Origin of the sequence: Rhizobium sp. AN6A (assembly GCF_900215635.1) — a bacterium.
GTDB classification, from domain to species: domain Bacteria; phylum Pseudomonadota; class Alphaproteobacteria; order Rhizobiales; family Rhizobiaceae; genus Agrobacterium; species Agrobacterium tumefaciens.
Genome location: NZ_OCNC01000004.1, coordinates 2,475,669 through 2,703,303 on the forward strand (window position 1 = coordinate 2,475,669; position 227,635 = coordinate 2,703,303).

The following is a 227,635-nucleotide window of genomic DNA, read 5'->3' on the forward strand; positions in this document are numbered from 1 at the left end:
CCATGACATTGGCGTGGGTGCAGGTGAGGCCGGAAAGATACCACAGAACCGGACAAGGCTCGCTGATCGCCTTCGGCGGCACATAGACTGCAAAGGTCATCTCGCATTTGAGGGTTTCGGATAGGTGCGAAAATACGCCCTGCATGCCGCCAAAGGCCGTATTTTGCGAGATGATATTCATGAAGCCATTCCTTTATGAAGAGGTTTTCCGGTTCAGCCCGCAAGCGCGACCGCAGCATTGACCGCCGCTGCCACCAGAACCGTGTTGAAGAAGAAGGAGACGATGGAGTGCAACAGCGTGACCTTGCGCATCGGTGTCGTGGTTACAGCAACATCCGAGGTCTGCGCTGTCATGCCGATGACAACAGCGAAATAGAGGAAGTCGTAACCGCAGGGTTCCTTCGTCGCCGGGAAATCCATGCCGCCGCGATGCTGGCGCTTGCCATCAACGGTTTCCGGACGCCAGTAAAGATGCGCGTAGTGCAAGGCGGTCATGGTGTGGATCGTCAGCCACCCGAAAATGACGGAGCCGAAGGCGAGCAGCAGCGTCCAGACGGTTTCGCCGGAATGGTTGAGTGCCTGGAAAAGTGAAACGACGGCGACGGTGGCAGCGATCAGCGTAATGGCGATGATGGCCATCGCCGGCAGGTCATCACTATCGGCATGCGCTTTCAGGTGCTGGGCCGTTAATTTCGGAAGCCGAAAGGCCACCAGCCCGAGATAGGTCAGGAAAAACAGAATGGCTGCAATTTCGATGGCAAGCGTCCGTGCGAATGCCAGCGCCAAGCCGAGGCCGAGGGCGCCAACAAGAAGAGCGACGAAGAAAGGCTTATGGCGGCTATAGGTGTTGCTCTGCGGATTGGCCGGGGTCATGGGCTGCGACTTCCTGGTTACGCGGTCATTTTTTGACACGGCGGCAGAAACGGTCAAGCGTCTCCAGAAAAGCAGACCGGTCGCGCGGCGAAAAAGCCGCGTTATATCCCTTGCTCTCACCGGTTTCGCGCAGGTGTGCGCCAAGGTCGCGCATCGCAGTTGCCATGCCGATGTTGGTTTGGTCGAAAACGCGGCCGGTCGGTCCCGTCACCAGCGCGCCCCTGGCAACGCAACGCCCGGCGAGCGGCACATCGGCGGTGATGACGATATCGTTTTCGCCCGCACGCTCCGCAATCCAGTCATCCGCCGCATCGAAAACGGCCGATACGATCACGTTTTTCACCATCGGATCGCGCGACGGGCGCAAACCGGAATTGGCAACGAAAGTCACCTCCAGCCCATGCCGTTCCGCCACCTTGAGAATCTCGGGTTTCACGGGGCAGGCGTCGGCATCGACATAGATTTGCGGGGTCTGCGACATGGGCACTCTTCGAGGATCATTTATGCATCGCTTTTAAGGGCAAACGCTGCGATTACCAAGCCCGCCATCTGTTAAAATATAGCGACAGGCAGGGTAAGGAATATGCTTGCGACCATCACACAAGTTCAGTATGTTCACTTTATGTTCTTGATGTGAGGTATTCCCGATGCTGGAAGAATTCATCGTGCAGGCCAAATCCGCCACTTATGTGGGCGGCGGCAACAAATCCTCAACGCCCACCCGCATCGGCTCACACGACCTCGGTTTTCATAGCGGCGACTGGAACTATATCGATAGCTATTTCGGCGGAACCGACTTCATCGGTGAGGAGGTCGTCTGGCATCAGGGAATTCCACTTTGGGCCATGAATTATTACGGCCGCATCATCCGCCCTGAGCTAATCGACGGCACGGTGGCGGGCAGGGTGATCCAGCGATCGCTTTCCACGCTATACAGGGAAGGGCGCTTCCTCGGCGGCTTCACCCACGAGGTCGAAGACATGGTCTATGTCGATACCAATGAGGGCGAATTCCGGTCTTTTACCGGCGTGGAGCGCATATATCGGGACAGCGTCGAGTTGTACCGGCTCGACTACCACGGCGGCGTGATAAAGCCGTAGCTACGCCGCAGGGAAGATCGAATAGGGACGATGGAGACCCATCGCCCCTTTTATCGATTTAAAATCAGTCGGGCTGCTTCGTCTTTCGCAGGTATGGAAGAACAGTGTCATAGGAGCCGAAACGGGCAATCGCATCCTCGTTGGAGACGGCGGCGGTGATGATGACGTCTTCGCCCTGTTTCCAGTTTGCCGGTGTCGCCACCTGATGTTTGGAAGTCAGCTGGATGGAATCGATTGCGCGAAGAATTTCGTCGAAGTTGCGGCCGGTGGTCATCGGGTAGGTGAGGACCAGCTTGATCTTCTTGTCGGGACCGACAACGAAGACGGAGCGCACGGTGGCGTTGTCGGCCGGCGTGCGGCCTTCGGAACTGTCGCCAGCGCCCGCCGGCAGCATGTCATAGAGCTTCGCCACTTTCAGGTCCTTGTCGCCGATCAGCGGATAATCGACGTTAAAGCCGGTCGCAGTCCGGATGTCGTTTTTCCATTTCTCATGGCTTTCGACCGGATCGACCGAAATGCCGATGATCTTGACGCCGCGCTTTTCGAATTCCGGCTGCAGGCCGCCCATCGCGCCGAGTTCCGTGGTGCAGACCGGCGTGAAATTCTTCGGATGCGAAAACAGGACCGCCCAGCCGTCGCCGATCCATTCGTGAAAGCTCACCGGACCGTGTGTGGTCTCGGCGGTGAAATCGGGTGCGATGTCGTTTATACGCAGGCTCATGTGATGGTTTCTCCCTAATGATTTAAATTGAAATCCTGAAGGTTTTGGCAATCCGCGTCCGGCGCAGGAGCTTAGAGTTTTTGCGTGAAATGGCCAGCCCTTTCCACGGCAAACGGCACGCCAATGACCTGTTATGGAAACGTACAAGGATTGTTTTCGTTCTGGCAAACGCCTATTCTGACGCGCTGCCTTTTCCGGCTGGCGCAAAAAGCTGATGCTCGACCACAATGAGCCAATAGTCTCCAAACAGACGCGATGGGGAACAGCAATGACGATCACGATTACCGCTTTTGAACGCTCGCCCGATGGCGGCAAGGGTCTGGCCCGCGACATGCGCGTCCGCTGGGCGCTGGAGGAAGCGGGGCTGTCCTACGATGTTCGCCTTCTCTCCTTCAAGGCGATGCGGGAACCTGAGCATCTGGCACTTCAGCCGTTCGGACAAATCCCGACCTATGAGGAGGGCGATCTTGTACTGTTTGAATCCGGCGCGATCATTTTCCACATCGCGGAGCGCAATGCTGGCCTGTTGCCGCGGGATGAGAATGCGCGGGCGCGGGCGATAACCTGGATGTTCGCCGCACTCAACACGGTGGAGCCGCCAATCGTTGACCGCTCGATTGCCCGATTTCTGGAGGGCGACAAGAGCTGGTACGAGGAGCGCCTTGCGATGATCGATAAAAATGTCCGCAAGCGGCTCGGCGAACTCTCCCGCTGCCTCGGTGACGACGACTGGCTCGACGGTGCGTTCAGCGCTGGAGATCTGTTGATGATATCGGTGCTGCAAAGGATAAAAAGCTCAGGCATCCTCGACGAATATCCAAACCTTTCAGCCTATGTGGCTCGCGGTGAGGCGCGTCCGGCCTATCAACGCGCCTTTGCCGACCAGCTTGCCGTCTTCAAGGCCGCTTCGACTGGTTGAACGTCGGTGAATAGCGGGGGCCTTAAGGTAAGAACCCCCACTACACTGTCTATACAGGACTGCCCGCAATCAAAAGCTACCGTAGCCATTTCAGTGATTGTTGTGCCTCTATCGCTGCCCGTTCTACTTCTTGATTGAAATGGAAATCTGCGATAGTACTAAAATTGATGTACGTACCTCAAATTTAAAAACCGTACAAATGCGGGCAAACAAGAACAATCGATAGGTCGGCAATATCCGAGCGTTTTCGTCTGGTGAAGCTGATTGGAACAACGGGGCAACGTCACAAGGGTGAGGGATGATGACGGCGTTTGAACTTGATCCGGAATTTGCAGTAACAGATGAGCCATCGCTTCGAGGGTTGTTCGAGGCGACCCACGCGCTAGCGATATTGAAGTGTCAGGACACCATTGGCGAGCATGCGCGGGAATTTATCAGACGCTCCCCGTTCCTGTGCATAGGAACGCAGAATCTGACGGGAAGTGCTGACGTAAGCCCTCGTGGCGACCCTGCGGGGTTCGTCAAGATTCTTGATGAACGCACACTCGCGATACCGGATCGGCCGGGTAACAATCGTCTGGATACGTTGACCAATATCATTGCCAATCCAAGCGTCGGGCTGTTGTTTGTCATACCGGGATTTGACGACACGTTGCGTGTGAACGGGCAGGCAAAGCTCGCAACCGACCCGGAGCTTCTGAAAAGCATGAGCATCAATGATCGCGCGCCCAAACTCGCGATTGTCGTCAGGGTGAGCGAGGTTTTCATGCATTGCGCCAAGGCGTTTCTGCGGTCGCATTTGTGGAGCCCGGATCATTTTCAGGATCGCTCCGAGATGCCGTCGCTCATCAAAATCATCCTTGACGAAACGACGGGCGCGCCCAGCAACAGGGATGAGATGCGGAAAATGGACGACGATCTGGAAAAGGACTACCAGAGAACACTTTATTAGCCGCCTCGATTGCAAAGCAGCGGTGGTGGCAGGCGCATCAGTTCCGACAGATCATCAAAATCTTTGCCGCATCAGCCAAAGCATGGGCATTTCGTCAGCAATGTCTTTCATGGGTTCAAAGCCCACTCGCGGAAGATTTTCTTGGCGGCAATTGCATTTTCTGGAGCACTGCTTCACCCTGGCTCGAAAAGTAAGGGCTAGGTGCTTTCTCTAAATCCTTTGCTCGCTATTGTGCCCAAGCGAGGTACAGAGTGTCGAGGCGGCGCTGATGAAGGTGAGGCGCTCAAGACCATAGAAAGCTAAATCTGGCAGCTACATATGATAATCGCATAAGATAGATTATGGAACTTTTGTTGATTGAAATGTCTTGCGTTTTCAGTCCAAATGACCTTCTAGGCAACTTCAGAACTCGTTTTGAACATTATCTGGCTGTTGCGTTATCGCGCTACGTCGAAGCGTAACGCATCCTTTCGCTCTAAACAAAACACCACTCAATTTCCGCCCAACATTATTGCCTGAAGCGATACTGATGGAGCATGTTCTCATGGATTGGCGTCGCGTCTCTGGCTGGGCCTCGGTTACCTGATCGCCCGTTCGGAAGGTAACGTCGACGCGGTCGGCGTTTTCGCCGGTATCATCATTCTCGCCATTTTTGTTCTCGTCATCGATCTCATTCTCGATGTCGCCGAGAGGAAGCTGATCACCTGGAGGCCGAACGCGGGCGAAGAACGGACTGCTTGAGGTTTCGACCCAGTCTCATATCAAGCGGGGCGGCCAGTTGGTCGCCCCGTTTTCGTTCTACTGACGTCATCAGGCCGATCTCTCGGCTATCAAACGCCGGCAGACCTGCTCACGGGCAATATGCAGAAAGATGGTGGATCCCCTACCCTGTAAAACGGGAATGATTCACTTTGTCGTTGGAACCAAATTTCCATTCAAACATTTTAGGGGACCGTTACCTTCAGGACCTTGCATGAAAGATAATGATCTCTTCCGGCAGGATGCTCAAGACGCTGGAGAGCGTCTAGTATCTGGCCACGCTTCTGAAGATCCGTTTGCGGCAGCCTTCAAGGCCACCCGCATGCCCATGATCATCACAAATCCACTCCAGAAAGACAATCCAATCATCTTCTGCAATGCTGCTTTCAGCAGATTGACGGGCTATTCCGCCGAAGAGCTGGTTGGTCAAAATTGTCGTCTGCTCCAAGGTCCAGACACGGATCCTGGTTCAGTTACGAAGCTGCGTGAGGCAATCGCAGCCGAGCAGGATTTGGCAATCGACATCCTTAATTACCGCAAGGACGGATCAGAGTTTTGGAATGCTCTCTTCGTAAGTCCGGTTCGCGATGCTTCGGGAACTGTCATCTATTTTTTCGCCTCGCAACTCGACTTCACCGATATCAAGAGCAAGGAAGCCGAACTCGCTCGCGCCCGCCACATCGCGGAGGGAGAGGTGGCGCAGCGAACGGCGGATTTGACCGAGGCATTGCGGGCAAAAACAACCCTCGTCCACGAAGTTGATCATCGCGTAAAAAACAACCTCCTGACTATCGCCTCAATCGTGAAGCTTCAGGCGCGGATGACTGATAACGATGTTGTGGAGCGGACATTGATGTCTGTGCTGAACAGGGTCGAAGCACTCAGCACCGTGCAGCGCAAGCTTCTGAACGATGAGGATGTAGGGCATTTCGATGTCGCGGATTTTGCCAATACATTGATGCTCGACAAGATCGGCGCCCTGAAGCGAACCGACATCATTCTCACCACCGATCTTCACGAGGTTGTGGTTCCGGCGACCAAGGCCTCCCCCCTTGCATTGATCATCAACGAACTCATCGGTGACGCCATTCGCAGAGGGTTGAAGGACCGAGGCGGGCAATTGCACCTGGAGGTCAAGCGCCTCAACGGCCACTTCCTTGTCAGGGTTGCCGATACCGTCACGCCGGGCGAAATGGACAAGGAAGAAGCAGCCTTTAGCAAAAAGATGCTGGAAGCATGCGTAAAACAACTGCGCGCTACGATCGTTCGGACCGTTGAAGGTCGCCTCTCGGATGTTCGTGTCACGCTTTCTGTAAAAGACTGAAAGGATCTCCTGTGAAAATCTTGATCGTAGAGGACGAAGCCCTGCTCGCGATGGAACTCGAAAGCGAAGTGGAAGATGCCGGACACGAGATTGTGGGGATCGCTGCCGACAGCAAGGAAGCTATCGAGCTTGCCAACAAGGCACTGCCGCAATTCGCATTTGTAGACATTCAATTGCTGGATGGCCCAACGGGAATCGAAGTCGGCCGATACCTTTCCTCGAGTTCCATCCCCTATGTTTTTGTTTCGGGTAACCTGAAGAGAATACCCGAGGATTTTGCGGGTGCACTTGGAGCGATCGAGAAGCCGTACACCATGAACGGTTTGCAAAATGCCTTGCAGTTCATTGAGGGGATCGTCATTGGCGCGGAGCGCTCCGTCACCCCTCCTCCCAGCCTCGTTGTTTCGCCCAAACTGCTTGCCGCCTTGTCGGCTTGATCAACGCCGCGCCTGTGCGGATAAGGATTGACCTTGAATTCACCGTCGGAACGCATTGACGCAGTTCGAAACTCTGGGCTGCTTGATGTCCATAGCCCACCTGAATTCCAGGATATTATCGAGGTCGTCAAAACCGGCCTGAAATGCCCAGTGGCGTTGATCTCGATTCTGGACGAGCACCGGCAGGTTTTCATCGCCCATGTCGGGTTGCCACCCAGATGGGCCGAAGCAGCGGAAACGCCACTCACCCATTCATTCTGTCAGCATGTGGTTCGCGATAGACAGCCTTTGATCATCGGAGATGCGACGCTTCATGATCTCGTTAGAAATAATCTGGCCATAACCGATCTGGGCGTGATCTCCTACATGGGAGTGCCTGTAACCCTCCCTGACGGCATGGTGATCGGCGCGCTCGCAGCAATCGATGGAGAACCACGCACATGGACGGAAAGCGAGCTACAGTTACTGAACCAGATCGGAAGGGTCGCCTCGAACCAGATTGCGACCTTCCTTTCCGAGCGACGCTGGGGTGCGCTTTTCCAGCAATTGGAGGAAGGCATCGTCATAGGCTCGGTGATCCGTGACGTCGACGGAACGATTGTCGATTGGCGGTACGAGACGGTCAATCCCGCATGGAGCACTCTTCTCGGATTGCCAGGCGATAATGTGCCTGGTCGAACCATGCGCGAACTCTTTCCAGAATTCGAAAATGAGTGGGTTTCCGATGTGGTGGAGGCCGTCGAGACCCAACAAAGCAAGCGTTTCACCCGCAAGATCGGATCGATGGATCGGTGGTTCGACGGCTATGTTCAAGCCACTGGTGAAGACACGTTCGTCATCATGTTCGTTGAAGTCACTGATCGTATGCAAGCCCAGGAGGCTTTGCGCGACAGCGAAACGAAGCTTCGCCTGATCGTCGAAGGCGCCAAAGACTATATTATCATGACGATCGATGAAGACCAGCGCATTACAAGCTGGTTCGGTGGAGCGCAGGAGACATTTGGCTGGTCGGAAGCCGAGATGCTCGGACGGCCGTTTGAGTCGATTTTTACTGAGGAAGACCGGGCAGCCGGCGTTCCTGCGACTGAAGTGAGCAGAGCCACGTCCGAAGGGGTTGCACCCGACCGCCGATGGCACCTCGCTGCCGATGGCTCCAGCATCTTTCTGGACGGCACGATCCGGCCGATGTCCAACCATTCGCCGCCCAAGGTCCCAGGTTATATCAAGGTCGCACGCAATGCCACCGCTCAAAAACTGTCGGAGGACAGGCAGCTTGCATTCCTGGAACTCGGCGAAAAGATCCGCGAGCTGGATACTGTTGCGGAAGTGGCATTTGCCGCCGCGGAGATTTTGGCACGGAGTCTGAGGGGCGCGACGCGGGCGGGCTACGGCATCGTTGACCCTATCGCCGAGACGGTGCAGATGCTTCCCGACTGGTGTGCGGAGGGAATGTTCACCGTCGCGGGGCTCCATCATTTCAGGAATTACGGATCCTACATCCAGGATTTGAAGCGCGGTGAGACGGTCATCATACCCGATGTGGCGACGGATCCGAGAACCTCCGCTTCAGCCGAGCTTCTACACTCAATAGGCATCTCCGTCCTCGTGAATGTGCCAATCATCGAAAGGGGCGCATTCGCGGGGGTCATGTTCGTGCACTACGACAAGCCGCATGAATTCTCGTCTGAGGAGCGTGATTTTGTGCGCACGATAGCGGACCGCACGCGTGAGGCGATCTCCAGGATTCGCGCCGAGCAGGAACAGCAGGTTCTCAATCACGAAATCAGCCACCGGCTCAAAAATACGATGGCCATGGTTCAGGCGATTGCGACACAGACGCTTCGCCCTGTCACCGACAGAGCCCCTGTCGAAGCCTTCACGAGCAGATTGCGCGCGCTTGCCAATGCGCATGAGGTTCTTCTGAACCAGGACTGGTCGTCGGCGCGCATGGTGGCAGTGATCGATTCAGTGCTTCGCCAACTTTCTCTTCCCGAGCGATACCGCATATCGGGCGCCGACATGGAAATCGGGCCTAGGACTGCGCTATCGCTGGCTCTCCTGATGCACGAGCTTGGCACAAACGCCTTGAAATACGGAGCCTGGTCTTCTGATGCCGGAACCGTCGTTATTTCATGGACGATAGAAGATGCCGGCGGCGAGAATGCGCTTGTTCTGGAATGGAAGGAGCAGGACGGTCCGCCGGTGACCGCTCCATCGGGTAAAGGTTTTGGATCGAAGCTCATCCGGCTTGGTCTGACGGGTACAGGCGGTGTCGAGATAAATTTTGATCCTGACGGCCTGCGGGTTACGATGCAGGGACTGGTTTCCCATTTGAGACAGTCATGATGAGCGTGACCTCGAATGCCGCCGATGTGGCAACCATACTCGTCATCGAGGATGAGCCGCTGCTACGCCTTGCCGCCGTGGATCTGCTGCGATAGCCGAGAATTTTTGCGGCTACCGGCATTCACCGCTCCACTTGGAATTTGGAGATGGTGACAGAGTCAGATAAGGCTTCGCAGTTGATCTGCCGACTGATTGCCGCTGGTCCCTGAGGTTGGAATTGACGGATAAATTACCTGCTGAACTTGATGGTTTGCATCGCAATACCTTTGAATATTTCTGGTCAGGGAGCCACCCGGAGAGTGGCCTACCGCGGGATCGTATGCGATCCGATGGTCATTCGATCCATGAGATCGCGTCCGTCTCGGGGATCGGGTTTGGTTTTCTTTCGCTCATTGTTGGTGTCGGCCGTTCTTGGATAACCGAACAGGAAGCCATCGCCCGGGCGAGCCGGATGTTGAAATCGCTGGCGACGGTGAAGCGTTTTCATGGCGCCTTCCCTCACTTCATCGATGCGTCCAGCGGAAGAACGATACCTTTCGCGAAATTCGACGACGGCGGAGATCTCGTTGAAACCGCTCTTCTGGTTCAGGCGCTGATCTGCGTCAGAGAGTTTTTTGGCGCGCAGACATCCTCCGAAATCGATTTACGCCGGTCCATAAATCAAATCGTCGAGACGGTGGAATGGGGCTGGTTTACCAGGGGAAAACCCGGGCCGCTGTTCTGGCATTGGAGCCGTCGGTATGCATGGGCGAAAAACTTGCCGATTGTGGGCTGGAACGAGGCCCTCGTCTGTTATGTGCTCGCGGCAGGTTCAACGACGCATGCAATCAGCGCCGAGTCTTATCATTCCGGATGGGCAAGCGATGGCGAAATCCGGAACGGATCGATGTATCTCGGTGTTCGGCTGCCGCTTGGCCAGCCGTATGGAGGACCGCTTTTCCTGTCGCACTATTCCTTCTGCACACTCGATCCGCGCGGTCTCGGCGATGTTTATTGTCACGACTATCTGGAGCAGGTTCACGCGCATTGCATGATCAATTACCGCTACTGCCGCACGCGCTACCCAAGTGAGGCCGGGTGGGGTCTGTCTGCGTGTGATGGGCCAAAGGGCTATGTCGTAAATTCTCCGACCGAAGATGACGGCATCATTGCGACAACGGCAGCCCTCTCGAGCATGCCCTTCTTTTCTCATCGTTCACGCGAGGCGGCTTTGCATTTTCTGCAATGGAACGATGGCGCACTCATCGGCCGCTTTGGCCTCATGGATTCATTCCAGCCCTCAACCGGCTGGGTGTCCGGAACCCATCTTGCCATCAATCAAGGTCCTGTTGTTGCGATGATGGAAAACTATCGCAGCGGCCTGATCTGGGATTTATTCATGAACGCACCCGAGGTGAAAAACGGCTTGGCCCAACTGGGCTTCCATCAGGACAGGTCTTTCGAAAAGTCGAGCCTGCAGGAAGGACGGACCGACCCCTGAGAACCGGTGTTTGAGCACCGCAAATGCATTCTCGAAGACAACGCCGGAAGGCCTTGGTAATTCGTTGGCAAGGCCTTCGGCGCGCAGGATATGCTAGGGTAAATTCGTGGTCATCGTCTCAAAACTACGGGAGTTTTGATGTTCGATAAACGGCGTGCTGTCATTCGGCTGGTTTCGAAGACGCGCTTTCGATATAGGCGATAAGATTATCCAGTTCCTCGGGTTTGCTGATGCCCGCCAAGGCCATCTTGTTTCCGGGGAATTTCTTCTTGGGAGCGCTGAGAAAGTCTCGCAGTTCTTGCGGTGTCCACACCAGCCCTTCCCCGCCTGCTTTTTTCATCGCATTCGAGTAATTATAGTCCGGATCGCCGCCCGCAGTACGGCCGATGATCCCGTTAAGCTGCGGGCCGACCTTGTTTTTCGCACCCGCGCCGATGGCGTGACAGGCGGAACAGCGCTTGAAGGCCGCCTCCCCCTTGGCAACATCGCCCTCTGAAAAAGCGGGAATGGCGCTTGCTGCCAGCATTGCCGCCGTGATGATCATTCTCTTGCGCATCGTGTCATCCTTGTTCTGCCGTATGAACGCGCCCGCCTGCAAATGCAGGCGGGCGGCTGGTTCTCAATTCAGGTCGTGCCCCAGGCGGGCGTACCCTTCTTGTAGGGAACGCAGGTCTCAAAGCCGCCGGGGATCTCGTCGTAAACGAGAACCTCGGTGGCGCCGATCTTGGAGGTGAAGAAACCGAGCAGCGTCAGCTGCTTGACGAGTGTGAAGGGATGCGGTGCGGTCGGCGTCTGTTCCGCCCGGGCCTGTTTGTCCAGCGCAGAAATCAGCGTCTGCCGCTCCTGCGACGTCAGCTCCAGAAACGCCTTCTTGTATTCCGTCCGGCTGCGGTTTTCGATGTCAGCCATCGCGGAGAGGAAGAGTTTCCGCTGCTCGCCGGTATAACAATCAGCCGCATAGACTGCCATGAATGCACCAACGGCAGCGTCCTTCGCACCCGGGGTGGATGTGCGAGGGATGATCGTTTCAGCCACCTCGTCCAGAAGCCGGATTTCCTCCGGGCTGAACACGTGGGCATCACCGGCGGGCTTGGCGGCGTTTTCCGCCGCAGTGACCACGTCAGCGCCGATCAACGGAAGACCGGAGGCAATGGCTATCAGTTTCAGCAGTTCACGTCTGTTCATCACAGGTTCCCCTTCTTGCGTTCGGAAACGGCAAATTCGGCGGCACGCGCCGTCAGCGCCATGTAGGTGAGCGACGGGTTGACGCAGGAGGCCGAAGTCATGCAGGCACCGTCAGTGACAAAGACGTTCGGCGCATCCCAGACCTGGTTGTTGCCATTAAGCACGGAAGTTTTGGGGTCGCGTCCCATGCGGGCCGTACCCATTTCATGGATGCCCATGCCTGGCGCATAGCTGCCCCTCGACGGTTTGACGTTCTTGATGCCAACCGCTTCGAACATCTCGACCGCGTCATTGACCATGTCTTCGCGCATATCGAGTTCGTTCTGCTTCATCTCGACATTCATCGACAGGACCGGCAGGCCCCATTTGTCCTTCTTGTCGTGGTCCAGCTTCACGCGGTTCTCGTGATAAGGCAGCATTTCACCGAAGGCAGTCATGCCGATAGTCCAGGCGCCCGGTTGGGTCAGCGCTTCCTTGTAGTCGGCTCCGATGTTGAGTTCGGCGATTTCCCGCTCCCAGCGCGAACGGCTGGCGGATCCCTGATAGCCGAAACCGCGCAGATAGTTCCGCTTGTCGTCGCCGGTGTTGCGGAAACGGGGAATATAGAATCCCGCAGGGCGGCGGCCCTTGAAATAGAACTCTTCGAAACCTTCCACCTGGCCGGTGGCGCCCATGCGGAAATGGTGGTCCATCACATTGTGGCCGAGTTCGCCCGAGCTGCTGCCGAGCCCTCCCTCCCACACGTCGGTGGCCGAGTTCATCAGAACCCAGGTCGAGTTGAGCGTCGAAGCGTTGAGGAAGATCACATCGGCGGTGTATTCATAGGTCAGGTTCGTTTCGGCATCGATGATCTCTACACCGCGAGCTTTCTTCTTGTCCTTGTCGTAAAGGATTTCCTTGACGATGGAGAAAGGCCGGAGCGTAAGATTTCCGGTGGCGACTGCCGCCGGCAGGGTCGATGACTGCGTGCTGAAATAGCCGCCGAAAGGACAGCCCAACCGGCACTTGTTGCGGAACTGGCAGCGCGTGCGCTCCTGATCGGGAAGTTCCTGGGTGATGTTGGCACAGCGCGAATTGATGAGGTGGCGCGTGCCTTTAAAGGCAGTTTTCAACCGGCGGGCCACATCCTCTTCAACGCAATTCAGCGGAATAGGCGGCAGGAATTCACCATCAGGGAGAATGTCCAGCCCCTCGCGGCTGCCGGAAATGCCGGCGAAACGCTCGACATAATCATACCAGGGAGCAATGTCCTGATAGCGGATCGGCCAGTCAACGGCGATCCCTTCTTTGGCGTTGGCCTCGAAATCGGTCTGCGACCAGCGGTAGGTCTGGCGTCCCCACAGCAGCGAACGGCCGCCGACGTGATAACCACGGAACCAGTCGAAACGCTTTTCTTCGACATAGGGCGTTTCCTGCTCGTCGGCCCACATACCAAGCGTGGCCTCTTCCAGCAGATAGTCGCGGCTGAGAACCGGATATTTCGCCTTCATCTCCTGCGTGGCGCGGTTGCGATGGGGATAGTCCCAGGCTTCCTTGTCGGCATTCTGATAGTCGGTAATGTGCTCGATGTTTCTGCCGCGCTCCAGCAGCAGGACCTTCAGGCCTTTTTCCGTGAGTTCCTTTGCGGCCCAGCCTCCACTTATGCCTGAACCGACAACAATCGCATCATAATGATTGTCCGCCATGATAACTCCTCCGATTGGTACTTGGGTAAAAAGTCGACGAGACAATGCCCTCCCCGTCGCAACGCGGCGGAAACTTCATCATGCGTCTGTCGAACCTTATGCGCCCCGGCGAAACCGGCCGCCGGGGTGCGGTTCTGGTTTTACTGGCAGTGTTTACTGAATGGTCGGCAGGCGCTCGCTCAGGAACGCGTTGCCCTTGGTCACAACCGCTTCGGCATCGAGCGGAAGGTCGTGTTCAAGGATGAACCATTGTGCGCCGGCATGTTTGGCCGCCGGCAGGATCGTCTTCCAGTCGAGAACGCCGGTGCCAATCGTTGCAAAGCCGCGCTCGTTTTCGGCCGTGCCGGCCGGTGCATTGTCCTTGGCGTGGATTGCAAAAACCCGGCCGTTCAGAGTGCCGAGGAACTCAGCCGGATCATTGCCGCTGCGCGCCACCCAGGCGACATCGAGTTCGCTCTGCAGTTTCGGGCCTGCGGCATCGAGCAGCAGTTCAAGCGCCGTCTTGCCGTCAAACTTGACCATTTCAAAATCATGGTTGTGATAGGCCATGGAGAGGCCAGCCGCGGAAAGCTTGTCGGCATATCCGCCAAGTTCCTTGCCAAAGGCTGTCCAGCCTGCGGCGTCCTTAGGGCGGTCTTCGGGCTTGAGGAACGGCACGGTCACGACCGGATTGCCGACAGCCTTCTGCTCGGTGATGACCTCGTCGAGATTGCCGCGAAGCTTGTCGATCGGCACATGCGAGGAAATGACCTTGATCTTGTGCTTTTCCAGAAGCGCGTTCAGCTCGCTGGCGCTGACTTTCTGCATATCCACCGTTTCCACGGCGGAAACGCCCGCGCGGTTGAGGATGGCAAGCTGCTCCTCAAGCGTTCCGGCGTTGCGCAGTGTGTACATCTGCGCGGCAATCGGCAGCGTCTTGCTGTCATCGGCAAAAACCGGATTTGCGATACCGGCCGCCAGTCCGACGACGAATGCCATCTTTGCGAATTTTGACTTGAACGTTTTCAAACGCGTAACTCCCTTTCCGTTTGATCAATATGACGACACGCCTGCCCGTGCTCTTCCAAACAATTAGTCGGGTAATGCTGGGCACAACCTCCGATGCCCTGCGTCGTCAGTCCCCGATATCCAGTGATCTAGATGTCGATCTCTACCCAGGACGAGGTCAGGCTGGACCGCACGGCCGCATCGATGAATGCGAGACCCGCAAGGCCGTCCTCTATGCCGGGATAAACCACATCCCCGGCGGCTGCTTTTTCCTCCCTTTTTGCGATGATTGCGTCTGCGGCCTCACGGTAGATCGTCGCAAAACCCTCGAGATATCCCTCCGGATGCCCTGATGGCACGCGGCTGACGCGGTTGGCGGCAGAACCTGCGCCCGCGCCATTGCGCGTAATCAGCCGCTTGGACTCGCCGTAAGGTGTGAACCACAGCTCGTCCGGCACGCGGTGGTGCCATTCAAGGCCGCCCTTATCGCCATAGACCCTGAGCGACAGGGCGTTTTCATTGCCGACAGCGATCTGGCTTGCCCAGAGCATGCCCTTCGCGCCGCTTTCGTAACGCAGCAGGATATTGGCGCTGTCATCCAGCTGCCTGCCCGGAACGAAGGACGTGAGATCGGCGTAGAGGCTCGCGGGAATTTCACCGGTCACGAAGGCGGCGGCGTTGAAGGCATGGGTGCCGATGTCGCCGATTGCCCCGCCCGCGCCAGAGCGGCTCGGATCGGTGCGCCACTCCGCTCCCTTTGCGCCGGTCTTTTCGACCGCTTCGGTCAGCCAGTCCTGCGCATATTCGGCCTGGACATGGCGCAGCTTGCCGATGGCGCCGTTGGCCACCATCTCCCGCATCTGCCGCAACATGGCATAGCCGGTGTAATTATGCGTGAGGATGAACAGCCTGTCGGATGCCCTGACGATCGTCGCCAGCTCCTTCGCCTCCTCCAGCGTCGCTGTGACGGGCTTGTCGCAGATAACGTGGATGCCAGATTCGAGAAAGACCTTGGACGGGGCGAAATGCAGGTGGTTGGGGGTGACGATGGCAACCGCCTCGATACCGTCTTCACGACCGGCCTCGGCCGACGCCATCTCCTCAAACGAAGCGTAGGACCGCTCGGGCGCAATGCCGAGCAGGGTTGCCGAAGCACTGGCGCGTGCCGGGTCGGAGGAAAGCGCACCGGCGACCAATTCGTAACGGTCGTCGAGCCGCGCGGCGATACGATGCACCGCGCCGATAAAGGCACCCTGACCACCACCCACCATGCCGAGACGAATGCGGCGGCTATTAAATCTTGCTGTTGCGGAGGACATGTCTATCCCTTTCAAAGCCCGAGAAGGCGACGGTTAGCGGCATCATCGACGCCGCTTTTGGCGAAATCGTCGAAAGCCCGCTCGGTCACGCGGATGATGTGATTTTCAATGAAGCCGGCACCTTCACGCGCCCCGTCTTCCGGGTGTTTCAATGCGCATTCCCACTCCAGCACCGCCCATCCTTCGAAGTCGTATTGGGTGAGTTTGGAAAACACCGCGCCGAAATCGACATGCCCGTCGCCGAGCGAACGGAAACGCCCCGGCCGGTCGACCCAGCCTTGATAACCGCCATAGACGCCGGAACGACCGGTGGGATTGAACTCGGCATCTTTGACGTGAAAGGCCCGGATGCGCTCGTGGTAGATATCGATGAAATCAAGATAATCCATCGCCTGAAGCACGAAATGCGAGGGATCATAAAGGATGTTGGCGCGCGAATGATTGCCGGTCGCCTCCAGAAAACGCTCGAAGGTAATGCCGTCATGCAGGTCTTCGCCAGGATGCAGCTCGTAGCAGAGATCGACGCCATTCTCCTCGAATGTATCGAGAATGGGCGTCCAGCGCTTTCCGAGTTCAGCAAAGGCCATTTCGACAAGACCTGCGGGGCGCTGCGGCCAGGGATAAACGAAAGGCCACGCCAGCGCGCCGGAAAAACTCGCATGGCTCTTGAGGCCCAGATGCTGCGACGCTTTCGCCGCGCACTTCAGCTGGTTGACCGCCCATTCCTGACGCGCCTGCGGTTTGCCGCGCAGTTCGGCGGGCGCAAAACCGTCGAACATCTCGTCATAGGCGGGATGAACGGCGACGAGCTGCCCTTGAATATGAGTCGAAAGCTCGGTGATCTCGATGCCTGTCTCGGCCAGACGGCCCTTGATATCGTCGCAATAGGTTTTGGAAGCCGCAGCCTTTTCAAGATCGAAGAGTTTCGGATCGGTCGGCACCTGAATGCCCTTGTAACCGAGGGAAGCCGCCCATTGGCCGAGATTGTCGAGCGTGTCGAAGGGTGCCTTGTCCCCGACAAATTGCGCGAGGAAAATCGCGGGGCCTTTGATCGTCTTCATGTCCGTACACTCCTTGCATTCACAGTTCGGCATTCACAATTCTGGCGTCGCCGCTACCGGTGCGGCGAACGGCGGGGCGCGACCGAGCCGCGTACCACCAGTTCCGTATCCAGCACGATGGTTTCGGCCGTGCGTTTGCCATTTAGCCGGTCGACCATCAGCGCCATGGCTTTGCGGCCCATTTCCTGCCGGGGCTGGCGCACTGTCGTCAGCGGTGGTTCGAAGGCATTGGCGAAAATGATATCGTCGAAGCCAATGACCGAGACATCGGCCGGCACCGACAGCCCGCGCCCGCGCAGCTCGCTGATTGCGCCAATCGCCATCTGGTCGCTCGATGCGAAGATGGCGGTGAAGGAAATCCCATTTTCGAGAAGTCCGGCAATCGCCTGTCTACCGGCTTCGATGCTGTAATCGCCTGTCACGACGAGTTCATCCGCGTAACCGATACCCGCTTCTTCAAGCGCGTCGCGGTAGCCCTCGAAACGCTCCTGTGCCAGACTCTCCGGAAAAGGTCCGGCGAGATGCGCGATCTTCGTGTGCCCTGCTTCGATCAGATGATGCACGGCGTTTTTGGACGCGGCGCGGTTGTCCACCTTGACGGTGGGCAGCGCGATGCCTGGCACGGTTTCCGAAGCGATGACGATCGGCGGCAGCGCGTCACCCTGATCGAGAAGCTCTGAAGGAAACTGGCCGGTCATCAGGATGAGGCCGTCGGCATGTTTCTGCCTGACCATGTCTATATGTGTCGCCACGCGGTTTTCGTCGTTACGGGCGTCGCCCATGAGCACTTTGAAGCCCGCCTCCCCCGCCGCTTCCTCCACGCCCTTGTAGATCTCGAGATAAAAGGGGTTGCCGATATCGCGAACGAGAAGAATGACAGTGTTGTTGGATTGACGCCTGAAGCTTGCGGCCTGGGCGTTGGGAACAAAGTTCGCCTGCCTGACGGCATCGAAAACCTTCTTCCTTGTTTCCGGGCGGACTTTGTCGGGTTGTTGCAGCGCCCGTGACACGGTCGCGATCGAAACGCCCGCGAGAGCTGCAACTTCCCTGATATTCGAACCTTGGTCTTTGCTCATCTGTCACACACGCAACTGCTTTTGGCGGCCATAAAGCAGCATCAGCGCAAGTAGCGTGACACCGAATATGATCTGCCGGGCCCATACATCGAGGTTGAGCGTTATCAGTACGCTTTGCAGAATGGTGAGCGCAACTGCCCCGGCCATGGTTCCGATATATCCGCCCGCACCACCCGCAAGCGAAGTGCCGCCGATGACAACAGCGATGATCGATGGAAGGACATATTGGTCGCCGACAGAAATGAAGGAGGTACCGGTGTAGCCGATCACGCAGACCCCGGTCAGACCGGCAAACAGGCCGGACAGGCCGTAAAGCAGCGTGCGGATCAAAGACACGGGCAATCCGACCAGCGTCGCCGCCCGCTCGTTGGAGCCGATGGCGTAAATGGAGAAGCCGAAGGCCGTGCGGCGCAGCACGAACAGCATGATCGCGGCAATGCCAAGCCAGACGAAGAGGACGCCGGGAATGCCGAAAACAAGCGGCCGGTTGATGAAACCTGCCAGGAGGGGCGCCGCCGCACCTGATGGAACGCCCTGCGAATAGACCACCAGCCCGCCCTGGATGACCGCCGTCATGCCGAGTGTCATGACCAGCGGCGGAATGCGCACGAAGGTGATGCCGAGGCCATTGATGAGGCCGATTAGGAAGGGAATGCCACCTGCGACAAGAATGGCAAGCGGTATGCCCGCATTCTGGCCGTTCATCATGTTGCCGGCAAGGACAGCGCCGAGCGAGATCATCGCGCCGACGGACAGATCGATGCCTTCGCGTCCGCCGAGAATCACAAGATTTTGGCCCGCCGCGACGATACCGAGAATAGCGGCGATCGTCAGCAGCCGCACGATCTGCGACCCCTGTGCGAAGCCGGGCGACAACAGTTCGCCGACAAGCAGCAGGAAGACTGACGCGCCAATCGCAATGGTCAGGGGATCGGTGATGATGGATTTGATTTTCAAACCGGGATTTGTCATCTCAACGCCTCGTCACCAGAACGCCGCCGGCAAGTGCCGTCAGCACGATCAACCCCTGTACCAATGTCTGGTACTCGAAGGGCAAGCCCGCAAAGAAAATCACATTGCCGATCATGCCCAGCACCAGCGCGCCGGCGATCGATCCTGTCGAGCTGCCGAACCCGCCGGAAAGTGCGGTGCCGCCAAGAACGACCGCCGAAATGGAGGAGAGCGCCAGGCTTGCACCGAGCAAGGGGTCGCCGGAGGCGGTCTCGCCCGTCAGGCACAGCGCTGCGAGCGCCGAAAACAGACCGGAAATCATGTAGGCGCCAATGCGAATGCCGGAGAGGCGCAAGCCCGTCTGGAAAGCGCCCGTGCGATTGCCGCCCACGGCCAACAAATGCACGTGAAACGGAATGCGCGACACAACGAGCGTAAAGGCAATGCCAGCCAGCAGCACCCATAGCACGAAAGGCAAGCCGATGAAGCTGCCGGAATAGGTCTGCCAATAGGCTTCCGGCACGGGAAGACCGGCCTGCGGCAGAACCCAGATCGCCAGACCGGCAAAGATGATGCCCGTCGCGAAGGTGGTGACGATGGGCTGGAAACGCAGGCCGGATATGAACAGGCCGTTGACCAGCCCACAGATCAGTCCGACCGCAACTCCCGCTCCCATGCCCGCAATGACGGCACCCGCCGTTCCGCCAAGTGCAGCGATGACGCTGACGGTAACGACATTGGCGAGCGCTACGATGCTTCCGACCGACAGATCTATATCCCCCGCCAGAATGACATAGGTCTGACCGATGGCGACCAGGATCAGGGGAAGAAACGTCGTCAGGTTCGACTGCAATACGGCCGGCTGCACGAAGGAAGGCTGCAGAAATGTGTTGACGCCGATGAGAACGGCCAGAACCACGAGAGTTATGATCCAGGGTTGCTTGCGCATAAAACCGAGGGAATTCATGCGGCGTCTCCATAGGCGGCGCGTGTCATGTTGACGGATGTCATGTCGGCTCCGGTCAGCTCCGCAGAAATGCGTCCGCCGTTGAACACGAGAATGCGGTCGGCATATTCGAGGATTTCCGCATCTTCCGAGGAATAGAGAAGAATAGTCGCGCCCGCGTCAGCCTGCTGGCGCATCAGCGCGAAGAGATCGGCCTTGGCGCCAAGATCGATGCCCTTGGTCGGATCGTCGAGCAGCAGCAGTTTCGGCGCGGTGGCAAGCCAGCGGGAAATGAAGATTTTCTGCTGGTTGCCGCCTGAGAGCGTGCCGATAGGCATATCCATGCCGGCAAACTTCGTCTTCATGTCGTCCGCGACCTTCTGCACACGCGGCTTCAGTGTCGCGGGCCGGACCAGTCTCATCTTTTCGCGCACCATCAGAGCTGCAACAAGATTTTCGAAGATCGACCGGCCCTGAAGCGAGGCATCACGCCCTCGGTCGCCCGATACATAGGCAAAACCGTTATGAACCGCCTGCGAAGGCTTGCCGATAACAACCTCACGGCCCTCGAACTGGATTTGCCCGGCGGCAAAGGGGCTTGCGCCGAACAGACCCTTCAGCAAAGCCGACTGGCCCTGCCCCTGCAATCCCGCCAAACCGACGATTTCACCCGGATAGGCTTGCAGACTGACACCGCGAACACCCTCGCCCGCAACGTCCGTCACCTTCAGGCTGGGTGCTGCACCTGCGCGTCCCTGCTGGCGGGCAGGCGCGGCGCGGACGTCGCCGACCATGTCGTGCACCACGGCCTCGCGGGTGGTAGCGGCGGTGTCGAGTTCCGAAATGGTCGCACCGTTACGCATGACGGTGATGCGGTCGCAGACAGCAAAAACCTCATCGAGCCGGTGGGAAATCATGATGGTGGAGACACCGTCCGCCTTCTTGGCTCTGAGTATCTCAAAAAAACGCTCGGACTGGCGGCCATCGAGAGCCGCCGTCGCCTCATCCATGATCATGAGGCTGGCATTCTGGGCGAAAACTTTCAGGATTTCGACGAGCTGGCGCTGATCGGGCGGCAGATTGCCGACGATCGCATCCGGCTCCAGCCCTGTCCCGGCAACCCCGTCAAACAGCGCGATCAGCCTGCGCGCCTCGGCTTTCAGGCCCTTGCTCTCGACAAAAACGCCGCGCTTCGGTTCTCGACCGAGAAAAATGTTGTCAGCGACGGAAAGCTGCGGAATGAGGCTTAGCTCCTGATAAAACAGCGCAATACCGGCATTTTCGGCGTCACGCGGGCTTTTGAAGCGCACGTCTTCGCCGTTGAACCGGATGGTGCCGCTGGTCGGAGCCACAGCGCCCGCAACGATCTTGCAAAGCGTGCTCTTACCGCAACCATTGGCGCCCAGCAGCGCGTGAATTTCACCGCGACCAACGGTCAGCCTGCCGTCGGAAAGCGCACGCACGGCGCCAAAATTCTTCTGTATGCCGGCCGCTTCCAGAGCGTTCGCCATCGCATGTCCCCGAATTGTACTTGTCATTGTGCTTCGTCACTGGCGGACGCGCGCAATACGCGGTCCACATTCGAATTTCAGGTTTCGGGCCGGCGTTTGCCGCCAGCCCGAGACTGATCTTACTTGAAGAACTCGCCAGCCTGTTCCGGCGTCACGGTTGCCGTGACGGACCAATAGCCCGGCTTGCCTTCGGCGGACTTGATGTTGTCCGCGAGGTTGTCGTTGCTGACGAAGGGGATCGGAATATAGATGGCGTTGCCATAGGTACCGCCGAAAACGCCGTCCTTGAATTCCTTGCCCTGCAGCTTCAGAACGGCAACGTTGAGCGCGCTGGCCATGACACCCGGAGGATTGACGGAGGCGCCGGAGTTGAACTTTTCCTTTTCCCAGCGCGTCATGAAGTCCTTGCGGATTTCACCGGTCGCGGCGATGTCCTTGGTCTTGCCGGCGGCTTCGATTGCGCGCCATGCGCCATCGGCCATGCCGTCCTGCACCCACACACCGCTGATATCGGGATAGGTGGCGAGAAGGTTCTGCATCGCCTGCTGGCCCTGCGCCTGATCCCAGCTCGCATTGGCTTCGTTCAGCACCTTGATATCAGGATATTTCTTGAACACTTCGCGATAACCGGCGACGCGGGCTTCGTTGGCGGGGTTGCCGGCGATACCGTTGATCGCGACGACGCTTCCCTTGCCCTTCAGCGAATCCGCAAGCCACTGTGCGGACTGTGCCGCCCAGGCCTTCTGGTCGATGCCGACATAGATCGCGTCCTTAGAAGACACTTCCGCGTCGGTTGCGATAACGAGGATGTTGCGCGCCTTCGCCTGAGCGAAGATCGGATCAAAGGCAGTCGGGCTGCCGGGATTGATGAGGATCGCATCAACGCCCTGGTTCATGAAATTGCGGATATGGCCGATCTGCCCCTGCACATCGACATTGCCGCTCTGAACGACGACTTCGACCTTCACGCCCTTTTCGCCCCACGCCTTTGCGGCAGCCTGAGCTTCCTCGATCATCTGCGTGCGCCATTCGCTGCCGACGAAAGAATTGGAAAGACCGATCTTGAAGCTCTGTTCCTGAGCGTGCACGGACGTGCCCGCCGCCAGCACCATAGCGGCAGCAGCCATCAAATGTTTAAACATGAAAATTTGCTCCTCCAAGCACGGTTTTTAACCAATGAAACCGTTTACATCCGTGAATGTAACCGGTTTCATAAATGAGTCAACCGAGCTGGGATTTTTTATGCACCCGTTGCCACAATGGATTGGCAACCCTTGGCGGAGAGATTGGATGGCAATTTAAGGAGGAACAGCGGCACCATATTGGCGTGGATTGCAGGGCTGACAGCGCCCCAATTTTGTCCGTGGGCGGACAGCTTGAAGCTCCGCTACCTCAACAAGAACAAGCTGCTGGCGTGCGTCTATAGACCGGGTGGCGTCAGACTAATTGCCCCCATCCACCATCTTGGTACGGGCCAAAGCGTCCGCGAGATCGTTCCCGGCTATACCGGAATGTCCCTTGCACCACGCTATCTCGACGTTTGGATTGCGAAGTAGCAAACGATCCACATTCTGCCACAGAACGCCATCTGGTATCTGTCGCTTGCGTTTTCGCGAATCTGGATTGATGCGCTTCCACCCGTTGGTACGCCAGATGTCGCGCCAGCGATGGCAACCTTCCATCACGTGAGCGGAGTCTGTCCAGAGCTTGGCTGGCCGGCCTGGAGCCTGTGCATCGAGCCATAAAAGTGCATTCATGACCGCCATGACTTCAAACGAATTGTTCGTAAGTCCGATTTCCATTCCTCGCGCAACATGGATCTGCCGCTCGGTTTCAAACACGATGAATGCCCAGCTTCCCGATACTGCAACGGGGTCGTATGAACCATCCGCGTAGATGACGAGTGGAGCAGTCATGGAGCTCGTTTCCTTGCGTCAAAGGCGCTTGGAAAGACTGACAGCGCTTTCGGGTGTTTTCTGTAGATAGCTTGTACAATCATCTTATTCGAGTCAGATTCACGTCCAGGGATGAAACATGATCTTCAAACGCATCATCGCAGGAATAGTCGATCTCATCTTGCTCATCAGTGTGGCGTTTGCACCGACATTCGTCGCCGCAGAGTGGCTACCGGAATATATGGACGCTCCAGCGGGGCAACCGCCGACACCTCTGATGGGCGTAACGCTTTTATGGCTGGCATCCGTGTTGTTTTGCTATTTCCCGGCCTTCGAAAGCAGCACTTTCATGGCAACCCCCGGAAAGCTGCTAATGCGATTAAAAGTCGTCCGGCGCACCGGCGAAAGACTGACCTATACGCAAGCGCTCTATCGCATGGTCTTCGGCCCGCTCGCAATATGGTTTCTGCCCTGGTACCGCGACCATTTCTCGGGTGGTGCGATTGTAAAGGGCAGCTGAGTTCGTGGTTGTGTGATTTAACTCTCGGCCCCCTCACCTTCCCGTTTCCCATTACCGTTTCAAGGACGGCGGCAGGTCAGGATGAAACGACGGTAGACGAAAGTTCGCAGCCTGTTGCGCAGGTTGGTATTTTCCCGCTGCGCTCTCGCAATCGGGGCATGTGAGTGCAGTTCGATGCCGGTAAAGCCGGCGGCGATCAGGAGCGGCGTCAGCATCTGCGGGCGCAACCCCTGCCCAAACGGAAGTGCCTTCATGATTGCGGCATGATGGCTGCTTTGAGCGCCATCGTAATTCTTGTCGGCCCCCACCGAAAGATCGATGAGCCGGATCAACAGGCTCGCGAGACGTCCTGCCGGTTTTGGCGTTGCCCAGTCACCATCGAAAAACAGGAGCCGACCGCCCGGACGAAGCAGCCTGAACCACTCGCGGAAGGTCTCCTCAGGCTGCGTCAATGTCCAGACCAGATGCCTGCAAATGATCGCATCATAGGACGCATCCGGCTCCATGGTGTTTTCGGCATCTGCCATCACGAAACGCAGCCTTGGTTTTCCCGCATGCTTGGCGCGCGCCACGGATAACATCGCTTCTGAAAAGTCGAGTGCTGTGACCTCGTGGCCGAGATCATGAATAAGCCGCGTCACCTCGCCGGTGCCACAGGCTAGTTCAAGGATACGTTTCGGCTCAGGTCCCACCAGGTCGCGGATCGGCTTCTGCCATGCATTGGCCTCGGCGCCGGCTGCTATCTTGTGTCCAAAGGCCAGATCGAAAGTCTCCGATCTTTTCGACCAATAATCGCGGATTTCCTCCTTGAGATCGAAGTTGCCGCCATCCATGGTCTATTCCTTTGAGTACTCAAATCGTATCCGCTGCGGCGAATGACAGCTTGATTCACAATGTGATGCCAAGTTAGCCCATGCGACATCACTGGAAAATCAGAAGTCTGTCGCCCCAAGATTTAGATCATAAGAAACCTATCTATTTCAACATATAAGTGCAGTTTCCTGATGTGATTTATAATTCACCGGACGCCTCCCGGCGCCTTTGCTCAAGCTCTTCGCTATACCGCCTGAGCGTATGGCTTTCCGTCAGCAGGCCAACGGGTCGGTTTTCGATCTTGTCGTTGACGACAACCAGAGCTTCGCTTTCCGTAGCATCGAAGGCTGCCGCCGCCTGTCGTGCGTTCATCGCCGGCAGCAGCACGTCGTTCTTGTAATTCAGGTAGGTCTCGAGGCTGATCTTGGAGGGATCGCGATCCATAGGATCGGCGTAGATTTCCGGCACGAGGACCATGCCGGCATAACGCCCGTCATCATGGGTCATGATAACCCGCTGCGTCGAGCCGAGCGGAAACTTCTCCTTGAAGGCCGGAAGTCCCATGCTGACATTGGCCTTGCGAATATCGGCGCGCATCATCTTGCCCACCGTCAGGTCGCGGATCCAGCCAATATCGTGGGCGCTGCGAATGCTTTCGCCCCGCAGGTGAAAACGCCAGGTGGCGAAGGAGTAACCGAAGGTGGTGCGTACCACGAGCGATGTCGTGATGACGGCCGCCAGCACCAAAGCCGTGATCTGGAAGTCTCCGGTCAGTTCCAGCGCCAGAAACGTCATCGTCAGAGGACCGCCGATAATGGCGGCGGCAAAAGCACTCATGCCGACCACGGCGTAGACCACGGGTGCTGTCGAGCCATAGCCGATATAGGGTGCGCAGAGTGCGAAAATCTTGCCGACCAGCGACCCCATGAACAGCGAGGCAAAAAACAGACCGCCGCGGAAATTCGAGCCGATGGAAATCGCGCTCGCCGCAGCCTTCAGCAGGAAAAGCCCGGCCAGCCCGTATATCGTCAGATCGGCATCGATGTTGAGATGGAGCGCACCGTGGCCGCTCGACAGGACCTGCGGTGAAATCAGCGCAAGTGCGCCCACCGCTACGCCACCGATTGTTGGACGCAGCCAACCGGGAATGGCACTTTTGCGCGCCGTTTCCTCGATAAGGGAGACCGTCTGCATCAGCACGATGCCGATAAACGCACACACCACGCCGAGGAAGATGGCTGGTACATAATCCGGCGGCGTCACACGGCTGGCATCATAGATATCGATGGACAGGCCATGCCCGCCGATAAGCCCTGCCACGATGCTGGCCACCAGCGCAGAGACAATGAGTGGCGCGAGTGTCACGACGGTATAGGTGCCGATGATGAGTTCTATGGCATAGAATGCCCCGGTCAGAGGCGCGTTGAAGGCAGCGGCAATGGCACCAGCAGCACCACAGCCGACGAGGATACGCATGTCTCCTCGTCTCAGCTTCAGCTTAATGCCGATCTTGGAGGCCACACCGCTGGCGATCTGCGTATAGCCTGCCTCAAGCCCGACAGATGCGCCGAAACCGTTTGAAATGATGTTCTGCACGCAGACGATGATGCTGTCCGTCAGCGACAGGCGGCCGCCATGCAGCGCATTTGCCTCGATGGGGTCGACCATCGGCTTTTTGCGGGTTTTCGAAAGAATGAAGAGGATCAGGCCGAGTACGATGCCGCCAATGACCGGCCCGGCAAGCACGATCCAGCCGGAGAGTTCACTGCTGCTCAGCCGCTCGACACCGAAGACCAGCACATGCAGGACCGTACTCAATCCGCCGATCAGCGCCACCAGAAGGCCGGCCGCAATGCCGATGAGGACAGCGAGAGCCACCAGCCCCAGCTCGCCGCGCCGGAACATCGCCCGCAGGCGACTGGAGCGCAGATTGTCGAAGAAGCTCGCCATACTGGGTGCACGGAAAGGCCGGGTCGACATGCTGTTCCTTTTCAGGCGGTATTAGGGCGCTTCAATCTCGAGTTCGACTTCGAAACGCATCTGGTCGTAAGCCGGTTCAACATGATCAGGCGTTTCGCGCATCACCGTGTCATAATCGAGCGGAATGTGCATATGGGTCAAGATCGCCCTTTTGGGTGCAAATCTATCGATCCAGCCGAGCGCCTGTTCCAGCGAGAGATGGCTTGGGTGATAACGGTGCTGCAGCGCATCGATGACGAGGACGTCAAGGCCCGAAAGCTTGGGCACGCTTTCGGCCGGAAAATCGCTGACATCGGTGCAATAGGCAACATCGCCAATACGAAAGCCGAGCGAATGCACGTCGCCATGCTGCTGCATGTGCACGTTGAAAGGTATCGCCCCGCCTGCCCCGTCGATGATCAGGGTCGCGTCGATATCGGCGATGATCCGCGGCTCGACGATCGGTGGATAATTGCTGCCCGGAGGCGTTTCCAGGCAATAGGCAAAACCATCCCAGATGCGTGCCATGGTGACGGGATCGGCATAGATCGGAATGCGGCTCTGCTGAATGGCGAAATAGATGCGCAGATCGTCAATACCGTGCAAATGGTCGGCATGGGCATGAGTGTATAGAACCGCATCGACTGCCTCCACTTTGGCGGCAATCATCTGCTCGCGAAAATCAGGGCCGGTATCGATGACGACGGTGGTCTTACCGCCATCAGGTCCGATCTGCTCCACCATGAAGGCCGCACGAGTACGCCGATTCCTGGGGTTTTCAGGATCGCAGGCGCCCCAGTCGCCGTTGATGCGCGGCACGCCGGGAGACGACGCACATCCGAGAACCGTAAAGCGGCGACGGTAGATTGCCACGCCTACACCCTTGTCATCTTCGAAAAGCAGCGGAAAGCATTCTCGGTGGTGATTTCGGCCATGCGCTCGAACGAGATGCCATGCACCTCGGCCAGCACTTCCGCCGTGTTCACCACGTAAGAAGGCTCATTGCGCTTGCCGCGCCAACGCTTGGGCGCGAGATAAGGCGCATCCGTTTCCACCAGCAGACGGTTGAGCGGCACGGTGGCGGCAATATCGCGGATATCCTGCGATTTCGGGAACGTCAGAATGCCGGAAAAGGATACGTAACCGCCAAGTTCGACGCCGTTTTTAGCGAGATCAGGACCTGCGGAAAAGCAGTGCAGGATAAAGGGAAAAGCACCCTTGTCGCTTTCTTCACGCAAAATCGCAGCCATGTCGTCATCGGCGCTGCGGCTGTGGATGACGAGCGGAAGCTTGGTTCTCCGCGCCGCCTCGATGTGGCGAACGAGGCCGGTCTTCTGGTCTTCCGGCTTTTGCGTGTCGTAGAAATAATCCAGCCCCGCCTCGCCGATCGCCACGATCTTGTCATGGCTCTCGGCAAGCCGCACAAGCTCATCGGCCGAAATGTCGAGTTCTTCGTCGGCATTGTTCGGATGCGTGCCGACCGAGCAGAAAACCGACGGATATTTTTCCGCAATCTTCAGAAGCTCGGGCAGACGGCGCACCCGGGTCGAGATCGTCACCATCTGGGCAACGCCGGACGCATGGGCGCGGGCGATGATATCGTCGCGCTCAGCCTCGAAATCGGGAAAATCCAGATGGCAATGCGTATCGATCAGCATGGTCGTCGCCTTCACGCTTCCGGTGCGACGTAACGCGGGAAGACCGGCTTCGGTGCCTCAAGCGGCCTTCCCGGAACCAGACGTCCGGCTTCGCCGAGTGCGGCAAAATCCCGTTTGTCAGCAGGGGCGGCAACGAGATCGAGCAGCTTCTCGCAGGATCCCGGCATGAAGGGCTGCAACAGAATGCCGATCTGGCGGACGACTTCCGCCGTCACGTAAAGCACGGTGCCCATGCGCTCCGGATCGGTCTTCTTCAGAGCCCACGGCTCCTGGGACGCGAAATAGCGGTCGGTTTCCGAAACGACGGCGATGATGGCCGCAAGCGCGCGATGGATGAGCTGTTTGCCCATCTCCTCACGGCAGAGTGCCAGCAGCCCGTCGGCGGAGGCGAGCATCGCCTTGTCTTCATCGGTCAACGGGCCGGGCGTCGGAATCTGTCCGTCGCAATTCTTGACGATCATCGACAGCGAGCGGCTCGCCAGATTGCCGATGCCATTGGCAAGATCGGCGTTGATGCGGGTGGCGATGCCCTCTTCGCTATAGCTGCCGTCCTGGCCGAAGGAGACTTCGCGCATGAAGAAATAGCGGACCTGATCGAGACCGAAATGGCTGACCAGATTGACAGGATCGACGACGTTGCCGAGCGACTTAGACATCTTCTCGCCCTTGTTGAGCAGGAAGCCGTGCGCATAGACCCGCTTGGGCAGCGGCAGCTTGGCGCTCATCAGGAAAGCCGGCCAATAAACCGCGTGGAAGCGGATGATGTCCTTGCCGATGATATGCACGTCGGCCGGCCAATATTTCGCGCGCGGACCGTTCTTGTCCTCGATGTAACCCGTGGCGGTAATGTAGTTGGTCAGCGCATCGACCCAGACATACATGACGTGCTTCGGATCATCAGGAACCTTGATGCCCCAGTCGAATGTCGTGCGGGAAATCGACAGGTCCTTGAGGCCGGATTTGACGAAGGAGATGATCTCGTTGCGACGCTCAGCGGGACCGATGAAATCCGGGTTCTCCTCGTAGAGCTTCAGCAACTTGTCCTGATATTCCGAGAGCTTGAAGAAATAGCTCTCCTCCTCGACCCATTCGACGGGCGTGCCCTGCGGCCCATAGCGAACGCCGTCGGCGCGCACTTCCGTCTCGTCCTCGCCGTAATAAGCCTCGTCGCGCACGGAATACCAGCCGGCATAGCTGTCCTTGTAGATGTCGCCGCTATCGGCCATCAGGTTCCAGATATTGCGCGAGGTCTCGTGGTGACGTTCTTCCGTGGTGCGGATGAAATCGTCGTTCGAGGCGTTGAGCAGCTTGCCCATCTCGCGGAACTGGTCGGAATTGCGCTGCGCCAGCTCTTCCGGCGAAATGCCTTCCGCCCGCGCTGTCTGCTGCATCTTCTGGCCGTGTTCGTCGGTGCCGGTCAGGAAGAAAACATCCATTCCATCCAGGCGCTGAAAGCGTGCCATGGCATCCGTCGCAATCAGCTCGTAGGCATGGCCGATATGCGGCTTGCCGTTAGGATAGGAGATCGCGGTGGTGATGTAGAAGGGTGTCTTGTCTGTCATGACGGTCTATCGACTTTACAGGCTGTTTTTTGGATAGACCGCTCTTAAACGATTGTTCGCAACAGCGAAAGCAAAAGCGTACGTTCCGTACGATCTCTTGGGTCTCACACGCCGCGAACATCTTCCAGAATGGAAAGCACCATCTGCTTCTTGTCGAGATTATAGGCCTGCGCCACGGTAATGCGTTCCGAAAGCGTCGACGAAAGGCGCGCATGTTTCTCTGCCGCCGCGATATCACCGGCCATCGCCGCCGCTCTTGCACGCGCCATCAACTCCTCCGTCACGTGCTCCATGAAGAAGCCGAGAACGATATCGCCGTCCTTCTGTGCCAGAACTTCGGCAAGCTTGTGCATCTGCTTGCGTGCACCGGGCCCTTCGGCCGTCATGACGGAGGAGAGCGCCTCAACAATGTCGGAGCCGCCGTAATTCATCAGTTTTAACGCCTGCGCGACGCTGCCCTTGGAGGCGGATAGCAGCGCGTCCCGCTTTTCGCCAGCCGGGCTGATACCGAGATGATCCAGCGACTGCACCATATCCGTATCCGAAAGCGGTAGCAGCCGGAGCGGCATGCAGCGCGAGCGGATGGTCGGCAGCAATTTGCCCGGCGCATGCGACAAAACGAGGAACATCGCCCGCTTTGGCGGCTCTTCCAGTATTTTCAGAATGGCGTTTGCGGCATTGCGGTTTAGATCGTCAGCCGGATCTATGATGACGATACGCCAATTGCCGGTGCCCGAGGTCTGCGAGAAGAAGTGCCCTGCCCGCCGCACCTCATCCACCGTGATGGCGGATTTCACGCGGCCGGTCTTTTCATCCGCCGGACGGGTCAGATGCAGCAGATTATGCGACGCACCGGAGGTGATCTGCCGGCTGACAAGCGATTCCGTATCGGGGTCGGCCAGGAAATCCGGTGCTGTGGCTGGATCGGGATGGGTAAGTACATGGTTGGCGAAACGGAAGGCGAGTGTCGCCTTGCCAATGCCTTCAGGGCCTTCGATCAGGATCGCATGGTGGCCCTTGCCGGAGCGATAGGACTGCGCAAGAAACGCCTCCGCTTCGCCATGGCCGAAAAGCTTCGTGTTCTGCTGCGGCGCAATTGCGCCGTCGAGAACGCCCTGAACCTCACTCATGCGCCGTGCCCGCCGCAGTCTCCAGCCGCTGGAGCAAAGGCTCGACAAATGACATGACGTCTTCCGTCACCTTTTCTTCCGGCTGATCGGCGTTGACGATCCGACAACGACGCGGCTCGGCAAGCGCAATATCCAGATAGGCTTCGCGCCGCTTCTCGTGAGTCTCGATTTCCTCTTTTTCGAAACGGTCCGGTGCGGCACCCTCATCCGCACGCTTTCTGGCCCGGGCAAGGCCCTTTTCGGCAGCGATATCGAAGATCAACGTCAGTTCCGGCACGACGCCATCAATAGCAACGCGTTGCAGCGTCTCGATGAAATCCGGCTCCAGATTGCCGGTCGTACCCTGATAGACACGTGAGGAATCAAGAAACCGGTCACAAAGCACGATTGCGCCACGTTCCAGTGCCGGGCGAATGACCTCCTCGACATGGTCGTTGCGCGCTGCCGCAAACAGGATTGCCTCCATGCGCACGCCGAAGGATTCGGCAGCACCAGACAGCAGAACATGGCGAACGGCCTCCGCCCCCGGCGAACCGCCCGGCTCACGCGTTACGATCACATCGAAACCACGGCCGCGAAGCGCCTCGGCAAGCGTGCGAATCTGCGTCGACTTGCCGGCGCCTTCGCCGCCCTCGAAGCTGATGAACAATCCGGTCTTTTCGGCCAATGTCACGTCCCGTGAGGAATTCTCAGAAATATCGAAATGCCTGTTTACAGCATCGAACCGAAAAGTGTGAAGCGCTTTTCAGAAAATCCGGTGTCTGAACAAAAGCATAGGGAAAGTTGCGGCTTGCGGGATAGGCATCAGAGCCAGAACAGCAGCAATTCCTTGAGCGCCCCGGCTGCATTCTGGGTCAACGTGCCCTTGCCGACTGCCGTTCTCGTATAAAGCGGCACTTCCCGCAATAGCCGTTCACCCGAAAAAACCTTGAGTGTGCCGACATTCGCACCAGTGTCGAGCGGTGCATTGAGCGGCCAGCGATAGACGATCCGTCCGGAAATACGCTCGGGATTATTGACCGGTACCAGCACACTGACATCTTCCCGGGGCGACAGGTCTACATGCGAGACATCGCCACCGTAGACGCTGACCGAACCGACGGCTTCGTCCTTTGCAAAAAGATGGCGTTTTTCGAAGGCCGTCAGCCCCCAGTCAACCACCCGGCGTGCTTCGTCCTGCCGCGTCTTGTCGTCGGCGATGCCGCCAAGCGCCAGATAGACCCGGCGCCCTTCCCGCTCGGCCGAAACGACAGCTGCGAAACCGCTGCCCTCCGCAAAACCAAGCCCGAGACCGTCTATGCCGTTACCCAGCAGGGAGTTCTTGTTGCGCTGGAAAATCCGGTTCCATTCGAAATCCGGCTTGGTGAAAAGCCCATAGCGATCGGGATAGGTATCGCGCAGATGCTGGGCGAGAAGCACCATATCCTTCGCGGTCGTCTGGTTGCCCGGATCGGGAAGACCCGTCGAATTGGCAAAGACACTGCGGTTCATGCCGAGCTCGCCGGCTCTCACCGTCATGCGCTTGGCGAAAGCGGAGTCGGATCCTGCCATGCCTTCGGCGACAATGATGCAGCCGTCATTGGCGTTCTGCACAATAATTCCCGTCAGAAGATCGTTGACGCTGACAGAAGATTTCAGCGCCGCAAACATGGTCGAGGTCCGCGACGGCGCACCACCCGTGCGCCAGGCATATTCAGAAACGGGATAAGCTGTCTCGGGCGTCACCTGCCCTTTGGCCAGCGCATCCAGCATCACCTCCACAGTCATCAGCTTGGCAAGCGAAGCGGGCGGAAAGGATTGATTTTCATTCTGGGAAAGCAGCACCGTGCCGGTTTCGGCATCGATCATATAGGCCTGTTCGGCCTTGGCGATGAAAGGTGCTGCTTGCGTTTGCGCTTGCGCCGGACCGTTACCGAAAAACGCAAATGCGAGCGCTGCCGCGACCGGGAGAAAAGAACGATGAATGGCCTTGTGCATGAAACCGCCCAGCTTTCCCTGCCGCAACCCGCCGCTCGCGACGAAAACGCAAGTCAGCCTTAAACTCTTCAACCCGTCAGCGGGTCTTCGCCTGCTGACGCTTCACATGGGCAAGTATGGAATCCTCGTTGAGCGCTCCGCGATCGACGAGGACGCTGTCGAACGCACGTGAGGTTCTCGAAACCGCAGAGGATTCCTCGGAATAAGCCGCTGCATATTTGGAAGACGGCGTTGGCACGCGCAAATAGTTGCCGCCAGGTGCTGCCGGCTCACGCGTGAAATTGCCTTCCGGGCGTTCCGCCAGGAACGGACCGATTTCCGGTAGGATTGCAAATTGTTCGAAGGCCGGTGCGGGGCCGTTGACCAGCGGCATGGCCTGAAGCGCTGCGTTCTTTTTGGTACCAACCAGCGCCGTCTGCGTCGAAGCACCGTAATTCGGGTTGGATGTCGGGGCTGGCACGAAATTCGGCGAAGCCGAAGCCACCATCACACCGGTCGCGATCTGCCCTTCCGGCGCAACGCCCGGAGAACGAGAGCCCTTCGGAACATAGGAAGCCATCAGATAGGGCATGTCATGCCCATCAAGCGGCGCACGGCCTGCATATTGCACCCGCACATTCGCCGTTCCAGTGCCCTTCATGTCGAGAAGATCTGCGGTCTTGCTGGAAACGTCGATCAGGCGACCTTCATGGAAGGGTCCGCGATCGTTGACGCGCACCAGAACCGACGCACCGTTTTCCACATTGGTGATGCGCGCATAGCTTGGCAGGGGAAATGTCGGATGCGCAGCGGAAAGATGTTCCTTGTCATAGACCTCGCCATTTGCCGTCAGGCGGCCGTGGAAGGCGGAACCATACCAGGAAGCAAGACCGGTCTTGTTGTAACCCGGCTCTTCCTTCGGAAAATAACGTCGGCCCTTGACGGTATAGGCATTGCCGAGAAGCTCGCGTCCGCCGCCCTTGGGAATATTCTGGCCATCGGCCACACGCGGGCTGGCTTTGACGCCATATTCCGATTCGGAGAAATATTCCTTGCTGCGCTTCTGCTTCGGTTTGGTCTCAGAGGTGGTGGAACACGAGGCTGTCGCGGCGCAAAGCACGGAAATTGCAAGCCACTTCACGCCCGATCTGGCGTTGATGCCGAGTTTCTTGACCGTAGATTTCAAATCGTCTGCCCCACGCTGCTTGCAGGCTCGAAGAACCGCACCCTCATTTGCCTCGATGCATGCCCCTGCCATCGAAGCACCTAACAGTCGCTTAATCTTGTGCATAACGTGGCGAAAATGCGAACGGCTTCTGCAAATTCGATAAAATTGTAACGAACGTGGTTAACGATTTATGTCTTTTTCGCAGCACGGGAAGCCCGACGCGCCTGTAGACGCGCCGTCTTGAGATGTCTCCTGCTCAAGGAACAAACGAAGCCCGACCGCGTTTTCTCCTCGCAAACACACGAGCTTCCGCCGGTTTTCGGCTGAGTGAGGGAACATGATCAAGTCAATAAAAACCGCCGGCCTGGCACTTGGCATAGCGTTGGTGTCCATTGCCGCCCCTATTCACGCAAGCGCGCAGGACATGGAGCTGCGGATCGGCCCCGACGGCGTTCGCCCGGTTATCCGTGATCGCGACCGCGACATGGACCGCCGGGGACCTCCGCGCATGCGTGGTTGCGGTGAACGCGAAGCCCGCGCCGCCGCCCGCGAGGCAGGCCTGCGCGACCCCGAAATCGTGCGCGTCACCCCCGGTCGCGTCGTCGTCCAGGGCTTCACCCGCCGAGGACCGGAGCGCATCACATTCGCGAACGAACGCGGCTGTCCTGAACTTTAATGACATTAATAAACGGAACCCGCCGACAGGCGGGTTTCTTCATTTCGGTGATATAAGAAATTTTCCAAGCTGAAAGTATACCACGGCGCCAACGCTGCCGGTACTGTTGATTTCAAACTGTCTGTTTGGATTTTATGGCAGATGGGGTGGGATTCGAACCCACGGTACGCTCTCACGCACGCCGGTTTTCAAGACCGGTTCCTTAAACCACTCGGACACCCATCCATCTAATTGATATTAAAAGATAATATCCATTAACTCATCATCGAAAACGGGCTGTTGCTACTCGGTTTGCAACTATTTCGTTTTCTGACTTGCGCTTATAGCGGCTTGCAACGCCGCGTCAACCTGTTCTGCAGCGTCCGCCTGCATTCCCGGCATGACATGCGAATAGAGATCGAGGGTGATCCCGATCGTGGAATGCCCCAGCCTCTCGCTTGCGACCTTCGGATGGACGCCGGCGGAAAGCATCTGTGTGGCGTGGGTGTGCCGCAAGTCGTGGAAGCGAATGCGCGGAAGGGAGGTCTTGTCCAAGAGCCGGGTCCACTCGTGCGTCAGCGATCGAGGCTGCAACGGCGAGCCGTCAACCTGGGCGACGACAAAGCTATTACCATCCGGTCGAAGACCGATCTTCAATTGCTCCTCCGCCTGTCGTACTCGATGCGCCCGCAGTTCGGCCGCCATTGTCGCAGAGAGCGCCACAGTGCGTGCCTTGCCAGATTTAGGAGCCTTGTATCGAACGCCCTCCTTGGTCTGCTCAGCGCTCTGCCTGATGGACAACTGGCGCCTATTATCTCCGATCTCCGCATCGTCCCAGCGAAGGGCCGCGATCTCCCCTCGCCTCAGCCCGCACATGACGGCCAGCATCATCGGGATGAACATGCGGGTATTGCGGAACGCTGCGATCAAGGCCGCTGTCTGGTCAGCATTATAAGCCAGCATCTTTGTGCGCTCGACCTTTGGCGGCGTCGTGGCGGTGGCTGGATTGCGCGAGAGCCTTTCCCACGTCACCGCTTGGCTCAGTGCTTTGATAAGCACGCGCCGCATGTGATGGACCGTGCGAGGCGCGTATGGCTTTCCTGACGCTCGCCTGCCCTCTGTGAGCGCCTTGGTGAAGGCTGCATCGATCCTGTCGGTCTTGAGCTTCGAGAGGATCACATCACCGATCAGCAGCTTGAGGTTCTTTTCGCAGATCTCGGTATAGCGTTCATGCGTCTTGGCCGAGACTGTGGGCTTGATAAAAGCTAGCCATTCGGTGAAGAACTCGGCCACGGTTTGCTTGCTCGGCTCGACGTACCGATCCGACTTAATCTCGGCTATCAACCTTGCACATTCCGCCTGCGCTTGGCGCTTGGTGCCGGAGAACGAATGCCATTTGCGTTTCTTCTTACCGGTGGCCGGATCTTTCTCGCCTATGTCGAGGACGATGGCCCATTTGCCGGGACTGCGCTCGCGGATATGGCCTTTCATTTTTCAGGTTCCCTATCCCTTAGTTTGGTGACCAGAGACGCGGCAGCATTGACCAGTTCGTCAATCTCCGCGTCGAATTTCGTCTCGGACATAACCGATGCTTGGATGTAGGCTGAGACGGCAGCCTTGTAGGCGTGCAGTTGTTCATCGATAGCGGCAACGATTCCGCCTCGGCTAGCCCCATCCATTTTCTCAGCAGTCAGCAGCAGCGCCTTCAAGGCGCGCTCGCTTCGCTTCATGATTGGCTCGGCGTCGCGCTCAAATGCCAAACCTATCTGTACCAGGCGGCGCACTGCCTCTGATTTCGAGCGAATTTTGTTTCCCCACGCCCAGTCATCGATTGCCTTCATTTCGCGCGGTGACATGAACATGTTGAAACGTTCGGTTTTCTGTTCGTCCTTTTCCGTGTCGTCAGACATTCAAATAGCCCTCTTTGTATGAATATACGTAACCTACGTAGAAAGTGGTTGCAAGAAGGTTAATTCGTGTTACCTATTCCTATGTAAGTTACGTAGGTTCATAGGAGTTGATCAAAATGACGCTTGAGGAAGCTCTCGCGAGACCGACGATACCGGTCCCAGATGCAGGCAGGCTTTTCTTTGGTATCGGCCGCAATGCCGCATACGCGGCGGCAAAGCGCGGCGATTTCAAGACAATCGAAGTTGGTGGGAAAGTTGTGGTGCCGGTTGCGCCCCTCGCTGAACAGCTTGGGCTGAAGGCAACCTTCGCGAGATCATTGTGACGAGCAACGGAGAAGCTGCTCAGCCAATTGTGAAACAAAAAGGTCCGGGCGGCTGCCTCCGCTCCGGACCACGGTTCAAACACGAGGACACGCAAATGAACAGGAAAAGAAATATCACCACCGCGGTCGCTGCGCCAGTCCATCCCTCAGTGTCGCTGCTGGTTGCCGAGCACATCGGCGCAATCGCCAACCACGAACGGCTGTTCCAGCTCAATGATTGGGGACTTGTTGAGCAGGACGAGGTTAGAATGGCACTCGGGCCTGTCGACGAAATCTTGATTGAGATTTGCGCAGCGCGACCTTCGGAAGCGTCAGAAATCGAGTTGCGGCGCGCATACTTGCGGAATGTTCTGCCTGACGCGATTTACGACAACAAAGCACTGACGGAAGAGGTCGTTGTCGCCTTTATCGGCCGGGCCGGGAGATCGTGATCATGGCGAATAACCTCCCTGAAGAACTGCGCAAAGCGCTTTTCCACCTCGAGCAAGCAGCGGAGATCCTCCGCCAGAGCGCCCCGCACGGCTTTTCGGTCGAGATGCAGGAAATATCTCCGACCGGCGTTCCGATGCTGGAAAAACTTGTCGTGCAGGTCCTCGACTTCGAAGAAGGGAGCCGAGAATACGGCCCGATCTCCGGTCGGAGCATCAGGCACAGCTGGCGCGAGATCTGGAACGGACCCATTGCATAGGCGCCGCGCCAGCTTAACGGCCGGCGCGGACACATTGTGGAAATCGTGCGGAATAACCCGGGAAAAATGCGGAATGCAGAAGAGCACTGAGAAAACAAAGCGCAGAAAAGCGGCTCCGTGGTTTCGGCTTTTCGCCTCTGAATTTCAAGTTGAAACCGCAGGCATGAAGGCGGCAGAAAAGGGGATATACATCGCCCTTCTGTGCGCCATGCACGAGCGGGGTGAGCCGATAGCGGAGGATTATTCCCGTCTTGCCCGCCTCTCCGGAACCACGCCTGCAGCGCTGAAAAGCGCTCTCGACACACTCATGAAAGCCGGCCTCATCTATCACTGGGAACCTGAATATCTCTGGTCTTCCATCTCGGAAACCGAGTTTCAAAACAGAGAAAAATACTCAGAGCTTCAACGAGAAAAATCATCGAAGCGTTGGCAAAAAGGCAAACAAAATCAACGAAGCAATAATGCCGGGGGATACAGAGATAAGAGTATAAGATATAAGAGTATAGAGGTTCAGTCTCTTTCAGAGACTGAACCTCATATACCTACTTCATCTAATATAGATTCTCGTACTGAGGCCGCGCGCGCGAACGCGCAGCCTCGCTCGGTCAAAGTTGACGACGAGCTCTCTATCCCCGGTATAGGCGATTGCTGGGTCACCAAGATTGTTTCCATCAAGCCCTATCAGTTTCTCGTCGAGGCGCGCGACGATGAAGGACTTTCCCATGCCTTTCGTGTCGATCGCCAATTCCAGCATCATGAAATCAGTATGCACGAGGCTGAAGCACTTCCCGACCTATCAGGAGAGATCCATGACCAACCAGCTTGACTTCTTCGACCTCCTCAAGCCGACGGCGAAGCTCCTGCCATTCCCGCCGCGTCGTATTCATTCCCTCGTCAATGCAGCGGCAGCGCGTGTTCACGCCGCCGCACAGGCCGACCAGGCGCAGGCGATGCTGAATGAAGTTGGAAAACTGATGTTGCGCTATCTGCTGCACGGCTTCGATGAGGACACTGCCTACGGTCTCGCAATGGGGTATCAGAACGCCATCCAAGCCGAGATCCACAGGTTGAGATGGAGCGGTAGCCGACCTGATCCGCGGGGTGTCGCGTGATGTCGGAGGATACTCCCCTGTCCCGGTACTTCGTGGCCGCTGAAGACGCATTTCGTGACCAGCTTAACCCGGCGCAGCGCGCGTTCTATGATCAGCTCAATCGGCGTGATCAATCACGGTACCGCGATGTGCCGGCCGATCGTCGTGACAATTGGCAAGACGTCTGGGAGGCGGGCTTTGATTGATGCCTCCACCTGCAGGCGCGGCATGAGCCGCCCCCGGACCGCCGACCGGGGGGTGGGTCAAATGTCTGGCGCCTTTGGGGGGCAGACCGCCCGGGGCCTTCATTTGCAGTGCCAGCAAAATAACGGACCCCCCTTACAGGAAAAATCGACCTGCAAGGCCTATGCCGCAGGGGATTGCGCGATTTTCGGCCTGGACTTTTGGCGGGGATTGACGAAATCGAGCGGATCGACGATTCTAGGGATGGCTCTGATTTGGTCAGTCGCCTGCGGGATGCAGGGACAAACCATTCCAGTCCTCACGAAGCGCCCGCGGGATGCGGGGCAGAGTGGTCACCATAAATGTGATCAGGCGCGCTCAGCGCCACTGCAATGCTGTGAGGTGGCACCTTGAGCCCAATCCAGAAAATGGAGTTCCTGCCGGCTGTTGAACTGAAGCGGTCGATATCTGCCATGGGCATTTTCGATGGATATGGTTCCACTTTCGGTGGAGATCCGGACAGTCATGGTGATGTGATAGCTCCAGGCGCGTTTGCGAATTCATTGAAAGAGCATGCTTCCCGCAATACACGGCCCGCCCTTCTGTGGGCTCATGATCGAAGCGAACCCATCGGTGCGTGGAGCTCGCTGAAGGAAGACGCGTATGGCCTCGCGGTGTCAGGCAAGCTGACACTGGGAACGAGGCGAGCTGACGAGGCTTTCGCGTTGATGAAGGATGGTGCGCTGTCCCTGTCCATTGGGTATCGAACGCGCAAATCGTCATGGGGCCCGAACGGCGTGCGCGTCCTTCAGGACATCGATGTCAAAGAGATTTCGGTTGTTGCTATGCCGTCGAACACTTCCGCTCGCATCACTTCAGTGAAATCCGGGTTCATCGATGCTGATGAGATCAAGTCCAGCCGAGAATTCGAACGGATGCTCCACGATATCGGTTTTTCTCGATCATTCGCCAACCGCATGGCGGCGCATTTTGATGCAGCTGCCTCCCGCGACACATCATCAAAAAACAGTCGTTCTGAGTTTGCCCAAAAGATGATGGCAGCTGCGGAGCGGTTCTCGCAGAAAGGATAACCAACATGCGAAACAGCTATTCTCTCGAGACCAAATCCGATGGTGACGACTTCGACGAGATGCTCGAAACCGTCAGCAAGTCGGTGGGCGACCGTACGGAAAAGAAAGTAGCGAAGATCATCACCGACGCTCTCGATCCATTGAAGAAGGATGTTCTTGATATCCAGAAAAAGATGGGCCGCCCTGGTGGAATGACTGGCGGCGGCGTAGTCATCAAAACTGACGGGACTGAGGTTTCGCAAGAAAAGGCAGCGCTTCATAACGCTATTTCTGCATATGTCAGGACTGGTGACGACAGCGAAATGAAAGCCATGTCCGTCGGCAATGACCCGAGCGGCGGTTATCTCGTAATCCCTGTGATGGCACAGGCGATCCGTGAACGCATGTTTGATCAAAGCCCGATTTTCCGGTTAGCACATGTCGAAAACATCGGCGCTGGCGACAGCTGGATCGAGCCATACGACTTCGGTGATTTCGGTGCGACCTGGGTAGGCGAAACGGAGGATCGTCAGGAAACCCCACACAGCAATATCGGTGAACTTGAAGTTCCGTTGCGCGAAATCTACGCAAAACCCAAGATAACGCAGAAACTCCTTGACGATGCAAACTACGATGTCGGCGCGTACATTGAGCGGAAGATCGGAGAGAAATTCGGAAGGATGGAGGGAATCGCGGCCGTTTTGGGCAACACCCCCAAGCGTCCGCGTGGCTTTCTCACCGTTCCTCGATCGTTCGAAGCTGATGGCAGTCGTGACCTGAAGGCGCTGCAAATGGTTCCGAGCGGTGCCGTAAGCTCCATCACTCTCGATAGCTTGAAGGCTTTGCAGTGGTCTTTACGCTCACCTTACAAAAGGAACGCTTCGTGGCTCATGAATAGCCAGACAGCCGCCCAAATTGACTATCTGAAAGACAATAACGGGCAGCCTCTTTGGCGATCCAGTAACACGGCCGGTGCGCCTGACACGTTGCTCGGCCGGCCGGTCGAAATCGATGATTTGGCCATGCCGAACATCGCGGCAAACGCTCTTCCGATCGCTTACGGCGACTTCAAGCAGGGCTACATTTTTGTGCAGCGGCCTGGCTTCCGTCTTCTCAAAGATCCGTACACGGCTGATCCCTACGTATTTTACAAATGCTATCGCCGTGTGGGCGGCGACGTTCGAGACTACGACGCGATCAAGCTCATGGTGATCCAGGTATAAGCATCGCAGCGCCACCGTGATGGTGGCAAGCGTAAGGCGGCGGCGGGTTGTGGGTTGGCCCTCGCCGCCGCCTTTTCACATCAACAATCACAGGATTTTAGCGATGCCAAATGACCCTTTTCAATCCTTCGTACCAACGCCGTCGTCTTTCGGCGTTAGGTCGCGGATAGTTACACCATCGCAATCGGATCTACCGAAAGTGGTAAAAGGTGTAATCTGCCTCACCTCCGGTAACATCGCAATCGTACCTGCGGGCGACGACGGCAGCGCACCACTGCAATTCGTCGATGTACCTGCGGGATTCGTGCCGCCCTATCGGGTTCGAAAGGTAACCGCCGCCACCGCAGTGATAGCAACCATTGAGGATTGATCGGTGATTCAATGATGCACCGTCTATTTGAACACCAGGCTGTTCGCCTGCTGCCGGCGCGGATCGCTGCTTATATGGGTAATCGAAGATGAATTTGAACTTGTCGGTCAGCCTTGGTTTAGGTCTGAAGGCAAAGAGGTCTCTTTTCCCTCTTCCAGATATCGCGCCGGTCACCAACTGGCGTGTGCCGGTTCTGGCAGCCTACGATAGCGCTGGCGATGCAGCACTCGTTTCGGCCTTGGCGGCGGCGGGCGCAAACAATTCCAGACCGACATACACGGTGGCCGCGAACACAACCAGAACTATTGCGTGGCGGCTTGGAGAGATTTTTGCGCCCGGTGGGTTGTTCTCCTTCGTCTGCGATGGTCCAAGCCCAACCGTTACCATGGCGTACAGCGACGACAGCACTGATGGGGTAAATGGAACCTGGACGAACCTGAACTTTACGCTTGTATCTCCGACTGCCTTTTATACCGGCCGACGCCAGTCTTTGCTGTTACCCGCACGGGCTGCCGGCAGGTGGAGTAGGATAGTTATCCAGAACCCGTCGACAACTACTGCGTATAACATTTATCCGCTTATTCATCAGTTGCAGGCTTCCAAGGTTCGCAATGATGCCCAATTGATCATGGGCGCATCACAGACGACAAACGGCTTCCTCTCGCTTGGGTATGAAGCAGCAATCCAGTCCGCGTTCCCGACTTCAGACCCTGTTGTCTTCAACTATGGCGAGGCGGGGGAAAACGCAGCCGGCATTTTGACAAACTGTGCGCCTGCCGTTGCGACATTCAGTGCCTTCTGCTCCCGCGTCTACCTCGACAACCTGATCGGAAACGATGTTACCTCCTCACAGCCAATCTCGGATGATACGCCTTCAAGCCTCACCACGCTGCGCGGTCGGGTGGATAGCATCATAGCTGCGTTTGCGGGCTGGACTGTCTTCACGTCAGACACGACGTACCGGGAGTACAGTGGGGTGACAACATCATCACCCAATGACGGCTCACTACCGTATAATCAGCAGATCATGTGGCCTGCGATCCTTGCAGATAACCCTGACTGTTACGATGCAAATACTGGTGTCTCACGCATCAATCTTTATTCGTGGGGCATTTTCAACCGCAATTGGCTGATGGCCGGAGATCCGGTTCACTACAGCGATTACTCCACCTATCGCGCCGAGTTGGTCCGAGCCATGGAAGGCCGGGTGCGCAACGGGCAGTGGCCAGACAGCTACGCGCTGATGCTGGTGAAGCGCCTCGAGACTGAGCGCCTCTACCACCTGAAGCGCGAGGCTGGGTATGTCGTCAATTCTCTGCCAGCCTCTGCCACAAAAACGGCACTGCAAGCGCGCGTTGACGCTGTGACAAATCTACTGCCATCCCGCATGAGGATCAGTCACGGACCTGACGCTAATGCTCCTCCGGTGCCGTGGACGAACTCCGCGAGGACGACGGCCGGCGTTGCCATTACTGACATCGTTACCGAGGATGGGTTCAAAACCTCATACGTCTGGAATATCTCCTTGGCTGGCAATGGTGCCTTTTCCTTCGGCGCTCAAGGTGCAGCGCAGGGTGCGGAATTTCCAGACAGTGCTCTCCTCGGTTATCTTTCCGATACTATCGACAGCATGGCAGTCAAGCTTACAGGAGCCGATGCATCGGAGCGCTACCGGATCAAGGCCATGGGGTCGCGCTCCGGTACAGGAACGCGCCTTCAGGATTTTGTGGCGGGCGGCGTGACGCAATCCGTCAACGTGCTGGGCAACCTTTCTACGGTCGCTGATTTCGCCGATCTGGCTCCCACCGTTGGTGAAATCGAAATGACCATCAACCGCGGAGTGGGCAACACCACAGGCGTCTATCTCAATGGTGTAGTCGTCGAAGTCCTTCCGGCCTAGCAAGATAAGACCAAGCGGCGTGGGCTGAGTATGAGAGGCATTGACGATGAACACTGTAAAACGATCACGCCCACACCACGAAGAGCCTCAAAAGTATATTGCCTATGTTCTGTGGCTGATCGGGCACCCCTACAGCACGATCGGGCGCGTTCTTCATCTCAAGCGCTCACAGGTCGGCGGGATCATTACCCGGTCGGAATATGCCGGCCGCACCTCTATGACGATCGCAGAACGCAACGAGCTGCTGCAGGAACCGGAAGAGATCCGGATGGAAGAAGGCCGGCCGCTCGACGGCGGAATTTTGGATAGGATACCGTTCACTGCAATACGGTAGATCCATCAAATGGTGAGGAATCTACAGCCCTATCATGCGAGAATGACCTGCCCAGGTTTCGCTGACACGATGTTATGCAGTCCGTCAGTGGCATAGCGATCGGAGTTGCAGACTTTAAGGAAAGCGCCTGGTTGGAGCAGTGCCGCGACCTGCGCCAATGTGGCTGACGGGAAGCGAGCAGCATCGACTTCCAGAGAAGCGCCGGCCCGCGCCAATTGCTTTAAACTATCTGATGTTTTGTTTGTGATCATTTGTACTCCCGTCTAATTTTTCCAAGTTTGCTTAAATTCTTGATCGAACCATCTGCTCACTTCGTCGATCGCTCCTCCACGAGAACGAAAATCAAGCGCATCGCGATACGGGCCGTTTGAAACCCACGTGTAGAACTCGATGAAGCTCGGATCTACGCTACCGTCCGTGGGGATGCCTTTCTCTGCTGCCCATTTGCTGCATAGGTATCTTATCTGCGTTTCGGCCTGAGCTTTCTTCATGACTAGCTCAGGAGCAATAGTGCGGTTTGAGATCGTCAGACGAGATCGTTATGCTTCTGGGCGAAATGTCGTCTGCGCAGCTATTGCAGTAAAGTTTTTCGCCAACATAGCGACCATTACCGTAGCGGTTCTGGCCGTGTTGAAACGTCACGGGGCAGCGGGCGCACCCGTAGACTGTTTTTCCATTTTCATTTGAGATTAGTGTCATCGAGTCCTCCACGATAAGCGGTAGGCTGCCAGACGAAGAAAGGTAGCACAAGGGTGGCCTGGGTTTGATGATCTTGAGGCAGGAGAGTTTCTTGGCTGATCTGATTAGCGTGGTTTCGAGCCCAGTTGTGTTGCGAGCTGCTGAACTTCAGCTCGCTGCTTCTCGCGCTCTTTGGCCTTCTGCTCCATTACGAATTGTTCGAGAGTGCCAAGTCGGCTGTCCACGGAACTCATCAGGTCGATGAGTTCCCTCAACAGGCGGTTTGTGGTTGCTTGTTCCGACAATGGTGTACTCCTCATCTGCAATGATGCGGAAAGGTGCCATGATGCAGTCAGATGTCAAGGATTCAGAATGCCAGAGCGAACCTTTCCCCCGGTGACTTTCGAGGAGATGATTACACACAATGATCTCCTCGAGCGGTATTCCTGGCTGACACCCCAGATCGTCAACCGGTGGCGCCGGCAGGGCGCCATTCGCGTTTTCAAGGGTAAAGAGGGTATGAGCGTTTATCCGATGGGCGATCTCGTGAAGGCTGTTTCAGATGACCTGAATGCCTCCATAGAGGATACTGCCGGGGGAGAGCCCACGGCAACACCACCACCTTCAGGGCCAGCGCCTGCTGCCCAACAGGAGATGAGCGAGGCCGATCAAATCAGAGAGCGGCAATTTTTGCAGGGGCTTGCCGATCGCAAACAGCGAAGAAAAAAGCGAGAAGAATGATTGTAAACGTCACGCGCAATCGGCGACCTTTTTCCAAGAACATCGCGCGAACAAATTGCTACGAAATTTGCAACTCAATACAAAAGCACGTTCAGGGATCGTTCCGCACAAAGAGGTATTAACATCGCCCAAGACGTTGGCAATTAACGATATTTAGGGACAAGAAGGGATGACCAAATATACCGAAAAGCGAATTTCAAGACCGGTTCCTTAAACCACTCGGACACCCATCCATCGGTGGTGAGGCTTTATAGCGTTTTGAAAAAGGCCGTCAATCCCGATGGCGCACGCCCGCACAGTCTCTTCGCACCCGTCAACAACTCATTGTCCTTGTGTCGTTGCCGGCGGCAGCAGAGACCCCTCGCCCGAAGGAAGTGCCGGACTTTGCTGAGGCGAGCGAAACAGCGCCAGACTCAGCACGATTGCCACAAGCACCAATAAAAGCGCCACGAAGAAGATTCCGGATTTATCCATGCGTCTGCTCATGTCCCGTTATGTTAGGCGCGAATATGTGCAATTCGAGGCAATCGAAGAATAAAGCGACCTCCTGTCAAGTTGCCTGACAGATTTGGCCAGTTGATATTCCTAAATTCTTCCTGCTTGAGCAAATTTTATGCGTCGGCGTACTGTTTGGGACGGAAGTGGCCTATCGCGTCAGCAATATTGTCATTTATATAGCCGCATCGCTCCCGGGCATTGCCCAACTTTCCCCGAGCGATCAACCTGCCCCGCCCGTTTGCGGGGCTTTTTTCTTTTATACTACCGAAAAATTGCGACCGGCCGATAAAAGCTGGGTGTGCATTACCTTGCTTTATGGTTCAGACACCGATGCTCGGTCCGCTGTCGCCGCGCCGAAAACCACCCCGGAAAATATCCTCGAAAAGGTTCAGCAGCGCCGGCGGTAACGTGTCGGACAACTCTAGTATGATCTCGTTGGCGCGGTTGTAGGAATAGATGGCGCAAAGCGTCAGCACCAGCAGCACGATCCACGGCCAGATTGGCTTGCGCCTAGGCGGCGCCCCATTGGGTTGTTGCGGTACAGTCATCCCGGCACCTTCCGTTCAGGCCTTTACGCGCGGTTCGCCTCCCGGCGCATAGGCGGTTTTCTGCAGGAAACGGAATATGTTGCCGCACTGACCGCAGCGGATCATGAATTCCGTTGGATCGACCGAGGCACGCTCGGTGCGGAAGCCACGCGGCATTTCATCAACGCGAAAATCAAGGTTACGGCGGTCTTTCTCATCCGATTCCGACACCTCGGCAAAACCCTGATGACCACATTTGGAACATTCGAGTTTCCGGGAATATCTGTCGCGCGCTGCCATATGCCGTCCTTTGCTTGCACCTTATCAGGTAGCAGCGGCAAAACAGCATTTCAATGGCGATCGCCGCAGGTTAAAGCTTTGCCCGTCTGTTTTCAGTGTGGAAAACGCGTCCAGTGGCAAGAACAAGTTGGAAGCTCATGCACAACGAAGCCCCCCTGCTTTCATCCTCCCTGATACGGCGCGCAATCATCATTGCCGTCATTATTATATGCTTTGTTGCTGCCCTTAATGTCGGGGTTAAATGGTACGGGGAGCGGATCCTTCAGGCGGGCCATACGACAGCAACTGACGCGGTGGAGATCACAATCGGCAATGACCGGTTGAAACTTGCTAAAAACACGCTGCGTGTGCCTTCCGACCGGCATGACGGAGAGCGAGAGCGGGCCGATCTTTATCTCACCTGGCCGGACCTCAAGGGATATGAAGACTCCAATCGCGCTGTTTTCGATGATCCGGCGCAGGCAGCAGGGCTTATTTTCATCCAGCTATCGCAAAGCACGATGTCTGAGGACATGTCCGGCCGTTTCGGACCGATCTATGCCCGGTTGACGGAAGGAGAGCCTGTGCTGCTGAAACACGGCCTCACACTGCACCGCCTGCGTGCCGACGCAGGTTACGGCAAGGAAGTCATCTTGACCGGGCAGCGCGAGGGCGAAAGCGACTATGTCGTGCGCTGCCTTCTGCCGCAAACGCAGCAGGAGGCGACGGGCAGCGACTGCCAGAGGGATATCCACGCCGGCCAGGACCTCAGCCTGTTCTACCGATTCTCCGCAACCTTGCTGCCGCAATGGAAAGAACTCGACGCAGGCGTGAAACGCTACATCGAGCAGCGCCTCGTAAAAGACTGAAATCCGTGAAAAGGCGTGAGACAGATTGCGCCCGAAAAGTCGCATTTTATGGAGCGTGGATACCTTTCATAAACCACTTGGTAACGCCATCCCGATAAAGTTTCTCCCCGGAGCACTCGGGCGGGGCGCGTCCGAGCGGAACAGAAATATGCGATTGAAGAGTTCAGCAGTGTTGAAAAGTCTATTTGGGGCAGATTCGCGCAAAGCGGGTGCGACGTCTTTGGTAAGGTTTGTTGCGTTGACCCTTGCTGCGGCGTTCATAACCGCAACATCCGTTGGCACCGCACAGGCGGACCCGAAATATGCGGGCATCGTCATTGATGCCAAGACCGGCAAGGTTCTCTATGGCGAAGATCCGGATGGCCTGCGCTATCCTGCCTCGCTGACGAAGATGATGACGCTTTATCTTACGTTCGAGGCGCTCAATTCCGGACGCATTTCGCTCGATTCCAAGGTGCCGGTTTCGGCCAACGCCGCCAAGGAGCCTCCTTCCAAGCTCGGCGTGCGCGCCGGTGGCAGCATCACGGTCGAGCAGGCAATCCTTGCGCTCGTCACCCGTTCCGCCAACGACATGGCCACCGCACTCGGTGAATATGTCGGCGGCTCCGAAGACCGTTTTGCCAGAATGATGACCGCCAAGGCCCGTGCGCTCGGCATGACGCGCACGACCTATCGCAACGCCAACGGCCTGCCAAACACGGCGCAGATGACGACGGCGCGTGACCAGGCCCGCCTCGGCATCGCCCTTCGCCAGCATTTCCCGCAATATTACGGCTACTTCTCCACGCGTACCTTCAATTTCGGCAAGCAGGTCATCGGCAACCACAATCGTCTCGTGGGAACCGTGCGCGGCGTGGACGGTATCAAGACCGGCTATACCCGTGCTGCCGGAAGCAATCTTGCAACATCGGCACAGCTAGACGGTCGCTCCATCGTCGCCGTCGTTCTCGGCGGCCGCTCGAGCGCTGCCCGTGACGCGACCATGCGCAAGCTTGTTGCGACCTACCTGCCGCAGGCCTCCCGCAGCGGCAACAGCAACCTGATTGCGCAGACGAGATCGGCACCTGTCGAAGAGCCCGTCGCTGTGGCTGTTGCTGCTCCACCTGTGGCAGTCGCGGCTCCGTCCGCAGCTGTCGCAGCGACAGATTCCGGCCTGCCGCATGCCGGTCCCGTACCGCAGACCCGTTACGAGGACGCGCCGGTTACCGCCTTTGCAGGCTCCTCTTCCAATGCGGCCGTAAAGGCCATGGAAGCCGCCACCTGGCAGAAAGGCAAGGATCCTATTTCTCAGGTAGCCGTCGCGCCTGACCGCAAGTTGATTACCAACTCGACCAAGGTGGACAATATCGTCACGGCATCCACACCGGCTTCTGTACCCTCCACCCCTTCCGTTTCGGCAAAGGCTGAAGCTCCGCAGGGCGGCTGGGTGATCCAGATCGGCGCATCGCCGGATGAAAACTCGGCACGTGGCCTGTTGCAGAATGCGCAGGAAAAAGGCGGTGCCGCCCTTCGGTCCGCAAAACCCTTCACGGTGGCCTTCAGCAGAGAAGGCTCCCAGGTATACCGCGCCCGCTTCGGCGGCTTCGACGGCCAGGCCGCCGCGGTAAATGCATGCAATGCATTGAAAAAGAAAGGCGTCAGCTGCTGGGCGTCACTCCAGTAATCGACGTTCGCGCAGGCGGTGGCTTATTTGTTGAAACATCGCCTGTCTCCTCGAATTGTGTAATGTGTAGCGAGGCTTTCCAAGATGGCAGTTAACGAGAACTATTCGGACATTGCGTCTGGCAACGGGCAAGGCAGCCTGTCGGTTCTGCATCCCATTCACGAGGCGGCAATGCGCATTGCCGATCTCGGTCTTAACCGCTCCAAGGCAAAGACGCGTGATCTCGTCAGCCTGCTTCTGTCGCACGGCGCCCGCGCCTGGCGTGCCAATCAGCCGGAAGCCAATATCCACCTTCATGTCGGCCGCCGCTCTGGGCGTGCACCGGTCCATATCCGGATCCGCTGACGAACCGAACATAACCGGACGAGACAAAGAAAAACCCCGCGGAGCCTGTGCACCGCGGGGTTTTTGTTGATTGACGATGGAGAAACGAGGCGGCTTACGCCTCGCTCTCCGGTGCCTCAGGTGTTTCCGGCAGATTGTCAGCCACATCTTCGCCGTTGCCGTTTTCCGCCTCTTCGTCGCCTTCCGGCTCGTTGATGCGTTCCACGGAAACCACCTTCTCATCCTTGGCGGTGGAGAAGATCGTCACGCCCTTGGTGGCGCGGCTGGCGATACGGATTCCGTTTACCGGCACACGGATCAGCTGGCCGCCATCGGAAACCAGCATGATCTGGTCGCCTTCATCCACCGGGAAGGCCGCAACGAGTTCGCCAATTTCCGTCGTCTTCGAGGTATCGGTGGCGCGGATGCCCTTGCCGCCACGACCCGATGTGCGGAAGTCATAGGACGAAGAACGCTTGCCGTAGCCTTTTTCAGAGACGGTCAGCACGAATTCTTCGCGTGCCTTCAGTTCCTGATAACGCTCTTCGCTGAGTTCGCCTTCTTCCGCGACTTCCTCGCCAACCAGTGCGATATCTTCCTCATCCACACCGGCCGCACGCCGCTCGGTGGCCGAGCGCTTGAGGTAGGCCGCACGCTCCCACGGTTCAGCTTCCACATGGCCCACAATGGTCATGGAGATGATGCGGTCGCCATCGGCCATGTTGATGCCGCGCACGCCAACCGAGTTGCGGCCGGCAAAGACGCGGACATCGTCGACGGGGAAGCGGATGCACTGGCCGAGTGCCGTCGTCAGCAACACGTCATCCTGGTCGGTACAGGTCTCGACGGAGAGGATTTCATCGCCCTCCTCGTCCAGCTTCATGGCGATCTTGCCGTTGCGGTTGACCTGCACGAAATCGCCGAGCTTGTTGCGGCGAACCGTGCCGCGCGTCGTCGAGAACATCACATCGAGCGTTTCCCAGGTCGTTTCGTCCTCGGGCAACGGCATGATGGTGGTGATGCGCTCGCCAGGTTCCAGCGGCAGCATGTTGATGAGGGCCTTGCCCTTCGACTGCGGCGTACCGATCGGAAGGCGCCAGACCTTTTCCTTGTACACGATGCCGCGCGAGGAGAAGAACAGCACCGGCGTATGGGTATTGGCGACAAAGAGACGGTTGACGAAATCCTCGTCGCGCGTCGCCATGCCGGAACGGCCCTTGCCGCCGCGACGCTGTGCCCGGTAGGTGGTCAGCGGCACGCGCTTGATGTAGCCGAGATGCGAAACGGTGACGACCATATCTTCGCGCGAGATGAGGTCTTCATCATCCATGTCAGGACCGCCTTCGACGATCTCTGACCGGCGTGGCGTGCCGAATTCGTCGCGGATGGCAATAAGCTCATCCTTGACGATCTGCATGATGCGCAGCCGTGAAGACAGGATTTCGAGATATTCGCTGATTTCCGCGCCGATCTTGTTCAGCTCGTCGCCGATTTCGTCGCGGCCAAGCGCCGTCAGGCGGGCAAGGCGCAATTCGAGAATGGCGCGTGCCTGCTCTTCGGAGAGATTGTAGGTGCCGTCTTCATTGATGCGGTGGCGCGGATCGTCGATAAGACGGATCAGGCTTTCCACATCCTGCGCCGGCCAGCGCCGCGTCATCAGCTCCTCACGGGCCGAAGCCGGATCGGGAGCATGACGAATGACGCGGATGACTTCGTCGATATTGGCAACCGAGATCGCCAGACCGACCAACACATGCGCGCGGTCGCGCGCCTTGCGCAGCAGATACTTCGTGCGGCGGCTGACGACGTCCTCGCGGAAGGACACGAAGGCGCGCAGCATGTCCAGCAGCGTCATCTGTTCCGGCTTGCCGCCGTTCAGGGCCACCATGTTGCAGCCGAAGGAGGTCTGCAGCGGCGTGTAGCGATAGATCTGGTTCAGGATTACTTCGGCATTGGCGTCGCGCTTCAGCTCGACGACGACGCGATAACCCTGGCGGTCGGATTCGTCGCGCAGATCGGAGATACCCTCAATGCGCTTTTCCTTGACCAGTTCGGCCATCTTTTCGATCATCGTCGCCTTGTTCACCTGATAGGGAACCTCGGTGATGATGATCTGCTCGCGGTCGCCGCGCATCGGCTCGATGGTCGCACGGCCGCGCATGATGACCGATCCGCGACCCGTCTCATAGGCAGAGCGGATGCCGGAACGCCCCATGATGAGCGCGCCGGTCGGGAAATCCGGGCCGGGAATGATCTGCATCAGTTCCAGCAGCTCGATCGCCGGATTGTCGATGAGGGCGATACAGCCGTCGATGACTTCGGAAAGATTGTGCGGCGGAATGTTCGTCGCCATGCCGACGGCGATGCCGCCTGCCCCGTTGACCAGAAGGTTCGGGAATTTCGCGGGAATGACGACCGGCTCATGCAAGGTGCCGTCATAGTTGTCGCGGAAATCCACCGTTTCCTTGTCGAGATCGTCGAGAAGCGAATGTGCTGCCTTTTCGAGACGGCACTCGGTGTAACGTTCGGCCGCCGGCGGATCGCCGTCGATGGAGCCAAAGTTGCCCTGTCCGTCGATCAGCGGCAGGCGCAGAGACCAGTCCTGCGCCATGCGCGCCAGCGCATCGTAAATCGCCGCATTGCCGTGCGGATGGAATTTACCCATCACGTCACCGGTGACGCGGGCGCATTTGACGTATTTCTTGTTCCAGTCGATGCCGAGTTCGGACATGCCGTAAAGAATACGGCGATGAACCGGCTTCAGACCGTCACGGACATCGGGAAGTGCGCGGGAAACGATAACGCTCATGGCGTAATCGAGATAGGACCGCTGCATTTCCTCAATGATGGAAATCGGTTCAATGCCTGGCGGAAGTTTTCCGCCGCCGGGGGGGCTCTGGTCAGTCAAAACGGATCACATTCTCTGTTAAGAATCGGATGGATTTTTATAGCGGAAACAGCCACGTTAAGCCAATTTCCCGGCGAGTTTTGAACAGTCTTTTGCGTCATTTGCAAGACATACCCCGCTTTTCGCCATTTAGGTTGGCAAAAGCGACGCCGCTCCCTTTTAAAGCGTGTACGACTTGCGTAGGCTCCGGCCTAAAAACAGAACAGGTGGGGAAAGAATGGCCAGCAGCGAAACGCTCATCAACGCGCTTACAACACTTCTGGTCACGCTCGATCCGCCCGGTCTCGCGCCCGTATTTCTCGCACTCACGGTTGGAATGACGCGCGACCAGCGCGCCCAGGTGGCCCTGCGCGGCTCAATCATCGCCTTCGGCATTCTCGCCATCTTCGCCCTGTTCGGTCTCACCATCCTCAACCTTCTCGGCATTTCGCTGGGTGCCTTCCGCATCGCCGGTGGCCTGCTGCTGTTCTGGATCTCCTTCGAGATGATTTTCGAGAAACGCCAGGAGCGCAAGGAAAAGACCTCGGAGATCGCCATCACCAAGGACCATCTGCACAATCTGGCGGTCTTTCCGCTCGCCTTGCCGTTGATCGCCGGGCCTGGCGCCATTTCCGCGACCGTGCTCCTGGCGGGAACGATGAAGACGACGCTCGAAATGGTCGTGCTTATTCTCATCCTCGCCTTCGCCATGGCCCTCGTCTACGCCACCCTGATCGTCTCGGAACGCATGGACCGTTTCCTCGGCAATACCGGCCGCGCAATCCTGACAAGGCTGCTCGGCGTTCTGCTCGCCGCGCTTTCCGTGCAGTTCGTAGTGGACGGCATAAAATCGGCCTTCGCATTCTGACGACCATCGGTTCGGAACAAAATGCCGCAACCGGCCGGATTTGCGAAAAATCCGCCCTTTGAATCCGGCTCCTGCCTCGGTTAAAAGACGCGCATCTTTTTTCCGCATCAGAAAGCTCTCTCCATGCGATCCACGCTGCGCCGCCTCATCCCGGATGCCGCTCCCGTCAGTAACCGGGAAAGGCTGCGCGCTGCGGCAGGCGCCTTCGTCGGTATTTCGCTGACGGGACTTCTGGGCAGCCTTGCTTTCCGATTCGACCCCACCCTGCCCGCCATGATCGCGCCGATGGGCGCCTCGGCGGTGCTTTTATTCGCCGTGCCATCCAGCCCCCTAGCGCAGCCCTGGTCGATCCTCTGCGGTAACATCGTGTCGGCTTTCGTGGGCGTGACGGTGGCTTTACTCGTTTCGGATATCTTCCTTGCCAGCGCGCTTGCCATAAGCCTTGCCATTGCTGCCATGATGGCGCTGCGCTGCCTGCACCCGCCAAGCGGCGCGGTGGCGCTGACCGCCGTTCTCGGCGGCCCCGCCGTGCATAGTCTCGGCTATGGCTTTCTTCTCTGGCCGGTCGCCGGAAACTCGCTCATCCTTCTCATCCTTGCGCTCGTTTATAACAATGTCACCGGCCGCGCCTATCCGCACGGCCTGAGGTTGGGAAAGGCCAGCCACGGCACGGCAGACCCGACGCCGATACAGAAAATCGGCTTTTCCTCAGTCGATCTGGACGAGGTGCTGAAGGAATACGACGAAGTTCTCGATATTGATCGCGATGTGCTGGAAATGATTTTGCGCAAGACGGAATTGCGCTCCTGGCGCCGCCGCGCCCTCCACCTCGATTGCGCCAGCGTCATGTCGCGCGATGTGGTCGGCGTCGCCCCGGATGATAGCCTGCGCCACGCTCATTCACTGATGCGCAACCGCCATTTCAAGGCGCTGCCCGTGACCAACGACAGGGCCGAAATCCTTGGCATCGTCACTCAGACGGATTTTCTTGAAAAGGCTAGCTGGAGAAACGGCCGCCCTTCCATCGGTTTCCTGCAGCGCCTGCGCCTTATCCTCTCAGGCGCAAGCGCACCCAACGATACCGTCAAGGATATCATGACATCGCCGGTTAGAACCGTGCAGCCGGAAACGGCGATCGAGGAAGCAATCATCCGCTTTGCGGAGGAAGGGCTGCATTACCTGCCGGTGATCGACGCCAATGGCAAGATGGTGGGTATTCTTTCGCAATCCGATGTCATGGTTGCGATGCTGGCGGACAAAGCCGCGGCATAGGTCGTCGCGATCTTGAAGCGGGCAACCGGTTTCGTCCGACGCCCGCCCCGTCAATCACTGTCCCGATCAGAACGGAATATCGTCGTCCATGTCACTGGAGAAGCCGCCGGAAGGCTGGCTGCCGCCACGCGAGGCACCGCCGCGGGCCGCTGGCTGCTGGTCGTAACCGCCACCGTAGTTACCGCCGCCGCTGCCATAATCTCCACCGCCGATGTCGCCACCGCTGCGGCTGCCGCCGCCACCTTCGCCGCGACCGTCGAGCATCGTCAGCGTGGAGTTGAAGCCCTGCAGTACCACTTCGGTGGAGTAACGGTCGTTACCGGTCTGGTCCTGCCACTTGCGCGTCTGCAGCTGGCCTTCGATATAGAGCTTGGCGCCCTTTTTCACATATTGTTCGACAACCTTGCACAGGCCTTCGTTGAAAACGACGACCGTGTGCCATTCGGTCTTTTCCTTGCGCTCGCCGCTGTTGCGGTCCCGCCACGTCTCCGAGGTGGCGATACGCAGATTGGCGATCGGACGGCCGTCCTGCGTCCGGCGAATTTCGGGATCGGCGCCAACGTTCCCAATCAGAATTACCTTGTTTACGCTACCAGCCATCTCGTCATCCTGTCCGCCAGCCATCGTGACCGGCAATTGCATTTCAAAAAATCCCGCACACAATAACCATCGCCGCCCGCAAAGGGCACCGCAACGGGGAACAATCCACAGCGAATAATCCCGACTTTCTCAGAGAGTATATTCGCACTTGCAATTTGTTCCTTTTTTGTTCTATTAAATCACGAAATTCGAGTCAAGTGAGCCGAAAAGCCATCGATCGATAGGGAATAAACCTCGACACGTCCGGTTGCGTCACTACATAAGGACGCGCCGCCATCAGGCCTGTTATTTTTGTCCGAGCTTTATCATGAGTGAACTGAAGACGATTTCCATCCGTGGTGCCCGTGAGCATAACCTCAAGGGTATCGATTTGGATCTACCGCGCAACAAGCTGATCGTCATGACCGGGCTCTCCGGCTCGGGCAAGTCGTCGCTTGCCTTCGACACAATCTATGCCGAGGGCCAGCGCCGTTATGTCGAGAGCCTCTCGGCCTATGCGCGCCAGTTCCTCGAAATGATGCAGAAGCCGGATGTAGACCGCATCGAGGGTCTTTCTCCGGCGATTTCCATCGAGCAGAAAACCACCTCGAAGAACCCGCGCTCCACGGTCGGCACGGTCACGGAAATCTACGACTATATGCGCCTGCTGTTTGCGCGTGTCGGCGTGCCCTACTCGCCGGCGACGGGCCTGCCGATCGAGAGCCAGACGGTCAGCCAGATGGTCGACCGTATTCTTGCCTTCGAGGAAGGCACGCGCCTTTATATTCTCGCGCCGATCGTGCGCGGCCGCAAAGGCGAATATAAAAAGGAACTCGCCGAGCTGATGAAGAAGGGCTTCCAGCGCGTCAAGGTGGATGGCCAGTTCTACGAGATCGCTGACGTTCCCGCCCTCGACAAGAAGTACAAACACGATATCGATGTGGTGGTGGACCGCGCCGTCGTGCGCCCGGATATGGCGGCACGCCTTGCCGACAGTCTCGAGACCTGCCTTAAGCTCGCCGACGGGTTGGCAGTGGCCGAATTTGCCGACAAGCCCCTGCCGCCGGAAGAAACCTCGGCTGGCGGCTCCGCAAACAAATCGCTCAATGAGACCCACGAGCGTATGCTGTTTTCGGAAAAATTCGCCTGCCCGGTCTCCGGCTTCACCATCCCGGAAATCGAGCCCCGGCTTTTTTCCTTCAACAATCCCTTCGGCGCCTGCCCCACCTGTGACGGTCTCGGCTCGCAGCAGAAGGTGGACGAAAACCTGATCGTGCCCGAACCTGCACGCACCCTGCGGGATGGCGCGATCGCCCCCTGGGCCAAGTCGTCTTCCCCCTACTACAACCAGACGCTGGAGGCGCTGGGCAAGGCATTCGGTTTCAAGCTGTCGAGCAAATGGACGGACCTTTCGAAAGAGGCGCAGCACGCCATTCTCCAAGGCACTGACGACAAGATCGAGTTCAACTATCAGGACGGCGCGCGCTCCTACAAGACGGTGAAGAATTTCGAAGGCATCGTTCCCAATCTGGAGCGTCGCTGGAAAGAGACCGACAGTGCCTGGGCACGCGAGGAAATCGAGCGTTATATGTCGGCGGCCCCCTGCCCGGCCTGCGCCGGCTATCGCCTGAAGCCGGAAGCGCTCGCCGTCAAGATCAACAGGATGCACATCGGCGAAGTCACCCAGATGTCGATCCGTATGGCACGCGACTGGTTCGAGACGCTGCCGGAAAATCTGAACGCCAAACAGAACGAGATCGCGGTTCGCATTCTCAAGGAAATCCGCGAACGTCTGCGATTCCTCAACGATGTCGGGCTGGATTATCTCAGCCTTTCACGCAATTCCGGCACGCTTTCCGGCGGAGAAAGCCAGCGCATCCGGCTTGCTTCGCAGATCGGTTCCGGCCTCACGGGTGTGCTCTATGTTCTGGACGAGCCCTCCATCGGCCTGCACCAGCGCGACAATGCCCGTCTGCTCGATACGCTGAAACATCTGCGTGATATCGGCAATACGGTGATCGTGGTCGAACACGACGAGGATGCCATTCTGACGGCGGATTACGTTGTCGATATCGGCCCCGCCGCCGGCATTCACGGCGGTCAGGTCATCGCCGAAGGCACGCCGCAGGAGGTGATGGCCAATCCGAAATCGCTGACCGGCAAATATCTATCCGGCGAACTCGGCGTCGCCGTGCCGGCAGAACGCCGCAAGCCGAAGAAGGGCCGCGAAATCAAGGTTTTTGGGGCACGCGGCAACAACCTGAAGAATGTGACTGCGGCCGTTCCCCTTGGCGTTTTCACCGCCGTTACCGGCGTGTCGGGTGGTGGCAAATCCACCTTCCTGATCGAGACGCTCTATAAGTCGGCAGCACGCCGGGTGATGGGCGCGCGCGAAATTCCGGCAGAGCATGACCGCATCGATGGTTTCGAATTCATCGACAAGGTGATCGATATCGATCAGTCGCCGATCGGCCGCACGCCACGGTCCAACCCTGCCACGTACACGGGCGCATTCACGCCGATCCGTGACTGGTTCGCCGGTCTGCCGGAGGCAAAGGCGCGCGGTTATGCACCTGGCCGTTTCTCCTTCAACGTGAAGGGCGGCCGCTGCGAAGCCTGCCAGGGCGACGGCGTCATCAAGATCGAGATGCACTTCCTGCCTGATGTCTATGTCACTTGCGACGTCTGCCACGGTAAACGTTATAATCGCGAGACGCTCGATGTGACATTCAAGGGCAAGTCCATTGCCGACGTGCTTGATATGACGGTGGAAGAAGGCGTTGAATTCTTCGCCGCCGTTCCGGCCGTGCGCGACAAGCTGCAAGCGCTGTTCGATGTCGGCCTAGGTTACATCAAGGTCGGCCAGCAGGCCAATACGCTCTCCGGCGGCGAGGCGCAGCGCGTCAAGCTCGCCAAGGAACTGTCAAAACGCTCCACCGGCCGCACGCTTTATATTCTCGACGAACCGACAACAGGCCTGCATTTCCACGACGTCAACAAGCTTCTGGAAATGCTGCAGGCGCTGGTGGATCAGGGCAATTCGGTCGTGGTAATCGAGCACAATCTCGAAGTCATCAAGACGGCCGACTGGATCATCGATATTGGCCCCGAAGGCGGCACAGGCGGCGGCGAAGTGGTGGCAACCGGCACGCCGGAAGACATCGTCAAGAACGAGCGCTCCTATACCGGCCATTTCCTGAAGGAACTTCTGGAACGTCGGCCAGCCGGAAAACGCGAAGCTGCGGAGTAATCCGCGCCCTTCGCAGCAAGGGTACACAAGGCCGATAGCCCGAGGAGGAACAGTATATGTCGACATCAGGCACGATCCGCACCGGTATCGGCGGCTGGACTTTCGAGCCGTGGGAAGGCACGTTTTATCCGGAAAAACTGCCCAAGAAACGCCAGCTGGAACATGCCAGCCGGCAATTGACGGCGATCGAGGTGAACGGCACCTATTATAGCAGCCAGAAACCCGAGACCTTCGCAAAATGGGCGGCGGACGTGCCTGAGGATTTCGTTTTCTCCCTGAAGGCAAGCCGCTTTGTTACCAACCGCAAGGTCCTGGCCGAGGCGGGTGAATCCATGACGAAGTTCCTGACCCAGGGACTGACGGAACTCGGCCACCATCTCGGCCCGATTCTCTGGCAATTCGCGCCGACGAAAAAATTCGACGCCGAGGATTTCGGCGCGTTTCTGGCATTGCTGCCCGAAAAACAGGACGGCATCAGCCTTCGCCACGTGGTCGAAGTGCGAAACCCGACATTTCAGGTGCCGGAATTCATCGATCTTCTCGCCAAACACAAAGTCGCGGTCGTCTGCGCCGACCATCACGATTATCCGATGCTGCCTGACGTAACTGCCGATTTCGTCTATTGCCGCCTGCAAAAGGGCGAAGACGATATCGAGACCTGTTATCCGAAGGCCGAGATCGACCATTGGGCAAAACGGGTCAAGACCTATGCGGCGGGTAATGTGCCCAACGACCTGCCGCTGATCGCTCCCGACAGACAAGTTGAGAAGACCCCGCGCGATGTCTTCGCTTTCTTCATCACTGGCGGCAAGGTGAATGCACCAAACGGCGCACAGGTATTGCAGAAATTGGTCTGACTGGCTCAGCCAGCCATTTCTTTCGCAGGGTTAAAATCGATTGCCGCGAACGCCGCCTCGATCACCTCGGTTCCAGCGCCCGGCCGTGTGGCGTCGCTGGAAAGGATTTGCCGGAAACGGCGGGCGCCGGGCATGCCCTGAAACAGGCCGACCATGTGGCGGGTAACGTGGTTGAGGCGCCCGCCGGCGGCAATATAGTCGGCGGCGTAGACCATCATCGCATCACGCAGCCCCATCCAGTCAGCTTGCCGGGACTCTTCGCCATATATACGATGATCGACATCGGCAAGGATGGACGTATTGTGATAGGCCGCGCGGCCAAGCATCACGCCGTCCATATGGTGCAGATGGAGGCTTGCCTGATCGAGATCGGCGATACCGCCATTGATGCCTATGAAGATGTCAGGATTTTCCCGCTTCATGCGATAGACGAGATCATAATCGAGCGGCGGCACCTCGCGGTTTTCCTTCGGCGAAAGCCCTTGCAGCCAAGCCTTGCGCGCATGGATCCAGACCGCATCCGCGCCCGCTGCCACAACCCGTGAAAGAAAATCCGGCAGCACGGCTTCCGGCTCCTGATCGTCTACGCCAATGCGGCATTTGACCGTGACCGGCACCTTCGCAACGGCCTTCATCGCCGTCACGCATTGCGCGACAATCTCGGGCTCGCGCATCAAACAGGCGCCGAAAGTGCCGGATTGCACCCGGTCAGAAGGACAGCCGACATTGAGGTTGATCTCGTCATAGCCATAATCGCCGGCGATCCGCACCGCCTCCGAAAGCTTTACCGGATCCGACCCACCGAGTTGCAGTGCAACCGGATGTTCCTGAGTGTGATAGTTGAGCAACCTGTCGCGCTGGCCATGGATGATGGCGTCGGCAACGATCATTTCCGTATAAAGCAGCGCACGCTTCGACAATTGCCGGTGCAGAAATCTGCACCTCGTGTCGGTCCAATCGATCATCGGGGCCACAGCAAAGATTTTTTCGCCGTTTGCAAGCGCTTGTCTGTACATGAATTAACCTCTTTGCGGCGGCTTCTACAGCAAAGGACCGCAAAAAGCCAGTTTTGCGGCTGCGGTCATTTTGAACTGGAAATCGCCCAGGAATCGCGGGACAAGACTTGCAGTTCTAAAAAAGACGACAGGAAATCCCATGGCCGCCACCGTCATTCCAGTTCCACAACCCGTTCTTCTGCACGTAGAGGGCACAAACGAGATGTTCCCCGTGCGGCGGGTCTATTGTGTCGGCCGCAATTATGCCGATCACGCCATCGAGATGGGCCACGATCCTTCACGGGAACCGCCGTTTTATTTCCAGAAAAATCCGGACAACCTTCTGCCTGCGGGTCAGGATTTCCCCTACCCTTCGCTGTCGTCGAACGTGCATTACGAAGTCGAATGCGTCGTGGTGTTGAAAAGCGGCGGTGCGGATATTCCGGCAAGCGATGCGCTGGGCCACGTCTGGGGTTACGCGGTTGGCATCGATATGACGCGCCGCGACCTTCAGGATGGTTTGAAGAAGATGGGACGCTCGTGGGAGGGCGCAAAAGCGTTCGAATATTCCGCGCCGGTCTCCGCCATCGTTCCCGCAGACAAGATCGGCCATCCGTCAACCGGTGCGATCTGGCTCGATGTCAATGGTGAGCGCAAGCAGACAGGCGATCTTGCGCAGATGATCTGGAAAGTGCCGGAAGTGATTGCCGAGCTTTCAAAGCTGTTCACGCTTGCCGCTGGCGATATCATCATGACCGGCACGCCGGCAGGCGTCGGCCCCATCGTGCGCGGCGATCGGATCGAGTGTGGTGTAGACGGTGTCAGCACCCTGTCCGTTACGGTCGCCTGATCGCTATTGGCGCATAATCCAAAGGGAGAGAACCGACATGCCGCTTTATCGCCTCGCAGATCGGGTGCCGCAGACCCCTGCCCCGGATCGCTACTGGGTCGCACCCGATGCGAATGTCATTGGCTCGGTCATACTTGCCGAGGATGTCGGCATCTGGTTCGGCGCAACGCTGCGTGGCGATAACGATCCAATCAGCATCGGTCGCGGCACCAATATTCAGGACGGCGTGATGGTGCACAGCGATCTCGGTTTTGCCGCCACGATCGGCGAAATGTGCACAATCGGCCACCACGCCATCATCCACGGCTGCACCATCGGCGACAATTCGCTTGTCGGCATGGGCGCAACGATCCTGAACGGCGCAAAGATCGGCCGCAACTGCCTGGTCGGCGCCAATGCGCTGGTGACGGAGGGCAAGGAGTTTCCCGACAATTCCCTGATCGTCGGATCGCCGGCGCGCGCCGTCCGAACGCTGGATGACGAGGCCGTCGCCAGCATCCGCCGCTCGGCGGAAAATTACATCGAAAACTGGAAGCGTTTTTCGAAGGATCTGGAAGTCATCGAAAAATGACGGATGGCGGGAAAGAACGCCCGCTGTCGCCAAACGGTGCTACCCCGCGCAGGCGGCGCACAGACCACGAATTTCGATAGTGGTCTTTTCCGCCTTGAACTTGCTGTCCTTGACCCAGCGCTCGAGGCGATGGTCGATCTCGTGATCGTGAAACTCGTTCACCTGCCCGCAGGATTCGCAAATGGCAAAGGCGACGGTGCCATGGTGATGCGAGCAGCATTCGGCCTGCGTGTGGGTACAGGCAACAAAGGCGTTGAGACTTTCAAGCCGGTGCACGAGACCATATTCCACCAGCTTTTCCAACGCCCGGTAGACCTGCAGCGGCGCACGAAAACCGTCGTCCCGCAGTTTGTCGAGGATCACATAGGCGCTGAGCGGCGCATGCGCATTCGACAGGGCATTCATGACCAGCGACTGGTTTTTGGTAAGGTTCTGCGCATTCATGACTTGCCTCCTTCATCTGCGGAGCGGGAAAAACCCGGTGCCGGCAACAGGCTTATAACGAACAGGATCACGGCGGCAACCACGATGGACGGTCCTGATGGTGTGTCGTAACTCAGCGATCCGAACAGGCCGCCAACAACGGCAACCGCTCCGATCACAGACGCGACCACAGCCATCACCTCAGGCGTGGAAGAAAAACGTCTGGCTGTCGCCGCCGGTATGATGAGCAGCGATGTGATCAACATGATGCCGACCACCTTCATGGCGATGGCAATCACCAGCGCCATCAACAGCGTGAAGATGAGCTTGGAGCGTTCCGGGTTCAACCCCTCGGCCTCGGCCAACTCGGTATTGACGGTGGAGGCCAGCAGAGATCGCCACAGGAACACCATGGAAACCAGCACCACCAGCCCGCCGCCCCAGATCAGCGCTATATCGCTGCGGGTAACGGCCAGAATATCCCCGAACAGGAAGGAGACGAGATCGATGCGCACCCAACTCATGAAGGCAACGATGACGAGACCGATCGCCAGCGCCGAATGAGAGAGTATGCCGAGGAGCGCATCGGCGGAAAGCGCCTGCCGCCGTTGCAGGAAAATCAGCAGGATCGAAACCGCCGAGGCTACGAGAAAGACGCTGACGATGAGGTTGATCTGCAACAGCAGCGACAGCGCAACGCCAAGCAGTGCCGAATGGGCCATCGTATCGCCGAAATAAGCCATGCGCCTCCACACAACGAAGCAGCCAAGAGGACCGGCGGTGAGCGCAACACCGATGCCGGCGATCATGGCGCGAACGAAGAAATCGTCAAACATGCCGCTCTCCCTGCTGGTGGCTTGAAGTGGCATGTCCGTCATGCTCGTGGCCGCAGCCGCAGTCCTCATGGTCATGATGCTGCTCATGCGCATGATGATGGCCATCATCGGGGTGGCAATGTTCGGTCACCGAACCATCCGCGTGCTGCACCCGGCCATCGGGCAGATGGGTATGGTCGTGATGGTGGCTGTAAACGGCAAGCGCCTCGGCGGCCGACCCACCGAAAAGCCGCATATATTCCGGGCTCTGGCTAACCGCCTGCGGCGTTCCCCGGCAGCAGACATGGCCGTTAAGGCATATCACGGTATCGGTTTCCGCCATGACCACATGCAGGTCATGCGAGATTAACAGAATTCCGCAATTATTTGAATTCCTGATATTTTTTATCAAATCATAAAGCGCGATCTCCCCGGAGAAATCAACGCCCTGCACGGGCTCGTCGAGAACCAGCAGATCGGGCTTTCGCGCGATGGCGCGGGCAAGAAGCGCGCGCTGGAACTCTCCGCCAGAAAGATGCTGCACTTCCGCATTTGCCAGATGCGCGATACCCGTGGCATTCAGCGCGGCGTCGATTTCGCGCGCGGGAAGCGGCCCGGTCAGCGTCATCAACCGGCGCACAGAAAGCGGCATGGTCCAGTCGACAGAGAGCTTCTGCGGCACATAACCGACCCTCAGACCGGCAATGCGCGATACCGCGCCTTCGCTCGGCCTCAAGACCCCGATCGCCATTTTCGCGCTGGTTGATTTGCCCGAACCGTTCGGCCCGATCAACGTGACGATCTCACCCTTGCTGACGGAAAACTCCACGCCGCGCACCAGCCAGCGACCGCTGCGCTGCACGCCGGCATTGGAAAGTGACACCAGTATCTCTTTGCCCTCATGGGCGGAATGAAGCATGGGATTGTCCGATCGGCGATGTTGCTTACCGCTATCGCATACGTTATAGAGTTACGCAATAAATGTAATAACATAACTATACTTCTTCAAGTGGAGTGCATTTCATGAGATCGTTCGTGATCCCGCTCATGGCATCGGTAGCAATAGCGGCGGCCGCCTCCGGCGCCACCGCCGCCCCAAATGTCGTGGTCTCGATCAAGCCTGTCCATTCCCTCGTCGCGGCAATCATGCGTGGCGTGGGCGAACCGCAACTCATTGTCGACGGCGCAGCCTCACCGCATACCTATAATCTGCGGCCTTCCAATGCCCGCACGCTGGAAAAGGCCGATCTGGTCTTCTGGGTCGGGCCTGGACTGGAGGCATTTCTGCAGAAGCCGCTGGAGGCGTTGACCAGCAAGGCAACAGTGGTCGAACTGGAAGACGCCAAGGGGCTGGAAAAGCTTCCCTTCCGTGAAGGTGGCCCTTTCGAGGCGCATGACGATGGCGAAGAGGGCCATGGAGAACATGCCGGCCATGCGGACAGCGAGGGCGCTCATGCCCATGAACATGCGCACGATGACGGCGACCATGAACACGGCGCGTACGACACTCATCTGTGGCTCGATCCGGCCAATGCCAAGGCCATGGCCCAGACGATAGAAACCGCGCTGATTGCCGCCGATGCCGGCAATGCGGAAACCTATCAGGCCAATACGAAAAAACTGATCGACGATCTCGATGCGCTCGACAGCGAAATTGCGGAAACGGTCAAACCCGTGAAGGACAGGCCCTTCATCGTCTTCCACGATGCCTATCAATATTTCGAGCATCGCTACGGCGTAAAAACGGCGGGATCGATCACCGTCAGCCCCGAAACCCTGCCCGGTGCCGATCGCGTCAGGGAGATGCAGGAAAAGGTTCGCCAACTTGGCGCGACCTGCGTTTTTGCCGAACCGCAATTCGAGCCGAAACTGATCTCCGTCATAACCGAAGGCACGGCGGCAAAGTCTGCAACGCTCGATCCCGAAGCGGCTACGCTTGAACCGGGTCCCGATCTCTACTTCAAGATGATGCGCGGCATCGCCGGCTCACTGAAGGATTGCCTGTCCTGATCCGGACAGGCGTTCCTTCTATCAAGGCTTCGGCGCCATTGAGGACCAGACCGGGCGGCTGACGCTTTGCAGCGTTTCTGGCGGCGCACCGTTGATGCGTGCCAGCAGAGCCTTGGCAAGCTCCCTGCCCGCAAGCTTGATGTCCTCGTTGACTGTGTGGATTTGCGGCTGGATCCAGTTCAGGAATTCGGCGGACTGTTTCGACACGATATCGATATCCTTGCCGATCCTGACACCGGCCGCCTCGAACCCCGCCACAAGCGCAATCGTGCTGCTGCCGCTGATGGAAACAATGCCGTCAGGGCGATCGTCTGATTGCATCAGGCGCTTGCCGAAATCGCGGATCTTGTCGAGCGGCGTCTCGATGGTGATGGCATCCAGCGGGAATTCGGAAACGCCGAAATCCCTGATCCCGCGGGTGAACCCCTTGCGGGCGTGGTCGTGGAACGCAAACCGCGATGGCGGCACGATGATGGCGATCCTCTTTCGCCCACATTGCGCCAGCCGCTCCACGGCCTCATAGGCATAAGCCTCGTTATCAAAATCGTGATAGGCGTGCTCAATGCCCATGTCGGACCGCCCATGGGTAACGAAGGGCATTTTGCGCTCCGTCATGAAACGGACGCGCGGATCGTTCGGCTCGATTTTGGAGATAATCACCCCGTCCGCCGAACCGGTCTCGAGAATGTAACGGATCGGCACCATGGAATCCTTGGCGTGGGTGTGAGGGGTAACGACGAGGTGATATTGCGTCGTCGCCAGGACCTCGGTGATGCCGAATACCATCTGGCTGGTGAAGCCCATCAATTCCTCGTCGACGCTCAGCACCAGCGCGATCACATTGGTCTTGCCGGTGCGGAGGCGCACACCAGCACGGTTCGGCTGGTAACCGATCTGCTGGGCAATCAGCCGCACGCGCTCCTTGGTTTCCGCGCCGATGTCAGGCGCATCCTTCAGCGCGCGCGACACGGTGGTGATGCCAAGACCCGTCATGTAGGCGATGGTCTTCAAGGTCGGGCGCTCACCCGTTGTCGCCTTCGCTTCGTCCCTGCCGGAATTACCAGTATCGTTCATGTCATTTCGCCACGCTTTGCAGAACAATAATCATAGATAGCTTTTCGTTTCTTGCAAAGGCAAACGTCGCTGGTCGCTGTCACACCCGATCCGGTCTTCGGGCCTTTGGCTATAACGATGTAGGTCGTGAAAAATATCGAACGGGCTTATCCCGGATTACCGACCTTACGCGCTCGCGAAACTTCCGCTCAAGAGAGAAACAATGCCAAGAAAATAGATTAAATAATAACAATAATTATTTGATATTTAAAAATAAAAACAAATAAATATCAAGGCACCCGTACCCGTGGTTTTCCAATCGTACTAACGGGCATTTTTCGCGCATGAAGTTTCACTCCGAAGACATGACGGAACGATTATTTTACGGTAACGTTGCCGGAGGGAGGAGATTGCCGAGCTGAGCGAGCCGGATAACGGCCGGCTGGCGGGCATGCATCTTCCCCAGATTCCGACACAAGCCTGCATCATAATGCCGGCTTATCCTATTTGAATTTGTCCATGCAGGGTCCCATCATGATTTCTTCCTCCACGCCCGAAACCGTCATCGATCTGGCCGGGCTCTGGCGCCTGACCTCGGTGGAAGGAGACCATGCGACCGACCTTACCGTGCCGGGAGACGTTCACAGCGCACTCAAAAATGCGGGCATCATTCCCGACCCCTATCACGGTGCCAATGAAAATGCCGTTCAATGGGTCGCGCATCGGGACTGGATCATCGAGCGGACCTTCATCCTCGATGACGCCGATGCCAGCTGGTATCTCGATATCGATTATCTCGATACCGTCGCCATCGTCTTCGTCAACGATGTCCCGGTCTTGAGTTCGGACAATTGCTTCCGACGTTACCGTCCCGATGTGTCGCGCGCCGTGCGGCCCGGTGAAAACACCATTCGTATCCATTTCCACTCCAACATCGCAGCCGGTGCGGAACGGCAGGCGCGGCAACCTTTTTACATTCCCTATCATGACGGGAATTCGCCGATTGCCAACGGCAACATGTTGCGCAAGCCACAGTGCCATTTCGGATGGGACTGGAATATCGCGATTGCTCCGCTCGGCCTCTACGGCAAAATCCTGCTGAAGCGCCTCGATACGGCGCGGGTCGAACACGTCGTCACCTCACAACATCATGTCGAGGGCGGCGTCGAGCTGCATGTGGCCATCACGCTGTTTGCCGAAGGTCCGGCGAGCCTTCCGCTCTACCTTTCCCTCAACGATGAAAGGCTGCGGCTTGATTGCGGCGTGGGTGCGGGTGAGACGGTGGTGCGCCACGTTTTCTTCGTGGAAGACCCCGCGCTCTGGTGGCCGGCGGGCAGCGGCGAACAGACGCTCTACACGTTGACCGTGGAGTTGCCGGATGAAACCGTCATCCGCAGGATCGGCTTCAGGACCATTGAACTTCTGACGGACAAGGATGAGGCCGGAAGCCGATTTGCCTTCCGCATCAACGGCCGGGAAATCTTCTGCCGTGGCGCCAACTGGATTCCATCCGATGCGCTTTATTCGCTGACCAACCGCGAAAAAACCGAAGACCTTCTGTGTTCGGCCGTCGAGGCCAATATGAACATGATCCGCGTCTGGGGCGGCGGGTTTTACGAGGAAGACTGGTTCTACGATCTCTGTGACCGTCTCGGTCTTCTGGTCTGGCAGGATTTCATGTTCGCCTGCAACCTTTACCCCTGCAGCGAAGACTTCCTCGACAATGTCGAACACGAGGTCGACTATCAGGTAAAACGCCTGTCCTCCCATCCGTCCATCGCGCTCTGGTGCGGCGACAACGAATTGGTGGGTGCCCTCACCTGGTTCGAAGAGCCCCGCAACAACCGCGACCGTTATCTCGTGGCTTACGACCGCCTCAACCGTACCATCGAAAAGGCGCTGAAAAAAGCCGCCCCCGAAGCACTCTGGTGGCCCTCCAGCCCGGCTTCAGGCTATCTCGATTATGGTGACGCCTGGCATGCGGATGGTTCCGGCGACATGCATTACTGGTCCGTCTGGCACGAAAACAAGTCGTTCGACAATTACCGCTCGGTCAAGCCGCGCTTCTGCTCCGAATTCGGTTTTCAGTCCTACACCTCCATGCCTGTCATCCGCACCTATGCGGAAGAGAAAGACATGAACATCGCCTCCCCGGTGATCGAACTGCACCAGAAGAATGTCGGCGGCAATGAGCGCATCGCGGGCACCATGTTCCGATATTTCCGCTTTCCTAAGGATTTCGAAAATTTCGTGTATCTGAGCCAGGTGCAGCAGGCGCTGGCCATCCGCACCGCGGTCGACTACTGGCGCTCGCTGAAACCCCATTGCATGGGAACGCTCTACTGGCAGCTCAACGATACCTGGCCGGTTGCCTCATGGTCGAGCCTGGATTACGGCGGCGGCTGGAAGGCCCTGCATTATGCCGCCCGCCGGTTCTTCCAGCCGGTCGCGGTTTCCGCCATTCCCTCGGAAGACGGACGCCGGTTAAGTTTCTCCATGGTCAACGACACGGCGGAAGATGTCGAGATCGACATGAATATTGTCGCCCTCACCATGGAGGGCAACCGCGTGCCGCTGAAATCCGCCAACGGCACGTGCGGTACGGACAAGGCGGCGACGCTGACCGAAATCGACATGAACAGTCTGCCTGATGGCTCCATTCTTGCCTGGAACTTCATAGCATCCAACGGCATGACAGGCGAAGGCCATCATGTGCGCGACACCTACAAGTCTCTGGAGCTCCAGCCCGCCGGACTGACGTTCTCCGTCGGCACATTGAAAAACGGCCAGCTCGAAATCGATGTCACCGCAGCAGGTCTTGCCCTCTTCGTCATGCTGGAGGCCGATCAGCCCGGGCGTTATTCCGACAATCTGTTCGATCTCGCAGCGGGCGAAACACGCCGGATCATCTTCACCCCGAAGGCGGGCAGCGGGCAGCCGCAGTTCCGTATCTTCGATCTTTATACCTGCCAATCCTCGCATTGAAACCAAGCGACGAAAGGCTTAACCATCCTCAGTGGAACGGCAGGCAACGTTGCGCCTGCCCTCATCTTTCAAAGGTTTGCCGGCTTCTCCGGCAACCATTCATCAGCAAGTGGAGGAAGACCCATGGTTTGGCAACCGGCCGAAAACCGATACACATCCATGAAATACAATCATTGCGGAAAGACCGGCCTGAAGCTGCCGGCGATCTCGCTCGGGCTGTGGCACAATTTCGGCAACGACACGCCGCACCAAACCAAACAGGCCATTTGCCGCCGCGCCTTCGACCTCGGCATTACCCATTTCGATCTGGCCAATAATTACGGCCCACCACCCGGCAGCGCCGAAACCGCCTTCGGCGAAATCCTGAAGACGGATTTTAGAGGCTACCGCGATGAAATGATCATCTCGTCCAAGGCGGGCTACAACATGTGGCCCGGTCCTTACGGCGAATGGGGCAGCCGCAAATATCTGATATCGTCCTGCGACCAGAGCCTGAAGCGCATGGGGCTGGACTACGTCGATATCTTCTACTCCCACCGTTTCGATCCCAACACGCCGCTTGAGGAAACCTGCGGCGCGCTGGACCAGATCGTGCGCTCGGGCAAGGCGCTTTACGTCGGCATCTCGTCCTACAACTCGAAGCGCACCCGTGAGGCCGCCGCGATCCTGAAAGATCTCGGCACGCCCTGCATCATCCACCAGCCGAGCTATTCCATGATCAATCGCTGGATCGAGGAAGACGGTCTGGTCGATACGCTGGAAGATCTTGGCATCGGCTCCATCGTCTTTTCGCCGCTGGCGCAGGGCATGCTGACGACGAAATATCTGGGTGGCGTGCCTGATGGCAGCCGTGCATCGCAGAGCAAGTCACTCAACCCGGCCTTCCTCAACGAGCGCAATGTCGAAAACATCCGCGCGCTCAATTGCATTGCCGAGCGGCGTGGCCAGACGCTCGCGCAGATGGCCATCGCCTGGGTGCTGCGCGGTGGTCGCATCACGTCGGCGCTCATCGGTGCTAGCCGTGTCGAACAGGTCGAGGATTGCGTGAAGGCGCTGGACAATGCCGATTTCTCCGCAGAGGAGCTTGCGGAAATCGACGGTTATGCGAAGGACGCGGATATCAACCTCTGGGCAAAATCCGCCGAACGCGTTTAGTGCTTGAAACAGGCCGCCCGATTTCCACCGGGCGGCCTGATCGACGCAAAAACTGGACTGAAATCTCCATCAGAAAGATTAACATCCGCGTCTAACCATTAACAACCATTACATAAATGTAATTTTAAATTCAGTTTCCGTTCATTCGTTTATTCGTAAGTTCTCCTTATCGAAACACGAGAGGAAACATTCATGAAAAAGTTCGTCACCATTCTTCTGGCCGCCACTGTTCTTGCTGCTCCAATGGCCCAGGCACAAAGCCGCCACGACGATCGTCACCGCGGCGTAACCGTCGAGCGTCACACCACCACCAAAAAGGTCATCGTCAAGAAGCACCGTTGGGATCGCGGTCAGCGCCTCTCGGCGGCAGAGCGTCGTCATTTCGTCGACCGCCGCGACTATCGCCGTTACCGTCTGGCAGAACCGCGTCGCGACCAGCGCTGGGTACGCGTCGACAACCAGTTCCTGCTCATCAACGCCGTCACTGGCCTGATCGTCGGCCTTTCTGCGGCACGCTAAGTAAATAGACGGATGAAATGAAAAAGGCCCGCTTGCGCGGGCCTTTTGTCGTTTATCGTTATAGCTGATCAGAAAATGTCGGCGCCGCTGCCCCACGGGCCATGCGGCTTATCGACACCGTCGGTGCGTTCGAAGCCATGCGCGCCGAAGAAGTCGCGCTGCGCCTGAATAAGGTTCGCGCTGCCGCGGGCGCGACGATAGGCGTCGAAGTAACCGAGCGCGGAAGCGAGCGCCGAAACCGGCAGACCAGAGAGAACCGCATAGGAGACGACACGGCGCAGGGCGGCGTCGGTGTCCTTGACGATGCCGGAGAAGGCAGGCGTCACGATGAGGTTGGCCACATGCGGATCCTTGGTAAAGGCCGAGGTGATCTCGTCGAGGAATTCCGAGCGGATGATGCAGCCGGCGCGCCAGATGCGGGCGATCGTCGGCATCGGCAGGTTCCAGTTGAACTCCTTCGATGCTGCCGACATGACGGCAAAGCCCTGTGCGTAAGCACCGACCTTGGCGGCCAGAAGCGCGCTTTCCAGATCGGCGATAAAGGCCTTTTTGTCAGCGGGTGCAGCTGCAACGGTCGGCAGGCCGAAGATCTTCTCGGCAGCTTCGCGCTCGTCCTTCTGAGACGACAGGATACGGGCAGCCACGGCGGCCTCGATGGCAGTTGCGGCGACGCCCATGTTCTGCGCCTCGATAACCGACCACTTGCCTGTGCCCTTCTGGCCGGCCTTGTCGAGGATCAGATCGACCATCGGCTTGCCGGTGATCGGATCGGCGGCGCGCAGAACCTTCTCGGTGATTTCGATCAGATAAGAGTTGAGACGGCCCTTGTTCCATTCACCGAATACATCGGCGATTTCAGACGCACTCATCTTCAGGCCGTCACGCAGGATGCCGTAGATTTCGGCGATCATCTGCATGTCGGCATATTCGATGCCGTTATGGATCGTCTTGACGAAATGACCGGCACCGTCGTTGCCGAGCCACGCCACGCACGGATCGTCATTATACTTGGCGGAAATGGAGGTCAGAACCTTCTCGACGCGCTTCCAGCTATCTTCGGTACCGCCGACCATGATCGACGGTCCGTGACGCGCACCTTCTTCACCGCCGGAAACGCCCATACCGATAAAGGTCAGGCCGCTATCCTTCAGATTGTCGAAACGGCGGATCGTATCGCGGAAATTCGCATTGCCGGCGTCGATCATGATGTCGCCGTTCGAGAGATGCGGCTTCAGGATTTCCATCTGCTGGTCAACCGGATCGCCGGCCTTGATCATGATGATGATCGGGCGCGGAGGACGAATGGCGGCGACGAATTCCTCGATGGTTTCGCAAGGGATCAACTGCCCCTGCAAGTCCCCAGCCTCGGCGTAGAATTTTTTCGTCGCTTCAGGGGTTCGGTTGAATACGGCAATCTTGTTGCCCTTTTCCGCGATGTTCAACGCCAGGTTCGAGCCCATGACGCCGAGACCGATCAAACCGATTTCTGCCTGTTCCACGGATGTGCCTCCATCTTGCTTTTAGGTGGTCGTGTTGTGGCACTGTAATGAACAAACGGCAAGGCTAGGGGCGACTGAAACGATTAAATTTTGATGACGCAAATCAGCTTTGCATATTTGCGACAGGTCGGGGGAAGGTCGTAACCAATGCCGCCTCCCCTAGGAACGTCGTGGCCGGTCGTCGCCATCGTCCAGCGCCCGCCAGGCAGCGCCGTCCATATCCTCATATTGCCCTGAGCGCACCGACCAGAGGAAGGCGAAAAGCCCGAGCGCTCCGAGAAACAGGGCGACGGGGATGAGATAGATCAACATGTTCATGCCGGTTGCGCCCCCTCGCCCGCAAATCCGGTCGACACGCTCTCTTGCGCAGAAACGGCTTCAGCCGTTCCGGCAAGACGCAGCGCATTGGCAACAACGATGAGCGACGATGTCGACATGGCGATGGCCGCGATCATCGGCGTCGCATAACCGGCAATCGCAATCGGCACGGCAATGACATTGTAGCCGATGGCAAGCGCGAAGTTCTGCCGGATAAGCCGTCCGGCCCGCCGCGATGTCTCGATTGCGACAGGAACGGCATCCAGATTCTCGTGCATGAACACGAAGTCGGCGGCCTGCCGACCGATATCGGCGGCGGTTGCCGGTGCCATGGAAACATGTGCTGCGGCCAGCGCCGGCGCATCATTGATGCCGTCGCCCACCATCAGAACCTTGCGTCCCTCGCCCGCCAGCGCCGCACAGCGCCCCGCCTTGTCTTTCGGCGACAGGTCCGCGTTCCATTTGGCAATGCCCAGACGCTGCGCCATGGCCTTCACGGCCGGCACCCGGTCGCCGGACACGATTTCCAACACCAGTCCTTGCCCAGAAAGGCCGCGCAGTGCCTGTACGGCGCCAGCACGCGGATTGTCCTCGAAACCGAAACTCGCCAGATACCCGCCGTCAAGCGAAAGCACCACTTTCGACCGCGCGTCGCCGTTTTCCATTTGAGATTCATCCGGGCAGGCAAAACAGCGGTTGCCAAGCCGGTAGGTTCCCGCCGGCGTCAAAGCCTCAACACCGGAGCCGGGAATTTCACGCACCGCTTCGTAAACCGGTAAAATTCCACCATAGGCTGCATGCAGGGCTTTGGACAGCGGATGGCGTGAATGGGCGGCAAGGCCAGCCGCAATCGCCATGGTGGCGGGGTTCACATCGCCGGTTTCCACCAGTCGCGGCTTCCCGACCGTCAGGGTGCCTGTCTTGTCAAACAGAACGGTGTCGATTTCGGCCAGTCGCTCCATCGCCGAGCCTTCCTTGACCATGATGCCATGCCGAAAGAGCCGCCCCGCCGCCACAACCTGCACCACAGGAACAGCAAGGCCAAGCGCACATGGGCAGGTGATGATGAGAACCGCAATCGCGATCAGCATCGCCTGCTTCCAGTCGCCGCCCAAAACGCCCCAACCGAGAAAGGTCATGAGAGCAAGAAGATGTACGACGGGCGAATAATAGCTCGCGGCACGGTCGGCGATCCGCCGATAGCGCGCCCGCCCCCCTTCCGCCGCCTCCATCAGCCCGATCACTTCCGCGAGAAACGAATCCTTTGCCGATGCCGTCACCCGCGCGGCGAACGAACCGGTGAGATTGAGCGTGCCTGCCTGAAGCAGATCACCCGCCTCCACCCGACGCGGCGCGCTTTCGCCGTTGACGATGGACATGTCGAGATCGCTGCTTCCGCTAATGACCATCGCATCCACCGCCACGCGGTCACCGGCAGCAATCGCAATCGTCATGCCGGGTAGCACATCGCCAAGCGAGCGATATTCCCGCGTTCCGTCCTCACCGATAACGGTTGCGCCGCGTGGTGAAAGCCGGGCCAGGCCCGCAATGGCCGAGCGCGCCCTGTCACGCATGATATGGTCAAGCGTGCGGCCAATCAGCAGGAAAAACAGCAGCGACACGGTCGCGTCAAACCACGCATGTTCGCCATGATGAATCGTCTCCCACAGCGAGATTGCGTAGGATAGCGTGATGGCGAGCGCGATCGGCACATCCATATTGGTGCGCCCGTGCTTCAGCGCATTCCAGGCCGACTGATAGAAGAACCGGCCGCCATAGATCAGCGCCGGCGCGGCGATCATCGCCGAAATCCAGTGAAACATGTCACGCGTCGCGGCATCGGCCCCGGACCAGACGGACACGGACAGCAGCATGATATTGGCGGAAGCAAAGCCGCAGAGCGCCACCGCCCTGATCAGTTGCGAGCGCAACACGTCCGAAGCATCCTGTCCGCTCGCGAAAAGATGCGTCCGGTATCCGGTTGCAAGGATTGCGCGGGCAAGTTCGGCGGGATCTGTCCTGATGCCATCGACATCCTCTTTCCAGACAATCGCCACCCGTTTGGAGGACAGGTTCACGCGCGCCTGCTCCACTTGGCGGAGACGGCGCAGCGCGGTTTCGATGGTGGTGATGCAGGCGCCGCAATAAACGCCGGGCACGCTGAGATCGGTCTGGCGCAGCCCCTGCCCCAGATCGCGGCTTGCCAGCATCAGCTCCTCTGATGATGGTGGGTTGACCGGTTCGCCGAGTTGAAGCGACCCTTCCGTTCCCGGTGCACAGCAGCTCATTGACGCCCCCTGATCACGGCGATCCGCGTGCCTTCATGCACGATGATCCTGCCGTCTTTCACGGCAGTGACCTCGACGATCCATTGGCCGGGCAGCATGTCATGCGGGCCGGTGAATATCCCGATAGACACCGGGGTCAGCTCCATGTCGAAATTCTGGTGCTCGCCGACCGGCCGGCGGAAATGTGCCGTCACCGTATCCGTATCCACAGGGCCGGTATCTGGATGAAACACCTCGTAGCGCACGGTCTTTTCATCCACCACCAGCCTGCCCTTGATGCCGGTCGCAGCCCTTGCCTTGGCGGCCTCGGCCTTGGCGTTGAACTGCTGGCTGGCAACATAGGTATTGGGCACCACCAGCCCGCTCCAGCTGGTGACAGCGTTCCAAGCCATCACCATGTTGACGGTGATGACGATGCCGAAAAACATCACCATAACACCCAGCATATGCCAGCCGGTGAAAATGAAACCGGACGTCTGGCGATTGGTCGTTGTCATTTTTTCACTCCCGGAGCGTTGAAGACGGCGTCGTAACGGGCCGTCTCATGGCCGCCCGTATCGCTGACGATGAATTCGAAATTTTCAGCAGTCCGCGCGACGTGCCTGCCCGGCAGGGTGACGAACACCTTCAGCGTTGTCGCCTCGTCAGGTTCCACCATCACCTCGAAGCTGCGCGAGGCTGCATCCGGCACGCCGTTTATCTTCATCACCGCACTTGGAATGCCCTCTATCGTCAGGCTCATTATGCGCGGTTGCGGCACCATGTTGAGGATGCGAACGGTATAGCCGTTGCGGATGGACCCGCTCGATTCCAGCACATATTGCGGATTGCGGTCGTGCAGCACGTTCAGAGCCAGCCGTTCGCGCGTCACCAGCGCAAACAGCAAGCCGATGCCGACTGCAGCCCATATTGCCGTGTAAAGAAGCGTGCGCGGACGAAAGACGATGCGCCAGTCGAAATGGCGAATGCTGTTTTTGAACCCGCCGTCATCGTTGCGCACATTCGTAGGCCGGATTGCGTGCTGGCCGTTGCCGGTCGCAAGCGCCATGTTGGACTGGTATTCGGACAGCGTCGCATAGGCGATCAGCCCGCGTGGCTTACCGATCTTGTCCATCACCCCATCGCAGGCATCGATACAGAGCGCGCAGGTGATGCATTCCAGCTGCTGCCCGTCCCTGATGTCGATGCCCATGGGACAGACTGCGACACAAGCATTGCAATCGACGCAATCGCCGACGCTCTCCCCTGTGGCCGCAGCCTTTTTGGCGTGCCTCGTGCGAGGTTCACCGCGCCAGTCATTATAGGTCACGACCAGCGAGTTCTCATCCAGCATCGCCGCCTGAATGCGCGGCCAGGGACACATATAGGTACAGACCTGTTCCCGCATCAGCCCGCCGAAAACATAGGTCGTGGCGGTGAGGATCGCGACTGTCGTATAGGCGATCATCGGTGCCTGCCCCGTCATGAACTCCCTCGCCAGCGTCGGTGCATCGGCAAAATAGAAGATCCATGCGCCGCCGGTCAGAACGCCGATCACCAGCCAGATTGCGTGTTTCATCACCCGCTTGCGCAGCTTGCCGAACGTGAAAGGTGCTGCATCGAGCTTCATGCGGGCATTCCTGTCGCCCTCGATCGCCCGCTCGACGACCAGAAACAGGTCCACCCAGACGGTCTGCGGACAGGTATAGCCACACCATGCGCGTCCCACGGCGGAGGTGATGAGAAACAACCCCAGGCCCGCCATGACCAGCAATCCCGCGACGAAAAAGAACTCCTGCGGCCAGATTTCGATGAAGAAGAAATAAAAGCGCCGGTTGGCAATATCGATCAGCACCGCCTGGTCGGGCGCATAGGGTCCCCTGTCCCAGCGCAGAAACGGCGTCAGATAATAAATGCCGAGCGTGACAAGCATGACCAGCCACTTGAACCGCCGGAACCGGCCCTCCGCGCGCTTCGGGAAAATTTTCTTGCGCGCTTCATAAAGGGGTTTACGCGTTTTTGCGGAATTGACAGCTTCCGCCTCCAGCCTTTCGACGGGCTGTTGCGGGCGGTCCTGTCCGACGGGGTAGATGTTCATGATTGCAGTCCGTTTTTATCTCCTTGCTTTCTCCCATCTCACCGGCGAAACATCCTTGACTTACATCAAGCGCGGACAAAGTGGCGCAGCCTGCGGCCTGCATTAAACAGGGAGGATGAGATGCCAGTCATGCAGTCGAAAATCATTCATCTGTCGGTAGAAAAACCATGGAGCCATGTCTTTGATTTCGCCTCCGACCCGCAAAACATGCCGCGCTGGGCCGCCGGTCTTGCAGGCGGTCTTAAACCAGACGGCGAGGACTGGATCGCCGATGGCGGCCCGCTGGGTGAGGTCCGCGTCAATTTCGCGCCCTTAAACGAATTCGGCGTGATAGACCATGTCGTGACATTGCCGGATGGAATGAAGGTCTATAACGCGCTGCGGGTAACACCGAATGGCAGCGGTGCCGAAGTCAGCTTTACCCTGCTTCGCCTGCCGGACATGACGGACGAGGATTTCGAACGGGATGCGGAGATGGTCCGGGTCGATCTGGAAACACTGAAGTCGCTGCTCGAAACGGATTGAAGGATAAAACGATGACCACGAATACGAATGACCGGCGCATCGACTATGTCGAATTCAACGTCGTCGATATCGAGCGCAGCAAGGAATTTTACGGCGGCGCTTTCGGCTGGTCCTTTAAGGATTACGGCCCGCAATATTGCGAGTTTTCCGACGGCCGGCTGACCGGCGGGTTCACCACCACGGCACCCGTGTCAGCCAAGGGTGGACCGCTTGTCATTCTTTACGCCGCCGATATCGAGAATGCACACCGGCGCGTCGAGGCAGCCGGCGGGCAGATCAGCGTCGCCATATTCGCCTTTCCCGGCGGACGCCGTTTTCATTTCACCGATCCGGATGGATACGAACTGGCCGTCTGGTCTGATCGATAAGAAAAAGGGCCGCATCGAGCGGCCCTTTCCATTTGTTGGCTGTGACGTTCACTCGCCACCGCCCAGCGAGTGCACGAAGATCGCAAGCTGCTTGACCGTGGTATCACCAAGCCGTTCACCCCAGGCGGGCATGACCCCGTGTTTTGGCGACCGTATCTGCGCAACGATCCCCTGCTCGCCACTGGCCTTCAGCCAGATCGCGTCGGCCAGGTTGGGCGCGCCGAACTCGCGGTTGCCCTTGGCGTTCTCACCGTGGCACGAGGCGCAATTGTCGGCGAAAATCTGTTTACCGGGTTCTACGAGTGCCGGGTTGGAAGGCGTTCCTGTCAGGCTGACGACATAGGCGGCGACCTCGCGGATTTCCTCGGACTTGAGGATATCGCCGAAGGCCGGCATTTCCGACAGGCGCGTATCGGGATCGTCGGCAAAACGAATGCCGTGCTTTACCGTCGTATAGATATCCTCGACGCTGCCTCCCCACATCCAGTCATCGTCGTTGAGGTTGGGATATCCCTGCCCGCCTTCCGCACCCGAACCGTGACACTGGATGCAATTGACCTTGAAGGCGGCGGCACCGCCGGAAAGGGCAAATTGCCTTAGCGTCGGATCGGCCTCAATCTCGGCGAGCGAGGAACTGGCGATTCTGTCGGAATAGACGCTCTGCGCCTGTTTGGCGTCTGCCATATCGGCGGCGATCTCGGAACGGCTGTTCCAGCCGAGCAACCCTTGCGTCGCGCCGTTGATCAGCGGCCATGCCGGATAGGCGATGGTGTAGCCGATGGCCCAGAGGATCGTGAAGTAGAAGGTCCAGACCCACCAGCGCGGCATCGGATTGTTCAGCTCGCGAATACCATCCCATTCATGGCCGGTAGTTTCGACGCCGCTGATGTCATCAATGTGTTTTTCGGACATATCCTAGTCCTCCTTAAGCGGAATGCTGGCGGCGTCGTCCGCAGCTTTTTTCGATCCGGGACGAAGGGTGAAAACGACGACGCCGGCGAAGAACAGGGTCATGGCAAGCAGGCCCCAGCTATCGGCGAAGTGGCGCATGGCCGTGTAGGTTTCCATCGTGTCGCCTCCTCACCGATATCCGGCGGCATCGTCATAGGTCGAGAAATCGACCAGCGTGCCGAGCATCTGCAGATAGGCAACCAGCGCATCCATTTCGGTAAGCTTGGCTGGATCGCCATCGAAATCGCCGACTTTCGCCTTCGGGTAACGCGCCAGAAGCTCGGTCGTATCGGCGTTCGGATCGGCCTGCGCGTGAAGATCAGTCGCTGATTTCTCGATCATCTCGTCGCTATAGGGCACGCCAACGGCGCGGTTAGCCTTCAGCTCCATCGAGATATCCGTAATCTTCAACGGCGTGGTTTTGAGGAACGCGTAGGACGGCATGATCGATTCCGGCACGACAGAGCGCGGATCGGCCAGATGCTGCACGTGCCATTCATTCGAATAGCGGTCGCCCACGCGTGCGAGGTCCGGCCCCGTGCGCTTGGAACCCCACTGGAACGGGTGGTCGTACATGGATTCCGCCGCCAGGCTGTAGTGCCCGTAACGCTCCACCTCGTCGCGGAACGGCCGGATCATCTGGCTGTGGCAGACATAACATCCCTCGCGGATGTAGATGTTGCGCCCGGCCAGTTCCAGCGGCGAATAGGGCCGCATGCCCTCCACCTTCTCGATGGTGTTTTCGAGATAGAAAAGCGGCGCGATTTCCACGATACCGCCGATTGAGACGACGAGCAGCGAACCGACCAGAAGCAGAGTGGCGTTGCGTTCGATAACGCCGTGTTTGTCGAGTATGGACATCGGCCTCTCCTTATTCAGCGGGCTGCAGCGAAGGTGCGACGTCATTGCGGACGCCCTCCTCGCGTTGATGACCGAGGATGGTCATCGTGACGTTGTAGGCCATGATCAGCGCGCCACTGAGGAACATCAGGCCGCCCAGCGCACGCATCACGTAATAGGGGAACAGCGCTGCGACCGATTCCGCGAAGGAATAGACGAGGAAGCCCTGGGTATCGTATTCGCGCCACATCAAGGCCTGCTGGATGCCGGCCACCCACATCACGGCGGCGTAGATGACGATGCCGATCGTGGCGAGCCAGAAGTGCCAGTTGACCAGTTGCAGGCTGTAGAGACGATCCCTGCCCCACAGTTTCGGCGTCAGATAGTAGATGGCACCGAAGGTGATCATGCCGTTCCAGCCGAGAGCGCCGGAATGCACGTGGCCGATGGTCCAGTCGGTATAGTGACTGAGCGAGTTGACGGCCTTGATCGACATCATCGGACCTTCGAAGGTCGCCATGCCGTAGAAGGCCACCGCCATCACCATCATGCGCACGATAGGATCGGTACGGATCTTGTCCCACGCGCCGGAAAGCGTCATCAGGCCATTGATCATGCCACCCCAGGACGGCATCCACAGCATGATCGAGAACACCATGCCGAGCGTCTGCGCCCAGTCCGGCAGCGCGGTATAGTGCAGATGGTGCGGACCGGCCCAGATATACATGAAGATCAATGCCCAGAAGTGGATGATCGACAGGCGGTAAGAATAGACCGGGCGGTTCACCTGCTTGGGAATGAAATAATACATCATGCCGAGGAAGCCGGCTGTCAGGAAAAAGCCGACGGCGTTATGGCCGTACCACCATTGCGTCAGCGCATCCTGCACGCCCGAGAAAGCGGAGTAGCTCTTGACGCCGAGGAACGACACCGGAATGGCGAGGTTGTTGACGATATGCAGCATGGCGATCGTCACGATGAAGCTCAGATAGAACCAGTTTGCCACATAGATATGCGGTTCCTTGCGCGTCAGGATGGTGCCGAGAAATGCGAGGAGATAGGCAACCCAGACGATCGTCAGCCAGATATCGACATACCATTCCGGCTCGGCGTATTCGCGGCCCTGGGTGATACCAAGCAGATAACCGGTGGCAGCCATGACGATGAAGAGGTTGTAGCCCCAGAACACGAACCAGCCGAGATTGCCGCCGAACAGGCGCGCGCGACAGGTTCTCTGCACCACGTAAAATGACGTGGCAATCAGCGCATTTCCCCCGAAAGCGAAGATCACCGCGGAGGTGTGCAGCGGCCGCATCCTGCCGAAATTGAAATAGGGCGCGATGTTGAGATCGGGAAAGGCAAGCTGAAGCGCCACCACGACCCCGACCAGAAACCCGACCACGCCCCAGAACACGGTAGCGACGACGCCGTATTTCACGACCTCATCGAAATATTCGGATTTCAGCCGGGCGCGCGCGGCCTGATCGACAGGCGCGAAAGAAACACGGCGCAGCAGAAGCACCGTGCTGACCAGAAGCGTAAAGAACAGCACCCACATATGGGCGGCGAAAAGACTGTCGTGAGCGAAAGCAGCCCCAAGCAGCGCGAGAAAGGCCCCAAGGGCCACGATCGCGGTTTCTAACGTGTAATTCATTGTTGGTTTCCCCCAACGTGCAAGCAGACCGACGAAAGGCTTGGCGCGCTCTTTACGAAGCGGAAACGGGCCTTTGCGTCGGTTGGAGCATTGCCACCGGCGTGGGGAAGCCACCTTGATCCAGATCAAGAAAGAGAAGCTGTCGCAGCACCGGCAAAACCGAGCCGGGATTTGGCGATGAGAAGTACGTAGAAGCTGAAAGAACGGACGCCGACGCGCGACACCGGCTTTTACAGGGCTTGCATCAGCCCTTCATTTTCAGCGGCAGCCCGGCTGCGACGAAATAGACTTCGTCGACGATGGCCGCAACGCGCTGGTGTAACCTTCCGGCGTGATCGCGGAATTCGCGCGCCATGCGGTTTTCCGGCACGATGCCGAGGCCGACCTCGTTAGAGACGAGAATCAGTTTCGCCTTGGTGGACGCGATTGCCGCCGCCAGCGTGGCGAACGCCGTCTCGATATCGGCGTTCGCCATCATCAGATTGGTGAGCCACAATGTCAGGCAGTCGATCAGGATGACATTGTCCGGCGCATCCAGCCGCGCGAGCACGGCAGCGATATCAACCGGCGCCTCGTGTGTCGTCCACTCCTCGCCGCGCCGGGCCTGATGATGGTCGATGCGATCGCGCATCTCGTCATCCCATGCCCGGCCGGTGGCCAGATAATGCAGGCGCCCGTCGGCTTTGCCCGCAAGGTCCTCGGCAAAACGGGACTTGCCGGAGCGCGCGCCGCCTAGAATGAAAACGGAGCGGTTTTTATCTGTCATGACGAACCTGGAAGAAAAGAATAAGACGGACCGGTATCATTGCGGTGTCGCAAGCCAGAGACAGCCGTACATGAAGGGAACGATTCGTAGAAAAAGGCGTCCCCCGGTTATTCACGCCGGACTGCCGATGATACCGGGTCGGAGACGACAAAACCTGTCCGCACGATGCGGGACATATGACAGCCTTGGCAACTCCGGATGCCGGAAACACCGGTCCTGACAAAAAGCTAGGTGCGAACGGTCATTCTGTCAATCGGCGAGCGGTGTCGGCGAAAAATCAAGCGGAACCGGTACGCAAAACCTTGACCCGGAACCGGCAGACTTTTCCGTCCGCGACGGGATTGATAAAGCCACTTGGTTACCGGAACGTTAGCAGAAAACGAAATGAAGAAGCTGCAACGCGGCGGGAGAATATTTGCCCATGGAGGCCGCTGCCATTGCCTTGCCATGGCCTTCAAATCAATATGGCCGCGAAGATTCGCAAACAGCAAGGTGACCTGCCCGTGATGACCGTCATGGACTATATCTCGATCGTCGTTTTTATCGTGTTATGGGCCACCTATACCCACCTCACGACGGGAACGACGCTGTTTTCGCGAACCAGCCTTAATCAGGCCATGGCGGAGCGTCGACGCGACTGGATTTACAATTCTCTCAAACGCGACCTGAAGATGATCGACACGCAGATCATGGCGGGTTTGCAGAATGGTACCGCTTTTTTCGCGTCCACCTCGATCTTTGCTATCGGCGGCTGCTTTGCTCTTCTGGGGGCGACAGATCGGGTCGAAACCGTGTTTCGCGACCTGCCCTTCGTGCAGTATGCCGGGCGCACGGCCTTCGAACTGAAGGTCATGGGGCTAACCTGCCTTTTCGGCTACTCGTTTTTCAAGTTCGGCTGGTCCTACCGCCTGTTCAATTATTGCACGATCCTGTTTGGTGCCATCCCCATGGTCCATGATGTCAACGCGGATCGTGACGCTGCCGAGCGTGCCGCTGAAAACGTCATAAAGATGAACATCATCGCCGCTAAGAACTTCAATGATGGGCTGCGGACGATCTTCCTGTCGATCGGTTATCTCGGCTGGTTCATCAGCCCCTATGTCTTCATCGCAAGCACGGTCATCATCATAGTGGCGCTGTTGCGCCGCCAGTTCTTCTCCGAGGCCCGCCGCGCCATCATGGACAGGCCCGGGCCTTGAAATAGCCTTACTTCACGGGCCAAGCCCTTGAGTAGACAACGGCTTCAGACAGCTGAAACAGCGGGAATTATGAAAACAGAAACAGCTGCAATCGACACCCGCCGCAAAGGCCGCATGGGCGGTCTCGATACACTGCGCGGGCTGGCGCTCATCGCCATGGCGTCTTACCACTTCACATGGAATCTGGAATATTTCGGCTATCTGGAGCCGGGTACGGCAACCACCGGCCTGTGGAAGCTTTATGCGCGTGCCATTGCAAGCTCGTTCCTGTTCCTCGCCGGTTTCAGCCTGTTTCTAGCCCATGGCAAAGCCATAAACTGGCCGTCCTTCGGCAAGCGTTTTGCAATGGTGGCGGGCTCGGCGCTGCTCATCACCATCGCCACCTATGTCGCCTTTCCGGATAGCTTCATCTTTTTCGGCATCCTGCACAACATAGCTGCTGCAAGCCTTGTCGGGCTGCTATTCCTGCGGGCACCCCCGCTGGTGACGCTGCTTTTCGCGGCTCTTGCCTTTACGCTGCCGCACTACGTCCAGTCGGATTTTTTCAACAGCAAATGGCTGGCATGGGTCGGTTTCTCCACCATGCCGCCGCGCTCGAACGATTATGTGCCGCTCTTGCCGTGGCTTGCGCCGTTTCTTGCAGGACTTGCGGTTTCGCAATTCGTCACGCCGCGCAACTGGCTGGACCGTTTTCGCAACCCAAGCTCCCCCCGCAATCTGATAGCAACGGCGGGCCGTCACAGCCTTGCCTTTTACCTCATCCATCAACCGGCGCTGATTGGCCTCGTCTACGCGGTATCACTTGTGGCACCGCCTCCCCCTGTCGACCAGGTGGAGCTTTACAAATCGAGCTGTGAAAAAAGCTGCGTCCAGCAGGCGAACGGGCAGGAACTATGCCAACGTTTCTGCGGCTGCACGCTTGAAAAGCTGCAGGCAGAAAGCCTGTTTGACATCATGATGGAAGGCAAGCTCAGCGCCGAGCAGCAGACGAAGGTCAGCGACGTGGCGCAACAGTGCACGGTTGAGGCGCAGTAAAGGACGACACACGCTCAATCTACGCTCGGCGTCATCCTCGGAATTGTCCCGAGGATCTATCCACGTCGCGTAAAATCAAAAGTGTGACGGAGGGAGAGGTTTTCCTCTCCGCGGGAAATCTAAGGCCATCACGTCAAGCGCGACGGCGGGAAACCTGCATCAGGTCCCTACGCCGATTTCGGCAAGGCGCGTGAGGCAAGCCTCTTCGACATTGTCGAGTTCGGCCAGCGTCTCTTCGATGTCCTTGCGCTTTTGCCTGAGATCGGCGCGCTTCTCATCGACCTTCTTCATCAGAAGCACAAGCTGGCCTGATTCGCCCGGCGGCTCCTTGTAGACGTGAATGATCTCGCGAATTTCTGCGATCGTGAAACCGATACGGCGACCGCGCAGGATTTCCTGAATGAGACGCCGGTCCGCAGACCTGAAAAGCCTCGTACGCCCGCGTCGCTCAGGGTGAATGAGGCCCTCATCCTCGTAAAATCGCAAGGTGCGGGTGGAAACACCGAATTCGCGCGTCAGTTCGGTTATGCTATAATACTTGTCCAAGGGCCTATCCGATTCATAACCGGACAATTATTATTTGACCTTCACGTAAAAGTCAATTTTTCCTGCCGCTTTCGCCTGTTCGGGCCTATCCCGAAATACCGTACCACCAGGTAGCGATGCCCAGAAACGAAAAAAAGCCAACAATGTCCGTTACCGCCGTCACGAAGACGGCAGAGGAAACGGCGGGGTCTGCCCCGAACCTGTCGAGAACCAGCGGAATGAGAATGCCTGCCAGCGCCGCCGCCAGCATGTTGAGACACATGGCTGCGGCAATGATGCCGCCGATATGGACATCCTGGAACCACACGCCTGCAACGATGCCGATGGCACAGCCGAACAACAGTCCGTTCAGGATGCCAACGCCCGCTTCACGCCTGATAATGCGGGCAGCGTTGTGAATATCGAGGCTCTTGGTAGCCAGCGCCCGCACGGACACGGTCATGGTTTGCGATCCGGCATTGCCGCCCATGCCGGCAACCGTCGGCATCAGGATCGCCAGTGCAATGATCTGCTGGATCGTCGCATCGAACAGGCTGATGACGGAGGCAGACAGAAAGGCGGTAAGGAGGTTGACCGCAAGCCACGGCACACGCGAGCGCGAGGTGCTGGTGATGCTATCAGACAGTTCTTCGTCGCCCACACCGCCAAGGCGCAGCAAATCCTCTTCAGCTTCCTCCTGAATGACGTCGACCACGTCATCGATGGTGAGAACGCCGACCAGACGGCCGTTATTGTCCACCACCGCGGCGGACAGAAGGTCGTATTGTTCGAAAAGCTGCGCCGCTTCTTCCTGGTCCATTTCGGCCGGAATGGAGTGGTTGGTCTCGTGCATGATTGTTTCGATCTTCACCTGACGCTTGGCGCGCAGCACCTTGTCGAGATCGAGAGCGCCGACAAGCTTGAACGTGGGGTCGATGACGAAGATCTGCGTAAAGGAATCCGGTAACTCCTCCTCCTCACGCAGATAATCAATGGTCTGTCCCACTGTCCAGAATGGCGGCACGGCAACGAATTCCGTCTGCATGCGACGACCGGCAGAGCTCTCCGGATAATCCAGCGCCCGCATCAGCCGCACCCGTTCGGTGAACGGAAGCTGCGAGAGGATGTCCTCGCGGTCCTCGTCGTCGAGATCCTCGAGAATGTAGACGGCATCGTCCGAATCCAGTTCACCGATACCGGCAGCGATCTGCTCATTCGACATCTGGTCGACGATATCGAGACGGATGCCTTCATCCACCTCGGTCAGCGCCGTCATGTCAAAATCGGAACCCAGCAACCGCACGAGCGCGTGGCGCTGCTCCGGCATGATGGACTCCAGCACGTCGCCGAGTTCAGACTCATGCAGCCGCGCCACATTCTTGCGCAGGAAAAGCAGATCGCGGTCGGCAATCGCCGCCCCCACCATCGCCAGAAAGTCGGAGCGGACAGAGCCGTCCTCGGCGTAGATATCGGAGGGTGCCTCTGTCGGTTTCAACTCTTCGGGCGCGAGAAGATCGTCGTCACGGTCTGTCATCTGGCGTCCCCTTCTTTAAATGCCGCAGTGCACGAATTTGCAGGCAGAATGGCGTTAAAAAGTATATTGTCAACAACCGGATAGGTGAAAAACAACGGGCTTCGGAACTGCGACGAAAATGTCATGGACCGCCCTTTCGCAAGACCATGATTGAAGAGCGCAGCACTCCATGATGATGCAGCCGCAGACAGTGCACCTCAATCCGCACAACGCCCGGAAAGCCCTTGCCGTTCCGTCGGAACCGGTAAGATAGAGATTGACATATGTCGCCCATAGACGATTCTGAAAGAGCTTTTTTTATATATGATTGGCCATTGCCAAACGGTAAGTATCCCGGGACGGCCAGGAAAATTTCAGGAAAATCACGACAATGAGCAAGACAGATTTCATCGGCAAGGCATCCGCCGCCGCGGGTGGCTGGGGCGCGCTTAAAAGCGTCGGCAAACGGCTGATGGAATCCGGCGCGCCGATTTCCGGCGCACGCACGCTGCTGAAGGCCAACCAGCCGGATGGATTCGATTGCCCGGGCTGCGCATGGGGCGATCCGGAGCATGGCTCCTCCTTCGAATTCTGCGAAAACGGCGTCAAGGCGGTCGCATGGGAAGCGACGGAAGCCCGGGTGCCGCCCGATTTTTTTGCCACCCGCACCGTCTCCGAACTGCGCGGCTGGTCTGACTACGATCTGGAAAAACAGGGCCGCCTCACCCACCCGATGCGTTACGACCGGGCGAGCGACAAATATCTGCCGGTCTCCTGGGACGACGCCTTTGCCGAAATCGGCGGCGTTCTCAACGGCCTCGACAGCCCGGATCGGGCGGAATTCTACACATCCGGTCGCGCCTCCAACGAGGCAGCCTTCATCTATCAATTGATGGTGCGGCTTTACGGCACGAACAATTTTCCCGACTGCTCCAACATGTGCCACGAGGCAAGCGGTGTAGGCCTGAAAGCGTCGATCGGCGTCGGCAAGGGCACGGTGCTTCTGGAAGACTTCGAGCAGGCAGACGCGATCTTCGTAATCGGCCAAAATCCCGGCACGAACCACCCGCGCATGCTGGGCGACCTGCGCCGGGCAGCGCTTCGCGGCGCGAAAATCGTCGTCCTCAATCCGATCAAGGAAAAGGGTCTGGAACGCTTCGCCGATCCGCAGGACAAGATCGAGATGATCACCGGCGGCAATACCAAGATCGCCACCAACTATTACCAGCCCCGGCAAGGCGGCGATATGGCGGTGGTGCGCGGCATGAGCAAGGCGATCTTTGCAGCCGACGATGCCGCAAGGACTGCCGGAGAATCTGCCATCATCGACTACGACTTCATCGCCGAACATGCGGTCGAGTTCGAGGCTTATCGTGATGCCGTTGAGGCGACCAGCTGGGAAAGCATTCTCGACCAGTCCGGCCTCACCCGCGCAGAAATCGAAGAAGCCGCCCGCATCTACATGAATGCCGGCTGCGTCATCGCCACCTGGGCCATGGGCGTCACCCAGCATCGCCACTCCGTCATCATGGTTCGCGAAATCACCAACTTCATGTTGCTGCGCGGTAATATCGGCCGCCCCGGTGCCGGTCTTTGCCCGGTGCGCGGCCATTCCAACGTTCAGGGTGATCGCACGGTCGGTATCGATGAAAAAGCGCCGCCGGCGCTGCTCGACGCACTGGAAAAAGAACTCGGCGTTGCCATGCCGCGCAAACCTGGCCACAACACCGTGGAGGCCGTAGCCGCCATGCTGGATGGCAAGGCGCAAACCTTCATCGCGCTCGGCGGCAACTTCATGCGGGCAACGCCCGACAGTCCGCTGATCGTCAAGGCTTTTGAAAATCAGAAGCTGACGGTCAATATCGCCACCAAGCTCAACCATTCGCATCTGGTGCCAGGCGAAATCTCCTTCGTGCTGCCCTGCCTTGGCCGAACGGAAATCGACCGTAATTCTGCGGGCAAGCCGCAGATCGTCACGGTCGAGGATTCCATGAGCATGGTGCATGGTTCCGGCGGCATCAATCCGCCAGCCTCGGAGGAACTGCGCTCCGAAGTCGCCATCGTTGCCGGCATTGCGCAAGCGACCCTTGGCAATGCGCAGGTCGACTGGAAAGCGCTTGCCGAGGATTACGATCTCATCCGAGACATGATCGAGCGGGTCATCCCCGGTTTCGACAATTTCAACGAACGCGTCCGCGTGCCGCGCGGTTTTCGCCTGCGCAACACGGCCTCCGAACGGGAATGGAACACGCCGGCAAAAAAAGCCGTCTTTTATAGCGGCCCGCTTCCCGAACAGACCGAGCATCAGCAGGCGCTCACTGGCGACAATATTTTCGTGCTGCAGACATTCCGCAGCCACGACCAATACAACACCACGATTTACGGCATGGACGACCGTTATCGCGGTGTTTATGGCGAACGTCAGGTCATCTTCATGAATCCTGCGGATATGGAGGCGCTGGGCGCCCACTCCCGCCAGCGCGTCGATGTCATCGGCGAATATGGCGATGGCATGGAGCGGATCGCTCAAAATTTCCGGTTGGTCCCCTACAATATTCCGCGCGGCAGTGTCGGCGGCTATTATCCGGAACTGAACGTGCTGGTGCCGCTGTCAAGCTATGGCGAAGGCAGCTTCACGCCAACGTCGAAATCGGTACTCGTCTCCTTCCGCCTGCTTGCCGGTTCCGCCTCTTGAACAGGATGGCTTGATGGGTGAGGAACAATCTGCAGCGGCTTTCATGGCCGCGGTGGAGCAGATCGTGCAAGGACCGTCGCAGGCGCTTTCGGCCACGGGCGCGGCGATCCTTCTGGCCATCAATATGGATATCGCCACCGACAGCCGCAGCATCGCCAATCGGCTGGGGCTTGCGCATGCCCTCGTCCTGCGCGAAATCTCCGCCCTGTCACCGCGCTTTGTGCGGGTGACGAAACGCGACGCCCGCACCCAGCGCAGTTGGCTGGAGGTCACAGCGGAAGGACAGGCGCTTGCCGCACCATCCTCCCAAACCTGAAACGAACGGAGCATTCCTTGGCAATCAGGCCGATCCTGCCCTACCCCCATGCCGGTCTTTCCGAGATTTGCGCGCCGGTCACTGTTTTTGACGACCACCTGCAAAATCTGGTCACGGACTTGATCGACACCATGCGCGCCGCCCCCGGCGTCGGCATCACCGCGGCTCACATCGGTGTAAAACAGCGCGTCTTCGTGCTTGAGCTGACGCCGGGAACCGTGCTGACATACATCAATCCCCAAATCGTCAGTCACTCCGCGCAGACCATGCGGCATGTGGAAGGCAGCGTCTCGATGCCGGGCTTCACCGAAGAGGTGGAACGCCCGTCTGAGGTCGAGGTGAGGTTTCAGGACGTAGCGGGCGTGGAACATCGACAGAGCGCCAAGGGATTTCACGCCATCTGCATCCAGCACGAGATCGACCAGCTGGATGGTGTGTTCTGGCTGAAGCGCCTGTCGAAGCTGAAACGCGACCGGCTGGTGAAGAAATGGGAAAAATCCCGAAAGCCGTGACGATCAGCTAGCGATCGAAAGAGCAAAGTCCGCGTCGCCCTTCAAAGTGTTGCTAACGGTGCAGATATCTTCGGCCGCATGGGCAATTGCGGCGCGCGTCGCCTCATCGAAATTACCGGCAATCTCGATCCTGATATCGAAACGGATGATGCGATAGGGCTCCTGCGCGGATTTCTCACCGGAAACGTCAACGAGCACGCTCTCGAAGCTGTCCAGCAACCCCATGCGGCTCGCCGCAATCCGGGCGCTGAGCGCCAGGCATGCCGCAAGCGACGAATAAAGTAGGTCGATCGGATTGAAGCCCGGCTCAGAGACACCCGTCACAATTTCCAGGGCACCGCCGGTCACTGTCGAAATCAGTGGGCGACCAAGCCGCCCGACCTTGGCCGTGGCGCCGACCGGCCTCAACTTCACCTTTCCACCATCTATCATTCAAATATTCCTAATTTAATCGCGTGCAACCAATCGCATGGAACCAAAACCTGTCTGGCGCTTTTTACTCACACAACGGTGAACGACCGTTGAACCTTTATTGTACAGGGAGCTGGGACCTATGGTTACATCTACGCTCGTCAGCATTCTGATCACCTTCCTGGTGATCGTGCTCGTCTTGTGGCTCATCGCACGACTGCCCGTCGGCGGCGGCGCGAAACAGATCGCGCAAGTCATCGTCATCATCATCGGCATTATTTCGCTGCTGAAATATCTCGCCGTCTTCTGATACCCCGGTAGCGTGCGAAAAGAAAAAGGCGGCGAAAGCCGCCTCTTTTTTTGCGCGATTTTCATGACACTCGATAGCTATTGGCGCGGCTCGAACTGGTAGGTTTTTTTTAGAGTGATATCACGAACGCTGCCGAGACCAAGAAACGGCGTATTTTCAGCATCGAAAATCGCCCTGCCCTTCGCCACAATCCAGCGGATGGAACCATCAGGCAGATGCACCTTGTAGCGCTGGTCGAAAAACACGCCGGTAGTGATACTTTCGAAAATTGCCCGCGCCACCTGATCGCGCATTTCCACATCTATTCTTTCGAGAATATCCTCAATCGACACACCTCGCGATGCCACCGTTTCGGAAAACCCATGACACTCCGCGGTGACGGTGTCCATGATCAACCTGTTGTCGGAAATGCTCCACATATAATAGCCGAGCGCATTGTCTGAATCCGCTTTGTCCCCCTGCACGAAAACCTCCAGACCTTTTTTTCTGACAAACGCTAACATCAGACCTCTAATATTCCACCCCTTGTTTTGAGGGGGTATTTAACCGGCTACTACAACGTGTATCGATATCCACCGAAATTTAATGACACCTGATCCGGATGCCGGTTTCGAAAGCACGATAATTTCCAAAAAAAGCGTCGCAAAGCCAACCGCTTGCACCTACATGACTGCATGATGAAATTTCGAAGGAGGCTCATATGCTGCGAACCGCTCTTACTTTTGGGTTGCTGTCGGCAACTGTCTTTCTAGCTGGCTGCCAGACGTGGCAAAGCCCTTATCGCGGAAACGAATGGCGGATGGACCAGGTCATGGATGGCGACCCCTACCGGGTCGGCGACGGCAATCGCGCGGGGAGACGCTAAGCCGTAAACATCTCATCCGAATGGCGGCAAGATGGATAATCTGACGCCCCGAAATTTACAGCCCGGGCTGCCGAGACGAAACGAATCGAAGTCGCCCGAGGCTTACTCAATCAACGTAACTGCGTCTTCTTTTTTTGGGAGGAGCAAAGCCAAACAATTGGCAGAAAAAGAAAAAACCCGCCGAAGCGGGTTTCTTTGGTGCGGTCGAGAAGACTCGAACTTCCACGGGTTGCCCCACAGCGACCTCAACGCTGCGCGTCTACCAATTCCGCCACGACCGCATCGTGGTAGGCGTCGACTTGCGCCGACGGGGGTGCATGTAGCAAAAGGATTTTGGGTGCACAAGAGCGTCGTGACAGTTTTTTGAAATTAAAAATCAGCCCGGCCCACCCTATATGCAGGAAGCCCGGAAATGCTGGGGTTGCAGCCTTCTCGTCATTTTGCGAGAAGGCTGTGGAAAGGACTTTTTCATGCTCACACGCACGGATATCGAGACAAATATGCTGCCCGTTCCCGGCTCGCCGCCTGTTCGCTGGCGAATCTCGGAAGGTCTCATGCCTTACGAACTGGCAATAGAAGAGATGGAACGGGAAGTTGCCGCCATCGCCAATGGCGAGGCCGACGAACTCGTGTGGCTTCTGGAGCACCCACCACTCTACACGGCAGGCACCAGCGCCGATGTCGCCGACCTCATCGAGCCGGAGCGTTTTCCGGTCTTCGCCACCGGTCGCGGCGGCGAATATACCTACCACGGGCCGGGACAGCGCGTCGTTTACGTCATGCTCGACCTGAAACGCCGGCGCCAGGATGTCCGCGCCTATGTTGCCGCGCTGGAGAGTGTCATCATCCGCACGCTCGACAAGATGAATGTCCGTGGCGAACGGCGCGAAGACCGGGTTGGCGTCTGGGTCAGGCGTCCGGAAAAACCCCTGCTTCCAGATGGTGGCATGGCCGAGGACAAGATCGCCGCGCTTGGCATCCGGCTGCGCAAATGGGTGAGCTTTCACGGGCTGTCGATCAATGTCGATCCCGACCTCGCGCATTTTTCCGGCATCGTTCCCTGCGGCATCAGCGCCTATGGCGTCACCAGCCTTGTCGATCTTGGATTGCCGGTTATGATCGGCGATGTCGATGTTCTGCTGCGAGAGGCCTTCGAGGAGGTCTTTGGCCCGGCAGTGCCCGAAGCCGGCTCCGGCGGTTGAAACCCGCCGCAACTTTTTTGTCGACTGCCAGTGTATCCGATATCGATCACCACAAGAGGAGGAACGACCATGTTCACAACGTCAGCCTATGCCTGCGATGACGGTTCTTCACCGATGAAGCTCGCGACCATCAAGCGTCGCGATCCCGGCCCGCGCGATGTTGAAATCGAAATCGAGTTCTGTGGCGTCTGCCACTCCGATATCCATACGGCCCGCAGCGAATGGCCGGGTTCTCTCTACCCCTGCGTCCCCGGTCACGAAATCATCGGCCGTGTCGGTCGGGTGGGCGCGCAGGTCACGAAATTCAAGGCGGGTGACCGCGTCGGCGTTGGCTGTATCGTCGACAGCTGCCGTGAATGCGCAAGCTGCGCCGAAGGGCTGGAGCAATATTGCGAAAACGGCATGACCGGCACCTACAACTCGCCTGACAAGGCCATGGGCGGCGACGCACATACGCTTGGTGGTTATTCCGCCCATGTGGTCGTCGATGATCGCTATGTGCTGCGGATCCCCGAGGGGCTCGATCCAGCAGCCGCAGCACCCCTGCTCTGCGCCGGCATAACCACCTATTCGCCGCTGCGGCACTGGAATGCAGGTCCCGGCAAGCGTATCGGCGTCGTCGGTCTCGGTGGCCTCGGTCATATGGCAGTCAAGATCGCCAATGCCATGGGCGCCACGGTCGTGATGATCACCACCTCCCCCGGCAAGGCGGAAGACGCGAAAAAGCTCGGCGCCCATGAGGTGATCGTCTCACGCGATGCCGACCAGATGAAAAAAGCGGCTTCCAGCCTCGATCTTATCATCGACGCGGTTGCCGCCGACCACGACATCAACGCCTATCTGGCCCTATTGAAGCGCGACGGCGCACTGGTGCAGGTGGGGGCGCCCGAAAAACCGCTCTCCGTGCACGCGTTCAGCCTCATCCCTGGCCGCAAGACCTTCGCCGGCTCGATGATCGGCGGCATTCCCGAAACCCAGGAAATGCTGGATTTCTGCGCCGAAAAAGGCATCGCCGCCGAAATCGAGATGATCAATATCGATCAGATCAATGAGGCTTATGAACGCATGATAAAAAGCGATGTGCGTTATCGCTTCGTCATTGATATGAAGAGCCTGCCGCGCCAGAAGGCCGCCTGATCTTGTCGAGGGGGAGCGCCCTCTGGCGCTCCCGTTTCCTCGTTGGACCTTTTGGTTGAAAGCGCAGCCCGACCCATGACCAGCCAGACCGGTTTCAACGATGTCGCCAAGGGCATGATGATCATGGCGGGCTGCATGTTCGTGCTGCCCGTCATGGATGCCATCGCCAAATACATGGCGGTGAGCGGCGGCATGTCACCGGCGCAGGTCACCTTCTACCGCTTCTTTTTCCAGCTTCTGTGCACCCTGCCCCTGCTGCTGCTGGTCTCACCCAAAGCGCTGTTCAGCGCCAGACGACCGTGGATGAACTGCCTGCGCGGCGTGCTGCATGCCAGTGCCAGCCTGATGTTCTTCGCCGCCGTCAAATACATGCCACTCGCCGATGTCTTTGCCATCTATTTCGTCGAGCCATTCATGCTGACGATGATGTCGGCCCTCTTCCTCGGCGACAGGGTCGGCTGGAAACGCTGGACAGCGATTGCGGTGGGTTTCGGCGGCGCTCTGATCGTCATTCAGCCGAGTTTTGAGATATTCGGCTGGACATCGCTCCTGCCGGTCGCCTGCGCATTTCTCTACACGCTCTACCTGTTCCTTAACCGCGCCATCGGCGATGCCGACAGTCCGCTTGTCATGCAGACCATGTCCGGCATTGCCGGCACGGTGTTCATGGCGGCAGCCCTTCTGGCCGGCGACGCCTACGGTGACAAGGATTTCGCGATCTCGCTTCCGCAATCCGGCTTCACCCTCACCCTGCTCATCCTGCTGGGGTCGATATCCGGCTATATGCATCTCCTGATCGTCAGGGCCTTCAGGCTGGCGCCGCTGTCGCTTCTGGCGCCATTCCAGTATTTCGAGATCATCTCGGCGACGGTTCTCGGTTATACGCTGTTTTCGGATTTTCCGACGCCATCGAAATGGCTCGGCATCCTCATCATCGTCGCATCCGGCCTTTTCATCATCTGGCGCGAGCGCGTGCAGACGCAGGCGAACCCGCCGCTCGACGGACAATGACGCCCAGAACGCTTTCAGGCGCCCGAGGGCTGCGGTCCTTCGTCGTGATGGTCCTGCGCCTCCACAAGGCTACCGAGCAGCCACAGCGAAACCTCGGCGGCCTCTCCGGCGGATTTGAAGCGGTATGAGCCGCTATATTTCGGCGTATCGAAAAACGTAACGACGAAACCGTCACCGCTTTCCAGACTTTCGACCCTTATCCGCTCGGGATCGATCATCAGGCACACATAATGGGATCCCATATTGCGCATGAAGCCGGCCTTGTTGTCGTGCAGCCGCACGAAGGCTGCGCCGCCATCCACCGTCATATGCAGGCTTCTGATCGCCTCGGTGGGAAACGCGCGGGCGAAATCCATGATCGCCTGCCCCACATCGTGGTTATTATCCTCATCCGTCGCTCGCGTCATGCGCCAGGCATAAACAGCGAAGACCGCAAGCAGCACGAAAACGATTATCCAGACCGCCATATTCATCCGGGAATGCTCCCTCAGCACCGAAACATCGCGATTCGCGAATCGAAACGATGCGAACCCGGCTCAAGCTCTTAAACACCGAGGCTTGCGTGAAGTGTGGCTCTTCTGCCCCGACGCGAAAATCGGCTCCGATTTGTCCGCGCCATGTGCAGGTCGAGCAATCAGAAACGCTTGAGGAAAGACGCCTTTGCCAGCAGCCATTGCCGGCGAAGCTGCGACAGTTGCACTTCGCCTTCAAACACGCCCGCTCCCGCCTTTCTGGCAGCGGCGATTACCGGACCGGACAAGGCGACGGGAAGATAGGCCGCAAAGACATTCCGGGAAATCTTGGCGCGTCTCGCCTTCTCGATATGATCAAGCGCGTGCGTTGCAAAAATCTCGATGGCGATGCCGATACGTTGTTTGTCGTCGCCTTCCAGAAACGTCTCGCGATCAAGCCCGGCAGCCGCGAGCATATCGGCGGGGATATAGACCTGCCCACGACGACGGTGCAGCGGCATCAGCATTAGAATGCCGGCCATGGCCTGCGCAACCCCCGCATGCCCCGCAGCTTCCGCACTTGCTGGAGTGTCTTCCGGCGAAAGCACAAGGCCGGCCAGCTGGATCAGTGCCGAGGCGGTCTCCCCCGCATAGCCTTCGAGCGCGTTACGATCCACGAACAGATCGTCATAAAGATCGAAGATGCGCGCCTCGATCATATTGGCAAGAACCGGTCGCGGCAGGCGATATTGCTCGATCGCCAACAAAAGAGCGGCAGCAACGGGGTGAGACTGGCTGTCCCCATGCGCATTGCCATCAAGAAGATCGCGCCACCATTGCATGCGAACTTCACCAGGCAGCGCCTCGCGCACGGAATCGCGGATTCGGGCAATTTCGGCATTGAAGGCATAAAGCGCGGCAAGCGCTGCGCGCTTGTCGGCCGGAGACAGAAGGCACGCGAGATAGCGGTCACGATCGGTGTCGCGCAGCGTCGCGAGGCAGACGTCTAGATTCTCTGTGGGTGCCATGTTTCCCCGCGCGAAACGTCCTGTCAGCCTTCGACGGCAATCAGCGCCGCAGCCACGGCGCGCGATTCCGAAAGCATGATATTATAGGTGCGCACGGCAGCACCCGTGCTCATCGGATCGACCGAAATGCCCGCTTGCCTGAAGGCTTCGCGCAATTCCTTCGGCAAGACCCGCATGCCATCGCCCGTGCCGATCAAAAGCACCTCGATATCCTGCGCATCAGCCAGAACCTTGTCGAAATGCTCAAGCGTCAATTCCTTCACATCAACCGGGCTCCAGCCGTGAATGCCGGAAGGCAACAACAGGAGAGAGCCGCGGTGCGACATGTCGGCGAAACGGAAACCGCCATTGCCATAGGCATCGATGGGCGCCCGGCCGGGAAAATGGGCCGGGCGTATTTCAATCCCGCCGGCCATCAGACGGCAGGCTTGCCGCCGATGGCATTGCCGGACTTCTCATCCTTCTCGTCTTCCGCATCCTTGCTTTCGGGACGCAGCTTGAAGGCGATCAGCACCGGAGCCGCGATATAGACCGAGGAGAACACGCCGATACCGACGCCGAACAACATGGCGAAGGTAAAGGAACGGATGACCTCGCCACCGAACAGATACAGTGCCAGCAGTGCCAGAAGCACGGTCAGACCGGTAAGGATCGTGCGCGACAGGGTCTGGTTCAGCGATACGTCGATGATCATCGAAAGCGGCATCTTCTTGTACCGCCGGAGGTTTTCACGGACACGGTCATAGATGACCACCGTATCGTTCAGCGAATAACCGATGATCGTCAGGATCGCCGCGATACTGGTCAGGTTGAACTCTATACCCAGGAAGACGAACAGGCCGATGGTGAAGACCACGTCGTGCACCATCGAGATGACCGCACCCAGTGCAAACTGCCACTCGAAGCGAACCCAGATGTAGACCATGATCGCCGCCATGGCGAGCAGAACACCGATCGTGGAGGTCACGGTCAGGTCACCGGACACGGCCGGACCAACGACTTCCACGCGACGGAAATCATACTTGTCCTGCAACTCGCCGCGCACCAGGGTGATTGCCGACTGCTCGGCATTTTCGCCGCCATCCTGCGCCTGAATGCGGATGAGAACGTCCTGCGGCGTACCGAAATTCTGTGCCTGGATTTCACCGAGGTTCAGCTGGTTCAGACGCTCGCGAATATCTGCGAGATCGGCCTCACCCTGCTTGGCGCGCACTTCGATGACCGAACCGCCCTGGAAATCGATGCCGAGGTTCAGGCCCTTGGCCACGAAGCCGCCGACGCAGGCGAGCATGATCACACCGGTGATCATGAAAACCACACGGCGATAACGCATGAACGGAATGTCGCGACCGTCGAACATGGCGGTGCGCACACCCTTCGGCAGATGTTTCGGACGGCTGCGGCGAACCCAGTAGCCAAACATCCAGGCCGTCAGCGTATAGGCCGTGAAGACGGTGGTGATGATACCGACCGCAAGCGTGACGGCAAAGCCCTTGACCGGACCCGTGCCCATGTAGAACAGCACGCTTGCAACGATCAGCGTCGTCAGGTTGGCGTCGATAATGGTCGCAAAGGCGCGTGTGAAACCATTATCCAGTGACTGGATCAGCGGTTTCCCGCTCTTCACCTCTTCGCGTATTCGCTCGTAGATCAGAACGTTGGAATCCACCGCCATACCGATCGTCAAGACGATACCGGCAATACCGGGCAAGGTGAGCGTAGATCCGATCACACTGAGGACGGCGATCAGCATGACCACGTTGACGATGAGGGCGATGTTCGCAAGCAGGCCGAAGAAGCCGTAAAAGACGAACATGAAGATGAGGACGCCGACGGCGCCGATGGCGCTTGCCGTGAGGCCGGCGGTGATGGAGTCGTTACCAAGGCTCGGACCGACGGTGCGTTCCTCAACCACGGTCAGCGTGGCCGGAAGTGCGCCCGCACGCAACAGGACTGCAAGGTCGTTGGCGCCCTGAACCGAGAAACTGCCGGAAATCTGTCCTGAACCGCCGATGATCGGTTCACGGATGACAGGTGCGGAAATGACCTGATTGTCGAGCACGATGGCGAAAGGCTTGCCGACATTCTGCTGCGTCGCCTGCGCAAAGCGCTGCGCACCGCGGCTGTCGAAACGGAAGGTGACGACGGGTTCGTTGGTCTGCTGGTTGAAGCTTGCCTGCGCATCGACGAGATTGTCGCCGGAAACGAGCGCGCGGCGTTCCACCAGATAGGGAACCGGCGGATCGTCCTGCGAATAAAGAACCTCTGACGTCGCGGGCGGACGGCCATTCATCGCTTCCTGCACCGGCATGGTGGTATCGACCATGCGGAAGGACAGCTTTGCGGTCTGGTTGAGAAGCGATTTCAGGCGCTGCGGATCCTGGAGGCCCGGCACCTGCACGATGATGCGGTCGGAACCCTGACGCTGGATGAGCGGTTCGGTGGTGCCGACTTCGTCAACGCGGCGGCGCACGACCTCGATGGACTGCGACACGGCCGAGGACAGGCGATAATCCACGCCTTCATCGGTCAGGTTCAGCCGCAATAGATTGTCGCCGCCGTCGTTCATCGTCACTTCTGTGATGGAACCGCCGACCAGCGTTCCGGCGGACACCGGCTGCGTCAGGTCGCGAAGCGCGGTTTTCGCCGCTTCATATTGAGCGGGATCGCTGATGCGAACCTGAATCTGCTGGCCGTTGCCCGTAAGCCCCGAATAGCGGATGTTGGCGTCGCGAAGCTGCGTGCGCACGTCACCCACGATCGTTTCAAGCCGTTCCTTGACGATGTCGGAACGCTCAATCTTGAGCATGATATGCGAGCCGCCCTGAAGGTCGAGACCGAGCGTTACCTTGTTGTCCTTGTACCAGGCAGGCATGCTCTCCAGCTGTTTGTCCGAAAACAGGTTGGGAGATGCGATGAAGACGCTTGCCAGCACAAGCAACCAGATAAAGACTGTTTTCCAACGGGAAAAATGAAGCATTTCGATCTCGGTCAGGGTTGGGGTTGCGCGACGCGCAACCCGTCAAATTCGGAAGCGGACGTTCAATTATCCGGCAGGATCAGGAAGCGGCTTCCGTCTTGACCACTTCGCCCTTCACGCGCACTTCGGCAATGTAAGCACGAGCTGCACGGATTTTCACGCCTTCGGCGATTTCGACTTCGAGTTCATTGTCGTCGATGACCTTGGTCACCTTGCCAACGATGCCGCCACCAAGAACGACCTGATCGCCACGGCGAATATTGGTCAACGTTTCCTGACGCTTCTTCATCTGCGCGCGTTGCGGGCGAATGAGGAAAAAGTACCAGACCACCATGAGCGGTGCAAACAGGAAAAGCATCTCAAGGCCGGAACCGAATGCAGACGCGCCGCCCGCCGTGTCCTGGGCAAAAGCTTGACTAATGAACATATAAAACTCCTCAACGATTACAGCACGACCTCGTATGCCGCCCCAGCTTTCAAGCCGCCGGAATATAGTGGGGAACGCCGGGAATGCAACAGATGCAGAAGCCACGCCGTACCGATTCCGGACCTCTTAACCTTTATGGGCCGGAAACGCCATGCTAGGCCGGGTTGAAAACATCGTTTTGAACACCGGATAAGCGGAAGAAACACCATGATTCGAGAAGAGACGGCCACCCTGCTTCTTGCCGAACTGCGCCGGCTTAACGTCGCCATGGAACGGTTGGCAGGCCCGGCACCTGCCGTGAACGACTGGAATGCGGCGGATTGCTTTGTCTGGACGCCGGTCAATTCCTTTCTGCAGCCGGTCTCACGTCCGAACCGCATTGCGCTGAAACTCATTCGCGGCGTCGATCATGTGCGCGATATCCTGCACGAGAACACGCTGCGTTTTGCCGATGGTTTTCCCGCCAACAACGTGCTGCTCTGGGGCGCACGTGGCATGGGCAAATCCTCGCTGGTCAAGGCCGTTCACGAAGATGTGCGCGCCGCAAGCGGCGTTCCCCTGAAGCTGGTCGAGGTGCATCGCGAAGATATCCACACCCTGCCCGCCTTGCTGGATATATTGAAAGCTTCCGGCGAACGCGTCATCGTCTTCTGCGACGATCTCTCCTTCGATCACGACGACACGGCCTACAAGTCGCTGAAGGCAGCACTCGATGGCGGCATAGAGGGGCGTCCGGACAATGTGCTGTTCTATGCAACTTCCAACCGCCGTCATCTTCTGCCGCGCCACATGATGGAGAACGAGCAATCGACCGCCATCAACCCTTCGGAAGCTGTTGAGGAAAAGGTCTCGCTCTCGGACCGCTTCGGCCTGTGGCTCGGCTTCCACAAATGCGGCCAGGAAGACTATCTGACGATGATTGACGGCTATGCCGAACATTTCGACCTCGGCCTCGATCGCGAAACCCTGCATCACGAGGCGCTGGAATGGGCGACGACGCGAGGCGGCCGCTCCGGTCGCGTCGCCTGGCAATATATTCAGGATGCCGCCGGGCGCCTGAGAAAATCGATCGACAGATAACGCCACCGTGACATCTGGCGAGAGCCGGTGTCGTTGCGGCTATAGGCGTTGTCGTATTCCCGACCGCCACATCGCCCGCCAAATGGTTTGCTGCACATATCCGGCGTAATGCCGGGTATCTGCGGCGGGCGGTGATCAAGAGGCAGGCGACGTTTGTCCAAACGCGCCGATTGTTCTTCTTTCCATCCCTTCGCCGATTGAGATTCCACGCGAGCCGCATACGGGTCCGCGCATGAGTTTTGACGATATCCTGTCCGCGGAGGAGCGGGCCGGTATTAGTGTTCAACCCAAGGAGGAGATGGATATGAGCAAAAACAGAGGCGTCGTCTATTTGCGCCCCGGCCAGGTCGAGGTCCGCGACATCGATGACCCGAAGCTGGAGGCGCCGGATGGCCGCCGTATCGAGCACGGTGTCATTCTCAAGGTTATTTCCACGAATATCTGCGGTTCGGACCAGCATATGGTGCGCGGCCGCACCTCGGCGATGCCCGGCCTCGTCCTTGGCCATGAGATCACCGGCGAAGTCATTGAAAAAGGCGTCGACGTCGAGATGCTTGATATCGGCGATATCGTCTCGGTGCCGTTCAACGTCGCCTGCGGTCGCTGCCGCTGCTGCAAGTCGCAGGATACCGGTGTGTGCCTGACGGTGAACCCCGCCCGTGCCGGCGGCGCCTATGGTTATGTCGATATGGGCGGCTGGATCGGTGGACAGGCCAGATACGTCACCATTCCCTATGCCGACTTCAACCTTCTGAAATTTCCCGACCGCGACAGGGCAATGTCCAAGATCCGCGACCTCACCATGCTCTCGGACATCCTGCCGACCGGCTTTCATGGCGCGGTCAAAGCCGGCGTCGGTGTCGGCTCCACGGTCTATGTCGCGGGCGCCGGCCCCGTCGGTCTGGCGGCTGCCGCGTCTGCCCGTATTCTCGGTGCCGCCGTCGTCATGATCGGTGATTTCAACAAGGATCGCCTTGCACACGCCGCCAAAGTCGGCTTCGAGCCCGTGGATCTTTCCAAGGGCGACCGGCTGGGCGATATGATTGCCGAGGTCGTCGGCACCAACGAAGTGGACAGCGCCATCGATGCCGTCGGTTTCGAAGCGCGTGGCCATTCGGGCGGCGAACAGCCGGCCATCGTTCTCAACCAGATGATGGAAATCACCCGTGCCGCTGGCTCGATCGGCATTCCCGGCCTCTACGTCACCGAAGACCCGGGTGCCGTCGATGCCGCAGCAAAACAGGGCAGCCTGTCGCTTCGTTTCGGCCTCGGTTGGGCCAAGGCACAGTCTTTCCATACCGGCCAGACGCCGGTGCTGAAATACAATCGCCAGCTCATGCAGTCGATCCTGCACGACCGCCTGCCCATTGCTGACATCGTCAACGCCAAGATCATCGCACTCGACGACGCCGTACAGGGATATGAAAGCTTCGACCAGGGTGCCGCAACCAAGTTCGTGCTCGATCCGCACGGTGATCTGCTGAAGTCAGCCTAATAACGGCGGCTTAAGACCCGCGAGATAGGAAACGCCCGCGATAGATATTGTCGCGGGCGTTTTTGCCTGCATTCACACTGTCACCATCAGGTGAAATCATGGATCAACTACAAGCATCGCCTCCAGCTCGGAGGTAGCCAATGGTGAGAGATAGGGTCGAAACAGGCTGGACACCTGCCGAAGTCCCCATTCCAGTTGCTGCGGCCCGAATTCAGTGACGCCTTCCTGAAGGTTTAGATAAGCCGCCCAATAGGTCGAGACGATCCAGAGATTAGTAAGAAGGGCCGCCCGCTCGGTTTCTGGAATCTCTGCAAGCCCCGCCCTCTCCATCCGGCTGACGATATCATCAACGGAAAGGCGCATTGCCGCGCTTATGTCGCGAACCGGCTCCACCAGCGCAGGCGCGGAGGAAACAAGGCCGACAAGATCGCGAAACAGGAAACGGTAGCTCCACACCAGCGAAAACCAGAGCCGCAGAAAGCCAGCATATGTCGATGCGGCAACTTCGTCCTCTTCGTCGATCTTTGCGACAACCGCCAGCGCGTCGGTCTCGAACAGGGCAAACAGCGCCAGCACCAGTGCCTCCTTGGTGCGGAAATGATAATAAAGATTACCCTCGTTGATATTCACTGCCCTTGCGATCTCGGCTGTGGTTACGTGATCAGGCCCCCTCTCGTTAAATAGTTGGAGTGCGGCAGCGATGATTCTCTGTCGTGTGGGGGAAGGACGCCCCGTCGATCGTCCGGCCTCGCTTTTCTTCATTGATATCGGACCCCGCTATTGAAACCTAAGGTGTATACCTTAAATGAATAAAATAAGGTACACACCTTAACAAGTAAATTTGAGTGTTCAACGCGAATAAAGGACCTGTCCATGCCCGGAACCGACCTTCGCACCCCGCTCCCGGATACATCCGCTGCGGCACCCGTATCGAAATTCGCCACGGCACGTTTGGCCCTGTCACTCATCCGCAATCCGCTGAACGCCTTGCCACCGGAGATTTTCAACGAACCGGCGGTGTTTATCCGTCTCGGCGGTACGATGCGCGTCCATCTTGCCGATCCCGTCCTCATCCATGAGGCCCTGGTCAAGAACGCCCATCTGCTCGGCAAGGGTGAGGACGTGCGCCGCGCGCTTGGCCCCGCTCTCGGACAGGGCCTTCTGACCGCCGATGGCGATCACTGGAAATGGCAACGGCAATCCGTTGCCGCCGCCTTCCGGCACGAAAAGCTGCTGGAACTGCTGCCCGTCATGATCGAGGCGGCAGAGCGGACCAGCAAGCGCTGGCGCGCATCTCCTTTCGGTGACATCGATATCGGCCATGAAATGATGCGGACCACCTTCGACATCATCGTTGAAACCATGATGTCCGGCGGCCACGGGATCGATATCGGGCGTGTCGAGCAAAGCATCACCGACTATCTGAAACCGACAGGCTGGACGTTCGCTCTCGCCATGCTGGGCGCACCGGAATGGCTCCCTCACCCCGGTCGGCGCAAGGCCCGGGCCGCTGTCGGTTATCTGCGCTCCAGCCTGTCGACGGTGATTGCGGACCGGCGGCGGAACCCCGTCGAGAGAAACGATCTGGTGTCCATGCTGCTTGAGGCGAAGGACCCGGAGACGGGACGCATGATGAGCGACAAGGAAATCATCGACAATCTGCTGACCTTCATCACTGCCGGTCACGAAACGACTGCGCTCGGTCTGGCATGGACGTTCAATCTGCTGTCGCAACACAGCGACGTGGAACGTAAGGTGGTCGAGGAAATCGCAGCCGTCACGGGTGGAAATCCCGTCGCCGCCGAGCACATCGCCCAACTGACCTATACCAGACAGGTATTTTCCGAGGCGATGCGGCTTTACCCACCTGCTCCGGTCGTTACCCGCACGGCGTTGCAGGACTTCAAGCTCGGCGACCATGATATTCCTGCCGGAACCGTTCTTTATGTGCCGATCTACGCTGTCCACCGGCACACGGCGCTATGGGACGAACCGGAACGTTTCGACCCTTCCCGCTTCGAGCCTGAAAAGACCAAGGCGCGCCACCGTTACGCCTATATGCCCTTCGGTGCAGGTCCGCGTGTCTGCATCGGCAATGCATTTGCAATGATGGAGGCCCTGTCGATCCTGGCGGTGCTGCTGCAGAACGTCCATCTCGAAAACAGATCGGCAAGTCCGGCGCAGCCACTGATGAGGGTGACGTTGCGGCCGCAAAGCAGCTTGATGATGCGGGTCACCGACCGCAAAAACAAATCGCCCGCGGCGTGAGCCACCGCGGGCGACTATTAATCCGCGAAAACCACCCGTCACCGGGCAGTGACGATCAAAGATCGACGTCGAGGATTGCCATGGAGAAGTTGTACGAGCGGTCGCCGTCCTCGTCATCGATGTAGACAACGCCAAGGAACTCTTCGCCAAGATACACCTCGGCGGAATCGTCCTTACGGGGACGCGCCTTCACAACCATCTTTTCATTGAAGGTGCGCTTGAAATAGGCGTCGAGTTTTTTGATTTCGTCGGCTTTCACCACTATTCTCCTGTGCGGTTCGGGTTGCGCCGCTTTTGGCATGGGACAAAGGCGAAAGTAAAGTGAAAGCGGCACATCGCCAATGTCTTTCACAGGCCATGTCTTTCACGCGGAGCCTTCCACACGGACGATTGAGAAAATATCGGACCCGTCAGATATCGGCTCCAATGACCTGATCCATCAGGCGCGAGGGTTCGGAACACCCTGCCTCTCCCACCACCCGCGCCGGCACACCGGCAACGGTGGTCTTCGGCGGGACCGGCTTCAGCACCACAGAACCGGCGGCGATGCGAGAGCAGCTGCCGATCTCGATATTACCGAGGATTTTCGCGCCCGCTCCGATCATCACGCCATTGGCGATCTTCGGATGACGGTCTGCCCCCTCCTTGCCGGTGCCGCCAAGCGTCACGCCATGCAGGATGGAAACGTTGTCGCCGATAACGGCCGTCTCGCCGACCACCAGGCCGGTGGCATGATCGAGGAAGATACCCTTGCCGATGCGTGCTGCCGGATTGATATCCGTCTGGAAAATGCTGGACGAGCGGCTTTGCAGATAAAGCGCCAGATCCCTGCGGCCCTTTTGCAGCAGCCAATGGGCAAGGCGATGCGTCTGGATGGCCTGAAACCCCTTGAAATAAAGGAGCGGCTCCATGAAGCGCGTGCAGGCCGGATCGCGATCGTAAACCGCCTGGATATCGACGCGCAGCACGCTGCCCCATTCAGGCCAGTCGTCCAGCATGTCCTGAAAGGTCTGGCGTAGAAGAACGGCCTGCATATCGGGATGATCGAGGAGTTCACAGATGCGATAAATCACGCATTCTTCCAGAGACCGGTGATTGAGGATTGTCGAATAAAGGAAAGCCGAAAGCAGCGGGTCCTGCGCCACGGCGCTTCGTGCCTCATGCAGCAGGCTGCCCCAGATCGGATCGACGATCGCCAGCTGTTCTGGCTGACGGGCCTCGGTACGTGCGACCATGAATGGTCTCCTCGTTTGCAGTAGTCGTTCTTTATACAGAAAAAGACGTGCATAAGAAATGGGATTCGAATGACGACTTTAAAGGCGGCAAGGCTTCAGTTTTTCTTCATGCAGCATGAAAAACCGTTTCTTGCCGCCACCCATCAAAGGCTGCGGTAAAATTCCAGAACCGCCGCCTTGAACACCCGGTCGCCAACCGCCAGCATGTGGTCACGGCCGGGAATGTCGATAGCCCGCGCATGCGGCATGATCGCCGCAAGTTCGGCACCCGATCCGGCGATATCGTCATTGGTTCCGACCGCGATCAGCGTCGGTGCATCGATTTTTGCGGCCTGTTCGCGGCTGACGAGGACACGCGAGGTCTCGATACAGGCTGCAAGCGCCAACCGGTCGCTTTTCGTCTGGTCGGCAAAGGCGCGGAACATGCGGCCGCGCTCATGCGTGACGACATCGAGCGAGGGTGCCAGCAGCGCCTCGGCAATCGGATCCCAGTCGCCCACACCTTCCACCATGCCGATGCCGAGTCCGCCGAAAACCAGTGAGCGAACACGTTCCGGATGTGCCATCGCCAGAAAGGCCGAGATGCGTGCGCCCATGGAATAGCCCATCACATGAGCCTCCGCGATGCCGAGATGATTAAGCAGCGCCACCGCATCGCCGGCCATGACGGGCGGATAATAGGCTTGCGGATCATGCGGCTTGTCGCTTGCGCCATGGCCGCGATTGTCGATGGCAATCACCCGGTAACCGGCGTCACCAAGCGTTTTCAGCCAGCCTGGATGCACCCAGTTGACGTTGGCGCTGGAGGCAAAGCCGTGAATCAACAGAACCGGATCGCCCGCCGGATCACCTTCATCGAAATAGGCAAGGCGAAGGCCGTCATGGGAAAAATCGGAAAATTGCGGCATGTTGAGATTCATCAAGGACATCCTTTTTGCCGGACCATATGGCAGGAAATCGCAATTTTGAACATGTTTTCCTGACGATTTTTATGGAGATGCAATGCGTTTGAGGCTACATATCCGCAGCAATAAGCCCATGCTCGATGACGATGTGCGGCTTAACCACGATATTGCATTTGGAGACGAACATGGCCGGGCATTCCATTCCCCACTTCCAGAACGATGGCGGACACAGCGTGATCGAGATCGGCGTCAAGGAATTCATGTGCACCGGCGCTTCGGTGCCTTTCGATCATCCCCACATCTTCATCGACATGGGCGACGACAACGAGAAGGTCTGTTCCTATTGCTCCACCCTTTACCGCTACAATCCGTCGCTGAAGGCCGAGCAGACCAATCCTCCGGGCTGCGTCTTCCATGTGAAGGCCGCCTGACCTTCCACCTTTCCTGATCGGGGCGCGACATGCCCATCAAATCCGTAGCCATCGTCGGTGCCGGCATCGCCGGTCTCACCGCGGCACTTTCTTTTGCCCGGCACGGCATCAGCTCTGACATCGTTGAACAGGCCGGCGAACTGACGGAAGTCGGTGCGGGCCTGCAAGTATCGCCCAATGCCGCCCGCATCCTTGCCGAACTCGGCGTGATGCCTGAGATAGAGGCGCGTTGGACCGAGCCGGTCAGCGTCGATCTGGCCGATGGCAAATCGCTTGCCACGTTGCTGTCCTTACCCGTGGGTGCGACTGCCCGCACACGCTGGGGCGCACCTTATGGCGTGCTGCATCGCTCGACGTTGCAAAGCGCGCTTCTCAATGCGGTAACGCGCAATCCGCTCTGCCGCCTGCATCTTGGCAAACGTATCGATAACGCGACGACAGACGTCATCGCTGCAACCACGTTCCGCGATCACGACCTGATCGTCGGCGCAGACGGTGTCTGGTCCGCGGCCCGTTTCGCTGTCCCCTCCGCCCCCACGGCCACTTTCTCTGGCAATATTGCCTGGCGCTTCACGGTCGCGGCAAAAGATGTGCCGTCAGCCATCAACAAAAGCGCCGTCACCGCCTATCTCGGTTCGGGTGGCCATATCGTCGCCTACCCGCTGAAGGAAGTCGGCGGCTTCAACATCGTGGCCATCGCACTCGGCGCCGATCCCGGCGCAACATGGCGGGCGGAATCGAGCGGCCAACAGAAAGCCATGCTGCTTGCGCAGTTTCGCGGCTGGAGCCCGGATATCGTTCGATTGCTGGCATCGTCGGAAAATCCGACCTTCTGGCCGCTTTATCAGGCCGGTGCCGGACGCTGGCACAATGGTCGCGATACGGTGCTGATCGGCGACGCTGCCCACGCGATGATGCCCTTTGCCGCACAGGGGTCTGCGATGGCCATCGAGGATGCTTTTGAACTGGCGGGCACATTGACCGGAACATCCCTGCCCGTACCACAGGCCCTTGCCGCCTTCGAAGCCCTGCGTCTGCCGCGCATAGAAAAGGCCCGCAAGCGGGCCTCTCTCAATCGTTTCGCCTATCACGCCACAGGCCCGGTTCGGCTTGCCAGGGACTTCGTCTTTTCGACACGTCCGACGGAATCTTTCCTGAAGGACTTCGACTGGCTTTACGGCTACCGCGCCAAAGGCTGAGGTTAAACCCCGGCTGCCGCCGCAAACCCGGCCTCGAGATCCTTCTTGAGGTCGGCGATATCTTCAAGCCCTACCTGCAGGCGGATGACCGGACCTTCCGACGGGCCTTTGGCAATCGTCCTGTCGACAAGCGACACCGACACGGCAAGCGATTCGTATCCACCCCAGGAATAGCCTAGCCCGAAGAAGGTCAGCGCATTCAGGAATGCCGCCGCAGTCTGCTTGTATTTGCCCTCTTCGGCCTTCAGCACGAAGGAAAATACGCCGCTTGCGCCCTTGAAATCGCGCTTCCAGAGTTCATGCCCGGCAAAGCTCGGCAGGGCCGGATGCAGAACGCTCGCGACGTCGTCGCGGCTTTCCAGCCAGGTGGCGATGTCGAGGGCGCTTTTCTGGTGGTGCGCAAGTCGAATGCCCATGGAGCGCATGCCGCGCAGTATCTGATAGGCGTCATCAGGCGTCACGCAGATGCCAAGATTGGTGTTCGCCTGATAAAGCGTCTTCCAGTGCTTTTCATTGGCGGAAACGAAGCCCATCAGGACATCGGAATGACCGGACGGATATTTGGTGGCGGCATGGATGGAAACGTCGACACCGAAATCGAGCGGCTTGAAATAAAGCGGTGTCGCCCAGGTATTGTCCATCGTCACGACGCAATCGTGCCTGTGGGCGATCTCGGTGATCAGCCGAACATCCTGAATCTCGAAGGTATTGGAACCCGGCGCTTCCAGATGCACCAGCTTGGTATTCGGGCGGATCAGCGCTTCGATACCCGCCCCAATCGCCGGGTCGTAATACTCCACCTCCACACCAAGCTTCTTCAGCATCGTGTTGCAGAAGCGGCGTGTGGGAAAATACACCGAATCGACGATCAGCGCATGATCGCCGGCGCCAAGATAGGCGAGGAACGGCACGGTGATCGCAGCAAGGCCCGATGGCACGAGAATGGTTCCGAAAGAACCCTCCAGCTCGTTGACGAGATTGCATAGCGCATCGGTCGTCGGCGTGCCGTGGGTGCCATAGGTGTATTTCTGGTTTTCGGTCGAAAGCGTCTCGGCATCGGGGAAAAGCACGGTAGAGCCGCGCACGATGGGCGGATTGACGAAACCGAAACAGTCGGCGGGATCGTTGCCGCCATGGGTCAGGCGCGTATTCATACCTGCGGTGGAAAGCAGGTCATTGGTCTTGGTCATTTCAGATCAGCTTTCGAAGGGATATTGACGCGAGCGACAATGCGGAGTGCCGGAGGTAAGGTCAAGTCCCGCAGAACATTCGCAGACGGGAGGATTGATCCACCCCGCAACAGCATACAAGAAGTATACAAAAATCGTGCAAGTGTATTTTTTCGCAAAAATATGCTTATATTTTCACCCTTTGCACACTTCCCGACCAAAATTTGGAAAATTCCGTTTTATAGGCACAATTATTGTCAGCATGTCTTGACCCCGCTGCCAATTACGATTGTGATAGAAAAAGCGGATCGAAAAGATCTGCTGAAGGGGGGAGCTGGGGCAAAAACAATATGCCGGTCCTCTTCCGATTGACGATAACAAACAAAGGTTGGGAAAAATGAAAAAGGCAATTCTGTCGGCCGTTATCGGCGCAGCAGTTTTGGGAGGAGCCTCGGTCGCTTCGGCTGCGACGCTTCAGGACGTGAAGTCGAAAGGTTTCGTCACCTGCGGCGTGAGCGCTGGCATTCCGGGATTTTCCAATCCCGATGACAAGGGCGAATGGTCCGGCATCGACGTGGACTATTGCCGCGGTATTGCCACTGCGGTTTTCGGCGATCCTACAAAGGCTAAATTTGTCGCTCTTTCGAGCAAGGACCGTTTTCCGGCTCTCCAGTCTGGCGAGGTCGACGTTCTGACCCGTAACACCACCTGGACGATCAGCCGCGACACATCGCTTGGCTTCAACTTCCGTACCGTCAACTATTATGACGGCCAGGGCTTCATCGCCAAGAAGGGCCTCAACGTGAAGTCCGCGCTTGAGCTTTCCGGCGCCGCCGTCTGCGTTCAGACCGGCACGACCACCGAGCTCAACCTTGCCGACTACTTCAAGACCAACAACCTTCAGTACAACCCGGTTGTTTTCGAAAAGGAATCCGATGCGACTTCGGCTTATGATTCCGGCCGTTGCGACGTTTACACCACCGACCAGTCCGGTCTGTATGCTATCCGTCTCAAGCTGAAGAACCCCGATGACAACATCGTTCTGCCTGAAGTGATCTCCAAGGAGCCGCTTGGACCGGCCGTTCGCCAGGGCGACGACCAGTGGTTCGACATCGTCACGTGGGTTCACTACGCGATGGTCAACGCCGAAGAGCTGGGCATCACCTCGAAAAACGTCGACGAGCAGAAGAACAGCGCCAACCCTGATATCAAGCGTCTGCTTGGCACTGAAGAAGGCACCAAGATCGGTACCGATCTCGGCGTAACGAACGACTGGGCCTACAACATCGTCAAGAAGGTCGGCAACTACGGCGAAGTCTTCGACCGTAACGTTGGCGCCGGCTCGCCGCTGAAGATCGAGCGTGGCCAGAACGCGCTTTGGACCAAGGGCGGCCTGCAATACGCACCGCCGGTTCGTTGATCGGCACTATCGTTGGCTAAGGACTGAAGGGAGGCTGGGCAATGCCCGGCCTCCACTTGAAATTATAGAATAAGCTCGCAAAGAGCATATAAAAGGGAAAGGTGCCTATGGCAGGCAACGCGGTCAGTTCGCAACGATCGCGCGCGCAAAGCGCGTCGTCACTCATTTACGATCCACGCATACGCGGAATTTTTTATCAGGTTCTGACAGTCGTCATCCTGACCGCCTTCGTCTGGATCATCGTGACGAATACGATCACAAATCTTCAACGGTCAAACATTTCGTCCGGCTTCGGCTTCCTCAATGGAAGAGCCGGCTTCGATATCGGCCAGTCGCTGATCGCTTACACCAGCGATGCGACCTATGGCCGGGCATTGCTCGTTGGTATTCTCAACACGATTCAGGTCGCATTTTTTGGCATCATCGCCGCGTCGATCATCGGTTTCATCGTCGGTATCGCCCGGCTGTCCAACAACTGGCTGATCTCGAAGCTGGCGCAGGCCTATGTGGAAATCTTCCGCAACATCCCGCCCCTGCTCGTCATCTTCTTCTGGTACAAGGGCGTCATCTCCGTTCTGCCGCAGGCCCGCGATTCGCTGCAGCTTCCACTTGGGACCTACCTCAACAATCGCGGCTTCTTCTTTCCAAAGCCCCTCTGGGGCGAAGGGACGTGGCTGATACCGCTCGCTTTCGTGGTCGCCATCGTCATCAGCGTCTTCATTTACCGCTGGGCGAAGGCCAGGCAGGAAAGAACCGGCGAGCAGTTCCGCACCGGCATCACCGCCACACTTCTCATCATCGGCCTTCCGGCTGCGACATTCCTTGCGCTCGGCTCACCCCTGACATTCGATTACCCGATTGCCGGGCGGTTCAACCTCGCGGGCGGTTCGGTCGTCGCACCTGAATTCATGTCGCTGTTTCTGGCGCTCTCCTTCTACACCGCTTCCTTTATCGCCGAGATCGTTCGCGGCGGCATCAAGGCCGTGGCAAAAGGGCAAACCGAAGCAGCGGAGGCACTGGGGCTTCGCGCCAGCACGACGACACGTCTGATCGTCGTTCCTCAGGCGATGCGCATCATCATCCCGCCGCTGACAAGCCAGTATCTCAACCTGACCAAGAACTCGTCGCTTGCGGTCGCGGTCGGTTTCGCCGACATCGTCTCCGTTGGCGGCACGATCCTGAACCAGACGGGACAGGCGGTCGAAGTTGTCGCTATCTGGCTCGTTCTCTATCTCTCGCTGTCCATTCTCACGGCCTTGGTCATGAACTGGTTGAACGCGAAAATGGCCCTGGTGGAGAGATAATAGATGACGATCAGCAATCACGCGTTCGTGCGCCACACCATTGAAGAAGCCAAACCCGCGCCTTCAAGCGCGGTTGGCGTCAGCCATTGGCTGCGCACCAAACTTTTCGCCACGCCGAAGGACACCGTCCTTACGGTTCTTGCCATCGCGTTCCTCGCCTATCTTCTGCCACCAATCTTCAAGTGGCTGTTCGTAGACGCGGTATGGACCGGTACGGATCGCATCGCCTGCCTCACCGCCTCCCAGGGCGGTGCGCTGGCCGATGGCCAGTCCGGCGCATGCTGGGCCTTCGTTTCGGCGAAGTTCGGCCAGATCATGTTCGGCCGTTACCCAATCGATGAGCGCTGGCGTCCTATCCTTGTGATGGTCATGTTCACCATCCTCCTGGTGCCGATGCTCATTCCGAAAGCGCCGTTCAAGCGTCTCAATGCGCTGGCGCTTTTCATCGTCCTGCCGGTCATTGCGTTTTTCCTCCTCATCGGCGGTGTCTTCGGTCTGCCGGTGGTGGAAACGCAGCTCTGGGGCGGCCTGATGGTCACCCTGATCCTGTCTTTCTTCGGAATTGCAGTGTCCCTGCCCTTCGGCATTCTTCTGGCGCTTGGCCGCCGGTCGAACCTGCCGGTAATCAAAATGCTGTGCGTGCTCTTCATCGAAGTTATCAGAGGTATTCCTCTGATAACCGTGCTGTTCTTCGCCAGCATAATGCTGCCGCTGTTCCTTCCCGACGGCTGGACCTTCGACAAGTTCCTGCGCGCTCTGGTCGGCGTGTCGCTCTTCTCGTCCGCCTATATGGCGGAGGTGATCCGTGGCGGCCTGCAGGCCATCCCGAAGGGGCAATATGAAGGGGCGGATTCACTCGGCCTGAACTATTGGCAGAAAACCCGGCTGATCGTGCTGCCGCAGGCGCTGAAGCTCGTCATTCCGGGCATCGTCAACACCTTCATCGGTCTTTTCAAGGACACGTCGCTGGTCTCGATCATCGGCATGTTCGACCTGCTTGGCATTGTCACACTCAACCAATCGGATGCGAACTGGGCGACACCCGTTACCGCGATGACGGGCTATATTTTCGCCGGGTTCATATTCTGGATATTCTGCTTCGGCATGTCGCGTTATTCGCTGTTCATGGAACGGCACCTCGACACCGGGCATAAACGATAAGGGACGCTCAAAATGGCAGAAACCCAAACAAAAAAACTGGCCGTTTCGACAACGGACGTGGCAATCGAACTCGTCGGCATGAACAAGTGGTATGGCGACTTCCACGTCCTGCGCGACATCAACCTGAAGGTGATGAAGGGCGAGCGCATCGTCATCGCCGGCCCTTCGGGATCGGGAAAATCGACCATGATCCGCTGCATCAACCGGCTGGAAGAACATCAGTCGGGCACGATCAACGTCGACGGTATCGAACTCACCAACGACCTGAAGAAGATCGATGAGGTGCGTCGTGAAGTCGGCATGGTGTTCCAGCACTTCAACCTCTTCCCGCATCTGACGATTCTGGAAAACTGCACGCTGGCGCCAATCTGGGTTCGCAAGATGCCCAAGAAGGAAGCCGAAGAAGTGGCGATGCACTATCTGAAGCGCGTCAAGATCCCCGAACAGGCGCATAAATACCCTGGTCAGCTCTCCGGCGGTCAGCAGCAGCGTGTGGCGATTGCCCGCTCGCTGTGCATGAAGCCGAAGATCATGCTGTTTGACGAGCCGACCTCGGCGCTTGACCCGGAAATGGTCAAGGAAGTGCTTGATACCATGGTCAGCCTCGCCGAAGACGGCATGACGATGCTGTGCGTGACCCACGAAATGGGCTTTGCCCGCCAGGTCGCAAACCGCGTCATCTTCATGGACCAGGGCCAGATCGTCGAACAGAATTCGCCTGCCGAATTCTTCGACAATCCCCAGCACGAGCGCACAAGGCTGTTCCTCAGCCAGATCCTGCACTGAGACGCTGCAATCAGCTAGCATCACGAAACGGGGCCATGTCGGCCCCGTTTTCATTTGACGGCAGCCTCTCCACGCTCGACCTCATCCCTGGGCTTGTCCCAAGGATCTAAGTCAACAAAATCGAGCGGTTGCAGATCTCGGGAGAAACCAAAGGATGACGCCGGAATGTTGGCAAGGTTCGCCATTCATTTGATGACTTCTTTCGCACCAGAAGCCCCGTTGAGTGAATCACCGGCCCCTGCAAATCGTCGTTTCACATCGTTCTTCATTCGCGAGAAGCACTGAAACTGCCAAGCCGACCTCGGTTTAACCATTTGTTACGAAACGGAAATCCTTGTTTTCCAAGGGTTCTGACAGCCAATGTCATTTTTTTGTCAAATCATGCATTTTTCCGCTTGCAGACCTTCGGGAGCCTGACTATAAGGGCGCCACACCACAAGCGCACGCGCCCTTCGTCTATCGGTTAGGACGTCAGATTTTCATTCTGAAAAGAGGGGTTCGACTCCCCTAGGGCGTGCCACTTGCTTTCGTGTTCCCCCGTAAATCACCAATAAAGATAGCAGCGCGCGCCGTAAGAACGTATCGATTCTCATCTGGCCAGTCGCTCTTACGCTGCAAGCCTAGATCACCCGGAATCGATTTTCCTGGCGACGCCGGCTAAGGCTTGGGAAACCGCCGACACCCGCTTGCCACGACGGCAAGACCCGCTTTTTCCTTTGACGATAGGGCCGTTATTTCAAAGTCTTGGCCTCGTCTGTCGTGGTTTTCCACAGCCCCTCCACCGTGTTTAAAAAAACTCGTCACGAAGCGGAAAAAATCAATTTTTCCGCTTGCAGACCTTCAGGAGCCTGACTATAAGGGCGCCACACCACAAGCGCACGCGCCCTTCGTCTATCGGTTAGGACGTCAGATTTTCATTCTGAAAAGAGGGGTTCGACTCCCCTAGGGCGTGCCACTTGCTTCTCCTTGAAAATCAGTATTCTGCGTTCAAATCTTCATGTGATGTGTGAGATAGAGGATGCATGCCGTTTCCGGCCGTCCTTCAGCTTTTTCCCGTAAAATCAAGGTGTGATCTGTGCCGCCTGTCAGGGCGCGAAAGCAGCGTCCAGAACACGCAGCTGCACACGCCTCTGGCCCTGCCAGAGATCGGCACCCACGGTGCCGGCGACGTGGATGGATCTGCCGCGCGCATTCAGCAGCATCTGCCCTAGAGGGGCGTCAGCAGCACGAAATGCGATACCATCCAGCCGTGAGCCATCCATGGCCTCCAGCGTGATCTTGACGTGGGAGGTGCCGACCAGACGCACATCGCGCAGCCGGTGTGCAGGCACGGCAAAAATGGGCTGAGAATGGCCAGAGCCATATGGACCTGCCTGTTCCAGCTGGTCGACCAGCTGCAAGGTCGCACCGGACGCGCCGATCGCACCGTCGATCTTCAGCACGCTGCTTTCCACCAGCTCGCTCACCGTTTTTGCGGCGGCTTCCTCAAAGAAGGTCCGGAGTTTGCCGAGATTGGCGCGTTCCACCGTCAGGCCGGCCGCCATGGCGTGACCGCCACCCTTGACCAGCAGGCCGGCATCCACAGCGGCGCGGACCATTCTGCCCATATCGAAACCATTGATCGAGCGCCCGGAGCCGGTACCCTTGCCGGAAGGATCGAAGGCAATCGCGAAGGCCGGGCGGCGGAAACGATCCTTAAGCCGTGAGGCGAGAAGACCAACGATACCCGGATGCCAGTTTTCCCGTGCGGTAACGATAACGCCTGCGCCAGACCCGTCGCCATATTCATAAAGCGCTTCCGCTTCGGCTTCCGCCAGCATCACGGCTTCCATCGCCTGTCGCTCGCGGTTCAGCTCATCCAGCTTTTCGGCGATCACGTCCGCCTGTGACGAGTCGTCGAGTGTAAGCAGACGGCTACCCAGTGCGGCATCGCCAATACGGCCACCGGCATTGATGCGCGGTCCGATCAGGAAACCGAAATGATACGGTGTCACCGGCCCGCCCAACCCCGCCTTCCTAAACAGCGCCGCCAGCCCGGCGTTGTTCATATGGCGCGCGGCAATCAACCCCTTCACTACATAGGCGCGGTTCAGCCCCTTCAAGGGCACCACGTCGCATACGGTGGCAAGTGCGACTATATCGAGCAGCGCCAGCAGATCGAGCGTGAAGGCCTGTCTGTTGCGCTTGTCCTTCAACAGCCTGAGGGTGGCGACCAGAACCAGGAACACCACGCCTGCGGCGCAGAGATGCCCCTGCCCCGAAAGATCGTCTTCGCGGTTGGGATTGACCAGCGCCACCGCCGGCGGCAGTTCCGAACCGACCTGGTGGTGATCGATCACCACCACATCTGTTCCCGCATCCTTTGCGGCATTCAGCGATTCATGGCTGGTGGAGCCGCAATCGACCGTCACGATCAGGGTCGCGCCGTTGGCGGCAAGCTGCTGCATCGCCGCCGGGTTCGGCCCATAACCCTCGAAAATACGATCTGGAATATAGATTTCCGGCGTCAGCCCGAAATGCGCGAGAAAACGATACATCAGCGCGGAAGACGCGGCGCCATCGACGTCATAGTCGCCGAAAATCGCCACCTTCTCGCCGGTCTCGATGGCGCGGACCAGCCTTTCGGCAGCCTTTTCGCAATCGGTCAGCATATGCGGGTCGGGCATCAATGAGCGAATGGTCGGATCGAGGAAAGCGAGAGCCTCATCCACCCCCACCCCTCGCCCGGCCAGCACCCGGGCAATCAGTTCGGGAATGGCATGGATCTGGGACATGGCCAGCGCACGGTTCTGTGCGGCCTGATCCAGCCGCGAAACCCAACGTTGCTCTGTCGCCGACCGCTCCACGCTCAGAAACGCGCGGGCCACGGTATCGGCCGGCTCCATCATTGCCATCCTGTCCATCGTCCTGTCATGCGAATGCGTATCCGCGCCTTGTCATGACAACGGGCTAAATGGCGATGGCGCCTTTTTCAAGCAAAAACGCCCGTATGAGGTTTCACACCGAGAAAATCGAGAAAAACGGGCTGACGATCGATACCGCGCCGACCAGCAGCAACAGGGAAAACACCGCAAGCGAACACCAGTTGCGCTCATATTCGGCAATATCGAATTCCATGCCTCGAATATTGTCGTTGGCATTGTGAGGCCGCGCCCGATGATGGGCTGCCAGAACACTTTCGCGCTTACTGTCCTTGAAAAGGATAATCGATGTCACAGCCACGCCTCCCTCGCTTGGTAACATGATTAACCATAGAGCCGAATCGCGTTGTTTTCCAGCGGTTCTGAGGCGATCCCCTCAAATTTTATGGCGGCTTATGCGGTGACCGCCAAAACGGGTTTTGGGAGAAAAAAAGACCGCGCCTCCATGTGGTGGCGCGGCCCTCAAATTCAGAAAAATCGTAAAGCGTCTCAGGTCCGCTCGATGCGGATGACCTGCGGTTCGCTGACCAGGTATTTCTCGTTCTTGATCGCCTTGACGGCCTTGCGGATCGCATCTTCCATCGTCGCGTGGGTCACGAGGATGATCGTCTGCGGCGCGCCTTCCACATGCACGCGCTGGCGCTGCACGATGGATTCCAGCGAGATGTTGTTATCCGCCATGCGGGTAGCGATGGAGGCGAAGACGCCCGCCTGATCCTTCACCGTCAGCCGGATGAAATAGCCGCCCTCATGGCTCTTCATCTTGGCGCGACGATAATCGGTCAGCGACTTCGCCGGACGGCCGAGCACCGGAACCTGCTGGGCACCGGGCCGGCTCTTGGCGATATCGGCGATGTCACCGAGCACGGCAGAGGCCGTGGCATTGCCGCCCGCACCTGGGCCAACCATCAGAAGCTCGCCAAGAATATCGGACTCGATCGCCACCGCATTGGTGACGCCATCAACCTGCGCGATAACGGAATCGAGCGGCACCATGGTCGGATGCACCCGCTGCTCGATACCGGATTCGGTCACCTGCGCCACGCCGAGAAGCTTGATGCGATAACCGAGCTCGGCGGCCGCCTGAATGTCCTCGCTGGAGATGTTGGTGATGCCTTCGAGATAGATGTCGTCGGCCGAAATTTTGTTGCCGAAGGCAAGCGTCGTCAGAATGGCGAGCTTGTGGGCAGTGTCGTTACCCTCGATATCGAAGGCCGGATCGGCTTCGGCATAACCCAGCCGCTGCGCTTCTTTCAAACAGACCTCGAACGACAGCCCTTCCTTCTCCATCTTGGTCAGGATGTAGTTGCAGGTGCCGTTCATGATACCGTAGATGCGCGACACATTGTTGCCGGTGAGAGATTCACGCAGCGCCTTGATGACGGGAATACCGCCGGCCACAGCCGCTTCGAAATTGAGAAGCGCGCCCTTGTCTTCTGCAATCGTCGCCAGCTCGACGCCGTGCTTGGCAAGCAGCGCCTTGTTGGCTGTCACCACATGGAGACCGCGCGAAAGTGCCGCACGCACAGCTTTTTCCGCCTGGCCGGAAGCACCGCCGACCAGTTCCACCAACACGTCGATATCGGCTTCGTTTGCAAGCTGCTCAGGCGTATCGAACCAGGTAATACCCTTGAGATCGATGCCGCGGTCACGCGAACGGTCGCGCGCGCTCACTGCAATAATCTCAATCGCACGTCCGCAGGTAATCGCAAGTTCGTTGCTTCTCTGCTGGAGGATGCGCACGAGCGAAGCGCCGACAGTGCCGAGCCCCGCTATGCCGATTCTCAATGAATCTGCCATGGGTATGTTCCTGATTTGCTGGTGATGGTGACGGCCGGGACCCGGCCGCCTTCGGTTGCCCTTATCTGTGGGCATTGAGCGAAACGACATTGTGCATCGTTTCGTCAGCACTCGACAGGAAACGCTTCAGATTGCGCGCTGCCTGACGAATTCGATGCTCGTTTTCAACGAGCGCGAGGCGGACGTAATCATCGCCCATTTCGCCGAAGCCGATGCCGGGAGCAACGGCAATGTCTGCCTTCTCGACCAGAAGCTTGGAAAACTCCAGGCTGCCGAGATGGCGGAATTTTTCCGGGATCTTCGCCCAGGCGAACATCGTCGCCGCCGGCGGTGGAACTTCGAAGCCCGCCTTGCCGAACGTATCGACCATGACGTCGCGACGGCGGCGATAAACGCTGCGTACTTCCGCGATGTCGGAGCCGTCGCCGTTCAGCGCGTGCGTCGCCGCAACCTGGATCGGCGTGAAGGCACCGTAATCGAGATAGGACTTCACGCGGGTCAGCGCCGCGATCAGCCGCTCGTTGCCAACGGCAAAGCCCATGCGCCAGCCGGGCATGGAGAAGGTCTTCGACATGGAGGTGAATTCCACCGCAACGTCGATTGCACCGGGAACTTCGAGAACCGAAGGCGGCGGATTGTTGTCGTCGAAATAGATTTCCGAATAGGCAAGGTCGGAAAGCACGATGATTTCGTGCTTCTTCGCAAATGCGATCACGTCCTTGTAGAAATCGAGCGAGGCAACATGCGCCGTCGGGTTCGACGGATAGTTGACGATCAGCGCCAGCGGCTTCGGAATGGAGTGGCGCACCGCCCGCTCCAGAGGCCCGAAGAAGCTCTCGTCCGGCTCCACATTCATGGAACGGATAACGCCGCCCGCCATCAGGAAGCCGAAAGCGTGGATCGGATAGGTTGGGTTCGGACACAGGATCACGTCACCAGGCGCGGTGATGGCCTGCGCCATATTGGCGAAACCTTCCTTGGAACCAAGGGTCGCGACGACCTGCGTATCGGGGTTCAGCTTCACGCCGAAACGGCGGGCATAATAACCAGCCTGCGCGCGGCGAAGGCCGGGAATGCCCTTGGACGAGGAATAGCGATGGGTGCGAGGGTCCTGAACGACTTCGCACAGCTTGTCGACGATCGCCTTGGGGGTCGGAAGGTCGGGATTGCCCATGCCGAGATCGATGATATCGGCCCCGGCCGCTCGCGCGCTCGCTTTCAAACGGTTGACCTGTTCGAAGACGTATTGCGGCAGACGCCGGACCTTATGAAACTCTTCCATCACTTTCCTCATGGAAATGGACCGGTTCTGCCGGCCCATAACGAAGTTCGTTCTTGTTGTTAAACGCCGCCGACACGAACCGATCCGGCGGGCGCTATTCATTGTACCGCAAAGCACAAGAAAACCTACAGCGGTTTTCTCGGTCCACGCGGCATCGCGATCATCCGCCTTGTGGCTCCGGCGCGGCCTTTTCAGACCACAGGCAAGGCGAATTGCGCAATGTAATCAGGAAACCTGCATAACGCCAGATTCTTGGAAAATGCAAGGCAGACCATGCTCAAGAACGGCCATTCCGGCCGTTCAGTCGCGCTCGCCCTTCACAATTGCCGCGCGGATGACGGAAAGCACCCGCTCCGGCTTGATATCGGTGCAGATGAGCTGGCTCGGATGCCCGTCCCAGTCGCCCGGCGGAAAGGCGCGGCCATCCGGCTTCTGAATGGTCTGGCCATCGGCAAGCCCGCCGCAGACGACGCGTATAGGGCCGCTGCGGGTCTCGAACAGTTCGGGCGCGACAAGGTAAACGCAGGCGCAGCTGTCATGCACCACCATGCCATCACCGGTGCGGGTCTTGTAGAAATCGATGTAGAATTGCGACAGATCGGAAAGCAGCTGCACCGGCTTGCCGCCCGCCTCTGCCATCTCGGCCATGAAGGCGCTCGTCATCACCGTTTTCGTCGTCACGTCCAGGCCGACGACGACCACACGCCAGGGCGCGGTGAAGACGAGATCGGCCGCTTCCGGATCGCCGTGAATATTGGCCTCGGCCGCCGGCGACACATTGCCGTTGATATCGAAGGCGCCGCCCATGACGATCACCTGCTTCACCAATGCCGCAAAATCCGGCTCTTCGCGCAGCGCCAAGGCCAGATTGGTCATTCGACCAACTGCGATCAGCGTCACCTCGCCGGGATTGGCCTTGACCGTCTCGATAATAAAGCGATGCGCAGGACGCGAATCGAGCGGCAGATCGATGGTCTCTGGAATATCGATATCGCCGAGACCGTTTTCGCCATGGATGAAAGTCGGCCAGTGGCCTTCCTTGCGGGCCGGATCGAAGGTCACGCCCGCACCTTTCGCTACCGGCGCCGTCATCTGCCATTCCCGTTTCAGGAAGAGCGCATTGCGGGTGGTGATATCGATGGGCGCGTTGCCGAAGACGGTGGTGACGCCGATCAGATCGATATCGGGATGACGGTGCAGGAAAAGAAGCGCCATGGCATCATCTACACCGGGGTCCGTATCGAATATCACTTTATGCATAATGCCCTCATCCTGATGTCTCGTCATCGCCGCGTCTGGCGGTGCGCCACGGAAACATAACCATAAGCGGCAACACCGCAATCCCCCTGCCCGTCCCGGATCGGAGAGAAAAATATTGCGTGGCGATCTTTTCGGTGAAAGAAGAGGCCCTCTCCCTTAAGCCCGCCTGGACATGCCAAGTGCAAGACATCGCCCTCAACGTTTTCCTCGTCCTTTTCTGCGTCGCCATCTTTGCCGGATTTATCGATTCCATCGCCGGCGGCGGCGGTCTCATCACTATCCCGGCCATGCTGATCATGGGAATTCCGCCGCTCGATACGCTCGGCACCAACAAGCTGCAATCGCAGTTCGGCTCGGCGTCGGCCACCATTGCCTATGCCCGCCGCGGCCATGTCAATCTGAGGGAACAATTGCCGATGGCGATCATGGCGATGGTCGGCGGCGGGCTCGGCGCTTTCACCGCCGCCTTCGTGCCGTCAGACCTCCTGCGCACCATCATGCCCTTCCTGCTGATCGCGATTGCACTCTATTTTGCCTTCAAGCCGCAGCTCAGCGATATCGACAGCCATCGCCGCATCACGCCTTTCGTGTTCGGCCTCACCGCCGCACCGCTCGTGGGTTTCTATGATGGCGTTTTCGGCCCCGGCGCGGGTTCCTTCTACATGCTTGCCTTCGTGGGGCTTGCCGGCTTCGGCATGCTGAAGGCAACCGCCCATACCAAGCTTCTGAACCTGGGTTCGAACTTCGGCGGCTTTGTTGTTTTTGCGGCTGGAGGCGCGGTTCTCTGGAAGCTTGGCATCGCCATGGGCATCGGCCAGTTCGTCGGCGCGCAGATCGGATCGCGGTTTGCGATGAAAAACGGCGCGAAGATCATCCGCCCGCTTTTGGTTCTTTCCTGTCTGGCAATGGCGACGAAGCTTCTTGCGGATGCGTCATCCGCTTGGTCAATCGCCACGATCTGGGAAACCATCTTCCCGAAATGACAGGAAAAGGACACGGCCCGACGCTTGCGTTCGAACCGTGAATTTATGCCGTGGCGCGACGGCGCCTGCGATCGGCGATTTCGCGGATGACCACCATTGCGCCAACCAGCTTGTAGTTGGAGGAATAGCAGGGCGACATTTCCAGCGACTTTACGATCGTATGGCCGTCATGATCTTCGGCATAGGTGTATTTCGACGTACCACCCTTGAAGCAATTGTCGAGCCTCTCCCGCAGATCGTTCTGAAAACGGTGCACTCCGACAAGCTCGGCGATATGACAACCCAAAGGCCCTTCCGGCGTATTGCGCGGAAAAGCATCGATCCCATTGGAGAATGACACCCGATAACCGGGAGAAACGACGACCACGGGCTCGTCAAGATCGTTCAGCATATCCTCATCGAGAATGAGATGGCGGTGATGCCACTCCAGGATGTCCTCGTCCTCGTCGCCGATCACCTTTGCCTTGAGCGGCATGCCGACATAGCGGTCGACCAGCGTTCTCAAAAGATCGGAATTGCGCTGCACGCAGCCGAGATCTTCCGCCTCGTGATTAAGGAGGTCGATGGCGAAACGGAATTGCTCACGAATGTCCTCGGAACTGCCGGTCTTACGCCCGATGACCCGATCAAGCAGCAGCTCCAGTTCACGCTCCAGCACTGCGATCTTGTCGGCCTCGTTCTTACCAACCGCTGATTGCAGTTCCGTATAACGCAGCCAGAACAGCTCAATCAAATCTTTCAACCCAACTCTCCCTGAACGGGCAAACAGCCCGCTCCCAATCCGAATGGATAGACACTTATCCCCTCATTGTAGCGTCTGTGCATTAAAAAATGACGTAACGACACGCAGGACCGCCGCAGGGATTAATCTCTAAAATATCATAGCTACTGCTATTTTTTCAATTTCGATAATCCATGAACGAAAAATAAGGTTCCACTAATAAGTAAAAATACCTAAAAACGCAATTTTACGGCCGAATTCTGTAAAAAATCACTAGAAATTCGGCCGCGCTGCAAATAATCAGATCTGGTGTTTAACGTCCCAGCGGTCGTGATACCACAGCCATTGTTCGGGATATTCGCGGACCCAGCTTTCCACCTTGTCATTCAAAAGCTGCGCCGTCGCCTGAATATCGACATTTCCTTTTTCATCGCGCGGAATTTCAACCCTCGGCTCTATTTCCAGCCGGTAGCGGTTATCAGGCAGGCGCACGCAACGGGCGGGATAGACATCGCAATTGAACTGCCGCACCAGCTTGGCAAGAAGCGGGTTGGTGCGCACCTCATGGCCGAAGAACTTCGTCGTCAAGCCTTTGCCGAACTTCTGGTCGACGAGCACGCCGACACCGCCGCCCCTTTCCAGCTGCCGCGCAAGCGCGAAGGAAGAGCCGGCATGCGACGGCACGAGATTGCCCATGCGCTCCTTGCGGAACTTGAACACCTTGTCGGCCACGAAAGGATTATTCGGCGGCCGGAACAGGACCGTCACATCCAGACCGAAGGCAGAACTGGCCACCGGCAACAATTCGAAATTGCCGCTATGGGCAGTAAAAACGATGAAGGGCCGCGGGTTGTCGCGAAGCTCGATAAAGGTCGAAATACCCTCGACCCGGATACGGCCCGGCTCGCTATTTTCCGGATCGAAATCGAACAGCCTGTCGAGAAAGACATATTCCGCCGCAAGCCGCCCCATGCTGCCCCAGCTGTCCATTGCGATGGTAAGCCGCTCCTCTTCGGATTTCTCCGGAAAGGCGCGCGCCAGATTGTAGAGCATCAGCTTGTGGCGGCCGGTTTTCGGCCCCACGAAGCGCGCCAGCCTGTCGGCAGCGCGAATTCCAGCGTCAGCTGGAAATATCTTCAGCAGATTGAGAAGGCCGAAGGCAAACGTCGCAATCAGCCATTGCCGGAAATGGTCCAGCTTCAGGACGATCCGCGTAATGAACAGTTTCAAGGCGTCAATCCATCCGCAGAACGATTTTGCCGAATACCTGGCGCGTTTCCATCCGCTCCAGCGCCCGGTCGATATCCTCGAAGGTGACTTCTGTGTCGATAACAGGATGAACGATGCCGCGCGCCATCTTCTGCATGGCGTTGGCCATGTTTTCCATGCGGCAACCGAAGGAGCCGAGCAGCTTCAGCTGCTGCTGGAACAGCATCATCAGATTGATATCGGTCGATACGCCTGACGTGGAGCCGCAGGTGACGAGACGGCCGCCACGCTTCAGCGAGAACATCGATCCCGCCCAGGTGTCCTTGCCGACATGTTCGAACACCACGTCGACGCCCTTCTTTTTCGTCAGCTTGCGCACGACGCCTTCGAAACGGTCGGTCCGGTAGTTGATGACGTGATCGGCACCGAGAGCCTTCGCCCGTTCGATCTTGTCGTCGGAGCCAACCGTGGTGATGACGGTGCAGCCCATCTTCTTGGCCAGCTGGATCGCCGCCGTGCCGATGCCGGAACCGCCGGCATGCACGAGGATCGTTTCGCCCGATTCCAGCTTGGCATTGTCAAACAGCATGTGCTCGACGGTGCCGAAGGTCACAGGCGCCAGAGCCGCGCCGATGGCATCGACGCCATGCGGAGCCGGAACGAGCTGGCGGGCGGGAATATTGATCTTTTCCTGCGCGAAGCCGTCGAGGTGGAAACCGTGCACGCCCTGAACATGTTCACAAAGATTGTCACGGCCTTCACGGCACGGCTTGCAGATCCCGCAGGTGCGCGCGCCGTAGATCGCGACGAGCTGGCCAGGCAGCACATTCGAAACGCCCGGGCCAATGGCCTCTACCACGCCGGAAGCCTCAGCACCGATGGTCAGCGGCATCTTGCGCTTGGCAAACGCCATGCCGCGCCAGCCCCAGACGTCGATGTGGTTCAGCGCCACGGCCTTGACGCGCAGCGTCACCTCGCCCGGACCTGGTGCATCCGGTTCGGGCAGGTCCACTTTTTCGAGCTTCCGGTCGTCCACGAGTTGAAGAGCGCGCATGTTTTTAGTCCTTCGCCCGGAGGCGTCTATCTCAAGAGTAATTCCAGCAAAACTCTGTAACGGTTTTGCGGTCGGAATGTGTAGTCACACCAGCGAGAGCGTTCCCGGGCTTCGTTCAGGCCCGAAACGCCCCTGTCTTCTGGCGGAACCGGTTAAGCCGGTTCACGCGTCATGACAAGGCTGGCATTCTGACCGCCGAACCCGAAGGAGTTGGAAAGCACGGCATTGACCGTCGCGTCCCGCTTCACATTCGGCACCACATCGAGCGAAATGGTCGGATCGGGGTTGTTGTAGTTGATCGTCGGCGGCAGGGTGCCGGTCAGCATGGTCTGCAACGAGAACACTGCCTCCACAGCACCGGCCGCCGTCAGCGTATGGCCGATCATCGACTTGTTGGATGACAGCGGAATGTCTTTCAGGCCTTCGCCGAAGACGGCAAGCATCGAGCCATATTCCATCTTGTCGTTTTCCGGCGTCGAGGTGCCGTGGGCGTTGATGTAGCCGATATCGCTTTCAGCAACACCCGCATCCGCAAGTGCGGCGCGGATCGTCGCGATCGCCGGGCCGCCATCTGGCGAGGAACGCGTGCGGTGGAAACTGTCGGCCTTCTCGCCGGCGCCCTTGATGATGCCGAGAACCTTAGCGCCGCGCGCAATCGCCGATTCCAGCGATTCCAGCACCAGCGTTGCCGCACCTTCGGCGATCACGAAACCGTCGCGGTCCTTGCTGAACGGCTTGGATGCCTTTTCCGGCGGGTCGTTCTGGGTCGACAGCGCCGAGAGAAGCGAAAAGCGGATCAGCGCTTCGGCGCTGACCGAACCGTCGGTGGCAACCGTCAGTGCCCGCTCGGCGCGGCCCTGGCGGATAGCCTCGACACCAAGCTGGATTGCGGTCGCGCCGGATGCACAGGCCGTCGAGAGCGTGACCGGCAGGCCGCGTGTACCAAAGCGGTCCGAAAGACGCTCCGAAATCGCGCCGAAGAGAGCCGCTTCCTGAAACGCCGGGTCCGGACGTTGACGGAAAGCCGTCAGGAAGCGTTCATAGGCGTCACCCGGCTGGGCGGCGGGCGGAGACCGGTCGGCAAGCTCGAAACGGGCGCTCCATTCCGGCTCGATCGGTGGTGCAGCCAGAAACAGCGGGCCATCGAAATCGCCCGATATGCCGGCCTGCGCCAAAGCCTCGATGGTCGTCTCGCGCGCAAAGGCATAAGAGCGCTCGACGGAATTCGGAACCGGGATGTCGATGAAATCGACGGTGCCGCTGATCCTTGTGGAAAGCCCCTCCGTCGGGAAGCGGGTGATCTTGTGGATGCCCGACTTGCCGGCCGTCAGAGCCGCCCAGTTATCGGCAAGCCCCTGCCCGAGCGATGTGATGATGCCCATACCGGTGACGGCAACGATCGGGCGACCGAGATGATCCTTGAAGTTGGAAGTCATGGTCTTTTCTCCTCACACGTCACGGGACAGAACGGCGACACCTTCGCCGCGCACATGGCCGACGGTGGTGACGACCGCTTCGCTGGCCGCCTCGCCCATGGGCTTTTCCGCGGCGCCATCGAAAGTAGGAACCTTCGCGCCGCTTTCAAGCGTTAGGGCAGCAAGCGCCAGCCCAAGCGGGAACTGTGCTTCAAGTCCATGGCCGGTGATACCACCGAAACCGCGAATGACGGCCTGCGGCAAAGCTTTCTCGATAATATTCTTTTCACGCTGCGTGACGGCGTCGTAACCGCTCGCACCGGAAAACACGACGGTCGCAGCACTGTCCTTTGCAGGGGCAAGCAGCCGCTCCATGCGCTTTTCCATTTTGCCGTCATCACGGCTGCCGCGATCGCCCTCGATGGCGTCGATGCGGGCATAGATGCGCGCGCCGCGTTCACTGGCGTGCTTGCGCGATTCCAGCACGAGGAAGGCTCCCAGCGAACCGGAAATCATGCCGCCGCCGTCCTGGCCGCCACGCGACCACAGCGGCTGCCAATCGCCCTGCGCGTGCGCGCCGATCGCTTCAAACAGCAGGATCATGTCCGGGCGCTCGGCCGAGAAGGCGCCGCCCACCAGGGCGTGGCTGGATTCGCCGGAACGGATACGGTGAAACGCCGTCTCGACGGCGGAAATGCCGGCTGCTTCCTCGCCCATGAAGGTACGGGAGGACCCTGTGACCTTATGCACGATGGAAATGTTACCGGCCATCAGGTTGGAAAGCTGGGCGAGAAACAGGGTCGGACGCAATTCCGTCGTCAGCTTCTCGTTGAGCAGCACTTCGCGGTCGTTGCGTTTCAGCGCCTCATCGACAATCAGCGTATCGACATTGATGTCGCGCTCGCCGCCGCCGGCAGCCACGATCATGTCCATGGTAGCGCAGGCCTCCGGGTTTTCCTTCAGCCCTGCATCATCAAGCGCGAGGCCGGCTGCAAAAACGCCGAGACGCTGCCAGTTTTCCATCTGGCGCTGGTCGCCACGCTTGGCGATCTGCGTAGACCAGTCGATCTCCGGCATGGGATGAACCGGATAGGGTTTGAACTTTTCGGTCTCGATCACCGTTGCCGGCGCCGCAGTTCCCGAAAGAAGCGCAAGATGCGCCTGGCTGCCGACGCCGTGACAGGTCACGATGCCGACCCCGGTTATCACCACATCATTGTCAGATTTCATCGTCTGTCATCCTTTGCAGCCGGACCCGTTGAAGCGGTCACGGCTATCCAACAGCGGTCGCAAACGACCACTCCATGCGTTGCGGAATAAAGCGCGCGATGCGGATTGGCAATGGTGAAGGCCCGATCCGCCAGCACAAGCCCACGATTTTCGTGAATCAAAACCGGGTCGAGGGGAAAATGCCGTCTCCCGGCATCAGCGGAAACGCTTATTTTTGCGCATCCGCTGCAATCGCCGCCATCAGGCCGACTTCCTCGGCCCGCTTCCTGACGATAGGCGCAAGCGGAATTTCGCTGAAAGGCATTGTCCTGAGTTTCAGCTGCGCATCGCAGACCTTCTTGCCTTCGCAAGTGATCTTCGCCTTGGTGACTGCAAAACCCGAACCGTCATGTTCCAGCACCGCCTCGATATCGAGAACCGCACCCGGTTCCACGAAGGTGCGCATCTTGGCGCCGTCAACCGACATCAGGAAGGGCATGGCGGAAAAATCGCTGAACGCCAGAACCATCATGCCGGAAGCCTGCGCCATGGTCTCGATCAGAAGCACGCCCGGAACCAGCGGCATGCCGGGGAAATGCCCCTCGAAAACCGGGCTGTTGTCGGGAACGACGGACCGCGCCTTCAATGTGCGCGTCGCCATATCCACGGCTTCGACCTTGTCGATCATCTGAAAATATTCAAGCAGCATCCGTCCGGCCCGTTTCTGGTCGGTTACGACCCGTCCCTGAAGGTCAGGTCCAGAAAAAGAAATGCCCGCTCGAAGCGGGCATTATCGCCTCAGCCCTTGGCTGCGCGCAATTCGTCGATCTTGGCGCAGAGGTTCTTCAGCACGAAATATTCTTCGGTGGTAACCTTGCCTTCGTTGACTTCCTGCGTCCACTGCTCGAGCGGAATCTTGATACCGAATTCCTTGTCGATGGCGAAAACGATATCCAGAAAGTCGAGGCTGTCGATGCCCAGATCGTCGATCGTGTGGCTTTCCGGCGTAATGGTTTCGCGGTCGATTTCGCTGGTTTCGGCGATAATGTCGGCAACCTTGTCGAATGTAGCTGTCACGCCCATAATCCTTATTGTCGTTCGTATTAAATATCCTGTCTGACGCACCACATAGGCAAGTCGCACAAAAAAGCCAATGGTTTCGTGACGTAACTTTGAAATTTGCCTTAAAACTGTTGCCTAAACAGCAACCGAATGACGGCCGCGTCCGCTGCCGAGATAGGCGTCGAAGGTTGCCGCGATATTACGAACAAAGGGTTTACCCGCCTCCGTCACGGCAAAAACATCGCCATCCATCCGCACCACACCGTCCCTGTCGCCGCCAGCGAAAAGCTGCGCCTCCATGCTGACGGAATGGCTGGCCTTGCCGAAACGCCGCTTCAAATCGCCCAGATCGAGTGAAAAATCGCACATCAACCGCTCGATGACATGGGAGCGCAGGTGATCGTCCTCGGACAATTCTATTCCCTTGAGAACCGCGAAACCGCCCTCGCCCACCATCCGCTGATATTCCCCCGTCGCCACCATGTTCTGCACGTAGCCCTGGGGCAGCCGCCCGATTGCGGATGCACCGAGCCCGATCAGGGCATCAGCCGTGTCGGTGGTGTAGCCCTGAAAATTCCGCCGCAGCTCCCCCGCCTCGACCGCGCGGCTCAAAGTGTCGGCGGGCTTGGCGAAATGATCGAGCCCGATTGCCCTGTAACCCGCCTTGCCGAGCATCTCCGCCGCCATCGTCATCTGGCGGTAGCGCTCGGCAATATCTGGCAATGCCTGCTCAGGGATCAGCGACTGGTGTTTTTTCATCCATGGAACATGCGCATAACCGAACAGCGCGATCCGGTCGGGGTCGAGTGAGATGATCTGGTCAACCGTCTGTTGCAATGTCTCGCAGGTCTGGAACGGCAGGCCATAGAGAATGTCGCAATTGACCGAGTGAACGCCCCTTGCCCGCACGGCATCTACCACCGATTGCGTCTGCTCGAAGGTCTGAATCCGGTTGATGGTTTTTTGCACTTTGTCATCAAAGTCCTGCACACCGAGGCTCGCGCGCGTCATTCCGATGACGGCAAGCGCGTCATAGCGACTTTCGTCAAGATCGTTCGGGTCCATTTCCACGCTGATTTCGGGCGCCAGACCAAAGGTGAAATGGCGTGTCAGACAGTCCATCAGGCCCACCATGTCCTCCGGTTTCAACATGGTGGGAGAACCGCCGCCAAAATGCACCGCGCTGACCACAGCATCGGGGGAAACAAGCGAACCTACGGCTGCTATCTCCCGCTTAAGTGCCTCAAGATAAACGGCAATCGGCTCGTATTTCAGCGTGTGCTTGGTGTGGCAGGCACAGAACCAGCACAGCCGGTCGCAATAGGGAATATGCAGGTAAAGCGATATCCGGTTCCGGTGGCCAAGCTCGCCGAGCCAGCGGCGATAGGTGCCATTATCGATTCCATCGTGAAAGTGCGGCGCGGTAGGATAACTCGTGTAACGCGGCACGGCGCCCGAATATTTGCGAAGAAGTTCGGTATTCATCCCCGGATTTGCCTTTTATCAAGAAAATGTCGATTTCCTCCCCTTCAGTAACGGCTGCGACAGTTTGCAACTTTGACTTCAATCAAATTGCACCTTAAGTTCTTGCTAAAGTAGACGCGGGGGCGACGACTACGCGGCGCAAGCCTTCGAAAAGACCGGATTTTACACCTGCGGTCGCATTCGTCCCTTAAAGCCAGCATCGGAAAAGGCTGATGGACACGCTACAGAAGACCATCCACAATTCGGAATATCCCGTCGTATGCCGCTCCTGCGAGGCGCGTCACGGTGGTCTTTGCAGCACGTTGACGCCGCAGCAACTTTGCGACCTCAACCGTCATTCCAGCCGTAAGAAGCTGGAAGCGGGCAATGAGCTGCTTGCCCAGGGGGAACTCGTCAGCTCCTACGGCAACATTCTCAACGGCGTAGTGAAGCTCTCGAAGATGATGTCGGATGGCCGCCAGCAGATCGTCGGCCTGCAATTTGCGCCGGATTTTCTCGGTCGTCCGTTCATGGCGGAAAGCAAGATGACGGCGGAAGCCGCAACCGATGTGGAAATCTGCCTGTTCCCGCGCCGTATCGTCGACCGCATGGTTTCCGAAGTGCCGGATATGGAACGCAAGCTTCACAGCCAGTCTCTGAAGGAACTGGATGAGGCGCGCGACTGGATGCTGACACTTGGCCGCAAATCGGCGCAGGAAAAGGTTGCCAGCTTCCTTTATATGATCGCCACGCATATCGATCCGGAAAAGGACGATAAATCAACGTTCGACCTGCCGCTATCGCGCGCAGACATAGCCGATTTCCTTGGTCTCACCATCGAAACAGTTAGCCGGCAAATGACTAAACTGCGCAAGGAAGGCACGATCAGCATCGAGAACAACCGTCATATCACGGTGCCGGACCTCGATATGCTCAGCGAAGCCGCCGGAAACGACTGACCGGCGTTTTTCAACTTTTCATCGTCCCTGAGGCGCTGACGTTCCGATGTTGATGTACGGCGCCCGCGCCTGCGCGGGTGCGAGCGCAAAACCGGCAAGAACCAGCAAAGCAGCGATGCATCTCATGATATTTCACCCTGTCTACCGCTTTTTCAGCGGCCTGTTTGTTATGACCGCATCATAAGCGGCAAAGAGCATCCATCCGCTTAACATCTTCAGTAAGCAGATGGTTCAAAGGCAGGGTAAATAAGGGGTTATGAGAGCGGCTTGGTAACAGAATGAAGCCCAAGGATTGCCGTTATCCTCGGCCTTGTTCCGAGAGAATCTCGAGATCGACAGGTTGTCGATTCTCGGTAAAAGGCCCCAGAACGACGAACGGAAGAACCTCACTGCGTGGCAGGCGTCGCAACCGGCTTCTGGTTTTCGCCAAGCGCCCGCAATTCCGCGACTCGGCGTTTGTATTCAGCTTCCGAAATCTGGCCGTTGCGGCGTGCAGCACCGAGGCGCGACAGGTTCGATTCCATTTTGGACGCCTCGTCATCCCCCATCTGGCTGCCGGCAGCCGTCATCGGCGCTGAAAAGCTTGGATAGGTACCGGTATCGCGTCTCTGGCTCACCACATTGTCGCTGACGGGGCGCGGGCCGACGATTTGGGCTTGCGGGTGGGGCATATGGGCCGGTGCGACGATCGGTGCCGGGGTCTTGCAGGCGGCAAGTACTGTAACGAGCATTGCGCCTGAGAGCGAAAGAAGGGCGATCCTTCCAGCGTTTTCCGCAAATGTTCCCCATGTGCCCATGTGCTTGCCCATCGTCATGTTCCGCCTGTAAGGATATCGCCGATATCGAATTCGACTGCGGTTCGGCTCTTCATGGCCTCCCCTTGCTGGTGGAACTTGTATTCGTTTTCATGCAGAATGTGCAAACACAAATTTGGTGGAGGACAGCGCATGGCAGGTGTTGACGGCGGGGCAGAGAAAAAGGGTGGCAAAACGCCCGGTTTCGACGCCACATCCGCCGAGGCTTACCTGATCCGCGACCCGGAAGCCTTTGCGGTCAACATCGCCCGCGCGCTGGAAAACCTCGGCAAAGCCGCGTCCGAATGGCTGGCCCCCCGCGAACGCGGTGAAATTCCGCAGACCAGCGCCGATCCGATGACCGACCTCGTCAAGACGCTGTCCGATGTCGCCGAATATTGGATGGCTGAACCGAAGCGTTCACTCGAAGCGCAGACCCACCTGCTTTCCAGCTATTACGATCTGTGGACAAAATCGGTGGCACAGTTTTCGGAAGATGCCGACTCCCGCTCGGAAAAGGCCGCAGAGACCGGCCCGGCAGAGCGAAAGAACAGGCGTTTTGCCGACGCGGACTGGCAGGCAAATCCATTTTTCGATTTTCTCCTCAAAGCCTATCAGACCACCGTCGGTTTTGCCGACCGGATGGTTATGGAAGCTGAAGGGCTGGACGAGCACACCCGCACCAAGGCGTTGTTTTACATGCGCCAGGTGACGGAAGCCCTCTCGCCGGCCAACTTCGTTTTCACCAATCCGCAGGTCTTCCGCGAGACGGTTGCGTCCAGCGGCGCCAATCTCGTCAAGGGCATGGCACAGCTTGCCGAAGATGTCGCGGCCGGCCACGGCCATCTGAAACTGCGCCAGACCGATTACAGCAAATTCGTCATCGGCAAGAACATCGCTGTCACATCAGGCAAGGTGGTTGCGAGAAGCCCGCTCTGCGAGATCATCCATTACGCGCCGACGACGAAAAAGGCCTTCAAACGGCCGCTGCTCATCGTGCCGCCATGGATCAACAAATTTTATATCCTCGATCTCAACCCACAGAAATCCTTCGTTAAATGGTGTCTCGATCAGGGCCACAGTGTGTTCATGGTCTCGTGGATCAACCCGGACGCCAGGTTGGCCGACAAGGGCTGGGAGGACTATATCCGCGAAGGTATCGATTTCGCCCTCGACACGATCGAGGAGCAAACAGACGAAAAGGACATCAACGCCATCGGCTATTGCGTCGGCGGCACGCTTTTGTCTTCGGCGCTGGCATTGCATGCGCAGGAAGGCAATGAGCGCATTCGCAGCGCCACACTTCTTGCCGCCCAGACTGATTTCATCCATGCGGGCGACCTCAAGGTCTTCATCGACGAAGGCCAGCTCGCCGCGCTCGACAGGCACATGCAAGCCGTCGGTTATCTCGATGGCTCGATCATGGCCACAGTCTTCAACATGCTGCGCGCCTCCGATCTCATCTGGCCCTATATGGTCGATAATTATCTGCGCGGCACGGAACCCCTGCCCTTCGATCTCCTCTACTGGAATTCCGATTCGACCCGGGTGACCGCTGCCTGCCATTCCTTCTATCTGCGCAATTGTTATCTCGACAACAATCTCGCCCGCGGGCTGATGCGCGTGGCGGACAAGCGGATCAACCTCGGCGACATAAAAATCCCGGTCTATGATCTCGCCACCCGCGACGACCATATCGCGCCAGCGAAATCGGTCTTCACGGGGGCGGGACTGTTCGGCGGCCCCGTGGAATTCGTGCTCGGCGCTTCCGGCCACATCGCCGGTGTGGTCAATCCGCCGCAATCCGAAAAATACCAATATTGGACAGGCGCATCACCATCCGGAGACTTCGATGCCTGGCAGGCCGCAGCCACAGCCCACACGGGATCATGGTGGGTGCACTGGCAGAACTGGATCGAAAGCCAGAATGGCGAGAAGGTAAAGGCAAGGGCGCCGGGTGACGGCAAGCGACCAGTGCTCGGCGATGCACCCGGAACCTACGTCCTGTCCTGACCAACCCCGCCACCTCTCACCTTTCAGGCCACATGCTCTTCACATCCCCACTCGTTCCCGCCACGCTGATCGCCCGCTACAAGCGTTTCCTCTTCGACGCTGTTCTGGAGGACGGCACGGCAATTACAGGCTCCTGCCCCAATACCGGCTCCATGCGCGGATTGACCACGCCCGGCTCGCGTATCTGGCTGTCCGAGCATGACAGCCCAACCCGCAAGTACCGGCATATGCTGGAAATGGTCGAGGCCGATGGCACCGTGGTCGGCATCAATACCGGCATGCCGAACCGGCTGGCGGAAGAAGCGATCCTCAATGGCCGCATCCCGCAGCTTGCCGGCTATTCGACGGTCCGGCGCGAGCAGAAATACGGCCGCAATTCCCGCATCGATTTCCTGCTTTCCGAAATTGGGCGGCCGGATGCCTATGTGGAAGTGAAAAACGTGCATTTCATGCGCGAAAAAGGTCTGGCCGAATTCCCTGATACCGCCACCAAACGCGGCACCAAACATCTGGAGGAGCTGGGTGACGCAGCGGAGGCCGGTCACCGAGCGGTGATGCTCTATCTTATTCAACGCAACGATTGCGACCGGATGCGCGTCTGCGATGATCTGGATCCGGTCTATGCGCTGGCGTTTCAGCGGGCCATGTCGCGCGGCGTGGAGGCCTATGCGGTGAAATGTGACGTTTCCCCGGCACAAATTTCAGTCGCGGGAACGGTTAAGATGGACGAATGGCGTCCGGCTGTTTTATGAACAGGGACGTAAAGAGACAGAAAGCACTATGATGGTCACCTATATCGACGCAGCCTCCGCCCCCCTCAAGAATACCGGCGTCATCCGCCTTTATACGCCTGAGGATTTCGACGGGATGCGCAAGGCGTGCCAGCTGACAGCGCGTTGCCTCGACGAACTGGCGGCAATCGTCAAGCCGGGTGTGACGACTGACGCCATCGACCGTTTCGTCTTCGAGTTCGGCGCCGACCACGGCGCTTTGCCGGCAACACTGAATTACCGCGGTTATACCAAGTCCGTCTGCACTTCTATCAACCATGTGGTCTGCCACGGCATTCCGGACGCAAAGCCGCTGCGTGAAGGCGAAATCGTCAATATCGACGTGACCTATATTCTGGACGGCTGGCACGGCGATTCGAGCCGCATGTATCCGGTTGGCACGATCAAGCGCGCAGCTGAACGTCTGATGGAAGTGACCTATGAATGCCTGATGCTCGGCATCGCGGCAGTGAAACCGGGTGCGCGCACCGGCGCGATCGGCGCGGCTATTCAGGCCTATGCCGAGGCGGAACGCTGCTCGGTGGTGCGTGATTTCTGCGGCCACGGCGTTGGACGCCTGTTCCACGACACCCCCAATATCCTCCACTACGGCCGCCCGGACGAAGGCCCGGAGATCCGAGAGGGCATGATCTTCACCATCGAGCCGATGATCAACCTCGGCAAGCCGCATGTGAAGGTGCTCTCCGATGGCTGGACGGCAGTAACGCGCGACCGCTCCCTTTCCGCGCAATACGAACATGCGGTCGGCGTAACCGCGACCGGTTGCGAAATCTTCACACTATCGCCGGGCGGCTTTGACCGTCCGGGCCTGCCGCCACTCGCATAAGGCCAGATCGCCCATGGCAAAACGCCCTGCCCCGCCTTCCGCCGATCTTCCGTCGACCTCCGGCTTTCAGGCGGGAAACGGCGATCTGTTCGACGGAACGGATGAGCGCGGCTTCTTTGCCGAACCGCGAAGTGCGGTGAAGAAGACCTCGGAACATCCCGCAGCCATTGCGGAACCGGAAGCGGAGATCGCACACTATCACGGCCATCGGGACAGGCTGCGGGCGCGTTATCGCGACGGCGGCGATACCGCCCTTGCCGATTACGAACTGTTGGAGCTTCTGCTTTTCCGGCTGATCCCGAGGCGTGATACCAAACCCATCGCCAAGGCGTTGATCGCCCGCTTTGGTACCCTCGGCGGGGTGCTTGGCGCGCCGCTGCCGCTGTTGCAGGAGGTGAAGGGCGTGGGTGAGGCCGTGGCGCTCGATCTGAAGCTAGTCGCCTCCGTTTCCCAGCGCATGCTGAAGGGCGAAATCCGCAACAAGCAGATTCTCGGTTCCTGGTCTTCGGTCATCGATTATTGCCATGCCGCCATGGCCCATGAAACCCGCGAGCAATTCCGCATCCTGTTCCTCGACAAGCGCAACGTCCTGATCGCCGACGAGGTGCAGGGTCAGGGAACCGTGGACCACACGCCGGTCTACCCGCGCGAAGTGGTGCGCCGCGCCCTCGAACTTTCCGCTACAGCTTTGATTTTAATACATAATCATCCGAGTGGAGACCCTACCCCCTCGCGTGCCGATATCGAGATGACCAAAACCATCATCGATACTGCAAAGCCGCTGGGGATAGCGGTGCACGACCACATCATCATCGGCAAAGACGGCCACGCCAGCTTCAAAGGGCTTCGGCTAATCTGAAATCCATGGGTATCAACGCGAAGGTTTTTCCCCGCCTGCAACCCATAAGAGCGACATCAATACAAAATTAACACCTATAAATTAGCATTTCCGAAAATAAGAATAAAGGCATCTGACTGTGGTGCCTGAAAAACGGGGGTGCTTTATGCGTAATGGAGTGCGTTTCCTTCGTGATCGATCCGGCTCGTCCGCTGTCGAGTTCGCCATCGTCGCGCCGATTTTCTTTCTCGTCCTGCTGACCATGATTGCCTACGGTATCTACCTGATGGCCGCCTATTCTGTGCAGCAGATCGCCGCGGACGCCGCAAGGACGGCTGTTGCCGGACTGAATACGACCGAGCGCCAGCAGCTGGCCCGTGATTTCGTCACCAAAAGTGACCTCAGCTACGCCTTCATGGACAAGACGCGTTTCACGGTCAATGTCGCCACCGATCCCGCCAATGCCAACCAGTTCACGGTCAAGGTGGAATATGACGCCCGCGATCTGCCGATCTGGAGCCTCTACAGCTACACCCTGCCCGAGCCGGTCATCCGGCGTTTTTCCACAATCCGGATCGGAGGAGCATGACATGCAAAATATCTCTTCTTTGCTTCCCCGTTTCCTGAAGGATCGCACAGGCAACATCGCCATCTCGGCCGGGCTTACCGCACCGCTTTTCATCGGCATATTGGCGCTTGGCGTCGATTATGGCTATCTGACCCTGCAGAAGCGGCAATTGCAGCAGACCGCCGATCTTGCGGCCATATCAGCGGCGGCCAGTGCCGCCGATCCCGAAAAGGCGGTCCAGCAATATTTCGCCCTTAACGGCATGAATCTCGGGGTCAAGACACCGAATGGCCTCTTGACCGTGGACGGTCTTCAACCTTTCGACCCGTTGAACGAATTTGCCAAGAGCAACGGTTATGCCGAAGTCGTCAAAGGTCACTATGAGCCGGACGCGACCCTGCCTGTCGGCCAGCGTTTCGTCGAAAATGCACTTCCCACCAATGCGATGAAAGTGAATATCGTCGAAAAGGGCCAGATATTCTTTGCCTCCGCCTTCACCACGCCGCCCAAGATTTCCGCGGCCGGAACGGCCTCATCCCAAAAGATCGCGGCATTTTCGGTGGGATCGCGACTCGCGAGCCTCGATGAAGGCATTTTGAACAGCCTGCTCGGCGGCCTGCTCGGTACCACGGTCTCGCTCAAGGTTATGGATTACCAGGCGCTTGTAGCTGCTGATGTCAACGCGCTGCATGTCGTCGAAGCGCTGGCTGTCGATCTCAACCTGACAGCCGGCACCTACAAGGATGTCCTGAAGACGGAAATCACCTACGGCAAATTCCTGGACGCGCTGACGAAGACCACGGGCCTGCAGCCGGCTGTGGCCAACATTCTGAAGACGCTGGCAAAAACCGCCAACAAGAGCAACATCAAGCTCAAGCTTGAAGAAATCCTCAATCTCGGCCCGTTCTCGGACAAGCTGATCGGTAGCGGCGAAAACCTCAAGGTCACCGCAGGCGTCTTCGATCTCCTCAACGCCGCCGCCGTGGCAGGCAATGGTGGCAACCAGCTGGCGCTCAACCTCAACGCCAATCTCCTCGGTCTCGCCTCGGTCAAGACGACGCTCGCCATCGGTGAGCCACCCGTCGAAACGCCGTCGCTTGCCGTCGGCGGCCAGGGCACCGTGGTGCGCACCGCACAAACCCGGCTGGCGGTCAGTGTCGTGGTTGACGGGCTTCAGGCGATTGCCGGTCTGAAGGTCAATATTCCGCTCTATGTGGAAGTCGCCCATGCCGAAGCGCGGCTCGCCGACATTCGCTGCACGGGCGGCGGACAGGGTACGGTCGATGTCGAAGTCGTTCCCGGCGTCGCGGAAATCGCGCTTGGCAATGTCGATACCACGGCCTTTGCCAATTTCGGCAAGGATCCGCGCGTCACCAAGACCGCGATCGTGGATTCGGCCTTGCTTGCCATCAATGGCAGCGCCCTCATCAATGCCACCAACATGACGAAGACCAAGCTGACCTTCACCCAGTCGGATATAACCCAGGCCAAGATCAAGAGTGTTTCCACCAAGGATACCGTTACCACTCTTGTCAGTTCACTGCTGAAGAACCTCAATCTGGATATCAGGCTTCTCTTCCTCAACATCGATCTGGGAGGTCTGGCGGGCATCCAGTCAGCACTTGCCAACACGCTCGCGGCAGTCACGGCGCCCGTGGATCAGCTGCTCTACAACGTGCTGCTGGTACTCGGCGTCAAGATCGGCGAAGCCGATGTGCGCGTCACCGACGTTCGCTGCCAGCAACCGGCACTCGTCCAGTAAGCAGGCCGACACCATAAAAAAAGCCGCCGGCAGTATCCGGCGGCTTTTTTGTTTGATCTGCCTCTGTCAGGCAGTAGCAATTGCCAGACGCTTCTCGTCCCGGCCGCTCTTCATGCGCTCGGACAGAAGGAAGGCCAGTTCCAGTGCCTGATCGGCGTTGAGACGCGGATCGCAATGGGTGTGGTAACGATCCGACAGCGAATCCGCCGTCACGGCGCGTGCGCCACCGGTGCACTCGGTCACGTCCTTGCCGGTCATCTCGATGTGGATGCCGCCCGGATGTGTGCCTTCGGCGCGGTGGATCTGGAAGAAGCTTTCGACTTCCGACAGGATGCGCTCAAACGGACGCGTCTTGTAGTGGTTGAGCGTGATAGTGTTGCCATGCATCGGATCGCACGACCAGACGACCTTGCGGCCCTCTTTCTCCACGGCACGGATGAGCTTCGGCAGGCTGTCAGCAACCTTGTCGTGGCCGAAACGGCAGATCAGCGTCAGACGGCCGGCCTCATTTGCCGGGTTCAGCGCGTCGATCAGCTCGATCAGATTATCCGGCGTCAGCGACGGTCCGCACTTCAGGCCGATCGGGTTCTTGATGCCGCGGAAATATTCCACATGCGCATGGTCGAGCTGACGCGTGCGGTCGCCGATCCAGATCATGTGGCCCGACGTGGCATACCAGTCACCGGAGGTCGAATCGACGCGGGTCAGCGCCTCTTCGTAACCGAGCAGCAGAGCCTCGTGGCTGGTGAAGAAATCGGTTTCGCGCAGGCTAGGATTGTTTTCTGCGCTGATGCCGATTGCCTGCATGAAGTTCATGGTCTCGGAAATCCGGTCAGCCAGCTTGCGGTAACGATCCGCCTGCGGGCTGTCCTTGATGAAGCCGAGCATCCACTGGTGAACGTTTTCAAGGTTGGCGTAGCCGCCCATTGCGAAAGCGCGCAGCAGGTTAAGCGTCGCCGCCGACTGGCGGTACGCGTCGAGCTGACGCTCGGGGTTCGGCACGCGCGAGGTCTCATTGAACTCGATGCCGTTGATGATGTCGCCGCGGTAGGACGGCAGCGTCACGCCATCGAGCACTTCCACGTTGGAAGAGCGCGGCTTGGCGAACTGACCGGCAATACGACCGACCTTTACCACCGGCAGCTGCGCACCATAGGTCAGGACGACAGCCATCTGCAGGAAAGCGCGGAAGAAGTCGCGGATATTATCCGCACCATGCTCGAGGAAGCTTTCGGCGCAATCGCCACCCTGCAGCAGGAAGGCGTTGCCGTCTGCCACATTGGCAAGCTGCTTTTTCAGGCGGCGGGCTTCACCGGCAAAAACGAGCGGTGGATAGGTCGCAAGCGTGGCTTCCGTCGCCGCAAGCGCTGCCGCGTCAGGATATTCGGGAACCTGCTGGATCGGTTTCTGCCGCCAACTGCCGGGTGTCCAATTCTGTGCCATGTTCTTACCCTTTTCTCGCCCGCGCATTTGTGCACGACCGCCTCGAAAAATTGAGCGGCTTATAGCTCCAAGCACAGGCTTTGCATAGCCGATCTCAGGGCCATCGGGCCCATTCCGCCCATTTTGGGCGTTCAACGTGCATAAAAGTCAATTCAAACGATTTAATAAACCCGCCACCAGCCGGAAAACATCGGTTTTCAAGTGGTGGCGGGCAAATCTGAGACGTGATCACGTCGCGCAAGCGACGGCGCTACACGCGCTCGCCGTTCACCACGCGGTAGCTTGGCGAATACATCGTCACCAGTTCCTCGGCGGCTGTCGGATGAACCGCCATGGTGCGATCGAAATCGTCCTTGGTGCATCCGGCCTTCAGCGTGATGCCGAGGAGCTGCGCCATTTCGCCCGCCTCGTGGCCGAGAATATGCGCGCCGACGACCTTACGGTCGGCGGCATTCACGATCAGCTTCATAATCGTCTTTTCCTGACGCCCGGACAGCGTTGCCTTCATCGGACGGAACTGCGCGCGATAGACTTCCAGTTCCGGGTATTTCTTGCCCGCTTCCTCTTCAGAAAGTCCAACCGTGCCGATTTCCGGCTGCGAGAACACCGCAGTGGCAATAAGCTCGTGGTCCGGCTTGGTCGGGTTGTTCTTGTACTCGGTTTCGATGAAGCACATGGCCTCGTGGATCGCCACCGGCGTCAGCTGTACCCGATCGGTGACGTCGCCCAGTGCGAAGATACCAGGCACGTTCGTGCGCGAATACTCATCGACGATGATCGCGCCGCGCGCATCCACCTTCACACCGGCATTTTCAAGGCCTAGACCATGCGTATTCGGATCGCGACCGAGCGCCAGCATCACCAGGCCGACATGCAGCGAGTTGCCCTGCTTCGTGCGTGCCACAAAGCCGCCCGCGCCGTCCTTGCTCACTTCCTGAATGACGTCTTCAAGAATGATGCGAATGCCCTTGGCTTCCATCGCTTCATGAAGGCCCTTGCGCATATCGTGATCGAAGCGCGAAAGGATTTCCTTGCCGCGATAGATCAGCGTCGTTTCAACACCGAGCCCGTGGAAGATATTGGCGAATTCCACGGCGATGTAACCACCGCCAGCGATCAGGATCGATTTCGGCAGCTCTTCCAGGTCGAAAGCCTCGTTGGAGGAGATCGTCAGCTCATGGCCGGGCAGCGCCTTGTGTTCGTTCGGCGTACCGCCAACGGCAATCACGATACGCTCGGCCGTGAAGGTCTCACCAGTCTTCGTCAGCTTCACGGTATGAGCATCGACAAGCTCTGCACGGCTGTCGAAAATATCGGCCTTGGCGTTATCAAGACCTTTACGGTAGAGCCCTTCGAGACGGGTGATTTCCCTGTCTTTCGCTTCGATCAGTTTTTTCCAGTCGAAACGACGCTCGCCGACGCTCCAGCCGAAACCTTCGGCATCCTCGAAATGCTCAGGAAATTGCGAGGCATAAACGAACAGCTTCTTCGGCACGCAACCACGGATGACGCAGGTTCCGCCGTAACGGTATTCCTCGGCGATCCCTACACGCTTGCCGAGCGAGGCGGCCACGCGAGCGCTGCGCACGCCGCCCGAGCCGCCACCGATAACGAAAAGATCGCAGTCATAAGCTGTCATAGTAAAAACCCCTGATCAAAACCACGTGCCATCGGCCTCAAGGCGGGCTGTGGCGTATTCATGGCACATATAGGTGCTGCGACGCACAAATGAAAAGCCCGACCTTGCGGCCGGGCTTTGAATATTTCTGAACGTGAGCTTTGGGACCCGACGCTCTATCTATTTCACTCAGGGCTTGTGAGCCGGAGCGCCGCCCGTGTTGCCCTGATCGGCCGGAAGCGGCTTCAGATCAGCGCCGGCCACCTTCTGCAATTCGGTCATGCTGGAGGTGTTCAGATCGCGGTTGATGCCCGCGGCCCAGATGTCGGCAGCCTTCATCAGTTCGCGCGTGGCGATCGGGCCGTCCTTCAGAAGTTTCTTGCCGGCTTCGCTGCTGTAGAAGGTGGAGATGGCGTTCAGCTCTTCGACGGAGAAGGCGCGCGCGTAGGTGAGTGCTGCCTCGCGTTCCAGATCGGCACGGCGCGGCGCAAGCTCAAGTGCCTTGGCGTCGACAGTCGCGGTGATCGCGTCCTGCACATTCGGCGATGCCTGAATGAGTTCGGCCTTCAGACGTTCCGCCAGACCCGGTAGGATATCATCGAAACGGTCAGTAACGCCAAGAGAGGCGATCGCCTGCCGTGCGGCGGCGATATGCGCTTCCGAAATTTCCTGAGCGCGTGCGGCAGTACCGAACACGATGCCGGAAATGAGGATCGAAGCAGCGGCAGCTTTGCCCAGTCCCGCTAGTTTGATCATGAAAATCTCGCTCCTGTTATACTGCCTGCATCACGCGGGCGCCTTCAGGACCCGCAATGATGGCAAGCGATGCCAAATTTATGAAAAGTCCGTGCTCGACAACACCGGGGATAGTGTTCAGCTCGCGTGCAAGCGCTTCTGCATCAGGAATACGGCCAAAAGATGCGTCGAGAATGAGGTGTCCACCATCCGTCATGAAGGCGCCGTCGCCCGACGAACGCATCGTCAGGTCGCCCGACAGGCCGGACCGCGCCGCCAGTTTCTCGATGGCGATCTGTGTCGCCACCTGACCGAACGGATTGATTTCGATGGGAAGCGGAAAGGCGCCAAGCGTCTCCACAACCTTGCTCTGGTCGGCGATGACGATCATGCGGGCGGATGCCGCCGCCACGATCTTTTCGCGCAGAAGCGCACCGCCACCACCCTTGACGAGTCGCAGGCCGTGATCCACTTCGTCCGCGCCATCGATGGTAAGGTCCAGTTCCGGCAATTCATCGAGGGATTTCAGCGGCACGCCAAGCTCCACGCAAAGGCGCGCGGTACGCTCGGATGTCGGCACGCCTTCGACCTTCAGGCCTGCAGCAACCTTTTCCGCCAGAAGCCTGACGAATTCCTCAGCTGTCGAGCCCGTGCCGATACCAAGTCGCATCCCGTCTTGCACATGGGACAATGCGGCCTCGGCGGCCTTGATCTTCATCTGGCGGGCATCCATGTGCCTGAAACTCCGGTAGCTTTGTCGTCGCCGTGCTGTTTACACGGGTCGAAAGCCAAACGAAAGCATTTTTGCAGGCAACGAACAGAACGTTGTGGCGCGGTTGCAAAGACAAAGCCGTTTGCCTAGGCTTGGCCACAACGAACGCACCGATATCATCGCCAAAAGCATTCTCTCAAGAGGCCAGTTCCCGTGACATCCCGCCCGCTCTCCCCGCTCGCCATCTTCGACCTCGATGGTACGCTCGTCGACACCGCCGCCGATCTCGTTTCGAGCCTCAACCACACCATCGCCGCAGCCGGTCTTGCCCCTGTTACCTATGACGACCTGACGCATCTCGTCGGCCAGGGCGCGCGCGTTATGATCAAGCGAGCCTTCGCGCTGCGTCAGGTAGAATTGCCGGAAGCCGAACTGGAACCGCTGTACGAGCGTTTCATTGACCATTATCGCGCGGAAATGCCCGGCGACAGCCGCCCCTACCCCGGCATCGTCAGCGTACTGGATGCGCTTTCGTCAGCTGGCATCACGCTCGCGGTCTGCACCAACAAGACCGAAATCCTTGCACTTCCGCTGCTCGAAAAACTGGATCTCACCCGATATTTCGCCGCCATCACCTGTGGCGACACCTTCCCCTTCCGCAAGCCTGATGCGCGCCATATTCTCGGAACCATCGAAAAGGCTGGCGGCGACCCGCAGCGCTCGGTCATGGTGGGTGACAGCATCAACGACATTCTCGCTGCCAAAAATGCGTCCGTCCCGTCGATAGGTGTCACCTTCGGTTATTCGGATGTGCCGATGGCCGAACTCGAACCGGATGTCGTGATTGATGATTTCACCGCACTCACTCCGGCGCTGTTCGAGAAGCTGGTTGCCAAGGGTGCCGCTGCGGCTTGAGACGGCGCAGTTCTCCACCGTCAGGCCGGACTTGATCCGGTATCCAGCCACGGCGCGTCTGCGCCGTGAAACGACTCTTTCGCGATCAAAGACCTGAACGCACTGGACCCCGGACCAAAGTCCGGGATGACGGAGAGCGGATGCTGCCGTTTAACGCCACCAGTCATGTGGCGACTTTGCCATCAAACAAAAAAAGCGCCGTTTCCGGCGCTTTCTTTTTCTCAATGAGATTTCTATCAAATCGACGCGGCCCGCGCCTTCGTTGTTACCGCAAACGCCTTCTGGACGTAGCTGTCACGGTCGTAGACGTCGTCGAAGAACTGCACCTTGCCGGCCTTGTCCGGCCAGGCAGTAAAATAGGCCACGTAGACCGGTATCTTCACCGGCACCTGCACAGCGCGGTTCTTGCCCGCTGCAATCTGCTCGTTGACCTTGTCGACGCTGGTGCCAAGAACAGCGGCCGCCATGCGGCGCGGGTCGACCAGACGGATACAGCCGTGGCTCAGCGCCCGCATGTCGCGGTTGAAGAAGCTCTTGGCAGGCGTATCATGCATGTAAATGGCATGCGCATTCGGGAACAGGATCTTCAGGTCGCCCAGCGCATTGTCGCTGCTTGGCGGCTGACGCACCGAAACGGCATTGGTCGAGCCGAACCAGTTGACGCTGGTGGAAGAAACCGCACGGCCACCCACCTGTACCTCATAACCCAGACGGTCGAGATAGGACGGATCGCGGCGCAGCTTCGGCAGCATCTCGTTGACGATGATCGACTGCGGAACGCCCCAATAAGGGTTGAATTCGACGGTCTGGATTTCGTCCTGGAAGAAGTAGGTCTGGTTGGCCTTGGAGCCGACCACCACCTTCATGCCGAACTGTTCCTGTCCGTCATTGTGGTAATAGGCCATGAAGGCGGGCTGGTTGATCAAGACATAGCGCTGGCCAAGATCGGTCGGTAGCCAGCGGATCTGCTCCATCGCCACCTGCACCTTGGCAATCCGGGCGTCGTTGCTTTCGCCGACCATGGCGCGCACGGTCGCGCGGCCGATGACGCCGTCGGCCTTCAGTCCGTTTTCGCTCTGGAATGCCTTCACCAGATCAACGAGATCAGGCGTATAATCGGGCGTCTGATGGTAGCCGGAAATGATCGCCGCATGTTCCGCCTTGAAGGCAGGCGAAGCGCGATGTTCGATTGCCTTGACGACGCTCGCCATGTCGGCGCTGCTGTTGCCGGGTTTCAGCACCAGATCGGCGGGGACCTTGACCGTGTTGGCCGCATCACCCTCGCTGCGCAACCGGGCCAGTTCGGCCTTCAGCGCCAGATATTCGGCGTTCGAGGGTTCGCGGCTGCGCAGATAGGCTGCGATATCGGGGCTGAGGCCTGCAAGCTTCAGCACGGGCGCAAGGTTCACCGTCTTGCGCTTGAAATCGTGGTAACCGGACAGCCGGTTCGGATCGACACGGCCACGCGTCGTATCCTGCACATAGGCCAGAACCTTGGCGGAAAGCGCAAGCTCGAACTGCATCTGCGCGCGCTGATAGGCGTCGGAGGTCGATGCGGAAGCCACTTCCACCGGCGTGCCGGATGCGTTCGCGCCTGCGCTGATGCTGGCGGTCACGTCCTTTGCGGGTACTGAAATACTGTAATCGGCCGGATCGAGGCCGCTTTCGCCAACTGTCTCCAAAAACGCCATGACGGCGTTCGCGCGGGCAGTCAGCTCGCCTTCCGAAACCCAGAGCGCCTTGCCGCCGGCACCGTAATAGGCTTCCAGAGCCTTGCCGATTTCGGGGGTGGCGCTGAACTTCACATTGGCAAGACCCTCGCCGAAATTGGCGGTGTTCACAGCGCGTGCGGTATCGGCCTTGTAATCGTAATAACGTGGACCGGAAACACGCGGCAGAGGCTCGGGATCGGATGCATCGGCGCTCGGTCCGACCGTCGACGGCGAGGTGACGATACCGGCTGGCGGCATTTCACCACGATCGCGCGCAACCTTGCCAGGCCCGCCACGCAAAAGGTCCATCAGCGTTACCGCGCCGGCGCTGCCGGGAAGAGCGGTGGAAACGGAAAGACCGAGAGCCAGCACCAGCGCTGCCGATGTTTTTCCAGATGTGACTTGCAATTTGATCCTCGTAGCACCCAGCGCCGCCAACGAAGACGGAGCATCCAGTTTCATGCTTGTCTAGCCGATAGACGGCCCGTTGAAAAGAAAACGCCGAAGTCCAGAACGCACCCGAAATGAACCTCATATTACGGCCAAAACCGTAAAAACGTAATTTCCAGAATTGGCGAGAATGGTTAAATTTCTATTTATTTCATTCACTTTGCCGTGGTTGGCCAAGCCGTTCCAAGCCGATGAAACCCCGGTTTTCCGGGCTTTTATCGACGTAGTAAAAATGACACGCCAAGGTCTTTTTCTTAACCGGGCAGGATGAGCGTCAAAATCGCCCTGTCCCAAGGGAAATATCTGCCAGGCATGCCTCGCAACGCTTTCATTGCCAGCGCGATGATTCTATATATCGGCGCGCGCAAGGCGGGCGAAGTGCCGTTTTGGCGGAGGAAAACGAGTAAAAAGGCAAGATTGATGACAGCCACACGGACGGAAACCGATACATTTGGACCCATTGAAGTTCAGGCCGATCGCTATTGGGGCGCGCAGGCGCAGCGCTCGCTCGGCAACTTCAAGATCGGCTGGGAAAAGCAGCCCGCCTCTGTCGTTCGCGCGCTCGGCATCGTCAAGCAGGCAGCGGCCCGTGCGAACATGGCGCTTGCAGGCCTCGACCCCAAGGTAGGCGACGCCATCATCGCAGCCGCACAGGAAGTCATCGACGGCAAGCTGACTGAACATTTTCCGCTGGTCGTCTGGCAGACCGGTTCCGGCACGCAATCCAACATGAATGCCAATGAGGTGATTTCCAACCGCGCAATCGAGATGCTCGGCGGCGAAATGGGCACCAAGAAGCCGGTTCACCCCAACGACCACGTCAATATGAGCCAGTCCTCGAACGACACCTATCCGACGGCGATGCACATCGCCTGCGTGGAAGAGATCGTTCACCACCTGCTGCCGGCCCTCAAGCACCTGCACACGGCGCTGGAAGCCAAGGTCAGGCAGTTCGAAAAGATCATCAAGATCGGCCGCACCCACACGCAGGATGCCACGCCGCTGACGCTCGGCCAGGAGTTTTCCGGTTATGCCGCGCAGGTCGCCTCGGCGATTGCCAATATCGAACTCACCCTGCCCGCACTTTCCAAGCTCGCCCAGGGCGGCACGGCGGTCGGCACGGGCCTGAACGCCCCCGTCGGTTTCGCTGAAAAGGTTGCCGAAGAGATTTCCAAGATCACCGGCCTGCCCTTCGTGACAGCGCCGAACAAGTTCGAAGCGCTTGCCTCGCACGATTCCATGGTGTTCTCGCATGGCGCGATCAATGCCGCAGCAGCAGCACTGTTCAAGATCGCCAACGACATCCGCTTCCTCGGTTCAGGCCCGCGCGCCGGTCTTGGCGAATTGTCTCTGCCGGAAAACGAACCCGGCTCATCAATCATGCCGGGCAAGGTCAACCCGACGCAGTCGGAAGCGCTGACGCAGGTTTGCGCCCACATCTTCGGCAACAATGCAGCGCTCTCCTTCGCAGGCTCGCAGGGGCACTTCGAACTGAACGTCTATAATCCGATGATGGCCTACAACTTCCTGCAGTCGGTCCAGCTTCTGGGCGATGCGGCCGTCTCCTTCACCGACAACTGCGTCGTCGGCATCGAAGCCCGCGAAGACAACATCAGGAAGGGCGTCGAGAACTCGCTGATGCTCGTCACGGCTCTCAACAGCAAGCTCGGCTACGACATCTGCGCCAAGATCGCCAAGACCGCTCACAAGAACGGCACGACACTGCGCGACGAGGCCGTCGGCGGTGGATACCTCACCAACGAGGAATTCGACCAGTATGTACGCCCGGAAAACATGATCGGGCCGAAGTAAGCGGACTGGCTTTTGGTGGAATGCAGAACGGGCCTTCGGGCCCGTTTTTGTTAAAGGAACAGAAGGAAATAATGGTGGCGATCAACTGATCGAGCTGACTATAATAAGCGATCTATCACTTCCTATGTCTTCAATAAAAATCTATGGGTGCCACAATATAAATCTATAAAATTCAAATAATATAAAATTTATAATTCAATATATTTATATAATAATATATAAGGAATTGCATTATGCCCGTAATAGAGCAAAAAAAGTACTTCGAGATTGCGTTTGGTATTGTTTCAACACAAAACCCCCGGGAAATAATTGCAGACCTCAATGAAATATCTTTAAGACTTGAAGAAAGCTTATCTGATAAAAATATTTGGTACAGGGTCATTGATTTATCGGGAACATGGAGTTCGAATGAGGCATTCTATCCTTGGACTGAAATAAATTATAATGCTTGGATCGAACTCGCGCTTCACTCTGAAGTGCTTGATGACCTGCGTGCTTGGTTTGGGACGCTGGAAAAGTTGCTTATCCGCTTCTCTCAAGCAGGACGTGGAATTCCCATGATGGAGACGGACGAAGCGGCTTTTGGCGAGGTCCCCCTAAGTGTACTAGCCATTATGTATTCAGATTTCGTACCTATTTACACACGTTTTCTCGATCTGTGGGAAGCACAAGATAGGAACCAATGCTGTGAAATTGTTACAGAAATAGTACAATCACACGGAGCAATGCCTGAAGTCGAGGATTTATTGGTTAAACTGGTTTCTGAGCATTTCTATGATAGCTGTTTAATACCGTATCTGAGAACAGAATTAGAAAATCTTTATGGCGATTTTCCGCAATCAGCATTATTTCGCAAAATGGTCGAGGCGATGCATACCAAAGAAGCCGAAAATGTTGGGTTTGAGCGATCTATATTCAAATATTGTTCTGAATGGATAGAACTTACGGAAAGCGCAAACGCTATACTGGCCGAACTCGACAGCTGAAATAGCTCTGCTGTCACGAGCATGTCTTGCCAAAGGTTCCAATCGGACGGCTAGCGCGGCTTAAGGGGTTCCATGATCGCGATAATTTATAAAAAGGGCCGCAAAAGCGGCCCGCCCCGTATCATTCAAACCATCAAACCAGCCGGCTCTGCTCCACCGCCGCTTCAACGAAGCTGGCAAACAGCGGATGCGGGTCGAGCGGACGGCTCTTGAGTTCCGGGTGATACTGAACGCCGATGAACCACGGATGGTCAGGATATTCCACCGTTTCCGGCAGCACACCATCAGGAGACATGCCCGAGAAGACCAGGCCGCATTCCTCCAGCCGGTCCTTGTAGTCCACATTCACCTCGTAACGGTGGCGGTGGCGCTCGGAAATATCCGTGGAACCGTAGATTTCGGCGATCTTGGTGTCTTTCTTCAGCGCCGCCTTGTAAGCGCCGAGACGCATGGTGCCGCCGAGATCGCCCTTGGTGGAGCGCTTCTCCAGCTCGTTGCCCTTTACCCATTCGGTCATCAGGCCAACGACGGGTTCAGCCGTCGGACCGAATTCGGTGGACGAGGCATTCTCGATGCCGGCGAGGTGACGGGCCGCTTCCACGACCGCCATCTGCATGCCAAAGCAGATGCCGAAATAGGGCACGTTGCGCTCACGGGCGAACTGCGCCGCCATGATCTTGCCTTCGGAACCGCGCTCGCCGAAACCGCCCGGCACCAGAATGCCGTTGACCTTTTCGAGATAGGGCGTCGGATCTTCCTTTTCGAAGACTTCCGACTCGATCCACTCCAGCTTGACCTTGACGCGGTTGGCAAAACCACCGTGATGCAGCGCCTCGATCAGCGACTTGTAGGCGTCCTTGAGGCCGGTATATTTACCGACGATCGCAATCGTTACCTCGCCTTCCGGCGTGCGGATACGGTTGCAGACCTCTTCCCACTGTTCCAGACGCGGCTTCGGCGCCGGTTCGATACCAAAAGCGGCCAGCACTTCCGAATCGAGACCTTCATTGTGGTAGGCGATCGGAACGTCATAGATGTTGGCAACATCCAGCGCCTGAATGACGGCGGAAGGACGCACGTTGCAGAACAGCGAAAGCTTGCGGCGTTCCGCTTCCGGGATTTCCCGGTCGGCGCGCACCAGCAGAATGTCGGGATGAATGCCAAGCGCCTGCAGTTCCTTCACGGAATGCTGGGTCGGCTTGGTCTTCAATTCGCCGGCTGCCGGAATGTAAGGCATCAGCGTCAGGTGAACATAGATTGCGGTGCCGCGCGGCAGGTCGTTGCCGAGCTGGCGGATCGCCTCCATGAACGGCATCGCCTCGATATCACCGACCGTGCCGCCGATTTCGCAGATGACGAAGTCGTAATCGTCATTGCCTTCGGTCACGAAATCCTTGATCTCATTGGTGACATGCGGAATGACCTGAACGGTCGCGCCGAGATAGTCGCCGCGGCGTTCCTTGTCGATGATGTTCTTGTAAATGCGGCCAGTGGTGATGTTGTCGGTCTTGGTCGCCGAACGCCCCGTAAAGCGTTCATAGTGGCCAAGGTCGAGGTCCGTCTCGGCACCGTCGTCCGTCACAAACACTTCACCGTGCTGTGTCGGGCTCATCGTGCCGGGATCGACGTTCAAATAGGGGTCAAGTTTGCGAAGCCGCACCCGATAACCACGGGATTGCAGCAATGCTCCGAGTGCCGCAGCTGCGATGCCCTTACCGAGAGAGGAGACCACGCCGCCTGTGATGAATACATATCGCGCCATGGGATTCACCGGATACCTTTTTACCTCTGATTCCGCCAGCCCAAATTTCATGCTGTTGCAAATTCGCTGTTGACGAATTGGCAATGGGATGTGGCGAAATGCGAACAAAAGAAAACCGGCAGGCTTTTGGCCTGCCGGAGCGTTAAATCATAACCGGGCTTATTGACCGGTCGGAACTGCGTTCGGATCGGCGGGCTTGGCCGGTGCCGGAGCGGCTTCACCAGCAGTGGCCGGTGCAGGCGTGGTCTGCGCAGGTGCTGCAGCGCCGCTGTTGGTCGGAACGCCATTCTCAGCCGGAGCCGGCGTTGCCGGCGTCTGTGCCGGGCCGAGCGTGTCGAGAATGCCGTTGCCCTGACCCTGCGTGGCCGGAATACGGTTCAGAATATCCGTCGGGCGCGATTCGTACCGGGTCAGAAGACCAAGTCCGAGCGACGTCACGAAGAACAGCGCGGCAAGGATACCCGTCGTGCGGGTCAGCGCATTGGCCGTTCCGCGCGCGGACATGAAGCCCGAACCGCCGCCGATGCCGAGGCCGCCGCCTTCGGAACGCTGGATCAGAACCACGCCGACAAGCGCAAGCACGATCATGAGGTGAATAACAATCAAAACGGTCTGCATGACAATCCATTCCATGCCCCGCGCGGAGCACTACAAAGAAGGTTTCGCGGCTCTTTACATGAGGCGAAGGCTTATTCCAAGCCCCTTTCCCGCCACTGTGGCAGGAAAGCGTGTCTCAAGCCGTCAGTTGCTCGTATGCCGCATAGATGGAAAGGAAGTCGGAGGCTTTCAAGCTCGCGCCGCCGATCAGTGCACCGTCGACATTCTCGACGCCCATCAGTTCCAGCGCATTGGCAGGCTTCACCGAGCCGCCGTAAAGAATCCGCATGGTCTTGCCTTCATCGCCAAAGCGCTTGACCAGCTCGTCGCGCATGAAGGCATGGGCCTCGCGCACATCCTGGGTGGTTGGCGTCAGACCCGTGCCGATCGCCCAGACCGGCTCATAAGCGATGACGGTGTTTTCGGCGGTTGCCTCGTCCGGAAGCGATCCGGCAAGCTGGCGCTTGAGGATATCGAGCGTCTGGCCCGCCTTGCGCTCATCCGCCGTCTCGCCGATGCAGACGATGGCGATAAGATCGGCCTGGTGGGCGGCAACGGCCTTGGCACGGACCAGATGATCCGTCTCGGCATGGTCGGTGCGGCGCTCGGAATGGCCGACGATGACATGGGTGCCGAAGCAATCGGCAATCATCTCGGCGGAAATGTCACCCGTATGTGCGCCGGAAACATTCTGGTGGCAATCCTGTCCGCCAATCATCAGCGGGCTGTCGTCGCAGAGCGCGGTTGCCACATAAAGAAGCGTCGATGGCGGGCAGATCAGCGCATCCACCTTTTCGGAAAGCGCGCCCTTGACGCCCTCTGCCATGGCCTTGATCTGATCGAGCGACGAACGGGTGCCGTTCATCTTCCAGTTTCCGGCTACAAGCGGTCGAACATTCGGCGTCATGCGTATCCCATTCCCTTTGTCTCGGAGAGCCGCTGGCGCGAACACCCCTTACCTCAGCCGCCAGGCGGCCCCTAATCGCGACAGAAACCCTGCCGGAAATCCCGGAATATTTCCTTAAACGCAGCCGATAATAATTGGTACAAAAAAGCAGTCATAAGCTTCAAAACGTCGGTCAATTTGCCGAAATTCGCGTCTGTCGAACCAAAACCGCACCTCATCGGCTCAAAATCCAGTTCAAAACCGCCCGCCAGTCGGTCATGCGCACCGGCGTTCCGTGCGTGCCTGTCTCAAAAAGCGTGAAGCGCGCCGGCTCTCCCGCCTTCAGCAAGGTGCGGAAGATGGTCGCCTGGCTGTCGGCGGAATAGACCTTGTCGGCGCTGCCATGGGTAAACCACACCGGCTTTTTGGCTTTCGCAAAGGCGCTCTTCGGAAAATCGGGATCGACCGCGCCGCCAAGGATCGCCATACCCTTGAGATTGCCGACTGTCGCTTTGTCACGGCTGATGCCGTAGCAGATGAAGCTGCCCATGGAGGCGCAGGCCAACACCACCGGCTTGCCGCCGGATTTGCTAGCCGCATAGGTGATCAGCGCGGAAACGTCGGCAACGCCGTTGGCATCGAAGGACCGTACGCTCGGCACATAATAGGTGCCGCCATTGGCGACAGCCAGATTTTTCAGCCGGTTGAAATTGCCACCGAACGTATAGTCGTTCATGCCAAGCCGCCGGTCGCCGCCGCGCCCGTGAATGAAGATCACGGTGAAGGCCTGCCCGGATGATGGCCCGACGCGGCCCACCTCAAGCGCCCTGCCCTCAAGCGCCACGGATTCCATCGCCTGCGCTGTTTTGGGCGCCATGTCCACATATTGCCGCTTCACCCGCCGTTCCGGTACCTCGTCGCGGCCGTTGATGTCGCGCATCTCCTGATAATCGATCACCTCAGATGCGCCGCCATCGGCCGTGGAAAGCACTGTCTGGCTGGAAAAAAGCTCGTCCTTGAACGGCCGCAGCGGCCCGTCCGCCGCCCCGGCACCGCCCGGCATCGCCGCAACAGTCAGGCAGAAAAGAGTACAAAACGTGAAATGAGCTGTGGACATGACTTGGTTAACCGTTCATTCGTGGCTGCGAGACTTGCCATTGCCAGGGCGGCAGCGCAATCCTCCTGTTGCGAAACCCTGACATAGTCGTGGCACAGGGTGCGCCGCGTTAGGCCACACGCCCTGCACGTTTGGCGCTATACTTGCCCCTATTGGCATACTGATTCGCTTGGCGAAATTCTGACGACACGCTTTTTTGAACCTTGGACATGATGGACGATAGCAACGATCTCTTCTCCGGTCTTCCGGTGGCACCAAACAGCGAAACGGAAAAGAACGAGGACACGGCAAAACCCGTGAAGGCCCCGGTGTCCGCAGCCGCGAACGTGAACGTGCAACCGAAACCAGCAGCCGTTGCGGCCTTCACGACGCCCCCGCCTCCAGCGCCCGTGTCCCCCTCCGGTGACGACTACGGTGCCTCGTCGATCCGCGTGCTCGAAGGGCTGGAACCGGTGCGCATGCGGCCCGGCATGTATATTGGCGGCACCGACGAGAAGGCGCTTCACCACCTCTTTGCCGAAGTCATCGACAACTCCATGGACGAGGCTGTCGCGGGCCACGCCAATTTCATCGAGGTCCATCTCGATACCGAGGGTTTCCTAACCGTCACCGATAACGGACGCGGCATTCCCGTGGAAAACCATCCGCAGGTTCCAGGCAAGTCGACGCTCGAAGTCATCATGACCAAGCTGCATGCCGGCGGCAAGTTCGACGGCAAGGCCTATGAGACCTCCGGCGGCCTGCATGGCGTCGGCGTTTCCGTGGTCAATGCACTGTCCGATCTTCTGGAAGTGGAAGTCGCCCGTAACCGCAAGCTTTACCGCCAGCGCTTTTCGCGCGGCGCGCCCATCGGCGGTCTCGAAGAACTGGGTGACGTGCACAACCGACGCGGCACCCGCGTGCGTTTCCATCCCGATCCGCAGATCTTCGGCGATCACGCAAAATTCGAACCGGCGCGCATCTTCCGCATGGCCCGCTCCAAGGCCTATCTCTTCGGCGGCGTCGAAATCCGCTGGAGCTGCGATCCCGGCATGGTGCCCGCGGGTGGCGAAATCCCAGAAAAGGCGGTGTTCCATTTCCCCGGTGGTCTGAAGGACTATCTGGCGGCCACGCTCGGCAAGGAATTCACCGTCACCCGCGAGATTTTCTCCGGCCGCACCGAAAAGACCGGTGGCCACGGCGCGCTGGAATGGGCTGTGACCTGGTATGGCGGCGACACCCAGATCCATTCCTATTGCAACACCATCCCGACGCCTGAAGGCGGTACGCATGAGGCCGGTTTCCGCATCGCACTCACCAAGGGTCTGAAGAACTATGCGGAGCTGACCCAGAACAAGCGCGCCAGGGAAATCACCACCGATGACGTGATGATCTCGGCAGCGGGCATGCTCTCCGTCTTCATCCGCGAGCCGGAATTCGTCGGTCAGACCAAGGACAAGCTCGCGACCGTCGAGGCCCAGCGCATCGTCGAAAACGCGCTACGCGATCCCTTCGACCATTATCTCACCGGCAATCCGGGCGAAGCGGCGAAGCTGCTGGACTGGGTGATCGAGCGCGCCGAAGAACGCCTGCGCCGCCGCAAGGAAAAGGAAGTCAACCGCAAGACGGCGGTGCGCAAGCTGCGCCTGCCCGGCAAGCTGGCGGACTGCTCGCAGAACACGGCTGAGAATGCCGAGCTTTTCATCGTCGAGGGTGACTCGGCTGGCGGCTCGGCCAAGCAGGCGCGCAACCGCGCCAATCAGGCCATCCTGCCGCTGCGCGGCAAGATCCTCAACGTCGGCAGCGCCAGCCGTGAAAAACTCTCGGCCAACCAGCAGATCGCCGATCTCATCCAGGCGCTGGGCTGCGGCACACGCACCAAGTACCGCGAAGAAGATTTGCGTTACGAACGCATCATCATCATGACGGATGCCGACGTCGATGGTGCTCACATCGCCTCGCTGCTCATCACCTTCTTCTATCAGGAAATGCCGGAACTCATTCGCGGCAACCACCTCTATCTCGCGGTGCCGCCGCTCTACGTCATCCGTCAGGGTGCCAAGAGCGCCTATGCCCGCGACGACGCCCACCGCGCCGAATTGATGGAAACCGTCTTCAAGGGTAAGAAGGTCGAAATCGGCCGCTTCAAAGGCCTTGGCGAAATGATGGCGGCACAGCTGAAGGAAACCACCATGGATCCCGAAAAGCGCACCCTGCTGCGCGTCGAGATCGATGATGTGGATTTCGAAGGCACTCGCGAGGCGGTCGACAATCTGATGGGCACCAAGGCGGATGCCCGCTTCCGCTTCATTCAGGAACGCGCTGCCTTCGCGGATAATCTGGATATCTGAGCAGCCGTCCCGGCCAGCCATGCGCCAACCGGGACGCTTTTTGTCATGCCGCCGCCACATCTTCGCGAACGTCCAGAATGCGGTCGATCAATCCCCATTCCAGTGCCTCTTCCACCGTCATGAAACGGTCGCGATCCATTGCCGCTTCAAACTCGTCATAGCTGCGCTTGCAATGCTCGGCATAAAGCCGCGTCATTCGGTGCTTTGTCTGCCTGATTTCTTCAGCATGGATGAGCATATCCGACGCCTGCCCCTGAAACCCGCCGGACGGCTGGTGAATGAGGATGCTGGCGTTGGGCAATGCCGCCCGCGCCCCCGGTTCGCCCGCCATAAGCAGGAACGAGCCCATGGAACGGGCGGTCCCCATGCACAGAGTATGAACCGGCGCGCGGATGTAGCGCATGGTGTCGTACATTGCGAGACCGCTGGTCACGACACCGCCTGGAGAATTGATGTAGAGATGGATCGGCTTCTTCGGGTTTTCCGCCTCGAGAAACAGCAATTGCGCGCAGACAAGCGCGGAAACGGCGTCGTTGACCTCACCGTTGAGAAAGATGATCCTTTCCCGCAACAGCCGGGAATAGATGTCGAAAGACCTTTCTCCCCTTGCGGATTGTTCAACTACCATAGGGACGAGTTGCATCGCTTCGCGCATCGGCGAACTCCTGTCGTTTGAAAATGTAAGGAAATGTGGTGGATCAGGCGGCGAGCTTGATCGGCGAACCGTTGTGGTTTGCGGCAGCCTTTGTCATCCGACCGGAACCGGTGATGGGCAACTCATGAATGACCCGCAGGCTGGTGCCGCCGCTCGCGTTGGGTGCAATCCTGAAGGTGACGGTGCTTTCCAGAAATGGCGGAACGTCATCCCGCATCCTGTAACAGACCTCCTTCCCCGGGGTGATCCTGATCGCCTCGGGTTCAGCCAAAGCCTCCTTCGGCAACCAGTGTTCACGGAAGGCCGGAATGCTGATCGCACGCCAGACCTTTTGTGGCGGCTCATCGAGATCATATTCAAGCTCGATACCGGGTTTCGGTGCTGCGGGCAGTTCCCTGTTCATTGATCCATATCCTTCAGCAAGAGCTTGAGTGCTTCTACGCGCTGCGGCCAGTAGGCGCGGTATTTGCCAAGCCACGTCGCAATCCGTGTCAGCCCATCCGGATCGACCTCATAATTGACGAAACGGCCCTGCCGCCGTTCGACCACCAGCCCCGCCCCCCGCAGCACGGCAAGATGCTGCGACATAGCCGGCTGGCTGATATCGATGCCTTCGCGCAAGACGGAAGCGTTCTGGGCACCATCCGCGAGCTTTTCGAAAATGGCGCGGCGTGTCGGATCGGCCAGCGCCCGGAAAATATCATTCTCTGTCATGACAATAGATAAGCATACACTTATGTCATTCACAAGTCCCGCCTCCTGAATTCGCTTCGCTAGGCAGACTTTTTCGCTCCCGCACCCTCTTCTGCCGTGAACGCTTTATGTGCTCGCGCGTTTTCACCCGGCCTGATAATCTTCAGGCCGGGAGTGATCAAAACAAGTGACTGCATTTACGGTCTTTATCGCCATGGTGCTGCTGGTCGTCGGACCAAGCCTGTTTGTTGTCATCAGCAAGCAGCGGGAAAAGGCCATTCCCAAACGCCCCTCCAATGCCCTGCCCGTTGCCGAGGATGCGACCGGGCTCGATCGCCACTGGCAGTCGATAAGGAACGGCTGGAACGAGAAAAACGCGCTCTGCCTGCTGCATTCCAATCTGGATGCCTTTGCAGTGCGCATGGCGGCGGCGCGGGCGGCTGGGCGTAGCCTTGATCTGATGTATTACATGTGGAATGCCGACCTGACCGGTCGGCTGATGATGCGCGAGGTTATTGCCGCCGCAGACCGCGGCGTGCGCGTGAGGCTGCTTCTGGACGATCTCGGCGTCTCGATGTCCGACCGCATCTTCCACGCCATCGACAGCCATCCCAATATCGAGCTGCGGCTCTTCAACCCAACCAGGGCGCGGGAAAACATCTTGTATCGAAGCCTGGAACTGGTCCTCCGGTTCCGAAGCGTCAACCGGCGCATGCACAACAAGGCGTGGATTGCCGATGGACGCGCCGTGATTGTTGGCGGCCGTAATATTGGCGATGCCTATTTCGATGCCGCCGAACGGGCCAATTTCCACGATTTCGACATTCTCGGTTTCGGCAGGATCGTTGCGGATGCCACCGAAATCTTCGACGACTACTGGAACAGCGCCGTTTCCGTTCCCGTGCGCTCGCTTCTCGCGCGCAGGCCGAGCAAGCTCGCCAGGTTACGGCGCGAGCTTGCTGCGCTGCCGAAAAGCGAGGCTGCCAAACCCTATCTCGAGCGCGTCGAAAACCAATATGGCAGCGGACATTTCCTGATGTCGGACCGCCTGCACTGGGTCGATGAAGCCGACGTGCTTGCCGACCCGCCGGAAAAAGCAGCGGGAAAACGCCGCAACGGCCACAACTTCCTGATGGAGAGCCTGCTGCCGCTGATGCAGGCAGCAAATGACAGCCTGCACATCACCTCCCCCTATTTCATTCCCGGCAAACAGGGCTTGGACATTTTTGCAAACCTTGCCGAGCGCGGCGTCTCGGTTGCCATCCTCACCAACTCGCTGGCTGCAACAGATGTTGCCGCCGTTCACGCCGGTTACGCACGGTATCGAAAGCCGCTTCTGCTGGGCGGGGTGCGCCTGCATGAATTGCGTGCACAGGCGGACCAGCCAAGCTTTACGCTTCGCGGTTCAGGACAGGCGAGCCTCCACACCAAGGCTTTCTCCCGCGACGGCAAGACCGGCTATATCGGCTCGCTCAATTTCGATCCGCGCTCCGCTTCTCTCAACACGGAAATGGGCGTCGTTTTCACCTCCGCCCCGCTGGTTGCGCGCATGGACGAGATATTCAGCGAAGAGATCCGCCGCTCAATGAGCTTCGAGCTGGATATAGACAACGGCAATCGCATCGTCTGGATGACCGAAGAACACGGCCAGCCGAAGACATACCGGCGTGAACCGGACGCTGCCATCAGCCGCCGGATCGTCGCGGGCATCATGCGTTTCCTGCCGCTCGAGTCTCAGCTTTGACATATCGCGGCCTTGACCACGAGAAGTCCGGTCAGGCCGCCGGTCTCACGCCAGCCTTGGCCAGCTGTATCTGCACCAGCGTGTCGAGGTTCTGGTTGACGCGGCAATAAAATTCCTCGTCGATGAAGGGCCGCAGCATGAAATCGTTGCCGCCCGCCTTCAGGAACCGCGCCGACAAAAGCCGGTTGGTGGAAGAGGAAACGCCGATGATGCGCAACTCGTGCGAGCCGCGCACGGTGCGGATGCGCCGTGTCAGTTCGAAACCGTCAATATCGGGCATGTTGTAGTCGGTCACCACCAGCCCGATATCGGGATTGGCCTTCAGGATTTCGAGCGCCTTCGCACCGCTATCGGCAAGGCTGACGCGGAAATTATAACGCTTGAGGCGGCTGGAAAGCAGCGCCCGCGCCGTTGGGCTGTCATCCACAATCAGCACATGGTGGCGGTGGTTGGTGAGGAACCGACAGATGGATTCCGTCAGCATGTCCACGGCAAAGATATTGTCTTTCAGAATGTAGTCGACCACATTCTTGGCGATCAGCGTTTCGCGGGTCGCCTCATGAAACGTGCTGGTGAAAACGATGGTCGGGATCGAAAGATCGATCAGATATTCCAGCGCCTCACCATTCTCCGCCCCCGGAAGATTGATGTTGGAAATCGCAAGCGTCACGGGTTCGGCCGAGTGTTCGTAGCACGCCTGCAACTCCTCGAAGTTGCGGCACACCTCCACGGAAACGCCCAGCAATTCCTTCAGGCGCATGCTCACCATCTGGGTGAACACATTGGTATCTTCCGCCAGTAAGATGCGGCAATTGGTAAAAGGCACACCCGAATATTGCATGCCCGTAATGCCCAGAAAATTCATTTTGTCCCAGTCCCCCGTCGTCTTTCACGGGAAATTAGCAGGCGTATTTTTCAGAATGATTAATAACACTTTTGCCCGAAAACAGTCGGCATACATGCTTACCCAAAAGAAAACACGGCCCCCGAGGGAGGGCCGTGTTTCGAATGCTTCCAGGAAAATGCCTCAGGCGCGCAGCAGAGCGTTTTCCGTATCGAAGGGGCTTTCTTCCACGACCTCGGCATCATAAAGCGTGCCGAGAATGCGGATTTTCAGCTTCGTGCCAATCGTGGCATATTCCGGTTTCAGCATGGCAAGCGCAATCGATTTGCCGATACGCCAGCCAAAGCCGCCGCTCGTCACACGGCCGGCAAGTGCGCCATCTGCATCGAAGATGGCTTCCGAACCGCGCGCATCGACATCCGTATTGCCCGACACGGTCAGCGTCGAGAATACCGATTTCAAGCCGGCTTCCTTGTAGGCCACCAGCGCATCGCGGCCGATGAAATTTTTCTCCGGACGCAGGAACCGGTCGAGGCCGGATTCATAGGCGTTATATTCGACCGAAAGCTCGCGGCCCATGTTGCGATACGACTTTTCGAGCGACATCGACACCATAGCCCGAATGCCGAATGGCTTGATGCCAAATTCGGCGCCCGCTTCCATCAGCCGGTCGAAGATGTAGTTCTGCATTTCGATAGGATGGTGCAATTCCCAGCCCAATTCACCGACGAAGTTGACGCGCAGCGCATGCGCCGTCGCCACACCCACGGAAATCTGCTTCGCCGTCAGCCACGGGAAATCCTTGTTCTCGAGGCTGGTGCGGGTCAGCTTCTTCAGGAGATCGCGCGATTTCGGACCGGCAAGCACCAGCACGCCGTATTTCTGGGTGATCGGCTGCAGCACGACGGAACCGTCGGTGGGCGCAAGGCGCTGGAGCACGTCATGATCGTGCGCCTCAAGACCACCGGCGGACACCAGATAGAACCGGCCCGGTGCCCATTCATAGACGGTGAACTCCACCTTCACGCCGCCATTCGGCGTCAGAAGGTGCGTCAGCGCAATACGGCCGCGCTTCTTCGGCACGATATTGGCGAGAATGCTGTCAAGCCAGGCGCGCGCGCCGGGACCGGAAACTTCCATCTTGGCGAAGGCCGACATGTCAAGCACGCCGACATTCTGGGTGACGTTCTTCACCTCGTTGCCGACATGTTCGAAATAGTTCGAGCGGCGGAACGACCACTTCTCGACGATACGGCCATCGTCCAGTGGCGGCGCATAGTTGTGGCTCGTGATGACATCAGCACCGACGCCGAGGTCCTCTTCGCGCAGCGCATAACCTTCCGGTGCATACCAGTTGGCACGCTCCCAGCCGTAAACAGAACCGAACACGCCGCCAAGCTTCTTCAGACGGTCGTAAACCGGCGTCGTCTTCAGCGGACGGGCAGCGGAACGTTCTTCATCAGGGTAATGCATGGTGAAGACGTTGGCATAGGCTTCCTCATTCTTGGCAATGAGGTAACCTTCCGTTGCGTGAGGGCCGAAGCGGCGCGGATCCACACCCATCAGATCGAGAGTCGGCTCACCATCGACGATCCATTCGGCAAGCTGCCAGCCAGCACCACCGGCAGCGGTGATGCCGAAGGAGTGGCCTTCATTCAGCCAGAAATTCTTCAGGCCTGGTGCCGGACCGACGATCGGGTTGCCATCAGGCGTATAGGCGATAGCGCCGTTATAAACCTTCTTGATACCGACTTCGCCGAAAGCCGGAACACGCACCATCGCCGTTTCGATATGCGGCATAAGGCGGTCGAGTTCCTCCTGGAACAGCTCATATTCGCTATCGTCAGAGGGACCGTCGACATAACAGACCGGAGCGCCGACTTCGTAAGGGCCGAGGATCAGACCGCCGGCCTCCTCGCGCATGTACCAGGCCGAATCCGATTCACGCAGAACGCCCATTTCCGGCAGACCCTGACGGCGGCGCTCCAGAATGGCCGGATGCGGCTCGGTGACGATATATTGGTGCTCAACCGGGATGACCGGAATATTGATGCCGACCATCTCGCCGGTCTTGCGGGCAAAGGAGCCGGTGCAGGAGATGATATGTTCGGCGATGATCTCGCCCTTATCCGTCGTCACCTTCCAGTGACCGTCTTCCAGCTGTTCGATGGCGGTGACGGTGGTGTTGCGATAGATGGTGGCGCCACGGTCGCGCGCGCCCTTGGCCAGCGCCTGCGTCAGGTCGGCGGGCTGGATATAACCATCATCGGGGTGCTGGATGGCGCCCAGCAGGCCGTCCGTCTCGCAAAGCGGCCAGATTTCCTTCACCTGCTCCGGCGTCAGCATATTGACCCGCACACCGATGGTCTCGGCAATGCCGGCATAATACATATATTCGTCCCAGCGATCCTTGGTGCGGGCGAGACGAATGTTAGAAACCTTGGAGAAACCGACATTCATGCCGGTCTCTTCCTGAAGCTCCTCGTAGAACTTCACCGAATATTTGTGGATCTGGCCGACCGAGTAGCTCATGTTGAACAGCGGCAAAAGACCGGCTGCGTGCCAGGTGGAACCGGAGGTCAGTTCCTTGCGCTCGATAAGGACGCTGTCGCTCCAGCCCTTCTTGGCAAGATGATAAAGCGTCGAAACGCCGACGACGCCGCCACCGATCACCACCGCCCGTGCATGTGTCTTCATTTACAGAACCCCTAAAAAGCGCCGGCATAGCCTGTCGTGCTGCCAAATCGATGGGATGGAATATGAAGCGCCCGGCGGCCGTTCAGCCGCCTGATTGCGACATGGCCATAGGGTGCTGCGACAGGGGAGAAAATGCCGTCGCTGAAGGCGGGATTCAAACCACCGTCGCCTTTTGAAGACGACGGCGGCGCACATATGGGAAAATGCCAACCGGAACAGATCAAGTGTCAGCCGAGACGGATTGGAGCCTGAAGCGCTGGATATACCCTCTATCTGGTCTGAAGCTGCAATTGCATCCCCCGCACATCCGGGCCGTCCAAGTTTAACCCCTTTATAACGTCGTTGCCGGGAACGATGATCGAGTTCTTGAGGACAGGACCGCCTGGCAGATTGTGTATCCCGCCGCCGCCACCGGGCGGAGGTGGTGGCGGCGGAAAAACGCCGCCACCATCCTTGACGCAAGGTGGAATGCGATAAATGCAATCATCGTTGAATTGCGCAATATCTCCACTCACAGACGGGCGAACCACATCCTGCGCATTTGCCAGAAACGGAAAAAACATACCGAAGAGAAAAATAGCCAGTCTCATTTCGCAACCTCCTGCGAAGATGCACAAATCTTGGCGCGGTCCTTCACGTCCTTGCCAGCGGCAGCTTTTGCCGCGGCATCCAGCCATGCGGGCGTGCTGTTGCGCATACCGATGGAAACGCTGTTGAAGCCTATGACGAGCGGCCTCGCAAACTGGCTATCGGAGAAGAGGCCGGAACTGTTCGTGCTGCGAATGGTGTTGTCATCGCCGGCCATGTTTTCGGCCGCCGGCTGCTGGCCCTGCGGGCCTGTGGTCGCGGCAACGTCCGCACCATCCAGAGTCTTCTGGACGTCGCCTTTGTTTCCCCCCGCATCGATGAAACCCGATCGTGCACGGCCGTTGGTGACCTTTACCCCGCGTGTCAGAAACGCCTGACGCACGACCAGCAGGCGAATGTCGTAAATATAGCGCGAACCACAATCCTCTGTCTCCGCGGTTCTCAAAATATTGCGGCTGAGAATGTACGAGAGTTTTTCGCGAAGATAGTCGTCGGCGCAATAGACCTTGGTGTCGTCATCATTGCAAAACCGCATCAGCGCATTTTGTGCGTGGAAGGGATTGATCGCATAGGTCTGCACATTCTGAAGCTCGATTTCCTCGATATCCGCCCGTGCGCCACCGAAGGCGATATTGCGTAAAAGTCCTGCCATTCCTTCCTTGCGTTCTATCCTGATGACGGGAAACAGCGCGTCCTTCACCACCAGGCCAGACGTCGTCCCATCCACAGCAACCTCCGTACGCGGTTGAGCAATCGACAGAGACTTTTTATCCTCCGACCAGGTGCTGTCGCCGAAATAAGGCGCCTCAGACTTGACCCCGAGATATCCCCGCAAATTAGGTATCTGGGTGATCTTGACGTAGCGACCGATGAAGGACTCGCTTTCGAGGTCGCTGGGCAAAGACTTGAACTTGTGGCCCGAATCCACGACCTCGGCGATGATGTCTCCGACATAAATATCCTCCTGTGGAGGATAGACCGGCTCGATTCCCAGTCTGCGGATGGATTCATTCCAGCGTTTCGGCAGGTAGTCATCCGTCACATCGGTTTGGCCCATCAGGAAAAACAGACCGGCAGAACCGATAACGACACCTGTCGCCAGTAAGGATACTCGGGCGGCATGGGGTGTCACCCACCTCCACGCACTCCTCAATTTTTCCCGCAAAGACGTTTTTGCGGGAACTTGGCCCGGAGGCTGGGCAGGCTGGGCAGGCTGGGCATTTCCATCTATTGGATCCGACATATGAACCCCGAAAGAAAAAGAAATAAATTAAGCTATAACGGCAATATATCAACTTGAAGTTTAATCAGCAATACAGTCATCGCGGGTATTTCTATTATAATTTTACGACGAAACTCCGTCAGATATCTGCACCGCGCAGATGAAAATTGCGGGCATGATTGTAATCCGCCACAAGCGCACGGCATACTTCCCCCGCCCTGCCCGAAAAAATATTAAACACCGGCGGGGCCGCGGCAAAAATCGCCGCAGCCGCAGCCGGTCAGTTGCTCTTGGCGGCGTTTTTTGCCGTCGGCTTCATTTCCGGACCGGCCTTATCGCTCGCCTTGCCGACATCATTATCCTTGTCCGTTCCGCCCTTAGGTGCCGCCGCGCCCGTATGCGCCACCACCGCCTTGTCACCCTCTTCCGAAAGCAGCGCCGCCAGCATTTGCGGATTTGCATCGCCTTCCACATGGATGTTGAGGTTACGCTGCGGGAACGGGATGGCGATCCCCTCTTCGCGGAAGCGTTTGAGGATTGCAATCCTCAGCGCGTTTTTCACGCCAAGCCCGTTCGAAAGATCGGCGAGGTGGAAACGCAATTCGAAATCCAGCGAGAAGTCGCCGAAACGGAGGAATTCCACATGCGGTTCGGGGTTGCGCAGTACGGGCGGCTGGGTGCGCACCAGTTCCAGCAGAATATCCATCACCTGCTGCGGATCGGATTCATAGGAAACTGAAACCGGAATTTCCGCACGCATGATACGGTTGCGGTGTGTCCAGTTGCCGACCGAGGAATTGATGAATTCCGAGTTCGGTACGATGATCGACTGGCCGCGGAAGGTTTCAATCTCGGTCGCGCGCACCGAAAGCCGCTTGACGGTGCCTTCCGTCGTGCCTGTCACCACCCAGTCACCCACCTTGAAGGGACGCTCGACCAGCAGGATGAGGCCGGAGACAAAGTTCGAGACGATGTTCTGAAGGCCGAAACCGATACCGACCGAAAGGGCAGACGCCACCAGCGCCAGGCTGGAGAGGTTAAGACCGGCGGAAGAGACGCCGAAAATGGCCGCAACCGCGATGCCGAGATAACCGATGCCGGTCTTGACCGAGTTGCGTACGCCCGCATCCACCTGCCCGCGCGCCATGACGTTGTTGTCCAGCCACTTCTGGAACCAGCGTGTGATGATGTAGCCGATGGCAAAGACAAGGACGCCGCCGAACAGGCCGATCAGCGAGATGGAGGCATTGCCGACGGTGATGCCGGTCAGCAGACGATAGGCCCAGCTTTCGATATCGCCCGGCTGGAACCCCCAGGAAAACAGGATGAGCGGCACGCCGAAGGCGAGTGCGATGACATAGATGCCGAGCCCTGCCGCAAGACCGGCCTGATCCAGCGCAACCGGGCCGAGACCGTAGCGCCGCCCGAGATAACGCCCGGCCAGGGATTCGGAAAAGGCGCCCTGTCGCGAAATCGCCTTGCCGGAAAGAATGCCGATATACATTGTTGCGAGCACCGCACCGGTGGCGACGATCTGCGTGGCAAGGAACCGCGCCAGCCCCACATAGCCCGTAAGGCAGGCGCCGATGAGAACAAGCCCGCCGACCCTGAGCAGAATGACCAGCCAGCGCGGCAGGCGCTGGTTGCCGGTCTCGTAGTCCTGCCCCTCACCGATCACCGGGCGCAGGAACGACACGGTGAGCAGGATGATGCCAATGATGATGGAGGCAATGAAGCTCTTGGCAACGGTGACGATCAGCGGCGAATAGAGCGTCTCGCTGATCGTGCCGAACAGATAATCAAGACCGTTGACGAGCGCCATCAAAAGCACGGCCGAGGACAGCGTGTGCGCTCCGCGATTGGAAACCTGCAACAGACGCCATTCCGGCTGCGTCGGCGCAAAGATAGCGTAGCTCAGCCGCGACACGAAATAGACGAAGCCAGTAATTGCCATAGCCCCGAACAGGATCGGCGCTATATCGGAACGAAGCACGTTGAAATTATCGAGGAAAAACGCCGAGGTCACCAGAAACAGGAAGAGCGACAGCGACTGCACCATGGTTGACCAGAAGGCCACCGAAAGCCGCCGCAGATAGGAAGGCTCTCCGGTAAAGGCCCGCCTTTCCATGCGGCTGCCGAAAAAGCGGTAACCGCCCACCAGAAACAACAGCGCCGCCATGATCGACAGCATCACCGCCCCGAACATCGGCAGGCGTTTGTAGTTCCAGACGAAACCCGCCCAGCTGCTGAAGGCGTTGTTGAGATTGGTCAGCTCGCTCACGAAGGCGGAAGAGGCGTCGCCCAGCGTCTGGGAAGAGACTTCGGTGCGCTTGAACAGGGTCGCGGCAAAAAGCGCCCGACGAACTGCCGTTATGTTGTTGGAAATCTGCGCGGCGTTGGTGGCAGTGCTCTCCACCTCGCCGGCAATGGCATTCACCTCGGCGCGCTCCGCCGTCAGCCGGGAGCGCTCCTCCGTCACCATGCTCGCTTCGGGCGGCTGTCCTTCCGCCGGGGCAGCACCAAGCGCGTCGAGACGCGTCTTGATCTGGTCGAGACGGGTCCGCAGCTTGGTGTTGGCGGCAGCAGCATCGGCTGCAATGGTATCGGCGCGTCCCTTCAGGTCCACCAGCTGCACGTCATCGCTGCCGCCCGCCTCCACCTGTTTGGCGATCGCCGAAATATCGGCCTTCCATTTTTCCAGATCCGTGCGCGCCTGCTCGACGATGGAAGCCTGGATAGCGACTGGCGCGGCCGCTGGCGCATCCTGCGCCGACGCCAAGGTTGCGGACGACAGAAAGCTGCCAAGGAGGGTGAGTACCGCGACCATTATCGCGGCCAGGGCGGCCTTTCGCCGCCGGCCGGATAAAGGCCCGCCGAACATCCGCCTACCGTCAATCATTCCGCCAAACATCAACCGCACATCCATGCCTTTCATATCTTCATCCAGCATCAGGCTATTTACCGCCTGCCGCGCGGAAAACCACCCGCAAAAAGCGAGGTTTTCGGGAGTTTATCTTGCTTTTCACCCGGAGAATCATCACCTTCAATAATGCAGCAATCATGGGAGGAAATCATGGAATCTGCTGGTATTGGCTGGATCGCAGCTATCATCATCGGTGGTGTCGCCGGGTGGCTCGCCGAACAATTCATGAAAAGCAATATGGGTGTTTTCATGAACATCCTACTTGGAATCGTCGGCGCCATCGTCGCCAACGCCATTCTCTCGGTATTCGGAATCGTTTTGACCGGATGGATCGGTTATCTCATCGCCGGCTTCATCGGCGCCTGCATCCTCATCGTCATCGGCAGAGCCTTCCGGCGCGGATAGCAAAAGACAAAATCCGTAAAATCCCGGATTTCCAGCGTTTTCCAGCGCGACTGAAATTTTTTCGTCACAAAAATCGAAGAAATTTCATTTCCGCGCTGGACAAGCCTAAACTTCCCCTTTATAGCCCCCCTCACACCGCCACACGGTGTCGGTCGGGTGATTAGCTCAGTTGGTAGAGCAGCTGACTCTTAATCAGCGGGTCGTAGGTTCGAGCCCTACATCACCCACCAAATTCTTCAAAAATGACAAGACGTTGCGGTGCTAAGTTAAAGCATCGCCTTCAGCGCCGAGGACTGAAAAAACAGTCCGCATTCGGCGCGCCTAAACATGCGGCCACGACAGTGGCCCCACCTCCCAAGAAAACCTACAACTTCGTTTCGGGTATGATTTTTGTCCCGATAAAACGTGGCCCCAAGGGTCGCCCGGCAATACGGCTTCCGAATTCCTGGGTGAAAGGAACAGGCGCTGCCCGCTTCACCGCGTCGATGGCGGAATCGATAAAGGCTTGCCGTCTAGGACTGTCTTCCTGCGGGCGCGCGGCGGTGACGACCACCTTGCCCCTTATCTGCCCATCCTTATGCAGAATGAACTGCAGCGTCACGACAAGCCCCCCGTGTCTTCCGGCGGCACCCAGCATGCGTAAATCGCATCGAACATTTCGTTGAGGTTGCTGACCGGAGCAGGATCGTTGCAGACCCGCGACTGGCCCAAAGCCTGCGTCAGAAAACCCGCGTAAAGGGTGGCCAGTGCCACGATACCCGGCAGCTTGAGGCCGCAGAAGAATGAAAACGAACGCTTGATCAAATCCATTATCCTCTGTCGGAAAGCGATCAGCCTGGCCCATCCCACCAGTTAACGTCATTTTTGAAAAAATATTTTTGTCAGTAAAAACTCTTCGCCGATTCAGCAATTGATATATAAAATCATAAAATACAAAATAAACACGGAAAAATTATAAATAAATCAAAATAATACTCAACATAAATGAAAAATAATAATTAAAAATAACAAAATAACTCCGAATTCAGAAAATAATATATTTATATTATGAAATAAAATTATAAAGACAGACAAAAATACCGAATATTTATGTATGTATATTTATAATATTTAAAATAGACTGGATACCTCGAAAAGTTACCCATAACGAACCCTTCGCAATTTAACCAAAACCCGCAGTTTGCATTGCAAGCCACTGGTTTGGTTGTATGCATTGCCCAGCCAGAGCGATGGCGCAAAAGGGGGATATCATGACATCAAAATGGGTAACGGCGGTGTTTTTCGGGGCTGCGCTGACGGTTGCTGGTACGGCGCAGGCGGACGACCTCGTCTTTTCGCTGAAGAACGGAACGAACTCCGTTCTCAATGCCTTCTACACCTCGCCGGTCGGCGTCGATGACTGGGAAGACGACGTTTTCGGAAAGAAGGCGCTTGGTCCGGGCGAAACGATGGAAATCACCATCGCCGATGGCCGCCGCGTGTGCAAATACGACATGCGTTTCGAATTCCAGGGCGATGAGCTGGAAGACCTCGAGGATACGCAGAACCTCTGCGAACTCGGCGAATATACCATCACCGAGTAAGAATCCGGCAATAACGGCCCTGCCCGATCATGGCGGGGCCTGCACCAACAAGCGGCCTTCAAAAAATCAGCCGCTCAGGCAACGCCGGTTTTGCAACAGAGCAACTAAAACGACGAAATATCAGCGCGGCAGCGCCACCCGCTCCGCAAAGCGGTCTTAATCATGCCTATGATTGGCGTGATGAGATTGATCGTCAACATATTGCTTTTCGTCCTCGGCGCAGTCGGAAGCGGCGTATGTGCGTTTCTATTGTCGGGGACGCTTGCCGATTCCGGATTTCTCGGTTCCTGTTTCGAGGGAAGTTGTGCCTATGCGGCGCTTTTCATGGTGCTGCCCGTCACATGGTTCGTGCTTTTTGCGCTTTATGTCATGGCATTGCTGGTCTGGAGACGAAAACCTTTTCGGAACGGAAGGCTCTGAAATAGGTAAGACGGCGCCGTCGCTACCGGACGTTCGTTGACAGCAATCGAGACTTACCGTTAACGTCCCGCCTGCTGGGGGATTCGCTGCCATTGATATACGGGCCTGCCCGATATCATAGGCCTCTGAATGTGCATGTTTCCGATTTGAGCGTCGCTTAACGACGGGCATGGCGGAAAACAGGGAGACCAAACGATGCGGGCCGCAATTAATTCTCCATCGCTTTCTATCGATACCATGGACTATCAGGCCGAGTGCCAGTTCGCGCTGGAGCCTTCCATTCAAGGGCTGATCGAAAAAGCGGAAGACGCAGGCTGGAACCGCCAGCAGGCCGCGCTTGCCATCGTCGCGCTCGCCAGTGAACATCTGAGTGACCTGCTTCCCGGCCTAACCGTACCGGATCAACGCCCCCTGTCCTGATAGCCTCCCGCCCGCCGGAGCTGATCAGCACCCGGCATGATTGCCAAAGCATCCCGAGAATCGATTGAGCTGGCCGGAGTATCCCCGTCGCGCCCGCAAGGGCGTTCGACGCTCCGTCGCAAGCGCGAGGGGAAAAAACGCTCCAGGCGAAGCTGCCCCCTCGACGCAGCCAGTAGTGTCCCTGTCACAGACCATCTCCAGGGCATTTCAGCTGCCCCTTGAGTATCGCTGCCACAGTGTTGACATAAGCGACCAATAATGAGAACATAAAGTGAACATTATGGAGGTCAGCGATGAACGCAGCAGACGCAACCATAGAAAATGCCCTATCCGTAGTCGCCCGCTCCCGCGATATGCGCGAGCGCGCGCTCGAGAGACGACGGGAATTGCAGCGGCGAACGGAAGTCATCATCGCCCGGCCGCTCTACGTGCTGAAAAAGAACGAAGGCCCGAAGCAATTGTCGCTGAAACTCGACAGCTAGATGGCGAAAAACAAATCCCGTGCGGATTACCTCACACACGGGATTTTCAGAATGAAGCGATCATTATCTTCTCTTATTGCATGCGTTGCATTGCGGCTTCGGGTTCGCCAGTCGTCGCAACCGTTGCCGCCGGAAGGCGATCGGTCTTTTTCAGTATGACGATGGGCTTGTCCACCGGATCCGTCGGCGGAACGATGCTTGCAGTTTTGAATTCACGGTCGACAGCAGGAACGGAAGCGTTGATCTTTTCATGACCTGCGCACTCCGCCAACGCTGCACTGGCGGAAAAACCAAGTACAGCGGCGATAATGAGAACTGATTTCATGTCATTCTCCCTTCGCTTTCGTGGCGATCTCCCAATCTAAGGGGAGACGGTCCGGATTGAAAATCACACTTTAGAGACATCTAAAGTTAAATGTCATTGCGGCAGTCGTCATCGGTCGGCCATGGGGCAATGGGTCAGGCGTGTCGCTTTTATTTTTTCCGCAGATCCAGCGGATTTTGGCAAAGCGGCCTGCGGAATATCATCGCCACATAACTTCCCTTCAGGGAAATGAGGCTAGGCTTGTAAGTCGTGGCCTGTGCCGCGTTTGCGGCCTTTATCGTTCGTCCATCTGGAGAATTATGCTGCATGGCACGCCTCCTTCCATGAGCGATAACGAAAAAACACCGTTCTTGTTCCGCAGCGGCGAAACGGCGGACAATTGAAAAGATAAGGCACCGCCGCGTGCTTCGTCTCCACGCCGGGGAGAAGGTGGCACGAATAGTCGGATGAAGGGGAAGCCTCGCCGCCTCATCCCGCTCCCGCTGAGAAGAGCGCTCCCAAACCAAACCATGACCCAAGGCTTGAAATTTTGCCCGAAACCGCTATATGGCTTTGCGAGAGGACGACCTCGGCCATTATGGCGACAGCATGCGGGACGGCCCGGTCACATACCGGAGAATAAATTGCGTTCCCTGCCCGATCGTATCCGCCACGCTCTCAGCTTCGAAATCATCGGCCTTCTGCTGGTCGTGCCGCTGGGTGCATTCGTATTTCACATGCCGATGGAAGATATCGGCATTGTCGGCCTCGTCAGCGCCACGCTCGCCACCGCCTGGAACTATCTTTACAATCTCGGCTTCGACCATGCCATGCAGCGCCTGAAAGGCACGACGCTGAAGACGCCTGCTATCCGCGTCGCGCATGCCCTGCTGTTCGAACTGGGCCTGCTGATCGTGCTGATGCCCTTCATCGCCTGGTATCTCAGCATCAGCCTTGCCCAGGCGCTGGTGATGGATATCTCGTTTGCGCTGTTCTACGTGGTCTATGCCTTCGTCTTCAACTGGGGCTACGACCGGGTTTTCCCGCTGCCGGAATGGCAGTCGCAGGACGCCGTCTGATCGACTGCGGCACCGGCCTGTGCGTCAGCGTAGCGAAGCCGTGAAAAAGCGGATGACTTCGCTGTTCAGTCGACGATGAAACTCCGCCCGGTCAAACCCCGGAATATCGCCGCATATCTGGGCCAGGGCTTTTTCCATCTCGGCAGGGCAAGGTGTTATGAACGAAAAATGCCCTGCCCCGTTCACCGTCTGATAGTCCGGTTTTGCCGGCAGGTCGTCGCGCAGCCCTAAAACATCCTCCGGCGCCACACCGTCGCCGCCGCGCTCTGAACTCCAGAGCTGAACGGGGATTTTGATATCTCGCAGATCGGCCCGCCCTGGAAAGGCGTTGAGGGGGTCTGCAACAACCACAGCCTCCACCCGCGCATCGTAGACCCGGTCCTCAGGCGAAGCAGACCTTTCCAGCATCTGAGCACACACCGCCGCCTGCCCATCCGGGCACGGCAATCCGGTATTTGGAAAATCCGGAACGCCGCCGGCAAGCACCAGCGCCGTATAACCGCCGCGCGAAAATCCGAACACCCCGATCCTTCCGGCATCGATAAAACGGGCATCGCTCCAGTTCGCCAGCATATGGTCGAGCAGGCGGACGATATCGGCCGGTCGTTCGGTCAGCGCGGAAAGATCGCCTGCCCGCTTCATGTCAATGGCGTTATCGCCGGGATGATTGATCGCCGCGACGATGAAACCGGCATCCGCCAGCGCCGCCGCAGTATCCCGATGGCTGAAATACGTACCGCCGAAACCGTGGGAGATGATGACGAGCGGATATTGCCCATCGACAACAGGGCAATCACGCACCGCTTGCAGAACGAAGGGACCGATGCGGATCTCCACCGGAGTTGCCGCGCAGGGCGACCACACCGCCGCCCTCATTGAAGGCTTGCCGCCTGCTGAGGGAATCTCGATCAACCGAAGACCGGCCGCCAGAGCGGTGCCTGTTCCGCATATGGCGGAGACAAGGGAAAGGCAAAGAAATACCAAAAATCGCATGACGGACCCGCGGATCGGAAACATTGAATGCAAGGCCGTCACCAACAGGCCTCACCCGCAACATAGAGCAATCTCTTGTAGCGGAAATGACCGTCGTGAAGACTTAGAGCGACTTCAGCGTCCAGGCCACGATTTCGCGGGTGGCGGCGGCGAAGGCCTGGTCCAGCGCTTTGACGAAATTGGCATTTCCGGAACCGCTGACGCGTGCGCTGGCGCGGAATACTTCCTGCGCCTTTACCGTGCCGTTGCGATCGTTCAAGAGCTTCACCGAAATCTCGATATCGGCGGTGTTTTTTGCCGTATCGATTTCGAAGGTGCGAATATCGCTGACCACCTGGTAATCGATCGCCAGCCCCTGCCCCGGCCGGCCGACGCCACCGAGCTTGCCGGTATCCTCGAAGGCTTGCACCAGCTTGGATTGCACCATGCGCGGCAAGCGGTCGCTCCATTGCGAATTGCCGAGATATTGCACTTCCGAGCCGGAAAGGCGCACCACGATGTTCTCGCTATCAAGCGCTTTCAGCGCCGTCGGATCGGCGATCAGCAATTGCCGGCCTTTGAGCGAGGGCCCCTGCGTCACAGTCGCCGAAGAGACGGAAAGGTCGAACGTATCGTTCGATGGGGTTCCCGCACAGCCCGCCATCGCAGCCGCAAGCAGCGGAGCCAGAAGCAGGGCACGGCGCTTATGGCCGTTCATCAATCGTGTCATTGGCCCATACCCCTTTTAGCGCCTTGTTCTGCCGTCATATTGTTTCACGGTTTCGCCGCCGAAAATCAACCGCTGCGGATCGCGGTCGATATTGGTGATCGCATTGTTGAGATTGTCGACCGTCTGCCGCGTGCTGCCGATGAGCGCCTGGAAATCCTTTAGGCCCGAACTGGAGAAGCGCGTCAGATTTTCGGCAATCGGCCCGATTCGGGCATTGAGATTGTCGGCCACGGCCTTGAACGAGGTCAAAGTCTCGCGCGCCTTTGCAAACAGCGAATTGGCATCGTCGGTTCCAAGCATGCCGTCCACCTTGGCAAGAATGCCATCGACACGGCTTGAGGCAAGGTTCAGCTTGCGGCCCATCTCGGTGAAATCGGAGACGGCCTGGTCGATATCGGCCCGGCGTGCGCCGACATCGTCGGCAATTCGCTTGAAGTTCGCCACGGCATCGCGCGCATCGGCAGTCGCTGCGGAAACATCACCCACCACGGTGCTGACCTTTGCGGGATCGACCGACGCCAAGAGCTCATCCGCGCGCTTCACCACCGTCTGCACTTCCGTGCTTGCCGCCTCGAAGTTGCGCGCCGTGCTCTGCACCGTTTCCATGATGCCCTGAATATCGCTGGAAGCGGAAGCGACGTCCTTCGTCACCTTGTCGACGTTAGACAGGATGGAATCGATCTTGCCGGCATCCACCGCCTTAACCAAATCTTCGATAGCGGTCAGCGTGCTGTCCAGGCGCACCGAGACCGATTGAACGGTCGTGGAAAGCGAACTGAGGCTGGCTATGAAACTCTTGATACCATCGGAATTGGCGGCCAGCGCATCGGAGAATTTCTCGGCGTTACGCACCGTCTGCGTCAGCGGCCCACGGGCATCCTGCACGAAACCCTGCAATTCGCCGATAGCGCCATCGGCACGTTTCAGGATCTTGTCGGCGGTGGCAAGAAGGTTGGTGACGCTGGAAAGATCGGCCGTCAGCTCGGCGGGAACGCCGCTTTCCACCGATTTCTGCAGAATGCGCTCACCATCCTTGTTGCCGCCGGAAAGCTCGATATAGGCAGCGCCCGTCAGGCCCTGAATTTCAAGCACCGCGCGGGTGGAAGGGAAAACCGGCGCGTCCGCCTGCACTTCGGTAAAGGCGATGGAATAGGCCGGATCGTCACGGTCGATCGCAAGACCGCGCACCGTGCCGACAGGAATGCCGTTGAAGCGCACCGGAGAGCCGACGGAAAGGCCGTTTGCCGAGCCGGGAATACGCACCACGAGCTGCGCCGTCGGTCCACCCCGGCCGAATTCCGCCATCCAGTAAACGAAGCCGAATGCGGCGGCGATCACGATCAGCGTGAAAATTCCGACTATGGTGTAGTTCGCCTTGGTTTCCATGCTTCTTGTTACTCCACCGGATTTTCGTGTCTGTCGTCCGGAAGAACGACAGAGCGCGCCCGTTTGCCACGGAAATAGGACTGCACCCAGGGGTCGTCACAGGCAAACATGTCCTGCAAGGTCCCTTCCACCAGCACCTTCTTCTGCCCAAGCACCGCAATGCGGTCGCAGACGGAGAACAGGCTGTCGAGGTCGTGCGTCACCATATACACGGTCAAACCGAGCGAATCGCGCAAGCGCGCGATCAGCATATCAAATTCCGCCGCCCCGATGGGATCGAGGCCGGATGTCGGCTCATCGAGGAATACGAGGTCGGGATCGAGCGACAGCGCGCGCGCAAGCGCCGCACGCTTGATCATGCCGCCGGAAAGCTCCGACGGGTATTTGTCGCCCGCATCGGGCTTCAGGCCCACCATCTCGATCTTGAGATAGGCAAGCTCGTCCATCAGCTTTTTCGGCAGGTCCAGATATTCCCGCATCGGCAGCTGGATGTTTTCCTTCACCGTCAGGCCGGAAAACAGCGCCCCCTGCTGGAACAGCACGCCGAGCCGCTGGTCGAGCATCATGCGGTCGTCTTCGCCGGCCTTGTCGTAATCGGTACCGAGAATGCGGATTGCACCCGCCTGGCGTGGCAGAAGCCTCAAGATCGCGCGCATCAGGACGGATTTACCCGCGCCGGATGGGCCGATGAAGCCAAGGATTTCACCGCGATAGACGTCCAGATCGAGATTCTCAAGCACGTTCCTGCCGTTGAAACCGACAGTCACACCCTCGACGGAAAGAACCGTCTCACGGCCGTCCTTTGCAGTTTTTGTCTCTTGCGGCTTCTGGTCCAAAGTTTCCAACGCGCCCTCCTTAAAAATCGATGGCTGCGTAGAAGATGGCAAAAAGGCCATCCACCAGAATAACGACGAAGATCGATTTGACCACCGACGACGTGACGTGTTTGCCGAGCGATTCCGCCGAACCGCCGACCTTCATACCCTCAACCGCCGCAACGATGCCGATGATGAGCGCCATGAACGGCGCCTTGATCATGCCGGCGGCGATGGTCGATTCCTCGACCGCGCCGTGCAGACGCGACAGAAACACTTCGAAGGTAATGCCGGAATAGAGAAGCGTGACGATGGCGGCGCCGAAAAGTGCGGCGAAATTGGCAAGGATGGTCAGAAGCGGCAGTGCGATTGTCAGCGCCACGAGACGCGGAAACACCAGCACGCCGACAGGGTTGAGACCGATCACCTTCAGCGCGTCGATTTCCTCGCGCATCTTCATCGAGCCGATTTCCGCCGTGATCGCACTGCCGGAGCGACCCGCGATCATGATCGCGGTCAGAAGCACGCCGATTTCTCGCAATTGCAGAATGCCGACGAGATCGACGACGAAAACTTCCGCGCCGAAATACCGCAGCTGGAAGGCGCCCTGCTGGGCGATGATGGCGCCGATCAAAAACGACATCAGCATGATGATCGGCACGGCGCGCACGCCCATATGGTCGATCTGGTTGACGATGGCCGCCGGCGAGACGCCACGGCCGCGCCCGAGCTTCATCTGCGCGCCGCGCACGGCAGAACCCAGAATATACATGCCCGCGAGGAAATCCGCACCATTCTGGACGACAGCTTGTCCGATCGGCGAGAAGAAGCGTTCGGCAAGTCCCACCTTGGCGGCAGGCTCACCCTCCATCGCCGCTTTATCCGGCAATTGGCCGATCAGATCCTCGATTCGCTCGTTTCCGGTAAGCGTGACGGTAACGCCCTTCGCTTCCATATCTTCGCGCAATCGCCGGATGACCCAGGCGCCGGTCGTGTCGATTGCCTCCACCGAGGAAAGATCGATCTCCACCGGACCGGCAGGGCCGCTTTTCTCGATGTTTTCGAGGCGTGCAAAAATGCCGGAAAGATTGCTGTTGCGCCAGGAACCGCTCAAGGCATACCGCTGGCCGCCGCCGGAGACGGCGCCGTCTTCGGTGATTGCGGCCGGGTTCGCCTGTTGCCGTATATCCTGTTCTTGCATAATGCTCCGAGCGAGTGCAGCCGTCACGAGATTCTTAAAGGTTTCATAACGGTTTGGCCTTCGGCAAGCCACAGTGACAGCCGACAATTCGCGATAAATTTGGCGTCATGTGTCTTTTAACGCCTGTTAGGAAGTGAAAAAACATGCCCCGTTACCTTCAAGCCACAACAGAACGTTTCGCCGTTGCTGGCAGCTTCACTATTTCACGCGGCACCCGGACGCATGCGGATGTCGTAACGTGCACCATCCGCGATGGTTCCTTTACCGGCATTGGCGAATGTGTGCCCTATCCGCGTTATGGCGAAAGCATCGAAGGCGTTGTCGCCGATATCGAAGCAATGGCTGAGCAGATTGCCGGCGGCCTGACACGGCAGGAATTGCAGCAGGTGATGAAACCCGGCGCCGCCCGCAACGCAGTGGATTGCGCACTATGGGACCTCGAAGCCAAGATGAGTGGCAAAAGTGCTGCCGAACATAGTCTCGGACACGCGGCAAAACCGCTCGTTACCGCCTATACCATCTCGCTTGCCGACCCCGAGACCATGGCGGCGAAAACGGCGGAAAACGCTGGCCGCCCGCTGCTGAAGATCAAGACCGGAACGGCGGATGACGAGGCGCGCCTGCGGGCCGTGCGCACCGCAGCACCTGACGCGCGTATCATCATCGACGCCAATGAGGGCTGGAACGACGATAATATCGAATATTATCTGAAACTTGCAGCGGAACTGAACATCGCGCTCATCGAACAGCCGCTTCCCGCCGGCAAGGACGCCATCCTGGCCCGCATCGACCACCCGGTCCCCATCTGCGCCGATGAAAGCGTGCATTCCACCAGGGACCTCGCCGACCTGCGCGACCGTTACGATGCGATCAACATCAAGCTGGACAAGACTGGCGGTCTCACGGAAGCACTTGTCATGAAGGCAGAGGCGGAGCGGCTAGGCTTCATCATCATGGTCGGCTGCATGCTCGGCACCTCGCTTGGCATGGCTCCCGCCGTTCTGGCCGCCCAGGGAGCCGCCTTCTCCGATCTCGACGGCCCGCTGATTCTCAGGCAGGACCGGCAGCCGGGCCTCGTTTACGAGGGTTCGCTGGTTTATCCGCCGCAGCCGGAGTTGTGGGGATAAGAGCCGTCTTCGGGTTTCGTGTGAAAGCACTACGCCGCACATCGCAACAATCTTTGCAGTATCACGTAAACTGCATGACCAGCCTTGCATCACACTCGACGTCATCCTCGGGCTTGTCCCGAGGATCTATCCACGTCGCGCGAAATCAATCGGTTGCAGATCCTTGGGACAAGCCCAAGGATGACGACAGAAAGCTGAGCCATCCCGCGCTTAGGGATCGCCCTGCCTGTTGAACCAACCCCAATCAGGCCGCGTGCTTGCCAATCAGCCCCGGAATATCAACCGGTTCCATCTCGTCCGATGTGCGTTCAGGGACATCGCTTGTCTGCATCCAGGTGATCAGCTCGAAAGTGCCATCGGCATTTTCGGCAATCGCCGTGCAGCTTTCCACCCAGTCGCCGGTGTTGATGTAGCGGATGCCATCCATGTCTTCCATCACCGCATGGTGAATGTGGCCACAGATAACGCCTTCGACATTGTTGCGGCGCGCCTCGTCGGCGACCACACGCTGGAATTCGCCGATGAAGTTGACGGCGTGTTTGACCTGCAGCTTGGCCCAGGCCGAAAACGACCAGTAAGGCAGGCCGATGCGGCGGCGCACCGCAGCAATGGCGATGTTGATTGCAATCGCCGCGTCGTAGGCCCAGTCACCGAGATAGGCGAGAAGGCGGGCATTGCGCACCACCACATCGAACTCGTCGCCATGGATGATGAGATATTTCTTGCCGTCTGCCGCCTCGTGGATCATGCGCTCGGCCACTTCGATACCGCCGAAATGCATGCCCGGGAACTCGCGCAGGAATTCATCGTGGTTGCCGGGAATGTAAACGATACGTGTTCCCTTGCGGGCCTTGCGCAACAGCTTCTGCACCACGTCGTTGCAGCCCTGCGGCCAGTACCAGCTGCGGCGCAGACGCCAGCCGTCGATGATGTCACCGACCAGGATGATCGTATCGGCCTCGTGATGTTTCAGGAAGTCGAGCAAAAAATCCGTCTTGGCCGCCTTGGAACCGAGATGGACATCCGAAATGAAAAGCGTTCTGAACTGTCTGGTTTCAATTTGACCGGCCACGGATTTAATCCCCTTGTTCGGTTGCGTCCCTGCGGCTTTCTTCCCTCTCAGAACCAGACTCGTGTTGCAGCAACATGACAATGGCCGGTTTTTATATGGAATATGACTGATGGCATCACGAAAACGCGAATAAGCCATGCCCGCATTTGCATGAGGGGGCGGCAAATAACGGCTGTACCATGGGAAAGTTTGTTGTATTCAGAGGGCCGGAATTGAACCAGACATGACGGTGGAAGACATGACCTCTCACGATAAGAACAACACGCCCGCCAACACGGCAAAGGCCGACATCGAGGAACAGGCGCTCTTTTTCCACCGCTACCCGCGCCCCGGCAAGCTGGAAATCCAGGCTACCAAGCCCCTTGGCAACCAGCGCGATCTGGCGCTTGCCTACTCGCCGGGTGTCGCCGCCCCCTGCCTCGCCATCCATGAAAATCCGGAAATGGCAGCGGAATATACCGCCCGCGCCAATCTCGTTGCAGTGATTTCCAACGGTACGGCAGTGCTTGGCCTTGGCAATATCGGCCCGCTTGCGTCCAAGCCTGTTATGGAGGGCAAGGCCGTCCTCTTCAAGAAATTCGCCGGCATCGACGTTTTCGATATCGAGATCGATGCGCCCGGCATAAACGACATGGTCTCCACCATCGCAGCGCTGGAACCCACCTTCGGCGGCATCAACCTTGAAGACATCAAGGCGCCCGAATGTTTCGAGGTGGAGCGCCAGCTGCGCGAGAAGATGAACATACCCGTCTTCCACGACGATCAGCACGGCACGGCGATCATCGTCGCCGCCGCCGTCACCAACGCGCTGGAACTGGCCGGAAAATCGCTTTCGAGCGTCAAGATCGTTGCGTCAGGCGCCGGTGCGGCAGCCCTTGCCTGCCTCAACCTGCTTGTCGCCATGGGCGCAAAGAAAGAAAACATCTGGGTCCACGATATCGAGGGCTTGGTTTATGACGGCCGCAACTCGCTGATGGACGAGTGGAAGGAAGTCTACGCGCAGAAGACCGACAAGCGGGTTCTGGCCGACTCGATCGACGGCGCGGATGTCTTCCTCGGTCTTTCGGCGGCAGGCGTGCTGAAGCCGGAACTTCTGGAGCGCATGGCGGAAAATCCGCTGATCCTGGCGCTTGCCAACCCCAATCCGGAAATCATGCCGGAGGTGGCCCGTGCTGCCCGCCCGGATGCGATGATCTGCACCGGCCGTTCGGACTTCCCGAACCAGGTCAACAACGTGCTGTGCTTCCCCTATATCTTCCGCGGCGCGCTGGATTGCGGCGCAACCACGATCAACGAGGAAATGAAGATGGCCGCTGTGCAGGCCATTGCCGAGCTTGCCCGCGAGGAAGTCTCGGAAGTCGCCGCCAAGGCCTATAGCGGCGAAACGCCGATCTTCGGCCCGAACTACCTCATTCCCTCGCCTTTCGATCCGCGTCTCATCCTGCGCATCGCGCCGGCCGTTGCCCGTGCTGCCGCCGCAAGCGGTGTCGCCGCCCGCCCGATCAGCGATTTCGAAGCCTATCTCGACCAGCTGAACCGCTTCGTCTGGCGTTCCGGCTTCATCATGAAACCGGTCTTCAACGCCGCCAAGGTTGCCGAAAAGAAGCGCATCATCTTTGCTGAAGGCGAAGACGAACGCGTGCTGCGCGCCGCACAGGTGCTTCTGGAAGAAGGCACCGGCATCCCGATCCTCATCGGTCGCCCGCAGATCATCGAAACGCGCCTGAAGCGCTTCGGCCTGCGCATCCGTCCGAATACCGATTTTGCGGTGGTCAATCCCGAAGACGATCCGCGTTACCGCGACTACGTCGATGATTATTTCGCCCTCGTCGGCCGCGCCGGCATCAACCCGGAGGCGGCCCGCACCATCGTGCGCACCAACTCCACGGTCATCGGCGCGCTGTCGGTGAAGCGTGGTGAGGCGGATGCGCTGATCTGCGGTCTGGAAGGCCGTTACGACCGGCACCTGCGCGACGTGAACCAAATCATCGGCAAGCAGGAAAGCGTTCGCTCTTTCGCAGGCCTCAGCCTGCTCATCACCCAGCAGGGCGCGCTGTTCCTCACCGACACCTTCGTCAACAACGATCCGACCTCCGAAGAAGTGGCTGAAATGGCCATTCTCGCGGCAAAGGAAATCCGCCGCTTCGGCATCACGCCGAAGATCGCGCTCGCCAGCCACTCCAATTTCGGGTCGCGCGATTCGGAAAGCGCCCGCAAGATGCGCCGCGCCCTGAAGATCGTGCAGGCAGCGGCACCCGAATTGGAAGTGGACGGCGAAATGCAGGGCGGCTCGGCACTTTCGGAAGCGCTGCGCAAGCGCGCGATGCCCAACAGCGTGCTGACCGGCGAAGCGAACCTGCTGGTCTTCCCGAACCTCGATGCCGCAAACATCACGCTCGGCGTCACCCGCACGCTGACGGAGGGCCTGCATGTCGGCCCCATCCTGCTTGGCACGGCACTTCCCGCCCACATCCTGTCGCCCAGCGTCACCTCGCGCGGCGTTGTCAACATGGCGGCCTTTGCCGTCGTGCAGGCATCGCACCCTTCGGTGTGATGTTGTGGGGGTGTGATGTTGCGGGCGCATTAACGCAATTTTGAACATGCTGTTGCCGCATTGCGGCAACAGCTTATGTTATCTTCCTGAAACACGGATTTCGTGAAGTATAACGCCCTCTCCTCCCGCGCTGAGGGAGACATCGAACGGACGGACAATTGACCCGGCACCACCGCCGCATCATCGGCCTCCTGCTTCCCCTTCTTTTCACAGCCCCGGTCGCCTCTTTCGCGGATGAGGTCTGCGATACGCTCCATGCGCAACTGCGCGAGCCTCCACGCGTCATCGGCAATACGGCCGAGGTACGGCGTTACGCCAATGCGCTCACCCGCCAGAACATCGAGATTCGCAGGATCAGGAACGATCTGCGCCGTTACGGCTGTTCATCCGCAAGCGTCACCGTTTATGGCAGCCCGAATGCCGACCTCTGCGCAGAGATCAGCGACGCGATGGCGGATGCGCAGAGCGAACGCGATGCCATCATCCGTGACCGCGACGATGCCATGGCGGCCCAGGGCAGCGATGATGGCGACATCAGACGCCAGCGCATTCTCGCCGCCCTTGACGCCAATGGCTGCAGCGCCATTCCGGAAACGGAAGCGCGCCAGCCGACGGCCCCCGATGTGACACGTTACCCCGACGCCTTCGGCCAACAGGGCAATCCGCCGGGACAGGCAGGGCTTTCGCCCTACCCCAATGCCGCTGCGGAAGGCGGGCTCCGGACGCTGTGCGTGCGCACCTGCGACGGCTCGTTTTTCCCCATCGCTTCCAATGCCTCGCCGCTCGATTTCCGTGCGCAGGCCGAACAATGCCAGAAAATGTGTCCGGGTACGCAGACGGAGCTTTATTTCCACTCCATGACGGAGCAGGAAACGGCTGACATGGTCTCGGCTGAAACGGGAAAGCCCTACAAGGACCTGCCGACCGCCTTTGCCTATCGAAATGCCTCAACCAAAGCCCCAGGCTGCGCCTGCAACATGGCCGCCTATCACGAGGAGATGAAGCAGCAGGAGGCTGCGCGGCCGGAAGCTGAGAAACCCTATTCCAGCATCACGACCATTCCATCACCGCAAGGTGACACCCCTCAGAAACCCACCGAACTGCAGCAGGCCGCAAAACCGCCGGAACAACCGGTTCCGGAACGCGACTATGACCCGAACAACAGCAAGGTCCGCGTCATCGGCCCTAAATTCCTGCCCGACCAGACAGGCCGGATCGACCTGAAAAACCCGGCGCTGAAGGGCATTCAGCCGCAGCAATAGCTCCTATCAAGCACCCGGTATGGAGTTGGCAACGCTCTGTCTCACTCACAAGACGGTCGCGTCTTCTCTTTACCGCCCACCCCAGCGATTGCGAAACACCAGTTCCTCCAGCGGCACGCGCTGGCGCCAACCCTTCACCGCCAGTTCCGGCTCGGTATAAAGTGTATCGACGCGGCCGAGGCATAGCCAGGCGACGATCTCGATGTGGTCGGGGATTTCCAGAATGGTGCGAATGTCGCTATCGTGGAAAATGCTGACCCAGCCGACGCCGATGCCTTCGGCGCGCGCTGCAAGCCACAGGTTCTGGATGGCGCAGACGGTGGAATAGACATCCGTGCGCGGATTGTGGGTGCGGCCCAGCACCATCTTGCCGCCACGTGTCGGATCGCAGGTGACGCAGATGCTGAGCGGCGCCTTGCGGATGCCCTCAAGCTTGAGGCTGCGGTAAAGCGCCTGCTGCTCCCCCTCGAACATCGCCGCCGCCTCGCCATTGGCGCGGCTGAAGGCAACCCAGGCTGCCTGCCTGACCGCACCGTCAGTGACGAGCGTGAAATTCCACGGCTGCATGAAACCGACGGAGGGCGCGGAATGCGCCGCCTTCAGCAAGCGCTCGACCACATCTTCCGGCAATGGATCCGGAAGGAACTGATCGCGCACATCACGGCGGGTTTCGATGGCACGGTAGATCGCCTCTCGCTCCCCCTCGGAAAACGGGTAGGCGGGCGAAAGCGCGTGATCGAATGCATTGCCGTCGAGCGAACTGGTCGCGAGTGGATCGGTCGGCATCGTCTATCCCCAACAATGCTGGCGCGCTGCCACGAAAACCGGCTCCGGTTTTCGCCTGCACAACGCGCTGCTGCAACAACCTGCCGCCGTCCACGCGGTCTGGTCTATCCTGTCAGGCCGGTCTTCTGACTCGGCTTCATCCGCCCGCTTTCGCCTTCCCGAATGGATTCAGTGGCATCAAGAAAAAGGGCATCCGCCTCACAGCGCTGGGCACGTTCCGGTCTTGCACCGGATTCCCGATTCTCCCGCCGTAAAGGGCGGGCACCTGACGAAGAAGCTTATGAGCAACAAAGATTGCAAATACAAGTATCTTGCGCAGCGATGCGGCAATGTGACCGTGGCCTCACCTGCGTCATCGCGGCCTTGAGCCGGAATTCCAACCAGCTCAGCTCTTTCGGCTGAAAAGCGGCCTTTCGCCGCGCAGACGCGCGCCGGCTGAAGCACCCCTACCGCATCACCCAACGGGAAAATACCGCACATAAGCGAACTCATCCCCGTCAGGTGACCAGTTGGGCGAATTCATCGTTCCCTGCCCGCCGAAAAGGTCAAACAGCGTCTCGACATTGCCGCCATCCATATCCATCAGCCGCACGCGCACATCGAGGTCGCGCGGATGGTCGAAGACATCGGCGTCGTAGGAGACGAAGACGACCTTGTCACCGCTGGGGGACGGATGCGGGAACCAGTCGCCATAGGCGCTGTCAGTGATACGCTCGACGGCCGAGCCATCCACCCGCACCCGCCAGATCTGCATCTGGCCGGTGCGGCTGGAGTTGAAATAGATCCATTCTCCATCCGACGAATAATCCGGCCCGTCATTACGGCCTTCACCATGGGTAAGGCGTGTCTCAACGCCGCTGTCTATGTCCATGGAATAAATATCGAAAACCTGATCGCGAATGCCGCAATAGGCGAAACCTTTCCCGTCCGGCGACCAGCCGTGCCAGTAGGAGGGAAGGTTCCTCGTCATCAGCCGCGGCGTTCCGCCCGTCGATGGCAAAAGGTAGATGGCACTCTTGCCGAACTCCACCTTGTCGGAAATGGCATAAAGCGAACCGTCAGGCGAAATGCCGTGGTCATTGTTGCAGATTGTCGCAAAGCCGGTATCGACCGTTTCCGGCGAAGGGTCGCCGGCAAGTGACAGGCGGTAAAGCAGGCCATCGCAGTTCAGAAGCAGATATTTCCCGTCCGGCGACCAGTTCGGCGCCTCAAACAGCTCCGGCGTCTGCCAGACCACCCGCATCTGCCGGGTGCGGATGTTGAAGATTTCGATGGAACTGCGCATGCTGCCTCCCGGGCCTGTCGATCGTCTGACGTGGAGCGTTGAATGGCACAAACATTCCGTTTGCATCCACCACCGCCGTGACTATGATCCTATTGCCGCAGGCACCGCCCTGCAAATTCAAATAGGAAAAAACAGCAGCGTTCCGGCACCGCCCGCACCCCTGCCCGTTTCTCCCAGATCCGAGGTTCCGCGATGAATACCATCGCCGATCACGGCATCCGCTTCGGTCGGATCGCCGCAATGCTTCCTGTCAAGAATATCGAAAAGGCCCATGACTTTTATGTCCGTGTGCTGGGCTTTGAAAAGACCTTCGAAAACGGCAACCCTGTCGGTTTCATGATCCTGAAACAAGGTAGTGCCGAGTTGCACCTGACATTGCAGTCAACGCACAAACCGGCCCCCTTCAATGTGGCGCATATGCTGGTCAGCGACGTCGACGCGCTGCACGCGCTTTGCAAAAGCCACGGGCTTCGCATCATCAAAAGTCTTCAAGACAAGGATTATGGCCTGCGGGCCTTCGTTTTCGAAGACCCGGATGGCAACCGCATCGATGTGGGGCAGGTTATTTAACGAGATAGGGAAACGGCGCGGCGTGTCCGCGCCGTTGGAGGGAAATGATGCGTCTTCGACATCGATATATGGCGAAGTCGCAGCATCCGCACTCCGTCACCCCGAACTAAACCCGGGGTCCAGCAAGCTCCCTCCACGCCGTCCTTCGACTACCTGTCCCTGAACCGGTTGGTAATCGGATAACGGCGATCGCGGCCGAAGTTCTTCTTGGTGATCTTCACCCCGGGCGCGGATTGGCGGCGTTTGTATTCGGCGAGATAGAGCAGATGCTCGATCCGGTGCACCGTCGCGATATCATGGCCACGCGCGAGGATTTCCTCGACCGACATTTCCTTTTCCACCAGGCACTCCAGAATATCGTCCAGCACCGGATAGGGCGGCAGTGAATCCTGGTCTGTCTGGTTGGGGCGCAATTCGGCGGATGGCGCCTTGGAGATGATATTGGCGGGGATCACTTCGCCGGACGGCCCGAGCGCGCCCGGCGGCACATGGGAATTGCGCCAGCTGGAGATGGCGTAGACCTGCATCTTGTAGAGGTCCTTGATGGGATTGAAACCGCCATTCATGTCGCCATAAAGCGTCGCATACCCCACCGACATTTCCGACTTGTTGCCTGTTGTCACCACCATCGAGCCGAACTTGTTGGAAACAGCCATGAGAATGGTGCCGCGTGTGCGGCTCTGCAGGTTTTCTTCGGTAATGCCTTCTTCCGTGCCTTCGAACATTTCCGAAAGCGCCGACAGGAACCCATCCACCGGTTCGGCGATCGGCACGATATCGTAACGGCAGCCGAGCGCTCTGGCGCAATCGGCTGCGTCCTTCAGCGAATCCTCGGAGGTGTAACGATAGGGCAGCATGATGCAGCGCACCCGCTCTTCGCCCAGCGCATCAACAGCAAGCGCAGCGCAGATCGCCGAATCGATACCGCCGGAAAGGCCGAGAACCACGCTCTTGAAGCCGTTCTTGTTGACGTAATCGCGAAAGCCCAGCATGCAGGCCCGGTAATCCGCCTCCTCGCCTTCAGGGATTTTCGAGAAGGGACCGCTCTCGCAGCGCCAGCCTTCTTCGGTGCGTTTCCAGTCGGTGACGGCAAGGGTCGCCTCGAACTGGCTCATCTGGAAGGCAAGGGTCTTGTCGGCATTGAAACCGAAGCTCGCGCCGTCGAAAACCAGCTCGTCCTGCCCGCCAAGCTGATTGGCGAAGACCAGCGGCAAGCCGCTTTCGATTACCTGTTTCAGCGCCACCTGATGGCGCACATCCAGCTTGCCGCGATAATAGGGCGAACCATTCGGCACCAGCAGGATTTCCGCCCCGCTTTCGGCAAGCGTTTCGCACACACCCATATCGTTCCAGATTTCCTCGCAGATCGGAATGCCGATCCTGACACCGCGGAAATTATAGGGACCGGAGATCGAACCTTCGGCGAAAACACGCTTTTCATCGAACTCGCCGTAATTCGGCAGGTCGATCTTGTCACGCAGCGCGATGATCTTGCCGCCATCCAGAAGCGCAACCGAATTGTGCCGGCCCGTTTCGCCCTGACGCGGAAAACCGATGACGACGCCCGGCCCGCCATCGGCGGTCTCCGCCGCCAGTTCTTCCACGGCCTTCAGGCACGCTTTCAGAAAAGCCGGCTTCAATACCAGGTCTTCCGGCGGATAGCCGGATATGAACAGCTCGGTCAGAAGCAGGAGATCGGCACCCTGCGTCGCCGCATCGGCCCGTGCTTCGCGCGCCCTGGCGAGATTGCCCGCCACGTCGCCAACAGTCGGATTGAACTGCCCGACGGCAATTCGAAGATGGTTTTTGATGTCGTGTCTGTCGCTCATGGCTTTTCAATACCGCGCCCGTGCCCGCTCCGCAACGCGGCAATTGCATGCCGCACCACCTTGATGGGGTGAAGCCGCAACAGGCATTCACGCTAAGGTTATCACCGCACCGGCCACACTCCGCAAAGTTCATGTCGCGTTCATCGCGCTTATGTGACAGTTACATGACAGTTTTGCGACGCCCCGATTCACCTCCCCGAATTGCGCGGTGTCGCCTCGTAATACCGGAGTATGAGTTTGAGACATTCGGCGCCAAAAACAACGGCTTCCGAAAAGGCTGATTTTGTCTTTTCGCCTGCATGGACGCGGGGCCTTTCCAAGCTTTCGGGTAAGGCCTACACGCTTGCCAATCTGACGTTTTCGTCGGTCGTGCTTGTCGTGGCGCTGGAATGGATCGCGCGCGGTTCGCTTGTTGATGTCGGAACCTTCCTCACCTCATCCGCCCGCCCCGGCATGACCACCATTGCCGCCGTGCTGCTGCTGCTCGTAGCGCTGGATTCCATCCTTGGCCGCCGTTACCTGTCGCTCATCGCCGTTGCGCCGCTTTGCGCACTGACAGGGCTGATTTCCGCGCAGAAACAGACCTATCTCTCCGATCCGCTTTATCCTTCCGACCTGCTGTTCGGCCGGCAGATCCTCGAGCTTCTGCCCACCATGCTGAAAGCCCAGCCGCTGATGGCCGTGCTGGTCGGCCTTGGCCTTTGCGCAATGGTTGCGGCCATTTCCACGCTGTGGCTGCTGGCGCGGCGTTATTCGCCGGGCTTGAGCTGGCGCGAACGCGCCGCAGGTCTTGTGCTGGCGCTGCCGCTTCTGGCCGGCCTCGCCTCGCTGATGGACTATTCGCATTATTCGTGGGTGCGCGATCGTCTCAACATCATCCCCATGATGTGGGATCAACACGAGAATTACCGCCATAACGGTTTCCTGATGGCCTTTGCCTTCAATATTCCCATGGCCAACGTCTCGGCGCCGCAGGGTTACGGCGAAAACAGCATTGCAGACCTGACCTCGGAACCCGCCGCCTTTGCAGCCAACAAGGGCGATTACCCTGATGTCATCATGTTAATGAGCGAATCGCTGTGGGATCCGACACGGCTTGAAAACGTGAAGCTCTCTGCCGATCCGATGCCCAACATCCGCGCCAAGCAATCCGGCAACGTGTTCTCGCCGGAATTCGGCGGCATGACGGCGAATGTGGAATTCGAGGCGCTGACCGGCTTTTCCAACGCCTTCCTGCCCTATGGCAGCATTCCCTACCAGCAATATATCCGTCGCCCGGTGCCCTCGCTTGCCAGCTTCTTCCGTGGCGAAGGGTATTCGGCCATCGCCATGCATCCGTTTCAGGAATGGTTCTGGAACCGCAAGGAAGTCTACAGGAATTTCGGCTTCGAGGAGTTCCGCTCTGAAGAGACATTGCCGCCCATGGAGAAGCGCGGCAACTTCGCCTCCGACGACGCGCTGATGGACCAGATCATGGTGGCCGCGGACGATGCGCGCAACCCGCTCTTCCTCTTCGCCGTCACCCTGCAGGGACACGGACCTTACGAGGCGGGCCGTTATGCCAGCGACACCATCGGCGTAGAGGGCGATCTTTCCGCTTCCGCATCGCAGGCGCTTGGTACCTATGCGCAGGGCGTGGCGGAGGCCGACGACGCCCTTCTGAAGCTGATGCGCTGGGCAAAAAAGCGCGAGCGCGAAACCATCATCGTGCTCTTCGGCGATCACCTGCCGCCGCTTGGCCAGACATTCGTGGAAAGCGGCTACATGCCGGGCATGGTGGCCAGCCGCCGCGCACCGCTGGAAGTCATGAAAAAGGAACACGAGACGCCGCTCGTCGTCTGGTCCTCGAAGACGGGTGTGCGCAAGAATATCGGCACCATCAGCCCGGCGCTGTTGCCCTATCACGTACTGAAAACAGCCGGTTTCTCAGACCCCTTCTATACGGGGACTTTGGGTGAAGTGCAGGATGCGTTTTCCGTCGTCGACCGGCATATGCTGGTGGCAACGGATGGCAAGGCCCTGCCCGACTGGTCGATTTCGCCCAATTCCATTCCGGACGTGGTGCGCAATTATCGTCTGCTGCAATTCGACATGATGTTCGGCGAGCAATATGGCCGAGAGCGCTTCTTCCCCGGCTTCAACTGGGTAAATGACGCCACGCCGTCCGTCTGATGGGTCTGGAGGCCTGAACGGCATGGCGGCGGAAATCGTTTGAATTCCATTGCCATGCGGGTTTATCTCGACAGGGCCGTACCGAACCATCAGCACCACGAGAAGCACCGTGTCAGACATCTCCGACTATATCGTTTCGCACTTCAAGCGCTCCTCCCGGGAAATCGGCGAGGTGGAGCGTCGTATTCTGGAACTGTCGCACCAGAAAAAGCTGGTCTCGACCGACACCAATGCGGAATTTTCCGCCGGGGCAAACCTGGGCGACAGGCTGGCCGACAGCATTGCAAGGGTTGGCGGCTCCTGGGGATTTATCCTCAGCTTCTGCTTTTTCCTGGTGTTCTGGGCAATCATCAACACCATCGTGCTGACGACGCGGGCCTTCGACCCCTACCCCTTCATCTTCCTCAATCTTCTGCTCTCCATGCTCGCGGCCATTCAGGCTCCGATCATCATGATGTCGCAGAACCGGCAGGCCGCCCGCGACCGTTTCGAGGCCGCCAAGGATTATGAGGTGAACCTGAAAGCCGAGCTTGAGGTGTTGTCTCTGCACGAAAAGATCGACGTGAAGGTGCTGGCCGAACTGGCAGCACTCAGACAGGACCTCGCTGCCCTTCACCGCCATGTTACCCGGAAAGAAGACTGACGAGAAAGGACCGGCGCGCGAAAATCCATCCCCGCTTTTCCCCGCCCCGCCTTACCCTGTTATCTTGAATGCAGTCCTGCCGGGTAGACGCCAGACGTGGCGTAAACCGAAGGACGGTCCTGGTGGTGGGAACGGTGGCACGTTCATGGTGACAGGACCATTTCGCAAAAGGCCGTGCACTGCCTCTTGCGAAATACGGCTTTCTGGAAAGGGCCCGGTTGCGCAAGCATCCGTCCCCTCCAACCCCAATCAGCGCGTGACCGGGCACAACCCGTCTGAAACCACGAAAACCCGACGGCGAAAGCCGGGCCGGGCGCAAAGGCGCATCTTTGCGTCGCAAAACGACGAGCGGACAAAACGGTTACGAATCCGTCAGATTCTTGCGCTACAGATTGACGCAGGCGTTTGTTGCATTGCACTCTTGTGTGCAAGGCTGACAAGGGAATCACTTCCCCTGGTCAAAATGGCATCACGACCATTTCGCGGCAGCGCCATCCCGGATGCGACATCCGGTCATTGCAATACATTCTGTTCCGGGGTTTTCATGTACCAGTTCGATCTGATTGTTATCGGCAGCGGTCCGGCGGGAAGACGCGCCGCCATCCAGGCCGCCAAGCTCGAAAAGAGGGTTCTGGTCATCGAGAAGGGCAGTCGCGTCGGCGGCGTTTCGGTGCACACAGGCACCATCCCTTCCAAGACATTGCGCGAAACCGCGCTCAATCTCACCGGCTGGCGCGAACGCGGTTTTTACGGCCGCTCGTACCGCGTCAAGCAGGAGATCGACGCGGACGATCTGCGCCGCCGCCTGCTGATCACGCTCGACCACGAGGTCGAGGTGCTGGAACACCAGTTCGCCCGCAACCGCGTGCAGCACATTCGCGGCACGGCAAGCTTCGTCGATGCCAACACGGTGAAGGTGGTGAAGAACGACGGTGAAGTCATGAACGTCACCGGCGCTTCCATTCTGCTCGCCATCGGCACGCGGCCCTACCGGCCACCACATATTCCCTTCGACGGCGCTGCAGTGCTCGATTCGGACGAGATCCTCGAGATCAAGGAACTGCCGCGCTCCATGGTCGTTGTCGGCGCGGGCGTCATCGGCATCGAATATGCCACGATCTTCAGTGCGCTCGACACGCAGGTGACCGTGGTGGAACCGCGCGAGACCATGCTGGAATTCATCGACAAGGAAATCGTCGAGGATTTCACCTATCAGTTGCGCGACCGTAACATGAAGCTGATCTTCGGCCAGAAAGCGGAAAAGGTGGAGCGCGACGACAGCGGCAAATGCCTCGTTTCGCTCAGCAACGGCCGCGTCCTCAAAGCCGAGACGGTGTTGTTCGCCGCCGGACGCGTCGGCGCAACCGATACCCTCAACCTTTCCGCCTGTGGGCTGGAAGCCGACAGCCGCGGCCGCCTGAAGGTCAATCCCGAGACCTTCCAGACAACAGTGCCGAACATCTACGCCGCCGGCGACATCATCGGTTTCCCGAGCCTCGCCTCCACCTCGATGGAACAGGGCCGCATCGCCGCCCGCCACGCGGTCGGCGCACCGGCCGGTGAACCGCCGCAGTTCTTCCCCTACGGCATCTACGCCGTTCCGGAAATCTCCACCTGCGGCCTGACGGAAGAAGAAGTCACTGAACGCCACATTCCCTATGAATGCGGCATCGCCCATTTCCGCGAAACCTCACGCGGCCATATCATGGGTCTCGACAGCGGGTTGCTGAAGATGATCTTCTCGCTGAAAACCCGCCGTCTGCTCGGCGTCCACATCGTCGGCGAAGGTGCCACCGAACTGGTGCATATCGGCCAGGCAGTGCTGAACCTGAAGGGTACGGTGGAATATTTCGTCGAGAACACCTTCAACTACCCCACGCTTGCCGAGGCCTACAAGATTGCCGGTCTCGACGCGTGGAACCGCATGGGTGAGCTGAAGAAGGATTGAGGCTGGCTGTTGCGGGTGGAGATCGTTTGCAATGTGCGCAAACCTCTCCTCCGTCATGCTCGGGCCTGTCCCGAGCATCTGCAACGTCACGATTTTATGCGACGTGATTAGATCCTTGGGACAAGCCCAAGGATGACGCCGAATGCGACGCAAGGACGTCCATCACTTTCTGCTCATCCATACGATAACCGGTGACGCCCCTCACCACCGAATACTATACCGCGCACTCACACCCGGCCGAAAATGATCCGCATAACCCTGATCGAGCGTTCCGCGCACTGTCAGGTGATCGCCGATCTTCTGCTCCACGGCCACGCCGCTGCTGAACTCGTTGAAGCTGTTGCGGCTTGCCCCCGTCAGCACGAAGGCCGTGCCGGTTTCCGAGCGGGAAAGGCGTAGCGACTGCGATACGTCCAGGCCGTTCCATTGCTGCGCCGTGCCGTCGTAACGCACCGTGAAATTGCGGTTGGCCTCGATATCCAGTTCCGGCGTAACGATGCGTTTCTGTCGCGACGTCATGGAAACGCTGCTCGACCCCGTCAACGCGTTGAAGAGGACGCCGACATCGCGGGCAAGCGACACGCCGGGCAACTGTTCCGCCAAAAGCGTGACATTGCCCCACAGGCGAACCGGCGTATCCACCACCTGCCCCGTCCTGGAGGCATTCATGCCCATTTCCAGCCCCGCCCGGATGGGCGTCTCGACCGGCAGCTTCGCGCCGATACGCGCCGTATAGGAACGATCGGAATTCTTGACCGGCTTCCAGATCAAACCGGCCTCATCGGCATGGGCGGAGGAGACGCAGAGCATGCAGCCCGCGAATAGAGGGAGGAGTTTAGAAATCGATATCCGTAACGGCATATCTTGTCCCCGGATCATTTAAGGGCATACCGGCGCAAGCCAGCAGCACGGTAAAAATCGAGTCCAACGAAGTGTCGGTGTGACAGCCGCCCGTCAGGCAGCTAGCATTCCCGTAAAAAGCAGCGCAAATCACCGCAGGAAAATGACTGGCTTATATTGCCAGATGAACGGGAGATGAACAAGCGCTGATGCAGCAAATTTTGCTGCATCGCACCAGACGCAAAAGTTTATGTGACGCGAAATTGCGGCAGCTTGACGACTCAACCTTTTCCCACCGATAGTGACCAAAGGCGAAGCCTGCGCCTAACCTCCCAGACCTTCCCCAGCATGGTCTTGAACGGAGGCAAAGGGACTGTCGTTGTCTCAGGCTACTGTCTTGGTCCGATCGTTTCGGGCGGGTTGCTGGGGAACTGCGTCCGGGACGTGAAAGGCCTGATCATGACACAAAATAATAATCTAAAACGCCGCGTAAGAGCTCGCGCAGCGAAAACCGGCGAGTCCTATACGGCGGCGCTCAAGCATATCCGCCGAACTCCCGACATGCCAGTTAGCCCTTCTTTACGAATGGCTGTCGCGCAAACATCGCTGGTCGACGACCCTCGTATTGTTTCGGCACTGAAAGCAGCCGGGCAAGAAATGCGTCGCCTCATGTGCGATGCCCATAAGGCCGGCGCCCGCCTCATTCATTTTCCGGAAGGGGCAACGTGCTGGCCCAATAAACGCATCATGTCCGAAACTGGGCCGAGAGAAATCGGGCCTTCCGACTGGACGCGCTTTGAATGGGAAACTCTGCGCAGAGAACTGGAAACGAGCAGAAAACTGGCGCGAAGGCTGAAGCTTTGGACGATTCTCGGGTCCGTCCATCAGCTTACTCCGCCACATCGACCGTATAACAGCCTGTACGTCATCTCCGATCGCGGGAAGCTTATAACTCGCTACGATGAGCGCCTGCTGTCGAACACCAAAATCTCGTTCATGTACTCGCCGGGAACTGTACCGGTGACGTTTGAAATCGATGGCTTCCGTTTTGGTTGCGCGCTCGGCATGGAGGCGCACTACCCAGAAATATTCATGGAATACGAGAAGCTGAACGTCGATTGCGTGCTGTTTTCCACCGCAGGTGATGGCCCGTCCAATGCCCCGGCATTTCCAGCCGAAATATTGGGCCATGCCGTGAGCAACACCTATTGGGCCAGCTATTCCACCCTGGCGGCTCAGAGTACAGCTGCTCCCTCGGGAATCGCCGCACCGGATGGCCGTTGGGTGGCGCAATGCCCGATGAACGGTTTACCGGCTATCGCAATAGCAGACATTGCTATCGATCGTGAAAATCCCGCACGACCATGGCGGCGAAAAGCCCGCGGCGATCTATATGCGCCTCATCAGGTGAATAATGATCCCAGAAGCGATAGCCGGGAGCAATTTTAACAGGCGAGATCGGTCAGCGGCGCGGTTTGGGCCCGCTGGCCACCGCGCAAGGCGGATGGACGGCATCGCCCAGACGAAACAAAAAAGGCCGCAGCTTTCGCCACGGCCCTTCCATTCAATCAGCTTTCGCCAGGCAAGATTACTCAGCGTCGGCCTCAGTGGCCTTCTTCTTGGCCGGAGCCTTCTTCTTCGGAGCGGCTTCTTCGCCTTCGGCGGCGTCGTCAGCCTTGGCAGCAGCCTTTTTCTTGGCAGGTGCCTTCTTCTTGGTTTCCGTGGCTTCTTCGCCGTCGTCAGCCAGCAGCTCTTCCTTGGAAACGGTCTTGTCCGTTACCGAGATTTCCGTGAGCAGCTTGTCGATAACCTTTTCTTCGAAGATCGGAGCGCGCAGCGAAGCGGAAGCGCCGGGGGTGTTGCGGAAGAAATCAAGGATTTCCTTCTGCTGGCCGGGGAACTGCTGCAGCTGCTGGAACAGCGCGCGCTGCATTTCTTCTTCGGTCACTTCGACGCCGGCCTTTTCGCCGATTTCGGAGAGAACGAGGCCGAGACGAACGCGGCGTTCAGCGAGCTTGCGATATTCTTCGCGGGCTTCTTCTTCCGTGGTGTCTTCGTCAGCGAAGGTCTTGCCGGACTGGGCGAGATCGGTGTTGATCTGGCGCCAGATGTTGTCGAATTCGGCATCGACGAGGCCAGCCGGCGTGTCGAACTTGTACATTTCGTCGAGCTGGTCGAGAATCTGACGCTTGACCTTCTGGCGGGTTACGTTGCCGTACTGGCTTTCGATCTGGCCGCGAACGATTTCCTTCAGCTTTTCAGCCGATTCGAGACCGAGCTTTTCCGCCAGTTCGTCGTTGATTTCAACAGCAGCGGCAGCAGCAACTTCCTTGACGGTGATGTCGAAGTTGGCTTCCTTGCCTGCGAGGTTCGCAGCCGGGTAGTCAGCCGGGAAAGTCACGGTGATGGTCTTTTCGTCGCCAGCCTTGACGCCAACGAGCTGGTCTTCGAAGCCGGGGATGAAGCGGCCCGAACCGAGAACCAGTTCAGCGTCTTCAGCAGCACCGCCATCGAAGGCTTCGCCGTCAACCTTGCCGAGATAGTTCATGGTGACGCGGTCGCCTTCGGCGGCCTTGCCCTTCTTGGCTTCAAAGGTACGGGCGCTCTCAGCGATCTTGAGGATCTGCTCGTTGATTTCGTCTTCGGAGACTTCAACAACTTCGCGGGTAACCTTGATGCCGTCATTGGCCTTCAGTTCGATGGCCGGAATGATTTCGTAAGCAACGGTGAATTCGAAATCGGTTTCAGCCGAAAGGATCTTTTCGGCTTCCTGCTCGTCTTCGGTCATGGAGATGGCCGGCTGCGTTGCAGACTTCTCACCGCGGCTGGAGAGGATTTCGGAAGGCTTTTCACGAACCAGCTCGTTGACGAGGTCGGCCATGATGGACTTGCCGTACATCTTCTTCAGATGGCCCATCGGCACCTTGCCGGGACGGAAACCGTTGATGCGAACCTTGTCCTTGGCGTCAACTAGGCGCTCGTCCAGACGGGCCTTCATGTCGGCAGCCGGGATAACGACCTTGAGTTCGCGCTTCAGGCCTTCAGCCAGCGTTTCGATAACCTGCATTTTCTCAAACCTTCACATCATGGCGGCGGTGCTCAGACAGCCGTTGGTTTACTTTCGAGCACTGCGCCGGAAACGTCGTTCCCCGGCCGTGGCTTCCATTATTTCTTCACACAAGCGCCTGCCGGACAAAATTGCGCTCGCGCCGGAGACAAGGGCGCGAAGGGGATGATGAACCCCAAAGCTCCCTGCATCACTAAGGATGCACTCTGGCACAAGCGTGGCACAGCCATGCTTTACTTGTGGTGCGGGTAGAGAGACTCGAACTCCCACGCCGAAGCGTTGGTACCTAAAACCAATGCGTCTACCAATTCCGCCATACCCGCACGTTGGGCGGCGGTATGTCACAATGTTCTGGAAGGGTCAAGCACGCCTTATCGCCGCGTCCCGTTTCGCCCGGACTTTTCTTGGGTCCCCGCCCCAGCCGCAAAAGCCGGCCGGTACGTTCTTGCCGTTTCGTGCCCGCATGAAAGGGAACGGCGCGCCCGCAGACGATGACACGAGGGGCCGCAAAACTGCGCACGCCGTCTCCCTCTTTCCCGTCCCGCTTCACATGTCCCGACAGGAAAAACGCGCAACATTTATGCGGCTACATGACATTATATATAGGACATGCCGCCCGTCATTTTACGAGAATGCGCGCCTCCAGCCGAATCCCTTATACGAACGACCTTTGCATCCCCATCCTTGCCTCTGCCCTGCCCGACCCCTTGTATTCAGCCGAACCGCACGGCTTGGCAGCGACAGATGCCGCCAAGTTCACTAAAAGCACACAAATTGGTCACAAATTATGCAGTAACCGCCGCAATTGGGGTCATTTACCGGCTTGCTTTGCGTTCCATGCATAGGTGGCATCTTGCTTTGTCTGTTTTTGTTTTTATTAAACCGATTATATTCATGGTCATACAGAGATCGAGTTCAGCCCCGAGCCTAATCCTCCCAAGACGGGCCGGAAATGCTGGACAGCACGAAGAGGAAGATGACAATGAACATTACACGCTCGCTCACCAACTGGCGCAAGTATCGTCAGACCGTAACCGAACTCGGCCGCATGACCGACCGCGAACTGAGTGACCTCGGCATTGGCCGTCAGGACATCCGTCGCGTCGCACGCACCGCCGTCGGCATCTAATACGCTTCGCCGCTTGAAGCGGCGGATGCGAGACGACCCTCCCAAAAGGCCAGAGGCTCCCGCCTCCGGCCTTTTTTTCGTTCTGGCACCCTCTCGGGATCGAGCCGCGCCGCCCCACCGGCATGTGCGCGTGACAAACAGATGAAAAATGCATCGATTAGGCGGCTGCATCCGGCATGTCTGGAGAGTCCGAACGCCCTTCAAGCACCGCTGAGGGGAGCAAAAAGCCGGTCCAACGCCGCCAATGGCCGCAAACCCCTTCAAAACCGCCCGATAGACAGGCATTTCCGCTCATATTTTGCTCATACGGTAGTCAAAGCCGCAAATTTAGCCGACATAGTGCACAAATGCATGGCAGTCGCCTAAATTCTGCACTGCACAACATGGCTCAATGTCTATATATAAAACCTCAACAGCCGAGAGCACAGAAACACTGAGCCGGCCGACGAAATCAAAGAAAGATTGAGGAAACGATCATGAACCCTATCCGCATCGCAAAGAACTGGATCTCCTACCGTCGCACGATCAACGAACTTGGCAGCCTGTCCAACCAGGCCCTGAGCGACATCGGCCTGACACGTTACGACATCCGTAACGTAGCTTCCCGTTCGTTCCGCTAAGGCGTAAAAGATCGTCCCGCTGCCCGACCTCCAGGGCGCGACGATTGAGCGACAGGTAAAAGAAAGCGGCGCCTCTGGCGCCGTTTTTGATTCTGGCGGTATTCGCCGGAGATTTTCCCCGGTTGATGGCTAAAAAACATCGGCATGGCACTCCGGCGCCACACGGTGCCCGCGGGCGCTAGTCGATTGTTGTTTCTAGCGACACTCCTCTCCCGTCACGCCGGGCCTGATCCGGAATGACGGAGGAAGTTGGGGCTTATAAAACGCGGCGATCCCCCAGGTTGAATTGCACGTCAACAACGCAAGACGAGATCGCCAATCACATTCAGCCGGCTTACAAGCATAGAGACCACATTCCCTCCGCCCCAATCATCCCACCCGCAAAACCATTTGGCTGTCGCAGCCATGCATGGTAGTGCATCGCCCTGAAAACGCGTCCTTCGGGACCCGCGTGAAGCAATCACTCGAAAGACAGCCGCCGGAGGGGAGCTTTTGCCCCCACGCGGCCTATGGGCGCCAGCATGCAAGACAAGACCTATTCTCCCATTCACGTCGTGGGCGGCGGACTGGCCGGTTCGGAAGCCGCCTGGCAGATCGCTGAAAGCGGCGTTCCCGTCATCCTGCACGAAATGCGCGGCGTGCGCGGCACGGAAGCGCACAAGGGCGATACGCTGGCGGAACTGGTCTGTTCCAACTCCTTCCGCTCCGACGATGCGACCGCCAATGCAGTGGGCGTCATCCATGCGGAAATGCGGCTTGCCGGCTCGTTGATCATGGCCTGCGCCGACAGGCATCAGGTACCTGCCGGCGGCGCGCTTGCGGTCGATCGCGACGGATTTTCTCAGGCCGTAACGGACCGGCTCGAAAGTCACCCGCTGGTGACGATCCTGCGTGAAGAGGTTTCCGGCCTGCCGCCCAAGGAATGGGGCAGCAGCATCATCGCCACCGGCCCGCTCACCTCGCCGGATCTGGCGGCGGCGGTTCAGGCCGAGACGGGTGAGGATGCCCTGGCATTCTTTGACGCCATTGCCCCCATCGTGCACCGCGACAGCATCAACATGGATATCTGCTGGTACCAGTCGCGTTACGACAAGGTTGGCCCCGGCGGCACGGGCAAGGATTACATCAACTGCCCGATGAACGAGGAGCAATATAACGCCTTCATCGATGCGCTGATCGCCGGCGACACGGTGGGTTTCAAGGAATGGGAAGGCACACCCTATTTCGACGGCTGCCTGCCAATCGAGATCATGGCTGAACGCGGCCGCCAGACGCTGCGCCACGGCCCTATGAAACCGATGGGCCTGACCAACGCCCATAACCCCACCGTCAAGGCCTATGCCGTTGTCCAGCTTCGCCAGGACAATGCGCTCGGCACGCTTTACAACATGGTGGGTTTCCAGACCAAACTGAAATACGGCGCGCAGGCGGATGTATTCCGCATGATACCGGGTCTAGAAAATGCGGAATTCGCCCGTTTGGGCGGCCTGCACCGCAACACCTATATCGATTCCCCCGTCCTGCTCGATCCATCGCTGAAGCTGAAATCCCGGCCTAACCTGCGTTTTGCAGGCCAGATCACCGGCTGCGAGGGTTATGTGGAAAGTGCCTCCGTCGGGCTTCTGGCTGGCCGCTTCGCCGCTGCTGAACGGAAAGGCGAAGCCCCGAGCCTGCCGCCCGCGACCACCGCGCTCGGTTCACTTCTCAACCACATCACCGGCGGCCATCTTTCCTCGAATGATGAGCCGGGCAAACGTTCCTTCCAGCCGATGAACATCAATTTCGGCCTCTTCCCGGAACTGGAGCCAGGCTCCATCGTCAAGCCGGAAGGCGTGAAACGTTTTCGCGGCAAGGATAAGACAATCATGAAACGCCAGCTCGTTGCAGCGCGGGCGTTGAGGGATTGTGCGACGTGGCTTGGCGTGGAACACGTCGCAACGGAACAAGAGAGCGACGCAACGCCATAGGCCCTGCCCGCATCTATCAGCCAAAATAAAGGGGCGTGTTTCCGCACACCTGCTTTTCATTTCGGGTCACCGGATTTTGCCTTGCCCGGCCAGCCGCGCTCGGGCAAAACCTTTTACTTCGCACATTAAAAGACTGAGGAGATAGAATATGGACGTTCGCGCCGCAGTTGCCATTCAGGCAGGAAAACCGCTTGAGGTCATGACCGTTCAACTCGAAGGTCCCCGCGCTGGCGAAGTGCTGGTCGAGGTCAAGGCGACCGGCATCTGCCACACCGATGATTTCACCCTCTCCGGTGCCGATCCCGAAGGTCTGTTTCCGGCCATTCTCGGCCATGAGGGCGCCGGCATCGTTGTTGATGTCGGACCCGGCGTCACCTCGGTCAAGAAGGGCGATCATGTCATCCCGCTCTACACGCCGGAATGCCGCGAGTGCTATTCCTGCACATCGCGTAAAACCAATCTCTGCACCTCCATCCGCGCCACCCAGGGCCAGGGCGTGATGCCTGACGGCACCTCGCGCTTCTCGATCGGCAAGGACAAGATCCACCACTACATGGGCTGCTCGACCTTCTCGAACTTCACCGTCCTGCCCGAGATCGCCCTTGCCAAGATCAATCCCGATGCGCCCTTCGACAAGGTCTGCTATATCGGCTGTGGCGTGACGACAGGTATCGGCGCCGTCATCAACACCGCCAAGGTGGAGATCGGCTCGACGGCAATCGTCTTCGGTCTCGGCGGCATTGGTCTCAACGTTCTGCAAGGCCTGCGTCTTGCCGGCGCCGACATGATCATCGGTGTCGACATCAACAATGACCGCAAGGCCTGGGGCGAGAAGTTCGGCATGACCCACTTCGTCAACCCGAAGGAGGTGGGCGACGACATCGTGCCCTATCTCGTCAACATGACGAAGCGTAATGGCGACCTGATCGGCGGCGCGGATTATACGTTCGACTGCACGGGCAATACCAAGGTCATGCGCCAGGCGCTGGAAGCCTCGCATCGCGGCTGGGGCAAGTCTGTCATCATCGGGGTTGCGGGTGCGGGCCAGGAAATCTCCACGCGTCCGTTCCAGCTGGTCACCGGCCGCAACTGGATGGGCACGGCCTTCGGCGGCGCGCGTGGCCGCACCGACGTGCCGAAGATCGTCGACTGGTACATGGAAGGCAAGATCCAGATCGATCCGATGATCACCCACACGATGCCGCTTGAAGACATCAACAAGGGCTTTGACCTGATGCACAAGGGCGAGAGCATCCGCGGCGTCGTGGTCTATTGATCGGCTGACAAAAAAGGCAGGCGCGCACCGCGCGTCTGCCATATGAATTGACCGACCTTTCCGCTTACAGCCGTGCCGATTAACGGGACGGTAAATCTATCGTCGTATGCCGATATTGCGCGGTGGAGTTGAAAAATCTCTCCCTGCCCGAAACGACGCCAGACAGCGGGAGCGACCTCTGAAAACCGTACCGATCGACAACGGAAACCGCGTCGCTGCCGTTGCACTTCTGACGAAAGGTTTTCCGGAAAAGAGCGAGGCCTTCTGGGCGCTCGGCGTGTCCCTTATAAGCGACCATCATCAGCGGCAGGATCTCGGTCCCATCGGGCAATTGCTGATGAAGGGCGACGATGCCGTTGGCGTTCTTCTGACGATACGAAGCCGCCTGCCCGAGACCGGCAGGACAGTCGTCAATCTGTCCAGCTGGTATGTCGAACCTTCCAGCCGGTGGTTTGCACCACGCATGCTGCAAATGGCGACATCCTCCGACGAAGACATCTTCACCGATCTCACCCCGTCTCCAGAAGCCTGCAAGCTGAACGAGAGACTGGGGTTTACAACGGTGACGAATTGCACGCTTTTTTATCCCCTGCCTTTAAAGGCATTCGGCCCGGCCAGGGCGCGGCTGCGCCCGCTTGCCGAAGTGCCGCAGGGCACGCTGTCTGCCGCCACGCGCGACATGCTGGAAGATCATGCGCGTTTCGGCTGCATCGTTGCGGTCATGGAGGCGGATGGCAGCCATTATCCGCTGGTGTTTTTAAAAACCATAACCAAAAGGCTGCCCTCCGCCCGCCTCATCTATTGCGAGGACAGGCAAGTCGCCCAGAGGCACATTTCGGCAATAGCCCGCCATCTTCTTGGCAAAGGCCGGCTTGCATTGACCATGGCGGCTTCCGATGAGAAGCGAGACGCCGGCGGATTTGCCATGCTCAAATTCTCGCCAATACAAGTAAAGGGAGCATGGAACCCACGGTTTATTAACGAAACATATTCAGAATTGGTGTTATTGCCACCCTGGGTATTGGGACGCTCTTAAAAGACGCGCGCTTAAACCTTGCCTGAAAAGAAGAAAATGCGCTTCGGCCGAGACTAGTCCCGACTGCGCGAACGAGCGGAGAATAAGCATGCTTTCAGCGAAACCTAGGGAAGTTGATGTTTCCGAGACCATCTATTCCTACCTCTCGCAGCGTTTTCCGGCTCATGCCCCGTTTTCCGCAGATACGCAATTGCTCGAAGGCGGTGTGATCGATTCGCTCGGTTTTCTCGAACTGATGATCTTTCTCGGCGAAGGTTTCGGCATCATTCTCAATGATGAACATTTCACCCCGGAAAATCTCAGCACGCCGGCCGATCTGATTGCCTTCGTCACGCAGGAACGGCGCAGATGACAACCCACATCCTGCTGCACCACCTGCTCACCGCGCGGGCGGAAAGCGGCGATGAGGCGCTTGTCTACAAAGATAAATCACTGAGCTATCGCGAATTTTCCGAAGCGGCCGCACGTTGCGCGGCGGCATTGCAGGAGGCAGGAACGGAGCGCGGCGACCGCGTCGTCATCTTCCTGCCGCGCGGCATCGAGGAATGCTGGTCGATCTTCGGCGTGAGCATGGCCTCCTGCGTCTTCGTGCCGGTCAATGCACTTTTGAAGGCGCAGCAAATCCGCCATATCGTGGCGGATTGCGGTGCAAAAATCGTCATCAGCAGTGCTACGATGATGGATGAGCTGAACGCAGCTGTGGAAGACCTGCCCGAGGTCACTGTACTGCTGGCGGAACAAGTCGACCGCCGCCCGCCCGTGCCTGCCAAAGTCTCGCCGGCAATTGGCGAGGACCTTGCAGCAATCCTCTACACATCCGGCTCCACCGGCTCGCCCAAGGGCGTGATGCTGTCGCACCGTAATCTTCTGGCCGGAGCGCGTATCGTGCGCACCTATCTGGAGATCACCGGAAAAGACCGCATTCTCTCCATTTTGCCCTTCAGTTTCGATTACGGCCTGAACCAGCTGCTGACGGCGGTGGAACAGGGTGCGACCACTGTTATCTCCACCTTCAGGCTCGGCGACGACATTGTCAGGGACTTGCGCGACCATGCCATTACCGGACTTGCCGGCGTGCCGACTGTCTGGGCGATCCTGACAAGGGCCGCGCCGTTGCTGGCGAAGACGCCGCTGCCGCAGCTGCGCTACATCACCAATTCCGGCGGACGCGTGCCGCAGGAAACCGTGAGGGCGTTGCGCGAAAAGCTGCCGGACACCAAAATCTACCTGATGTATGGCCTCACCGAAGCCTTCCGCTCGACTTTTCTGCCGCCTGATGAAATCGACCGCCGCCCGACATCCATCGGCAGGGCCATTCCGGAATGTGAAATCTTCATCATCACCGCCGAGGGACAGAGGGCAAAACCGGGCGAACCCGGCATTCTCGTCCATCGCGGCCCGACCGTTTCGCTTGGTTACTGGAACCGGCCGGAAGATACCGCCAAGGTGCTGCGCCCTCACCCATTCATTCCGGCTGCACGCGGTGGCGAGACCGTGTGTTATTCCGGCGATCTGGCAGTGGAAGACGAGGACGGCTTTTTCAGCTTCGTTGCCCGCAACGATGCGATGATCAAATCGTCAGGCTATCGCATCAGCCCGACCGAGGTGGAAGAAAGCCTGATGTCGACTGGCCTTTTCCAGCAGGTCGCCGTTATCGGCCTGCCTGACCCCTTTGCGGGCGAGAAGGTGCATGCCGTGGCAACCGCCGCCAACGAGAATATCGATACTTCGGTAGCGCTCAAGAAAGCCGCCGAAATGCTCGCCCCCTTCATGATCCCGCGCGCCATCGAACTGGTCGACCGGCTTCCGGTCACGGCCAATGGCAAGGTGGATTACCGCGCGTTGGTGCGCGAACGGACGGACAATGGCGCCCACGGATAGACCCCAAAGCCACGGCCCTGCCCTTGCGGCCGCGCAATTCGCAGTCAACGAAAACGATCTTGTCATCGGCGGCCGTGCCGTGCGCGATATCGTCACCGAGACCGGAACGCCGTGTTTCCTTTATGATGCCAGCGCCATGCGTCGCGCTTATCGGGATCTCGCAACCGCGCTCAGCGGCTTTGCCGATATCTACTATTCGGTGAAGGCCAATCCTCTGCCCGCCATCATTTCGCTGTTCCGCAACGAAGGCGCTGGCGCGGAAATCGCCTCAGTCGGCGAATATCGCGCCGCCATCAAGGCAGGTGTGCCATCGGCAAAGATCATCTTTGCCGGTCCCGGCAAACGCCAGGCCGAATTGCTTGAGGTGATCGAGAGCGGCATCGGCGAAATCCATATCGAAAGCGCCGAGGAAATTGCCCGTATCGAAGCGATCGGCAGAGAGGTCAAGGCCTCGATACGCATCAACCCGGTGCCGGATGCGCAGGCCGGCGCCATGCGCATGGGCGGCAAGGCCACCGCCTTCGGTTTTGACGAGGAAGAACTCGGCAACGTCCTGCCGCTGTTCAGGGACACCAGGCACATCGATCTCGTCGGTGTCCATATTTACGGTGGCACGCAAATCCTCGATGCCGACATGCTTGTCTCCCAATGGAGACACTCCATTTTGCTTGCGGCGCGCATAGCCGAAATGCTCGGCAGGCCACTTGAAACCATCGATCTCGGCGGCGGTCTCGGCATCCCCTATTTCGCCGGAGAAACGCCGCTCGATCTTGCAACGGTCAGCGCCGCCATTCCCGACCTCAAGGCCTTGATGCAGGAGCATCCGCTGATCGCCGATGCCCATGTCATCGTCGAACCCGGCCGCTTCCTCGCCGGTCCCGGCGGCATCTATGTGGCGGAAGTCAATTCGGTAAAGACCTCGCGCGGCAACACCTTCGTGGTGACGGATGGCGGCATGCACCACCATCTGGCAGCCTCCGGCAATCTCGGCCAGATCGTCAAGCGCAACTACCCCATCATCGCACCGGCCATGATGCAGGCAGACTATGAGGAAACGTCAACCATCGTCGGCCCGCTCTGCACGCCGCTCGACACGCTGGCCCGAAATGCAGTCCTGCCGAAGCTGAAGGCTGGCGATCTCCTCGCAATTCTGCAATCGGGCGCCTATGGCGCAAGTGCCAGCCCCGTGGGTTTTCTAAGCCATCCGGCGGCGAAGGAAGTGCTGGTTGAGGATGGTGCGTTTGAGGTGATAGGGCGCTGAGGATGTGTGGTCGCGAAACCCGTAGCCGGCTTTCCTAAGGGCACACTTTTGGCTGCTTACCTCGGAGCCTCCTCCAACCTCCCTCATTCCTGTGCTTGTCACAGGAATCCAGTCGACGCACGTCCGTGCGGCGGGAAGAGTCTTATCAACCCAAGGACTTGGGCTGGCTGGATTCCTGTGACAAGCACAGGAATGAGGGAAGTGAGTGTCGTCGCCGATAAAGCAAGCCTAACCCCACGCAACGTACCGATCACCGCCGCAACAACCTGTCCCCAACCGCAAACTTGGATTTCAGCAGACACTCATCATATTCCGCCTCGGCATCCGAATCGAAAACGATGCCGCCGCCGACGTTGAAGACCGCGCGGCCGTCATCGAACAGGGTCAGCGTGCGGATCGCCACCGAAAAGCGCATTTCACCAGCAGGAGACATGAAGCCGATCGCGCCGCAATAGGCGTCGCGCGGCGTCTGTTCCAGTTCGCGCAGGATCTTCATCGCCCACATTTTCGGCGCGCCGGTCACCGAACCGCAGGGAAACAGCGCCGTAAAAATATCCTCCACCGTAACGTCAGGCAAAAGCTTCGCGCGCACATGGCTGACCATCTGGTGCACGGTTGGATAGGTCTCGATATCGAACAGTCGCGGCACATGGAGGCTGCCGACCTCGGTGATGCGGGAAATATCGTTGCGCAGGAGATCGACGATCATGCGGTTTTCGGCAAGCGTCTTCTCATCCTCAAGCATCGCCGCGATGATTGCCCGGTCCTCTTGCGCATTCGCGCCGCGCGGCGTCGTTCCCTTCATCGGATGGGTTTCGATGAAACCTTCGCCGTCCACCGAGAAAAACAGTTCCGGTGAGCGCGACAGGATCACCGGTCCACCGAGATCGACCAGCGCGCCATATTTGACCGGCTGGCGCTCAACCAATGACCAGAAGGCCGTGAGCGGATCGCCGCTCCAGCGGGCATGAACGGGCATCGTCAGATTGCCCTGATAACAGTCGCCGCGACGCAGATGCCCGTGCAGCCGCTCAAAGCGCTGGCAATAGTCTTCAAGGCTCCATGCGGGTGCGGGATCGGATAGAAATGCATCCGCATCCGGCAGACTTTCGGGCCGCGCAAATCGCCCCTCATCCGGTTGTGGGCCGGAAAAGACGCCGAAGCGAAGGAACGGCACGTTGCGAGGCTCGGCAGCAAAGTCCGCAAGCTTCGGCTCGAACAGGAAACCCGCCTCGTAGGACATATAGCCAGCAAGGTATTTCCCGGCGCGGCGCAGCTGCTCCATCCGTTTCAGCGCCGCGAAAAACGCCTCTGGCTCATCCGCGACGATGATCTCCTCCGGCTCGGTGAAGGCTGTCACCGTGCCGGTCGTGTCATCCCGGAAAAGAACGTAAGGCGCATGTGCCAAGGAAAGCGTCCGAACAGGAGAAAGGGTCGGGAAAAATCAGATCGGGTCTATGTCGCCCCGCGCCCACATCTCTATGGTTTCCGCATAAAAATCAGCGAAACGGCCTTCCTCGATCGACTTGCGGATACCCTGCATCAGCTCCTGATAATAGGCAAGATTGTGCCAGGATAGCAGCATGCCGCCCAGCGCCTCGTTGGAGCGCGTGAGATGATGCAGATAGGCGCGGGAATAATCACGCGAGGCCGGGCAGTTTGACTGCTCGTCGAGCGGCCGCATATCCTCCGCATGGCGGGCATTGCGGATATTGACCCTGCCGCGACGGGTGAAGGCAAGACCATGACGGCCGGAACGGGTCGGCATCACGCAGTCGAACATGTCGATGCCGCGCGCCACCGATTTCAAGATATCGTCAGGCGTACCGACGCCCATCAGGTAACGCGGCTTTTCGGTGGGCAGCACCGGCAGTGTGATGTCGAGCATGCCCAGCATCACATCCTGCGGCTCGCCCACGGCAAGACCGCCGACAGCGTAACCCTTGAGATCAAGCTGCTTCAGCCCTTCGGCGGAGCGAATGCGCAGGTCCGGCTGGTCGCCGCCCTGCACGATGCCGAACATGGCCTTGCCGGGCTGCTCACCGAAAGCGACGCGGCAGCGTTCCGCCCAGCGCAGCGACATTTCCATGGCGCGCTCGATTTCCTTGCGCTCGGCCGGCAACGCGATGCATTCATCGAGCTGCATCTGGATGTCCGAATCAAGCATGCCCTGAATTTCGATCGAGCGTTCCGGCGACATATGGTGCAGCGAACCGTCCACATGACTCTTGAAGGTCACACCCTTCTCGTCCAGCTTGCGCAGGCCTGAAAGCGACATGACCTGGAAGCCGCCGCTATCGGTGAGGATCGGATGCGGCCAGCGGATAAGCTCATGCAACCCGCCAAGCCTTTCCACGCGCTCCGGGCCGGGCCGCAGCATCAGGTGATAGGTATTGCCGAGAATGATATCGGCCCCCAGCTCGCGCACCTGGTCGAGATACATGGCCTTGACGGTGCCGACAGTGCCAACAGGCATGAAGGCAGGTGTGCGGATGACGCCGCGCGGCATGGCGACTTCGCCAAGGCGGGCGCCGCCGCTCGTGGCTTTCAGGGTAAAGGTGAATTTGTCGTGCATCAGTTCTTCCGGAACAACAGGCTGGAATCGCCATAGGAATAAAAACGGTATCCGGTTTCGATGGCATGCGCATAAGCGGCACGCATCGTCTCGAGACCGCAAAAAGCCGAAACGAGCATGAACAGCGTCGATTTCGGCAGGTGGAAATTGGTCATCAGAATATCAACCGCGCGGAAACGGTATCCGGGCGTGATGAAGATGCCCGTCGCGCCCGACCATGGCTGAATGACGCCATTCTCATCAGTGGCGCTTTCGATAAGCCGCAGCGAGGTGGTGCCGACAGAAACGATCCGCCCGCCGCGCGCCTTGACGGCATTGAGCTTTGCCGCAGTCTCCTGCGAAACATGGCCGATCTCGAAATGCATCTTGTGATCGTCGGTATCGTCGGCCTTAACTGGAAGGAAGGTGCCTGCCCCAACGTGAAGTGTCACGAAATGCCGCTCGATGCCGGCTTCGTCCAGCGCCGCAAACAGATCGGGCGTGAAATGCAGGCCGGCGGTGGGTGCGGCAACGGCGCCCTTCTCGCGGGCATAAATTGTCTGGTAATCGGTCTGGTCCTGCGCATCTTCCGGGCGCTTCGCGGCAATATAGGGCGGCAAAGGAATATGGCCGACAGACGCGATCGCCTCGTCCAGAACCGGGCCGGAAACGTCGAAAAGCAGAGTGATCTCGCCCTCCTCACCCTTTTCCTCGACGGTGGCCTCCAGATGGGCAAGGCCGCAGGCATTGTCGCGCTCATAACCGAAACGGATGCGGTCACCCTGCTTGATACGCTTGCCGGGCCGCGCGAAAGCCTTCCAGCGCGACTGGTCGGCGCGCATGTGCAGCGTGGCTGAAACTGCCGTTTCAGGCGCACCTTCGCGCAGCCGCACGCCTTCAAGCTGGGCTGGAATGACGCGGGTGTCGTTGAACACCAGCGCGTCGCCGGGCTTCAGGAAGGAAGTCAGGTCGGATACGATGCGGTCTTCCATGTGGTCCGCATTCGGATCGACCACGAGAAGACGCGCACTATCGCGCGGGTTCGCAGGACGAAGCGCGATATTCTCCTCGGGCAGATCGAAATCGAACAGGTCTACACGCATTGCAAGGGCTCTCGAAATATCAAAACCCGCCCTGCATGGCATGGGGCGGGTGGTGGTTGATGACAAGGCTCCCGACTACACTCGACGTCATCCTCGGGCTTGTCCCGAGGATCTAACGACGTTGACGTTGTGGATCGTTAGATCCTCGGGACAAGCCCGAGGATGACGTCTGAGAGGTTGGCGCCATCATCAATGTGAAACGCCCCGCAGTTTCCTGCGGAGCGGGTAAACACTTTATACGCTATTATCAGGCCGCCGAAGCGAGCTTCATCGAAACGATCGAATCGGGGTCCTTCACAGGCTCGCCGCGCTTGACCTTGTCGATGGCTTCCATGCCTTCGATGACCTGGCCCCACACGGTGTACTGCTTGTTCAGCCACGGTGAATCGGTGAAGCAGATGAAGAACTGCGAGTTGGCGGAGTTCGGGCTCTGCGAACGGGCCATCGAGCAGGTGCCGCGAACGTGCGAAATAGCCGAGAATTCAGCCTTGAGGTCAGGCTTCTCGGAGCCGCCCATGCCGGCGCGGGCCGGGTTGAAGCTTTCCGAACCCTTCTTGCCGAACTTCACATCGCCCGTCTGGGCCATGAAGTCTTCGATGACGCGGTGGAACACGACGCCGTCGTAAGCGCCTTCCGATACCAGTTCCTTGATACGGGCAACGTGGCCCGGAGCAACTTCCGGAAGCAGCTGGATCACGACCTTGCCGGTCGTCGTTTCCATGATGATGGTGTTTTCCGGATCCTTGATCTCGGCCATGATTATTCTCCTCTGTTCGGGCTCTATTGCCCTACCTTACTTCTTGCCGACGGTGACCTTGATCATCCGGTCGGGGTTGGAAACTTCGCCATTGCCGCCGGCGCCGCGCTTGATCTTGTCCACGGCTTCCATGCCGGACACGACCTTGCCGACCACGGTGTACTGGCCGTTCAGGAACGGACCGTCGGCAAACATGATGAAGAACTGCGAATTGGCGGAATTCGGATCGCTGGAACGGGCCATGCCGACGACGCCGCGCGTGAACGGTGTCTTGGAGAATTCTGCCGGAATGTCGGCCATGTCAGAGCCGCCGGTGCCGGCGCGCTGGGCGCTGAAGCCCTTCTCCATGTTGCCGTACTGCACGTCGCCGGTCTGCGCCATGAAACCGTCGATGACGCGGTGGAAGGCCACGTTGTCATAGGCGCCCTTTTTCGCCAGCGCTTCAATCTGCGCCACGTGCTTGGGCGCGACTTCCGGCATCAGTTCGATGACGACGGGGCCGTCCTTCAGCTGGACGGTCAGGAATTCGGCAGCCGAAGCGAAGGTGCTGGCGGCAAGCGCGCCCGCAAACAGGGCGCCGGCAAAGGCAAATCGAACGAGTTTCATTGGATTGGCTCCGGAATGTGAGGCTGAAGTCAGCGCTTCAGCTTGGCGTTGAGGGCTTCAAGCACGGCTTTGGGAACGAAGGCATCCACATTGCCGCCCATGGCGGCGATCTGCCGGACCAATGTGGCTGTAATGGGTCGCGACGACGTACCCGCCGGCAGGAACACGGTCTGTATATCAGGTGCCATCTGGCGGTTCATGCCGGCCATCTGCATTTCATAATCGAGATCGGTGCCGTCTCGCAGGCCGCGCAGAAGAAGGCGCGCGCCATGCTGGCGGGCTGCATCGACGACCAGATTGTCGAAGGAAACGACCTCAACGCGCGCCGCCTCACCGGGCAGGCTTTCGGAAAGTGCCCGGCTTATCAGCGTCGCCCGCTCCTCAAAGCTGAACAGCGGTGCTTTTCCGGGATGGATACCGACGGCGACGATGACTTTGGACGCCACGTTCAGCGCCTGGATAAGCACATCCAGATGTCCGTTGGTCATCGGATCGAAGGATCCTGGATAAAAGGCAATCGTCATATCGCTCTCAAGTGGTGGGCGTTATGTGCCGCCTTTTGTCATGGAGATGGGCGCGGCGCAAGACTTTTACAACCCGGACGCTCTCCCGGTGCGGTCTGAACAACGGATGAATGCGCCGTTCAGTGCGGTTTCAGGGCTCATTTATATAAATACACGGCATCGGGAAACCGAAATGCCCCTCACCTCGTTAAGCCCCCGGAGAAATGAAAATGCTGGCCTTTATGATCGTCTTTTCGGTCATCGCATCATTCGCAGCCGAGTATCTTTTCCTCGAATGAGGCCAGTCGACGGTTTCCTGAACGCCAGATGAACAAGCCATTCAAGGAAGTTTCACAGGCGCGATGCTAATCGATTTTTAAGGTTGACGCGGAACATGATTGGACGTGGCGCGTTAATATCAAACCAAAGGAACAGACAGATGTTTGTAAGAGAAAAACAGTCTACTTCGGCGAAAATCAGCGTCATCAGCACCGCCTGGACAGTACTGGTCATCGCAATGGTAGCAACAACGTTTAGCCTTTATGATCAGAAGCCTGCCGCACAGGGACCGGACTATCCACAGATGACCGCCCGCTACCAGTCCATGACCTATTACTGATGAGGAACTAGGATTTCCTCGCTACCCACGGAGATGATATCATGTTTACATTCCTGACTCTGCTTCTTGCCCTGATCAGCATCATGTTCGTGACATCAATGATCTCCGCAGTCGCCGAGATGCGACGGGAAGACGAGGAATTCAAGGCCTCGGTGAGACGCAACCGCGCGTTCTAACCGCAACCATCAGGCCTAGCCGCCTTTCATAAGATGATTCTCCGCAACCGCCTGGACGCTCCGGGCGGTTTTATTTTGCCGCCTTAAGGGCCAATATGGCGAGGATGAACGCGTAAAAACCTTGCCCCAATCACATAAGCGTTTTCAAAACCCCGTTTTTCCAAGGCAAATTCCCTTCAATTTCCCATTGGATTGATTTAAGGAACGCCGATACGTTGCGGGCCGGACGGCTGGCGACCGCAATGACGTTCCTGTGAGGTTTGCATAACGATGCTCGATTCCCTGAGAAATGCTTCTCGAACCATGGCAGCCAAGCTGCTGCTTCTCCTGCTTGTTGTTTCGTTTGGCGTCTGGGGCGTCTCCGCATCACTCGTCACCTCCAATTCGAATGCGGTCATGACGGTCGGCGACCAGACGGTCAGCCCGCAGGAATTCCGCCTCGCCTATCAGCGTCAGGTTTCCGACCTCAGCCGCCAGTTCGGCGCGAGACTGACGACCGAACAGGCCAAGGCCTTCGGCATCGACCGTCAGGTGTTCAGCCAGCTTGCGGCGGGTGCCTCGCTTGACGAACTGGCTTCGAAGATGAATCTCGGCCTTTCGGAAGACCGTCTCGCCAATCTCATTGCCGAAGACCCGGCCTTCAAATCGGTCAATGGCCAGTTCGATCGCACCCTGTTCACCGAACGGCTGCGCAATTCCGGCCTGCGCGAAGACGACTATATCAAGGAACGCAGCAAGGTCGCGGTCAGAAGCCAGATCGTTGAAGCCGTTTCCGATGGTTTCAAGGCGCCGCAGGTACTTGTGGACGCGCTTAAGCAATACCGCAACGAACAGCGTTCGGTCGATTACGTTATCCTGTCCAACGCCGTCATTGCACCGGTCAAGGCGCCGGGCGACGACGTGCTTGCACCCTGGTTTGAAACCAACAAGGCGAAATATCGCGCGCCCGAGTTCCGCAAGTTCACCTATGTGAAGCTGGAACCATCGGACATTGCCGATCAGGCTTCGGTGACGGATGCGCAGATCGCCGACTACTACAACAGCCACAAGGACAGCTTCCGCACCGCCGGTCGCCGCACCGTCGAGCAGCTGACCTTCCCGGAAAAGGAAATGGCAGAAGCCGCCGCAGAGCAGATCCGCCTCGGCAACACCACCTATGATCAGGTGGTGAAGGATCAGGGCAAGACCGCCTCCGACGTGACGCTTGGCGAATTCACCAAGGACACGATCCCCGACCAGTCGATTGCCGATGCTGCTTTCGCCGTCCAGAAGGATGGCGGCGTGTCTCCGGTCGTGGCAGGCTCCTTCGGCCCGGTCATCCTGCGCATCACCGGCATAAAGCCGGAAACCACCCGCACGCTGGAAGAAGCGAAAGAGGACATCCGCAAGGACCTCGCCACCGCCGCTGCAGCCGAAGAAGTCACCAATGTGCATGACCGTTACGAAGACCTGCGTGCCGGCGGCTCCTCGCTTGCCGATGCGGCAAAGCAGCTGAACCTCAAGCCCGTCACCATCGACGCCATCGATGCCGCCGGTCTTGATGCAAAGGGCGACGCCATTCAGGACCTGCCCTCGCCGCAGCTTGCCCAGGAAGTCTTCAAGACCGAACCCGGCACCGAAGCCCTGCCGATCAATCTCGGCCGCGAAGGCTACATCTGGTTCGACGTCGATCAGATCATCCCCGCCCGCGACCGCACGCTTGCCGAAGTGCGCGACGATGTCGTGGCCGACTGGACGGCAGAGCAGCAGCGCACGGCGCTTGCCACCAAGGCCGACGAGCTGAAGGCACGCGTCGAAAAGGGCGAGACACTGGCAGCGGTGGCTGGCGAACTCGGCCTTGCCGTCGAGCAGAAATCTGGCCTGCGCCGCACCAGCGAGGACGCGATTTTCGGTCGCCAGACGATCACGGCGGTATTCTCCGGCGCTGAAGGCATGACGGGCACCGCGGCAGACGCCGATGGTTCCAGCCGCATCCTCTTCAAGGTCACGGCAGTCGACACCAACGCGCCTGCCGATGCGCTTGCCAATGACGATCAGCAGTTCGCCGCCATCGCCCGCGCGGCAGGCGACGACATGCTCGACCAGATGGTCAACCGCCTGCAGAACGACTACGGTGTGACCATCAATCAGGCCCTCGCCGATCAGGCGATGGTCGGCTTCTAACCGGGGGGCGGAAACGATGGCCGAACTGAAACCGCTGATCGCAAAGGTCGCAAACGGGGAAAGCCTGAACCGTGAGGAATCGCGGGCCGCTTTCGACATTCTGATGTCGGGCGAAGCTACCCCGTCGCAGATCGGCGGTTTCCTGATGGCACTGCGCGTGCGCGGCGAGACGGTGGACGAAATTGTCGGCGCCGTCTCCTCCATGCGCGCGCGCATGCTGCCGGTTTCGGCCCCCGAAAATGCCATCGACATCGTCGGAACCGGCGGTGACGGCATCGGCACCTACAATATCTCGACGCTCGCCTCGATCATCGTTGCCGGCACGGGCCTTCCGGTTGCCAAGCATGGTAACCGGGCGCTGAGCTCCAAATCCGGCACGGCGGATGCGCTGTCCGCGCTTGGCGTAAAGCTGGATATCGGCCCTGATCTCATTGCCCGCTGCATCAGTGAGGCGGGACTCGGCTTCATGTTCGCGCAGCTGCACCATTCCGCCATGCGCCATGTCGGTCCAAGCCGCGTCGAACTTGGCACGCGCACCATCTTCAACCTGCTCGGCCCGCTTTCCAACCCGGCGGGCGCGAAGCGCCAATTGCTCGGCGTCTTTTCGCCGCGCTGGCTGGTGCCGCTTGCCGAAGTGCTGCGCGATCTCGGCTCGGAAAGCATCTGGGTCGTACATGGCGACGGCATGGATGAAGTCACGACGACAGGCGTCACCCATGTGGCGGCGCTTGAAAACGGCAAGATCCGCACCTTCGATCTGACGCCGAAGGATTTCGGTGTTGAACCCGCTTCCATGGAAGACCTCAAGGGCGGCGACGGCATTGCCAATGCAGCGGCACTTCGCGAGGTTCTGTCCGGCAAGCGCAACGCCTATCGCGACGTATCGCTATGCAACGCCGCAGCAGCCCTCGTCATTGCCGGCAAGGCCGAAACGCTTGGCGAGGCGATGACGACCGTGAGCGAAGCGCTCGACAGCGGCGCCGCGGCAGCAGCGCTTGACCGTCTGGTCGCCGTCTCCAATGAAACAGTCTCCGGGCAGGCCGACCATTAAAAGGAATGAGAGCGAAACCATGAGCGACATTCTGAAAAATATCGAGATCTACAAGCGCGAGGAAATTGCCGCCGCCAAGGCCAGGGTTTCACTTGCCGATCTCAAGGCGATGGCCGCCGGCCAGACTGCGCCGCGCGGTTTTTACAAAGCGCTGCGGACAAAGCAGGCTGAGGGTAAATTCGGTCTGATCGCCGAAATCAAGAAGGCCAGCCCCTCCAAGGGGCTGATCCGCCCGGATTTCGATCCGCCGGCACTGGCCGCCGCCTATGAGGCTGGTGGCGCCGCCTGTCTTTCCGTGCTCACGGACACGCCGAGCTTTCAGGGTGCGCCGGAATTTCTGACGGCTGCCCGCAATGCCTGCGCGCTGCCTGCGCTGCGCAAGGATTTCATGTTCGACACCTATCAGGTGCATGAGGCCCGCGCCTGGGGCGCGGACTGCATCCTGCTCATCATGGCGTCTCTTTCCGACGATGAGGCGAAACGCCTTGAAGACGAGGCTTTTTCACTCGGCATGGACGTACTGGTCGAAGTGCATGATGCGGAAGAAACCGAACGGGCGCTGAAGCTCGCTTCGCCGCTTCTTGGCATCAACAACCGCAATCTGCGCACTTTCGAGGTCAGCCTTGAAACCAGCGAGAAACTGGCCGGCCTCGTGCCCGCCGATAAGCTGCTGGTCGGCGAAAGTGGCATCTTCACCTATGAGGATTGCCAGCGCCTCGAAAAGAGCGGCATCAGCACCTTCCTCGTCGGCGAAAGCCTGATGCGCAAGGACGACGTGGCGGCGGCTACCAAAACCCTGCTGACCGGCCAATCCGGCGTTCTGGCGGCGGAATGATGCGCCGATGAGCGAGGCGACAAAGCTCACCCATATCGATGCGAGCGGCGAGGCCCATATGGTCGATGTCGGCGACAAAGCCGAGACCGTCCGTGTCGCGGTTGCGGAAGGCTTCGTGAAGATGAAGCCGGAAACGCTGGCGCTCATCCGCGATGGCAATGCCAAGAAGGGTGACGTCATCGGCACAGCCCGGCTCGCGGGCATCATGGCAGCCAAGCAGACGGCCAACCTCATTCCGCTCTGCCACCCGCTGATGCTGACCAAGGTGGCGGTGGACATTACCGAAGACGCCGCCCTGCCCGGTCTGCGGGTGGAGGCCATGGTGAAGCTTTCCGGCAAGACCGGCGTGGAGATGGAGGCTCTCACCGCCGTGTCCATCGCCTGCCTGACCATTTACGACATGGCCAAAGCCGCCGACAAGGCGATGGAGATCGTCAATATCCGCCTTCTCGAAAAGAGCGGCGGCAAGTCGGGCGATTTCCGGCGACAGGAGACCTGAATGAAGCCACTGCTGCCCGTGGATGAGGCCGTAACGCGCCTTCTGGAGGCGGCGGTTCCGGTGGTTGACAGCGAGACCCTTCCGCTCGCCGAATGCGATGGCCGCGTCCTTGCGGCGGACCTTGCGGCGCGTCTGACCCAGCCGCCTTTCGATGCCTCTGCCATGGACGGCTATGCGCTGCGCAGTGCCGATGCACCACAAATCGGGTCAGTCCTCACCGTCATCGGCCAGGCTGCCGCAGGCCACGCTTTCCCGGGCACGGTGGGTAAAGGCGAGGCCGTGCGTATCTTTACCGGCGCACCGGTGCCAGCGGGTGCGGATGCCATTCTCATTCAGGAAGATGCCGAGCTTCTCGGCGAGGGCAAAATCCGCACCGCTTTTGACGTCACCGCCGGGCGACACATTCGCCCTCGCGGACAGGATTTTGCCGAGGGCGACACCGTTTTGAAGTGTGGGCGCGAACTCGGCTTCACCGATCTCACCGTTGCAGCGGCGATGAATCACGCAACGCTTGCCGTCTATCGCAAGCCGCTGGTCGCGATCCTTGCCACCGGCGACGAATTGCTGCCGCCCGGAAGCACGCCCCTTCCCGCCCAGATCATCGCCTCGAACACCTTCGGTGTCGCCGCACTTGCGCGGGCAGCCGGTGCGGAGGTTCTCGATCTCGGCATCATCGCCGACAACGACACGCTGATCCGCGCCGCCATCGGCAAGGCCGTCGCGGCAAAGGCCGATGTGCTGGTGACGCTCGGCGGCGCCTCTGTCGGCGACCATGATCTCGTTCAGGCGGCGCTTAAGGCCGAAGGCATGCAGCTCGATTTCTGGCGCATTGCCATGCGTCCTGGAAAACCGCTGATGGTGGGCGCCATCGATGCCATGCAGGTTCTGGGCCTGCCAGGAAATCCAGTCGCGAGCCTCGTCTGTGGCCTGCTGTTCCTCGAGCCACTGCTCCACAGAATCGCCCGCCGGATTCCGCCGCAACGCATCACCACGGCCCGAACCGCCACGTCGCTGAAGGCGAACGATCACCGGCAGGATTATCTTCGCGCCCGTTTCAGCGCCGATGACAACGGCGCTCTGGTGGCGCAAGCCTATGCCAAACAGGATTCATCCATGATGAACATACTGGCCCATTCCGACGGCCTGATCGTGCGCCCGCCAAATGCGCCGGCAGTTGACGCCGGTGCGGAATGCTCGGTAATTCGGCTTAGAGCCTGACGGGACATATTCCGGCGGCAGACAAAACAACGCATTGTTTCAAAATCTTACGCAATTTCCACCGCAAGTAGTCACAGAAATGAGACGGGCTGCAGCCACTCCTGTTGAGACGACGTAATAAAAACTGTAACGTTGCTGTATCCGGACATGCGCGAAGAAGTTCGTTGCTTATAAGCGGCGTCTTGCCAGATGAAAAACTCCGCGCCTCAACCATCTCCCGACTATCACCCTGCGTTGTTGTGCCGAAATAAATCACCCTAAAATCACTATCGGGATTGACAGAATAAATACGAAGCTGGCACCAAGACGAGCAGTAGAAATCAAAAAACTCCGGAACTTCCTAGAAATGAGAATTACTTATAATTATCAGCTAAATAAGATAAAAATTGCCGAAGATCAAATTTCAGGGAACAAAAATTAGTTTCCCATAAATTAAGCTTTCCAAAACGACCTACATAATAATAATCATAGTCGATAAGCAGACTCACTGGAGTTTCTTGATGAACACGGCATCCACGCCCAAATCCACGGGGCCCGACATCGCCGGGCAGATTGCCTACGCCATGCGGAGCATGGGTGTTTCGCCGATCCCGCGCAACTATAGCCTTTTTTACGAAGCCTATATCGGCTCGAACCCGGCGCTGACGAGGGATCTGGCGGCACTGGGAAACCGGGTGACGCAGGAGGATCTGGACGAACTGTCCACACGGTACGGGGAAGGCAATCCCACGGCTTCGATCGACGACGCGCATGAGAAGCTGCGGCGTGAACTGGAGGCACTTCTCGGAACGCTGAGGCGCGAGCAGTCCTCCATAGAGAACTACAACAGAATTCTCGGCGAAACCCGCCAGCGCATTGACGACAAGACCGTATCGAGCACCAATATCCTGAAAAATGCGGTCGCGCTGCTGGCCGAGGCCACCGGCTCGAAAATCATCGATGGCGAAAAGGCGTTCAACGACGTCAACCGCCATGCCGAGGAAATGCACCAGGTGCGTCTGGAGCTGGATGAATACAAGCGCATCGCCAATACCGATTCGCTGACGCGCCTTTCCAACCGTCGCGCTTTCGATGACAGGCTGGCCTCCGTCTACAACAGCTCCATCGGCCTGCAATATACGACGCTCATCCTGCTCGACATCGACCATTTCAAGCGGATCAACGATACGTTCGGCCACCCGGTCGGCGACAAGATACTGGCCACCGTCGCCTCCGTCATCCGCGCCAATGTCCGCAAGGACGGCTTCGTCGCCAGAAGCGGCGGCGAGGAATTCGCGATCATTCTTGATGGCAACACGCCGGAAGAAGTTATGGTGATCTGTGAGCGCATCCGCCTGTCACTGGAAAGCACACCGTTCCGCAATTCAAGATCGGGCGCCGACTACGGTACAGTGACGATCTCGATCGGCTTCGCCTCCGCCTCGCAGGCAAACAATCCCGGCGAACTTTACGGACATGCCGATATGGCACTTTACCACGCCAAGGAAACCGGCAGGAACCGTTCTGTCATTTACGAGGACGGTATGCAGAAGAACTATATTGGCAAGAACTGGCTGATTTATCGGACGTAAGAAGGATGGCGCCGGTCAGGGAGCATATTGAATGCAGTGCTTTCTCCGCCCTCACGCCCTGTTACGTGAGCACCTGCTGCTGCGGCAAAAGACACGTCACCACATCGTCTTCGCCGCCCGCACCGCCCATTCGCGGTCATAAGTCTCCTGATCGAACTCCGCCTTGGCGGCTTTGAGCAGGCTGCCGGGTGTGGGCAGCGATGTGGGTTCCACGAAGTTGTCGGGGTTCCACAGTTCCGAGCGCATCAAGGCCCTCGCGCACTGGAAATAGACCTCGTCGATTTCGACCACAATGACGGTGCGCGGGTGTTTACCGTCCATTTCGAAGCTTTGCAGCAGATCGGGTGCGACCGAAACGACAGCGCGGCCGTTGATGCGCATCGTCGTATTCGATCCCGGGATCAGGAACATCAGCGCCACGCGTGGATCGCGCACGATGTTCAAAAGCGAATCGACGCGGTTGTTGCCGCGCCAGTCGGGCAAAAGCACCGTCCTGTCGTCGGCCACCCTAACCACACCGCCCTTGTCGCCGCGCGGCGAACAGTCCATGCCTTCCGGCCCTACAGTCGCCAGCGCCAGAAATGGCGAAGCCTCGATCATCTGCCGGTATTCGGCGGTCAGCGTGGCTGTCACCTTCGCGATAGATGCCTCGCTTGTGCCATCGTAAATGGCCTTCAATTCCTCAACCGTGCGAATGACCGTCATTGTCGGCTCCAACTCCTGCAATCAATCTGCCACCACCCATAAATCAGGGTGTGTTATTCCTCTGCCGCTTCCGCTTTTTCCCGCTCCGCCCGCTCGCGCGCCGTGCGTGCAGCAACGAGGTCCGCCGGCTGGGAATTGCCGCGGATCAGCGACCGGCCCGCATAAATGCCGCCGACGACTTCCATCGCGAAACGTTCCTCGTCGCGGTCGCGGAATTCCTCCACCAAGCGGGCAGCATCTTCCCGCTCCTCGCCCATGGCGCCAAGCACTTCCTCGCTGAAATTCATCGCCGATTCCAGCGTCTCGCGGATCTGGTAATCCACGCCGGCCTTCACAAGATCGATTGCGTGGCCACGGTCATAGGCACGGGCAAGAACGGGAACCAGCGGAAACTCATGCTTGACGATCTCCGCGATCCGCACAGCGGCTTCCTTGTCGTCGACGCAGATCAACACGGCACGCGCGGTGCTTGCCCCGGCGGCATGCAGGATTTCCGCGCGTGAGCCGTCGCCATAATAGACCTTGAAACCGAATTCCGCAGCATCGCGCACGAAGTCGGCATCCTTGTCGATCAGCGACAGCGTGTAGCCACGCGCGAGAAGCGGCTGGCTGACAATCTGGCCGAAACGCCCGAAACCGATCAGCAGAATGCTGCCCTCGACATTTTCCGGCACGTCGAGATCATCGGTTTTGGGAACGGCCGCCGGCACCAGCCGGTCGTGCAGAATGACCATCAGCGGCGTCAGCACCATCGATATGATGATGGTCGCCGTCAGGATGGCGTTGGCTTCGCGGTCGAGGATGCCGGCGCTGACAGCGGCGGAATAGAGCACGAAGGCGAATTCGCCACCCTGCGCCATCAACACGGCCCGCTCCAGGCTTTCGCGCCTGGTGGTGCCGAGCGCCCGCGCCACGCCGTAGATCAGGAATGCCTTGAGCAGCATGTAACCCGCGACGCTGACAACCACGAGCTGCCAGTTCGATGCAATGACGGCAAGATCGATCGCCATGCCGACGCCAAGAAAGAACAGGCCGAGCAGAATGCCGCGAAACGGCTCGATATCCGCTTCCAGCTGATGGCGGAACGACGATTCGGACAGCAGCACACCAGCCAGAAACGCGCCCATCGCCATGGAAAGACCGCTGACCTGCATCAACAGCGCCGAACCGAGCACCACGAGCAGAGCGGCGGCCGTCATCACCTCGCGCGCGCCGGACGCCGCCAGCAGGCGGAAGAACGGGTTGAGAAGATAACGCCCGGCCAGAATGAGCGCGCCGACGGCGGCAAGCGCGATGCCGACGGAAATCCAGCGCTCCGAGGGTGTGACGTGCTCACCACCAGCACCGAGGAAGGCAACGAGCGCCAGAAGCGGCACGATGGCCAGATCCTCAAACAGCAGGATGGCGATGATGCGCTGGCCCTTGAGGCTGGACATGCTGTTGCGTTCCTGCAGCATCTGCATGACGATTGCCGTGGAAGTCAGCACGAAGCCTGTACCGGCGACGAATGACATGATGAGCGGAAAGCCGAGACTGACGCCAACCATCGTCAGACCCGCCATACAGACCAGCACCTGCAGCGCGCCGAGCCCGAAAATATCCTGCCGCATGGACCACAGCCGTGACGGTTGCATTTCAAGGCCGATGATGAACAGGAACATCACCACGCCGAGTTCGGCGATATGAAGGATCGCCTGCGAATCGGAGAAGAAACCGAAGCCATATGGCCCGATCACCAGGCCGGCGGCCAGATAACCCAGCACCGAACCGAGGCCGATGCGCTTGAAAATCGGCGCGGCCACCACGCCCGCCGCCAAAAGCACGACCACCTGGGCCAGATCATTTCCGTTCGCTTCGACCGCCACACATCACCCCGTTTAAATTGATAGAACGAGGGTGTTCCCTCCCTCACTTCCTAGCGCATCAGTATGAAAATCGAAAATGATTTTACAGAAGGAGGATGCGCAGATTCAACGGGTTATTTGTCCATAAGGCATGCGGGCTTCAGATGCCGCTGCCCTTCTCCCATCATTCCTGTGCTTGTCACAGGAACGAGGGTGGGGAGTGTCCGCAGGCCTTGCGCCCGCCTACCGGGATAGCGGTTCCCTGCTCAAGCCCTTTTCGGCGAGCTGTCGCTCATAATCGGCAAACGATGCGTCGCCGGTCTCTCCCAGTTCCTTCAGATATCTCCAGGTAAAGATGCCGCTGTCATGGCCGTCGTCGAAGACGATACGCACGGCATAATTGCCCGTCGCCATCATGGAGCGGATCGTCACGTTGCGCTTGCCGGGAACAGTGACCTTCTGGCCCGGCCCGTGGCCCTGCACTTCCGCGGAGGGTGAAAGCACGCGCAGCATCTCGGCACCAAGCCGGTAGACGCTTCCGTCATCGAAGGAAACGGTCAGTTGCCGCCGGTCTTTCGACACAAGCAGTTCAGTCGGCCAGGCATCACTCATTTTTCACTTCCGCAAGCTCGTCTTATGCGTCAGAATTACGGACTTGCCTCGCGATAGGCAAGTAACTACATCACCTGTAAAGCACATGCCCGGCAATCTTGTGCCCGGCGCATCGCGCAGTGAGGACGGAGACGTGAACAGTTTCCCCGGATCGCTCGAAAGAGCGCAGTCCCTGACGGAAAACAAAGCACCGATGGTGGACCCTTTCGGCCGGTCCATCACCTACCTGCGCGTTTCCGTGACAGACCGCTGCGATTTCCGCTGTACCTACTGCATGTCCGAACACATGACCTTCCTGCCGAAGAAGGACCTTCTGACGCTGGAGGAACTCGACCGGCTCTGTTCCGTCTTCATTCAACGGGGCGTGCGCAAGCTGAGGCTGACCGGCGGCGAGCCGCTGGTGCGCAAGAACATCATGATGCTGGTGAGGAACCTCGGCCGCCATATTGGCACCGGCGCGCTGGATGAGCTGACGCTGACCACCAACGGTTCGCAGCTTGCCAAATTCGCCGCTGAACTCGCCGATTGCGGCGTGCGGCGCATCAACGTCTCGCTCGATACGCTGGACCCGCAGAAATTCCGCGAAATCACCCGCTGGGGCGATATCGACCGTGTGATGGAAGGGCTGGATGCCGCACAGGCCGCCGGCATCAAGGTCAAGCTCAATGCCGTTGCGCTGAAGGACTTCAACGAGACTGAAATTCCCGAGCTGATGCGTTTCGCCCACGGTCGCGGTATGGACCTGACTGTCATCGAGACCATGCCGATGGGCGAGATCGAGGAAGATCGAACCGATCGCTACCTGCCGCTTTCCAGGCTGCGCGCCGATCTGGAACAAAGCTTCACACTTGTTGACAACGACTACCAGACCGGCGGCCCTGCCCGCTACGTGACGGTGAAGGAAACCGGCGGCAGGCTCGGTTTCATCACACCCATGACCCATAATTTCTGCGAAAGCTGCAACCGCGTCCGCCTCACCTGCACCGGCACGCTCTATATGTGTCTCGGGCAGGACGATGCCGCCGACCTTCGCACGGCGCTGCGCGCTTCCGACAGCGACGCCTATCTCTCGGGCGCCATAGACGAGGCCATTCTGCGGAAGCCGAAAGGGCATGATTTCATCATCGACCGCACCCACAAGCGCCCCGCTGTCGCCCGCCATATGAGTGTTACCGGCGGCTGAACCTGTTTCTCGTCCACCCACCCATTTAAGCGGTTGAAATGCCGGCTTGGCCGTGTCAGGTCTCTTGGCATGGAGGAATGCGCGGTCCCGCCCGGCGGGCGACCCCTGAGAGGAATTTGGGGTTAGGCTGCGCATGGTCTGGGACAGTATGAAATGGCATTGACGGACAATACGCGCGGCGCCCTTCTGATGGCGCTCGCCATGGCAAGCTTTACGGCCAACGACGCCCTGACGAAATCCGTCACCCCCTACATCAATACCGGCCAGATCATGTTCGTGCGCGGCATCATAACGGTCGTGCTGATCTATATTGCCGCCCGGCACTTCGGCGCGCTCCGGCCGCTGAAAACCCTGATGCGCCCCATCATCATCCTGCGCTGTCTCTGCGAAGTGACAGCCGCCGTTCTCTATCTGACGGCGCTCGGACTCATAGAATTTTCCAACGCATCGGCCATATTGCAGTCCCTGCCGCTGATCGTCACGCTGGGTGCCGCACTGTTCCTGCGCGAGCCCGTCGGCTGGCGGCGCTGGGCGGCGATCATCGTCGGCTTCATTGGCGTGCTCGTCATCATCCGGCCTGGCCCGGAAGGCTTCACCTCAGGCGCGCTGCTGGTCGTCGCGTCGCTGGCGGTCACCGCCGCGCGCGATCTTCTGACCCGCAAGATGTATGCGGATGTCCCTTCGCTCGCCGTCACCTTCGTTACCGCCTCCGTCAACATGGCGGTGGGTGGCCTGCTGATCCAGCCCTTCGGCGGCTGGCAGCCCATGAACTTCATGATCCTGTCGCATCTGGCCGGTTCTGCCGTTCTGGTGCTGGTCGGTTACCAGGCGATCATTCTGGCGATGCGAACCGGCGAAATCTCCTTCGTCGCGCCGTTCCGTTACACCAGCCTGCTCTGGGGCTTCATGATCGGCGTGTTCTTCTTCAACGAGAGGATCGACAGTTTCACGATCGTCGGCGCCGTGATCGTCATCGGCTCGGGCCTCTACACCTTCTACCGTGAAAGCCTGCGCAAGCGCTCGCAGATGGCCAAGCGCTCTGCCGCCACGCCCACTGCCGCGACCACCGTGCGGCCAGCTTCCGTAACGAAAGCTGCCTTTACGGAAAAAGCGGGAGAATGACATGAAAAACGCCCGCTTTCTGGATCGCACCACCCCGCCCCACATCATCACGCTCGTCGTCATCGCCGGCGTCGCGGCGCTCTGCATGAACCTGTTCCTGCCCTCGCTTGCAGCGATGGCGCTCCATTTCGAGACCGATTACGCCGTGATGCAATTTGCCGTGTCCGGCTATCTTGCCGCCACCGCCTGCCTGCAACTGCTCATCGGCCCGCTATCCGATCTCTTCGGACGCCGGCCCGTCATGCTTGCCAGCATCGCGATAATGATCCTCGCCACGCTCGTCTGCATGCTGGCGCCCGATATCACCGTCTTCATGATCGGGCGTGTGGCGCAGGCGGCCGTCGTTTCCGGCTTCGTGCTGGCGCGCGCCATCGTGCGCGACATGGTCCCTATGGAACAGGCCGCTTCGATGATCGGCTATGTAACCATGGGCATGTCAGTGGTGCCGATGGTCGGCCCAACGGTCGGCGGTCTGCTCAACGATATCTCCGGCTGGCAGTCCAGCTTTGCGCTTCTTGCCCTGCTCGGGGTCGGCATTCTGGTGCTCGCCTGGTTTGATCTCGGCGAGACCAATCACAACAGATCGGCAAGCTTCTCGCAGCAGTTCCACGCCTGGCCGGAACTTCTGCGCTCGCCGCTCTTCTGGGGATATGCGCTGACCTCGACCTTCTCGTCGGGCATGTTCTTTTCGTTTCTAGGCGGCGCACCCTTCGTCGGCAGCGTGCTTTATGGCCTTGCCCCGGCCATGCTCGGCCTGCAATTCTTCTTCATGGCCAGCGGCTACATGCTCGGCAACTTCGTCTCCGGCCGTTATGCGAGCCAGATCGGCATCACCCGCATGATGCTGTCGGGCAATGTCGTCGCCATCGCCGGCATTGTCGCAGCCATAGAGCTGATCTCCACCGGGGCGGAAAGCCCCTATGCGTTTTTCGTGCCGCTTGCGCTCATTGGTGTCGGAAACGGGGTGACCCTGCCAAGTGCCAATGCAGGCATGGTCAGCGTCCAGCCGCATCTGGCAGGCTCCGCCTCCGGTCTCGGCGGCGCAATGACCATCGGCGGCGGTGCGGCACTTTCCGTGCTTGCCTCCTCGGTTCTGTCCAAAGAGGATGGAACATGGCCGCTTCTTCTCGTGATGCTGGCGACCGGCCTTGTCGCCCTCCTCACCACCTATATCGTAAGGCTGCAGGAAAAGCGGCAATGACGGCGCGATTTGAAATACCCGGTCTCGTACTTGCCGGCGGCCTGTCGCGGCGGATGGGTACCAACAAGGCGACCGTGATGCTGGACGACGAACCGCTGCTTTCCCATGTCGTGCGCCGCATCGCTCCACAGGTGTCGGATGTCACCATCAATGCCGCGAATGGCTGGGCCGAAAGCTTCGGCCTGCCGTTGCTGCCTGACACCGTGAACGGCCATGCCGGGCCGCTAGCCGGCGTTCTCGCCGGCATGCGGCATTTCCAGAACCATCACGCCCGGAAAAGCCACTTCCTGACAGTGCCCGCCGACAGCCCGTTCTTTCCCGAAGATCTCGTCGACCGCCTGTACGAACACATAGCCGAAGACGCAATCGTCATCGCCGCCTCCAGCGGCCAGTTACACCCGGTTTTCGCGCTATGGCCCGTGGCGCTCGCCGACGATCTGGAGGAATGGTTGAAGAACGATGCAAACCGGCGCATCCGCGCCTATCTTGCACGACACGTCACGATCGGTATCGCCTTCCCGCCGCTGGAAACGGCCAAGGGCAGCCTCGATCCGTTCTTCAACATCAACACGCCGGATGAACTGGCGCTCGCTCGAAGCTATCTGGAGAGCATGGAACCATGATGAGCCAAAAGGTCTTCGGTATTGCCGGCTGGAAAAACTCGGGCAAGACCGGCCTTGCGGTGCGCATCGTCACCGAACTCACCGCGCGCGGCTATCGAGTCTCCACCATCAAGCACGCCCATCATGATTTTGATATCGACAAGGTCGGCGCCGATAGCTGGCGTCACCGTCAGGCGGGCGCGCACGAGGTCACCATCGTCTCCGGCACCCGCTTTGCCATCATGCATGAATTGCGCGGCGAAGCCGAACCGTCCTTCGAGGAAATCCTTGCCCGCCTCGCCCCTTGCGATCTCGTACTGATCGAGGGTTACAAGTACGAGCCGGTGCCGAAGATCGAGGCGCGCCGGCTGGAAGCTGCCAAGACCGAACCGCTTGCCGGAAGCGATCCGCACATCATCGCAATTGCCGCCGACCACGCGGTGACCGACACCAGCCTTCCCGTCTTCGACCTCGATGATACTGCGACGATTGCGGACTTCATCGAGAAGTCGGTTGGGTTGGTACGCTCGTAGCAAAGGCATAGCGGATCGGGGCGGCTTTGGCGCTTGGGCTGCATCCCCACGTCCGTCATACCGGCCTTGAGTTCGTATCCCGCCAGCCCGAGTGCCTGTGCTGAAAAGGCTCTCGCCGCCACGCAGACGCGCGTCGACTGGATGCCGGATCAAGTCCGGCTGACGGGAGTAGAGGCAAATCCAAAATGAAAAAGCCGGGCTCTTAACCCGGCTTGATCAATCCTTGAGACGCAATACCTATTCAAGGAAACCGGAGGGGTTCACCGGCGTCGCATCCTTGCGAACTTCGAAGTGAACCTGAGGACGTTTGGCGCTGCCGGTCATGCCTGACGTGGCGATGGTCTGGCCGCGTTGAACCTTCTGGCCGCGCTGCACGTCGAGATTGGCGGCGTTGCCGTAAACGGTGACCTTGCCGTCGTCATGGCGGACGAGAACCGTGTTGCCGAGCTGCTTCAGGCCATTGCCCGCATAGATGACCACACCGTTTTCGGCGGCCTTGATTGGCGTGCCTTCCGGAACGGAGATGTTGATGCCATCGTTGCGGCTGCCTTCGACGTTGTCGCCGAAATTGTTGATGACGGCGCCACGAACCGGCCAGCGATATTTGCCGATGCCCGTG

General features: G+C 58.5%; 221 protein-coding genes, 6 tRNA genes, 2 pseudogenes and 1 riboswitch (2 of these 230 only partly in view). Of the genes and pseudogenes, 106 read left to right on the top strand and 123 right to left on the bottom strand.

Annotated elements, in window-relative coordinates; all coding sequences use genetic code 11:
* The 3 genes and pseudogenes from fghA to CRO62_RS24775 all read right to left on the bottom strand — a co-directional run.
* Window positions 1-181: pseudogene (gene fghA / locus CRO62_RS24765) on the bottom strand (S-formylglutathione hydrolase) (it extends 654 nt beyond the left edge of the window).
* Between the two features lie 32 nt (window positions 182-213).
* Window positions 214-873 carry a DUF1345 domain-containing protein gene (locus tag CRO62_RS24770; RefSeq protein WP_097102498.1) on the bottom strand — a complete coding sequence of 220 codons (660 nt, stop codon included), beginning with the start codon at window positions 871-873 and terminating at the stop codon, window positions 214-216.
* A gap of 25 nt (window positions 874-898) precedes the next feature.
* On the bottom strand, window positions 899-1,354 hold the full coding sequence (locus CRO62_RS24775) for a YaiI/YqxD family protein (protein WP_097102500.1): 456 nt from the start codon (window positions 1,352-1,354) through the stop codon (window positions 899-901).
* A gap of 166 nt (window positions 1,355-1,520) precedes the next feature.
* On the opposite strand from CRO62_RS24775, the gene CRO62_RS24780 reads away from it, so the two are divergent.
* Complete coding sequence (locus CRO62_RS24780) at window positions 1,521-1,973, top strand: DUF5680 domain-containing protein (protein WP_097102502.1); 453 nt, start codon at window positions 1,521-1,523, stop codon at window positions 1,971-1,973.
* Between the two features lie 64 nt (window positions 1,974-2,037).
* Here the strand turns inward: CRO62_RS24780 and CRO62_RS24785 are convergent, their stop codons facing one another.
* Window positions 2,038-2,694, bottom strand: coding sequence for a peroxiredoxin (locus CRO62_RS24785; RefSeq protein ID WP_097102504.1), 657 nt, complete (start codon window positions 2,692-2,694; stop codon window positions 2,038-2,040).
* Window positions 2,695-2,962: 268 nt separating this feature from the next.
* Between CRO62_RS24785 and CRO62_RS24790 the strand changes: the two genes are divergently transcribed.
* From CRO62_RS24790 to CRO62_RS24820, 7 genes and pseudogenes are all read left to right on the top strand, one after another.
* The gene (locus tag CRO62_RS24790; protein ID WP_097102506.1) at window positions 2,963-3,613 is read left to right on the top strand and encodes a glutathione S-transferase family protein; all 651 of its coding nucleotides are present in this window, start codon (window positions 2,963-2,965) and stop codon (window positions 3,611-3,613) included.
* A 301-nt stretch (window positions 3,614-3,914) separates the two neighbouring features.
* Window positions 3,915-4,565 (top strand): pyridoxamine 5'-phosphate oxidase family protein, encoded by a 651-nt coding sequence (locus CRO62_RS24795; protein ID WP_097103296.1) that lies wholly within the window; start codon window positions 3,915-3,917, stop codon window positions 4,563-4,565.
* Window positions 4,566-5,135: 570 nt separating this feature from the next.
* A pseudogene (locus CRO62_RS24800) lies at window positions 5,136-5,306 on the top strand (ABC transporter permease); the annotation flags it as partial.
* Window positions 5,307-5,538: 232 nt separating this feature from the next.
* Window positions 5,539-6,648: a PAS domain-containing protein gene (locus CRO62_RS24805; protein ID WP_097102508.1), complete on the top strand. Its 1,110-nt coding sequence runs from the start codon at window positions 5,539-5,541 to the stop codon at window positions 6,646-6,648.
* 11 nt (window positions 6,649-6,659) lie between these two features.
* Window positions 6,660-7,085 (top strand): response regulator, encoded by a 426-nt coding sequence (locus tag CRO62_RS24810; protein WP_097102509.1) that lies wholly within the window; start codon window positions 6,660-6,662, stop codon window positions 7,083-7,085.
* 33 nt (window positions 7,086-7,118) lie between these two features.
* Window positions 7,119-9,431 (top strand): GAF domain-containing protein, encoded by a 2,313-nt coding sequence (locus CRO62_RS24815; RefSeq protein WP_097103298.1) that lies wholly within the window; start codon window positions 7,119-7,121, stop codon window positions 9,429-9,431.
* Window positions 9,432-9,750: 319 nt separating this feature from the next.
* Entirely contained in the window at window positions 9,751-10,911 is a 1,161-nt protein-coding gene (locus CRO62_RS24820; protein WP_097102511.1) for a glucoamylase family protein, read from the top strand.
* Between the two features lie 160 nt (window positions 10,912-11,071).
* Here the strand turns inward: CRO62_RS24820 and CRO62_RS24825 are convergent, their stop codons facing one another.
* The 12 genes from CRO62_RS24825 to CRO62_RS24880 form a co-directional block, all read right to left on the bottom strand.
* On the bottom strand, window positions 11,072-11,467 hold the full coding sequence (locus CRO62_RS24825; protein ID WP_097103300.1) for a c-type cytochrome: 396 nt from the start codon (window positions 11,465-11,467) through the stop codon (window positions 11,072-11,074).
* Window positions 11,468-11,535: 68 nt separating this feature from the next.
* Window positions 11,536-12,096 carry a gluconate 2-dehydrogenase subunit 3 family protein gene (locus tag CRO62_RS24830; RefSeq protein WP_097102513.1) on the bottom strand — a complete coding sequence of 187 codons (561 nt, stop codon included), beginning with the start codon at window positions 12,094-12,096 and terminating at the stop codon, window positions 11,536-11,538.
* Window positions 12,096-13,781, bottom strand: a complete 1,686-nt coding sequence (locus CRO62_RS24835) for a GMC oxidoreductase (RefSeq protein WP_097102516.1) — start codon at window positions 13,779-13,781, stop codon at window positions 12,096-12,098. The genes CRO62_RS24830 and CRO62_RS24835 overlap by 1 nt, the downstream gene beginning before the upstream one ends.
* A 153-nt stretch (window positions 13,782-13,934) precedes the next feature.
* Complete coding sequence (locus CRO62_RS24840; RefSeq protein WP_003515232.1) at window positions 13,935-14,789, bottom strand: sugar phosphate isomerase/epimerase family protein; 855 nt, start codon at window positions 14,787-14,789, stop codon at window positions 13,935-13,937.
* Window positions 14,790-14,917: 128 nt separating this feature from the next.
* Window positions 14,918-16,087, bottom strand: coding sequence for a Gfo/Idh/MocA family protein (locus CRO62_RS24845; RefSeq protein ID WP_097102518.1), 1,170 nt, complete (start codon window positions 16,085-16,087; stop codon window positions 14,918-14,920).
* A gap of 11 nt (window positions 16,088-16,098) precedes the next feature.
* Window positions 16,099-17,148: a sugar phosphate isomerase/epimerase family protein gene (locus CRO62_RS24850; protein WP_097102520.1), complete on the bottom strand. Its 1,050-nt coding sequence runs from the start codon at window positions 17,146-17,148 to the stop codon at window positions 16,099-16,101.
* 53 nt (window positions 17,149-17,201) lie between these two features.
* Window positions 17,202-18,224, bottom strand: a complete 1,023-nt coding sequence (locus CRO62_RS24855) for a LacI family DNA-binding transcriptional regulator (protein ID WP_097102523.1) — start codon at window positions 18,222-18,224, stop codon at window positions 17,202-17,204.
* A 3-nt stretch (window positions 18,225-18,227) separates the two neighbouring features.
* Window positions 18,228-19,196, bottom strand: coding sequence for an ABC transporter permease (locus CRO62_RS24860; RefSeq protein WP_097102525.1), 969 nt, complete (start codon window positions 19,194-19,196; stop codon window positions 18,228-18,230).
* Between the two features lies 1 nt (window position 19,197).
* Entirely contained in the window at window positions 19,198-20,142 is a 945-nt protein-coding gene (locus CRO62_RS24865) for an ABC transporter permease (protein ID WP_097102527.1), read from the bottom strand.
* Window positions 20,139-21,632 carry a sugar ABC transporter ATP-binding protein gene (locus CRO62_RS24870; RefSeq protein ID WP_097102530.1) on the bottom strand — a complete coding sequence of 498 codons (1,494 nt, stop codon included), beginning with the start codon at window positions 21,630-21,632 and terminating at the stop codon, window positions 20,139-20,141. Before CRO62_RS24870 ends, CRO62_RS24865 begins: the two co-directional genes overlap by 4 nt.
* A 119-nt stretch (window positions 21,633-21,751) precedes the next feature.
* Window positions 21,752-22,774, bottom strand: a complete 1,023-nt coding sequence (locus tag CRO62_RS24875) for a substrate-binding domain-containing protein (protein ID WP_003498934.1) — start codon at window positions 22,772-22,774, stop codon at window positions 21,752-21,754.
* A gap of 300 nt (window positions 22,775-23,074) precedes the next feature.
* Window positions 23,075-23,548 (bottom strand): ribonuclease H family protein, encoded by a 474-nt coding sequence (locus CRO62_RS24880; RefSeq protein WP_097102532.1) that lies wholly within the window; start codon window positions 23,546-23,548, stop codon window positions 23,075-23,077.
* A gap of 118 nt (window positions 23,549-23,666) precedes the next feature.
* Here CRO62_RS24880 and CRO62_RS24885 point away from each other — a divergent pair, with 118 nt between their 5' ends.
* Window positions 23,667-24,047 (top strand): RDD family protein, encoded by a 381-nt coding sequence (locus CRO62_RS24885; RefSeq protein ID WP_097102534.1) that lies wholly within the window; start codon window positions 23,667-23,669, stop codon window positions 24,045-24,047.
* A 59-nt stretch (window positions 24,048-24,106) separates the two neighbouring features.
* Here CRO62_RS24885 and CRO62_RS24890 read toward each other — a convergent pair whose 3' ends face one another.
* From CRO62_RS24890 to CRO62_RS24930, 9 genes are all read right to left on the bottom strand, one after another.
* On the bottom strand, window positions 24,107-24,880 hold the full coding sequence (locus CRO62_RS24890; RefSeq protein WP_097102536.1) for a class I SAM-dependent methyltransferase: 774 nt from the start codon (window positions 24,878-24,880) through the stop codon (window positions 24,107-24,109).
* Between the two features lie 178 nt (window positions 24,881-25,058).
* Window positions 25,059-26,840, bottom strand: coding sequence for a chloride channel protein (locus tag CRO62_RS24895; protein WP_097102538.1), 1,782 nt, complete (start codon window positions 26,838-26,840; stop codon window positions 25,059-25,061).
* 21 nt (window positions 26,841-26,861) lie between these two features.
* Window positions 26,862-27,692, bottom strand: coding sequence for an MBL fold metallo-hydrolase (locus CRO62_RS24900; RefSeq protein ID WP_097102540.1), 831 nt, complete (start codon window positions 27,690-27,692; stop codon window positions 26,862-26,864).
* Window positions 27,693-27,694: 2 nt separating this feature from the next.
* Window positions 27,695-28,477 (bottom strand): TatD family hydrolase, encoded by a 783-nt coding sequence (locus CRO62_RS24905; RefSeq protein WP_097102543.1) that lies wholly within the window; start codon window positions 28,475-28,477, stop codon window positions 27,695-27,697.
* 11 nt (window positions 28,478-28,488) lie between these two features.
* Window positions 28,489-30,039, bottom strand: coding sequence for a methionine--tRNA ligase (metG, locus tag CRO62_RS24910; RefSeq protein WP_097102545.1), 1,551 nt, complete (start codon window positions 30,037-30,039; stop codon window positions 28,489-28,491).
* Between the two features lie 104 nt (window positions 30,040-30,143).
* A complete protein-coding gene (locus tag CRO62_RS24915) occupies window positions 30,144-31,169 on the bottom strand; it encodes a DNA polymerase III subunit delta' (protein ID WP_097102547.1) in 1,026 nt (341 codons plus the stop codon).
* On the bottom strand, window positions 31,162-31,836 hold the full coding sequence (gene tmk, locus CRO62_RS24920; RefSeq protein ID WP_097102549.1) for a dTMP kinase: 675 nt from the start codon (window positions 31,834-31,836) through the stop codon (window positions 31,162-31,164). The genes CRO62_RS24915 and tmk overlap by 8 nt, the downstream gene beginning before the upstream one ends.
* Window positions 31,837-31,973: 137 nt before the next feature.
* Window positions 31,974-33,146: a D-alanyl-D-alanine carboxypeptidase family protein gene (locus tag CRO62_RS24925; RefSeq protein ID WP_097102551.1), complete on the bottom strand. Its 1,173-nt coding sequence runs from the start codon at window positions 33,144-33,146 to the stop codon at window positions 31,974-31,976.
* 76 nt (window positions 33,147-33,222) lie between these two features.
* Window positions 33,223-34,311, bottom strand: a complete 1,089-nt coding sequence (locus CRO62_RS24930; protein WP_097103302.1) for a septal ring lytic transglycosylase RlpA family protein — start codon at window positions 34,309-34,311, stop codon at window positions 33,223-33,225.
* A gap of 319 nt (window positions 34,312-34,630) precedes the next feature.
* Here CRO62_RS24930 and CRO62_RS24935 point away from each other — a divergent pair, with 319 nt between their 5' ends.
* Entirely contained in the window at window positions 34,631-34,969 is a 339-nt protein-coding gene (locus CRO62_RS24935; protein ID WP_003515252.1) for a hypothetical protein, read from the top strand.
* A gap of 135 nt (window positions 34,970-35,104) precedes the next feature.
* Here the strand turns inward: CRO62_RS24935 and CRO62_RS24940 are convergent.
* The 3 genes from CRO62_RS24940 to CRO62_RS24950 form a co-directional block, all read right to left on the bottom strand.
* A tRNA-Ser gene (locus CRO62_RS24940) sits at window positions 35,105-35,194 on the bottom strand.
* Between the two features lie 72 nt (window positions 35,195-35,266).
* The gene (locus CRO62_RS27730) at window positions 35,267-36,439 is read right to left on the bottom strand and encodes a tyrosine-type recombinase/integrase (protein ID WP_097102553.1); all 1,173 of its coding nucleotides are present in this window, start codon (window positions 36,437-36,439) and stop codon (window positions 35,267-35,269) included.
* Entirely contained in the window at window positions 36,436-36,858 is a 423-nt protein-coding gene (locus tag CRO62_RS24950; protein WP_143539408.1) for a hypothetical protein, read from the bottom strand. The genes CRO62_RS27730 and CRO62_RS24950 overlap by 4 nt, the downstream gene beginning before the upstream one ends.
* A 116-nt stretch (window positions 36,859-36,974) precedes the next feature.
* Here CRO62_RS24950 and CRO62_RS24955 point away from each other — a divergent pair, with 116 nt between their 5' ends.
* The 11 genes from CRO62_RS24955 (at window position 36,975) to CRO62_RS25000 (ending at window position 44,040) form a co-directional block, all read left to right on the top strand.
* Window positions 36,975-37,181, top strand: a complete 207-nt coding sequence (locus tag CRO62_RS24955; RefSeq protein WP_179784621.1) for a DNA-binding protein — start codon at window positions 36,975-36,977, stop codon at window positions 37,179-37,181.
* A gap of 95 nt (window positions 37,182-37,276) precedes the next feature.
* A complete protein-coding gene (locus CRO62_RS24960) occupies window positions 37,277-37,612 on the top strand; it encodes a hypothetical protein (protein ID WP_097102558.1) in 336 nt (111 codons plus the stop codon).
* 2 nt (window positions 37,613-37,614) lie between these two features.
* Window positions 37,615-37,869 (top strand): hypothetical protein, encoded by a 255-nt coding sequence (locus CRO62_RS24965; protein WP_097102560.1) that lies wholly within the window; start codon window positions 37,615-37,617, stop codon window positions 37,867-37,869.
* A gap of 73 nt (window positions 37,870-37,942) precedes the next feature.
* The gene (locus CRO62_RS24970) at window positions 37,943-38,695 is read left to right on the top strand and encodes a DUF1376 domain-containing protein (protein WP_097102562.1); all 753 of its coding nucleotides are present in this window, start codon (window positions 37,943-37,945) and stop codon (window positions 38,693-38,695) included.
* Window positions 38,679-38,981, top strand: a complete 303-nt coding sequence (locus tag CRO62_RS24975) for a DUF6074 family protein (RefSeq protein WP_097102566.1) — start codon at window positions 38,679-38,681, stop codon at window positions 38,979-38,981. The genes CRO62_RS24970 and CRO62_RS24975 overlap by 17 nt, the downstream gene beginning before the upstream one ends.
* The gene (locus tag CRO62_RS24980; RefSeq protein WP_097102568.1) at window positions 38,981-39,166 is read left to right on the top strand and encodes a hypothetical protein; all 186 of its coding nucleotides are present in this window, start codon (window positions 38,981-38,983) and stop codon (window positions 39,164-39,166) included. Before CRO62_RS24975 ends, CRO62_RS24980 begins: the two co-directional genes overlap by 1 nt.
* Before the next feature lie 387 nt (window positions 39,167-39,553).
* Complete coding sequence (locus CRO62_RS24985) at window positions 39,554-40,234, top strand: HK97 family phage prohead protease (protein ID WP_143539409.1); 681 nt, start codon at window positions 39,554-39,556, stop codon at window positions 40,232-40,234.
* Window positions 40,235-40,239: 5 nt separating this feature from the next.
* Window positions 40,240-41,436, top strand: a complete 1,197-nt coding sequence (locus CRO62_RS24990) for a phage major capsid protein (RefSeq protein ID WP_097102572.1) — start codon at window positions 40,240-40,242, stop codon at window positions 41,434-41,436.
* A 103-nt stretch (window positions 41,437-41,539) separates the two neighbouring features.
* Window positions 41,540-41,806 carry a spike base protein, RCAP_Rcc01079 family gene (locus CRO62_RS27810; protein WP_414896255.1) on the top strand — a complete coding sequence of 89 codons (267 nt, stop codon included), beginning with the start codon at window positions 41,540-41,542 and terminating at the stop codon, window positions 41,804-41,806.
* Window positions 41,807-41,894: 88 nt separating this feature from the next.
* Window positions 41,895-43,706, top strand: coding sequence for a hypothetical protein (locus CRO62_RS27085; RefSeq protein WP_143539410.1), 1,812 nt, complete (start codon window positions 41,895-41,897; stop codon window positions 43,704-43,706).
* 46 nt (window positions 43,707-43,752) lie between these two features.
* Window positions 43,753-44,040: a hypothetical protein gene (locus tag CRO62_RS25000; protein WP_097102575.1), complete on the top strand. Its 288-nt coding sequence runs from the start codon at window positions 43,753-43,755 to the stop codon at window positions 44,038-44,040.
* Window positions 44,041-44,072: 32 nt separating this feature from the next.
* Here CRO62_RS25000 and CRO62_RS25005 read toward each other — a convergent pair whose 3' ends face one another.
* From CRO62_RS25005 to CRO62_RS25015, 3 genes are all read right to left on the bottom strand, one after another.
* Window positions 44,073-44,291, bottom strand: coding sequence for a hypothetical protein (locus CRO62_RS25005; protein WP_097102577.1), 219 nt, complete (start codon window positions 44,289-44,291; stop codon window positions 44,073-44,075).
* 12 nt (window positions 44,292-44,303) lie between these two features.
* Entirely contained in the window at window positions 44,304-44,531 is a 228-nt protein-coding gene (locus CRO62_RS25010) for a hypothetical protein (RefSeq protein ID WP_097102579.1), read from the bottom strand.
* 312 nt (window positions 44,532-44,843) lie between these two features.
* On the bottom strand, window positions 44,844-45,023 hold the full coding sequence (locus CRO62_RS25015; protein ID WP_097102581.1) for a hypothetical protein: 180 nt from the start codon (window positions 45,021-45,023) through the stop codon (window positions 44,844-44,846).
* A gap of 67 nt (window positions 45,024-45,090) precedes the next feature.
* On the opposite strand from CRO62_RS25015, the gene CRO62_RS27305 reads away from it, so the two are divergent.
* Window positions 45,091-45,459, top strand: coding sequence for a hypothetical protein (locus CRO62_RS27305; RefSeq protein WP_179784623.1), 369 nt, complete (start codon window positions 45,091-45,093; stop codon window positions 45,457-45,459).
* 321 nt (window positions 45,460-45,780) lie between these two features.
* On the opposite strand, the gene CRO62_RS25025 is transcribed toward CRO62_RS27305, so the two are convergent.
* From CRO62_RS25025 to CRO62_RS25035, 3 genes are all read right to left on the bottom strand, one after another.
* A complete protein-coding gene (locus CRO62_RS25025; protein WP_179784624.1) occupies window positions 45,781-45,933 on the bottom strand; it encodes a hypothetical protein in 153 nt (50 codons plus the stop codon).
* 344 nt (window positions 45,934-46,277) lie between these two features.
* Window positions 46,278-46,505 carry a hypothetical protein gene (locus CRO62_RS25030; protein ID WP_097102584.1) on the bottom strand — a complete coding sequence of 76 codons (228 nt, stop codon included), beginning with the start codon at window positions 46,503-46,505 and terminating at the stop codon, window positions 46,278-46,280.
* Window positions 46,506-46,520: 15 nt separating this feature from the next.
* The gene (locus tag CRO62_RS25035) at window positions 46,521-46,784 is read right to left on the bottom strand and encodes a hypothetical protein (RefSeq protein ID WP_003515255.1); all 264 of its coding nucleotides are present in this window, start codon (window positions 46,782-46,784) and stop codon (window positions 46,521-46,523) included.
* Between the two features lie 137 nt (window positions 46,785-46,921).
* Here CRO62_RS25035 and CRO62_RS25040 point away from each other — a divergent pair, with 137 nt between their 5' ends.
* The 3 genes from CRO62_RS25040 (at window position 46,922) to CRO62_RS25050 (ending at window position 49,640) form a co-directional block, all read left to right on the top strand.
* Entirely contained in the window at window positions 46,922-47,632 is a 711-nt protein-coding gene (locus CRO62_RS25040; RefSeq protein WP_097102586.1) for a hypothetical protein, read from the top strand.
* Between the two features lie 148 nt (window positions 47,633-47,780).
* The gene (locus tag CRO62_RS25045) at window positions 47,781-49,295 is read left to right on the top strand and encodes a D-alanyl-D-alanine carboxypeptidase family protein (protein WP_097102588.1); all 1,515 of its coding nucleotides are present in this window, start codon (window positions 47,781-47,783) and stop codon (window positions 49,293-49,295) included.
* 84 nt (window positions 49,296-49,379) lie between these two features.
* Window positions 49,380-49,640: a hypothetical protein gene (locus tag CRO62_RS25050; RefSeq protein WP_003515258.1), complete on the top strand. Its 261-nt coding sequence runs from the start codon at window positions 49,380-49,382 to the stop codon at window positions 49,638-49,640.
* 94 nt (window positions 49,641-49,734) lie between these two features.
* On the opposite strand, the gene gyrA is transcribed toward CRO62_RS25050, so the two are convergent.
* Window positions 49,735-52,527 carry a DNA gyrase subunit A gene (gene gyrA, locus CRO62_RS25055; RefSeq protein ID WP_097102590.1) on the bottom strand — a complete coding sequence of 931 codons (2,793 nt, stop codon included), beginning with the start codon at window positions 52,525-52,527 and terminating at the stop codon, window positions 49,735-49,737.
* Window positions 52,528-52,744: 217 nt separating this feature from the next.
* Here gyrA and CRO62_RS25060 point away from each other — a divergent pair, with 217 nt between their 5' ends.
* Complete coding sequence (locus tag CRO62_RS25060; RefSeq protein ID WP_003515260.1) at window positions 52,745-53,374, top strand: MarC family protein; 630 nt, start codon at window positions 52,745-52,747, stop codon at window positions 53,372-53,374.
* Between the two features lie 123 nt (window positions 53,375-53,497).
* The gene (locus tag CRO62_RS25065) at window positions 53,498-54,646 is read left to right on the top strand and encodes an HPP family protein (RefSeq protein WP_097102592.1); all 1,149 of its coding nucleotides are present in this window, start codon (window positions 53,498-53,500) and stop codon (window positions 54,644-54,646) included.
* Between the two features lie 66 nt (window positions 54,647-54,712).
* Here CRO62_RS25065 and CRO62_RS25070 read toward each other — a convergent pair whose 3' ends face one another.
* On the bottom strand, window positions 54,713-55,288 hold the full coding sequence (locus tag CRO62_RS25070; protein ID WP_003515262.1) for a single-stranded DNA-binding protein: 576 nt from the start codon (window positions 55,286-55,288) through the stop codon (window positions 54,713-54,715).
* Between the two features lie 265 nt (window positions 55,289-55,553).
* Between CRO62_RS25070 and uvrA the strand changes: the two genes are divergently transcribed.
* Window positions 55,554-58,475: an excinuclease ABC subunit UvrA gene (gene uvrA / locus CRO62_RS25075; RefSeq protein ID WP_097102594.1), complete on the top strand. Its 2,922-nt coding sequence runs from the start codon at window positions 55,554-55,556 to the stop codon at window positions 58,473-58,475.
* A gap of 56 nt (window positions 58,476-58,531) precedes the next feature.
* Window positions 58,532-59,332, top strand: a complete 801-nt coding sequence (locus tag CRO62_RS25080; protein ID WP_097102596.1) for a DUF72 domain-containing protein — start codon at window positions 58,532-58,534, stop codon at window positions 59,330-59,332.
* A gap of 5 nt (window positions 59,333-59,337) precedes the next feature.
* On the opposite strand, the gene dusA is transcribed toward CRO62_RS25080, so the two are convergent.
* Entirely contained in the window at window positions 59,338-60,348 is a 1,011-nt protein-coding gene (gene dusA / locus CRO62_RS25085) for a tRNA dihydrouridine(20/20a) synthase DusA (protein WP_097102599.1), read from the bottom strand.
* A 139-nt stretch (window positions 60,349-60,487) separates the two neighbouring features.
* Here dusA and CRO62_RS25090 point away from each other — a divergent pair, with 139 nt between their 5' ends.
* Both CRO62_RS25090 and CRO62_RS25095 read left to right on the top strand, forming a co-directional pair.
* On the top strand, window positions 60,488-61,177 hold the full coding sequence (locus tag CRO62_RS25090) for a fumarylacetoacetate hydrolase family protein (protein WP_097102601.1): 690 nt from the start codon (window positions 60,488-60,490) through the stop codon (window positions 61,175-61,177).
* A gap of 37 nt (window positions 61,178-61,214) precedes the next feature.
* Entirely contained in the window at window positions 61,215-61,748 is a 534-nt protein-coding gene (locus CRO62_RS25095; RefSeq protein ID WP_097102603.1) for a gamma carbonic anhydrase family protein, read from the top strand.
* A 39-nt stretch (window positions 61,749-61,787) separates the two neighbouring features.
* On the opposite strand, the gene zur is transcribed toward CRO62_RS25095, so the two are convergent.
* Genes zur through znuC form a run of 3 tightly spaced genes read right to left on the bottom strand, consistent with a single transcriptional unit; the run spans window position 61,788 to window position 63,905 of the window.
* On the bottom strand, window positions 61,788-62,192 hold the full coding sequence (zur, locus tag CRO62_RS25100; protein WP_025593459.1) for a zinc uptake transcriptional repressor Zur: 405 nt from the start codon (window positions 62,190-62,192) through the stop codon (window positions 61,788-61,790).
* Window positions 62,189-63,007 carry a zinc ABC transporter permease subunit ZnuB gene (znuB, locus tag CRO62_RS25105; RefSeq protein WP_097102605.1) on the bottom strand — a complete coding sequence of 273 codons (819 nt, stop codon included), beginning with the start codon at window positions 63,005-63,007 and terminating at the stop codon, window positions 62,189-62,191. The genes zur and znuB overlap by 4 nt, the downstream gene beginning before the upstream one ends.
* Window positions 63,000-63,905, bottom strand: coding sequence for a zinc ABC transporter ATP-binding protein ZnuC (gene znuC / locus CRO62_RS25110; protein ID WP_097102607.1), 906 nt, complete (start codon window positions 63,903-63,905; stop codon window positions 63,000-63,002). The genes znuB and znuC overlap by 8 nt, the downstream gene beginning before the upstream one ends.
* A gap of 104 nt (window positions 63,906-64,009) precedes the next feature.
* Between znuC and znuA the strand changes: the two genes are divergently transcribed.
* Window positions 64,010-64,996 (top strand): zinc ABC transporter substrate-binding protein ZnuA, encoded by a 987-nt coding sequence (znuA, locus tag CRO62_RS25115; protein WP_097102609.1) that lies wholly within the window; start codon window positions 64,010-64,012, stop codon window positions 64,994-64,996.
* 21 nt (window positions 64,997-65,017) lie between these two features.
* On the opposite strand, the gene CRO62_RS25120 is transcribed toward znuA, so the two are convergent.
* Window positions 65,018-66,070 (bottom strand): LacI family transcriptional regulator, encoded by a 1,053-nt coding sequence (locus CRO62_RS25120; protein WP_013636164.1) that lies wholly within the window; start codon window positions 66,068-66,070, stop codon window positions 65,018-65,020.
* A 498-nt stretch (window positions 66,071-66,568) separates the two neighbouring features.
* Between CRO62_RS25120 and CRO62_RS25125 the strand changes: the two genes are divergently transcribed.
* The 3 genes from CRO62_RS25125 (at window position 66,569) to CRO62_RS25135 (ending at window position 70,708) form a co-directional block, all read left to right on the top strand.
* Window positions 66,569-69,034, top strand: a complete 2,466-nt coding sequence (locus tag CRO62_RS25125) for a beta-mannosidase (protein ID WP_179784625.1) — start codon at window positions 66,569-66,571, stop codon at window positions 69,032-69,034.
* A 123-nt stretch (window positions 69,035-69,157) separates the two neighbouring features.
* Window positions 69,158-70,189: an L-glyceraldehyde 3-phosphate reductase gene (gene mgrA / locus CRO62_RS25130; RefSeq protein WP_097102611.1), complete on the top strand. Its 1,032-nt coding sequence runs from the start codon at window positions 69,158-69,160 to the stop codon at window positions 70,187-70,189.
* A 192-nt stretch (window positions 70,190-70,381) separates the two neighbouring features.
* Window positions 70,382-70,708, top strand: a complete 327-nt coding sequence (locus CRO62_RS25135) for an RcnB family protein (RefSeq protein ID WP_097102613.1) — start codon at window positions 70,382-70,384, stop codon at window positions 70,706-70,708.
* 68 nt (window positions 70,709-70,776) lie between these two features.
* Here CRO62_RS25135 and gndA read toward each other — a convergent pair whose 3' ends face one another.
* The 5 genes from gndA to ccoG form a co-directional block, all read right to left on the bottom strand.
* On the bottom strand, window positions 70,777-72,207 hold the full coding sequence (gene gndA, locus CRO62_RS25140) for an NADP-dependent phosphogluconate dehydrogenase (protein ID WP_003515289.1): 1,431 nt from the start codon (window positions 72,205-72,207) through the stop codon (window positions 70,777-70,779).
* 159 nt (window positions 72,208-72,366) lie between these two features.
* On the bottom strand, window positions 72,367-72,525 hold the full coding sequence (gene ccoS, locus CRO62_RS25145) for a cbb3-type cytochrome oxidase assembly protein CcoS (RefSeq protein WP_003502794.1): 159 nt from the start codon (window positions 72,523-72,525) through the stop codon (window positions 72,367-72,369).
* Window positions 72,522-74,813, bottom strand: coding sequence for a cation-translocating P-type ATPase (locus CRO62_RS25150; protein ID WP_097102615.1), 2,292 nt, complete (start codon window positions 74,811-74,813; stop codon window positions 72,522-72,524). The genes ccoS and CRO62_RS25150 overlap by 4 nt, the downstream gene beginning before the upstream one ends.
* Entirely contained in the window at window positions 74,810-75,310 is a 501-nt protein-coding gene (locus CRO62_RS25155) for a FixH family protein (protein WP_097102617.1), read from the bottom strand. The genes CRO62_RS25150 and CRO62_RS25155 overlap by 4 nt, the downstream gene beginning before the upstream one ends.
* On the bottom strand, window positions 75,307-76,890 hold the full coding sequence (gene ccoG / locus CRO62_RS25160) for a cytochrome c oxidase accessory protein CcoG (protein ID WP_097102619.1): 1,584 nt from the start codon (window positions 76,888-76,890) through the stop codon (window positions 75,307-75,309). The genes CRO62_RS25155 and ccoG overlap by 4 nt, the downstream gene beginning before the upstream one ends.
* Before the next feature lie 120 nt (window positions 76,891-77,010).
* On the opposite strand from ccoG, the gene CRO62_RS25165 reads away from it, so the two are divergent.
* Window positions 77,011-77,415: an SRPBCC family protein gene (locus CRO62_RS25165; protein ID WP_097102621.1), complete on the top strand. Its 405-nt coding sequence runs from the start codon at window positions 77,011-77,013 to the stop codon at window positions 77,413-77,415.
* Window positions 77,416-77,426: 11 nt separating this feature from the next.
* The gene (locus CRO62_RS25170; RefSeq protein WP_097103306.1) at window positions 77,427-77,783 is read left to right on the top strand and encodes a VOC family protein; all 357 of its coding nucleotides are present in this window, start codon (window positions 77,427-77,429) and stop codon (window positions 77,781-77,783) included.
* Between the two features lie 48 nt (window positions 77,784-77,831).
* Here the strand turns inward: CRO62_RS25170 and ccoP are convergent, their stop codons facing one another.
* From ccoP to cobU, 5 genes are all read right to left on the bottom strand, one after another.
* A complete protein-coding gene (gene ccoP, locus CRO62_RS25175; RefSeq protein ID WP_097102623.1) occupies window positions 77,832-78,695 on the bottom strand; it encodes a cytochrome-c oxidase, cbb3-type subunit III in 864 nt (287 codons plus the stop codon).
* Between the two features lie 3 nt (window positions 78,696-78,698).
* The gene (locus CRO62_RS25180; RefSeq protein ID WP_003502810.1) at window positions 78,699-78,851 is read right to left on the bottom strand and encodes a CcoQ/FixQ family Cbb3-type cytochrome c oxidase assembly chaperone; all 153 of its coding nucleotides are present in this window, start codon (window positions 78,849-78,851) and stop codon (window positions 78,699-78,701) included.
* 12 nt (window positions 78,852-78,863) lie between these two features.
* Window positions 78,864-79,595, bottom strand: coding sequence for a cytochrome-c oxidase, cbb3-type subunit II (gene ccoO / locus CRO62_RS25185; protein WP_097102625.1), 732 nt, complete (start codon window positions 79,593-79,595; stop codon window positions 78,864-78,866).
* 10 nt (window positions 79,596-79,605) lie between these two features.
* On the bottom strand, window positions 79,606-81,228 hold the full coding sequence (gene ccoN / locus CRO62_RS25190; protein ID WP_097102627.1) for a cytochrome-c oxidase, cbb3-type subunit I: 1,623 nt from the start codon (window positions 81,226-81,228) through the stop codon (window positions 79,606-79,608).
* A 244-nt stretch (window positions 81,229-81,472) separates the two neighbouring features.
* Window positions 81,473-81,994 carry a bifunctional adenosylcobinamide kinase/adenosylcobinamide-phosphate guanylyltransferase gene (gene cobU, locus CRO62_RS25195; RefSeq protein WP_097102629.1) on the bottom strand — a complete coding sequence of 174 codons (522 nt, stop codon included), beginning with the start codon at window positions 81,992-81,994 and terminating at the stop codon, window positions 81,473-81,475.
* 506 nt (window positions 81,995-82,500) lie between these two features.
* On the opposite strand from cobU, the gene CRO62_RS25200 reads away from it, so the two are divergent.
* Together CRO62_RS25200 and CRO62_RS25205 are read left to right on the top strand one after the other, a co-directional pair.
* Entirely contained in the window at window positions 82,501-83,193 is a 693-nt protein-coding gene (locus tag CRO62_RS25200; RefSeq protein WP_013636176.1) for a DUF599 domain-containing protein, read from the top strand.
* A gap of 69 nt (window positions 83,194-83,262) precedes the next feature.
* Entirely contained in the window at window positions 83,263-84,228 is a 966-nt protein-coding gene (locus tag CRO62_RS25205; protein ID WP_097102631.1) for a heparan-alpha-glucosaminide N-acetyltransferase, read from the top strand.
* 159 nt (window positions 84,229-84,387) lie between these two features.
* On the opposite strand, the gene CRO62_RS25210 is transcribed toward CRO62_RS25205, so the two are convergent.
* Together CRO62_RS25210 and mgtE are read right to left on the bottom strand one after the other, a co-directional pair.
* Complete coding sequence (locus CRO62_RS25210; RefSeq protein WP_003515319.1) at window positions 84,388-84,774, bottom strand: MerR family transcriptional regulator; 387 nt, start codon at window positions 84,772-84,774, stop codon at window positions 84,388-84,390.
* An 85-nt stretch (window positions 84,775-84,859) separates the two neighbouring features.
* Window positions 84,860-86,287 carry a magnesium transporter gene (gene mgtE / locus CRO62_RS25215; protein WP_013636179.1) on the bottom strand — a complete coding sequence of 476 codons (1,428 nt, stop codon included), beginning with the start codon at window positions 86,285-86,287 and terminating at the stop codon, window positions 84,860-84,862.
* 370 nt (window positions 86,288-86,657) lie between these two features.
* On the opposite strand from mgtE, the gene CRO62_RS25220 reads away from it, so the two are divergent.
* The 3 genes from CRO62_RS25220 to CRO62_RS25230 are packed head-to-tail and all read left to right on the top strand — an operon-like array spanning window position 86,658 to window position 89,789.
* Window positions 86,658-88,961: an FdhF/YdeP family oxidoreductase gene (locus CRO62_RS25220; RefSeq protein WP_097102634.1), complete on the top strand. Its 2,304-nt coding sequence runs from the start codon at window positions 86,658-86,660 to the stop codon at window positions 88,959-88,961.
* 13 nt (window positions 88,962-88,974) lie between these two features.
* The gene (locus CRO62_RS25225; protein WP_097102636.1) at window positions 88,975-89,277 is read left to right on the top strand and encodes a hypothetical protein; all 303 of its coding nucleotides are present in this window, start codon (window positions 88,975-88,977) and stop codon (window positions 89,275-89,277) included.
* Between the two features lie 17 nt (window positions 89,278-89,294).
* On the top strand, window positions 89,295-89,789 hold the full coding sequence (locus CRO62_RS25230) for a peptide deformylase (protein WP_097102638.1): 495 nt from the start codon (window positions 89,295-89,297) through the stop codon (window positions 89,787-89,789).
* A gap of 3 nt (window positions 89,790-89,792) precedes the next feature.
* Here the strand turns inward: CRO62_RS25230 and CRO62_RS25235 are convergent, their stop codons facing one another.
* Complete coding sequence (locus CRO62_RS25235; RefSeq protein ID WP_097102640.1) at window positions 89,793-90,221, bottom strand: OsmC family protein; 429 nt, start codon at window positions 90,219-90,221, stop codon at window positions 89,793-89,795.
* Between the two features lie 121 nt (window positions 90,222-90,342).
* Here CRO62_RS25235 and CRO62_RS25240 point away from each other — a divergent pair, with 121 nt between their 5' ends.
* A complete protein-coding gene (locus tag CRO62_RS25240; RefSeq protein WP_003502827.1) occupies window positions 90,343-90,510 on the top strand; it encodes a Thivi_2564 family membrane protein in 168 nt (55 codons plus the stop codon).
* A gap of 77 nt (window positions 90,511-90,587) precedes the next feature.
* Here the strand turns inward: CRO62_RS25240 and CRO62_RS25245 are convergent, their stop codons facing one another.
* Complete coding sequence (locus CRO62_RS25245; protein WP_097102643.1) at window positions 90,588-91,013, bottom strand: PAS domain-containing protein; 426 nt, start codon at window positions 91,011-91,013, stop codon at window positions 90,588-90,590.
* A gap of 558 nt (window positions 91,014-91,571) precedes the next feature.
* Window positions 91,572-91,656, bottom strand: a tRNA-Leu gene (locus CRO62_RS25255).
* Window positions 91,657-91,845: 189 nt separating this feature from the next.
* Between CRO62_RS25255 and lipB the strand changes: the two genes are divergently transcribed.
* The 3 genes from lipB to CRO62_RS25270 all read left to right on the top strand — a co-directional run bounded on the left by lipB (window position 91,846) and on the right by CRO62_RS25270 (window position 94,725).
* Window positions 91,846-92,577, top strand: coding sequence for a lipoyl(octanoyl) transferase LipB (gene lipB, locus CRO62_RS25260; protein WP_097103308.1), 732 nt, complete (start codon window positions 91,846-91,848; stop codon window positions 92,575-92,577).
* A 69-nt stretch (window positions 92,578-92,646) separates the two neighbouring features.
* On the top strand, window positions 92,647-93,714 hold the full coding sequence (locus tag CRO62_RS25265; RefSeq protein ID WP_097102645.1) for an NAD(P)-dependent alcohol dehydrogenase: 1,068 nt from the start codon (window positions 92,647-92,649) through the stop codon (window positions 93,712-93,714).
* Between the two features lie 75 nt (window positions 93,715-93,789).
* Window positions 93,790-94,725, top strand: coding sequence for a DMT family transporter (locus CRO62_RS25270; RefSeq protein ID WP_179784626.1), 936 nt, complete (start codon window positions 93,790-93,792; stop codon window positions 94,723-94,725).
* Window positions 94,726-94,739: 14 nt separating this feature from the next.
* Here CRO62_RS25270 and CRO62_RS25275 read toward each other — a convergent pair whose 3' ends face one another.
* The 5 genes from CRO62_RS25275 to yajC all read right to left on the bottom strand — a co-directional run bounded on the left by CRO62_RS25275 (window position 94,740) and on the right by yajC (window position 99,612).
* The gene (locus CRO62_RS25275) at window positions 94,740-95,198 is read right to left on the bottom strand and encodes a hypothetical protein (protein WP_003515343.1); all 459 of its coding nucleotides are present in this window, start codon (window positions 95,196-95,198) and stop codon (window positions 94,740-94,742) included.
* 161 nt (window positions 95,199-95,359) lie between these two features.
* Window positions 95,360-96,205 (bottom strand): phytoene/squalene synthase family protein, encoded by an 846-nt coding sequence (locus CRO62_RS25280; protein WP_097102647.1) that lies wholly within the window; start codon window positions 96,203-96,205, stop codon window positions 95,360-95,362.
* Window positions 96,206-96,228: 23 nt separating this feature from the next.
* On the bottom strand, window positions 96,229-96,621 hold the full coding sequence (locus CRO62_RS25285; protein WP_003515346.1) for an Mth938-like domain-containing protein: 393 nt from the start codon (window positions 96,619-96,621) through the stop codon (window positions 96,229-96,231).
* Window positions 96,621-99,185, bottom strand: coding sequence for a protein translocase subunit SecDF (secDF, locus tag CRO62_RS25290; protein WP_097102649.1), 2,565 nt, complete (start codon window positions 99,183-99,185; stop codon window positions 96,621-96,623). The genes CRO62_RS25285 and secDF overlap by 1 nt, the downstream gene beginning before the upstream one ends.
* Before the next feature lie 79 nt (window positions 99,186-99,264).
* Window positions 99,265-99,612, bottom strand: coding sequence for a preprotein translocase subunit YajC (gene yajC, locus CRO62_RS25295; RefSeq protein WP_003515350.1), 348 nt, complete (start codon window positions 99,610-99,612; stop codon window positions 99,265-99,267).
* Between the two features lie 207 nt (window positions 99,613-99,819).
* Between yajC and CRO62_RS25300 the strand changes: the two genes are divergently transcribed.
* Window positions 99,820-100,692, top strand: coding sequence for an ATP-binding protein (locus CRO62_RS25300; RefSeq protein ID WP_097102651.1), 873 nt, complete (start codon window positions 99,820-99,822; stop codon window positions 100,690-100,692).
* Between the two features lie 304 nt (window positions 100,693-100,996).
* Entirely contained in the window at window positions 100,997-102,187 is a 1,191-nt protein-coding gene (fdhA, locus tag CRO62_RS25305) for a formaldehyde dehydrogenase, glutathione-independent (protein ID WP_097103312.1), read from the top strand.
* Between the two features lie 96 nt (window positions 102,188-102,283).
* On the opposite strand, the gene CRO62_RS25310 is transcribed toward fdhA, so the two are convergent.
* Window positions 102,284-102,949 (bottom strand): TetR/AcrR family transcriptional regulator, encoded by a 666-nt coding sequence (locus CRO62_RS25310; protein WP_097102653.1) that lies wholly within the window; start codon window positions 102,947-102,949, stop codon window positions 102,284-102,286.
* A gap of 111 nt (window positions 102,950-103,060) precedes the next feature.
* Between CRO62_RS25310 and CRO62_RS25315 the strand changes: the two genes are divergently transcribed.
* A complete protein-coding gene (locus CRO62_RS25315; RefSeq protein ID WP_097102655.1) occupies window positions 103,061-104,455 on the top strand; it encodes a cytochrome P450 in 1,395 nt (464 codons plus the stop codon).
* A gap of 55 nt (window positions 104,456-104,510) precedes the next feature.
* Here CRO62_RS25315 and CRO62_RS25320 read toward each other — a convergent pair whose 3' ends face one another.
* The 3 genes from CRO62_RS25320 to CRO62_RS25330 all read right to left on the bottom strand — a co-directional run bounded on the left by CRO62_RS25320 (window position 104,511) and on the right by CRO62_RS25330 (window position 106,610).
* Window positions 104,511-104,714, bottom strand: a complete 204-nt coding sequence (locus CRO62_RS25320) for a DUF3126 family protein (protein WP_003515356.1) — start codon at window positions 104,712-104,714, stop codon at window positions 104,511-104,513.
* Between the two features lie 151 nt (window positions 104,715-104,865).
* Window positions 104,866-105,690: a serine O-acetyltransferase gene (cysE, locus tag CRO62_RS25325; protein ID WP_003515358.1), complete on the bottom strand. Its 825-nt coding sequence runs from the start codon at window positions 105,688-105,690 to the stop codon at window positions 104,866-104,868.
* 143 nt (window positions 105,691-105,833) lie between these two features.
* Complete coding sequence (locus tag CRO62_RS25330) at window positions 105,834-106,610, bottom strand: alpha/beta fold hydrolase (RefSeq protein ID WP_025593509.1); 777 nt, start codon at window positions 106,608-106,610, stop codon at window positions 105,834-105,836.
* Window positions 106,611-106,780: 170 nt separating this feature from the next.
* On the opposite strand from CRO62_RS25330, the gene CRO62_RS25335 reads away from it, so the two are divergent.
* Both CRO62_RS25335 and CRO62_RS25340 read left to right on the top strand, forming a co-directional pair.
* On the top strand, window positions 106,781-107,026 hold the full coding sequence (locus CRO62_RS25335) for a zinc-finger domain-containing protein (protein WP_003495891.1): 246 nt from the start codon (window positions 106,781-106,783) through the stop codon (window positions 107,024-107,026).
* Between the two features lie 29 nt (window positions 107,027-107,055).
* On the top strand, window positions 107,056-108,225 hold the full coding sequence (locus CRO62_RS25340; protein ID WP_097102657.1) for an FAD-dependent monooxygenase: 1,170 nt from the start codon (window positions 107,056-107,058) through the stop codon (window positions 108,223-108,225).
* Window positions 108,226-108,227: 2 nt separating this feature from the next.
* Here CRO62_RS25340 and CRO62_RS25345 read toward each other — a convergent pair whose 3' ends face one another.
* Window positions 108,228-109,415: a cystathionine beta-lyase gene (locus CRO62_RS25345; RefSeq protein ID WP_097102659.1), complete on the bottom strand. Its 1,188-nt coding sequence runs from the start codon at window positions 109,413-109,415 to the stop codon at window positions 108,228-108,230.
* A 376-nt stretch (window positions 109,416-109,791) separates the two neighbouring features.
* Here CRO62_RS25345 and CRO62_RS25350 point away from each other — a divergent pair, with 376 nt between their 5' ends.
* The 4 genes from CRO62_RS25350 to CRO62_RS25365 all read left to right on the top strand — a co-directional run bounded on the left by CRO62_RS25350 (window position 109,792) and on the right by CRO62_RS25365 (window position 114,065).
* Window positions 109,792-110,814 (top strand): amino acid ABC transporter substrate-binding protein, encoded by a 1,023-nt coding sequence (locus tag CRO62_RS25350; protein WP_003515366.1) that lies wholly within the window; start codon window positions 109,792-109,794, stop codon window positions 110,812-110,814.
* Between the two features lie 107 nt (window positions 110,815-110,921).
* Window positions 110,922-112,118 carry an amino acid ABC transporter permease gene (locus tag CRO62_RS25355; RefSeq protein WP_097102661.1) on the top strand — a complete coding sequence of 399 codons (1,197 nt, stop codon included), beginning with the start codon at window positions 110,922-110,924 and terminating at the stop codon, window positions 112,116-112,118.
* A 3-nt stretch (window positions 112,119-112,121) separates the two neighbouring features.
* A complete protein-coding gene (locus CRO62_RS25360) occupies window positions 112,122-113,279 on the top strand; it encodes an amino acid ABC transporter permease (protein WP_097102662.1) in 1,158 nt (385 codons plus the stop codon).
* 12 nt (window positions 113,280-113,291) lie between these two features.
* Entirely contained in the window at window positions 113,292-114,065 is a 774-nt protein-coding gene (locus tag CRO62_RS25365) for an amino acid ABC transporter ATP-binding protein (protein WP_003515372.1), read from the top strand.
* A 50-nt stretch (window positions 114,066-114,115) separates the two neighbouring features.
* Here the strand turns inward: CRO62_RS25365 and CRO62_RS27735 are convergent, their stop codons facing one another.
* Complete coding sequence (locus CRO62_RS27735; RefSeq protein WP_323455515.1) at window positions 114,116-114,250, bottom strand: hypothetical protein; 135 nt, start codon at window positions 114,248-114,250, stop codon at window positions 114,116-114,118.
* Window positions 114,251-114,510: 260 nt separating this feature from the next.
* On the opposite strand from CRO62_RS27735, the gene CRO62_RS25370 reads away from it, so the two are divergent.
* A tRNA-Glu gene (locus CRO62_RS25370) sits at window positions 114,511-114,585 on the top strand.
* A gap of 360 nt (window positions 114,586-114,945) precedes the next feature.
* Window positions 114,946-115,020: transfer RNA gene (locus CRO62_RS25375), tRNA-Glu, on the top strand.
* 130 nt (window positions 115,021-115,150) lie between these two features.
* On the opposite strand, the gene recJ is transcribed toward CRO62_RS25375, so the two are convergent.
* The 5 genes from recJ to CRO62_RS25400 form a co-directional block, all read right to left on the bottom strand.
* Complete coding sequence (recJ, locus tag CRO62_RS25380) at window positions 115,151-116,959, bottom strand: single-stranded-DNA-specific exonuclease RecJ (protein ID WP_097102664.1); 1,809 nt, start codon at window positions 116,957-116,959, stop codon at window positions 115,151-115,153.
* Window positions 116,960-117,062: 103 nt separating this feature from the next.
* Window positions 117,063-117,287: a hypothetical protein gene (locus CRO62_RS25385; RefSeq protein ID WP_025593517.1), complete on the bottom strand. Its 225-nt coding sequence runs from the start codon at window positions 117,285-117,287 to the stop codon at window positions 117,063-117,065.
* 188 nt (window positions 117,288-117,475) lie between these two features.
* Window positions 117,476-118,786 (bottom strand): homoserine dehydrogenase, encoded by a 1,311-nt coding sequence (locus CRO62_RS25390; RefSeq protein ID WP_003515377.1) that lies wholly within the window; start codon window positions 118,784-118,786, stop codon window positions 117,476-117,478.
* 61 nt (window positions 118,787-118,847) lie between these two features.
* Window positions 118,848-120,068, bottom strand: coding sequence for an LL-diaminopimelate aminotransferase (locus tag CRO62_RS25395; protein WP_003515379.1), 1,221 nt, complete (start codon window positions 120,066-120,068; stop codon window positions 118,848-118,850).
* A 300-nt stretch (window positions 120,069-120,368) separates the two neighbouring features.
* On the bottom strand, window positions 120,369-121,328 hold the full coding sequence (locus tag CRO62_RS25400) for a nucleoside hydrolase (RefSeq protein ID WP_097102666.1): 960 nt from the start codon (window positions 121,326-121,328) through the stop codon (window positions 120,369-120,371).
* Window positions 121,329-121,507: 179 nt separating this feature from the next.
* On the opposite strand from CRO62_RS25400, the gene CRO62_RS25405 reads away from it, so the two are divergent.
* The gene (locus CRO62_RS25405; protein ID WP_065661546.1) at window positions 121,508-122,311 is read left to right on the top strand and encodes a TSUP family transporter; all 804 of its coding nucleotides are present in this window, start codon (window positions 121,508-121,510) and stop codon (window positions 122,309-122,311) included.
* A 43-nt stretch (window positions 122,312-122,354) separates the two neighbouring features.
* On the opposite strand, the gene CRO62_RS25410 is transcribed toward CRO62_RS25405, so the two are convergent.
* The 8 genes from CRO62_RS25410 to hemN form a co-directional block, all read right to left on the bottom strand.
* Window positions 122,355-123,053, bottom strand: a complete 699-nt coding sequence (locus tag CRO62_RS25410) for a hypothetical protein (RefSeq protein ID WP_013636202.1) — start codon at window positions 123,051-123,053, stop codon at window positions 122,355-122,357.
* Between the two features lie 279 nt (window positions 123,054-123,332).
* Window positions 123,333-124,262 (bottom strand): lipid A biosynthesis lauroyl acyltransferase, encoded by a 930-nt coding sequence (locus CRO62_RS25415; RefSeq protein WP_019566226.1) that lies wholly within the window; start codon window positions 124,260-124,262, stop codon window positions 123,333-123,335.
* 4 nt (window positions 124,263-124,266) lie between these two features.
* Window positions 124,267-125,295: a zinc-binding dehydrogenase gene (locus CRO62_RS25420; RefSeq protein ID WP_003515388.1), complete on the bottom strand. Its 1,029-nt coding sequence runs from the start codon at window positions 125,293-125,295 to the stop codon at window positions 124,267-124,269.
* A 152-nt stretch (window positions 125,296-125,447) separates the two neighbouring features.
* Window positions 125,448-126,731, bottom strand: a complete 1,284-nt coding sequence (locus CRO62_RS25425; protein WP_097102668.1) for a beta-ketoacyl-ACP synthase — start codon at window positions 126,729-126,731, stop codon at window positions 125,448-125,450.
* A 12-nt stretch (window positions 126,732-126,743) separates the two neighbouring features.
* Entirely contained in the window at window positions 126,744-127,940 is a 1,197-nt protein-coding gene (locus tag CRO62_RS25430) for a beta-ketoacyl-ACP synthase (protein ID WP_097102670.1), read from the bottom strand.
* Between the two features lie 208 nt (window positions 127,941-128,148).
* On the bottom strand, window positions 128,149-128,628 hold the full coding sequence (locus CRO62_RS25435) for a 3-hydroxyacyl-ACP dehydratase FabZ family protein (RefSeq protein ID WP_097102672.1): 480 nt from the start codon (window positions 128,626-128,628) through the stop codon (window positions 128,149-128,151).
* 89 nt (window positions 128,629-128,717) lie between these two features.
* Window positions 128,718-129,002, bottom strand: a complete 285-nt coding sequence (locus CRO62_RS25440) for an acyl carrier protein (RefSeq protein WP_019566223.1) — start codon at window positions 129,000-129,002, stop codon at window positions 128,718-128,720.
* Between the two features lie 114 nt (window positions 129,003-129,116).
* Window positions 129,117-130,466 carry an oxygen-independent coproporphyrinogen III oxidase gene (gene hemN, locus CRO62_RS25445; protein ID WP_097102674.1) on the bottom strand — a complete coding sequence of 450 codons (1,350 nt, stop codon included), beginning with the start codon at window positions 130,464-130,466 and terminating at the stop codon, window positions 129,117-129,119.
* Window positions 130,467-130,678: 212 nt separating this feature from the next.
* Here hemN and fnrN point away from each other — a divergent pair, with 212 nt between their 5' ends.
* Window positions 130,679-131,404, top strand: coding sequence for a transcriptional regulator FnrN (gene fnrN, locus CRO62_RS25450; RefSeq protein WP_003515395.1), 726 nt, complete (start codon window positions 130,679-130,681; stop codon window positions 131,402-131,404).
* A 386-nt stretch (window positions 131,405-131,790) separates the two neighbouring features.
* Here fnrN and CRO62_RS25455 read toward each other — a convergent pair whose 3' ends face one another.
* Entirely contained in the window at window positions 131,791-132,213 is a 423-nt protein-coding gene (locus CRO62_RS25455) for a hypothetical protein (protein WP_097102676.1), read from the bottom strand.
* Window positions 132,214-132,351: 138 nt separating this feature from the next.
* On the opposite strand from CRO62_RS25455, the gene CRO62_RS25460 reads away from it, so the two are divergent.
* From CRO62_RS25460 to CRO62_RS25485, 6 genes are all read left to right on the top strand, one after another.
* Entirely contained in the window at window positions 132,352-134,211 is a 1,860-nt protein-coding gene (locus CRO62_RS25460; protein ID WP_097102678.1) for a PHA/PHB synthase family protein, read from the top strand.
* A 32-nt stretch (window positions 134,212-134,243) separates the two neighbouring features.
* A complete protein-coding gene (gene sfsA / locus CRO62_RS25465; RefSeq protein WP_097102680.1) occupies window positions 134,244-134,963 on the top strand; it encodes a DNA/RNA nuclease SfsA in 720 nt (239 codons plus the stop codon).
* Between the two features lie 31 nt (window positions 134,964-134,994).
* On the top strand, window positions 134,995-135,828 hold the full coding sequence (gene map, locus CRO62_RS25470) for a type I methionyl aminopeptidase (protein WP_025593534.1): 834 nt from the start codon (window positions 134,995-134,997) through the stop codon (window positions 135,826-135,828).
* A 13-nt stretch (window positions 135,829-135,841) separates the two neighbouring features.
* Window positions 135,842-136,687 (top strand): RadC family protein, encoded by an 846-nt coding sequence (gene radC / locus CRO62_RS25475; protein WP_097102682.1) that lies wholly within the window; start codon window positions 135,842-135,844, stop codon window positions 136,685-136,687.
* 145 nt (window positions 136,688-136,832) lie between these two features.
* The gene (locus CRO62_RS25480) at window positions 136,833-137,255 is read left to right on the top strand and encodes a TadE/TadG family type IV pilus assembly protein (protein ID WP_097102684.1); all 423 of its coding nucleotides are present in this window, start codon (window positions 136,833-136,835) and stop codon (window positions 137,253-137,255) included.
* Window position 137,256: 1 nt separating this feature from the next.
* Window positions 137,257-138,996 carry a TadG family pilus assembly protein gene (locus CRO62_RS25485; protein ID WP_097102686.1) on the top strand — a complete coding sequence of 580 codons (1,740 nt, stop codon included), beginning with the start codon at window positions 137,257-137,259 and terminating at the stop codon, window positions 138,994-138,996.
* A 66-nt stretch (window positions 138,997-139,062) separates the two neighbouring features.
* Here CRO62_RS25485 and CRO62_RS25490 read toward each other — a convergent pair whose 3' ends face one another.
* The 4 genes from CRO62_RS25490 to rpiA form a co-directional block, all read right to left on the bottom strand.
* Window positions 139,063-140,439, bottom strand: coding sequence for a class II 3-deoxy-7-phosphoheptulonate synthase (locus CRO62_RS25490; protein ID WP_003515403.1), 1,377 nt, complete (start codon window positions 140,437-140,439; stop codon window positions 139,063-139,065).
* A 250-nt stretch (window positions 140,440-140,689) separates the two neighbouring features.
* Window positions 140,690-142,078, bottom strand: a complete 1,389-nt coding sequence (gor, locus tag CRO62_RS25495; RefSeq protein WP_097102688.1) for a glutathione-disulfide reductase — start codon at window positions 142,076-142,078, stop codon at window positions 140,690-140,692.
* A gap of 168 nt (window positions 142,079-142,246) precedes the next feature.
* A complete protein-coding gene (locus CRO62_RS25500) occupies window positions 142,247-142,813 on the bottom strand; it encodes a DUF2059 domain-containing protein (RefSeq protein WP_013636215.1) in 567 nt (188 codons plus the stop codon).
* Window positions 142,814-142,829: 16 nt separating this feature from the next.
* Entirely contained in the window at window positions 142,830-143,525 is a 696-nt protein-coding gene (gene rpiA, locus CRO62_RS25505) for a ribose-5-phosphate isomerase RpiA (protein ID WP_003515412.1), read from the bottom strand.
* Between the two features lie 192 nt (window positions 143,526-143,717).
* Here rpiA and CRO62_RS25510 point away from each other — a divergent pair, with 192 nt between their 5' ends.
* Window positions 143,718-144,419, top strand: coding sequence for an HAD family hydrolase (locus tag CRO62_RS25510; protein ID WP_097102690.1), 702 nt, complete (start codon window positions 143,718-143,720; stop codon window positions 144,417-144,419).
* Between the two features lie 236 nt (window positions 144,420-144,655).
* On the opposite strand, the gene CRO62_RS25515 is transcribed toward CRO62_RS25510, so the two are convergent.
* The gene (locus CRO62_RS25515) at window positions 144,656-146,593 is read right to left on the bottom strand and encodes a L,D-transpeptidase family protein (RefSeq protein ID WP_097102692.1); all 1,938 of its coding nucleotides are present in this window, start codon (window positions 146,591-146,593) and stop codon (window positions 144,656-144,658) included.
* Window positions 146,594-147,001: 408 nt separating this feature from the next.
* On the opposite strand from CRO62_RS25515, the gene fumC reads away from it, so the two are divergent.
* Both fumC and CRO62_RS25525 read left to right on the top strand, forming a co-directional pair.
* Window positions 147,002-148,393, top strand: coding sequence for a class II fumarate hydratase (gene fumC, locus CRO62_RS25520; RefSeq protein WP_097103313.1), 1,392 nt, complete (start codon window positions 147,002-147,004; stop codon window positions 148,391-148,393).
* Window positions 148,394-148,626: 233 nt separating this feature from the next.
* Window positions 148,627-149,379, top strand: a complete 753-nt coding sequence (locus CRO62_RS25525) for a hypothetical protein (RefSeq protein ID WP_097102694.1) — start codon at window positions 148,627-148,629, stop codon at window positions 149,377-149,379.
* 133 nt (window positions 149,380-149,512) lie between these two features.
* Here the strand turns inward: CRO62_RS25525 and CRO62_RS25530 are convergent, their stop codons facing one another.
* The 4 genes from CRO62_RS25530 to CRO62_RS25545 form a co-directional block, all read right to left on the bottom strand.
* Entirely contained in the window at window positions 149,513-151,150 is a 1,638-nt protein-coding gene (locus CRO62_RS25530; RefSeq protein WP_026330924.1) for a CTP synthase, read from the bottom strand.
* A 150-nt stretch (window positions 151,151-151,300) separates the two neighbouring features.
* A complete protein-coding gene (gene secG, locus CRO62_RS25535) occupies window positions 151,301-151,759 on the bottom strand; it encodes a preprotein translocase subunit SecG (RefSeq protein ID WP_065687408.1) in 459 nt (152 codons plus the stop codon).
* Window positions 151,760-151,874: 115 nt separating this feature from the next.
* On the bottom strand, window positions 151,875-152,645 hold the full coding sequence (tpiA, locus tag CRO62_RS25540; protein WP_003515430.1) for a triose-phosphate isomerase: 771 nt from the start codon (window positions 152,643-152,645) through the stop codon (window positions 151,875-151,877).
* A gap of 214 nt (window positions 152,646-152,859) precedes the next feature.
* Window positions 152,860-153,741, bottom strand: coding sequence for a dienelactone hydrolase family protein (locus CRO62_RS25545; RefSeq protein ID WP_097102696.1), 882 nt, complete (start codon window positions 153,739-153,741; stop codon window positions 152,860-152,862).
* Between the two features lie 209 nt (window positions 153,742-153,950).
* Here CRO62_RS25545 and parE point away from each other — a divergent pair, with 209 nt between their 5' ends.
* Entirely contained in the window at window positions 153,951-156,071 is a 2,121-nt protein-coding gene (parE, locus tag CRO62_RS25550) for a DNA topoisomerase IV subunit B (protein ID WP_097102699.1), read from the top strand.
* Window positions 156,072-156,114: 43 nt separating this feature from the next.
* Here the strand turns inward: parE and CRO62_RS25555 are convergent, their stop codons facing one another.
* From CRO62_RS25555 to CRO62_RS25565, 3 genes are read right to left on the bottom strand one after another with little or no spacing between them, the layout of a single operon-like run.
* Window positions 156,115-156,726: an ATP-dependent Clp protease proteolytic subunit gene (locus CRO62_RS25555; protein WP_097102701.1), complete on the bottom strand. Its 612-nt coding sequence runs from the start codon at window positions 156,724-156,726 to the stop codon at window positions 156,115-156,117.
* Window positions 156,727-156,769: 43 nt separating this feature from the next.
* Window positions 156,770-157,129, bottom strand: a complete 360-nt coding sequence (locus CRO62_RS25560; RefSeq protein ID WP_097102704.1) for an SRPBCC family protein — start codon at window positions 157,127-157,129, stop codon at window positions 156,770-156,772.
* Window positions 157,126-157,440, bottom strand: a complete 315-nt coding sequence (locus CRO62_RS25565; RefSeq protein WP_097102706.1) for an ArsR/SmtB family transcription factor — start codon at window positions 157,438-157,440, stop codon at window positions 157,126-157,128. The genes CRO62_RS25560 and CRO62_RS25565 overlap by 4 nt, the downstream gene beginning before the upstream one ends.
* A gap of 166 nt (window positions 157,441-157,606) precedes the next feature.
* On the opposite strand from CRO62_RS25565, the gene CRO62_RS25570 reads away from it, so the two are divergent.
* A complete protein-coding gene (locus tag CRO62_RS25570; RefSeq protein WP_097102708.1) occupies window positions 157,607-159,163 on the top strand; it encodes a phospholipase D family protein in 1,557 nt (518 codons plus the stop codon).
* A 31-nt stretch (window positions 159,164-159,194) separates the two neighbouring features.
* Here the strand turns inward: CRO62_RS25570 and CRO62_RS25575 are convergent, their stop codons facing one another.
* The 5 genes from CRO62_RS25575 to CRO62_RS25595 all read right to left on the bottom strand — a co-directional run bounded on the left by CRO62_RS25575 (window position 159,195) and on the right by CRO62_RS25595 (window position 167,464).
* Window positions 159,195-160,028, bottom strand: a complete 834-nt coding sequence (locus CRO62_RS25575) for a response regulator (protein ID WP_003515447.1) — start codon at window positions 160,026-160,028, stop codon at window positions 159,195-159,197.
* A 162-nt stretch (window positions 160,029-160,190) separates the two neighbouring features.
* Window positions 160,191-162,704 carry a GcvT family protein gene (locus CRO62_RS25580; RefSeq protein ID WP_003515448.1) on the bottom strand — a complete coding sequence of 838 codons (2,514 nt, stop codon included), beginning with the start codon at window positions 162,702-162,704 and terminating at the stop codon, window positions 160,191-160,193.
* A gap of 269 nt (window positions 162,705-162,973) precedes the next feature.
* Entirely contained in the window at window positions 162,974-163,294 is a 321-nt protein-coding gene (locus tag CRO62_RS25585) for a hypothetical protein (protein ID WP_097102711.1), read from the bottom strand.
* Window positions 163,291-164,424: a hypothetical protein gene (locus tag CRO62_RS25590; protein WP_097102713.1), complete on the bottom strand. Its 1,134-nt coding sequence runs from the start codon at window positions 164,422-164,424 to the stop codon at window positions 163,291-163,293. Before CRO62_RS25590 ends, CRO62_RS25585 begins: the two co-directional genes overlap by 4 nt.
* A 370-nt stretch (window positions 164,425-164,794) precedes the next feature.
* Window positions 164,795-167,464 carry a mechanosensitive ion channel family protein gene (locus tag CRO62_RS25595; RefSeq protein ID WP_323455516.1) on the bottom strand — a complete coding sequence of 890 codons (2,670 nt, stop codon included), beginning with the start codon at window positions 167,462-167,464 and terminating at the stop codon, window positions 164,795-164,797.
* A gap of 123 nt (window positions 167,465-167,587) precedes the next feature.
* Here CRO62_RS25595 and CRO62_RS25600 point away from each other — a divergent pair, with 123 nt between their 5' ends.
* Together CRO62_RS25600 and CRO62_RS25605 are read left to right on the top strand one after the other, a co-directional pair.
* A complete protein-coding gene (locus CRO62_RS25600; protein WP_003515453.1) occupies window positions 167,588-167,842 on the top strand; it encodes a GlsB/YeaQ/YmgE family stress response membrane protein in 255 nt (84 codons plus the stop codon).
* Window positions 167,843-167,996: 154 nt separating this feature from the next.
* Window positions 167,997-168,072 (top strand) — tRNA-Lys (locus CRO62_RS25605).
* Window positions 168,073-168,206: 134 nt separating this feature from the next.
* Here CRO62_RS25605 and CRO62_RS27740 read toward each other — a convergent pair.
* Both CRO62_RS27740 and CRO62_RS27745 read right to left on the bottom strand, forming a co-directional pair.
* On the bottom strand, window positions 168,207-168,443 hold the full coding sequence (locus CRO62_RS27740; RefSeq protein WP_323455517.1) for a hypothetical protein: 237 nt from the start codon (window positions 168,441-168,443) through the stop codon (window positions 168,207-168,209).
* Complete coding sequence (locus CRO62_RS27745; protein WP_323455518.1) at window positions 168,440-168,646, bottom strand: hypothetical protein; 207 nt, start codon at window positions 168,644-168,646, stop codon at window positions 168,440-168,442. Before CRO62_RS27745 ends, CRO62_RS27740 begins: the two co-directional genes overlap by 4 nt.
* Window positions 168,647-169,092: 446 nt before the next feature.
* On the opposite strand from CRO62_RS27745, the gene CRO62_RS25615 reads away from it, so the two are divergent.
* From CRO62_RS25615 to CRO62_RS25630, 4 genes are all read left to right on the top strand, one after another.
* Window positions 169,093-169,425: a hypothetical protein gene (locus CRO62_RS25615; protein WP_097103317.1), complete on the top strand. Its 333-nt coding sequence runs from the start codon at window positions 169,093-169,095 to the stop codon at window positions 169,423-169,425.
* Between the two features lie 168 nt (window positions 169,426-169,593).
* A complete protein-coding gene (locus tag CRO62_RS25620) occupies window positions 169,594-169,845 on the top strand; it encodes a hypothetical protein (protein WP_097102715.1) in 252 nt (83 codons plus the stop codon).
* A 195-nt stretch (window positions 169,846-170,040) separates the two neighbouring features.
* The gene (locus tag CRO62_RS27310) at window positions 170,041-170,265 is read left to right on the top strand and encodes a hypothetical protein (RefSeq protein ID WP_003515467.1); all 225 of its coding nucleotides are present in this window, start codon (window positions 170,041-170,043) and stop codon (window positions 170,263-170,265) included.
* A gap of 293 nt (window positions 170,266-170,558) precedes the next feature.
* Window positions 170,559-170,747, top strand: a complete 189-nt coding sequence (locus CRO62_RS25630) for a hypothetical protein (RefSeq protein ID WP_003515469.1) — start codon at window positions 170,559-170,561, stop codon at window positions 170,745-170,747.
* Window positions 170,748-170,820: 73 nt separating this feature from the next.
* Here CRO62_RS25630 and CRO62_RS25635 read toward each other — a convergent pair whose 3' ends face one another.
* The gene (locus CRO62_RS25635; protein ID WP_003515471.1) at window positions 170,821-171,072 is read right to left on the bottom strand and encodes a hypothetical protein; all 252 of its coding nucleotides are present in this window, start codon (window positions 171,070-171,072) and stop codon (window positions 170,821-170,823) included.
* Between the two features lie 623 nt (window positions 171,073-171,695).
* On the opposite strand from CRO62_RS25635, the gene CRO62_RS25645 reads away from it, so the two are divergent.
* Window positions 171,696-172,130 (top strand): PACE efflux transporter, encoded by a 435-nt coding sequence (locus CRO62_RS25645; RefSeq protein WP_097102717.1) that lies wholly within the window; start codon window positions 171,696-171,698, stop codon window positions 172,128-172,130.
* A gap of 24 nt (window positions 172,131-172,154) precedes the next feature.
* Here the strand turns inward: CRO62_RS25645 and CRO62_RS25650 are convergent, their stop codons facing one another.
* From CRO62_RS25650 to CRO62_RS25670, 5 genes are all read right to left on the bottom strand, one after another.
* Window positions 172,155-173,123, bottom strand: a complete 969-nt coding sequence (locus CRO62_RS25650) for an alpha/beta hydrolase family protein (RefSeq protein WP_097103319.1) — start codon at window positions 173,121-173,123, stop codon at window positions 172,155-172,157.
* Between the two features lie 103 nt (window positions 173,124-173,226).
* The gene (locus CRO62_RS25655; RefSeq protein ID WP_097102720.1) at window positions 173,227-173,832 is read right to left on the bottom strand and encodes an ABC-type transport auxiliary lipoprotein family protein; all 606 of its coding nucleotides are present in this window, start codon (window positions 173,830-173,832) and stop codon (window positions 173,227-173,229) included.
* 15 nt (window positions 173,833-173,847) lie between these two features.
* Complete coding sequence (locus CRO62_RS25660) at window positions 173,848-175,218, bottom strand: MCE family protein (protein ID WP_097102722.1); 1,371 nt, start codon at window positions 175,216-175,218, stop codon at window positions 173,848-173,850.
* A gap of 8 nt (window positions 175,219-175,226) precedes the next feature.
* Window positions 175,227-176,063, bottom strand: coding sequence for an ABC transporter ATP-binding protein (locus CRO62_RS25665; protein WP_097102724.1), 837 nt, complete (start codon window positions 176,061-176,063; stop codon window positions 175,227-175,229).
* Between the two features lie 10 nt (window positions 176,064-176,073).
* A complete protein-coding gene (locus CRO62_RS25670; RefSeq protein ID WP_097102727.1) occupies window positions 176,074-177,234 on the bottom strand; it encodes an ABC transporter permease in 1,161 nt (386 codons plus the stop codon).
* A gap of 143 nt (window positions 177,235-177,377) precedes the next feature.
* Between CRO62_RS25670 and dgcA the strand changes: the two genes are divergently transcribed.
* Complete coding sequence (gene dgcA, locus CRO62_RS25675; RefSeq protein ID WP_097102729.1) at window positions 177,378-178,361, top strand: N-acetyl-D-Glu racemase DgcA; 984 nt, start codon at window positions 177,378-177,380, stop codon at window positions 178,359-178,361.
* A gap of 244 nt (window positions 178,362-178,605) precedes the next feature.
* Here dgcA and CRO62_RS25680 read toward each other — a convergent pair whose 3' ends face one another.
* A complete protein-coding gene (locus CRO62_RS25680; protein ID WP_179784665.1) occupies window positions 178,606-179,442 on the bottom strand; it encodes a UDP-2,3-diacylglucosamine diphosphatase in 837 nt (278 codons plus the stop codon).
* A 229-nt stretch (window positions 179,443-179,671) separates the two neighbouring features.
* Here CRO62_RS25680 and CRO62_RS25685 point away from each other — a divergent pair, with 229 nt between their 5' ends.
* Both CRO62_RS25685 and CRO62_RS25690 read left to right on the top strand, forming a co-directional pair.
* On the top strand, window positions 179,672-181,987 hold the full coding sequence (locus CRO62_RS25685) for an NADP-dependent malic enzyme (RefSeq protein WP_003515491.1): 2,316 nt from the start codon (window positions 179,672-179,674) through the stop codon (window positions 181,985-181,987).
* A gap of 158 nt (window positions 181,988-182,145) precedes the next feature.
* Window positions 182,146-183,249: a DUF2865 domain-containing protein gene (locus CRO62_RS25690; protein WP_179784627.1), complete on the top strand. Its 1,104-nt coding sequence runs from the start codon at window positions 182,146-182,148 to the stop codon at window positions 183,247-183,249.
* Window positions 183,250-183,318: 69 nt separating this feature from the next.
* Here the strand turns inward: CRO62_RS25690 and bluB are convergent, their stop codons facing one another.
* Together bluB and CRO62_RS25700 are read right to left on the bottom strand one after the other, a co-directional pair.
* The gene (bluB, locus tag CRO62_RS25695; RefSeq protein WP_097102733.1) at window positions 183,319-184,035 is read right to left on the bottom strand and encodes a 5,6-dimethylbenzimidazole synthase; all 717 of its coding nucleotides are present in this window, start codon (window positions 184,033-184,035) and stop codon (window positions 183,319-183,321) included.
* Window positions 184,036-184,132: 97 nt separating this feature from the next.
* A riboswitch (cobalamin riboswitch) is annotated at window positions 184,133-184,319 on the bottom strand.
* Window positions 184,320-184,489: 170 nt separating this feature from the next.
* Complete coding sequence (locus tag CRO62_RS25700; protein WP_097102734.1) at window positions 184,490-185,320, bottom strand: TolB family protein; 831 nt, start codon at window positions 185,318-185,320, stop codon at window positions 184,490-184,492.
* A gap of 192 nt (window positions 185,321-185,512) precedes the next feature.
* Between CRO62_RS25700 and CRO62_RS25705 the strand changes: the two genes are divergently transcribed.
* Window positions 185,513-185,890, top strand: a complete 378-nt coding sequence (locus CRO62_RS25705) for a glyoxalase superfamily protein (RefSeq protein WP_097102736.1) — start codon at window positions 185,513-185,515, stop codon at window positions 185,888-185,890.
* A gap of 149 nt (window positions 185,891-186,039) precedes the next feature.
* On the opposite strand, the gene CRO62_RS25710 is transcribed toward CRO62_RS25705, so the two are convergent.
* Window positions 186,040-187,719 carry an NAD+ synthase gene (locus CRO62_RS25710; RefSeq protein ID WP_097102738.1) on the bottom strand — a complete coding sequence of 560 codons (1,680 nt, stop codon included), beginning with the start codon at window positions 187,717-187,719 and terminating at the stop codon, window positions 186,040-186,042.
* A 231-nt stretch (window positions 187,720-187,950) separates the two neighbouring features.
* Between CRO62_RS25710 and CRO62_RS25715 the strand changes: the two genes are divergently transcribed.
* From CRO62_RS25715 to sthA, 3 genes are all read left to right on the top strand, one after another.
* Entirely contained in the window at window positions 187,951-189,891 is a 1,941-nt protein-coding gene (locus CRO62_RS25715; protein ID WP_179784628.1) for an LTA synthase family protein, read from the top strand.
* A 109-nt stretch (window positions 189,892-190,000) separates the two neighbouring features.
* Window positions 190,001-190,534 (top strand): DUF1003 domain-containing protein, encoded by a 534-nt coding sequence (locus CRO62_RS25720; protein WP_003515504.1) that lies wholly within the window; start codon window positions 190,001-190,003, stop codon window positions 190,532-190,534.
* A 544-nt stretch (window positions 190,535-191,078) separates the two neighbouring features.
* Window positions 191,079-192,482: a Si-specific NAD(P)(+) transhydrogenase gene (sthA, locus tag CRO62_RS25725; RefSeq protein WP_003515506.1), complete on the top strand. Its 1,404-nt coding sequence runs from the start codon at window positions 191,079-191,081 to the stop codon at window positions 192,480-192,482.
* 201 nt (window positions 192,483-192,683) lie between these two features.
* On the opposite strand, the gene CRO62_RS25730 is transcribed toward sthA, so the two are convergent.
* Window positions 192,684-193,343 (bottom strand): hypothetical protein, encoded by a 660-nt coding sequence (locus tag CRO62_RS25730; RefSeq protein WP_097102740.1) that lies wholly within the window; start codon window positions 193,341-193,343, stop codon window positions 192,684-192,686.
* A 438-nt stretch (window positions 193,344-193,781) separates the two neighbouring features.
* Here CRO62_RS25730 and CRO62_RS25735 point away from each other — a divergent pair, with 438 nt between their 5' ends.
* On the top strand, window positions 193,782-194,771 hold the full coding sequence (locus tag CRO62_RS25735; RefSeq protein ID WP_097103326.1) for a carbon-nitrogen hydrolase family protein: 990 nt from the start codon (window positions 193,782-193,784) through the stop codon (window positions 194,769-194,771).
* A gap of 139 nt (window positions 194,772-194,910) precedes the next feature.
* Here CRO62_RS25735 and tig read toward each other — a convergent pair whose 3' ends face one another.
* Both tig and CRO62_RS25745 read right to left on the bottom strand, forming a co-directional pair.
* A complete protein-coding gene (tig, locus tag CRO62_RS25740; RefSeq protein ID WP_003515514.1) occupies window positions 194,911-196,389 on the bottom strand; it encodes a trigger factor in 1,479 nt (492 codons plus the stop codon).
* Window positions 196,390-196,629: 240 nt separating this feature from the next.
* Window positions 196,630-196,712, bottom strand: a tRNA-Leu gene (locus CRO62_RS25745).
* A 659-nt stretch (window positions 196,713-197,371) separates the two neighbouring features.
* On the opposite strand from CRO62_RS25745, the gene CRO62_RS25755 reads away from it, so the two are divergent.
* The 8 genes from CRO62_RS25755 to CRO62_RS25790 all read left to right on the top strand — a co-directional run bounded on the left by CRO62_RS25755 (window position 197,372) and on the right by CRO62_RS25790 (window position 205,559).
* Entirely contained in the window at window positions 197,372-197,518 is a 147-nt protein-coding gene (locus CRO62_RS25755; RefSeq protein WP_013636249.1) for a DUF1127 domain-containing protein, read from the top strand.
* Window positions 197,519-197,994: 476 nt separating this feature from the next.
* Complete coding sequence (locus CRO62_RS25760) at window positions 197,995-198,138, top strand: DUF1127 domain-containing protein (RefSeq protein ID WP_003515516.1); 144 nt, start codon at window positions 197,995-197,997, stop codon at window positions 198,136-198,138.
* Window positions 198,139-198,647: 509 nt separating this feature from the next.
* Window positions 198,648-200,105, top strand: coding sequence for a methylenetetrahydrofolate--tRNA-(uracil(54)-C(5))-methyltransferase (FADH(2)-oxidizing) TrmFO (gene trmFO, locus CRO62_RS25765; protein WP_179784630.1), 1,458 nt, complete (start codon window positions 198,648-198,650; stop codon window positions 200,103-200,105).
* Between the two features lie 148 nt (window positions 200,106-200,253).
* On the top strand, window positions 200,254-201,381 hold the full coding sequence (locus CRO62_RS25770) for an S-(hydroxymethyl)glutathione dehydrogenase/class III alcohol dehydrogenase (RefSeq protein ID WP_025593598.1): 1,128 nt from the start codon (window positions 200,254-200,256) through the stop codon (window positions 201,379-201,381).
* 277 nt (window positions 201,382-201,658) lie between these two features.
* Window positions 201,659-202,417 carry a hypothetical protein gene (locus CRO62_RS25775; protein WP_179784666.1) on the top strand — a complete coding sequence of 253 codons (759 nt, stop codon included), beginning with the start codon at window positions 201,659-201,661 and terminating at the stop codon, window positions 202,415-202,417.
* 88 nt (window positions 202,418-202,505) lie between these two features.
* The gene (locus CRO62_RS25780) at window positions 202,506-202,769 is read left to right on the top strand and encodes an acyl carrier protein (RefSeq protein WP_097102743.1); all 264 of its coding nucleotides are present in this window, start codon (window positions 202,506-202,508) and stop codon (window positions 202,767-202,769) included.
* Window positions 202,766-204,298, top strand: a complete 1,533-nt coding sequence (locus tag CRO62_RS25785) for an AMP-binding protein (protein WP_097102745.1) — start codon at window positions 202,766-202,768, stop codon at window positions 204,296-204,298. Before CRO62_RS25780 ends, CRO62_RS25785 begins: the two co-directional genes overlap by 4 nt.
* A complete protein-coding gene (locus CRO62_RS25790; protein WP_179784631.1) occupies window positions 204,282-205,559 on the top strand; it encodes a type III PLP-dependent enzyme in 1,278 nt (425 codons plus the stop codon). The genes CRO62_RS25785 and CRO62_RS25790 overlap by 17 nt, the downstream gene beginning before the upstream one ends.
* A gap of 250 nt (window positions 205,560-205,809) precedes the next feature.
* Here CRO62_RS25790 and CRO62_RS25795 read toward each other — a convergent pair whose 3' ends face one another.
* The 6 genes from CRO62_RS25795 to coaD form a co-directional block, all read right to left on the bottom strand.
* Complete coding sequence (locus CRO62_RS25795) at window positions 205,810-206,967, bottom strand: aminodeoxychorismate synthase component I (RefSeq protein ID WP_097102747.1); 1,158 nt, start codon at window positions 206,965-206,967, stop codon at window positions 205,810-205,812.
* 36 nt (window positions 206,968-207,003) lie between these two features.
* Complete coding sequence (gene tgt / locus CRO62_RS25800) at window positions 207,004-208,134, bottom strand: tRNA guanosine(34) transglycosylase Tgt (RefSeq protein ID WP_097102749.1); 1,131 nt, start codon at window positions 208,132-208,134, stop codon at window positions 207,004-207,006.
* Window positions 208,134-209,216, bottom strand: a complete 1,083-nt coding sequence (gene queA / locus CRO62_RS25805; RefSeq protein WP_097102751.1) for a tRNA preQ1(34) S-adenosylmethionine ribosyltransferase-isomerase QueA — start codon at window positions 209,214-209,216, stop codon at window positions 208,134-208,136. The genes tgt and queA overlap by 1 nt, the downstream gene beginning before the upstream one ends.
* 247 nt (window positions 209,217-209,463) lie before the next feature.
* Window positions 209,464-209,973, bottom strand: a complete 510-nt coding sequence (locus CRO62_RS25810; RefSeq protein WP_003515547.1) for a peptidylprolyl isomerase — start codon at window positions 209,971-209,973, stop codon at window positions 209,464-209,466.
* A 36-nt stretch (window positions 209,974-210,009) separates the two neighbouring features.
* Window positions 210,010-210,579, bottom strand: coding sequence for a peptidylprolyl isomerase (locus CRO62_RS25815; protein ID WP_097102753.1), 570 nt, complete (start codon window positions 210,577-210,579; stop codon window positions 210,010-210,012).
* Window positions 210,580-210,608: 29 nt separating this feature from the next.
* Window positions 210,609-211,103 carry a pantetheine-phosphate adenylyltransferase gene (gene coaD / locus CRO62_RS25820; protein ID WP_003515552.1) on the bottom strand — a complete coding sequence of 165 codons (495 nt, stop codon included), beginning with the start codon at window positions 211,101-211,103 and terminating at the stop codon, window positions 210,609-210,611.
* Between the two features lie 418 nt (window positions 211,104-211,521).
* On the opposite strand from coaD, the gene CRO62_RS25825 reads away from it, so the two are divergent.
* From CRO62_RS25825 to CRO62_RS25860, 8 genes are all read left to right on the top strand, one after another.
* Window positions 211,522-211,701, top strand: coding sequence for a hypothetical protein (locus CRO62_RS25825; RefSeq protein ID WP_003515553.1), 180 nt, complete (start codon window positions 211,522-211,524; stop codon window positions 211,699-211,701).
* Between the two features lie 41 nt (window positions 211,702-211,742).
* Window positions 211,743-211,877 (top strand): hypothetical protein, encoded by a 135-nt coding sequence (locus tag CRO62_RS27750; protein WP_003515556.1) that lies wholly within the window; start codon window positions 211,743-211,745, stop codon window positions 211,875-211,877.
* 270 nt (window positions 211,878-212,147) lie between these two features.
* The gene (locus tag CRO62_RS25835; RefSeq protein ID WP_097102756.1) at window positions 212,148-214,040 is read left to right on the top strand and encodes a peptidylprolyl isomerase; all 1,893 of its coding nucleotides are present in this window, start codon (window positions 212,148-212,150) and stop codon (window positions 214,038-214,040) included.
* A gap of 16 nt (window positions 214,041-214,056) precedes the next feature.
* The gene (gene trpD, locus CRO62_RS25840; protein ID WP_097102758.1) at window positions 214,057-215,091 is read left to right on the top strand and encodes an anthranilate phosphoribosyltransferase; all 1,035 of its coding nucleotides are present in this window, start codon (window positions 214,057-214,059) and stop codon (window positions 215,089-215,091) included.
* Between the two features lie 19 nt (window positions 215,092-215,110).
* Window positions 215,111-215,926, top strand: coding sequence for an indole-3-glycerol phosphate synthase TrpC (gene trpC, locus CRO62_RS25845; protein ID WP_097102760.1), 816 nt, complete (start codon window positions 215,111-215,113; stop codon window positions 215,924-215,926).
* Between the two features lie 7 nt (window positions 215,927-215,933).
* Complete coding sequence (gene moaC, locus CRO62_RS25850; protein ID WP_003515564.1) at window positions 215,934-216,425, top strand: cyclic pyranopterin monophosphate synthase MoaC; 492 nt, start codon at window positions 215,934-215,936, stop codon at window positions 216,423-216,425.
* Window positions 216,426-217,643: a gephyrin-like molybdotransferase Glp gene (gene glp, locus CRO62_RS25855; RefSeq protein WP_097102762.1), complete on the top strand. Its 1,218-nt coding sequence runs from the start codon at window positions 216,426-216,428 to the stop codon at window positions 217,641-217,643.
* Between the two features lie 500 nt (window positions 217,644-218,143).
* The gene (locus CRO62_RS25860; RefSeq protein WP_097102764.1) at window positions 218,144-219,214 is read left to right on the top strand and encodes a GGDEF domain-containing protein; all 1,071 of its coding nucleotides are present in this window, start codon (window positions 218,144-218,146) and stop codon (window positions 219,212-219,214) included.
* 96 nt (window positions 219,215-219,310) lie between these two features.
* On the opposite strand, the gene CRO62_RS25865 is transcribed toward CRO62_RS25860, so the two are convergent.
* From CRO62_RS25865 to CRO62_RS25875, 3 genes are all read right to left on the bottom strand, one after another.
* Window positions 219,311-219,919: a pyridoxamine 5'-phosphate oxidase family protein gene (locus CRO62_RS25865; RefSeq protein ID WP_097102766.1), complete on the bottom strand. Its 609-nt coding sequence runs from the start codon at window positions 219,917-219,919 to the stop codon at window positions 219,311-219,313.
* Between the two features lie 53 nt (window positions 219,920-219,972).
* Window positions 219,973-221,784, bottom strand: coding sequence for a monovalent cation:proton antiporter-2 (CPA2) family protein (locus CRO62_RS25870; protein ID WP_019566167.1), 1,812 nt, complete (start codon window positions 221,782-221,784; stop codon window positions 219,973-219,975).
* 222 nt (window positions 221,785-222,006) lie between these two features.
* Window positions 222,007-222,375 carry a gamma-butyrobetaine hydroxylase-like domain-containing protein gene (locus CRO62_RS25875; RefSeq protein ID WP_003515573.1) on the bottom strand — a complete coding sequence of 123 codons (369 nt, stop codon included), beginning with the start codon at window positions 222,373-222,375 and terminating at the stop codon, window positions 222,007-222,009.
* 85 nt (window positions 222,376-222,460) lie between these two features.
* Between CRO62_RS25875 and moaA the strand changes: the two genes are divergently transcribed.
* From moaA to mobB, 5 genes are all read left to right on the top strand, one after another.
* Entirely contained in the window at window positions 222,461-223,558 is a 1,098-nt protein-coding gene (gene moaA / locus CRO62_RS25880; RefSeq protein WP_162701175.1) for a GTP 3',8-cyclase MoaA, read from the top strand.
* A 153-nt stretch (window positions 223,559-223,711) separates the two neighbouring features.
* On the top strand, window positions 223,712-224,680 hold the full coding sequence (locus CRO62_RS25885; protein WP_097102768.1) for a DMT family transporter: 969 nt from the start codon (window positions 223,712-223,714) through the stop codon (window positions 224,678-224,680).
* Window position 224,681: 1 nt separating this feature from the next.
* A complete protein-coding gene (locus CRO62_RS25890) occupies window positions 224,682-225,881 on the top strand; it encodes a multidrug effflux MFS transporter (protein WP_097102770.1) in 1,200 nt (399 codons plus the stop codon).
* The gene (gene mobA / locus CRO62_RS25895; RefSeq protein WP_097102771.1) at window positions 225,878-226,504 is read left to right on the top strand and encodes a molybdenum cofactor guanylyltransferase MobA; all 627 of its coding nucleotides are present in this window, start codon (window positions 225,878-225,880) and stop codon (window positions 226,502-226,504) included. The genes CRO62_RS25890 and mobA overlap by 4 nt, the downstream gene beginning before the upstream one ends.
* Complete coding sequence (gene mobB, locus CRO62_RS25900; RefSeq protein ID WP_097102773.1) at window positions 226,501-227,016, top strand: molybdopterin-guanine dinucleotide biosynthesis protein B; 516 nt, start codon at window positions 226,501-226,503, stop codon at window positions 227,014-227,016. Before mobA ends, mobB begins: the two co-directional genes overlap by 4 nt.
* Before the next feature lie 237 nt (window positions 227,017-227,253).
* Here mobB and CRO62_RS25905 read toward each other — a convergent pair whose 3' ends face one another.
* On the bottom strand, window positions 227,254-227,635 hold the 3' portion of the coding sequence (locus CRO62_RS25905; protein WP_179784632.1) for a peptidoglycan DD-metalloendopeptidase family protein. It continues 1,184 nt past the right edge of the window; 382 of the gene's 1,566 nt are visible here — the last part of the coding sequence; its start codon lies beyond the right edge, outside the window — the gene reads right to left on this strand; the stop codon is at window positions 227,254-227,256.

Bases quoted from the DNA above. Each gene is read 5' to 3' on its own strand.
- CRO62_RS24770 (WP_097102498.1), bottom strand. From the start codon at position 873: ATGACCCCGGCCAATCCGCAGAGCAACACCTATAGCCGCCATAAGCCT.
- CRO62_RS24775 (WP_097102500.1), bottom strand. From the start codon at position 1,354: ATGTCGCAGACCCCGCAAATCTATGTCGATGCCGACGCCTGCCCCGTG.
- CRO62_RS24780 (WP_097102502.1), top strand. From the start codon at position 1,521: ATGCTGGAAGAATTCATCGTGCAGGCCAAATCCGCCACTTATGTGGGC.
- CRO62_RS24785 (WP_097102504.1), bottom strand. From the start codon at position 2,694: ATGAGCCTGCGTATAAACGACATCGCACCCGATTTCACCGCCGAGACC.
- CRO62_RS24790 (WP_097102506.1), top strand. From the start codon at position 2,963: ATGACGATCACGATTACCGCTTTTGAACGCTCGCCCGATGGCGGCAAG.
- CRO62_RS24795 (WP_097103296.1), top strand. From the start codon at position 3,915: ATGACGGCGTTTGAACTTGATCCGGAATTTGCAGTAACAGATGAGCCA.
- CRO62_RS24805 (WP_097102508.1), top strand. From the start codon at position 5,539: ATGAAAGATAATGATCTCTTCCGGCAGGATGCTCAAGACGCTGGAGAG.
- CRO62_RS24820 (WP_097102511.1), top strand. From the start codon at position 9,751: ATGCGATCCGATGGTCATTCGATCCATGAGATCGCGTCCGTCTCGGGG.
- CRO62_RS24825 (WP_097103300.1), bottom strand. From the start codon at position 11,467: ATGCGCAAGAGAATGATCATCACGGCGGCAATGCTGGCAGCAAGCGCC.
- CRO62_RS24830 (WP_097102513.1), bottom strand. From the start codon at position 12,096: ATGAACAGACGTGAACTGCTGAAACTGATAGCCATTGCCTCCGGTCTT.
- CRO62_RS24835 (WP_097102516.1), bottom strand. From the start codon at position 13,781: ATGGCGGACAATCATTATGATGCGATTGTTGTCGGTTCAGGCATAAGT.
- CRO62_RS24845 (WP_097102518.1), bottom strand. From the start codon at position 16,087: ATGTCCTCCGCAACAGCAAGATTTAATAGCCGCCGCATTCGTCTCGGC.
- CRO62_RS24850 (WP_097102520.1), bottom strand. From the start codon at position 17,148: ATGAAGACGATCAAAGGCCCCGCGATTTTCCTCGCGCAATTTGTCGGG.
- CRO62_RS24855 (WP_097102523.1), bottom strand. From the start codon at position 18,224: ATGAGCAAAGACCAAGGTTCGAATATCAGGGAAGTTGCAGCTCTCGCG.
- CRO62_RS24860 (WP_097102525.1), bottom strand. From the start codon at position 19,196: ATGACAAATCCCGGTTTGAAAATCAAATCCATCATCACCGATCCCCTG.
- CRO62_RS24865 (WP_097102527.1), bottom strand. From the start codon at position 20,142: ATGAATTCCCTCGGTTTTATGCGCAAGCAACCCTGGATCATAACTCTC.
- CRO62_RS24870 (WP_097102530.1), bottom strand. From the start codon at position 21,632: ATGGCGAACGCTCTGGAAGCGGCCGGCATACAGAAGAATTTTGGCGCC.
- CRO62_RS24875 (WP_003498934.1), bottom strand. From the start codon at position 22,774: ATGTTTAAACATTTGATGGCTGCTGCCGCTATGGTGCTGGCGGCGGGC.
- CRO62_RS24880 (WP_097102532.1), bottom strand. From the start codon at position 23,548: ATGACTGCTCCACTCGTCATCTACGCGGATGGTTCATACGACCCCGTT.
- CRO62_RS24885 (WP_097102534.1), top strand. From the start codon at position 23,667: ATGATCTTCAAACGCATCATCGCAGGAATAGTCGATCTCATCTTGCTC.
- CRO62_RS24890 (WP_097102536.1), bottom strand. From the start codon at position 24,880: ATGGATGGCGGCAACTTCGATCTCAAGGAGGAAATCCGCGATTATTGG.
- CRO62_RS24895 (WP_097102538.1), bottom strand. From the start codon at position 26,840: ATGTCGACCCGGCCTTTCCGTGCACCCAGTATGGCGAGCTTCTTCGAC.
- CRO62_RS24905 (WP_097102543.1), bottom strand. From the start codon at position 28,477: ATGCTGATCGATACGCATTGCCATCTGGATTTTCCCGATTTCGAGGCT.
- metG (WP_097102545.1), bottom strand. From the start codon at position 30,039: ATGACAGACAAGACACCCTTCTACATCACCACCGCGATCTCCTATCCT.
- CRO62_RS24915 (WP_097102547.1), bottom strand. From the start codon at position 31,169: ATGAGTGAGGTTCAGGGCGTTCTCGACGGCGCAATTGCGCCGCAGCAG.
- CRO62_RS24925 (WP_097102551.1), bottom strand. From the start codon at position 33,146: ATGCACAAGGCCATTCATCGTTCTTTTCTCCCGGTCGCGGCAGCGCTC.
- CRO62_RS24935 (WP_003515252.1), top strand. From the start codon at position 34,631: ATGATCAAGTCAATAAAAACCGCCGGCCTGGCACTTGGCATAGCGTTG.
- CRO62_RS27730 (WP_097102553.1), bottom strand. From the start codon at position 36,439: ATGAAAGGCCATATCCGCGAGCGCAGTCCCGGCAAATGGGCCATCGTC.
- CRO62_RS24950 (WP_143539408.1), bottom strand. From the start codon at position 36,858: ATGTCTGACGACACGGAAAAGGACGAACAGAAAACCGAACGTTTCAAC.
- CRO62_RS24955 (WP_179784621.1), top strand. From the start codon at position 36,975: ATGACGCTTGAGGAAGCTCTCGCGAGACCGACGATACCGGTCCCAGAT.
- CRO62_RS24960 (WP_097102558.1), top strand. From the start codon at position 37,277: ATGAACAGGAAAAGAAATATCACCACCGCGGTCGCTGCGCCAGTCCAT.
- CRO62_RS24965 (WP_097102560.1), top strand. From the start codon at position 37,615: ATGGCGAATAACCTCCCTGAAGAACTGCGCAAAGCGCTTTTCCACCTC.
- CRO62_RS24970 (WP_097102562.1), top strand. From the start codon at position 37,943: ATGCAGAAGAGCACTGAGAAAACAAAGCGCAGAAAAGCGGCTCCGTGG.
- CRO62_RS24975 (WP_097102566.1), top strand. From the start codon at position 38,679: ATGACCAACCAGCTTGACTTCTTCGACCTCCTCAAGCCGACGGCGAAG.
- CRO62_RS24980 (WP_097102568.1), top strand. From the start codon at position 38,981: ATGTCGGAGGATACTCCCCTGTCCCGGTACTTCGTGGCCGCTGAAGAC.
- CRO62_RS24990 (WP_097102572.1), top strand. From the start codon at position 40,240: ATGCGAAACAGCTATTCTCTCGAGACCAAATCCGATGGTGACGACTTC.
- CRO62_RS27810 (WP_414896255.1), top strand. From the start codon at position 41,540: ATGCCAAATGACCCTTTTCAATCCTTCGTACCAACGCCGTCGTCTTTC.
- CRO62_RS27085 (WP_143539410.1), top strand. From the start codon at position 41,895: ATGAATTTGAACTTGTCGGTCAGCCTTGGTTTAGGTCTGAAGGCAAAG.
- CRO62_RS25000 (WP_097102575.1), top strand. From the start codon at position 43,753: ATGAACACTGTAAAACGATCACGCCCACACCACGAAGAGCCTCAAAAG.
- CRO62_RS25005 (WP_097102577.1), bottom strand. From the start codon at position 44,291: ATGATCACAAACAAAACATCAGATAGTTTAAAGCAATTGGCGCGGGCC.
- CRO62_RS25010 (WP_097102579.1), bottom strand. From the start codon at position 44,531: ATGAAGAAAGCTCAGGCCGAAACGCAGATAAGATACCTATGCAGCAAA.
- CRO62_RS27305 (WP_179784623.1), top strand. From the start codon at position 45,091: ATGCCAGAGCGAACCTTTCCCCCGGTGACTTTCGAGGAGATGATTACA.
- CRO62_RS25025 (WP_179784624.1), bottom strand. From the start codon at position 45,933: ATGGATAAATCCGGAATCTTCTTCGTGGCGCTTTTATTGGTGCTTGTG.
- CRO62_RS25030 (WP_097102584.1), bottom strand. From the start codon at position 46,505: ATGACTGTACCGCAACAACCCAATGGGGCGCCGCCTAGGCGCAAGCCA.
- CRO62_RS25035 (WP_003515255.1), bottom strand. From the start codon at position 46,784: ATGGCAGCGCGCGACAGATATTCCCGGAAACTCGAATGTTCCAAATGT.
- CRO62_RS25040 (WP_097102586.1), top strand. From the start codon at position 46,922: ATGCACAACGAAGCCCCCCTGCTTTCATCCTCCCTGATACGGCGCGCA.
- CRO62_RS25045 (WP_097102588.1), top strand. From the start codon at position 47,781: ATGCGATTGAAGAGTTCAGCAGTGTTGAAAAGTCTATTTGGGGCAGAT.
- CRO62_RS25050 (WP_003515258.1), top strand. From the start codon at position 49,380: ATGGCAGTTAACGAGAACTATTCGGACATTGCGTCTGGCAACGGGCAA.
- CRO62_RS25060 (WP_003515260.1), top strand. From the start codon at position 52,745: ATGGCCAGCAGCGAAACGCTCATCAACGCGCTTACAACACTTCTGGTC.
- CRO62_RS25065 (WP_097102592.1), top strand. From the start codon at position 53,498: ATGCGATCCACGCTGCGCCGCCTCATCCCGGATGCCGCTCCCGTCAGT.
- CRO62_RS25070 (WP_003515262.1), bottom strand. From the start codon at position 55,288: ATGCAATTGCCGGTCACGATGGCTGGCGGACAGGATGACGAGATGGCT.
- uvrA (WP_097102594.1), top strand. From the start codon at position 55,554: ATGAGTGAACTGAAGACGATTTCCATCCGTGGTGCCCGTGAGCATAAC.
- CRO62_RS25080 (WP_097102596.1), top strand. From the start codon at position 58,532: ATGTCGACATCAGGCACGATCCGCACCGGTATCGGCGGCTGGACTTTC.
- dusA (WP_097102599.1), bottom strand. From the start codon at position 60,348: ATGTACAGACAAGCGCTTGCAAACGGCGAAAAAATCTTTGCTGTGGCC.
- CRO62_RS25090 (WP_097102601.1), top strand. From the start codon at position 60,488: ATGGCCGCCACCGTCATTCCAGTTCCACAACCCGTTCTTCTGCACGTA.
- CRO62_RS25095 (WP_097102603.1), top strand. From the start codon at position 61,215: ATGCCGCTTTATCGCCTCGCAGATCGGGTGCCGCAGACCCCTGCCCCG.
- zur (WP_025593459.1), bottom strand. From the start codon at position 62,192: ATGAATGCGCAGAACCTTACCAAAAACCAGTCGCTGGTCATGAATGCC.
- znuB (WP_097102605.1), bottom strand. From the start codon at position 63,007: ATGTTTGACGATTTCTTCGTTCGCGCCATGATCGCCGGCATCGGTGTT.
- znuC (WP_097102607.1), bottom strand. From the start codon at position 63,905: ATGCTTCATTCCGCCCATGAGGGCAAAGAGATACTGGTGTCACTTTCC.
- znuA (WP_097102609.1), top strand. From the start codon at position 64,010: ATGAGATCGTTCGTGATCCCGCTCATGGCATCGGTAGCAATAGCGGCG.
- CRO62_RS25120 (WP_013636164.1), bottom strand. From the start codon at position 66,070: ATGAACGATACTGGTAATTCCGGCAGGGACGAAGCGAAGGCGACAACG.
- CRO62_RS25125 (WP_179784625.1), top strand. From the start codon at position 66,569: ATGCAGGGTCCCATCATGATTTCTTCCTCCACGCCCGAAACCGTCATC.
- mgrA (WP_097102611.1), top strand. From the start codon at position 69,158: ATGGTTTGGCAACCGGCCGAAAACCGATACACATCCATGAAATACAAT.
- CRO62_RS25135 (WP_097102613.1), top strand. From the start codon at position 70,382: ATGAAAAAGTTCGTCACCATTCTTCTGGCCGCCACTGTTCTTGCTGCT.
- ccoS (WP_003502794.1), bottom strand. From the start codon at position 72,525: ATGAACATGTTGATCTATCTCATCCCCGTCGCCCTGTTTCTCGGAGCG.
- CRO62_RS25150 (WP_097102615.1), bottom strand. From the start codon at position 74,813: ATGAGCTGCTGTGCACCGGGAACGGAAGGGTCGCTTCAACTCGGCGAA.
- CRO62_RS25155 (WP_097102617.1), bottom strand. From the start codon at position 75,310: ATGACAACGACCAATCGCCAGACGTCCGGTTTCATTTTCACCGGCTGG.
- ccoG (WP_097102619.1), bottom strand. From the start codon at position 76,890: ATGAACATCTACCCCGTCGGACAGGACCGCCCGCAACAGCCCGTCGAA.
- CRO62_RS25165 (WP_097102621.1), top strand. From the start codon at position 77,011: ATGCCAGTCATGCAGTCGAAAATCATTCATCTGTCGGTAGAAAAACCA.
- CRO62_RS25170 (WP_097103306.1), top strand. From the start codon at position 77,427: ATGACCACGAATACGAATGACCGGCGCATCGACTATGTCGAATTCAAC.
- ccoP (WP_097102623.1), bottom strand. From the start codon at position 78,695: ATGTCCGAAAAACACATTGATGACATCAGCGGCGTCGAAACTACCGGC.
- CRO62_RS25180 (WP_003502810.1), bottom strand. From the start codon at position 78,851: ATGGAAACCTACACGGCCATGCGCCACTTCGCCGATAGCTGGGGCCTG.
- ccoO (WP_097102625.1), bottom strand. From the start codon at position 79,595: ATGTCCATACTCGACAAACACGGCGTTATCGAACGCAACGCCACTCTG.
- ccoN (WP_097102627.1), bottom strand. From the start codon at position 81,228: ATGAATTACACGTTAGAAACCGCGATCGTGGCCCTTGGGGCCTTTCTC.
- cobU (WP_097102629.1), bottom strand. From the start codon at position 81,994: ATGACAGATAAAAACCGCTCCGTTTTCATTCTAGGCGGCGCGCGCTCC.
- CRO62_RS25200 (WP_013636176.1), top strand. From the start codon at position 82,501: ATGACCGTCATGGACTATATCTCGATCGTCGTTTTTATCGTGTTATGG.
- CRO62_RS25205 (WP_097102631.1), top strand. From the start codon at position 83,263: ATGAAAACAGAAACAGCTGCAATCGACACCCGCCGCAAAGGCCGCATG.
- mgtE (WP_013636179.1), bottom strand. From the start codon at position 86,287: ATGACAGACCGTGACGACGATCTTCTCGCGCCCGAAGAGTTGAAACCG.
- CRO62_RS25220 (WP_097102634.1), top strand. From the start codon at position 86,658: ATGAGCAAGACAGATTTCATCGGCAAGGCATCCGCCGCCGCGGGTGGC.
- CRO62_RS25225 (WP_097102636.1), top strand. From the start codon at position 88,975: ATGGGTGAGGAACAATCTGCAGCGGCTTTCATGGCCGCGGTGGAGCAG.
- CRO62_RS25235 (WP_097102640.1), bottom strand. From the start codon at position 90,221: ATGATAGATGGTGGAAAGGTGAAGTTGAGGCCGGTCGGCGCCACGGCC.
- CRO62_RS25240 (WP_003502827.1), top strand. From the start codon at position 90,343: ATGGTTACATCTACGCTCGTCAGCATTCTGATCACCTTCCTGGTGATC.
- CRO62_RS25245 (WP_097102643.1), bottom strand. From the start codon at position 91,013: ATGTTAGCGTTTGTCAGAAAAAAAGGTCTGGAGGTTTTCGTGCAGGGG.
- lipB (WP_097103308.1), top strand. From the start codon at position 91,846: ATGCTCACACGCACGGATATCGAGACAAATATGCTGCCCGTTCCCGGC.
- CRO62_RS25265 (WP_097102645.1), top strand. From the start codon at position 92,647: ATGTTCACAACGTCAGCCTATGCCTGCGATGACGGTTCTTCACCGATG.
- CRO62_RS25270 (WP_179784626.1), top strand. From the start codon at position 93,790: ATGACCAGCCAGACCGGTTTCAACGATGTCGCCAAGGGCATGATGATC.
- CRO62_RS25275 (WP_003515343.1), bottom strand. From the start codon at position 95,198: ATGAATATGGCGGTCTGGATAATCGTTTTCGTGCTGCTTGCGGTCTTC.
- CRO62_RS25280 (WP_097102647.1), bottom strand. From the start codon at position 96,205: ATGGCACCCACAGAGAATCTAGACGTCTGCCTCGCGACGCTGCGCGAC.
- CRO62_RS25285 (WP_003515346.1), bottom strand. From the start codon at position 96,621: ATGGCCGGCGGGATTGAAATACGCCCGGCCCATTTTCCCGGCCGGGCG.
- secDF (WP_097102649.1), bottom strand. From the start codon at position 99,185: ATGCTTCATTTTTCCCGTTGGAAAACAGTCTTTATCTGGTTGCTTGTG.
- yajC (WP_003515350.1), bottom strand. From the start codon at position 99,612: ATGTTCATTAGTCAAGCTTTTGCCCAGGACACGGCGGGCGGCGCGTCT.
- CRO62_RS25300 (WP_097102651.1), top strand. From the start codon at position 99,820: ATGATTCGAGAAGAGACGGCCACCCTGCTTCTTGCCGAACTGCGCCGG.
- fdhA (WP_097103312.1), top strand. From the start codon at position 100,997: ATGAGCAAAAACAGAGGCGTCGTCTATTTGCGCCCCGGCCAGGTCGAG.
- CRO62_RS25310 (WP_097102653.1), bottom strand. From the start codon at position 102,949: ATGAAGAAAAGCGAGGCCGGACGATCGACGGGGCGTCCTTCCCCCACA.
- CRO62_RS25315 (WP_097102655.1), top strand. From the start codon at position 103,061: ATGCCCGGAACCGACCTTCGCACCCCGCTCCCGGATACATCCGCTGCG.
- cysE (WP_003515358.1), bottom strand. From the start codon at position 105,690: ATGGTCGCACGTACCGAGGCCCGTCAGCCAGAACAGCTGGCGATCGTC.
- CRO62_RS25330 (WP_025593509.1), bottom strand. From the start codon at position 106,610: ATGAATCTCAACATGCCGCAATTTTCCGATTTTTCCCATGACGGCCTT.
- CRO62_RS25335 (WP_003495891.1), top strand. From the start codon at position 106,781: ATGGCCGGGCATTCCATTCCCCACTTCCAGAACGATGGCGGACACAGC.
- CRO62_RS25340 (WP_097102657.1), top strand. From the start codon at position 107,056: ATGCCCATCAAATCCGTAGCCATCGTCGGTGCCGGCATCGCCGGTCTC.
- CRO62_RS25345 (WP_097102659.1), bottom strand. From the start codon at position 109,415: ATGACCAAGACCAATGACCTGCTTTCCACCGCAGGTATGAATACGCGC.
- CRO62_RS25350 (WP_003515366.1), top strand. From the start codon at position 109,792: ATGAAAAAGGCAATTCTGTCGGCCGTTATCGGCGCAGCAGTTTTGGGA.
- CRO62_RS25355 (WP_097102661.1), top strand. From the start codon at position 110,922: ATGGCAGGCAACGCGGTCAGTTCGCAACGATCGCGCGCGCAAAGCGCG.
- CRO62_RS25360 (WP_097102662.1), top strand. From the start codon at position 112,122: ATGACGATCAGCAATCACGCGTTCGTGCGCCACACCATTGAAGAAGCC.
- CRO62_RS25365 (WP_003515372.1), top strand. From the start codon at position 113,292: ATGGCAGAAACCCAAACAAAAAAACTGGCCGTTTCGACAACGGACGTG.
- CRO62_RS27735 (WP_323455515.1), bottom strand. From the start codon at position 114,250: ATGGCGAACCTTGCCAACATTCCGGCGTCATCCTTTGGTTTCTCCCGA.
- recJ (WP_097102664.1), bottom strand. From the start codon at position 116,959: ATGGCAATGATGGAGCCGGCCGATACCGTGGCCCGCGCGTTTCTGAGC.
- CRO62_RS25390 (WP_003515377.1), bottom strand. From the start codon at position 118,786: ATGGCAGATTCATTGAGAATCGGCATAGCGGGGCTCGGCACTGTCGGC.
- CRO62_RS25395 (WP_003515379.1), bottom strand. From the start codon at position 120,068: ATGGAAGAGTTTCATAAGGTCCGGCGTCTGCCGCAATACGTCTTCGAA.
- CRO62_RS25400 (WP_097102666.1), bottom strand. From the start codon at position 121,328: ATGCATAAAGTGATATTCGATACGGACCCCGGTGTAGATGATGCCATG.
- CRO62_RS25420 (WP_003515388.1), bottom strand. From the start codon at position 125,295: ATGCGCGCTCTTCAACTCGTGGACGACCGGAAGCTCGAAAAAGTGGAC.
- CRO62_RS25425 (WP_097102668.1), bottom strand. From the start codon at position 126,731: ATGACTTCCAACTTCAAGGATCATCTCGGTCGCCCGATCGTTGCCGTC.
- CRO62_RS25430 (WP_097102670.1), bottom strand. From the start codon at position 127,940: ATGAAATCTGACAATGATGTGGTGATAACCGGGGTCGGCATCGTGACC.
- CRO62_RS25435 (WP_097102672.1), bottom strand. From the start codon at position 128,628: ATGCTGCTTGAATATTTTCAGATGATCGACAAGGTCGAAGCCGTGGAT.
- CRO62_RS25440 (WP_019566223.1), bottom strand. From the start codon at position 129,002: ATGGGCGTGACAGCTACATTCGACAAGGTTGCCGACATTATCGCCGAA.
- hemN (WP_097102674.1), bottom strand. From the start codon at position 130,466: ATGAATACCGAACTTCTTCGCAAATATTCGGGCGCCGTGCCGCGTTAC.
- fnrN (WP_003515395.1), top strand. From the start codon at position 130,679: ATGGACACGCTACAGAAGACCATCCACAATTCGGAATATCCCGTCGTA.
- CRO62_RS25455 (WP_097102676.1), bottom strand. From the start codon at position 132,213: ATGGGCAAGCACATGGGCACATGGGGAACATTTGCGGAAAACGCTGGA.
- CRO62_RS25460 (WP_097102678.1), top strand. From the start codon at position 132,352: ATGGCAGGTGTTGACGGCGGGGCAGAGAAAAAGGGTGGCAAAACGCCC.
- sfsA (WP_097102680.1), top strand. From the start codon at position 134,244: ATGCTCTTCACATCCCCACTCGTTCCCGCCACGCTGATCGCCCGCTAC.
- map (WP_025593534.1), top strand. From the start codon at position 134,995: ATGGTCACCTATATCGACGCAGCCTCCGCCCCCCTCAAGAATACCGGC.
- radC (WP_097102682.1), top strand. From the start codon at position 135,842: ATGGCAAAACGCCCTGCCCCGCCTTCCGCCGATCTTCCGTCGACCTCC.
- CRO62_RS25480 (WP_097102684.1), top strand. From the start codon at position 136,833: ATGCGTAATGGAGTGCGTTTCCTTCGTGATCGATCCGGCTCGTCCGCT.
- CRO62_RS25485 (WP_097102686.1), top strand. From the start codon at position 137,257: ATGCAAAATATCTCTTCTTTGCTTCCCCGTTTCCTGAAGGATCGCACA.
- CRO62_RS25490 (WP_003515403.1), bottom strand. From the start codon at position 140,439: ATGGCACAGAATTGGACACCCGGCAGTTGGCGGCAGAAACCGATCCAG.
- gor (WP_097102688.1), bottom strand. From the start codon at position 142,078: ATGACAGCTTATGACTGCGATCTTTTCGTTATCGGTGGCGGCTCGGGC.
- CRO62_RS25500 (WP_013636215.1), bottom strand. From the start codon at position 142,813: ATGATCAAACTAGCGGGACTGGGCAAAGCTGCCGCTGCTTCGATCCTC.
- rpiA (WP_003515412.1), bottom strand. From the start codon at position 143,525: ATGGATGCCCGCCAGATGAAGATCAAGGCCGCCGAGGCCGCATTGTCC.
- CRO62_RS25515 (WP_097102692.1), bottom strand. From the start codon at position 146,593: ATGAAACTGGATGCTCCGTCTTCGTTGGCGGCGCTGGGTGCTACGAGG.
- fumC (WP_097103313.1), top strand. From the start codon at position 147,002: ATGACAGCCACACGGACGGAAACCGATACATTTGGACCCATTGAAGTT.
- CRO62_RS25525 (WP_097102694.1), top strand. From the start codon at position 148,627: ATGCCCGTAATAGAGCAAAAAAAGTACTTCGAGATTGCGTTTGGTATT.
- secG (WP_065687408.1), bottom strand. From the start codon at position 151,759: ATGCAGACCGTTTTGATTGTTATTCACCTCATGATCGTGCTTGCGCTT.
- tpiA (WP_003515430.1), bottom strand. From the start codon at position 152,645: ATGACGCCGAATGTTCGACCGCTTGTAGCCGGAAACTGGAAGATGAAC.
- CRO62_RS25545 (WP_097102696.1), bottom strand. From the start codon at position 153,741: ATGTCCACAGCTCATTTCACGTTTTGTACTCTTTTCTGCCTGACTGTT.
- parE (WP_097102699.1), top strand. From the start codon at position 153,951: ATGATGGACGATAGCAACGATCTCTTCTCCGGTCTTCCGGTGGCACCA.
- CRO62_RS25555 (WP_097102701.1), bottom strand. From the start codon at position 156,726: ATGCGCGAAGCGATGCAACTCGTCCCTATGGTAGTTGAACAATCCGCA.
- CRO62_RS25560 (WP_097102704.1), bottom strand. From the start codon at position 157,129: ATGAACAGGGAACTGCCCGCAGCACCGAAACCCGGTATCGAGCTTGAA.
- CRO62_RS25565 (WP_097102706.1), bottom strand. From the start codon at position 157,440: ATGACAGAGAATGATATTTTCCGGGCGCTGGCCGATCCGACACGCCGC.
- CRO62_RS25575 (WP_003515447.1), bottom strand. From the start codon at position 160,028: ATGAATTTTCTGGGCATTACGGGCATGCAATATTCGGGTGTGCCTTTT.
- CRO62_RS25580 (WP_003515448.1), bottom strand. From the start codon at position 162,704: ATGAAGACACATGCACGGGCGGTGGTGATCGGTGGCGGCGTCGTCGGC.
- CRO62_RS25585 (WP_097102711.1), bottom strand. From the start codon at position 163,294: ATGAGACTGGCTATTTTTCTCTTCGGTATGTTTTTTCCGTTTCTGGCA.
- CRO62_RS25595 (WP_323455516.1), bottom strand. From the start codon at position 167,464: ATGCTGGATGAAGATATGAAAGGCATGGATGTGCGGTTGATGTTTGGC.
- CRO62_RS25600 (WP_003515453.1), top strand. From the start codon at position 167,588: ATGGAATCTGCTGGTATTGGCTGGATCGCAGCTATCATCATCGGTGGT.
- CRO62_RS25615 (WP_097103317.1), top strand. From the start codon at position 169,093: ATGACATCAAAATGGGTAACGGCGGTGTTTTTCGGGGCTGCGCTGACG.
- CRO62_RS25620 (WP_097102715.1), top strand. From the start codon at position 169,594: ATGATTGGCGTGATGAGATTGATCGTCAACATATTGCTTTTCGTCCTC.
- CRO62_RS27310 (WP_003515467.1), top strand. From the start codon at position 170,041: ATGCGGGCCGCAATTAATTCTCCATCGCTTTCTATCGATACCATGGAC.
- CRO62_RS25630 (WP_003515469.1), top strand. From the start codon at position 170,559: ATGAACGCAGCAGACGCAACCATAGAAAATGCCCTATCCGTAGTCGCC.
- CRO62_RS25635 (WP_003515471.1), bottom strand. From the start codon at position 171,072: ATGAAATCAGTTCTCATTATCGCCGCTGTACTTGGTTTTTCCGCCAGT.
- CRO62_RS25650 (WP_097103319.1), bottom strand. From the start codon at position 173,123: ATGCGATTTTTGGTATTTCTTTGCCTTTCCCTTGTCTCCGCCATATGC.
- CRO62_RS25655 (WP_097102720.1), bottom strand. From the start codon at position 173,832: ATGACACGATTGATGAACGGCCATAAGCGCCGTGCCCTGCTTCTGGCT.
- CRO62_RS25660 (WP_097102722.1), bottom strand. From the start codon at position 175,218: ATGGAAACCAAGGCGAACTACACCATAGTCGGAATTTTCACGCTGATC.
- CRO62_RS25670 (WP_097102727.1), bottom strand. From the start codon at position 177,234: ATGCAAGAACAGGATATACGGCAACAGGCGAACCCGGCCGCAATCACC.
- dgcA (WP_097102729.1), top strand. From the start codon at position 177,378: ATGCCCCGTTACCTTCAAGCCACAACAGAACGTTTCGCCGTTGCTGGC.
- CRO62_RS25685 (WP_003515491.1), top strand. From the start codon at position 179,672: ATGACCTCTCACGATAAGAACAACACGCCCGCCAACACGGCAAAGGCC.
- bluB (WP_097102733.1), bottom strand. From the start codon at position 184,035: ATGCCGACCGATCCACTCGCGACCAGTTCGCTCGACGGCAATGCATTC.
- CRO62_RS25700 (WP_097102734.1), bottom strand. From the start codon at position 185,320: ATGCGCAGTTCCATCGAAATCTTCAACATCCGCACCCGGCAGATGCGG.
- CRO62_RS25705 (WP_097102736.1), top strand. From the start codon at position 185,513: ATGAATACCATCGCCGATCACGGCATCCGCTTCGGTCGGATCGCCGCA.
- CRO62_RS25710 (WP_097102738.1), bottom strand. From the start codon at position 187,719: ATGAGCGACAGACACGACATCAAAAACCATCTTCGAATTGCCGTCGGG.
- CRO62_RS25715 (WP_179784628.1), top strand. From the start codon at position 187,951: ATGAGTTTGAGACATTCGGCGCCAAAAACAACGGCTTCCGAAAAGGCT.
- sthA (WP_003515506.1), top strand. From the start codon at position 191,079: ATGTACCAGTTCGATCTGATTGTTATCGGCAGCGGTCCGGCGGGAAGA.
- CRO62_RS25730 (WP_097102740.1), bottom strand. From the start codon at position 193,343: ATGCCGTTACGGATATCGATTTCTAAACTCCTCCCTCTATTCGCGGGC.
- CRO62_RS25735 (WP_097103326.1), top strand. From the start codon at position 193,782: ATGACACAAAATAATAATCTAAAACGCCGCGTAAGAGCTCGCGCAGCG.
- tig (WP_003515514.1), bottom strand. From the start codon at position 196,389: ATGCAGGTTATCGAAACGCTGGCTGAAGGCCTGAAGCGCGAACTCAAG.
- CRO62_RS25755 (WP_013636249.1), top strand. From the start codon at position 197,372: ATGAACATTACACGCTCGCTCACCAACTGGCGCAAGTATCGTCAGACC.
- CRO62_RS25760 (WP_003515516.1), top strand. From the start codon at position 197,995: ATGAACCCTATCCGCATCGCAAAGAACTGGATCTCCTACCGTCGCACG.
- trmFO (WP_179784630.1), top strand. From the start codon at position 198,648: ATGGGCGCCAGCATGCAAGACAAGACCTATTCTCCCATTCACGTCGTG.
- CRO62_RS25770 (WP_025593598.1), top strand. From the start codon at position 200,254: ATGGACGTTCGCGCCGCAGTTGCCATTCAGGCAGGAAAACCGCTTGAG.
- CRO62_RS25780 (WP_097102743.1), top strand. From the start codon at position 202,506: ATGCTTTCAGCGAAACCTAGGGAAGTTGATGTTTCCGAGACCATCTAT.
- CRO62_RS25785 (WP_097102745.1), top strand. From the start codon at position 202,766: ATGACAACCCACATCCTGCTGCACCACCTGCTCACCGCGCGGGCGGAA.
- CRO62_RS25790 (WP_179784631.1), top strand. From the start codon at position 204,282: ATGGCGCCCACGGATAGACCCCAAAGCCACGGCCCTGCCCTTGCGGCC.
- tgt (WP_097102749.1), bottom strand. From the start codon at position 208,134: ATGCACGACAAATTCACCTTTACCCTGAAAGCCACGAGCGGCGGCGCC.
- queA (WP_097102751.1), bottom strand. From the start codon at position 209,216: ATGCGTGTAGACCTGTTCGATTTCGATCTGCCCGAGGAGAATATCGCG.
- CRO62_RS25810 (WP_003515547.1), bottom strand. From the start codon at position 209,973: ATGGCCGAGATCAAGGATCCGGAAAACACCATCATCATGGAAACGACG.
- CRO62_RS25815 (WP_097102753.1), bottom strand. From the start codon at position 210,579: ATGAAACTCGTTCGATTTGCCTTTGCCGGCGCCCTGTTTGCGGGCGCG.
- coaD (WP_003515552.1), bottom strand. From the start codon at position 211,103: ATGACGATTGCCTTTTATCCAGGATCCTTCGATCCGATGACCAACGGA.
- CRO62_RS25825 (WP_003515553.1), top strand. From the start codon at position 211,522: ATGTTTGTAAGAGAAAAACAGTCTACTTCGGCGAAAATCAGCGTCATC.
- CRO62_RS27750 (WP_003515556.1), top strand. From the start codon at position 211,743: ATGTTTACATTCCTGACTCTGCTTCTTGCCCTGATCAGCATCATGTTC.
- CRO62_RS25835 (WP_097102756.1), top strand. From the start codon at position 212,148: ATGCTCGATTCCCTGAGAAATGCTTCTCGAACCATGGCAGCCAAGCTG.
- trpD (WP_097102758.1), top strand. From the start codon at position 214,057: ATGGCCGAACTGAAACCGCTGATCGCAAAGGTCGCAAACGGGGAAAGC.
- trpC (WP_097102760.1), top strand. From the start codon at position 215,111: ATGAGCGACATTCTGAAAAATATCGAGATCTACAAGCGCGAGGAAATT.
- moaC (WP_003515564.1), top strand. From the start codon at position 215,934: ATGAGCGAGGCGACAAAGCTCACCCATATCGATGCGAGCGGCGAGGCC.
- glp (WP_097102762.1), top strand. From the start codon at position 216,426: ATGAAGCCACTGCTGCCCGTGGATGAGGCCGTAACGCGCCTTCTGGAG.
- CRO62_RS25860 (WP_097102764.1), top strand. From the start codon at position 218,144: ATGAACACGGCATCCACGCCCAAATCCACGGGGCCCGACATCGCCGGG.
- CRO62_RS25865 (WP_097102766.1), bottom strand. From the start codon at position 219,919: ATGACGGTCATTCGCACGGTTGAGGAATTGAAGGCCATTTACGATGGC.
- CRO62_RS25875 (WP_003515573.1), bottom strand. From the start codon at position 222,375: ATGAGTGATGCCTGGCCGACTGAACTGCTTGTGTCGAAAGACCGGCGG.
- moaA (WP_162701175.1), top strand. From the start codon at position 222,461: ATGCCCGGCAATCTTGTGCCCGGCGCATCGCGCAGTGAGGACGGAGAC.
- CRO62_RS25885 (WP_097102768.1), top strand. From the start codon at position 223,712: ATGGCATTGACGGACAATACGCGCGGCGCCCTTCTGATGGCGCTCGCC.
- CRO62_RS25890 (WP_097102770.1), top strand. From the start codon at position 224,682: ATGAAAAACGCCCGCTTTCTGGATCGCACCACCCCGCCCCACATCATC.
- mobA (WP_097102771.1), top strand. From the start codon at position 225,878: ATGACGGCGCGATTTGAAATACCCGGTCTCGTACTTGCCGGCGGCCTG.
- mobB (WP_097102773.1), top strand. From the start codon at position 226,501: ATGATGAGCCAAAAGGTCTTCGGTATTGCCGGCTGGAAAAACTCGGGC.